This window comes from Streptomyces angustmyceticus (assembly GCF_040701845.1).
Classification (GTDB): domain Bacteria; phylum Actinomycetota; class Actinomycetes; order Streptomycetales; family Streptomycetaceae; genus Streptomyces; species Streptomyces angustmyceticus_A.
In genome coordinates, this window is the sequence record NZ_JBFBHQ010000009.1 from 56,194 (window position 1) to 255,863 (window position 199,670).

At 70.8% G+C, this 199,670-nt stretch carries 168 protein-coding genes and 6 pseudogenes (1 of these 174 running past the window's edge); 98 read left to right on the plus strand and 76 right to left on the minus strand.

From position 1 onward, the window contains the following. From AB0411_RS20980 to AB0411_RS21005, 6 genes are all read left to right on the plus strand, one after another. Nucleotides 1-655: the 3' portion of a PIG-L deacetylase family protein gene (locus AB0411_RS20980; protein WP_366418774.1), read on the plus strand. It extends 110 nt beyond the left edge of the window; only the last 655 of its 765 coding nucleotides appear in the window; its start codon lies off the left edge, out of view; it ends in the stop codon at nt 653-655. Beyond that, nucleotides 652-1,269, plus strand: a complete 618-nt coding sequence (locus tag AB0411_RS20985) for a class I SAM-dependent methyltransferase (RefSeq protein WP_366418775.1) — start codon at nt 652-654, stop codon at nt 1,267-1,269. Before AB0411_RS20980 ends, AB0411_RS20985 begins: the two co-directional genes overlap by 4 nt. After that, nucleotides 1,266-1,988: a glycosyltransferase gene (locus AB0411_RS20990; RefSeq protein WP_366418776.1), complete on the plus strand. Its 723-nt coding sequence runs from the start codon at nt 1,266-1,268 to the stop codon at nt 1,986-1,988. The genes AB0411_RS20985 and AB0411_RS20990 overlap by 4 nt, the downstream gene beginning before the upstream one ends. Before the next feature lie 836 nt (nt 1,989-2,824). After that, a complete protein-coding gene (locus tag AB0411_RS20995; protein ID WP_366418777.1) occupies nt 2,825-3,109 on the plus strand; it encodes a hypothetical protein in 285 nt (94 codons plus the stop codon). Nucleotides 3,110-3,148: 39 nt separating this feature from the next. Then, complete coding sequence (locus AB0411_RS21000; RefSeq protein WP_366418778.1) at nt 3,149-3,706, plus strand: hypothetical protein; 558 nt, start codon at nt 3,149-3,151, stop codon at nt 3,704-3,706. Between the two features lie 56 nt (nt 3,707-3,762). Next, on the plus strand, nt 3,763-4,254 hold the full coding sequence (locus AB0411_RS21005) for a hypothetical protein (protein ID WP_366418779.1): 492 nt from the start codon (nt 3,763-3,765) through the stop codon (nt 4,252-4,254). A 149-nt stretch (nt 4,255-4,403) separates the two neighbouring features. Here AB0411_RS21005 and AB0411_RS21010 read toward each other — a convergent pair. From AB0411_RS21010 to AB0411_RS21020, 3 genes and pseudogenes are all read right to left on the minus strand, one after another. Next, nucleotides 4,404-4,538, minus strand: a pseudogene (locus AB0411_RS21010) (catalase); the annotation flags it as partial. 44 nt (nt 4,539-4,582) lie between these two features. Next, nucleotides 4,583-4,912, minus strand: a pseudogene (locus AB0411_RS21015) (uracil-DNA glycosylase family protein); the annotation flags it as partial. 98 nt (nt 4,913-5,010) lie between these two features. Next, nucleotides 5,011-5,697 carry a type III effector protein gene (locus AB0411_RS21020; protein ID WP_366418781.1) on the minus strand — a complete coding sequence of 229 codons (687 nt, stop codon included), beginning with the start codon at nt 5,695-5,697 and terminating at the stop codon, nt 5,011-5,013. Between the two features lie 105 nt (nt 5,698-5,802). Here AB0411_RS21020 and AB0411_RS21025 point away from each other — a divergent pair, with 105 nt between their 5' ends. Next, on the plus strand, nt 5,803-6,237 hold the full coding sequence (locus AB0411_RS21025) for an Hsp20/alpha crystallin family protein (RefSeq protein ID WP_366418782.1): 435 nt from the start codon (nt 5,803-5,805) through the stop codon (nt 6,235-6,237). A gap of 537 nt (nt 6,238-6,774) precedes the next feature. Here the strand turns inward: AB0411_RS21025 and AB0411_RS21030 are convergent. Beyond that, nucleotides 6,775-7,530, minus strand: a complete 756-nt coding sequence (locus AB0411_RS21030; RefSeq protein WP_366418783.1) for a dienelactone hydrolase family protein — start codon at nt 7,528-7,530, stop codon at nt 6,775-6,777. A 454-nt stretch (nt 7,531-7,984) separates the two neighbouring features. Between AB0411_RS21030 and AB0411_RS21035 the strand changes: the two genes are divergently transcribed. From AB0411_RS21035 to nrfD, 8 genes and pseudogenes are all read left to right on the plus strand, one after another. Then, complete coding sequence (locus AB0411_RS21035) at nt 7,985-8,419, plus strand: DUF2267 domain-containing protein (RefSeq protein WP_366418784.1); 435 nt, start codon at nt 7,985-7,987, stop codon at nt 8,417-8,419. Between the two features lie 213 nt (nt 8,420-8,632). Beyond that, nucleotides 8,633-8,887, plus strand: a complete 255-nt coding sequence (locus AB0411_RS21040) for a DUF5133 domain-containing protein (protein ID WP_366418785.1) — start codon at nt 8,633-8,635, stop codon at nt 8,885-8,887. 201 nt (nt 8,888-9,088) lie between these two features. Then, nucleotides 9,089-9,436: a PRC-barrel domain-containing protein gene (locus AB0411_RS21045; RefSeq protein ID WP_366418786.1), complete on the plus strand. Its 348-nt coding sequence runs from the start codon at nt 9,089-9,091 to the stop codon at nt 9,434-9,436. 106 nt (nt 9,437-9,542) lie between these two features. Continuing rightward, nucleotides 9,543-10,118, plus strand: coding sequence for a Dps family protein (locus tag AB0411_RS21050; protein WP_366418787.1), 576 nt, complete (start codon nt 9,543-9,545; stop codon nt 10,116-10,118). 108 nt (nt 10,119-10,226) lie between these two features. Next, complete coding sequence (locus AB0411_RS21055; RefSeq protein WP_366418788.1) at nt 10,227-10,355, plus strand: LPFR motif small protein; 129 nt, start codon at nt 10,227-10,229, stop codon at nt 10,353-10,355. 271 nt (nt 10,356-10,626) lie between these two features. Beyond that, a pseudogene (fdh, locus tag AB0411_RS21060) lies at nt 10,627-13,894 on the plus strand (formate dehydrogenase). Continuing rightward, nucleotides 13,891-14,802, plus strand: a complete 912-nt coding sequence (locus tag AB0411_RS21065) for a 4Fe-4S dicluster domain-containing protein (RefSeq protein ID WP_366418789.1) — start codon at nt 13,891-13,893, stop codon at nt 14,800-14,802. The pseudogene fdh and the gene AB0411_RS21065 overlap by 4 nt, the downstream one beginning before the upstream one ends. A gap of 62 nt (nt 14,803-14,864) precedes the next feature. Further along, complete coding sequence (nrfD, locus tag AB0411_RS21070; protein ID WP_437042859.1) at nt 14,865-15,779, plus strand: NrfD/PsrC family molybdoenzyme membrane anchor subunit; 915 nt, start codon at nt 14,865-14,867, stop codon at nt 15,777-15,779. Between the two features lie 128 nt (nt 15,780-15,907). Here nrfD and AB0411_RS21075 read toward each other — a convergent pair whose 3' ends face one another. The 3 genes and pseudogenes from AB0411_RS21075 to AB0411_RS21085 form a co-directional block, all read right to left on the minus strand. After that, nucleotides 15,908-16,804, minus strand: a complete 897-nt coding sequence (locus AB0411_RS21075) for an aminoglycoside phosphotransferase family protein (protein WP_366418791.1) — start codon at nt 16,802-16,804, stop codon at nt 15,908-15,910. Nucleotides 16,805-16,996: 192 nt separating this feature from the next. After that, entirely contained in the window at nt 16,997-17,155 is a 159-nt protein-coding gene (locus tag AB0411_RS21080) for a hypothetical protein (protein ID WP_366418792.1), read from the minus strand. A gap of 187 nt (nt 17,156-17,342) precedes the next feature. Continuing rightward, a pseudogene (locus AB0411_RS21085) lies at nt 17,343-17,621 on the minus strand (serine hydrolase); the annotation flags it as partial. A 260-nt stretch (nt 17,622-17,881) separates the two neighbouring features. On the opposite strand from AB0411_RS21085, the gene AB0411_RS21090 reads away from it, so the two are divergent. Further along, nucleotides 17,882-18,322 (plus strand): VOC family protein, encoded by a 441-nt coding sequence (locus AB0411_RS21090; protein ID WP_345515553.1) that lies wholly within the window; start codon nt 17,882-17,884, stop codon nt 18,320-18,322. A 119-nt stretch (nt 18,323-18,441) separates the two neighbouring features. Here AB0411_RS21090 and AB0411_RS21095 read toward each other — a convergent pair. Together AB0411_RS21095 and AB0411_RS21100 are read right to left on the minus strand one after the other, a co-directional pair. Further along, nucleotides 18,442-18,570: pseudogene (locus AB0411_RS21095) on the minus strand (lamin tail domain-containing protein); the annotation flags it as partial. A gap of 624 nt (nt 18,571-19,194) precedes the next feature. Further along, nucleotides 19,195-19,605, minus strand: a complete 411-nt coding sequence (locus AB0411_RS21100; RefSeq protein WP_108154447.1) for a RidA family protein — start codon at nt 19,603-19,605, stop codon at nt 19,195-19,197. A gap of 450 nt (nt 19,606-20,055) precedes the next feature. Between AB0411_RS21100 and AB0411_RS21105 the strand changes: the two genes are divergently transcribed. Both AB0411_RS21105 and AB0411_RS21110 read left to right on the plus strand, forming a co-directional pair. Beyond that, on the plus strand, nt 20,056-20,751 hold the full coding sequence (locus AB0411_RS21105) for an alpha/beta fold hydrolase (RefSeq protein ID WP_366418793.1): 696 nt from the start codon (nt 20,056-20,058) through the stop codon (nt 20,749-20,751). Nucleotides 20,752-21,173: 422 nt separating this feature from the next. Next, nucleotides 21,174-22,067 (plus strand): methyltransferase domain-containing protein, encoded by an 894-nt coding sequence (locus AB0411_RS21110; RefSeq protein ID WP_366418794.1) that lies wholly within the window; start codon nt 21,174-21,176, stop codon nt 22,065-22,067. Here AB0411_RS21110 and AB0411_RS21115 read toward each other — a convergent pair. The 3 genes from AB0411_RS21115 to AB0411_RS21125 all read right to left on the minus strand — a co-directional run bounded on the left by AB0411_RS21115 (nt 22,064) and on the right by AB0411_RS21125 (nt 23,362). Next, on the minus strand, nt 22,064-22,258 hold the full coding sequence (locus tag AB0411_RS21115; RefSeq protein WP_366418795.1) for a hypothetical protein: 195 nt from the start codon (nt 22,256-22,258) through the stop codon (nt 22,064-22,066). The two genes, AB0411_RS21110 and AB0411_RS21115, sit on opposite strands and share 4 nt — an antisense overlap. A 68-nt stretch (nt 22,259-22,326) precedes the next feature. Continuing rightward, on the minus strand, nt 22,327-22,686 hold the full coding sequence (locus AB0411_RS21120; RefSeq protein WP_366418796.1) for a DoxX family protein: 360 nt from the start codon (nt 22,684-22,686) through the stop codon (nt 22,327-22,329). A gap of 181 nt (nt 22,687-22,867) precedes the next feature. Beyond that, the gene (locus tag AB0411_RS21125; protein ID WP_366418797.1) at nt 22,868-23,362 is read right to left on the minus strand and encodes a cupin domain-containing protein; all 495 of its coding nucleotides are present in this window, start codon (nt 23,360-23,362) and stop codon (nt 22,868-22,870) included. Between the two features lie 80 nt (nt 23,363-23,442). Between AB0411_RS21125 and AB0411_RS21130 the strand changes: the two genes are divergently transcribed. Both AB0411_RS21130 and AB0411_RS21135 read left to right on the plus strand, forming a co-directional pair. Continuing rightward, entirely contained in the window at nt 23,443-24,294 is an 852-nt protein-coding gene (locus tag AB0411_RS21130) for a LysR family transcriptional regulator (RefSeq protein ID WP_366418798.1), read from the plus strand. A gap of 282 nt (nt 24,295-24,576) precedes the next feature. Next, nucleotides 24,577-25,335 carry a maleate cis-trans isomerase family protein gene (locus AB0411_RS21135; RefSeq protein WP_366418799.1) on the plus strand — a complete coding sequence of 253 codons (759 nt, stop codon included), beginning with the start codon at nt 24,577-24,579 and terminating at the stop codon, nt 25,333-25,335. A 126-nt stretch (nt 25,336-25,461) separates the two neighbouring features. Here the strand turns inward: AB0411_RS21135 and AB0411_RS21140 are convergent, their stop codons facing one another. The 10 genes from AB0411_RS21140 to AB0411_RS21185 all read right to left on the minus strand — a co-directional run bounded on the left by AB0411_RS21140 (nt 25,462) and on the right by AB0411_RS21185 (nt 35,893). After that, nucleotides 25,462-26,037, minus strand: a complete 576-nt coding sequence (locus tag AB0411_RS21140; RefSeq protein WP_366418800.1) for a hypothetical protein — start codon at nt 26,035-26,037, stop codon at nt 25,462-25,464. A 297-nt stretch (nt 26,038-26,334) separates the two neighbouring features. Then, entirely contained in the window at nt 26,335-26,694 is a 360-nt protein-coding gene (locus tag AB0411_RS21145) for a 5-carboxymethyl-2-hydroxymuconate Delta-isomerase (RefSeq protein WP_366418801.1), read from the minus strand. 532 nt (nt 26,695-27,226) lie between these two features. Beyond that, entirely contained in the window at nt 27,227-28,312 is a 1,086-nt protein-coding gene (locus AB0411_RS21150; protein WP_366418802.1) for a prephenate dehydrogenase, read from the minus strand. Nucleotides 28,313-28,403: 91 nt separating this feature from the next. After that, complete coding sequence (locus AB0411_RS21155) at nt 28,404-29,357, minus strand: DMT family transporter (RefSeq protein ID WP_366418803.1); 954 nt, start codon at nt 29,355-29,357, stop codon at nt 28,404-28,406. After that, on the minus strand, nt 29,354-30,676 hold the full coding sequence (locus AB0411_RS21160; protein WP_366418804.1) for a PLP-dependent aminotransferase family protein: 1,323 nt from the start codon (nt 30,674-30,676) through the stop codon (nt 29,354-29,356). Before AB0411_RS21160 ends, AB0411_RS21155 begins: the two co-directional genes overlap by 4 nt. Next, nucleotides 30,673-31,590: a phytanoyl-CoA dioxygenase family protein gene (locus tag AB0411_RS21165; RefSeq protein ID WP_366418805.1), complete on the minus strand. Its 918-nt coding sequence runs from the start codon at nt 31,588-31,590 to the stop codon at nt 30,673-30,675. Before AB0411_RS21165 ends, AB0411_RS21160 begins: the two co-directional genes overlap by 4 nt. Beyond that, entirely contained in the window at nt 31,587-32,759 is a 1,173-nt protein-coding gene (locus AB0411_RS21170) for an alpha-hydroxy acid oxidase (protein ID WP_366418806.1), read from the minus strand. Before AB0411_RS21170 ends, AB0411_RS21165 begins: the two co-directional genes overlap by 4 nt. After that, entirely contained in the window at nt 32,756-33,865 is a 1,110-nt protein-coding gene (gene hppD, locus AB0411_RS21175) for a 4-hydroxyphenylpyruvate dioxygenase (RefSeq protein ID WP_366418807.1), read from the minus strand. Before hppD ends, AB0411_RS21170 begins: the two co-directional genes overlap by 4 nt. Nucleotides 33,866-34,057: 192 nt before the next feature. Further along, on the minus strand, nt 34,058-34,723 hold the full coding sequence (gene dhaL, locus AB0411_RS21180) for a dihydroxyacetone kinase subunit DhaL (protein WP_366418808.1): 666 nt from the start codon (nt 34,721-34,723) through the stop codon (nt 34,058-34,060). A gap of 393 nt (nt 34,724-35,116) precedes the next feature. Beyond that, on the minus strand, nt 35,117-35,893 hold the full coding sequence (locus AB0411_RS21185) for an IclR family transcriptional regulator (RefSeq protein WP_366418809.1): 777 nt from the start codon (nt 35,891-35,893) through the stop codon (nt 35,117-35,119). Between AB0411_RS21185 and AB0411_RS21190 the strand changes: the two genes are divergently transcribed. Next, nucleotides 35,892-36,344: a PTS-dependent dihydroxyacetone kinase phosphotransferase subunit DhaM gene (locus AB0411_RS21190; RefSeq protein ID WP_366418810.1), complete on the plus strand. Its 453-nt coding sequence runs from the start codon at nt 35,892-35,894 to the stop codon at nt 36,342-36,344. The two genes, AB0411_RS21185 and AB0411_RS21190, sit on opposite strands and share 2 nt — an antisense overlap. Nucleotides 36,345-36,949: 605 nt before the next feature. Then, nucleotides 36,950-37,549: a choice-of-anchor C family protein gene (locus tag AB0411_RS21195; RefSeq protein WP_366418943.1), complete on the plus strand. Its 600-nt coding sequence runs from the start codon at nt 36,950-36,952 to the stop codon at nt 37,547-37,549. 558 nt (nt 37,550-38,107) lie between these two features. On the opposite strand, the gene AB0411_RS21205 is transcribed toward AB0411_RS21195, so the two are convergent. Both AB0411_RS21205 and AB0411_RS21210 read right to left on the minus strand, forming a co-directional pair. After that, nucleotides 38,108-39,556 carry a sensor histidine kinase gene (locus AB0411_RS21205; protein ID WP_366418811.1) on the minus strand — a complete coding sequence of 483 codons (1,449 nt, stop codon included), beginning with the start codon at nt 39,554-39,556 and terminating at the stop codon, nt 38,108-38,110. Then, complete coding sequence (locus AB0411_RS21210) at nt 39,553-40,302, minus strand: response regulator transcription factor (protein ID WP_366418812.1); 750 nt, start codon at nt 40,300-40,302, stop codon at nt 39,553-39,555. Before AB0411_RS21210 ends, AB0411_RS21205 begins: the two co-directional genes overlap by 4 nt. Before the next feature lie 179 nt (nt 40,303-40,481). Between AB0411_RS21210 and AB0411_RS21215 the strand changes: the two genes are divergently transcribed. From AB0411_RS21215 to AB0411_RS21225, 3 genes are read left to right on the plus strand one after another with little or no spacing between them, the layout of a single operon-like run. Next, entirely contained in the window at nt 40,482-41,846 is a 1,365-nt protein-coding gene (locus AB0411_RS21215; protein ID WP_366418813.1) for a ferredoxin reductase family protein, read from the plus strand. A gap of 12 nt (nt 41,847-41,858) precedes the next feature. Beyond that, nucleotides 41,859-42,287 (plus strand): FMN-binding protein, encoded by a 429-nt coding sequence (locus AB0411_RS21220; protein WP_366418814.1) that lies wholly within the window; start codon nt 41,859-41,861, stop codon nt 42,285-42,287. Continuing rightward, complete coding sequence (locus AB0411_RS21225; protein ID WP_366418815.1) at nt 42,280-43,056, plus strand: FAD:protein FMN transferase; 777 nt, start codon at nt 42,280-42,282, stop codon at nt 43,054-43,056. The genes AB0411_RS21220 and AB0411_RS21225 overlap by 8 nt, the downstream gene beginning before the upstream one ends. Nucleotides 43,057-43,185: 129 nt before the next feature. On the opposite strand, the gene AB0411_RS21230 is transcribed toward AB0411_RS21225, so the two are convergent. Beyond that, nucleotides 43,186-44,631 carry an oxygenase MpaB family protein gene (locus AB0411_RS21230; RefSeq protein ID WP_366418816.1) on the minus strand — a complete coding sequence of 482 codons (1,446 nt, stop codon included), beginning with the start codon at nt 44,629-44,631 and terminating at the stop codon, nt 43,186-43,188. A gap of 279 nt (nt 44,632-44,910) precedes the next feature. Here AB0411_RS21230 and AB0411_RS21235 point away from each other — a divergent pair, with 279 nt between their 5' ends. Continuing rightward, nucleotides 44,911-45,057, plus strand: a complete 147-nt coding sequence (locus AB0411_RS21235; protein ID WP_366418817.1) for a hypothetical protein — start codon at nt 44,911-44,913, stop codon at nt 45,055-45,057. Nucleotides 45,058-45,075: 18 nt separating this feature from the next. Here the strand turns inward: AB0411_RS21235 and AB0411_RS21240 are convergent, their stop codons facing one another. Genes AB0411_RS21240 through AB0411_RS21255 form a run of 4 tightly spaced genes read right to left on the minus strand, consistent with a single transcriptional unit; the run spans nt 45,076 to nt 47,370 of the window. Next, complete coding sequence (locus AB0411_RS21240; protein ID WP_366418818.1) at nt 45,076-46,161, minus strand: serine hydrolase domain-containing protein; 1,086 nt, start codon at nt 46,159-46,161, stop codon at nt 45,076-45,078. Continuing rightward, nucleotides 46,161-46,589, minus strand: a complete 429-nt coding sequence (locus AB0411_RS21245) for a YybH family protein (protein WP_366418819.1) — start codon at nt 46,587-46,589, stop codon at nt 46,161-46,163. Before AB0411_RS21245 ends, AB0411_RS21240 begins: the two co-directional genes overlap by 1 nt. After that, entirely contained in the window at nt 46,586-47,029 is a 444-nt protein-coding gene (locus tag AB0411_RS21250) for an SRPBCC domain-containing protein (RefSeq protein ID WP_366418820.1), read from the minus strand. Before AB0411_RS21250 ends, AB0411_RS21245 begins: the two co-directional genes overlap by 4 nt. Further along, the gene (locus tag AB0411_RS21255; protein WP_366418821.1) at nt 47,026-47,370 is read right to left on the minus strand and encodes an ArsR/SmtB family transcription factor; all 345 of its coding nucleotides are present in this window, start codon (nt 47,368-47,370) and stop codon (nt 47,026-47,028) included. Before AB0411_RS21255 ends, AB0411_RS21250 begins: the two co-directional genes overlap by 4 nt. Before the next feature lie 265 nt (nt 47,371-47,635). Between AB0411_RS21255 and AB0411_RS21260 the strand changes: the two genes are divergently transcribed. The 8 genes from AB0411_RS21260 to AB0411_RS21295 all read left to right on the plus strand — a co-directional run bounded on the left by AB0411_RS21260 (nt 47,636) and on the right by AB0411_RS21295 (nt 60,107). After that, the gene (locus AB0411_RS21260; protein WP_366418822.1) at nt 47,636-48,721 is read left to right on the plus strand and encodes a PP2C family protein-serine/threonine phosphatase; all 1,086 of its coding nucleotides are present in this window, start codon (nt 47,636-47,638) and stop codon (nt 48,719-48,721) included. A gap of 425 nt (nt 48,722-49,146) precedes the next feature. Next, nucleotides 49,147-51,114, plus strand: a complete 1,968-nt coding sequence (locus tag AB0411_RS21265; protein WP_366418823.1) for a hypothetical protein — start codon at nt 49,147-49,149, stop codon at nt 51,112-51,114. After that, complete coding sequence (locus AB0411_RS21270; protein WP_366418824.1) at nt 51,107-52,729, plus strand: SagB family peptide dehydrogenase; 1,623 nt, start codon at nt 51,107-51,109, stop codon at nt 52,727-52,729. The genes AB0411_RS21265 and AB0411_RS21270 overlap by 8 nt, the downstream gene beginning before the upstream one ends. Nucleotides 52,730-52,918: 189 nt before the next feature. Then, nucleotides 52,919-53,101: a hypothetical protein gene (locus AB0411_RS21275; RefSeq protein WP_327227918.1), complete on the plus strand. Its 183-nt coding sequence runs from the start codon at nt 52,919-52,921 to the stop codon at nt 53,099-53,101. Nucleotides 53,102-53,181: 80 nt separating this feature from the next. Further along, the gene (locus AB0411_RS21280) at nt 53,182-55,206 is read left to right on the plus strand and encodes a TOMM precursor leader peptide-binding protein (protein ID WP_366418825.1); all 2,025 of its coding nucleotides are present in this window, start codon (nt 53,182-53,184) and stop codon (nt 55,204-55,206) included. 58 nt (nt 55,207-55,264) lie between these two features. Continuing rightward, entirely contained in the window at nt 55,265-57,883 is a 2,619-nt protein-coding gene (locus AB0411_RS21285; protein WP_366418826.1) for a lantibiotic dehydratase, read from the plus strand. Next, entirely contained in the window at nt 57,880-58,923 is a 1,044-nt protein-coding gene (locus AB0411_RS21290) for a thiopeptide-type bacteriocin biosynthesis protein (RefSeq protein ID WP_366418827.1), read from the plus strand. Before AB0411_RS21285 ends, AB0411_RS21290 begins: the two co-directional genes overlap by 4 nt. Further along, on the plus strand, nt 58,920-60,107 hold the full coding sequence (locus tag AB0411_RS21295) for a thiopeptide maturation pyridine synthase (RefSeq protein ID WP_366418828.1): 1,188 nt from the start codon (nt 58,920-58,922) through the stop codon (nt 60,105-60,107). The genes AB0411_RS21290 and AB0411_RS21295 overlap by 4 nt, the downstream gene beginning before the upstream one ends. A gap of 28 nt (nt 60,108-60,135) precedes the next feature. On the opposite strand, the gene AB0411_RS21300 is transcribed toward AB0411_RS21295, so the two are convergent. After that, entirely contained in the window at nt 60,136-63,009 is a 2,874-nt protein-coding gene (locus AB0411_RS21300) for a helix-turn-helix transcriptional regulator (protein ID WP_366418829.1), read from the minus strand. A gap of 1,077 nt (nt 63,010-64,086) precedes the next feature. Between AB0411_RS21300 and AB0411_RS21305 the strand changes: the two genes are divergently transcribed. From AB0411_RS21305 to AB0411_RS21340, 8 genes are all read left to right on the plus strand, one after another. After that, entirely contained in the window at nt 64,087-65,226 is a 1,140-nt protein-coding gene (locus AB0411_RS21305) for an inorganic phosphate transporter (RefSeq protein ID WP_366418830.1), read from the plus strand. 45 nt (nt 65,227-65,271) lie between these two features. After that, nucleotides 65,272-65,511 (plus strand): hypothetical protein, encoded by a 240-nt coding sequence (locus AB0411_RS21310; protein ID WP_366418831.1) that lies wholly within the window; start codon nt 65,272-65,274, stop codon nt 65,509-65,511. A 113-nt stretch (nt 65,512-65,624) separates the two neighbouring features. Continuing rightward, the gene (locus tag AB0411_RS21315) at nt 65,625-66,464 is read left to right on the plus strand and encodes an enoyl-CoA hydratase/isomerase family protein (protein WP_366418832.1); all 840 of its coding nucleotides are present in this window, start codon (nt 65,625-65,627) and stop codon (nt 66,462-66,464) included. 484 nt (nt 66,465-66,948) lie between these two features. Next, nucleotides 66,949-67,680, plus strand: a complete 732-nt coding sequence (locus AB0411_RS21320; RefSeq protein WP_366418833.1) for an SDR family oxidoreductase — start codon at nt 66,949-66,951, stop codon at nt 67,678-67,680. A gap of 29 nt (nt 67,681-67,709) precedes the next feature. Further along, the gene (locus AB0411_RS21325) at nt 67,710-68,156 is read left to right on the plus strand and encodes a cupin domain-containing protein (RefSeq protein ID WP_366418834.1); all 447 of its coding nucleotides are present in this window, start codon (nt 67,710-67,712) and stop codon (nt 68,154-68,156) included. A gap of 148 nt (nt 68,157-68,304) precedes the next feature. Further along, nucleotides 68,305-69,408, plus strand: a complete 1,104-nt coding sequence (locus AB0411_RS21330) for a zinc-dependent alcohol dehydrogenase family protein (protein ID WP_366418835.1) — start codon at nt 68,305-68,307, stop codon at nt 69,406-69,408. A gap of 12 nt (nt 69,409-69,420) precedes the next feature. Next, nucleotides 69,421-69,555, plus strand: a complete 135-nt coding sequence (locus tag AB0411_RS21335) for a hypothetical protein (protein WP_366418836.1) — start codon at nt 69,421-69,423, stop codon at nt 69,553-69,555. A gap of 69 nt (nt 69,556-69,624) precedes the next feature. Continuing rightward, nucleotides 69,625-69,939, plus strand: coding sequence for a VOC family protein (locus tag AB0411_RS21340; RefSeq protein ID WP_366418944.1), 315 nt, complete (start codon nt 69,625-69,627; stop codon nt 69,937-69,939). A gap of 300 nt (nt 69,940-70,239) precedes the next feature. Here AB0411_RS21340 and AB0411_RS21345 read toward each other — a convergent pair whose 3' ends face one another. Then, a complete protein-coding gene (locus AB0411_RS21345; RefSeq protein WP_366418837.1) occupies nt 70,240-71,184 on the minus strand; it encodes an alpha/beta fold hydrolase in 945 nt (314 codons plus the stop codon). Between the two features lie 89 nt (nt 71,185-71,273). On the opposite strand from AB0411_RS21345, the gene AB0411_RS21350 reads away from it, so the two are divergent. Beyond that, a complete protein-coding gene (locus AB0411_RS21350) occupies nt 71,274-71,864 on the plus strand; it encodes a TetR/AcrR family transcriptional regulator (protein WP_366418838.1) in 591 nt (196 codons plus the stop codon). Between the two features lie 54 nt (nt 71,865-71,918). Then, nucleotides 71,919-72,347 carry a nitronate monooxygenase gene (locus tag AB0411_RS21355; RefSeq protein ID WP_366418839.1) on the plus strand — a complete coding sequence of 143 codons (429 nt, stop codon included), beginning with the start codon at nt 71,919-71,921 and terminating at the stop codon, nt 72,345-72,347. A gap of 438 nt (nt 72,348-72,785) precedes the next feature. On the opposite strand, the gene AB0411_RS21360 is transcribed toward AB0411_RS21355, so the two are convergent. Further along, nucleotides 72,786-73,769, minus strand: coding sequence for an alpha/beta fold hydrolase (locus tag AB0411_RS21360; RefSeq protein WP_366418840.1), 984 nt, complete (start codon nt 73,767-73,769; stop codon nt 72,786-72,788). A gap of 1,025 nt (nt 73,770-74,794) precedes the next feature. Between AB0411_RS21360 and mdlC the strand changes: the two genes are divergently transcribed. Beyond that, on the plus strand, nt 74,795-76,414 hold the full coding sequence (gene mdlC, locus AB0411_RS21365) for a benzoylformate decarboxylase (RefSeq protein WP_366418841.1): 1,620 nt from the start codon (nt 74,795-74,797) through the stop codon (nt 76,412-76,414). 512 nt (nt 76,415-76,926) lie between these two features. Here mdlC and AB0411_RS21370 read toward each other — a convergent pair. Then, on the minus strand, nt 76,927-77,928 hold the full coding sequence (locus AB0411_RS21370) for a helix-turn-helix domain-containing protein (RefSeq protein WP_366418842.1): 1,002 nt from the start codon (nt 77,926-77,928) through the stop codon (nt 76,927-76,929). A 746-nt stretch (nt 77,929-78,674) separates the two neighbouring features. Between AB0411_RS21370 and AB0411_RS21375 the strand changes: the two genes are divergently transcribed. Further along, on the plus strand, nt 78,675-79,370 hold the full coding sequence (locus AB0411_RS21375) for a hemerythrin domain-containing protein (protein WP_366418843.1): 696 nt from the start codon (nt 78,675-78,677) through the stop codon (nt 79,368-79,370). Between the two features lie 50 nt (nt 79,371-79,420). Continuing rightward, on the plus strand, nt 79,421-80,263 hold the full coding sequence (locus tag AB0411_RS21380) for a MerR family transcriptional regulator (RefSeq protein WP_366418844.1): 843 nt from the start codon (nt 79,421-79,423) through the stop codon (nt 80,261-80,263). A gap of 140 nt (nt 80,264-80,403) precedes the next feature. On the opposite strand, the gene AB0411_RS21385 is transcribed toward AB0411_RS21380, so the two are convergent. Continuing rightward, on the minus strand, nt 80,404-80,811 hold the full coding sequence (locus tag AB0411_RS21385) for a RidA family protein (protein ID WP_366418845.1): 408 nt from the start codon (nt 80,809-80,811) through the stop codon (nt 80,404-80,406). Between the two features lie 110 nt (nt 80,812-80,921). Here AB0411_RS21385 and AB0411_RS21390 point away from each other — a divergent pair. Then, nucleotides 80,922-81,166, plus strand: a pseudogene (locus AB0411_RS21390) (winged helix-turn-helix transcriptional regulator); the annotation flags it as partial. 76 nt (nt 81,167-81,242) lie between these two features. Here the strand turns inward: AB0411_RS21390 and AB0411_RS21395 are convergent. The 3 genes from AB0411_RS21395 to AB0411_RS21405 all read right to left on the minus strand — a co-directional run bounded on the left by AB0411_RS21395 (nt 81,243) and on the right by AB0411_RS21405 (nt 84,431). Further along, a complete protein-coding gene (locus AB0411_RS21395) occupies nt 81,243-81,800 on the minus strand; it encodes a pyridoxamine 5'-phosphate oxidase family protein (RefSeq protein WP_366418846.1) in 558 nt (185 codons plus the stop codon). A 234-nt stretch (nt 81,801-82,034) separates the two neighbouring features. Continuing rightward, a complete protein-coding gene (locus AB0411_RS21400) occupies nt 82,035-83,711 on the minus strand; it encodes a hypothetical protein (protein ID WP_366418847.1) in 1,677 nt (558 codons plus the stop codon). A gap of 222 nt (nt 83,712-83,933) precedes the next feature. Further along, nucleotides 83,934-84,431: a GNAT family N-acetyltransferase gene (locus AB0411_RS21405; protein ID WP_366418848.1), complete on the minus strand. Its 498-nt coding sequence runs from the start codon at nt 84,429-84,431 to the stop codon at nt 83,934-83,936. Nucleotides 84,432-84,859: 428 nt separating this feature from the next. Here AB0411_RS21405 and AB0411_RS21410 point away from each other — a divergent pair, with 428 nt between their 5' ends. Then, on the plus strand, nt 84,860-85,681 hold the full coding sequence (locus tag AB0411_RS21410; RefSeq protein WP_366418849.1) for a maleylpyruvate isomerase family mycothiol-dependent enzyme: 822 nt from the start codon (nt 84,860-84,862) through the stop codon (nt 85,679-85,681). 193 nt (nt 85,682-85,874) lie between these two features. Here AB0411_RS21410 and AB0411_RS21415 read toward each other — a convergent pair whose 3' ends face one another. Continuing rightward, entirely contained in the window at nt 85,875-86,762 is an 888-nt protein-coding gene (locus tag AB0411_RS21415; protein ID WP_366418850.1) for a sigma-70 family RNA polymerase sigma factor, read from the minus strand. Nucleotides 86,763-86,876: 114 nt separating this feature from the next. On the opposite strand from AB0411_RS21415, the gene AB0411_RS21420 reads away from it, so the two are divergent. Then, on the plus strand, nt 86,877-88,022 hold the full coding sequence (locus AB0411_RS21420; RefSeq protein ID WP_366418851.1) for an alkene reductase: 1,146 nt from the start codon (nt 86,877-86,879) through the stop codon (nt 88,020-88,022). Between the two features lie 5 nt (nt 88,023-88,027). Here AB0411_RS21420 and AB0411_RS21425 read toward each other — a convergent pair whose 3' ends face one another. After that, complete coding sequence (locus tag AB0411_RS21425) at nt 88,028-88,471, minus strand: ATP-binding protein (protein ID WP_366418852.1); 444 nt, start codon at nt 88,469-88,471, stop codon at nt 88,028-88,030. Nucleotides 88,472-88,687: 216 nt separating this feature from the next. Here AB0411_RS21425 and AB0411_RS21430 point away from each other — a divergent pair, with 216 nt between their 5' ends. Beyond that, nucleotides 88,688-89,590 (plus strand): RNA polymerase sigma factor SigF, encoded by a 903-nt coding sequence (locus AB0411_RS21430; RefSeq protein WP_366418853.1) that lies wholly within the window; start codon nt 88,688-88,690, stop codon nt 89,588-89,590. Nucleotides 89,591-89,893: 303 nt separating this feature from the next. Here AB0411_RS21430 and AB0411_RS21435 read toward each other — a convergent pair whose 3' ends face one another. Further along, entirely contained in the window at nt 89,894-90,109 is a 216-nt protein-coding gene (locus tag AB0411_RS21435) for a three-helix bundle dimerization domain-containing protein (protein WP_366418854.1), read from the minus strand. A 1,054-nt stretch (nt 90,110-91,163) separates the two neighbouring features. Here AB0411_RS21435 and AB0411_RS21440 point away from each other — a divergent pair. Next, on the plus strand, nt 91,164-92,132 hold the full coding sequence (locus tag AB0411_RS21440; protein ID WP_366418855.1) for an alpha/beta hydrolase: 969 nt from the start codon (nt 91,164-91,166) through the stop codon (nt 92,130-92,132). A gap of 61 nt (nt 92,133-92,193) precedes the next feature. Here AB0411_RS21440 and AB0411_RS21445 read toward each other — a convergent pair whose 3' ends face one another. Next, the gene (locus AB0411_RS21445) at nt 92,194-92,769 is read right to left on the minus strand and encodes a CGNR zinc finger domain-containing protein (protein WP_366418856.1); all 576 of its coding nucleotides are present in this window, start codon (nt 92,767-92,769) and stop codon (nt 92,194-92,196) included. 82 nt (nt 92,770-92,851) lie between these two features. On the opposite strand from AB0411_RS21445, the gene AB0411_RS21450 reads away from it, so the two are divergent. After that, nucleotides 92,852-94,024: an epoxide hydrolase family protein gene (locus tag AB0411_RS21450; protein WP_366418857.1), complete on the plus strand. Its 1,173-nt coding sequence runs from the start codon at nt 92,852-92,854 to the stop codon at nt 94,022-94,024. 228 nt (nt 94,025-94,252) lie between these two features. Here AB0411_RS21450 and AB0411_RS21455 read toward each other — a convergent pair whose 3' ends face one another. Both AB0411_RS21455 and AB0411_RS21460 read right to left on the minus strand, forming a co-directional pair. Further along, the gene (locus tag AB0411_RS21455; protein ID WP_366418858.1) at nt 94,253-95,026 is read right to left on the minus strand and encodes a helix-turn-helix transcriptional regulator; all 774 of its coding nucleotides are present in this window, start codon (nt 95,024-95,026) and stop codon (nt 94,253-94,255) included. Nucleotides 95,027-95,057: 31 nt separating this feature from the next. Continuing rightward, entirely contained in the window at nt 95,058-96,779 is a 1,722-nt protein-coding gene (locus AB0411_RS21460) for an amidohydrolase (protein ID WP_366418859.1), read from the minus strand. A 531-nt stretch (nt 96,780-97,310) separates the two neighbouring features. Between AB0411_RS21460 and AB0411_RS21465 the strand changes: the two genes are divergently transcribed. From AB0411_RS21465 to AB0411_RS21480, 4 genes are all read left to right on the plus strand, one after another. Further along, nucleotides 97,311-98,843: an FMN-binding glutamate synthase family protein gene (locus tag AB0411_RS21465; protein ID WP_366418860.1), complete on the plus strand. Its 1,533-nt coding sequence runs from the start codon at nt 97,311-97,313 to the stop codon at nt 98,841-98,843. A 135-nt stretch (nt 98,844-98,978) separates the two neighbouring features. After that, a complete protein-coding gene (locus tag AB0411_RS21470) occupies nt 98,979-99,737 on the plus strand; it encodes an alpha/beta hydrolase family protein (protein ID WP_366418861.1) in 759 nt (252 codons plus the stop codon). Nucleotides 99,738-100,289: 552 nt separating this feature from the next. Next, nucleotides 100,290-101,705 (plus strand): DEAD/DEAH box helicase, encoded by a 1,416-nt coding sequence (locus tag AB0411_RS21475; protein ID WP_366418862.1) that lies wholly within the window; start codon nt 100,290-100,292, stop codon nt 101,703-101,705. 506 nt (nt 101,706-102,211) lie between these two features. After that, nucleotides 102,212-103,045: an SAM-dependent methyltransferase gene (locus AB0411_RS21480; RefSeq protein WP_366418863.1), complete on the plus strand. Its 834-nt coding sequence runs from the start codon at nt 102,212-102,214 to the stop codon at nt 103,043-103,045. 215 nt (nt 103,046-103,260) lie between these two features. On the opposite strand, the gene AB0411_RS21485 is transcribed toward AB0411_RS21480, so the two are convergent. Beyond that, nucleotides 103,261-103,695 carry a hypothetical protein gene (locus tag AB0411_RS21485; RefSeq protein WP_366418864.1) on the minus strand — a complete coding sequence of 145 codons (435 nt, stop codon included), beginning with the start codon at nt 103,693-103,695 and terminating at the stop codon, nt 103,261-103,263. Between the two features lie 748 nt (nt 103,696-104,443). Here AB0411_RS21485 and AB0411_RS21490 point away from each other — a divergent pair. From AB0411_RS21490 to AB0411_RS21500, 3 genes are all read left to right on the plus strand, one after another. Then, on the plus strand, nt 104,444-104,974 hold the full coding sequence (locus tag AB0411_RS21490; protein ID WP_366418865.1) for an EF-hand domain-containing protein: 531 nt from the start codon (nt 104,444-104,446) through the stop codon (nt 104,972-104,974). Between the two features lie 18 nt (nt 104,975-104,992). Then, nucleotides 104,993-106,855 (plus strand): acyl-CoA dehydrogenase family protein, encoded by a 1,863-nt coding sequence (locus AB0411_RS21495; protein WP_366418945.1) that lies wholly within the window; start codon nt 104,993-104,995, stop codon nt 106,853-106,855. A gap of 63 nt (nt 106,856-106,918) precedes the next feature. Next, nucleotides 106,919-108,271 carry a cytochrome P450 gene (locus AB0411_RS21500; RefSeq protein ID WP_366418866.1) on the plus strand — a complete coding sequence of 451 codons (1,353 nt, stop codon included), beginning with the start codon at nt 106,919-106,921 and terminating at the stop codon, nt 108,269-108,271. Between the two features lie 239 nt (nt 108,272-108,510). Here AB0411_RS21500 and AB0411_RS21505 read toward each other — a convergent pair whose 3' ends face one another. After that, a complete protein-coding gene (locus AB0411_RS21505; protein WP_366418867.1) occupies nt 108,511-109,290 on the minus strand; it encodes a lysozyme in 780 nt (259 codons plus the stop codon). Nucleotides 109,291-109,703: 413 nt separating this feature from the next. Here AB0411_RS21505 and AB0411_RS21510 point away from each other — a divergent pair, with 413 nt between their 5' ends. Further along, nucleotides 109,704-110,879 carry a DUF3103 family protein gene (locus AB0411_RS21510; protein WP_366418868.1) on the plus strand — a complete coding sequence of 392 codons (1,176 nt, stop codon included), beginning with the start codon at nt 109,704-109,706 and terminating at the stop codon, nt 110,877-110,879. A gap of 142 nt (nt 110,880-111,021) precedes the next feature. Here AB0411_RS21510 and AB0411_RS21515 read toward each other — a convergent pair whose 3' ends face one another. Beyond that, the gene (locus tag AB0411_RS21515; RefSeq protein WP_366418869.1) at nt 111,022-111,378 is read right to left on the minus strand and encodes a GMC family oxidoreductase N-terminal domain-containing protein; all 357 of its coding nucleotides are present in this window, start codon (nt 111,376-111,378) and stop codon (nt 111,022-111,024) included. 209 nt (nt 111,379-111,587) lie between these two features. On the opposite strand from AB0411_RS21515, the gene AB0411_RS21520 reads away from it, so the two are divergent. Further along, nucleotides 111,588-112,085 carry a MarR family winged helix-turn-helix transcriptional regulator gene (locus AB0411_RS21520; protein WP_366418870.1) on the plus strand — a complete coding sequence of 166 codons (498 nt, stop codon included), beginning with the start codon at nt 111,588-111,590 and terminating at the stop codon, nt 112,083-112,085. Nucleotides 112,086-112,148: 63 nt separating this feature from the next. Here the strand turns inward: AB0411_RS21520 and AB0411_RS21525 are convergent, their stop codons facing one another. The 3 genes from AB0411_RS21525 to AB0411_RS21535 all read right to left on the minus strand — a co-directional run bounded on the left by AB0411_RS21525 (nt 112,149) and on the right by AB0411_RS21535 (nt 116,626). After that, nucleotides 112,149-113,198: a CinY protein gene (locus tag AB0411_RS21525; protein ID WP_366418871.1), complete on the minus strand. Its 1,050-nt coding sequence runs from the start codon at nt 113,196-113,198 to the stop codon at nt 112,149-112,151. A gap of 188 nt (nt 113,199-113,386) precedes the next feature. Beyond that, nucleotides 113,387-115,453: a cellulase family glycosylhydrolase gene (locus tag AB0411_RS21530; protein WP_366418872.1), complete on the minus strand. Its 2,067-nt coding sequence runs from the start codon at nt 115,451-115,453 to the stop codon at nt 113,387-113,389. Between the two features lie 60 nt (nt 115,454-115,513). Continuing rightward, nucleotides 115,514-116,626 (minus strand): GDSL-type esterase/lipase family protein, encoded by a 1,113-nt coding sequence (locus tag AB0411_RS21535; RefSeq protein ID WP_366418873.1) that lies wholly within the window; start codon nt 116,624-116,626, stop codon nt 115,514-115,516. A gap of 876 nt (nt 116,627-117,502) precedes the next feature. Here AB0411_RS21535 and AB0411_RS21540 point away from each other — a divergent pair. Next, nucleotides 117,503-120,130 (plus strand): helix-turn-helix transcriptional regulator, encoded by a 2,628-nt coding sequence (locus AB0411_RS21540; protein ID WP_366418874.1) that lies wholly within the window; start codon nt 117,503-117,505, stop codon nt 120,128-120,130. Nucleotides 120,131-120,359: 229 nt separating this feature from the next. Then, on the plus strand, nt 120,360-122,972 hold the full coding sequence (locus tag AB0411_RS21545) for a LuxR C-terminal-related transcriptional regulator (protein ID WP_366418875.1): 2,613 nt from the start codon (nt 120,360-120,362) through the stop codon (nt 122,970-122,972). A 113-nt stretch (nt 122,973-123,085) separates the two neighbouring features. Here AB0411_RS21545 and AB0411_RS21550 read toward each other — a convergent pair whose 3' ends face one another. Then, entirely contained in the window at nt 123,086-125,833 is a 2,748-nt protein-coding gene (locus AB0411_RS21550) for a LuxR family transcriptional regulator (protein ID WP_366418876.1), read from the minus strand. Between the two features lie 464 nt (nt 125,834-126,297). On the opposite strand from AB0411_RS21550, the gene AB0411_RS21555 reads away from it, so the two are divergent. Further along, a complete protein-coding gene (locus AB0411_RS21555; protein ID WP_366418877.1) occupies nt 126,298-126,798 on the plus strand; it encodes a hypothetical protein in 501 nt (166 codons plus the stop codon). After that, the gene (locus AB0411_RS21560) at nt 126,795-127,142 is read left to right on the plus strand and encodes a winged helix-turn-helix domain-containing protein (protein ID WP_403149122.1); all 348 of its coding nucleotides are present in this window, start codon (nt 126,795-126,797) and stop codon (nt 127,140-127,142) included. Before AB0411_RS21555 ends, AB0411_RS21560 begins: the two co-directional genes overlap by 4 nt. A 148-nt stretch (nt 127,143-127,290) precedes the next feature. On the opposite strand, the gene atpD is transcribed toward AB0411_RS21560, so the two are convergent. Then, nucleotides 127,291-128,709, minus strand: a complete 1,419-nt coding sequence (atpD, locus tag AB0411_RS21565; protein ID WP_366418878.1) for a F0F1 ATP synthase subunit beta — start codon at nt 128,707-128,709, stop codon at nt 127,291-127,293. 339 nt (nt 128,710-129,048) lie between these two features. Between atpD and rpmF the strand changes: the two genes are divergently transcribed. The 3 genes from rpmF (at nt 129,049) to AB0411_RS21580 (ending at nt 131,285) form a co-directional block, all read left to right on the plus strand. Beyond that, entirely contained in the window at nt 129,049-129,219 is a 171-nt protein-coding gene (gene rpmF, locus AB0411_RS21570) for a 50S ribosomal protein L32 (RefSeq protein WP_366418879.1), read from the plus strand. 9 nt (nt 129,220-129,228) lie between these two features. After that, the gene (locus tag AB0411_RS21575) at nt 129,229-130,404 is read left to right on the plus strand and encodes a GTP-binding protein (RefSeq protein WP_366418880.1); all 1,176 of its coding nucleotides are present in this window, start codon (nt 129,229-129,231) and stop codon (nt 130,402-130,404) included. A gap of 629 nt (nt 130,405-131,033) precedes the next feature. Further along, a complete protein-coding gene (locus AB0411_RS21580) occupies nt 131,034-131,285 on the plus strand; it encodes a hypothetical protein (RefSeq protein ID WP_366418881.1) in 252 nt (83 codons plus the stop codon). Here AB0411_RS21580 and AB0411_RS21585 read toward each other — a convergent pair. Continuing rightward, a complete protein-coding gene (locus AB0411_RS21585; RefSeq protein WP_366418882.1) occupies nt 131,246-131,797 on the minus strand; it encodes a SigE family RNA polymerase sigma factor in 552 nt (183 codons plus the stop codon). The two genes, AB0411_RS21580 and AB0411_RS21585, sit on opposite strands and share 40 nt — an antisense overlap. A gap of 24 nt (nt 131,798-131,821) precedes the next feature. After that, nucleotides 131,822-134,428 carry a dolichyl-phosphate beta-glucosyltransferase gene (locus AB0411_RS21590; RefSeq protein WP_366418883.1) on the minus strand — a complete coding sequence of 869 codons (2,607 nt, stop codon included), beginning with the start codon at nt 134,426-134,428 and terminating at the stop codon, nt 131,822-131,824. Between the two features lie 224 nt (nt 134,429-134,652). Between AB0411_RS21590 and AB0411_RS21595 the strand changes: the two genes are divergently transcribed. After that, complete coding sequence (locus AB0411_RS21595; protein WP_366418884.1) at nt 134,653-135,681, plus strand: hypothetical protein; 1,029 nt, start codon at nt 134,653-134,655, stop codon at nt 135,679-135,681. Between the two features lie 356 nt (nt 135,682-136,037). Here the strand turns inward: AB0411_RS21595 and AB0411_RS21600 are convergent, their stop codons facing one another. Further along, nucleotides 136,038-136,202 carry a hypothetical protein gene (locus AB0411_RS21600; protein WP_366418885.1) on the minus strand — a complete coding sequence of 55 codons (165 nt, stop codon included), beginning with the start codon at nt 136,200-136,202 and terminating at the stop codon, nt 136,038-136,040. Nucleotides 136,203-136,431: 229 nt separating this feature from the next. Beyond that, complete coding sequence (locus tag AB0411_RS21605) at nt 136,432-136,803, minus strand: winged helix-turn-helix transcriptional regulator (RefSeq protein ID WP_366418886.1); 372 nt, start codon at nt 136,801-136,803, stop codon at nt 136,432-136,434. A gap of 92 nt (nt 136,804-136,895) precedes the next feature. Here AB0411_RS21605 and AB0411_RS21610 point away from each other — a divergent pair, with 92 nt between their 5' ends. Beyond that, complete coding sequence (locus AB0411_RS21610; RefSeq protein WP_366418887.1) at nt 136,896-137,735, plus strand: SDR family oxidoreductase; 840 nt, start codon at nt 136,896-136,898, stop codon at nt 137,733-137,735. Nucleotides 137,736-138,172: 437 nt separating this feature from the next. Here the strand turns inward: AB0411_RS21610 and AB0411_RS21615 are convergent, their stop codons facing one another. Together AB0411_RS21615 and AB0411_RS21620 are read right to left on the minus strand one after the other, a co-directional pair. Continuing rightward, complete coding sequence (locus tag AB0411_RS21615; RefSeq protein ID WP_366418888.1) at nt 138,173-138,607, minus strand: VOC family protein; 435 nt, start codon at nt 138,605-138,607, stop codon at nt 138,173-138,175. A gap of 272 nt (nt 138,608-138,879) precedes the next feature. Further along, complete coding sequence (locus AB0411_RS21620; protein WP_366418889.1) at nt 138,880-139,587, minus strand: nitroreductase; 708 nt, start codon at nt 139,585-139,587, stop codon at nt 138,880-138,882. Between the two features lie 101 nt (nt 139,588-139,688). On the opposite strand from AB0411_RS21620, the gene AB0411_RS21625 reads away from it, so the two are divergent. Next, complete coding sequence (locus AB0411_RS21625; RefSeq protein WP_366418890.1) at nt 139,689-140,282, plus strand: TetR/AcrR family transcriptional regulator; 594 nt, start codon at nt 139,689-139,691, stop codon at nt 140,280-140,282. 130 nt (nt 140,283-140,412) lie between these two features. On the opposite strand, the gene AB0411_RS21630 is transcribed toward AB0411_RS21625, so the two are convergent. Next, nucleotides 140,413-141,072 carry a TetR/AcrR family transcriptional regulator gene (locus AB0411_RS21630; RefSeq protein ID WP_366418891.1) on the minus strand — a complete coding sequence of 220 codons (660 nt, stop codon included), beginning with the start codon at nt 141,070-141,072 and terminating at the stop codon, nt 140,413-140,415. A gap of 210 nt (nt 141,073-141,282) precedes the next feature. Between AB0411_RS21630 and AB0411_RS21635 the strand changes: the two genes are divergently transcribed. Further along, nucleotides 141,283-142,362, plus strand: a complete 1,080-nt coding sequence (locus AB0411_RS21635) for a serine hydrolase domain-containing protein (RefSeq protein WP_437042863.1) — start codon at nt 141,283-141,285, stop codon at nt 142,360-142,362. A 144-nt stretch (nt 142,363-142,506) separates the two neighbouring features. Here the strand turns inward: AB0411_RS21635 and AB0411_RS21640 are convergent, their stop codons facing one another. Continuing rightward, a complete protein-coding gene (locus AB0411_RS21640) occupies nt 142,507-143,049 on the minus strand; it encodes a DUF4232 domain-containing protein (protein ID WP_366418893.1) in 543 nt (180 codons plus the stop codon). Nucleotides 143,050-143,269: 220 nt separating this feature from the next. Here AB0411_RS21640 and AB0411_RS21645 point away from each other — a divergent pair, with 220 nt between their 5' ends. The 6 genes from AB0411_RS21645 to AB0411_RS21670 all read left to right on the plus strand — a co-directional run bounded on the left by AB0411_RS21645 (nt 143,270) and on the right by AB0411_RS21670 (nt 153,763). Continuing rightward, nucleotides 143,270-144,697, plus strand: a complete 1,428-nt coding sequence (locus tag AB0411_RS21645; RefSeq protein ID WP_366418894.1) for a carboxylesterase/lipase family protein — start codon at nt 143,270-143,272, stop codon at nt 144,695-144,697. An 87-nt stretch (nt 144,698-144,784) separates the two neighbouring features. Further along, nucleotides 144,785-145,549, plus strand: a complete 765-nt coding sequence (locus AB0411_RS21650) for a YqjF family protein (protein ID WP_366418895.1) — start codon at nt 144,785-144,787, stop codon at nt 145,547-145,549. Between the two features lie 264 nt (nt 145,550-145,813). Further along, nucleotides 145,814-146,830, plus strand: coding sequence for a 2,3-diaminopropionate biosynthesis protein SbnA (gene sbnA, locus AB0411_RS21655; protein ID WP_366418896.1), 1,017 nt, complete (start codon nt 145,814-145,816; stop codon nt 146,828-146,830). 38 nt (nt 146,831-146,868) lie between these two features. Next, entirely contained in the window at nt 146,869-147,864 is a 996-nt protein-coding gene (sbnB, locus tag AB0411_RS21660) for a 2,3-diaminopropionate biosynthesis protein SbnB (RefSeq protein ID WP_437042866.1), read from the plus strand. A 3-nt stretch (nt 147,865-147,867) separates the two neighbouring features. Beyond that, nucleotides 147,868-148,812, plus strand: a complete 945-nt coding sequence (locus AB0411_RS21665; protein WP_366418898.1) for a thioesterase domain-containing protein — start codon at nt 147,868-147,870, stop codon at nt 148,810-148,812. A gap of 13 nt (nt 148,813-148,825) precedes the next feature. Then, complete coding sequence (locus AB0411_RS21670) at nt 148,826-153,763, plus strand: amino acid adenylation domain-containing protein (protein ID WP_366418899.1); 4,938 nt, start codon at nt 148,826-148,828, stop codon at nt 153,761-153,763. Between the two features lie 340 nt (nt 153,764-154,103). On the opposite strand, the gene AB0411_RS21675 is transcribed toward AB0411_RS21670, so the two are convergent. Together AB0411_RS21675 and AB0411_RS21680 are read right to left on the minus strand one after the other, a co-directional pair. Continuing rightward, complete coding sequence (locus AB0411_RS21675; RefSeq protein ID WP_366418900.1) at nt 154,104-155,465, minus strand: MFS transporter; 1,362 nt, start codon at nt 155,463-155,465, stop codon at nt 154,104-154,106. 9 nt (nt 155,466-155,474) lie between these two features. Then, nucleotides 155,475-156,878: a hypothetical protein gene (locus tag AB0411_RS21680; RefSeq protein ID WP_366418901.1), complete on the minus strand. Its 1,404-nt coding sequence runs from the start codon at nt 156,876-156,878 to the stop codon at nt 155,475-155,477. A gap of 384 nt (nt 156,879-157,262) precedes the next feature. Between AB0411_RS21680 and AB0411_RS21685 the strand changes: the two genes are divergently transcribed. Further along, nucleotides 157,263-158,411 carry a GNAT family N-acetyltransferase gene (locus AB0411_RS21685; RefSeq protein ID WP_366418902.1) on the plus strand — a complete coding sequence of 383 codons (1,149 nt, stop codon included), beginning with the start codon at nt 157,263-157,265 and terminating at the stop codon, nt 158,409-158,411. A 247-nt stretch (nt 158,412-158,658) separates the two neighbouring features. On the opposite strand, the gene AB0411_RS21690 is transcribed toward AB0411_RS21685, so the two are convergent. From AB0411_RS21690 to AB0411_RS21735, 10 genes are all read right to left on the minus strand, one after another. After that, nucleotides 158,659-159,495: a hypothetical protein gene (locus tag AB0411_RS21690; protein WP_366418903.1), complete on the minus strand. Its 837-nt coding sequence runs from the start codon at nt 159,493-159,495 to the stop codon at nt 158,659-158,661. A 484-nt stretch (nt 159,496-159,979) separates the two neighbouring features. Next, nucleotides 159,980-161,248 carry an ATP-grasp domain-containing protein gene (locus AB0411_RS21695; RefSeq protein ID WP_366418904.1) on the minus strand — a complete coding sequence of 423 codons (1,269 nt, stop codon included), beginning with the start codon at nt 161,246-161,248 and terminating at the stop codon, nt 159,980-159,982. A 332-nt stretch (nt 161,249-161,580) separates the two neighbouring features. Next, nucleotides 161,581-163,413, minus strand: a complete 1,833-nt coding sequence (locus tag AB0411_RS21700) for an AfsR/SARP family transcriptional regulator (RefSeq protein WP_366418905.1) — start codon at nt 163,411-163,413, stop codon at nt 161,581-161,583. Between the two features lie 110 nt (nt 163,414-163,523). Then, the gene (locus AB0411_RS21705) at nt 163,524-164,549 is read right to left on the minus strand and encodes an isopenicillin N synthase family dioxygenase (RefSeq protein WP_366418906.1); all 1,026 of its coding nucleotides are present in this window, start codon (nt 164,547-164,549) and stop codon (nt 163,524-163,526) included. Further along, nucleotides 164,546-165,214 carry a 7-cyano-7-deazaguanine synthase gene (locus AB0411_RS21710; protein ID WP_437042838.1) on the minus strand — a complete coding sequence of 223 codons (669 nt, stop codon included), beginning with the start codon at nt 165,212-165,214 and terminating at the stop codon, nt 164,546-164,548. Before AB0411_RS21710 ends, AB0411_RS21705 begins: the two co-directional genes overlap by 4 nt. Nucleotides 165,215-165,338: 124 nt before the next feature. Beyond that, complete coding sequence (locus tag AB0411_RS21715) at nt 165,339-166,319, minus strand: aspartyl/asparaginyl beta-hydroxylase domain-containing protein (protein ID WP_366418908.1); 981 nt, start codon at nt 166,317-166,319, stop codon at nt 165,339-165,341. Between the two features lie 106 nt (nt 166,320-166,425). Next, complete coding sequence (gene folE / locus AB0411_RS21720; protein WP_366418909.1) at nt 166,426-167,016, minus strand: GTP cyclohydrolase I; 591 nt, start codon at nt 167,014-167,016, stop codon at nt 166,426-166,428. Nucleotides 167,017-167,053: 37 nt separating this feature from the next. Continuing rightward, a complete protein-coding gene (locus AB0411_RS21725) occupies nt 167,054-167,416 on the minus strand; it encodes a 6-pyruvoyl trahydropterin synthase family protein (RefSeq protein ID WP_366418910.1) in 363 nt (120 codons plus the stop codon). Between the two features lie 37 nt (nt 167,417-167,453). After that, nucleotides 167,454-168,167, minus strand: a complete 714-nt coding sequence (locus tag AB0411_RS21730) for a 7-carboxy-7-deazaguanine synthase QueE (RefSeq protein ID WP_366418911.1) — start codon at nt 168,165-168,167, stop codon at nt 167,454-167,456. 13 nt (nt 168,168-168,180) lie between these two features. Beyond that, nucleotides 168,181-168,963, minus strand: coding sequence for a class I SAM-dependent methyltransferase (locus tag AB0411_RS21735; protein WP_366418912.1), 783 nt, complete (start codon nt 168,961-168,963; stop codon nt 168,181-168,183). Nucleotides 168,964-169,384: 421 nt separating this feature from the next. On the opposite strand from AB0411_RS21735, the gene AB0411_RS21740 reads away from it, so the two are divergent. Continuing rightward, the gene (locus AB0411_RS21740) at nt 169,385-169,531 is read left to right on the plus strand and encodes a hypothetical protein (protein ID WP_366418913.1); all 147 of its coding nucleotides are present in this window, start codon (nt 169,385-169,387) and stop codon (nt 169,529-169,531) included. Between the two features lie 22 nt (nt 169,532-169,553). On the opposite strand, the gene AB0411_RS21745 is transcribed toward AB0411_RS21740, so the two are convergent. Together AB0411_RS21745 and AB0411_RS21750 are read right to left on the minus strand one after the other, a co-directional pair. Beyond that, the gene (locus AB0411_RS21745; RefSeq protein ID WP_366418914.1) at nt 169,554-172,370 is read right to left on the minus strand and encodes an AfsR/SARP family transcriptional regulator; all 2,817 of its coding nucleotides are present in this window, start codon (nt 172,368-172,370) and stop codon (nt 169,554-169,556) included. Between the two features lie 690 nt (nt 172,371-173,060). Further along, nucleotides 173,061-174,029: a GlxA family transcriptional regulator gene (locus AB0411_RS21750; RefSeq protein WP_366418915.1), complete on the minus strand. Its 969-nt coding sequence runs from the start codon at nt 174,027-174,029 to the stop codon at nt 173,061-173,063. Nucleotides 174,030-174,806: 777 nt separating this feature from the next. Between AB0411_RS21750 and AB0411_RS21755 the strand changes: the two genes are divergently transcribed. Further along, entirely contained in the window at nt 174,807-177,590 is a 2,784-nt protein-coding gene (locus AB0411_RS21755) for an AAA family ATPase (protein WP_366418916.1), read from the plus strand. A gap of 80 nt (nt 177,591-177,670) precedes the next feature. On the opposite strand, the gene AB0411_RS21760 is transcribed toward AB0411_RS21755, so the two are convergent. Next, entirely contained in the window at nt 177,671-178,153 is a 483-nt protein-coding gene (locus AB0411_RS21760; protein ID WP_366418917.1) for a DedA family protein, read from the minus strand. Between the two features lie 552 nt (nt 178,154-178,705). On the opposite strand from AB0411_RS21760, the gene AB0411_RS21765 reads away from it, so the two are divergent. Together AB0411_RS21765 and AB0411_RS21770 are read left to right on the plus strand one after the other, a co-directional pair. After that, a complete protein-coding gene (locus AB0411_RS21765) occupies nt 178,706-179,335 on the plus strand; it encodes a GNAT family N-acetyltransferase (protein ID WP_366418918.1) in 630 nt (209 codons plus the stop codon). Between the two features lie 279 nt (nt 179,336-179,614). Then, entirely contained in the window at nt 179,615-180,796 is a 1,182-nt protein-coding gene (locus AB0411_RS21770; RefSeq protein ID WP_366418919.1) for an acyl-CoA dehydrogenase, read from the plus strand. Between the two features lie 181 nt (nt 180,797-180,977). On the opposite strand, the gene AB0411_RS21775 is transcribed toward AB0411_RS21770, so the two are convergent. Further along, nucleotides 180,978-181,958, minus strand: a complete 981-nt coding sequence (locus tag AB0411_RS21775; protein WP_366418920.1) for an AraC family transcriptional regulator — start codon at nt 181,956-181,958, stop codon at nt 180,978-180,980. Nucleotides 181,959-182,480: 522 nt separating this feature from the next. On the opposite strand from AB0411_RS21775, the gene AB0411_RS21780 reads away from it, so the two are divergent. The 5 genes from AB0411_RS21780 to AB0411_RS21800 all read left to right on the plus strand — a co-directional run bounded on the left by AB0411_RS21780 (nt 182,481) and on the right by AB0411_RS21800 (nt 189,277). Then, on the plus strand, nt 182,481-183,701 hold the full coding sequence (locus AB0411_RS21780) for a styrene monooxygenase/indole monooxygenase family protein (protein WP_366418921.1): 1,221 nt from the start codon (nt 182,481-182,483) through the stop codon (nt 183,699-183,701). A 73-nt stretch (nt 183,702-183,774) separates the two neighbouring features. Beyond that, nucleotides 183,775-185,499, plus strand: coding sequence for a styrene monooxygenase/indole monooxygenase family protein (locus AB0411_RS21785; protein WP_366418922.1), 1,725 nt, complete (start codon nt 183,775-183,777; stop codon nt 185,497-185,499). A gap of 473 nt (nt 185,500-185,972) precedes the next feature. Then, on the plus strand, nt 185,973-187,100 hold the full coding sequence (locus AB0411_RS21790; protein WP_366418923.1) for an FAD-dependent monooxygenase: 1,128 nt from the start codon (nt 185,973-185,975) through the stop codon (nt 187,098-187,100). A 91-nt stretch (nt 187,101-187,191) separates the two neighbouring features. Further along, complete coding sequence (locus AB0411_RS21795) at nt 187,192-188,085, plus strand: VOC family protein (RefSeq protein ID WP_366418947.1); 894 nt, start codon at nt 187,192-187,194, stop codon at nt 188,083-188,085. Nucleotides 188,086-188,302: 217 nt separating this feature from the next. Next, nucleotides 188,303-189,277: a helix-turn-helix transcriptional regulator gene (locus AB0411_RS21800; RefSeq protein ID WP_366418924.1), complete on the plus strand. Its 975-nt coding sequence runs from the start codon at nt 188,303-188,305 to the stop codon at nt 189,275-189,277. A gap of 97 nt (nt 189,278-189,374) precedes the next feature. Here the strand turns inward: AB0411_RS21800 and AB0411_RS21805 are convergent, their stop codons facing one another. Then, a complete protein-coding gene (locus AB0411_RS21805; RefSeq protein ID WP_366418925.1) occupies nt 189,375-189,983 on the minus strand; it encodes a helix-turn-helix domain-containing protein in 609 nt (202 codons plus the stop codon). A gap of 87 nt (nt 189,984-190,070) precedes the next feature. Here AB0411_RS21805 and AB0411_RS21810 point away from each other — a divergent pair, with 87 nt between their 5' ends. The 9 genes from AB0411_RS21810 to AB0411_RS21850 all read left to right on the plus strand — a co-directional run bounded on the left by AB0411_RS21810 (nt 190,071) and on the right by AB0411_RS21850 (nt 199,607). Then, a complete protein-coding gene (locus AB0411_RS21810) occupies nt 190,071-190,697 on the plus strand; it encodes a class I SAM-dependent methyltransferase (protein ID WP_366418926.1) in 627 nt (208 codons plus the stop codon). 44 nt (nt 190,698-190,741) lie between these two features. Beyond that, the gene (locus AB0411_RS21815) at nt 190,742-191,242 is read left to right on the plus strand and encodes a DinB family protein (protein ID WP_366418927.1); all 501 of its coding nucleotides are present in this window, start codon (nt 190,742-190,744) and stop codon (nt 191,240-191,242) included. 25 nt (nt 191,243-191,267) lie between these two features. Then, the gene (locus tag AB0411_RS21820) at nt 191,268-191,534 is read left to right on the plus strand and encodes a hypothetical protein (RefSeq protein ID WP_366418928.1); all 267 of its coding nucleotides are present in this window, start codon (nt 191,268-191,270) and stop codon (nt 191,532-191,534) included. Nucleotides 191,535-191,549: 15 nt separating this feature from the next. After that, the gene (locus tag AB0411_RS21825; RefSeq protein ID WP_366418929.1) at nt 191,550-191,999 is read left to right on the plus strand and encodes an SRPBCC family protein; all 450 of its coding nucleotides are present in this window, start codon (nt 191,550-191,552) and stop codon (nt 191,997-191,999) included. Nucleotides 192,000-192,053: 54 nt separating this feature from the next. Further along, a complete protein-coding gene (locus AB0411_RS21830; protein ID WP_366418930.1) occupies nt 192,054-193,178 on the plus strand; it encodes an NAD(P)/FAD-dependent oxidoreductase in 1,125 nt (374 codons plus the stop codon). A 702-nt stretch (nt 193,179-193,880) separates the two neighbouring features. Next, a complete protein-coding gene (locus AB0411_RS21835; protein WP_366418931.1) occupies nt 193,881-195,176 on the plus strand; it encodes a class I adenylate-forming enzyme family protein in 1,296 nt (431 codons plus the stop codon). Nucleotides 195,177-195,231: 55 nt separating this feature from the next. Then, entirely contained in the window at nt 195,232-196,821 is a 1,590-nt protein-coding gene (locus tag AB0411_RS21840) for an acyl-CoA carboxylase subunit beta (RefSeq protein WP_366418948.1), read from the plus strand. 364 nt (nt 196,822-197,185) lie between these two features. Continuing rightward, complete coding sequence (locus AB0411_RS21845) at nt 197,186-198,403, plus strand: cytochrome P450 (RefSeq protein ID WP_366418932.1); 1,218 nt, start codon at nt 197,186-197,188, stop codon at nt 198,401-198,403. Between the two features lie 121 nt (nt 198,404-198,524). After that, nucleotides 198,525-199,607, plus strand: coding sequence for a Gfo/Idh/MocA family protein (locus AB0411_RS21850; RefSeq protein WP_366418933.1), 1,083 nt, complete (start codon nt 198,525-198,527; stop codon nt 199,605-199,607). Nucleotides 199,608-199,670: the final 63 nt, after the last annotated feature.

The window sequence follows — 199,670 nt, forward strand, 5'->3', positions numbered from 1 at the left end:
GCCGACGGCGGGCCGCGCCGTCGTGATCGCCGCCCACCCGGATGACGAGGTACTGGGGTTCGGCGGCTCGCTCAGCCTGCTGGCGGCCTCGGGCCTGGACCTGACGGTCATCACCGTGACCGACGGGGAGCGCTCCCATCCCGACAGCCGCGTGGAGACCCCCGAGTCCCTCGCTCGGATCCGTGCCGGGGAGACCCGCGCGGCCCTGGCCGAGCTGGGCGCGACCGGTGCCGAGATCCGCCGGCTCCATGTCCCGGACACCGAAGTCGCCCACCACGAGAACCGTGTCGCCACCGCACTCGCCGGAGTGCTGACCGGGGCGACCCTCTGTGCCGCGCCCTGGACCGGGGACGTCCACGCCGACCACGAGGCCACGGGCCGTGCGGCAGTCGCCGCCTCGGACGCCGCCGGGGTGCCCTGTCTGCTGTATCCGGTCTGGATGTGGCACTGGGCGTACCCGGGTGACCCCCGGGTGCCGTGGGCGGACGCCGCCCGCATCCCCCTGCCGCCCCCTGTGCTGGCCCGTAAGACCTCGGCGATCAGTCGCTTCACCAGCCAGATCAGCCCGCTCGGGCCCGAGCCGGGCGACGCCGCGATTCTGCCGCCGGACGAGATCGCCCATCATCTGAGGCCCGTGGAGGTGGTCTTCCGTTGAGCACCCCGGCCTCGTACTTCGAGACGATGTACCGGCACTCCCCCGACCCATGGCATCTGGCCGACCGCTGGTACGAGCACCGCAAGTACGACCTCACCCTCGCCGCCCTCCCCCGGCCGCAATACCGCCGTGCCTTCGAGCCGGCCTGCTCGGTGGGGGAGCTGACACTACGGCTCGCTGAACGGTGCGACGCGCTGCTCGCGTGTGACCGCGTCGCCTCCGCTGTCGAGACGGCGGCCCGCCGGACCGCCGGACACTCGCACGTGACGGTTGAGCAGCGCACTCTTCCCGCGCAGTGGCCCGACGGGTCGTTCGACCTCATCGTCCTGTCCGAGTTGCTCTACTACTTCGATGCCGCGGCTCTGGACGATCTGCTGCGCCGCGCGGTCGCCGCTCTCGAGCCGGGTGGCACCCTCGTCACCGTCCACTGGAACCACGCGGTGGACGAACACCTGGCCACCGGAGCGGAACTCGCTCCGGTCCTCGCGGGAATTCCCGGTCTGATCCTGACGGCCGATCACCGCGAGGACGACTTCGTGCTCCAGACCTTCGGCCGGGTCGGCCCGGACCAACGCCGACCACCGTCGCCGGCGCAGAGAGAAGGGCTGGTATGACGCCGGAGGCGATCGCGGTAGTCATCCCCGCGCACAACGAGGAGGCGCTCCTGGCTCGTGCGCTCGCCGCCGTGAACACTGCCGCGCACCACCCCGCACTGGCCGGCCTGCAGGTGATGACCGTGGTGGCGGCCGATGCCTGCGTGGACGACACGGCGAAGGTGGCCGACCGGGCGGGTGCGAGCGTGCTGCATCTGGGAGCCCAGAACCCCGGCAGTGCCCGCGCCGCCGCGGCCCGGCACGCCCTGGCCACGCTGGGCTCCCCCACCTCCGTCATGTGGATCGCCTCCACCGACGCCGACAGCATCGTGCCGCCCGACTGGCTCGCGTTCCAGCTCGACCAGGCACGCGACGGATGGGAGGCGGTGGTCGGTACGGTCACCGTGACCCGGTGGCCGCCGGTCCGCCGGCTCGCCGACCGTCACCACGAGCACTACTACGCCTCGCGCCCCGCTCGGGGAGCGCTCTGGCGCCACCCTCATGTCCACGGTGCCAACCTCGGAGTGGCGGCCGAGGCCTACCAGCAGGTCGGAGGGTTCCGTGCGCTTCCCGTGGGCGAGGACCACGCTCTTGTCAGCGCGCTCGAACAAAACGGCCATCGGGTGCTGCGGACCGCAGACTGCCCCGTGGAGACCTCGAGCCGGTTGCGCCCCCGGGCCGTTGGCGGCTTCGGGGACCACCTGGCTCAATTGGCGGCTGAAGACGGAGCGATCCATTGACGCCGAGGAGCTCCTGGGGCCGGCCCGGGCCCTTCTTGGTCGCATGAGGCAGCTCCGTCGGCCATGGTCCGGTGCAGGGCCCAGGCCCGCCCGGCGACTTGAGCGCCCTGAGGCGCTGCCCTGCCACGAGGCTTCCTGGCGGTGCCCGGCCAGCAGGCGCCGCCTATGCCTCGCGGTTGCCCAGTCGCAGCTGGATCTCCTGCTCCTGATCACCGGAGTCGAGCCGACGGTCTGGACCGCGAAGGCGGCTCCCAGACCTTCCCGCAGCCGGCCGGTCGCCCAATAGCTGCCCTGGGCAAGGGCCGTCACGGGGCCGGCCAACCGGCACGGCGCCGCCTGCGCCGGAGCCTCGGAGACGTCCACGGTCGCAGTCCACATGACGCTGCGCTGCGGCCCGGCCCACTTCTCCAGTCAGGCGGCCGCGCACGGTGCGTGGTGAGCAGCAACAGCCGAGAGGTACTTTCTCCGGTGTGTGTGGAGCGCCTACCCGATCACCCCACGCGTACCACCCTGTTCCTGCCGCTTGCTGACGGTGTGCGGCGACTTTTTCTGCAGGCTTCCGGAGGTGGCCCTCCATTGAGGTGTTCCCTGCCACGGGTCGTGCCCGGAGTGTTGCTCCTCGCCGAATTGCTCCGGAGGCCCGGGCGTTAGTTCCTCTGCTGTTCGGGAACCCGGGTTACATCAGCTTCTTGCGGACTACCGAGGAGGACAAGGACTTGGACCTCGACTCCCGGCTTCGCTGTGCCCGACCGTCACCTTCAGCCAGTTCTGGAGTTGCGCCCTCTCCCGGCTGACTTGTGGTTGTCGGGTACCGGAAGCACAACAGAGAAGAACGCTTGTACGAGATCGAAGCCGTCATGGCCGTTCTCGGCATCATTTTCCTGGTCGTCGGATTCTCGACCGGCATTTCCATCCTGCGGACCATCGGCATCCTGCTCGCGATCACCAGCGCAATTCCGTGGCTCCTCGGCGCCATGGGGCACACCTCGCGGGACGCAAGCACTACTGGAAGCGGCAGCGGTATCCACCTGCCGGCGACCGGTGGATACCGCAGGCCCTGCGGAAGGCCGGCCGTGGGTGTGCGGTCCGCGCCTTGGATTCATGTGCCGGTCATGAACTGATCTCACTTTCCGTGTCAGCAACTGAAAGCGGAGGACGCGATGTCCAGTGGGACCCTCATAGCGATCATCGTGCCTGTCGCGGTCGTGATCCTGGCGTGTGTGCTGGCGGCGGGGATGGTCACGCGCCGCCGTCGGCTGCAAGCACGGTTCGGGCCGGAGTACGAACGGGCCGTGGAGACCAAAGGCAGCCGCCGGGCGGCCGAGCGCGATCTGCGTGAGCGCGAGGAACGCCACGATGCACTGCACATCAAGCAGCTTCCGGCACCGGTCCGGGACCGGTACGCCCACGAATGGGACCGGGTGCAAGAACGGTTCGTGGACCAGCCCGACGACGCCGTCCATGAGGCCGACCGGCTGGTGACCTCGCTCATGAGCGAGCGTGGCTACCCGACGGAGGGACTGGAACAGCAGCTGAGTGACCTGTCGGTGGAGCACGGACGCACCCTGGAGCACTACCGCGCCGCCCACGAGGTAAGGGGTCGCAGCACACGGCAGGAGGCAACGACGGAGGAGCTGCGGGGCGCGATGGTGCACTACCGCGCCCTGTTCACGGAACTGCTCCACAACGGTCACCGGCCGCCGGAGGCCAGGGCATGAGTCTGCGCGACACCCGGCGGACAAGGCGCGGCCCAGACGAAGAGGGAGGAAAGAAGATGGGGCGAGGAGAGCGACGCGGGCCCGGAGCGGACGGCCTGTCCACCGAGGACCTGGCAGGCACCCGACAGGACGTGGGCAGCACAGCTCAGGAGTCCCCGGTCGAGGCGCCACCGACCTTTCCAGGGGAGGCCACCGCGACAGACCCGGGAGCCCCGCCGCCCGAGGGCGAAGGCCGGGCTCCCGCACCGGAGAAGAACCGGGACGCGGAGCTTCAGGCGACGGGCGCGCCGCTGCTCGGGCCCGAGCAGGAGGAGTTCCGCAGCAGGTGGCAGCGGATCCAAAGCGAGTTCGTCGACGATCCGCGTGAGGCGGTCGGTGCGGCGGACACCCTGGTCGCCGAGGTCATGCAGGCGCTCGCCACGACCTTCTCCCAGCACAAACGGGAACTCGAAGGACAGTGGCACCGCGGCGAGGAAGTGGCGACAGAGGAACTCCGCGTCGCCCTCCAGCAATACCGCTCGTTCTTCAACCGCCTGCTCACCACCTGAAGCCCGGCCCCTCGGGGCGCTGTCGCCTGCCCGGTACGCAGGTATGGGTTCCGCGGGACTGAAGGGCCTCGTTCTCCGCCCACTGGCGCGGGTGGGGAACGGGGTCTTCACGGTCGCGGGGCTGCACGACCAACGTCATGAGCCCGCTTCACGCCGAGTCGGGGCTTCCAGCGGAACGTCACCAGGATGGTGGCGCCCTCCGCGTCGACCAGGCGGACGGTGTGGACGCCGAATCCTTCCGTCATCCGGCAGGAGCGGGGGGTGGCGCGGTCGGACAGGTTCCAGCCGGCCTCAGCGGACACTACGGCTAGGGCGGCTCGCCCCCGCATCAGTCCAACGCGCCGGCAGCTACCCGGAGATCCGAGAGGAAGCCCGCGTAGGCCGTTTCGCGCTCCTCGGAGCGGAGAATCGCCGAGGGATGAATGGTGGCGACCAGCAGCCCTGGGGCCGACTCGGTCCGGCCGTCGGTCGTGCCGTGCTCCTCTGAGGGCAGCGCAAGGAGCGCGCCCCGGTCCTTGGTGACCCGGAACGACGGTCCGAGCAATGCCTTGCCCGCGGTCGCTCCGAGGGCCACCACGACCTCAGGACGCACCAGCCTCAACTCGGCACTGAGCCGAGGACGGCAGGCTCGCATCCGAGCGCCGGCCACCTGACGGAGCAGGGCCCGCCCCGGGCGGCCCGCCCTCGTCATGGCCAGGACAGCGGCCGCTGGCGCCGAGGCTCCCAGACGCGCGCAGTGATGTCGCTGCGTTCCTTTCAGGGGTTGCTGCGTTTGTCGTGGCTCGCCTGCCGAAGCCGTCCCGCGTGCCGGCCGAGCGAGTCGACGCGTGCGGCGAGGTCGGGGTGGCTTTGCCGCAGGTGCGGTTCAGCAGTGAGGAGCGGCTCTATCAGGGTGGCGGGGTCATTGCCGGCCAGCGCACGGTTGAGGTGATCAAGGGGAGCGCGGGCCGCGTCCGGCAGTTCCGTGAGGGCGGTGATCTGTCCTGCGAGACCGCGCAGTTCGGCGGCGTGGCGGCGAGCCCACGCGGTGACGGCGCGGTCGGCGGCGCGATGGTCCCGGGTGGCCTGGACACGCTGTTCCCCGGTGGTGCCGGCGGCACCGGGGCGTTGCCGGAGGTAGCGGCGCTCGGCGGCCTGGCGGCTGGCGACACCGAGGGGCGCGGCAAGGTCGGCCCAGCTGGCGCCGGCCCCGCGGGCCGCCTCGACCAGCCCGGTCTCCCACGCCGCGAGCTCCTCGCGGACCTCGCGCAACAGCAAGAGGGAGGCAAGGACCTGCTCAGGTGCGGCTGCGGAGTCCTGGGAATCGGCTGCTTGCTGCGCCTGGGCGTCGCGCATGGCCTGGATGATGATCTCGAGGGCTGAGGCGGCGGCAGGCAAGGACGCCGGGCCGGCGGGCTTGAGGGGCTGGTCGTCTGCGGGCACCACGCTCCTCCATTCTGTCATCGATTGGACGACGTCTGCGTTGTCATCCTTTGGATGACATGCTACAACGGTGACAGGTGAAGCGCATTGGCAGTTGTTGCCTGATCCCGTTGGAGGTGTTTCGCGATGTTGATGCGCACTGACCCGTTCCGCGAGCTGGACCGTCTCACCCAGCAGTTGATGGGTACGTCCGGCACCTGGTCGAGGCCGTCTCCGATGCCGATGGACGCCTATCGCGAGGGCGAAGAGTACGTGATCGCCCTCGACCTGCCCGGCGTCTCCACGGAGGCAATCGACATCGACGTCGAACGGAACATGCTGACCGTCAAGGCAGAGCGTCGGCCGATCGCCAAGGCCGACACCGTCCAGATGGAGCTCTCCGAGCGCCCCCAGGGTGTCTTCTCCCGTCAGGTGATGCTGGCCGACACCCTCGACACCGAGCACATCAGGGCCGACTACGCGGCAGGCGTGCTGACCCTCCGCATTCCGATCGCCGAACGAGCCAAGCCACGCAAGATCGCCATCGGTGCGGAGACACCGCAGAGGCAGATCAGCGGCTGAGCGTCCCGCCGTGTCGACGGAGGGCGGGAAGCGGGCTGCCGCCCCGCCCTCCATGCTCAGCATCGCAAGCACGCCTTCATGGCGCCCATGAGGTGGAGGCATTCCTCTCGCCACCTTCAGGACGCGAAGCGGAGGCTGCTCCGAAACGCCGGCCCGGGGGCTCGTGGCGTGCTCCGAGAAGACCCGGGTGACCCCGGCCTCGCCGAGCGAGTCGAGCTGTGCGTCCAGGGACTGCCGGGTGGTCGAGGCGCGCCGGCCGGGTGTTTCATGACCGACCGCCTAGGAAACACCGATGTCCGGCCTGTCGGCGGAACCGAGGATGCCTTCCGTTGTTGAACTGATCATGACGGCGACTCATCTGCGGGCTTGCGACCCTCCCGAGCTCCGCCAAGTGGGTCGGCACCCCCTCGTGACCCCGAAGGTTGCGTGGAGGCACCGACCTTGAGCAGAGCACGCGTCGTCGGCGTCCTGCCCCTTTGAAGGAAGGGACGGGACCGGAACAGCCAGAAGTGCGCCGTAGCGACCGGTAGGCGCTGGTCAGCGGGTGGCCGAGCTTGGACCGACCGGATCCTCCGTCACGGGCAGGCACTCGGCGAGCAGGTCGACGACGTCGCGCCAGGCTCGCTGCGCGTGCCGTGGGTGGTAGCCGACGCCGGGACGCACGGTGTGGTCGACCGGTGGGTGGTGGAAGGCGTGCAAGGCGCCGCCGTAGACCACGAGGCGCCAGTCGACGCCCGCGGCCTGCATCTCCGCGGTGAACGCGTCCCGTTGCGCGGGCGGCATGATCGGATCTTCCGACCCGACCCCGGCCCATACCGGGCAGCGAATGCCCGCCGCCTCGCCCGGTCGGCCCGTGGTCAGTGCGTTGACTGTCGCGATCGCGCGCAGGTCGACGCCGTCGCGCCCGAGTTCCAGCGCGATGGCGCCCCCGGTTCCGTAGCCGATGGCGGCTATCCGGTCGGGGTCGGTCCGCGGTTCGGCGCGCAACACGTCGAGCGCCGCATGGCCGATGCCCCGCATCCGGTCGGGGTTGGCGAGCAGCGGCATGCAACGGGCCAGCATCTCCTCGGGGTCACCCAAATAGCGCCCGCCGTGGACGTCGAAGGCCAGCGCTACGTATCCCAGCTCGGCGAGAGCATCGGCCCGGCGGCGCTCGACGTCGCTGAGCCCCGTGCCCTCTGGTCCGAGCAGCACCGCGGGCCGGCGGTCGACGCCGGCCGGGAGCGCGAGGTGCCCGATCATCGTCAGACCGTCGGCCGGGTACTCGACCGTGCGCGTTGTAATCGTCGTCATGAGACGGGACTTTAGTGATCGTCGAGCCCGGTCGGGCCGGGGTTCACCGCTGGCGGAACAGCGCGGATGTCCCTCTGAAATGCGGCCCCTTTGACGCGTATCTCGGTCACACCCCTTGCTGGGCGTCCGCCACGGGGAGCTGGGCGTCCGCCACGGGGAGAGGCGTCGAGTTGGCCGCGCCCGCGCCTCCACCGGCATATACAACCTGAGGCCCCGGGAGCCGTCCGAGCCGCCGCCAGAAGCCACGCACGAGACCGGGCGCGGTATGAGATGCCGTGCAGGATCACCCTCGTCGCCGGCCGACGCCGTGGGGGATCCTGCACCGCGCTGACTCCAGCTCCCGTCCCACGCCCTGCTCTTCGCCCCGCACGGCCCGACTGAACGTCGACAAGGCGGGCATACGGCGATCACAGGCCCCCTTCCGCCAGGAACCGAGAAAGGCACCTGACCCGAGATGTTCCCCCAGCCCGAACCGACCCGGCCGGCACCGCAGATGACGTTCGAGCAGATGCTGGAACGCGTGCGCTATGACGGCGCGTACCCGACCCGTGAACGCGCCGAAGAAGTCGTACGCGCCGTTCTGACCGCCTTGGGCCGGCAGGTCACCGGCGAGGAGCGGGTGGACCTCGCAGCCCGCTTGCCCGTGGAGGCCGCCGGGTTCCTCACTTCTCAGGCTCCCGCCACAGAACAACGGACCGGCCGGGGTTTCGTGAAGAACCTCGCCCGGTGCACCGGTGGCACTCCCGCCACCACACGGTGGGACGCCGGCGCCGTACTCACCACGGTCGCCCAGCTCGCCGGGAAGGACCTGCTCGCCCGCCTCCTCGGTCAGCTCCCGCCGGGCTACGCCCTCCTGTTCGGCAGTGCCGAGCTGGTCCGGGCAGCCTGAGCCCTCTCGTACAAGGCACTGTGGGCGCGACTGACTGCGCTCGTACCCCCTTGTGGTTGCCGCGCTTCGTACCGCGTGCCTCGATGGAAACCGGGCCATTGGTACCGCCGGCAACCGATGCCACGCCGGAAGGGCCATGAGGGGCGGCATGGAATCGCCCATCGTTAGTGAGCGGCACACCCAGGGAGAGTTCTCCCTCAGAGAGGAAGCACCGTGCTGAAGCCCCACCCCGTGATGCTGCGGAACCTCGTGAAGCAGTACGAGGACCTCCTCGTCCGGGACTCGGAGAAAAGTTCCTACGAGACCCAGCAGAAATTGGAGGACCTTTCCTACACGCTCTGCGTCTCGACCGGAACACAGACCGTCGCAGCGGCCCTGGCCTTCGCCGCCCGGCACCTCGAAACGGACCAAATACACGGGTCCGGCGCCCAGCCCACTCCCTCGTCGTCTCTCCAGCTCGCGACCTGAGTGCCCCAGAAAGAGAACGGCCGGGCCGCCCAGGGGCACGGACCGCGTGGAAATCCTCGGGACCGCCGACCGAGGTCAGCTCTCAGGGCCGACGAGCATACGAGCCGAAGCCGTGGGCACGCGCCTTCGCAGCGGGCGGTGACCGGGCTTCGCGGCACCGCCCCTTCGGTAAGACATCGGCAGCGAAGAAGCGGATTTCTCATGAGTGACATCTGGGGATACCGTCCGGCCGTCGCGCACGCCACAAACAGCGCCCTGACGGGGTACGAAGTCGAGGCGAGCGACGGAAGCGTCGGCAGGGTCGACAAGCACTCCGGCGAGGTACGGGCGGAGTATCTCGTCGTGGACACCGGTGTCCGGAGTTTCGGCAGTCACGTACTCCTGCCGGCCGGGACCAGCACCGAAATCGATGAAGAGAAGCGGAAGATCTTCGTGGATCGCACGAAGGGTCAGATACGAAACGCTCCCCCTTTCGACCGGGACGAGCACCTCGGCGAGGCAGGTTTCCTTGAGGAGATCGGCCGGTACTACGCCGGCACCCGAATTTAGCCCCGCAGCGATTGCGTGGCTTCTTCATCGGCCTTCCCGGCTGGTTTTCGAGTCGATCTACCGGGCACGCGATTCCGAGGCCACCACAGAAAAGGAGAGTCTCACCATGGCTGCGAGCAATACCCCTCAGTACACCGTTCCCGGCCTGACCACGGCCGAGGGAGAAGAAGTCATCGGACTCCTGCGCCTTCGGCTGCACGCACTCAATGACTTGGCGCTCACCCTCAAGCATGTGCACTGGAATGTGGTCGGGCCGCACTTCATTGCGGTGCACGAGATGCTCGATCCGCAGGTCGAAGCCGTCCGGGGCATGGTGGACGCCTTGGCCGAGCGCATTGCGACGCTCGGCGGCTCGCCCACCGGCACGCCAGGCGCGCTGGTCAACGAGCGTACTTGGGACGACTACGCCATCGGACGGGCCCAGGCCATCGAGCACTTGGGCGCGCTGGACGTCGTCTACAGCGGAATCATCAAGGACCACCGGGAAGCGGTGGCCGCCACCGACGCCACCGACCCCGTGACTCAGGATCTGCTCATCGAGCACCTCAGGTCTCTTGAACTGTTCCAGTGGTTCGTCAGGGCACACCTGGAAAGCGCCGGCGGGAAGCTCAGCACGAGCCGTGAGGACCGAGAGACCGAAGCGGGCCGGGCAGCGGCCGAGCAGGCCCGCGACCAGCCCTGAGCCCTCCGGGTCCCCTCCCTGCCCCGTCAGCCCGCCCCCGTTTTGGCTCGTACATATCGGGCATGCGTCACAGTGGTCGGCGCATATCGCCCTGGAAGGAACATTCTGATGCTGAACGCCATCGCTGATGTCCTCAGGTCCATTGGCGGAGCCATCGCCACCGTCGTCACCCTGCCCTTCCGTGCAGTCGCGCGGCTCTTCGGCGGCGCCTCGGACACCGCTCACGGGCACCACTGACCCGGCCCTCTCCTTCCCCGGCCCGGCCCGTCGGCCGTGCGGCGCCTCGGCGAGCAACGTGAGGCCGCACGGACGACGGGCCGAAGGCCACGCACATGCGTACCGGGGCCCCGCCGGGTAGCGTCGAAGGGACGCAGCGCGCGGCGCCGCGGCACCGGCCATGCCGTCCTCGCGCGGGATTGCGTGGGCGCGACGGCACTGGCCTCCGGCCCCGGCCATCAGGAGCCGGGGCCGGAGGCGTCCCTTCCCCGAGCCGGGGCTGGAGGAGAGCATGAGTCTGGGGAAGCGGCTGCGCGGCTGGCCCGCCTGGCGGCAGCTCACCGAGGCGGACCCGCTGGGCCGTGGGCGCGCCGCGATGTCCGCCCGCACCGAAACGCTGAGGCCACGCACCGACACCGCGGACCGGGTGGTGGCGTCGGTGTGTCCCTACTGCGCGGTGGGCTGCGGGCAGCAGGTGTACGTCAAGGACGAACGCGTGGTGCAGATCGAGGGGGACCCCGACTCGCCGGTCAGCAGGGGACGGCTGTGTCCCAAAGGCGCGGCCACCCTGCAGCTGACGACCGGGGAGGCGCGACGCCACGAGGTCCTCTACCGGCGCCCCTACGGCACCGAGTGGGAGCGGCTGGACCTCGAAACGGCGATGGACATGATCGCGGACCGGGTGGTCGAGCTGCGCCGCGACACCTGGGAATGGGAGCGGGACGGCCGGCGGGTCGCCCGCACGCTGGGCATCGCGAGCCTGGGCGGCGCCACCCTCGACAACGAGGAGAACTACCTCATCAAGAAGCTGATGACGGGTCTGGGCGTGGTGCAGGTGGAGAACCAGGCGCGGGTCTGCCACAGCTCCACGGTCGCCGGCCTCGGCACCTCGTTCGGGCGCGGCGGGGCGACCACCTTCATGCAGGACCTCCAGCACGCGGACTGCATCGTCATCGAGGGGTCCAACTTCGCCGAGGCGCACCCGGTCGGCTTCCAGTGGGTCATGGAGGCCAAGGCGCGGGGCGCCCGGATCATCCACGTCGATCCGCGCTTCACCCGCACCAGCGCCCTGTGCGACCAGCACGTGCCGATCCGGGCGGGCAGCGACATCGCCTTCCTCGGCGGGCTCATCCACCATGTGCTGAGCGAGGAGAAGGACTTCCGGGAGTACGTCCTCGCCTATACGAACGCCGCCACGATCATCAGCGAGGACTTCCGCGACACCGAGGACCTCGGCGGTGTCTTTTCCGGCTTCGACGAGGACCAGCGCCGCTACGACCCCGAGAGCTGGCAGTACGAAGGCACCGAGATCCAAGCCCCCGCGGGGGACGTCGAGCAACAGCACGACCAGCGGCTCCAGCAGGCACAGGACGCCGCCCACCGCGTGCCGGGCCACGCCGAGACACACGGGGCGGGCGGCGCCCCGGCCGCCTCCCGGGCCCCGCGCGATGAGACCCTGCAGCACCCGCGCTGCGTCTATCAGATCCTCAAGCGGCACTACGCCCGCTACACGCCCGAAATGGTCGAACGGACCTGCGGGGTGCCGCGCGAGACCTTCCTGCAGGTCTGTGACGCGCTCACCGAGAACTCCGGCCGCGAGCGCACGAGCGCGTTCGTCTACGCGGTGGGCTGGACCCAGCACTCGGTCGGCTCCCAGTACATCCGGGCCGCCAGCGTCCTGCAGTTGCTGCTGGGCAACATCGGCCGCCCCGGCGGGGGAATCCAGGCACTGCGCGGGCACGCCTCCATCCAGGGCTCCAGCGACATCCCCACCCTCTTCAACCTGCTGCCCGGCTACCTGCCGATGCCGCACGCGCACACTCATGAAGACCTGGACACGTTCGTTGCGGCGAGCCGTACGGACAAGGGCTTCTGGGGCGAGATGCGGGCGTACTTCGTCAGTCTGCTCAAGGCCTACTACGGCGACGCGGCCACCCCCGACAACGACTTCTGCTTCGACCACCTGCCCCGGCTGACCGGTTCGCACAGCACCTACGACACCGTCATGGCACAGCTGGACGGGGAGTGCCGGGGGTACTTCCTGATGGGAGAGAACCCGGCGGTCGGCTCCGCCAACACCCGTCTGCAGCGCCTGGCGATGGCCCGCCTGGACTGGCTGGTCGTCCGCGACTTCTCGCTGATCGAGTCGGCTACCTGGTGGCGCAACGGGCCCGAGATCGAGACCGGCGAACTGCGCACCGAGGACATCGGCACCGAGGTGTTCTTCCTGCCCGCGGCCGCGCACACCGAGAAATCGGGCTCGTTCACCAACACCAACCGCTGGCTGCAATGGCACCACGCCGCGGTCGAGCCCCAGGGCGACGCACGCAGCGACCTGTGGTTCATGTACCACCTCGGTCGGCGCATCAAGGAGAAGCTGGCCGCCTCGCGGGACCCGATGGACCGGGCGATACAGGACCTGACCTGGGATTACCCGTTGGAGGGCGCTCTGCGGGAGCCGGTTGCCGCGGCCGTGCTGGCCGAGATCAACGGGCGCGGCGCGGACGGCGCCCCCTTGAGCGCGTACACCGAACTCAAGGACGACGGCTCCACCCGCTGCGGCTGCTGGATCTACTGCGGGGTCTTTGCGGACGGCGTCAACCAGGCCGCCCGGCGCAGACCCGGCACCGCACAGGACTGGGTGGCCGCCGAGTGGGCCTGGGCCTGGCCGGCGAACCGCCGGATCCTCTACAACCGCGCCTCGGCGGCCCCCGACGGCACCCCGTGGAGCGACCGGAAGGCGTATGTGTGGTGGGACGCCGAGGCCGGGCACTGGACCGGCCGCGACGTGCCCGACTTCATCCCCGACCTGGCACCGGGCCATGTGCCGCCCGAGGAGGCCTGCGGACCGGACGCGCTGCGCGGCGACGACCCGTTCATCATGCAGGCGGACGGCAAGGGCTGGCTCTACGCGCCCTCCGGACTGCTCGACGGGCCGCTGCCCACCCACTACGAACCACAGGACTCCCCCTTCGGCAACGCCCTCTACCCGGACCGGCCCCGCTCCCCCGCCAAGCAGCTCTACTTCCGCGAGGGCAACCGCTACCACCCCAGCGGCGACGAGCCCGGCGCCGACGTCTATCCGTACGTGCTGACCACGCACCGGCTCACCGAGCACTTCACCGCCGGCGGGATGAGCCGCTGGTCGCCCTATCTGGCCGAGCTGCAACCGGAGTTCTTCTGCGAGATCTCTCCGCAGCTGGCCGCCGAGCGCGGCCTGGAGCACCACGGCTGGGCCACCCTGGTCACCGCGCAACGCCGTCGAGGCGCGGGTGATCGTCACCGACCGGATCCGGCCTCTGACGGTGCACGGCCGCACCGTGCACCAGATCGGCGTGCCCTTCCACTGGGGCCCCAACGGCCTCGTCACCGGCGACGCGGCCAACGCCCTGACGGCCGTCTCGCTGGACCCCAACTCCCATATCCAGGAGGACAAGGCGCTCACCGCCGACATCCGGCCCGGCCGCCGCCCCCGCGGCCCTGACCTGCTGCGCCTCGTGGCGGACTACCGGCGGCGCGCCGGCATCACCGACCGCACCGGGAAGGATCCACGGCCATGACCGATGCCCGCCTCAGCGGCCCGGAACCCGACCCGGCCGGGGACGCCGGCCACCCCGACCCCCCGCCCCGGGTGGGGTTCTTCACCGACACCTCGGTCTGCATCGGCTGCAAGGCGTGCGAGGTGGCCTGCAAAGAGTGGAACGCCCTCCCGGAGGACGGGCTCGCCCTCACCGGCATGTCGTACGACAACACCGGCGCCCTCGGAGCGTCGACCTGGCGGCATGTGGCCTTCATCGAGCAGTCCGCTCCGCCGGCCCCCTCCCCCGACGGGCGCCGCGAACTCCCGCTCGTCGCGGACTCCGCGCCGTCGGCCGGCGGCGATGTCCGCTGGCTGATGTCCTCCGACGTGTGCAAGCACTGCACCCACGCGGCCTGCCTCGACGTCTGCCCCACCGGCTCGCTCTTCCGCACCGAGTTCGGGACGGTCGTGGTCCAGGAGGACATCTGCAACGGCTGCGGCTACTGCGTCCCGGCCTGCCCCTACGGCGTCATCGAGCAGCGCCCCTCCGACGGGCGGGCGTTCAAATGCACGCTGTGCTACGACCGGCTCGGCGCCGGGCAGGAGCCCGCCTGCGCCAAGGCGTGCCCCACCGAGTCGATCCAGTTCGGTCCGCTGGACGAACTGCGCGAGCGCGCCGCCCTGCGGGTGGACCAACTGCACGCCGCCGGGGTGGGCGAGGCCCGGCTGTACGGCCATGACCCGGAGGACGGGGTCGGCGGCGACGGCGCGTTCTTCCTTCTGCTGGACGAGCCCGAGGTGTACGGCCTGCCACCCGATCCGGTGGTCACGACCCGGGACCTGCCGGCCATGTGGAAGCACGCCGGGGCGGCCGCGCTGTCGCTGGTGGGCGGTCTCGCGCTGGCCTTCGCGCTGCCCGCGGCCCGACGAGGGAGGGCGGGACGATGACGAGCCGGCCGGACAAGGGGCAGGAACGGAGCGGGCGACGGCGCCGCAAGGGGGAGGAACTGATGGTCCCCCGTGCGGAGTTCACCTCGTACTACGGCCAACCGGTGATCAAGACCCCGTCCTGGGCGGCGCGGGATATCGCCGGGTACTTCTTCCTCGGCGGGCTGGCGGGCGCCGGCTCCGTCCTCGCCGCCGGGGCGCAACTCACCGGGCGGCCCACTCTGGCCACCGCGATGAAGGTCTCCTCGCTGGCCGCCGTCTCGCTCTCCGCCGCCGCGCTCGTCAACGATCTCGGGCGCCCGGGACGGTTCGTCCACATGCTGCGCGTGTTCAAGCCGACCTCTCCGATGAGCATGGGTTCGTGGCTGCTGGGCGGCTACGGGCCGGCGGCCGGTGCGGCGGCGCTGTGCGCGGTCACCGGACGGCTGCCTCGGGCCGGCGCCGCCGCCACCGCGACCGCCGCAGCGCTGGGACCGGCCGTGGCCACGTACACGGCCGTGCTCGCCGCGGACACCGCGGTCCCGGCATGGCACGGCGCCCACCGCGAACTGCCCTACCTCTTCGCCGCGTCCGCGACCGCCGCCGCCTCCGGCATGGCGCTGGTTCTCGCACCGCCCCACGAGACCGCGCCCGCCCGGGTCGCCGCCGTCCTGGCCGCGGCGGCCGACACGGCGGCGACCCGGGCGGCGAAGCGGCGCCTGGGCATGGTGGCGCAGACCTACCGGCAGGGGCGGGCGGGACGACTGCTGCGCTGCGCGGAAGTCCTGACCTGGGGTGCCGCGGCGACCACCGCGGTCGGGGGCGGCCGCTTCCGACCGCTGGCCGTCGTCGCCGGACTGGCCCTGCTCGCCGGCTCGGCCTGCACCCGCTTCGGTGTCTTCGCCGCCGGTATCGCCTCTGCCGAGGACCCCGCGTACACGGTGCTCCCGCAACGCGCGGCACGGGAAGCGGCAGCGACAGCGGCAGGGGGGACGTAGGCCACTCGCGACACCCGCGCCGAGCACGGCTCCGGCTCGCGCTCGGCCCCACTTCGTCGGGAAACCTCGAAGGTGGGCTGCCGCACGGCCATCAACCAAGACCGAGAACAAGTTCAAAGAATCGTGCGTCACACGCCCTTCAGAACACGATCAAGTGCCGCCCGGCCTGCGGGTCCCCAGTTCGGCTTGCCGCCGGGAAGGCCGCGCTCTCCGTTCTGCCCCATGAGCATCAGGAAGAGGCTCTTCACAGCGGCCAGCCCGCGGGCGCGCCGGATCGCCGCCTCGTCTGCATGCGCGTACATGTCGAAGAACCGTGAGGCCGTGCCCGCAGGTAGCAGCACCCATGCGGCGGCGAGGTCCCACGCCGGATCGCCGGCGAACAGGTCACCGAAGTCGACGATGCCCGAGAGCGTTCCGTCCGAGACGACGACGTTCGCGGGATGGAGGTCGCCGTGCACCCACACCGGCGGGCCCTCCCATGCGTGGGCCGCGACGGCGTCGTCCCAGACGGCCCGAACGTCGGCAGCGATGTCGTCAGGGGCAACGGCCTGGAAGAAGTTCTCGAAGGCTTCCGTGCAGTTCCTGGGGTGGGCACCGCGGTCCGTAGGGATCGGCGCCTCGGCGGGCGCCTCCACATGGAGCGCCCGGAGGAATCCCGCCAGCGAGTCGGCCGCGTGGGCGCCGCGGCTGATCGAGCCGTGATCCAGCGGCTCGCCAGGAACCCACGTCATCACGGTCCAGTGCTTGGGGAAGCGCTCGGACGGTTCGCCGAACCGCACCGGGGTCGGCACAGGGAGCGGCAGGCGCGGGGCCAGCACGGGTAGCCACCGCCGCTCCTTGAGCTGGAGCTCCGGGGTGGGGTCCATCCGCTGCATGCGCACGGCCAACTCGTCCCCGAGACGCCACATTTGGTTGCCCCAGCCGCCCGCCACCTCGCGGATGGCCAGCCCTGCAAGGTCTGGATGTTGCTCCTGCAGCAGGTCGCGAACCAGGTCTGCGGTGATCTCGATCTCGGTGTCGGTCATGCGAAGCCACAGTACTGAGGCGGCAGGCGGAGCGGGCGGAAGAGCTCCGAAGTTCAGAGAAGTGACCAGGCCGAGGGTCAGCGAACCGCTCCACACGCGACGCGCCAGGCCACACCTCCTCCGCACCCGGCGCCCGTCTCTCCATGGCACGACCGATCAACGGTGATCGCATCGCGGCGGCAGCGGTGGAGTTCAGCAGCGGATGGGCAGGGGACGCGGCCGGGCCGGTTCCACCAGGTCCCGGTGCAGTCCGCTGAGCACGGCGTCCAGGAGTCCGTCGTGGTGCGAGCGCCACAGCCCGACCTTGTCGTTGCCGTACCTGACCTCGGCATCGCGGCCGTCTCCGCTCAATCTGAGTGCCGACCGCCGTTGCCACCCTCTGCCCTTGGTCGTCACCGCAGGTCAGCGGGTATACCGCACGCCGTTCGTGCCCGTGCTGGAGAAGATCCGCGTTCCCCGACTCGGGCCGGGCCGGCCGCGCAAGCAACCGGACGCCGTCGCGGCGGACAAGGGCTGGGGAGACCTCCGCGTGGGGCGAGGGGATCGTCGGGTTGTCGGCGGCGGGCAGGCTGGGGTGCCTCAGATGCAGCGGCCGGATGATCCTGCGCTGCCGTTCGTTGATGAAGGAGTGGCCGGTGGCCTTCTCGACGATCAGGTCGAGGACGAAGGAGTTGAGCCCGTTGTACTGCTGCTCGGAGCCGGGTGCGGGCGGCGCGTCGGTGGCTGCGGCGAACGAGTCGCGCGGGAAGTCTTCCCGGGCCCCGCCGCGCGGCGCCGGCGCGAGCTGGGGGCCGAGCTGACCCCCGGCAATGCTCAAGCACGCACCCGGCGAATCGTCGTGGAAGCATGGAAAAGCGGGGACGGCACGCTGCGGCTGATCGTCTTCATGAGCGCGGCCACCTGCGCCACGCTCCCCGTCGGTGGTGGCTCCTGGCTCGGGTCTGCTGTAGCGATGCTGAGGCGCGATCCAGATTCTCGGAGCTCGGCGGTCCGAGGATGTCGAGAACGTGCCACCGGCTCCGTCCCAGGGACATCAGCGGCCACCACCGGCCGCACGAGGAAGAGGGAGAAACCAGCATGGCGATTCAGCGGATGGACAACGTCGGCATCGTCGTCGAGGACATGGATGCCGCCATCGCGTTCTTCGTGGAACTCGGTATGGAGCTGGAGGGCAGGGCGGAGGTCGAGGGCCTCTTCGCCGACCAGTGCACCGGACTCGACGGCGTCCGCTGCGACATCGCGATGGTCCGGACCCCGGACGGTCACAGCCGGCTCGAACTGGCGAAGTACCGCAGCCCCGCGGCGATCAGCGCCGGGCCGCGCAACCGGCCGCACAACATTCTGGGCACGCACCGCGTCATGTTCGCCGTCGACGACATCGAGGACACCGTTGCCCGCCTGCGCCCGCACGGCGCCGAACTCGTCGGCGAGATCGCCCGGTTCGAGGACAGCTATCTGCTCTGCTACCTCCGCGGCCCGGAGGGCATCATCGTCGGACTGGCCGAGCAACTGCGCTGAGAAGGAGGAACCGAACCATACAGCCGAAACGACGGGACGCAACGGTGCTCCGCAGGCACGAGCCTGCGCCGCACCTGGTGCTCGTGAGCGGCACAGCTCACCGGCCGGTTCAGGGCCGGTCAGCGACCGTGGCGTCCCCAGCTCTGAGCGTCGACGATACGGCGATGGTCGTTGCGCAGGGTGGCGGTGTCGCCGGTGTGGTCCCAGACGTAGCCGCGGCGGTCCTGATAGACGTCGCGGCGGTTGTCGTATGACTGTGACTACAAGGCCGTCATGAATCGCAGAGGGAGCGCGAAGTGAAGGTGAGGTTCACAGGCCTGGAAGGCCACGAACAGAGCGTTCGACAGGGGGCAGATGCACTTCGTCAGGGGCAGGAGTACGTGGTTCTCGAGGCGTACTGCCAATCGGAGGGCCCTAACCACTTCAGGCTTGAGTGCCGGAGAGGTGGCCTTCCCCCTCTTTATGACGCGCGACTATTCGAAGTAGTCGACTCGGAGATACATCCGTCTTGGACCGCCTCTGCTGAGTGGGATGGATCTCTCACCATGGGCCCGGTTGGCTGGCAGAAGGCTGGGTTTTGGGACGACTTCATGAACCACTGTCCCAGAGCTATTGAGATCTATGAACTCGGAAGAGCCCTATTGATGTCGGAGTCGTGATTGTCAGCCCCTTCACGGCATCGAGCAACGCGGGAGGCGCGGATTCGCAAGGACGACGAGCCGTAGTGGCAATGATGACGCCAGCGGCACCTCGCATGCGCTGGCCGGTCTCCAGCCGCCAAGGCCGGCTGACCGCAGCCTACGTTCCTCGGCGGCCAGCCGTCCTGGCGGCCGGCTGGCCGTCCCGCGTTCGCGGTGCCCTTGGGAAGAGTCTCAAGAATCGAGCACGGCGGCGACGCCCTCGATCTCGACGAGTTGGTCCTTGTAGCCGAGCACGGTGACGCCCATCAAGGTGCTGGGGACGTCATGGTCGGCGAACAAGTCCCGGACTACCTGCCAGGCAGCCACCAGGTCCTCCCGCCGGGCCGATGCGACGAGGACGCGGGTACTGATGACGTCCTGCAGTGACGCACCTGAGGCAGAGAGAGCGGCCTGCATGTTCTCCATGGCTTTCGCTGCCTGGCCTGCGTAATCCCCGATCGCCGCGGTGGAGCCGTCATCGTTCAGCGGACACGCCCCAGCGAGGAAGATCAGGCGTGACTCGGCGGGCGCCGTGGCCGCGTAGGCGTACTCGGCGACGTCGGACAGGGAGGCGGAGCGGATCAAAGTGATGGCACGAGCCACGGTCCTCGGGTCCTTTCCCATCGGATGGTGAGCGCGGACATCCTGCCAACGACCAGTTGGCTTCCGCCTGCCCTTTTTCTCGCCGCCCCACGGCAACGCCGTCATTTCTGCTCGACGTTCCCGCACCGGATGATCACCGACTGACTCCGGAATCCATCGAGAAACACTGTTCCTGGAGATCAACGTAGCCATCACACGATTGGGCGCACGGAACCCCCCACCGCAGTCGGTTCGAGGCCGGGATGTGCGCCAGGCACCAGCCCCTCGATCCCCCGCCCGACAGCGTCGAGGGCGTCATCGGGGCCCGCAGTGCTCGGCCGAGGCAACCGGCCACCTCTTGCTCGACTGGCCTGACCAGGTTTCCATCAGTGCGGAAGCTGACAACGCGAGACCCGGGCCTGACGATCGGAAAGCCCGCCTTGGGCAGGCGAGGCCGACTTGGAGGTGGCGATGAGAGTCGTGTTCGTGCACGGGGCGTGCGTACGGGACGGGTCGTGGTGGTGGCACCGCACCGCCGAGCTGCTGCAGGAGCGGGGGGTGGCGAGCGTGGCCCCGGCGCTGCCGAGCTGCGGCGAGGCGGGCCTGCCCAGCGGCGTCGGCGGTCCGGGGCTGCCCGAGGACGTGGCCGCGGTGCGGCAGGTGCTGCAGGCCGGCGACGAGCCGACCGTCGTGGTCGCGCACAGCTACGGCGGCATCGTCACTGCGGAGGCCGCTGCGGGACTCGGGTCGGTCCGCCACCTGCTGCTGATCTCCAGCTACCTGCCCGAGGTCGGGCAGCGCCTGTCGGATTTCGGGGACACCAGTCCCGCCCCGTTCCTCGACGTCGACCCCGAAGCCCACACGTTCGGGGTCCGCCCCGAGCTGCTCGTGGACACATTCCTGCAGGACTGCGACCCCGAGGTCCAGGCGCAGGCGGCGCACCACCTCGCCCGGCAGAGCGTGCACGTGACCGGGCAGCCGGTCGGAGCAGCCGCATGGCGGCAGCTGCCGTCGACGTACCTCGTCTGCGCTCAGGACCGGGGCACCCCGCCGCGGCTGCAGCGCGAGTTCGCCCACCGGGCCGGTAGCGTCATCGAGCTCGACGCCGGCCACCACCCGTTCCTCTCCCAGCCGGCAGCGGTCCGGGACCTGCTGCTGAGCCTGTGACAACAGCCACGAACGAGCCCCAGCCGACCGACTTCCGCCGGGTCTCCGCTCGCTCATGGGGGCACCCCGCGCGCTTGCGGACCAAGCCCCGGTGGTCCTTGACGTTCTCCTGCTTTGATACATCGACAGCGCGCCCTCCGACAGCTCGACCTGGCGCCGCACCAAGTCCACCACCTGCTCCTGCAGGGCTTCGGCGTAGTCGGATGGCGTCCGGTACGAGGCCGAACCCGCCATAGCCGGCAGTCCGGTCAGCGCGCTGACCCGCGCCTGGTGCGCCGGCTGTGGGGGCCGAATACCTGTACCCCTTTGGGCTCGTCACGGTGCAGAACCGTGCTGTGGGACGTAGAGGTTCGCTGGCCGTGTGAGAGATCCCTCGCCCGTCGTCGTGGCGCTGGTGGCCCGGGAAGGTCGACCATGGAGTCATGACCTCTTCGCCCCGCCCACCGCACGTCGGTGGCCGACCGGATCCGACAGGCGGGACCACCGCGCTCGGTGCAGAGTCCGCTCCCGCCCGCGGGTACCTGCTGGACAACGCGCGCGCCGAGGCGGGCGAGCGATTCGTCTGGCTGGCCGAGCTGTTCGACGGTGTGACGCGCGGGCACTTCGATCGACTGGGGGTCAGGGCCGGCTCGCGCTGCTGGGAAGTGGGGGCCGGTGGCCCCAGTATCCCGGAGGCGCTCGCGGCGGCCGTCGGTCCGACCGGGCACGTGCTGACCACGGACATCGACCCGTCGTGGCTGACGGCAGGCAACGGGTACGAGGTGCGCCGGCACGACGTCGCCGCTGATCCGCCCCCGGAGCCGGGAACGTTCGATCTGGTGCACGCCCGGCTCGTGCTGGTCCATGTACCCGACCGGGCCCGCGCGTTGGCCACGATGGCGGCAGCGCTACGGCCCGGCGGCTGGCTGCTGGTCGAGGACGCCGATACCGCACTGCAGCCACTGGCATGCCTGGACGACAGCGGCCCTGCGCAGCGGCGGGCCAACCGGCTGCGCGACGCGGTCCGGGAGCTGCTGACGCGCCGCGGCGCGGACCTGCGCTACGGCCGGACACTGCCGCGGGCATTGCGTGAGGCCGGCTTGGTAGATGTCGCCGCGGCGGGCTCTTTCCCGGTCGGCGGGCTGGCCTGCGACCGGCTGGAGGCGGCGACCATCCGGCACGTGCGCGGCGAGCTGCTCTCGGCCGGCCTGGCCGACGACGCCGAGATCGACGCGCACCTGGCCGCGATCCATACGGGCCAACTCGACCTGACACTCGCGCCGCTGATCTCGGCCTGGGGACGCCGTCCAGCCGAGCGCCCTCCGGCGCTCGGTTAGGCGCGGATCCAGGCGGTGTCCGACCTGCCCACAGCGCTGTTCGGCGAGGGAGGCCAGGCAGCTCGCGCAGGTGCGCGCTGCGCGTCACCGGAGCTGGGGCCGGCCCGCGCACGGGCTTCGAAGATCATGGAGTCCTCGACGCCGATGTGCGCCTCACCGAGCAGCGAGATGGCAGGGTGTTCGATGTTCATGAGAAGTGACAGCGGCCGTGGGGCGGCTGGCCTCGGATTCGCATCCTCGGGTCGAAGACCGTGCTCGATCACAGCCTGGTGGCCAGCCAGATGGTCACGGCCGCGGTGGCGGTGAGCCCGACGTTGAGTGCGATCCGGCGGTCTTCGCCGGTCAGGTGCATGGTGATCGCACCGGTCTGCAGGAGGACGAAGCCGATGGCCGCGGCCGGCGCCAGCGAGGGCGCGATGCCGGTCAGCGGTGGCAGGACCAGGCCGGTCGCGCCGAGTATTTCGACCGTCCCCAACGCCCTGAGGGCGGGTAGGGGTATGCGGTCGACCCAGGCCATCATCGGGCGGAGTTGATCGCGGCTGCGGATCACCTTCAGCGTTCCTGCGTAGCAGTAGAAGAGGGCGAGCGGTCCGGCGACGAGCCAGTAGGCGATGTTCATCGTTCCCGTTCATGGGCCGCCGGTTCACGGGGCCTGTCGATTGGTGGATTGGTCGATTGGTCGATTGCCAGGGAAGCCCCTGGAGAAGGCCCGGTCCGTCGTCCGAGGGGGCGGCGGAACGGCAGCGCCGCGTCCTCGCCGGTCGGAAGAAGGGTGACTGGGCCGTTGCGTCCCGTCGGCTTCAGGCGAGGTCGGTGGCGGGCTCGGTCGCGTAGCGCCTCATCGCATCGATGGTGGCCTGTCGCGTCAGCGGCCGGCCGTCGGCGAACACCTCCTGGAGGTCCCGGAAGTACTGCACGTACAGGTCGGGGGTGAAGGTGCTGAGCATGACAGCGGGCTGGTCGGACGGGTTGGCGAAGGCGTGCGGGGTGCCGGGCGGCACCACCACGAGCGTGCCCGCGGTGGCGTCGTGGTCCTCGTCCCCGACGGTGAACCGCACGGTGCCGGAGAGGATGTAGAAGCCCTCGTCGTGTTGGGCGTGGCGGTGCTGCGGCGGCCCCTGGGTGTGCGGGGCGAGGACGGACTCGGTGATCGCGAGGCGGTGCCCGGTCTGGCTGCCGTCCTCCAGAACGCGCATACGCATGGTGCCCAGAACGATCGTCTCGCCGTCGCCGGGACCGATCACCGAGACGGCGGGATCGGCCTGCGGCTCGCTGGTCTTCGCTTCTTCGGTCATGCCCCAAGTGCACCGCCAGGGGCCCACGGCTGTCCAAGACCCATCCCGCAGGGCCGATACCTCGTGGGTATCGTGGCAGCGTGGAGCTACGAACCCTGCGCTACTTCGTGGCCGTCGCCGAGGAACTCCACTTCGGCCGGGCCGCCACCCGACTGCACATGAGCCAGCCGCCGCTGAGCCGGGCGATCAAGCAGTTGGAGGCCGAAGTCGGGGCCCTCCTGTTCGCCCGCTCGCCGGCCGGCGTCACGCTCACTCCCGTGGGCACGGTGCTGCTCGACGAGGCGCGGGCTCTACTCGACCATGCCGACCGCGTCCGTGTACGCGTCGGCGCAGCAGCCGGCGCCGCGACCCTCACCGTCGGCATCCTGGGCGACGGCACCGACCCGGGAGTGTCCAGGCTGGCCGCCGCCCACCGCCGAAACCACCCCGGCATCGACATCCGCATCCGCGACACCGACCTGACCGACCCGACGTGCGGGCTGCGCGCCGGACTGGTCGACGTCGCCCTCACCCGGGCGCCGTTCGACGAGACGGCCCTGACGGTGCGTTGGCTGCGATCCGATCCGGTCGGCGTGGTCCTGCGCGCCGACGACCCGCTGGCCCGCCGCGGCCGGCTGCTGCTGGCCGAGCTGAGCGACCGCCGCTGGTTCCAGTTCCCGCAGGACACCGACCCCATCTGGCAGTCGTACTGGAACGGCGGCACGCCGCGCGAGGGCCCCGTCGTGCGCGCCGTCCAGGAATGCCTGCAGGCCGTGCTGTGGAACGGCACGGTCGGCCTGGCCCCGCTCGGACACGACCTGCCCGCGGAGTTGGCCGTGGTACCGCTGATCGACATGGCGCCGAGCCGAGTGGTGGCGGTGTGGAACGAAGGTGACACCAGCCCGTTGATCCGGTCCTTCGTCGAGATCGCGACAGCCGCGTACCGCCACTGAACGCCGGCAACGGGTGCTGCCGCGGATGGCTCTGCCTGCACATTTCGGCTCGTGGAAGGGGGCACGCACACAACCGGCTGCGGAAGTGAGCGGCCTACGGCACGTGGGAACGGATCTTCACCGCGCTCTGGCTCAGGTCGTGGTGCCGCTGGTGGCCGTGTTCGGAAAGCCGCCATGGCCTGTTTCGCTTTCGCACGGTTGGACAGGGTGGTGGGCCGGAGGGCTTCTCCGGCCCATCGCCCTACTGCGACGGGATCAGCGGCACAACGTGTGGGAGCGGCAATGGCTGATGTGACAGACCCGACCAATGCGCAGGGCGCGGGTGTCTCGCACCCCCGGTCCAGGGTGGGCGTGATCGCTTCGTTCGACTTCGACCGGGACCGGGAGATCTGGCGCTGGGCACCGGAGACGGCGTCACTGTTCATCGCGCGTACCGACCCCGTGGCCTTCTCCGACAACCTCGAACTGGTCTCGTCCCTCAACCGCCCTGGGTGCGTCGACCGGCCCACTCGTGAGGTCTGCGCGATCGGCTCCCAGGTCGTCACCTACCTTTGCACGGCATGCAGTTTTGTCGGGGGCGCCGTCGGCGAACGGACACTTCGCGAGGCCATGCGCGCCGCAGGTGCCCCACAGGCGCTGACCTCGGCCGGGTCGGTGGTGGCGGCGTTGCGCGCGTTAGAGGCTCGGCGCATCGCCGTGGTGCACCCCTACGAGCCGCCTGTGGGCAAGCGGCTGCACGAGTACCTGACCGGCGAGGGACTGGAGGTGCTGTCCCTCACCGACCTCGGTCTGGGCTCCGTCCATGAGATCTACGATGTGTCCTATGAGCAGGTGACTGCGGCGGTCCGGGCCGGCGTTCACCCGCGAGCCGAAGCCGTGTTCATCAGCTGCACGGCGTTGCCGACCTACGACCTCATCGCCCCGTTGGAGGAGGAGCTCGGCAAGCCTGTCGTCACGGTCAACCAGGCCACTGTCTGGGCGGCCCTGAGCGCGGTGGGCGAGCGCGCCGTCGGGCCTCGTCAACGATTGCTGACCCTGTGACCCGGACGGAGGGCCTCCCGGCTGCGACGCATGCCGGCGGCCCAGCGCCGCCGGCTCGGACCAGACCACGGTTCGGGGAGTCAGGAGTCAGGTGCACAGCCACGCGCCCGCTGCGGTGACTATGCGTCACGGCTGTTTTGCCAGGGCCCGGGTGAGCCAGGGGTACACCGGAATCAGGTTCGGTACCACCTTCCAGCCGTTGACGATCCACACCAGCTGCCAGTACCGGTCCACCCGGGGATCGTGTGCTTCTTCGAACTGCCGGGCCATCCAGTCCCGGAATTCCGTGTCGGGGGTGCGCCCGAATGCCTCGGCGAAGCGGTGTACGAGGTCGTCGATGAGGGGTGCGGCCCTGTCGCTGAGCGGGTCGACGTCCGACTCCATGGCCTCGGCTACCTTCTGACGGGTGAACTCCATCAGTTCCTCTCCGGCATCGTTCTCGATGTCGAGCCTGCGCCCGGCGGCCTGACACCTGGCCGCCCGGCGCATCCGGGCCCGGAAGTCCTCGTCGCCGACCAGCTCAGCGAGTTCCACCCACGCGGTGACCTGCTCGCCGGACGGGTCATCAGGGAGGTCTGGAGTGGCAGCGCGCACCATGGCCACCGCCGCGGGGTCGGCATCCACGGTGCCGAACGTGCCCTCCACGAAATCGTCGATCAACCGTCGGCGTTCCTCGCCGGACAACTGCGTGAGCCGGTGCATGAGCTTTCGTCACGTCCATGTCCCCCACTGTGCTGTCTCCAGTCACTGGAGACTCAAGGGGATTCCCCACCTGGGCCCCGACCGAGACCAGTCCGGGCCATGCCCGAGTGCCTCAGCGGGTCGGCCTGCCCCGTCACCGTCACCGTCGCCGGCCCCGGCCCCGGTCCCGGCCCCGACTGCGGAAGCCGAAACCGGAACGCGGTCAGACGCCCCTGTGTACGCGAGTGGTCGTCGCCGCCGTCGAGCGTCCCGTGGCCGTAAGGCCAGATCGCCGGATCCGGGTCCGTCACGGGCGGATCATTGGACATGCTTGCGGTAGGCGCCGCTGAGGTCGGACACGTCCACGGAGGCGTGGACGACCGTGTCAGGCACTGCCGCCGTGTGACTGCGCACCAGGTCGAGTACCGCTTGGCTCAGCGCGGCCTTGGTCTCCGTCGTGCGGCCCGGCAGGATCGCGAAATCGATGTGGATCAGGGCCTGTCCGGGCTCTCCGTCGGCGATGACGGCTTCGTCGACGCGCCGGAAGCGTGTCTTGCAGCTTTCGACGGTGATGCCGTCGACCGTCTTGGCGGCCAGGGTGTGAAGCTCGCGTGCGAAGCAGCGGCGGTCGAAGAAGCCGTCCAAGGGCGCGTCGTAGTCAACGGTGATGTGCGGCATGTGATTCTCCCAGGTCGAAGGTGGGGCTTTCCAGTGCTCCCTTGCTCACGAGATTGCTGGCCGTACGAGTGTTTGCCGGCCTTACGAGACAGCGTGAGCAAAACTCTGGACCGCGCGCAAAAGGCGAAGTTCTCTTCGAGCAGTCCAACCGTGACACGCACACCGTCCTTCCCGAAGAAGCGGACGGTGATGCCACTTTCGGCGCAGTGTTCGCCGAAGCGCGCGGAACGCTCCCGCAGTGGCAGTCACAGGGAGTCGGCTTGCCGGCTCGTCGGCGAACCACGTCGGCTAGCGGTGGCTTTCGGCCGGAGGCGCCGAACGGCTTCGCGTAGCCGGTCAGTGAGTCGCCGGCCACGACGAGGCCGGGGCGCGCCGCCGTTGCCGCCGGGGACCGGAGCCGCAGCGGATCGACGTCGGCCAGGTCGAGGGCGATGCGGGGACCGAGGGGCGGCCTGCATGGACACGTCGGCATGCGTGGACAAGAAGAACCAATCCACGTGAGGAATGGTGGATGGATGCGCACGGCGGGTTCCTAACGGACCGCCCAGCCCCGGTCGCGCAGGGCGTCGGTGAGGGGGCGCGCCACGTCCGGTGCGACCAGCAGTTCGACCGCACTGCGCGGCGGCGCCGTCGGCTCCGGAAGCAGCAGGTCCTCCAGGTCCACCCGTGCCTCGCTCACATCGTCGAGCAGCCGCTCCAGGCGCCGGTCCTGGGCGCCGAGGGAGACCGAGAGCACGGCGCGGGAGCCCGCACCTCCGCCGCCGTGGGTGGTCGCGATGCGGGCCCGGCCCTCGCTGCCGCGCCGCAGCATGTCGGTCAAGTCCGCCAGTGCGCCGTCCTGCTGCTCCGGGCCTCCTTCGGTCAGCCGGTCCAGCGCGTCGGCCGTTCTCAGCAGGTCCGCGGTGAGCTGCGTGAGCAGCGCGCTGACGGCGGGGGCGTTTGCGGCGAGGATGTCCGTCCACAGCCCGGAATCGCCGGCGGCGATTCTGGTGACGTCCCGCACACCGCGGCCGGCCAGCCGCACCGCGTGGTCCTCCCCCTCCAGCAGCCGGGCCGCGGTGAGGCTCGCCACCAGGTGCGGCAGATGGGAGACCAGGGCCACCGCCCGGTCGTGGTCCGACGGATCGAGCAGCACCGGGACTGCGCCGCACAGCGATACCAGCTCCAGGGCGCGGTTGAGGGCGGCTTCGCTGGTTTCCGGGGTCGGGGTGAGCACCCAGTGGCGGTCCTGGAAGAGGTCGGCGCGGGCCGAGAGCGGCCCGGAGCGTTCCCGCCCGGCCAGCGGATGCCCGCCCACCAGGGCGGCGGTGTCGCAGCCGAGGGCCAGGCACTCGGCGTGCGGCAGCGCCTTGACGCTCGCCACATCCGTGTACACCCTGGCCAGCTCGGCCTTCTGGTGGTCCGCGATGGTCCTGGCGACGTCCGAGGGCGGCACGCAGACGACCGCGATGTCCACTGGTGCCGACGGTGGTCCGGGCGTCCCCGCGCCGCGCGCTGCGGCGAGCCGCACGCTGTGGGGGTCGTGGTCGATGAGGTGGGTGGTGACTCCCCGGCCGGTCAGTGCCAGGGCGATCGATGTGCCGATGAGACCGGTTCCGACGACTGCGGCGGTATGCAAGGTGTCGCTCCTCGACCGTGACGGGATGGGGCGCGCAACCGTCCCGGCCCATCCGGGAAGTGGACAGGCCCGGACGGACCTTGGGACGGGACTAGCGGTCGGCGGCGCTCCGGGCCGCCGGCTCGGCCGGTGCCGCCGGCGGCGCGGGGAAGCGGTTCCCGGTCAGCCGCCGTAGCAGCGCGGGGTTGGTCAGCATCACGGCGTTGCCGACCAGGATCAGGAAGACGCCCGCCAGGTCCCGCGCCGTCCAGTGGAACTCCTCGAACACCGTGGACAGCAGGAGCGCCACGATCGGGAAGAGCACCATCGCGTACGCGGCGCGCTCACCGCCGATCCGGCCGAGCAGGGTGAGATAGGCACCGAAGCCGATCACCGAGCCGAAGACGGCGAGATAGACGAGCGAGCCGGCGTACTGCGGCGACGGGTCGAACAGGGCCCCGTTCCCGAAGAACACAGCGAACGGGGTCATCAGCAGCGCCCCGTACGCCATGGCGTACCCGGTGCCCTGGATCACCGGGATGCCCGCTGCCTGGGTCTTGCCGGAGACCACGTTGCCCAGGCAGAACACCAGGGTGCCGAGGGCCGAGAGCACGATGCCCTGCCCCGATCCGGAGGAGAGGCCGAAGTTCTGGAACTCCGGCCAGAACACCGTGCCGATCCCCAGCAGCCCGATTGCTCCGCCTATGAGCATCTTCGCGGTGATCGCGCGCTTGAAGAAGAGGCGGGCGAACGCCATGTTCACCACCAGCGACATCGCGAAGATGATCGAGACGAGGCCGGTCGTGAGGTGCTGCTCGGCGAAGTAGAAGCACACGAAGTTGGTGGAGAACATCAGCGCGCCCATGAGGGCGAACTGCCCGTGCACGCGCCGCGGATAGCGCAGCGGCAGGCCGCGCAGGCGCGCCCATGCCAGCAGGATGACGGCCGCCAGCGCGAACCGGTAGGCGATCGATGCCGTGGGGTGTACGTCCCCGAGCTGGCCCTTGATGGCCAGCCAGGTGGAGCCCCAGATCAGCACCGTCACCACGTAGAGGAAGGCGTTCATGCGCAGCTCCGTTCCAGCAGATCGACCAACCGGCGTGCTCCTTCGGCTACTTGAGCAGGCGTCAGATAGCTGAGGGAGAGCCTCATCTGGTACCGTCCGCCGCTGTCCGGATCCGGATAGAAGTAACTCATGGGCGTCCAGATCACCCCGTGCTCGCGAGCGGACTCCTCGAGCAGCGCGTTGTCCGCGGGGACGGGCAGGGTCAGGGTGAGGAAGAAGCCGCCCTCGGGCGAGTTCCAGTGGATCCCAGCCGCCTCGCGTCGCTCCGGAGGCAGCAGCCGGTCGAGCGAGTCGAGCAGGACCTTCAGGTTCTCCTGGTAGAAGTCGGCGGCCGGCTTGTTGGCCTCCCGCAGACGGAAGTCATGGGTGAGGAGCATGCCCCCGATAACCGCCTGGCTGAGCGCCGGGGTGTTGACCGTCACCATGCCCTTGATCTTCGAGAGTTCGTCCGCCAGGAGCGTACGACTGCCGTCCGACGCCTGGACGTGCTGGTCGGCGACCACATAGCCGACCCGGGCTCCGGGGAAGCAGGTCTTGGCGAAGGAACCGAGGTAGATCACTCGCCGCCGGCTGTCCAGCGCCTTGAGCGTGGGCAGGCCGGTACCGGTGCGCGTGAAGAATCCGTACGGATTGTCCTCCAGGAGGAGCAGGTCCTCCTCCTCGGCCAGGTCGAGCAGACGGTGGCGCGTGGGGAGGGCCAGGCAGGTGCCGGTGGGGTTGGAGAAATCCGGAACCAGGTAGAGCGCGCGCGGCCGCTTTCCGGCCGCCCGCAGGTCGGCGACGGTCCGCCGCAGCACCTCCGGGTCGATCCCGTTCTCGCCCTCGGGCACGTGCACGGTCTCGATGTCCAGCAGCCGGGCCGCTCCGGTGATCCCGACATAGCACGGCGAAGAGACCAGCAGGACGTCCGAGGAGTCACGGAACAGCGCGCGAAGGGCGAGGAACATGCCCTCCTGGCAGCCCACGGTGACGACGAGGGATGCGGGGTCCGCCTCGATGCCCTCGTCGTTGCGCAGGGCGCGGGCCACCAGCTCATGGATCTGGCCGTTGGTCCGCCCGTACTGGAAGAGCAGTGTCCGAACCTCGTCGGGGGTCCGGCCCAGGTCCTCGGAGAGATGCCGGGTGTACGCGTCGAGGTAGTCGCCGATCCGCTCGACCTCGAACAGCCCTTCGTAGGGGCGGCCCGGGCCGAAGGAGATCGCTTGCGGGTAGCGGGAGGTGACCTCGTTGAGGAAGTTCATCACTTCCATGAGCGGGTCGCCGAGCGAGCCGTGCAGCTCGTCGGCGGCCAGCACGGTGGTGGGAGAACCGTGACTCACCGGGGGTCCTCCCACAGGACGGGGCAGAAGTCCGCGTCGTTGTAGTCGGGGTTGCCGTTCTCGTCCTTGCCGACGAGCACATCGTTGTTGTAGACGACGAGGTCGCCGGAGGACAGCTCGAAGGGCCGCCACTGGTTGCTCCGGTCCTGCAGGTGCAGCGAAATGGCCCGGCGGGGACGGTCGCTGAGGTTGTAACCGCTGCCGTGGTAGGTACGGCAGTGGTGGAAGCTGATGTGTCCCTTGGGGATGTTCACCGGAACCTTGCGCACCTCCGCGTTGTTGAACGCGGCGTTCTCGGAGAGCATGTCCTCGAGCTCCGACCGGTCGCGGTCGGCGAAGTGGCGGCTGGTGGAATCGTCACCGCCGGTCTCCTTCCAGCGGTGGCTGCCATCGACCATCGTGATCGTCCCCATCTCCTCGTCACAGTCGTGGAAGGGGATGAAGGCGGTGAGCATCTCGTCGGAGGAGCAGGTCTGCCAGTAGTGGCGGTCGAAGTGCCACGGCACGATGTTGCGGGCATCGTCCGCACGCTGCGGCTTGTGGATGAGCGTGCTGTTCCACAGCCGTATCTGGCTGGTCTGCGCGATACGTGCCGCGACCGCCGCGATCAGCGGCTTGGCCAGGATGCTGCGGATGGTCTCGTCCTCGTAGAAGATGTAGTCGTTGTGCCGGTGCACATCGCCCTTCGACGGCTCCCAGTACGCCACGCGCGGCGGCCGGGCCGGCAGGGTGCGGTCCCGGTGGCCGGCGTAGAAGCGGTCGGCCGCGGAGTTCAGCAGGTCGGCCTCCTCGTCGGTCAGCAGCTTCTTCGACAGATACCAGCCGTGCTCCTGGTAGAACTGCACCTCTTCCTCGGACGGCAGCAGGTCCCGCTCGGCGTCGGTCAGCGCGAAGCGTGCGTCGTTCGTTGTCATGCCATTTCCTTGTCGTTCGAAGTGGGGTGGAACGGAAGGTCCGCGGAGGGGTGGAGCAGGTCCCGGGTGATGGTGTCGAGGCGGGGTCGCCCGGTCAATGCCATCGCCTCCTCCAGCTCCGCCCGGAGGGTGGCCAGGACCCTTTCGACACCGTCGGCGCCGTCGACGGCGAGGCCCCAGAGGACGGGACGGCCGACCAGCACCGCGCGGGCCCCGAGCGCCAGCGCCTTGAGCACGTCCGTACCGCGGCGGATGCCACCGTCGACGAGGACCTCGCACTCGGGCGGCACGGCGGCGACTACTTCGGGCAGCGCGTCCAACGCCGGTATCACGCCGTCGAGTTGACGGCCCCCGTGGGTGGAGACGATCAGCCCCGCCACCCCGAGATCGGCCGCCCGCCGGGCGTCCTGCGCGGTGAGTACGCCCTTGAGCACCAGCGGCAGACCGGTCAGCGACCGCAACCAGGCCAGGTCCTCCCAGGTGAACGCGGCGTCATGGTGCAGCGCCGCGTGTTCGGCCAGGGTGGAGTTGCCGGACCGGCCCTCGTGCAGTCCGGCCCGTTGACTGGGGTCCAGATTGGCCGGCCGGACGTACGGCGGCAGGCTGAACCCATTGCGCAGGTCGCGCTCGCGGCGCGCCATCCGCGGGGTGTCGACGGTGATCACCAGGGCCCGGTAGCCGGCGGCCTCGGCCCGCCGCACGAGGGACTCGGTGACCTCTCTGCGGCGCATCACATACAGCTGCAGCCACAGCGGGCCGGTCGCGGCCCGCGCGGTCTCCTCGAGCGTCTTGCTCGCGAAGGTGCTGGCGATGGTGAGCGCACCCACCGCCCCGGCCGCGCGGGCTGTGGCGACCTCGCCGTCCGCATGGACCAGCCGGTGGTAGGCCATTGGCGCGATACCGATGGGGATCGACACCGGCCGGCCGAGCAGCGTGGTGCCCAACTCGAGGTGGGACACGTCGACGAGAGCCCGCGGACGCAGCCGGTAGCGGTCGTAGGCCGCGCGGTCCTCGCGCAGCGTCACCTCGTCACCGCTGCCACCGGCGATGTAGTCCCATACGGACGGGTCGAGCCGGGCGCCCGCCGCCGCTGCGTAGTCCTCGGGGGACAGCGGCGAGTCCTTTGGGGCATGGTGCGGTTCGGCCCGCCCGGTCACCGGCGCGGTCACCCCTGGGTCCTCGCCGCGGCGCCGACCTTGACGCCGGCATCCGGGCCCTCGGCGCGCTCGCGCTCCACGGCCTCGTAGAGGGCCTTGATGTTGCCACTGCCGAAGGTCCGCGCCTCGAGCCGCTGGATCAGCTCGAAGAACACCGTACGGCGGGCGTAGGGAGAGCGGGTGAACACCTGGACCAGCTGGCCCCATTCGTCCCGGTCGGCCAGCAGGCCCAGTTCTTGCAGCACCTCGGTGTCGATGTCCACCTCGATGCCCCGGTCGGCCAGCGCGGAGTAGTAACCGGCCGGGGTCGACAACAACTCCACGCCGGATGCACGCAGTTCGCGGGCCGCCCGGACGATGTCGTTCGTACCGTAGGCCACGTGCTGGACACCGGGACCGTCGAAACCGTCGAGGAAGTCGTTGAGCTGACCGCGGTCGCCGACCGGGTCCGGCTCCACCATGGTGAAGGTGACGCCCCGGGTCTCGTCCTGCACGACCTTCGAGGCCATCGCCTGACCACCGACGACTATGTACTCGTCGTAGGTGTGCCGCAGCCCCAGCGCCCGCTGATAGAAGTCGACCATCGTCTCCAGCGAACCGGCGCGCAGGCACAGGGCCAGGTGGTCGACCGAGCGCAGCAGCTCGGGGCCCGGCGCGGCCACGGCGGCAACGGGCCGGTATCGCTTGGGCAGGAACGCGCCTGTCGGCTCGTCACGCTGTACGAAGCTGTGGACCAGGTCGTTGGTCGCGGCGATGGTGGCCCGGGTGACCCGGCCGGTGGGGTCCTCGAAGGTCTGCGGTTCCGAGACGACCTCAGCCCCTGCTGCCACCGCCCGTTCGAAGTCGCCGACCGCGTCGTCCGTCCGCAGGGCCACATCGCGGACCCCGTCGCCGTGCCTGCGGACGAACCGCGAGGCCGCGTGGTCGGCGTGCAGGGCGGAGGTCAGCACCAGGCGGACGCCGCCGTGCGCCAGCACCAGCGAGCGGGCTCCGGCCAGGCCGGTGAGCGGTCCCGCCTCGGCCACCACCCGGAATCCGTAGGTGCCGCAGTAGTAGTGGGATGCCTGGTTGACATCCCCGACGAAGAACTCAACATGGTCGACGGAATGGACAGTCACATTGATCCAATCTCGCGTTCAGAGAGGTGACGGATGCGCTACGGGAGCGCCCCGGAATCCGGCACGGGCGTGGCATGGCGGCGATCCGGGCAAACGGCCGCCGAGCTCCGGCCCGGGTGAAGAATCAAGAGGAGTCGAGTGGCCATCAGACGCCGCGTGGGCCGTCGGCCAGGGCGGCGGAAGTCCCGCGGGTTACAAACGGTTACAGGGGCCGGGCCTTGCCGCCTCGGCTTCCGTCGCCTCGGCGAGGGCACGGAAGACATAGGTGGTCGAGGTGGCGCCCGGGTCCTGGTGGCCGATGCTGCGCAGCCCCAGATACGACGCGCGGCCCTTCCTGGCCTGCATCGGCACGGTGGCCCGCATACCGGCTTCGGCCGCGTCGGCCGCGGCGTGGGCGGCCGTGCGGAAGTCGGCGCCGGACTGCGCCGCGTCACGGAAGGCTGCGACGGCGGGGGCGTACGCGTCGACCATGGTCTTGTCGCCGGGCACCGCCGCGCCCAGTTGCTGGAGCTTGTCGAGCGCCGCGGCGAGCCCCGCCGCGAACCGCGGGGTGTCGATCTCCGCGTCGGCATCGAGGGCCTCACCGAGAGCCCGGAAGGCACTGCCGAACAGGGGTCCGGAGGCGCCGCCGACCACGGCCACCAGGGTCTTTCCCGCCGCCACAAGGATCTCGTCGACCGAGGCGGCGGGCCGTGACGCGTCGTCGAGAACGGCGCGCACCGCGCCGAAACCACGGGCCATGTTGGCCCCGTGATCACCGTCCCCGATGGCCGAATCCAGTGTGGTGAGGTGGTCCTGGTTCCGGCTCATGGCCGAGGCGATGTTCTGCACCCAGTCACGGGTGAGCGAAACATCCACCGGTACTCCTTCGGTTGGGACTCCAACAAGGCCGTGCAACCAGGGGTGTTGGCGGGAGTGACGCACGACGGGGGTGCGCGTCGGGAACGTCCCCGACGCCGGGCACGAAGCCGAGTGCTCGGGTAACTTGACGGGTTTCCTCGCAGACTTCCGCATGACAGGCGCTCCTTCGCTCCCCCGTGTTCGCAGCCTTGAACGGTAGGTCGGGTCACTGACAATTTCCGAAAGCTGTTCGGCATTGCCGAATGACCACAGGAAGCAAAACCCACCGACCCCGGCCCCGTCAAGCACTTGAGGCACAGCGGCTCAGCAGACCGCAGATCTTGTCGAATCAACCAGCGACACAGCCGAGTTGGTGAGCGTTCACTCACATCGGGACACCCCCGAGGGGCGTCAGCTACAGGCGCGCAGACCCGCATTACGCGGTGCGCCAAGATCCCGCGACAGGCTGCGGGCGACTTCACGCACCGCGATGGCACACTCCTGACGTGCGCTGTCGGCGAGCAGTCGCTCGACCGGACCCACCAGACCGAGGCCGCCCACGACTTCGCCGGAGCGGTCGAAGACGGGGGCCGCGATGCCGGCGTCCCCCAAGGTCAACTCCTGGTCGTCCAGCGCGTACCCGGTCTCCCGCACCCGGTCCAACTGCGTCACGAGCCGTGCGGGGTCGTCGATGCTGGCACCGGTGACCCGGAGCAGCTCGCCCGCCAGTAGTTCCTCACGGCGTTCGGCGGGCAGGAAGGCCGCGATGGCCTTGCCCAGGGCGCAGGTGTTCCAGGGCAGACTGGCCCCCGTCTCCAGCACCTGCACCGAACCGCCGGGGCGGAACGCATGGTGGACGACGAGGATGTGGCGGTCCGTGAAGACCCCGACCCACACGGCGGCACCGGTCTGGGTGGCCAGCAGATCGGCCCAGGTCACCGCGCGGGTGCGCAGTTCGTGCGAGTCCAGGTAGGCGTTGCCGAGGACCACCAGCCCGGGGCCCAATTGGTACTTGCCGGTCTCGCGGTGCTGGACGACCATGCCCTCCGCCTCCAGGGTGCGCAGCAGGGCGTGCACGGTGGGCTTGGCGACACCGATGCGGTCGGCCAGTTCCGTCACGCCCAGTCGCGGGGTCGCCGTGGCGAGCTCCCGGAGAACGTGCATCGCCCTGTGCACCGCCTGGACCATGGAAGCAACTCCCTGTTCGGTATTGATGAACGGCGTTCCGACTCGTAGAGTTTTCGTTCATGACACCGTTGGTGGGCATCGTACTTGTGTCGCACCGTGTGGAGACCGCCCTCGGCGTGAAGTCGCTGGTCGAGCAGCGGAGTGCGGACAGCTCGTCGTCGCCACGGCCGGCGGCACTGACGACGGCCGTTCGGGAACGAGTTGCTCCGGCATCCTCGACGCGCTGCGCACCGCCGATGCCGGCGCCGGCGCGCCGGCCCTGCCGGATCTGGGCGGCTCGGTCCTCACCGCACGGCTCGTCCTGGAGGACCGCCCCGGTACCCATGCCTTCTTAGCCGATGCCCGGTTCGTCGAAGGGGTCGTCGCGGCCGCCATGACCGCCGCGAGCGACGCGGAGCCGGCCACCGTCGCCGAAGAGGCCGAAGGGGCCGGTCATATCAGCAAGTTCTGATGCAACGTAAGGGCGACCGGTGGCCTCTCGGCATGCCCCGGTCAGCGCATTCCGGTCAGACTCCGGCGAGGGGGGCTTCGGGCCGGGCCGCGCCTGCTAGTTCAGCATGGCGCAGGCCCTGTGGGGTGGGGCGCGACCGACCGGCCCGTGCCCACTGTCTGCGCCGGCGGCGGGCCCGGTGGCGGCGCCGGCAGTGCCGCCGTGTCGCGGTTCCACTGCCTATCGCGGTTCCACTGCCTACGCGCCCACACCACAGCCGAAGCACGTGTCGTCGTCGCCAGGGAAATCCTCGCCGCCGCGTAGCCGGCAAGGGCGGACAGCGTCGTGGCCGGCCACGACGCCCAGGGGTGGCGAGCGGAGGACGACGCGAACGAGCGGAACAGCCTCTGGTTCAGTCGGCGACCACTTGCATCTGGTGACGTGCCCACGGCCGGGCGCTGGCTGATTTGTGTCGGCGTGCTGATGCGCGAGCTCGGCGCGCGACGGCGCACTCACCAGGGCCGTTACCCCCGGGCGCCGTCTTCGCGATCTGTCCCTGGCGAGGCCCGCGCTACAGACTTCGTGTGCTCCACCAGTACGCCCACCCCTTTCATCTGGAGGAACTCATGGTGGCCTTACGCGTATGCGTCACAACCGTTGCCGCTGCCGGCCTGCTGGCCCTCATGCCCGGCACCGCGCTGGCGGCCCCGGTCGCGCTCGACGACGGCAGCTTCGAATACCCGACCGCGCCTGCGAACTCCTTCAGTGCGTTGACGGCGGGGCAGTCCATCGGCCCCTGGACGGTCGACAGCGGTTCGGTGGACCTGATCGGCAGCGGCTTTTGGCAGGCGGCCGACGGGGCGCAGTCCGTCGACCTCAACGGCCAGGGCCCGGGCAAGGTGTCGCAGACCTTCGCGACGACAGCGGGCAAGACGTACACGGTCACCTACGCGCTGGCCGGCAACCCGGCGGGCAATCAGGGCGTGAAGACGGGTCAGGTTCTCATCGACGGACAGGACTTCCAGAACTTCTCGTTCGACACCACTGGCAAGACCTTTGCCCGGATGGGTTACGTGGGACGTCAGGTGACGTTCGTGGCCACCGGTGCCTCCACGACCCTGTCGTTCGCCAGCACCACTGCCAGCGGCGCCTACGGTCCGGTGATCGACCACGTAAGGGTCGGGGCCTGCTGCTCCTGTTCTTCCTGCTCTTCGTGTTCCGACTGACCGGAGCCACGACAGCTCGTCCGCGGGCGAGCCGCCGCTCACGACCGGGCTGACAGGAGACCGAGCTCGATGACGCGACGCCGTACGCGAGGCTGAACTGCGGTGCGGCGTGCTGTTCCGTCGGCGCCCGAACAGCACCGAGCCCCGGCCTCCGAAGAGGGAGGCCGGGGCCCACACGCCATCGTCGGCTTCACACCGGGAACCCACACCCTCGCCTCGGGGCTGCCGGACGCGAGCCACTTTCCTGGCACGGCTGGACGCCCCGGGACGCCCGGGCTGGGGGCAGTGCCTGGTCGCCATGACCCGGCGCGATACCCCCGGTGTCGCCCACCCCATCGGTCGGCGCATCGGGGCGTTCACCGAGGATCCGGCCAGCACTCCCTACCAGTTCGTCGTCGGCAGCCGCCGCGCGCTCGCCGACCTGTCCGCCGTACGCACCCGGTGGCAGCACGCCACCTCACCCGCGCCGGAGAGCAGGCCCGCGCGCACCCGGGCCACGGCGGCGCCCCGGGCCGGTCCACCACGGACCACGGCTCCGCCCACGGATCGCCGTCGAGGCTACGGTTCCTCGACGCGGGGGAGCCACACCTGGAACGCGGTGCAGCCCGGGCGGCTGGTCAGGGCGACGCGCCCGCCGTGCGCAGTGGCCACCGCCTGGGTGATGGCCAAGCCCAGGCCCGTGCCGCCCGCGCCCCTCGAACGCCCGTTGTCGGTGCGGACGAACCGGTCGAAGACCTCGGACTGCAGCTTCTCCGGTACGCCGGGTCCGTCGTCCTGGACCAGGATTTCCACTTCGTGGTCCCCTTCGGTGAGGCCTACCGTCACCCGGGTGCCCGGCGGAGTGTGGGTGCGGGCGTTCGCGAGCAGGTTGGTGAGCACCTGCTGAAGTCCGCGCTGATCGCCCCGCAGCACCACGGGCTCCTCGGGAAGCCGCAGTTCCCAACGGTGTGCCGGCCCGGTGGCGTGGGCGTCGCTCACCGCGTCGAGGACGAGACGGGTCAGGTCCACCGGCTCGGTCGCCAGCGGGCGCCCCGCGTCCAGCCGGGCGAGCAGCAGCAGATCGTCCACGAGCTCACCCATGCGCACGGACTCGCTGCGGACCCGGCCGAGGGCGCGCCGCACCTCGTCCGGCACCGGCCCGCGGCTGCGCAGCGCCAGCTCCGCGTGCCCGCGGATCGAGGCCACCGGGGTTCGCAGCTCATGGCTGGCGTCGGCAGCGAACCGGCGCAACCGCTGCTCGCTGGCGAGCCTGCGGGCGAGCGACTCCTCGACGTGCTGAAGCATCCGGTTGAACGCGCCGCCGACCCGGCCCACCTCGGTTCGGGGGTCGGTGTCCGGGACGCGAGGCGGCATCGCCACCTCGCCTCCGGCCAGGGGCAGTTGGGCCACCCGCGAGGCGGTGGCCGCCACCCGCCGCAGCGGGCGCAGCGACAGCCGGACCCATACCGCGCCGGCGATCCCGGTGACCAGCAGCGCGGCACCAAAGACCACCGCCTCCACCAGCTCCAGCCGGCTCACGGTGTCCTCGACGGGTTGCAGCGGCAGTCCGGTGATCAGCACATCACCGGCCGGGCCGCGGACGCCCATCACCCGGTACTCGGCGAGCGTGGAGAGCCGGATACTGCGGCCCCGGGCATCCGCGGGCACCTGTGCCAGCACCCGGCGGTCGGCGGCGGTGAGCGGCACCGGGGTCTCGGTCCGCGCGCCGACCACGGCGGCCCGGGTCACCGATCCGCCCAGCACACAGGCGCCGAAGGTGCCGGCGGCCTGTCCCCGGGTGTCGGGACCGCCGTTGTTTCCGCCCGAGGCACCGGCCGGGTCCAGGCTCGCCGGGAAGTGGCCGCCGATGGCGGTCAGCTGCTGATCGAGCCGCCGTACCAGGAACCCCTCGAGGGCGGCGGTGGTGGCCACGCCGACCGCGAGGCAGCTCAGCGCCAGCAGGGCCACCAGCCCGACGGTGAGCCGTGCCCGGAGGCTGCGCAGGGCCGGGCGGGCGGGGAGTTTCATCGCGGGTCCGACTTGAGGACGTAGCCGACCCCGCGCACCGTGTGGATCAACGGGGAGCGCCCGGCGTCGATCTTCTTGCGCAGATAACTGATGTAGAGCTCGACCACATGCGCCTGGCCGCCGAAGTCGTAGCTCCACACCCGGTCGAGGATCTGGGCCTTGCTGAGCACCCGCCGAGGGTTGCGCAGGAGAAAGCGCAGCAGCTCGAACTCGGTCGGCGTCAGCTCCACCACCTGTCCGCCGCGAGACACCTCACGGGCGTCCTCGTCCATCACGAGGTCGCCGAAGGCCAGCAGCTTCGTGGTGTCCGTGGACCGGGTCATGCCGGCCCGGCGCAGCAGCCCGCGCAGCCGGGCCAGTACCTCTTCCAGGCTGAACGGCTTGGTGACGTAGTCGTCGCCGCCCGCGGTGATACCGGCGATGCGGTCCTCCACGGCATCGCGGGCCGTCAGGAACAGCACGCACACCCCCGGCGCCTGGGCGCGCAGCCCCCGCAGGACCTGGAGCCCGTCGATGTCGGGGAGCATCACATCCAGCACCACCGCGTCGGGCCGGAAGTCACGGCCGGCGCTGAGCGCGTCCTCACCGGTGCCTGCGACGCGGACCTCCCAGCCCTCGGAGCGCAGTACGTCGGAGAGGATTCCGGCCAGGTCGGGTTCGTCGTCGACGACGAGCACCCGCACCGGCGTGCCGTCGGGATGGCGCAGACCGGACGGGGCGGCGGAAGAGGCATCGGGCGTGTACATGGTCCCGGCAGTATCCCGCCCGAAGCTCTGCGTTTTCTCTGAGTCCGCTTCGCAGGGCTCGTGGCCCCCCTTTTCAGCGGAAACCCAGAAGTTGCGCTGCCACGGTGTGCCGACCGACGGAGCCCGCCGCCTGACGCAGGAACCGTCGGTGGCCTGATCCGTTCGCCGAGGGAGTTCTCATGACCACCGTCCCGCACACCCGCTCCGGCAGGTACGTTCCACGACACGCGCCACCGCCGGCCCGGCGCGTTCCCCCGGAAGCGGTTCTGGTGGTGGTCTACGGCGGTGCCGTCGCCGTGCTCGCCCTGTGGTGGCGCCACACACCGTCGGTCGTCGGCCTGGACGGCTGGCTGACCGGCGCGGGCCGGATCACCGGGCTGCTCGCGGGCTACGCCTGCGCGGTCCTGCTCGCCCTGATGGCGCGGGTGCCGGTGCTGGACCGGGTGGTGGGCACCGACCGGCTCGCGCGCTGGCACGCGACGGGCGGGCGGTACACCGTTTTCCTCGCCCTCGCCCACACCGCGCTGATCATCTGGGGCTCCTCGATCACCGCGCGAACGAACGTGTTCGACCAGACGACGACCCTGGTGTTCCAGTACCAGGACGTGCTGTGGGGCACGATCGGCCTGCTGCTGCTCGTCGGTGTGGGGGTGGTGTCCGCCCGCGCCGCCCGCCGCCGCATGAGCTATGAGACCTGGCACTATCTGCACTTCTGCACCTATCTCGCGGTGTTCCTGGCCTTCTTCCACCAGCTGTCGAACGGCGAGGACTTCGTGGCCGACCGGCCGGCCCGACTCGCCTGGTACACGCTGTACCTCGGGGTCGCGGCGCTGCTGCTGTGGAACCGCTTTCTCACCCCCGTGCGGCGGGCGCTACGGCACCGGCTACGGGTCGCCGAAGTGCACCCGGAGGCGCCCGGGGTCGTCTCGGTCCACCTCACGGGAGAGCGGCTGGAGGAACTGAGGGCGCAGCCCGGTCAGTTCTTCCGCTGGCGCTTTCTCGCACCCGGCCAGTGGTGGACCGCCAACCCGTTCTCGCTCTCCGCACCGGCCGACCCGCACCACCTGCGGATCACCGTGAAGGAGGCCGGCGGCCACAGCCGGGCGGTGGCCCGGCTCCGGCCCGGCACGCGGGTGTGGGCGGAAGGCCCCTACGGAGCCTTCACGGCCGCCCGCCGCAGCAGTTCGAAGGTGCTGCTGCTCGGGGGCGGTGTCGGCATCACCCCGCTGCGGCCGCTGTTCGAGACCCTGCCCGGCGAAGTGACCCTGGTGTACTTCGCCCGGCGCGTGGAGGACCTCGCGCTGCGCAGCGAGCTGGAGGACATAGCGGCCGTCCGGGGTGCGCGGGTGCACTACGCGATCGGCGAAGGGGCCGGGAACTCCCTGCCGCTGACGGCGGACGCGTTGTGCGACCTGATCCCGGACCTGGCCTCCCATGACGTCTACCTGTGCGGGCCGCCGGGGATGACCGAGGCCGCCAAGAGCGCCCTGCGCGGTGCCGGAGTACCGCGCCGCCGCATCCATCACGAGTCGTTCGCGTTCTGAGGAGACCGCACCGTGAACCGAGCAGTTGCCGCCACCACCGCCACCGTCGCAGGTCTGTTCCTGATGCTGGCCCTGAAGCCGCACCAGACTCCTGCGGCCGCAGCCGCCCCGCCGGCCGGATCCGCCCCCAGCGGGTCACCGAGCGGTACCCCGTCCGCCCCGGAGCACGACCGGACTTCGGGGACCTTCACCGGGGACACCATCAGCACCGCGCGCGGCCCGGTGCAGGTGCGGGTCACCCTGGTCAAGGGCAGGCTCACCACGATCGTCGTGCTCAAGGGCGAGCACGACGAGGGCGCCAGCGCCCATGCCGTCCCCCGGCTCACGCAGGAGGCGCTGGCCGCGCAGAGCGCGAAGATCGACGCCGTCTCCGGGGCGACGTTCACCAGTCAGGGCTATATCTCCTCGCTGCAGAGCGCCCTGGACCGTGCAAATGACTGAGCCCGGCGCGGTGCGCCACGCCGAGCACGCCATGGGCACCGTGTTCTCCTTCGACATCCGCGGCGCACCGACCCGCGCGGTCACCCGGGCGCTGGCCGACGCCGTGGCCTGGCTGCACCGAGTGGACGAGGTCTTCTCGACCTACCGCCCCGGCAGTCAGATCAGTCGCCTGGGCCGGGGCGAGCTGACGGAGCAGCAGTGCGACCCGGAGGTGGCAGAGGTCCTTGAGCTGTGCCGGGCCGCCGCACGCTCCAGCGACGGCTGGTTCTCCGCCACCCCCGGAGGCCGCCTCGATCCGTCGGCCGTGGTCAAGGGCTGGGCGGTCGAGCGCGCCTCACAGCTGCTCCACGACGCGGGCGCCCGCCATCACAGCATCAACGGCGGCGGCGACATCCAGACCAGGGGCGAGGCCGCGCCCGGCCGGCCCTGGCAGATAGGCGTCGCCCACCCGCTGTGTCCCGGAGACCTCACCACTGTGGTCACCGGCCGGGACCTGGCCGTCGCGACCTCCGGCACCGCCGAGCGCGGCCCGCACATCCTCAACCCGCGCACCGACCGGCCGGCGACGGATCTTGCGTCGATCACGCTGGTCGGCCGCCACCTCACCGAGGTGGACACGCTCGCCACGGCCGCCTTCGCCATGGGCGACGCCGCTCGTGAGTGGCTGCGGTCGCTGGACGGGATCGAGGCCTTCGCCGTCACCGCGGACGCACAGGCGTGGTGGACACCCGGCTTCGCCGCGTACGGGTGGTGTCCAGCAGGACAATGAACCCGTACGCCCCGGCCGGGCCGATCACCGCCTTGATCCAGTTGGCCGTCCCGTGCCCTCCGGGATCCGCGGGTGACCGCCGCCGCGCCCATCGGTGGTTGCCGCCGGCACTTCGCCCCGCACCGGTCGCTAGGGGCGTCCGAGGAGTTGGCTGCCGGCCGTGTTGTCGGTGCGGGCGGTGAAGTAGTCGGTGAAGGCCTGGACGAATTCGTCTTCGGTGATGCGGCCGTCTCCACCGCGGTCGAGCTGGCGGAAGCCGTGGTTGAGTTCGGCGGGGTGGACCCGGGAGCCGCCGAAGATCGTGCGGTACTCATCGGCGCACAGGTATCCGCTGCCGTCGGCGTCCGCAGCCTGGAAGATCGCCCGCACCGCGACATGCAACCCCTGCTCGAGATAGCCCGGCCGGGCGTCGACCCCGGTGAGCATGGCGGTGACGAACTCCTCGCAGGTCACCTGTCCGTCGGCGTCAGCGTCCATGCCGGTCCGCAGGTGCTGCCACCAGGTCTCGAAGGCGGCATAGACGCGGGCTTCGCACTCGGGGGTGAGTTCGAGCGGCCAGCACACGTTGTGCGCCATGGCCTGCAGATCGGCCGAGCTGATGCGGCCGTCACCGGTCTGGTCGAGGACCTGGTGGAAGAAGGTCCGCAGACGCGCCGGACGGGCATCGGCACCCTTGCGGCGGCGTGGTGCCGGAAGCCGGACCGGTTTTGCCTCCGGCGGGGCAGGTCGGTCGGCGGAGGCGGTGGGAGGCTGCGAAGTCGAGGACGTGCCGGCGAGTGGGGTGCGGTAGCGGCGGTGCTCGGGCAGCGCGTTCATCAGCACGCGCATGCCACGGTGCAGGATGAAGGACAGCAGGGCCGCGCGGCGGGTGCGGGCCAAGTGGAAGCGCTCGCGGAAGGCTTCCGGCAGGTCCGCGATGGTCAGCGCACGGATCACGTGCGCGGCGAGCGTGCGCACGAGCGGCCAGGCCGGCTTCAGGCGACCGAGGCGGCGGGGTGCGGGCGCTTCACGGAGAATGTCGAAGAGCAGGTAGCGCACGGGTTCGCTGTATTCGAGGCGCTCGCGGATCGTGCGGTCCATATACGCGGGCACGTCCGCGGCCGTGGCCGGGAACAGCTCGTCGGAGAGGCCGAACTCGGCACACACCGCACGGAATTCTCCGTACATCTGATCCCGTTCGTGCGGCGCCAACGGGCGTCCGGACAGTTCCCGCATCGCCGTCATGCACTCGTACAAGGTGACCAGCACCCACACCCGCACCGCCGGGTCCGATGCGGTATACGGCCTGCCCTGCTCATCGGTCCCCGTCAGACGGCGGTGCGTGCGCTCCAGACGGGCAACCTCACGGCGCAGCCCTTCACGGTCGGAGAAGAACAGCCGCTTCCCGCTGTCCATGGTGTGCTCGATACGCCGCCACGGGTGCGCACGGTAGGTGGAGAAGTTGGCCATGCCGGCGGCGACCGCCGGATCCGCGGTCTGCAGAACCAGCAGCCGCCACGCCACCAACCCGATCCGCCACTCCCCCAGCGTGCGGCGCAGCAGCGAATCAGGACCAGGAAGATCAGCGGTAGCCAAGGGGACGTCTCCTCGAGCACGTGTACAGGAAGGGGCAAGGGACGCCCGAAGAGCGATCATCCGGCTATCCGCCCAGCCCAACGGTCCCGGCCGGAATCCCGAAGCGGCCAGGCTCCCGGATTCACCCGTCCGAGGACGCCACAGGACCGCGGAAACGGGCGGTTCAGGCAAGGGGCGTCTACCGGGCCACCCCTACCCGAGCACGACATTCCGAACGGAGCGGAATCTCCGGGGCCAAGGGTGCGGTGCGGGGCCGAGCGGGGCGACTTGAGGCCCTGCATGCCTGCCTGCGCCGGCGCCCACGCCCGCCGCCACGACGTCCTGGCCGCCGAACGCAAGGAACGCGCCCTCATCCGCAGCGGGAAGGGCATCCACTGGGGTGGACGCCCTCTGAAGACGGCAGTTGATCCGACCCGGCACACCTAGGCGATCACAGCACCAGCCTCAGGCGAGCGGGCCGAACTCGACGGTCACGACGTCCGAGAGGCGCTGCGCGGTGGCGAAGTCGGGAGTGAGGCGGTTCTTGGTGACCGCGAACGACGTCCCCGTGGCGGGGTTGGCGTAGGCGTAGCTGCCCCCTCCGCCGGGCCAGCCGAACGTGGTCGGTGCCTCGTCCGCTGGGGCGCCCAGGCGGCCGAGCGGGTAGCCCAGGGACAGCCGCGCGGGGTTGCCGAAGACCTGGTCGGTTCCCTCGAAGGCGACCGCCGACAGCTCCGCCAGCTGGTCCGCTGCGATCAGCCGGCCGTCCAGGATCGCCGCGTACACGGTCGCGATCCCCCGCGCGGTGAAGGTGCCCACGGACGGGACGTCGGCCTGGAGGAAGCCGGAGCTGTTGCCCATCGACGCCCGGGGTTGCCGTTCCCACGGCGCCAGGATGCTGTCGTGCTCCGCCGGTGCGGCCGGATGCGGCTCGGCGTCCTCCAGCCGGGCGAGCCGGGCGAGTTCGGTGAGGGGCACGCCGAAGTACAGCTCACCGACGATCCCGAGGGGCGCGGCGACCCAGTCGTGCAACAGCCGCCACACCGGCTGCCCGGTGACCCGGCGTGCGATCTCGCCGACCAGGAAGCCGAAGGTGAAGGAGTGGTAGCCGGTCCGGGTGCCGGGTCGCCACCGCGGTTCCGCACTGGCGATCGCCGCGCAGACCCGTGGCCAGTCGGCCAGGTCGGCGGGGCCGAGTCCGCCGGGCATCGCCGGCACTCCCACCGTGTGCGTCAGCACCTGTCGCAGGGTCGCGGTCTCCTTGCCGTGCTGCCCGAACTCGGGCCACACCTCCGCCACCGGTGTGTCGTAGCCGACCAGGCCGTTCCTGACCAGCAGGTGGGCGATCAGCGCGGCCACGCCCTTGGCGGTGGAGAAGCTGAAGAACAAGGTCCCCGGGGTCACCGGCCGTCCGGTCGTGCCGTCGGCGACGCCGGCGACGGCGTCGACGACCCGATGGCCGCGGTGGTGGACGGAGACCTGCACGCCGGTCTCGGCCCCCCTGGCGACCAGTTCGTCCAAGACGTTCTGGACCCGGCGCTGGAGGGTCATCAGAGGTCACCGCGCAGCACGGCGTGGCCGGTGTCGGCGTCGAAGGGCACCGACGCGTGCTCGTGAACGATCGTCCAGGCCTCGCCCTGCCGGCCCAGGCAGCTCGTCGCGCGCACCCACATGCCCACCTCGGCGCCGTCCCGCATCGTGCCGCTGATCCGGACCAGGAAGTGGCAGAACGCGAGATCGGCTCCGGCGGTAATTTCCAGGTCCCGGATCTCATGCCCGATCCCGGTGCGGTACGACGCGATCCACTTCTCCAACCGGCCGGTCGTGTCCTCGGCGCGGCGGACGAACGGGCCGACCACGTCGTACAGCACGAGGTCGTCGTCGTAGTCGGCGGCCGCGGTGGCGGCGTCCCGGCGGCCGAACGCCCGGGTGCGGGTCTCCAGCAGCTCGCGGATCTGCCGGTCGCTGTCCGCCGTCATCGCTGGGCCACCTGCCGGCCGAGGGCGTCCAGCCAGTCGCCCGTGCCCTGCTCGCGCCACTCGGGCTGTTCCTGGCCGTCCAGGAAGGTGCCCTGCTCGGTGAGCACCAGGCGGGTCCCGTCGCCGTCGCGGGCGAACCGCACGGTGGTCAGCGACACGGTCGACAGGACCTCGTCGGTGAACAGGGCCGTGGTGTAGACGATGCGCTCGTCAGGGACGATGTCGTGGTACTGACTCCTCGCGACGAGGCCGACCCCGTCGCCGCCGTGCACGGCCTCGGTGCCGCCGACCCGGAAGTCCAGCGTGTAGCGACCGTCCCCGGCCGCGTACCACTTCGCCTTCGTGTCGCGGTCGGACCAGGCCGCGAAGACCGCGGCGGGCGAAGCGGCGTAGGTCCGCTCCAGCGTGAACGTGCTGTGTTTCACCGAGTGGTCGGTCATGATCCTGACTCCTTCGGCGGATCGTCGAGGACCGCGCCGAGGCGGTCCAGGCGGTGCTCCCACGTCGTGCGCTGGCGTTGCAACCACGCCTCGGCGCTGCGGAGGCCGGACGGATCGATCTGGCAGGTGCGGACCCGCCCCACCTTCTCCGACCGCACCAGCTCGCTGTCCTGCAGCACCCGTAGGTGCTGGACCGTCGCGGCGACGGTCACCCCGAGTTGGGCCGCCAGCTCGCTCACGGTGGCCGGACCGCGGGTCAGGCGCTCGATCACCGCCCGCCGGTTCGCGTCCGCGAGTGCGTGGAACACCCGGTCCGCCGCCTCCGCCTCATACTTAAGCATGCACTTAACTTTAACGCGGGGGCCCGCGCAGTCAAGTAGCGGCTCAAGTGTCTGGTCCGCCCGGTCAGGGGGCCGACTCGGCTCCGTCGCGTCGGGCCGGACACGTCTGCACGTGAGGGCCGGGCTACGCCCTGCGACCTGCCCGTAACCGGTGCAGAGTGGAGGTATGGGCTTCCGGCGCCGCGTTGCGGACCTGTGGCAACCATGGCAGACGGGTCACGCGCTCTTGGCGATACCGCTCGGGCTGATCATTGCGATCACAGTCGTGGACGTGCTGCTCCCGGGCGACATCCATCTGGGGCCGCTGCTGATCGTCGCCCCCGCCGTCACTCCCTGGCTCGCCGGCCCCTGGATGACCGGACTGGTCGGCGCGCTCGCCGTGGCGGCCCAGGCGATCATCGCCGTCGTGCGCGACCCGGACCAACTGTTCTCGACCAACCACCAGGTGCAGATAGCCGCCCTCGCGGTGCTCTCGCTCGTCATCGTGCTCTTCAGCCGCCAGCGCGAGCGCCGCATGCGCCAGCTGGAACAAGTGCGGTCCGTGTCCGAGGCCACGCAACGGGTGGTCCTGCCGCCGTTGCCCCATCGCATGGGCCCGCTGCGGATCGCCTCGGCCTACCGGGCCGCCGATGACGAGGCGCTGATCGGCGGGGATCTGTACGCGGCGACCCGGACCGGGAACGGCGCACGTCTGCTCATCGGCGACGTCCGCGGCAAAGGCATGACCGCCATCAGCGACGCCTCCGTGATCATGGGTTCCTTCCGCGATGCCGCCCACCGGGCCGAGACCCTCGCGGAACTGGCCGCCAGTCTTGAGGAGAGCATGTGCCGGCACCTGACCGAGCACGCCCCGCACTCCGAGGCGGACGAGTTGTACGAGCAGTTCGTCACGGTCCTGATGCTCGACATCCCCGACGAGGATCCTGTGGTCCAGATGCTCAATTGCGGGCACCCCCCGCCCCTGTTGCTGCACGAGCACCACGTGACCGCCCTGTACCCGCGCCATACCGAGCCCCCGCTGGGCATGTGCGATCTGCCGAGGACCGGCCTGGTCGTCGACCCGTTCACCTTCGAGGGCGAGGACACGCTCCTGCTCTACACCGACGGCATCATCGAGGCCCGCTCGTCCGACGGTTCGTTCTACCCGCTCGCCGAGCGCGTCGCCCGATGGACCGACAGCGGTCCCGAGGCACTGCTGCACCACATCCGCGCCGACCTCGTCACCCATGTCGGAGGGCCACTGACCGATGACGCGGCCGCGGTGGCGATCCAACGCTCGCCGCGACTGGTCCATGGTCACCAGCTCAGGAAAACGGCCCACCCCACAGGTCCGCCCGATCACGCCGGCTGAGCGGCGCCACACGGGCACGGAGTTCCTGGTCCGTTCCTCCACGCCGGTCGCTGGTCGTCCCCGGGCTACCGGCCGCCACGCCACCGGCCGTCCCCTTCGGTTCCCCTCGTGCCGGAGGAGGCACGGTGCACGGAGCGGGCCGGCAGTCCCGGAAGACCCGTGGCCCTGCACGAGGCGAGGAGTGCGCGGCGACGTGTGCGCGATGGCGCGGGAATCCCGGCCGGTGCCGGGCGTCGGGCGCCCCCGTGCGCGACCGGTCGGCGACGGAACCTGCGGTCGGTCCTGTGGCCCGACCGTGAAGACATGGTCCCGGACCGCCCCGATACTCGGCTGGGCCCCGACCGACTGCAGGTTCCGGTGCCGGGTCCGGTGGTCCGACGACCCATCGGGGCCGGACGGCGGATGACCGACCCCGAAGGCGGATGATGCGACCCCGACTCAAATCCGATGTGCTGTACGTGCCGACCGCCGACGGTGTCCACGTCTTCGGCGCCGGTGCCGACCTCGCCCTGCACGGCAGGTCCGCCTACCAGTGGCTGGACCGGCTCGCGCCGTACCTCGACGGTTCGGTCGAGCTCGACGACCTGGTGGGGCGGCTGCCCGACGACAAACGTCAGGTCGTGCACGCCCTCGTGGGCCAGTTGCGCGCCGCCGGCTGCCTGGTCGATGCGGGGGAGGATCTGCCGCACCGGCTCACCCGGCGGGAGTTGGAGACGTACGCGTCCGAGATCGCGTTCATCGAGTACCACGGCGACTCCGCGGCGCGGCGGTTCGAGACCTACCGCGACAGCGCGATGGTGGTGCTGGGCGCGGGCCCCGTGTTCGTCTCCCTGGTCTGCTCGGCGCTGCGCTCCGGGGTGCGGCACCTGCGGGCCGTCCGTACGGAGGGGACCGGCACCAACACCGAGCGTCTGGCGGAGCTCACGGCCGAAGCCGCCGTACGCGACCCCGAACAGACGCTTCATCATGTTCCCTATGGAGAGGAGGAGTTGGAGCGTCTCGTCGATCAGGCGGACGCGGTGCTCCACGTCGCGGACGGCACCGGAACCGACCGGGCGATGCGGCTCGACGCGGTGTGCCGGGAGTCGGGCACGCTGCTGGTGCAGGGGCTGGTGGTGGACGACGCCGCGTGGCTGGGGCCGGCCGGGACCGCCTGGCGATCGGCGTGGCGCCGGCTCGGCGCGCGCGGACCGTTCCGGCCGAACGCCTTCCTCACCGGGCCCGCCGCCGCGGTGGTCGCCTCGCACCTGGGGCTCGCGGCGTTCACGGCCCTCACCGGGATCGCCGATCCTGCGGAAGCCGCGGACGGTGCACGGAAGGTGACGCGGATCGATCTGGAGACCCTGCGCACCTCCACGCATACGTTCCTGCCCCACCCGACGGTGGCCCCCGCCCGTCCGGAGACGCGGGAGGAGTTCACGCGGCGCCTCGAACGACTCGGCGCCACGCCGCCGCTGGACGAGGACACCTTCTCCCGGCGCGCGGCCCGTTGCTTCGACCCGTACGTCGGTGTCCTGCGCGCCCTCGACGAGGGGGAGTTCACCCAGGTGCCGCTCCATGTGACCGAGGCGGTGCCGCGCGCGGGCGGCGCCGCGCCTGCCTACGGTGCGGGAACCGGCTTCGCCGAGGCCCGCCGGGACGCCGCGCTGCGCGGACTCGCCTCGTACGCCGCGCATCACGCCGATGACCGCCGCCACGGACCCGGCGGCACCGTGTGGGGGTGGTCCCCGTACGAGCGGCGCGCCGAGGCGGTGCCGGCGAGCCGGGTGTTCGCCACGGACCACGAGGTCGGGGTGGCCGCCCGGCTCTGCTGGGACGATGCGGTGGCGGACGGCCTTGCCCAGCACTGCGTACGGCTGGCGCTGCGCGACGTGGCGCAGGGGCGGGCGCGGCCGCGGCCCGTAGAGCTGGAGCCCGGCTCCCTGTCCCCCGGGGAACGGCGGCTCCTCGACCTGTTGCACGCCTCGCGCGGCTCGGTCGAGGTGGCCGACATCGGCGAGGCTCTGGGCGTACCCGTCCTCGCCTGGTGGCAGGGAGGCCGCCCGGCCGCCGCGACCTGCGGGAACGAGGCGGTCGCCGAGGGGCTCCGCGCCGCCCTGCTCGACCGGCAGTCGGCGATGACGGACGAACCGGCCTACGCACCCGCACGGTGGGACCGGCCCGGCACCCCTGTCCCGTGCGGCGAGCCTGCCCGGCTGCCGCTCCCGGCGGGGCCCGAGCGGATGGCGGAGGCGTTGCGGTCGCGAGGGGCGCGCCCGCTCGTGGTGCCGCTCGACCATGATCCGGCGGTGCACGCGGTGCTGCCCTTCCTCGTGCGCGTCGTCATCGCCGACGGGAGCGGGGAGGACACGGCCGGAGCGGAGCGGCGGGCGGAGGCCCGGGGCCATGCGTAGCGCCGCCGACGGGCTGGGGAGTTCCGTCGGCCTCCGGTTCTGGCGGCGGACCTTCGAGGAGGTCCAGGATCTCTTCGCCGAGGGGCACGGCGAAGAGGGCGGCCCGGACGATCCCCTGCCGGTCAAGACGTATCGCGGGCTGCCCCGCTTCGTGCTCCCCGAGCCGGCACGGCGGATCGGGGACGCCCGCTGGTCCTTCGAGGCCTTCCACGGCGCCCACCGGCAGGACGCCCCCGCCCTCGGCGTCCTGGACGGGCGCGCGCTCTCCGCGCTGCTGTACTGGACGTACGGGGTCGGCCGGATCGAACTCGGTCCGCACGCCGTGTGGCCCTACCACCGGATGGTCGCCTCCGCGCGCTGTTTCCACCCCGTCGAGCTGTACCTGTGGCTGGCGCATCCGGCGGATGACCTGCCCGCCGGGTGCTACCACTACCACCCGGCGCACCACTCCCTGACGCTGCTGCGCGAGGGCGGTGTACCGGACGCGGTGCGCACCGGTTCGGGGGTGCACGCCCAGGCCGGGCTCCTGGTGACCTCCGTCTGGTTCCGCAAGACCGCGTTCCGCTACCGGGACTATGCGTACCGGCTGGGTGCGCAGGAAGCCGGGATGACGGCCGGGAACGCGCTGCTGACCGGTGCCGCGCTCGGGCTCCGCGCGCGGGTGCACCACCGCTTCGACGACACGGTGGTCAACCGTGCACTGGGACTCGACGGGAGGGAGGAGACGGCGTTCGCCGTGATCGATCTGGCCCCGGGCGAGGCGGCGGCGCCGCCACCTGTCGGCTCTCCCCAACAGCCGCTTCCGCCCGGCGGGTTCGCGGACCTTCACCCTGTGCATCTCCAGACCAACCGCACCCCCGACAGCACATGGTCCGGGCTGACCGCGCTCGATCTCGCCGCCCGGCTCGCGGGCCCCGGTGCGCCCGTCGATCCCGACGACTTCCACCTGCCGGTCGGGGCATCGGCCCCGGATGGTGTCCGTGGACTCGCCGGGCCGGAGCCCGGGGCGGGTGGTGTGGACCTGGCAGGTGCGCTGCGTGCCCGGGACTCGGGCGGGCGGATGTTCCTCCCGGCCGCCCGGCCGGTGGCCTTCGAACGACTGGCGTCGGCCCTGCGGTACGCGCTGGAGCCCGTCTCGTCCGACCACACCGGGGCACCGTGCCGCCCGCTCGTCGATGCCTACGTCCTCGTGCTCGGCGCGGACGGGGTCTCCCCCGGGCTGCACCGGTTGAATGCCACGACGGGGCCGCCGACGCTGCTGCGGCTGCCGCCGCGGAACTGGCGCGCCGTGGTCGGCATGCTGTGCGACCGGACTCCGGCGGTGAACGCGGCGAAGGCCGATGCCGTCGTGTTCCTCACCGCCCACCGGCTGGCCGGGGAACGGTGGTTCGGGGCCCGGGGGTACCGGGTCCTGCACCAGGAGGCGGGGATCGTCGCCCAGCGGATCAGCGTGCTCGCGGCCGCGGCCGGGCTGTCCGCACGGATCACCAACGGCTACCACGACGGAATGGTCAGGGACCTGATCGGCCTGGACGCGGCCCATGTGCCGGTCTTCACGCTCATCATGGGCCGCCGCCGGCCCACCGCCCAGTACGAGCCGCAGCTGACCTGGTGAACCGCACCTGCGGTGCCCGGTGGCGCGGCCACAGCCGGCCTACGGCTGGTCCGCGGCCGCGCCCGCAGCCCCGGCTGCGGGCGTTCCTGCGGTCGGACCGTGAAGACACCGCGCACTCGCGGACCGCAGGATGCGGAGCAGCCAGTGACTGGCCAACTTCTCATCCATCCAAGGAGAAAGGGGATCGCGATGCAGAACGAACTCGTCCTCGACCTCGCCGACCTCAGTGCGGACGAGCTGGACATCCTTCCGACCTCGCCGGGCGCGAGCCTGGAGACCGTCAACGTGGGCCACGCCATGGTCGAGATCGGCGCGTCCAACTGCACGTCCACCGGTACCCCGGCGAGCTGCTGTTCCTGCTGCTGCTGCTGAAACCCGCAGCGGCACCGTCGCGTTCGGCGGGCCCCGTGCCCGCCGGACGCGGCATCCCGGCGAACGACGAGGAAGTGACGTTGACCGACGCAGCGACAGCCGCCCGCACCGGCCGGGCCACCAGAACCCTGCGCCCGGCAGGCCCCGCCGGCCGGGCGACGGGCCCCGCGGCCCCCATCGCCGTGGCCGGCACGGGGGTCCTCGCCTCGACGCTCCGCGCCGCCCTGTCCCGTACGCACCGGTTGGTGCCGGAGGCGGACCCCGGCTGTGCGGCGGTCGTCACCGCCGAGGACCGCTGGGTGACCGCGACCGAGCCCCCGCGCCCCGACCTCCCCTGGCTGCCGGTACGGGTCGAGCTCGGCCTGCTCGTGCTCGGCCCGACGACCGTCCCGGGCCGGGCCGGCTGCGCCCGGTGCGCCCGGACCCGCCGGCAGCGGGCGCTCGGCAAGGACAGCCCGCGCGCGGCACTCCTGGACCGGCACGGCGAACGGCTCGCCGACCGTGCGTCGCCGGTCCTCACCACCTGGGCGTGCGAAACGGCCGCCACGCTCGTCGAGAGCGATCTGCGCACCACCACAGGACGGCTGACCGACCACGCCCTGGCCTTCGTGTCGTTGACGACCATGGCCATCGATGTACACCCCTTCCTGCCCGACCCGGCGTGCTCCTGGTGCGGCGGGCTCCCCGAGGACCGGCCGCCCGCGCTCATGGAGCAGCCCCGGCCCAAGCCCGATCCGGACGTCCCGCGCGTGCGCGACCTGCGAGCCGGCTGGGAGGATCTGGTCGCCCGGTACGTCGACGGGCGCACGGGGCTGGTCCGGCAGCTCGATGTGCGGACCGACTACCCGTATCCCATGGTCTCCGCCCCGCTGCACCTGCCGGGCGGGGAGCAGGAGGCCGGGTTCGGCCGCGATCTGGACTATGCGGCGTGCGCCCGCACCGCGCTCGCCGAGGCCCTGGAGCGGCTGGGCGGGGCCCGGCCCGGCGGGCGCCGGACGACGGTACGCGCCGGCTACGCGCAGGTCGCCGACCGGGCACTGTGCCCGCTCGGCCTGGGCCTGTACCCGCCCGAGCGGTACGCCGAACCGGACTTCCCCTATCCGCCCTACGATCCGGACCTGGAGCTCAACTGGGTCTGGGGCCACTCCTTCGCCCGTGACGCTCCCGTCCTCGTGCCGGAGGACTACGCGTACTACCGCACCCGGCACGACAACCCCGCGGCCCGGCCCCTGGCGTACGAGGTGTCCAACGGGTGCGCGCTGGGCGGCTGCCTGGAGGAGGCGGCGCTGCACGGCCTGGTCGAACTCGCCGAGCGGGACGCGTTCCTGCTGACCTGGTACGCCCGCCTTCCGGTGCCGCGGGTCGACCTGCGGACGGTGTCCGACCCCCGCGTCGGTGCGCTCGCCGAGCGCATCCGGCAAGGCAGCGGCCACCGGGTGCTGGCCTTCGCCACCACCCCGGAACACGGCATCCCCACGGCATGGGTGATGGCCGTACGTCCGAGCGGACCGGGCCGGCCCGACGAGCCCGCCGCGGTCTGCGCCGCAGGGGCGCATGTCGACCCCGAATGCGCCCTCAGGAACGGCCTGTTGGAGCTCGCGGCGAACCTGGGGTGGAACCGGGCGGCCTTCCGCGAGGAGCGGGACCGCATCGCGGCGATGGTCGACGAACCGGATCTGGTGCGCGAGATGCGGGACCACGCACTGCTGTACTGCCACCCTGCCGCGTTCGACCGGTTCGCCTTCCTGCTCGGCGACGGAGGTGACGCCGAGAGGGGGGGTCTGCCCGTCGAGGAGGCGTTCGCGCACGCCACCTGCCGGCCGCGCGGTGCGGACATCCGCGACGACCTGGCCGAGGCAGTGGGGCGCTTCACCGACCGGGGCCTGGACGTCGTCGTGGTCGACCAGACCACCGACGAGCACCGGGCGGGCGGCCTGGCCTGCGCGAAGGTGATCGTGCCGGGGCTGCTGCCGATGACGTTCGGGCACCGGATGCGCCGCACCCACGGGCTGCCCCGGCTGCTGCGGCTGCCCTCCGCACTCGGCCATCGGGCAGAGCCGTTGACCGAGGAAGAGATCAATCCGCACCCGCACCCGTTCCCGTGACCTCCCCGCGCCACCCATGTCCCCCGCGTTTCCGCACCTCTCGTGACTGGAGCCGGCCATGACCGAGGACTTCACCACCCCGGACGCCTTCGGCGTACGCATCGGCGGGCTGCCCGCGCCCACGCTGGACGACATGCGCTCGCCGGAGGTGTGGCGCCAGGCCGAGGCCGTACGCGACATGGAACACCAACTGGACCGCCGGGCCTCCCTGTTGTCCGACATCCTCTACGAACAGATCGGACGCGGCGGTTGCGCCAAGCCGCTCCTGGTGGCCGTGCGGCGGGCCGTTCACAACCGCCGTTCCCTCACCGAGCGCCAGTGGAACGACGGCGTCCGGGCGCTGCTGCCCCAGACCGTCGTCGACGAGGTGGAAGCCTGGGCACGGCTGCGGTTCGGCCTTCAGGAGGCGGTGACCCGGCTGGACGAGCTGATCGGTCACCACCTGCGCACCCAGCACGTGCTGCTGCGCAAAGCGGCGTCCGAACCGGGTTTCCAGCACGGACTCGTCCTGAGCAGTCCGGTGCTCCTCGCCGAGGTGCGCAAGTGGCTCGCGCGCCCCGACGAGCGCGCGCCGGAACGCTCGTTGGCGCTGCGGCTCGCCAAGTACCTGGCGCGGGTGAGCATGAAGACCAGCCCGTTCAGCACGTTCACCGCCAGCGGGCTGGGGACGTGGAGCCGCGGTCCGGAAGCCGAGGCGTCCGCCGGTCCTGGGGTGCGCACGGTCGCCGAGCTGAACGTCTGGGTGCTCCAACAGGTCGTACGCGAACTCGGCAGCCGTCCCGAGCTTTCCGGACGCAGGCGGCTGCGCCTCAACCCCAGCGCCGTGCTCACCGATGGCCGCTGGGAGTTCCTGGGGGCGGGCGCCGAGGAGCCGCTGCGCAGCCTGCCCGCGACGGCCGCGGTGCGGGAGTGCGTGGAGGTGGTACGCACGGGCCGGCCGCCGTGCGAGGAAGCGGCCCGGATCGTCGCGGACCGCACCGGGAGCGATCCGGCCACGGCCGCGGCGTACCTGGCGCGCCTGGAGGAGCTGGGTCTGCTGGAGGCCGAGCGGCCCCTCGCCGACCAGTCCCTCGACCATGTCGCCGATGTGCGCTCCTGGCTGTCCGGGGCGACGAGCCCCGAACTCGTCGGGGTGGAAAGGGAACTCGCCGGGATCGCCGGTATCCTGACGGGCTATCCACGCCTGACCGATCCGATGCAGCGGGTACGCGCCACCGGTGCCGTCGAGGAAGCCCTGCAGCGGATCAAGGGCCTGCTCGGCCCGGACCGGATCAGTCTGCCCGCCAAGAACAGCGTCATCGAGAACGCTCTGGTGGCGGCGCCCTGCCCCGGACCGGACCGCCGTGCCTGGGGACCGGTCCTGCGGGACCTGGACGCCCTGCGGCAGTGCTACGCCGTGCTCGACCCCGGTCTGCCCGGTCGGGTCGCGCTCGCCGATCTGTTCGCCGAGCGCGTCGGCCCCGGCGAGGCGGTGCCCTTCCTCACCTTCCACCGGCTGGTCCAGACGTGGCTGCGCGAGGATCCCGCGTTGCCCGCGCTGCTCTCGGTCGCCGTGCACGGCTACCGGACGATGCACCAGCACCGGCTTCCCCGGCTGGGTGAACTGGCCGCGCTGCGGGACGCACTGTGCGAGGTGGTCCGCGCGGTCCCGGCCGATGCGCAGGGCGTCGTCCACATCGCCCCCGAGCGGCTGCTCTCGGTGGTGGAGCGCCGGCCCGCGTGGATGCGGCCGCCGGACTCCGTGGCGTACTACGGCCAGCCGCTCGGCACCGGCTCCGCGCCCGCGTTCGTGGTCAACGCCGTCAACTCCGGGCACGGCCGGGGGCGGGACCGCATCCGGCGGCTCCTCACCCAGGCGGGCTGCGACGCGGTGCGGGACACGGCCGTGGACACCGCTCCCCCGCCCCCGGGCCTCGTCCATGCCGATACCTGCCGCCACTTCGGCAGCAACGTGGGCCTGCGGGCGTCCGCCGTGGCCGAGGAGATCGAGTACCCCGGAGCCCTGAGCGTGCGGCTCCCCGAGCACCGCATCCGCCTGGGCGACCTGCTCGTTCGACACGACCCCGGCCCCGGGCTGCTCACCCTGCGCGCGCGGGGGCGCGAGGGTGAGGTACGGCCCGTCCACCCCAACCTGATCGCGGAGCTGTGGCTGCCGCCCGCGCTGCGCCTGCTGATGCAGACCTTCGGCGCCACGTCCAATCTGCTGATCCCCGGGCGGCGGATGTTCGGCGACCCGTCCCTCGCCGAGGTGCACGAGGTCCTGGCGGAGCCACGGGTGGTCGTGGGCCGTACGACGGTCAGCCGCCGGCAGTGGGTGCTGCCGCCGGACGCCGTGCCGAGGCGCGCGAAGGGCGAGAGCGACCGTTCGCTGCTGTTGCGGCTCGTCGGGTGGCTGGCGGAGCACGGGATGCCGCAGCGGTGTTTCGTGCGCGCCCTGGACCCGCAGTCGGTGGTCAGCGGGGAGGTGTGGCGGGTCAAGTCCCGCAAGCCGCTCTATGTGGACTTCGCCAACCTGCTGCTCGTCGGCGTCTTCGAGCGGCTGCTCGCCGCCGGGGCGGATCAGGTGGTGTTCCTCCAGGAGGCCCTGCCCGGCCCCTCGGAGATGCCGGACCACGACGGCAGCGGGCCCCGGGTGACGGAATTCCTCGTCGAGATCAACGAAGGACGGACACGATGAGCATGACGAACGGACACGGCGACGGCCACGGCGACGGCACCCGTCTGGACCCGGCCACCGCACGGGCTGCGCACTGGGTGTGTGCGCACATCTTCTACGACACCGACCAGGACGCGCTGCTGACGCACTGCGTCGAGCCGGTGGTGACGGAGCTGGAGCAACGCGGGCTGATCCAGCGGTACTTCTTCCTGCGCTACTGGGAGGGCGGCCCGCATGTGCGGCTGCGGCTGCTCCCTTCCCGTGCCCATGACCGCGCCGACGTGGCGGCGGTGGCGGAGCGCCGCCTCGGCGCGTACCTCGCGGAGTCGCCCGCCCCGGACGTCGTGGACCGCTCGCACTTCGCGCAGGTCGCGCAGGGGCTGGCCGGGCTGGAGGGGCGCGCGGGCCACGACGACGTGGTGCGGCCCAACAACACCGCCCAGTTCCTCCCCTACGAACGTGAGCACGCCGACTACGGGCGCGGCCACGCCATCGCCGCCGTGGAGCGGCACTTCTGCGAGTCGAGCCGGCTGGCGCTGTCGGTGGTGTCGGCGGGCACCTCGGTGGAGCAGCGGGCGCTGCTCGCGTTCGACCTGGTGGTGGGGGTGTTCGCGCTGTGCGACGAGGTCCGCGACCGGTGGGCGCGCCACGGTGGTCCGCCGCTGCCGTTCGGGAGCGGCCCCGAGGCGGCCGATGTCGAGCCGCGCTACCGCGCCCAGCGGGAGCAGTTGCACGCGCGGGCCCGGCGGACCTGGGAGCTGGCCGCCGAACCACCCGGAACCGATCAGCGCGGATATTGGCTGGCGTCGGTGCGCCGGCTGCGGGACGAGCTGCACCGCATGGAGGAGACCGGCGAGTTCGCCGCCGACTGGAAGGCCTCCCCGCTGGCGGAACCGCTGGACCTGGAGGCCACCGCCCACCCGGCCACCAGCCTGGTGCTCTTGCGCTGCGCCCACCTGGTGAACAACCGCCTCGGACTGACGCTGTGGCAGGAGAACCAGCTGCGGTTCCTGGTAGGACGGGTGCTGTCCGAGCTGCCCGAGGCCCAGGGCGTCGCATGACCGGGCCCACCGAGGTGTCCTGGCACAGCCTGCACGTCCACCACCACGACGAGGCAGCGGAGCCGGAACTGATCCTGGGGGCCGTCCGCCCGGCGTTCGCCTCGGTGCGGACCTGGGTGCGCAGCGCCTGGTTCGGCCGGCACTGGCGGCGCGGCCCGCATCTGCGCCTCAACTTCTCCACGGACGTGTCGACATGGCGTGATCATGTGCGCCCCATGGTGGTGGACACTGTCACGGCCTACCTGCGATCCCGCCCGTCCACCGTCCGCTTGGACGAGGCCGCGCTCGCACCCGTGCACGAGCGGCTCGCCGAGCTGGAGATGGAGACCGGGCCGCTCCGTCCGTGGGTGGCGGACAACACCGTCGTGGAGCGCCCCTACGACCACCGGCTGGAGGTACTCGGCTCGCTGCGTGCGGGCGAGCTGCTGACGGGGTTCCTCGCCGACACGACCGACCTCACGTTCCGGATGTACGAGCATCTGCGCACCGCCCCCTTGTCCGTGCTGGCCCTGGACCTGATGTGGGCCACGGCGGCCGCGGCGGCGATCCCGTTCGAGGACGGGAGGGCGCCGATCGAGCGGGGGGTCCTGTCACTGCGCTCGCACGCGGACGCCTTCCTGTCCCGGACGAACGATCCGGCAGCCTGCCGCGCCCGCTTCGACGAGCGGTTCCGCCGGCAGGAAGCCGCCCTGGGCACGCGGTTGCGGGCGGTGGAGGCGGCGCTCTCGGTGCCGGAGAGCACGGATGCCGCAGGCCCCGACGCGGCATTCGTGCGCGAGTGGGCCCAGACCGTGCGTCGCCACCAGCGGATCGCCCAGCCGCTGCTCGCCTCGGGCGAGGTGTCGATGGGCGGGGCGGCGCTCGCTCCGCGCATGCCGACGCGGCAGCTCAGCGAGTTCCACCGGCTCCTGATGTCCGACCACGGGCACCTGGATTTCCTCACCGACGACGCGTGGTTCGCATCGTTCCGGCTGGTGATGAACTACCTGTACCTGCACCTCAACCGGCTCGGACTGGCCCCCGTGGACCGCGGCCTCCTGTGCCACCTGGCGGCGCGGACCGTGGAGTCGGCGCACGGCACGTCGGCCGTCGCCAGCTTCGAGCGGTACGTCGCCGCGCCGGGCGGGGGCGACGAGCCCTCCTGGCGGCGGATCGGCGCCGAGTGGGCGGAGGGAACGCACTGAAGCCGCCCCGCCCTACCCCACCTCGGTCTCAGGCACCGCTGAACACCTCGGCGAGCTGGCGGCGCCCCGCGATCCCCAGCTTGCGATAGGCACCGGAGAGGTGGAACTCGACGGTACGAACGGCGACGAAGAGCTGGCCCGCGATGTCGCGGTTGGAGTGTCCGTCCTTGGCGAGGCGGAGGATCTTCCGTTCCTGGGGCGTCAGGCTGTCCAGGAGCGGATGAGCGGGGTCCGGGGCGGCGTGAACGGCGGACACCGGGTGCGCGGAGGGTGCCGCCGCGCTCGCGGAACCGGGTGCGTCCGTGAGCGTCCCGGAGGGTTCCCTGCCCTCCCGGCCCGTCGCCCGGAGCAGCTTCCGGGCTCCCTGGACGCGCAGCACCAACGGCTCCGCGCCGCACGCACGGGCCAGCCGGAGTGCCGAGAGCAACTCGGCGCGGGCCGCTTCCCGGTGCCCGAGCGCGGCCAGCCCGTCACCCAGGTCTGCCTGCGCCAGGGCATGTTGGAGGCGGTCCGGGGACCGGGCCAGCGTCCGGACCGCCTCCCCGAGGATGCCGACGCGCCGCTTCGCGGTCTCGGTGAGGGCCACGGCGTGCAGGGCGTTGCCGATGGCTTCCGGGGTGCCCCAGCGGCGGGCGTCGGCCAGCTCGGCGGCCGCGAGTTCGGCGGCCTCCGCGCGTTCGCCGCGCGCCACGAGGAGCCGAGCGGCACGGGAGCGCCAGGGCAGCACCGCGGGGTTCCGCACGCCCGCTTCCTCCAGGAGACGGCCCGCAGCGAGCAGGTCCTCCAGGGCGTGGGCGGGGTCGTCGCGCTCGTGGACCGCCGCCCGCACTGCCAGGGCGTGGGCGGTGTCCCGCCGCCACGGCAGCGGCTCCCGGTCCAGGCCGCTCTCGGCGAGCAGGGTGCGCGCCGAGTCGGTCGCACCCCTCAGGGCCCGTACCTCGGCCAGGGCCGCCACGGCCGTCACCGCCGAGGGGTGACCGGCGGCCGCGGAGGCCGACAGACGGTCGACCACGGGGGTCAGGGTGGCGTCGGCGGTGTGGAGGTCGCCTCGGGCCCGCAGGACCGTCGCGCGCAGCAACTCGACCTTGACGTGGTCCCAGCGGCCGGGTCCGGCGCCGGCGACCTGGCGTCCCCGTCCGCAGTGCGTCCACGCCTCGGCCACTTCACCGGCCGCCACCAGTACACCGCAGGCCTGCCACAGCAGGGTGGCAGAGCCGGCCGATCCGCACTCCGCACCGCGGGGCAGGCCCTGCCGGGCGTGCCTCACGGCCGCCGCCCGGTCGGCCCCGGCATCGACCGCGTGGACTGCGCGCAGCGCCGCGAGTTCCCGGCCCACGATCCCCCTGTGCGGGGTCTGGAGTGTCAGATTGCCCGGCGGATCGGCCGTCTGCGCCAGCCATAGAGGGCCACGCCTGCAGGTGAACGCCTTGTGCAGGCGCAACCGCAGCTGCCAGGAGCGGTCCCCCGGTGTTCGTCCGAGCCGCGCGGCACCGTCATCGAGCACGGTGACGGCATCTTCGGCCCGGCCGCACTCGGCGAGCACGGCGGCCAGGGCCAGCGCGTATTCGACGACGACGCCGGGGGCGTGGGACTCGCGGCGGGCGGCGTCCAGGAGCCGGATGGCGCGTTCCGGGTCGACGAAGGCGTCCAATTCGGCGAGCTCCCGGCGCAGGGCCGACTTCTCGTGGGGCCCCAGGGGTTCGCGGAGGGCTCTGCGCAGGCAGCTTGCCGCGTCCTGCGGCCTGCCCTCCTGCTCCAACTGGCGTGCGGCCCGCCACAGATGGCGCACCGCCCACTCCTGGCCCACCGGGCCGGCCGCGACCAGGTGGTGGGCGACGGACGTCGTGGCGGCCTGCCGGTCCCGCAGCAGGGCGGCTGCCCTCAGGTGGAGAGCCATGCGGGTACCGGCGGCGATCCGGCCGAGCACCATCGCCGCGAGCAGCGGGTGACGGAAGGTCAGCGGGGTGCGATTGGCGAGCAGGCAGGCGCCGACGAGTTGGTCGACGGCACCGAGCGCCTCATCGATCGTCAAGTGGGCCAGCTCCGCGCTGTCCGCGACCTCGGCACCGCCGCCGAGCACGGAGACCGCCCGCGCCAGGGCCAGGGCGGGCGCACTCAGCGGCGCCAGCCACCGGTCGGCACCGGCCAGGGTGCCCGACACGGCGGTGGCGCGGAGAGCCTCCGCGGTGGGCACGCTGTCGGCGTGCGGCGCCAGCAAGGTGTGCAGGAGGGCGGGATTGCCACCGGTGAGCTCGCCGCACACGGCCGCGGTTCGGGTGTCGAGGCCGACGCGACATCGTTCGGCGGCGACGTCGGGCAGGTCGTCCGTGCGCAGGCCCGGCAGGTCGATGGGCTCGGCGGCGGCGAGAAGTGCGGTGCCGGGCTCGTCCGCGTCCCCGTTCGTGGTGCCGGGAACGGCTCCGGATCCGGCACCGCAGATCCTGGCGGTGAGCACGATCGCCATCGGCGCGGGCGACAGGGTCCGGGACAGGTCCAGCAACCACCGCAGGGACCAGCGATCGACACGGGCCATGTCGTCGACGCACAGGGCCACCGGGGCGTCCCGGACCGTCCGTACCGCTGCCACCAGCCCCCGGAGATCGTCGCCGGGCGTCATGCGGTACCGGGCCTGCACGGGTCTCCCGTCGCCGGCCCATAACTGGGCGATGAGCCGGTTGGCCGCCGCATACGGACGGTCCGTCCCCGTCCCGCGCACCGCGGCGACGCGGAACCCGGCTGCGGACGCTTGCGCTCCGAACACGTCGAGCAGCGTCGTCTTCCCCGCTCCCGGCTCGCCGCGGACGACCGCTACGGCCGGGCCGTGGCCCCTGCGGACCTTGTCGAGCACGGCCCGGAGCCGCTCCGTCTCGCTCCCGCGTCCGATCTCCCCGAGCGTCGCCATGAGCACCTCCCCGATCGCCGGCCGTCGTGCACAGCTCTACGCACCAGGCCGACGATCAGTCCACAGGGCATGGGGCCCGCAAGAAGTACCCAATTGGGTAATCGTCTTGAAAAAGATGCTTTATGGCAGGATGCATCGATGTGCGCAGTTGCCCGAGAGCGACTCGGCGCACCCCGCCAGTGCCTCGTGCGACACCGGCCACCGCGGCCACCATGGCGCCGCTCCACCACACGAGTCGTACGACGCCTCACTCCGCTCCCCCGCAACGCACGCCCCCCCCGAGAGCGCTCTCATACGGCATGAGCATGCGCGGCACACCTTTGGGCCGACAAGGCGTCCACCGCACAGACGGCGTCAATTCGGCCGGTAGCAGCGGCGCGTGCTGGTCCCCGGTGCCGCCCCTCCCGAGCCGGGAGTCACCGGCGCCCGGCCGGCGACCGGCTCGACGGCTGCTCGCGAACGGCCAGGTGCCGGCGCACGGAAGGCTCCTGCGGAAGGCCCGTCCCCTGTCGTCGACAACGGCGTGAGCCCGCCCTGCCCGCCAGGGCAGTCCTGCTCAAGTTCGACGGAAAACGGCTCCAGCTCCGCGGAATCCTGCCGTCCATTCGATCCGCTGCCCGCATTTCGCCATCGCCGCCATCCGGCCGTGGAGGCAGCAAGGCCGTCTACGGTCCGGGCCCGATGAGACTGCCACAAGCGCGAACAGCATCACTCGTCGATCGACGTCCGCAGTCGAGGATCGTCAGGGCCGCGACTACGATGGGCATATCGCCCCATCGAGGGCTTGACCAGGGGCTCGGCCGGGAACCGGACGTGCCACTCGGCAGGTTCTTGTCCCCTGGGGACGGTGCGAACCCAGGTGGACCGCGGCAATGCGTCGCGGCTCCGAGGTCGTCGTAGTGCTCAACGCCCGTCGCGGAGTCCGGCACGGTACCGACTGCAGCCAACCGCCGGCGACCTGCCCGCGCCATCGCGTTGGCGGCGATTCGGAGGGGCACTTAGCGTGAGAGGGACGGCAGTTCTCACACAGGTTTCGGTGTGCGCGCGGCCGGATCGCCCTCGCCGTGGAGGACCGGGATGGAATCTGTCTCCTTCCTGCTCGTGGCCGTGATTCTCACGGCACTGGCCTTCGACTTCACCAACGGGTTCCACGACACCGCCAACTCGATGGCCACCTCCATCGCCACCGGGGCGCTGAGCCCCCGGGTCGCCGTCGCCGTCGCGGGTCTGCTCAATCTGGCCGGAGCATTCCTCTCCACAGAAGTGGCCAAGACGATCTCCGGCGGCATCGTCCAAGACAGCGAAGTGTCCCTGGTGATGATTTTCGCCGGGCTGATCGGGGCGATCCTGTGGAATCTGGTCACCTGGCTGCTCGGGCTGCCCTCCAGCTCGTCCCACGCGCTCTTCGGCGGGCTGATCGGCGCGGTGTGGGTGGGGGCCGGGGGTTCCGCGGTGCGCTTCGGCGCGATCATCGAGAAGATCGTGATCCCGGCGGTGGCCTCGCCGGTGGTGGCCTGCGTGATAGCGCTGCTGGCCACCTACCTCGCTTACATGATCACCCGGAGGACCTCGCGCCGCGCCGTCGGAAAGGGCTTCCGCGTGGGACAGATCGGGTCGGCGTCCTTGGTGGCGCTGGCGCACGGCACCAACGACGCCCAGAAGACGATGGGGGTCATCACCCTGGCGCTCATCTCCAGCGGGCTTCTCAGCCATGGGGCGGGGCCGCCCTGGTGGGTGGTGCTGAGCGCGGGCCTGGCGATCGCCCTGGGCACGTACGCGGGCGGCTGGCGGATCATCCGGACCATGGGCAAGGGACTCACCGATATCCAGGCCCCGCAGGGCTTCGCCGCCGAGACCAGCGCGACCGCGGTGATCCTCGCCTCGTCGCACATGGGCTTCGCGCTGTCGACCACCCAGGTGTGTACGGGCAGCATCCTCGGCGCGGGGCTGGGACGCAGGCTGGCACACGTGCGCTGGGGCATCGCAGGGCGGATCGCGGTGTCCTGGCTGCTGACGCTGCCGGCCGCGGCCGCCGTGGGAGGCGTGGCGGCGTGGGTGGCCGATCGGGGCGCGGCAGGGGTGGCGCTGGTGGCGGGCGTCGCGCTGGCTGCCGCGGCAGCTTTCTACGTGCTCTCGCGCCGCCGTCCGGTGAGTCCGGAGAACGTCAACGAGGTGCCCGAACCCGGCGCGGAGCCCACCGTCAGGTCGGCCGCCTGAGCCGGGCCGGCGGGACGGCCCGGCGCCGAAGTAAGGAGGTACGTGATGGGCATCGATTGGGGCACTCTGGCCGGGGTCTTCGGAGTGAGCCTCGGGATCACCGTGGTGGTCGTCGTGATGTTCTCGCTCGGCCTGGCCGCATGGGCCCGCGCGGGACGCGGAGAGCCCGCCCCCGACGTGCCCCGGGGCCGGCCGCAGAAGGTGGCGGCCGCCACGGCTGTGCTGTGCTTTGCCGCCTGCCTCGCCGTCGCGGCCTACGGGGTCGATCTGATCGTTCCCGCCTGAACCTGCTCCGGCTGAAGGGAGATCGCCGCGCGGTCGTGCCGTAGCTCGAGGAGCACCAGCTCCGACAGTCAGGATGGGCACCGGGCCGTGGTGAGCGCGGAGAGGAAGAGAACATGACCGCCCCCTACAAGACCATCAGCGTCAGTCTGGACGGCAACGTCCTGTCCGCCACCTTCCACGCCCCGCCCATCAACCTCATTGGCCCCGACGTCGTGCGCGACCTGGTCGGACTGCTCGGTGAGGTGTCCCAACCGGAGAGTGCACGCGTGGTGGTCTTCGACAGCGTCGATCCCGACTTCTTCTTCCCGCACGTCGACCTGACCAAAGTGTCCGAATACACCGCTGAAGCCGCGAGGGCCGGGGGTCCGGGCGACGCCTCCCTGGGGATGCTGTTCCGCAAGCTCAGCGAGGTCCCGGCCGTCACGATCGCCAAGCTGCGCGGCCGGGCACGGGGGGCCGGCAGCGAGTTCCTCCTCGCTTGCGATATGCGCTTCGCCTCCCGCGAGAACGCCGTCGTAGGCCAGCCGGAAGTCGGTATCGGCACCCCGCCCGGCGCGGGAGCGATCCAGCACCTCACCCGTCTGCTGGGCCGGGGCCGAGCGCTCGAAGCCGTGCTGACGTCGGCCGACTTCGACGCCGAACTAGCCGAACGCTACGGATGGATCAACCGCGCGGTGCCCGACGCCGAGCTGGACGCGTTCGTAGCCGGTCTTGCCGCGCGCATAGGGAACTTCCCCCGCCATGCACTGATCGCAGCCAAAGCAGCCATCAATGCGCTCACCTTGCCGACTTCGGCCGACGTACGCGCGGATGCCGCCCTGTTCCAACAGCTCGTACGGGGACCGGCCGCGCAGCAACGCCTGGCAGAGCTGTTCGAGCTGGGCCTCCAGACCCGTGGCAGTACCGAACTCGACCTCGGCGAGGCCCTGGGCGGCTTGAAGGCCGTCGACTGATACCGATGACCAGCGCATGGGGTGCCGATGTTCTGGTCCGCCCAACGAAGCGAGAACCCACGGCTGATGGCGACCCGCCGCCTTACCGCGGCACCCCCGTCCTCCGCGGCCCCCGCCACCGTCCCCTGGCGATCGACGGCATCGCCGCCTGAGCGCTCGGGCCACCCAGCATCGGCGTGTGCCCCCATCGGCGGCTGACCGTCACACCTGACGTGGTCGGTCGGCCGAGTAGCGAGCGAGGCCACAAGTCCCGGTCGCGGCGGACGCATTCGCCGATACCGTCCGGCCACAGCAGCACTGACACGATGCCGTAGGGCGGTGGAAACGCTTGGCCGCACCCCCGTGCAACGAGTGCCCTCAGCGACGCCATAAGCACACAGCGCCACCACCGGCATCCCCGGGAGCGCACAGCCCAGCGTGCGCCGTGCACCGCATCGCCGCAATCTGGACACATGACCTATCGGTGCGCGACGAGAGGTGACCCATGAAGTTCGCAGTCATCGGCGGTACCGGTCTGATCGGGTCGCAGGTCGTGAAGAAACTGAACGCCGCCGGGCACGAGGCCGTGCCGCACTCGCCGGCCACAGGTGTCGACGTGATCACCGGCGAGGGTGTGGAGGAAGCGGTGGCCGGAGCGGACTGCATCGTCAATCTGACGAATTCCCCGACCTTCGACGACGCCTCTCCCGCCTTCTTCCAGGCCTCGATGGACAATCTCCTGGCCGCCGGTCACAAGGGCGGGGTGGGGCACTTCGTCATCCTCTCGATCGTCGGCGCGGACCAGGTGCCCGACCTCGCCTATTACCGCGCCAAGGTCTTGCAGGAAGACATCCTCAAGGCCGGTCCGACCCCCTACTCGATCGTCCACGCCACCCAGTTCATGGAGTTCGTCGACGCCTTCATGTCCTGGACCACCGAGGGCGACACCGTCCGCCTGCCCACCACCCCAATCCAGCCCATCGCCGCCCAGGACGTCTCCGACACCGTCGCCGAAGTCGCCGCCGGCACCCCTCTGAACGGATCCCTCGACGTGGGCGGGCCCGACACCTATCCCCTCGACGAACTCGGCCGGATCACCCTGAACGCCCGACCTGACGGCCGCACGGTCGTCACCGACGACACCGCCGGCATGTTCGCCGCCGTCCCCGGCGATGTGCTCACCACCAAGGGCGACGCCCGGATCGCCCCCACCCACTACACCGACTGGCTCACCTGAACCGGCCGCCCACCACTGGAGACCTCGCCATGTCGAACCACGAACAGTCGGCGGGCAGCGCCGCGAGCCAGCCGCGCTCGGAAGCATGGAAGACGGCGTTCACCGTGCTGCAGTCCGCGAAACCGCCGTTCGTTCCGGAGGGGGCGGAGGCGATGACGGCTGTCGTCGAGTTCCCTCCCGGCGATCCCGGCACCCCTCCGCACCGGCACTCGGGACCTGCCTTCGGCTACGTGCTGGAGGGCGAGATGCTCTTCGAACTGGAAGGTGAGCCGGAGCGGGTGATCAAGGCCGGGGAGACATTCTGGGAACCGGGCGGCGATGTCATCCACTACCAGGACGGCAACAACCGCACGGACTCCCCCAGCCGCTTCCTCGTCACCATGATGTGCGCACCGGGTCAGCCCATGCTCACGCTGGTCGACGACGAAGAGCTGGCCCGGCGCCGGCACCTACGAGCTCCCCGCCCGGGCACGTGACCCGCCACTCACAGCCGGGACTGGAGCCTATGGACGATCCCACCCCGTGACTGTCTGAACCGGGACCCACCCAGTGCGAGCCGTTGCTGAATACACCCGCCGAGTTCGTCGGGCGCTGAGAGTCGAAAGGTCACTCATGCCTCAATCCATGCGCGCGCTCGTAGCCGGAAAGGTAGGCGAGCCTGCCGATGTCCTGCGGCTGGAATCCTGGCCTGTTCCCACGCCGGAAGCCGGTCAGGCGTTGATCCGTGTGAAGGCGACTCCGGTACACGCCAGTGATCTGCACGTGCTGCGCGGACGCTACGGTTTCTCCCCCGAGTTTCCCGCTGTCGGGGGTCACATGGAATGCGTGGGCCGTATCGAGGCCCTGGGCCCGGACACCGAGGGACTCAAGGTCGGCCGGCGTGTGGTGGTCGCCGCTGTACCGGCGGTACCCGGGCCCCAGGCGGCCGGAACGTGGCAGGAATACCTTGTTGCCGATACACGAAGGCTCCTGCCGGTCCCCGACCAACTGAGCGACTCCAGCGCCTGTCAGCTCGCCGTCAACCCGTTGACCGCGCTGCTCCTCGTGACGCGCGAACTCGACGTACCGCCGGGTGAATGGTTGTTGCAGACGGCTGCGGGCTCCACCGTCGGCCGGCTCGTCATCCAGCTGTCCAGACATTTGGGTATTCGCACGATCAACGTCGTGCGGCGACGTGGTGCCGTTGAGGAGATCAAAGCCCTTGGTGGTGACGAGGTCATCTGCACCGAGGACGAGGACCTGTTGCAGCGTGTGGCTGAGACAGCAGGACCGGCCGGCGTACGCAAGGCCACCGACTGTGTCGCGGGACCCGTAGGTGCCCAGGTTTCCCAGGCATTGGCTCCGGGAGGAGAACTCGTGGTCTACGGCGCGCTCTCCACCCATCGGCAGACTGATCCGGCAGCGCTGACGATCCCGCTGCAGGCACGCTCGGTCATCTACGAGACCAAAGTGGTCCGTGGCTTCTGGCTGAACCGCTGGTTCGGCACGGCCTCACCTGCCGATGCGCTGCACGCCCTGTCCCAGGTCCGCAGTCTCGTCGCTGAGGACGTACTCAGCATCCCCCAGGGCCGGCCTTTCCCACTGGAACGCTTCACCGAAGCCATCGCGCTCGCCGAAACACCCGCACATGACGCCAAGCCACTCTTCGTCTTCGAAGACGGCCGGGACGAAGCCGACAGGCAGGAAGCGGCCCGCCGCACTCCAGCGCCAGGCGCCCCCATTCCATGACGTCCTCGCCTCATGAGCCTGCAGCCTCATCTGCTGGAGGCGCTTCACGAATACCCGGAGCTTGACTATTCCGCACCGAACCGCACGGTGGGCCGAACCGTCTGGTTCATCGTGCCATCCCTTGATGATTCAGCAGAAGAGGAGTGATGGCGATGCCCATGCCGGCCCACCCGCCGAAAAACCCAGCAAGCCCCTTTTCGTCCTTCAGTGGTCACCATGTGGGTATCCGCGTTCCCGACTACGACGCGGCGAAGGCACACCTTCCATGTGGAACTGCCGGCCGGACCGGTGCCTTCCCCGAACGAGGTCCTCGACGACCTCGGAGTCAGCCTGCAGCACGGCGGCTACCAGCACATGTGCGTCCATGTCGACGATGCCGACGAAGCACGCGCGGAGCTCGCCAGCCGTGGCGTCGACCTTATCGGTGAACCTTTCGAGATCGAGGACATCAGCCGGCGGCTGGCGTTCTTCCGTGATCCGTGGGGCAACATGATCGAACTGTCGCAGAAGCTGCCCGGCGCTGGTTCCTGATCAGCGCCACAACGCCGGCATCCACGCCGACGGCCCGAGCCCCTCTCACCTCGCCGTTTCCGTTGATGTGCGGCCGGTTGGTGGCCAGGAGTGCGACAGTGCCCTCTGATCTGGGGCGATGAACCTCGTCGTGGGGTTCTGTCGGTCCAGGTGGAAGGCACTTTCTACGTGCGGGGAGGGTATCGGTTCGCGGCCCTGGCTTCCTGTCTCCGCCGACGGTCCGGGGGTGGTGGGTCGTCATGCCGGAGGACGGCTGCTGGCTGATCTCGCCGACGTCACCGGACTGACCAGCGTCGCGAACTACTCGACACACTCGTGATCGATGAACGCGGTCAACACGTCCACAGTTGCGTCGGGCTGCTCGTCGGGAATGAAGTGTCCGGCCTCGGGGATGACGACGCCGGTCGCGTTCTCTGCCCACGGGCTGATGGAGGCGGCCATGTCGGGGATCGAGCCATGGGAGCTGGAGATTCCCAGCACCGGGACGGTCAAGTGCCCTCGTTCGAGAGCGTCGTGATTCTTACGCGCTGATTCCGCGGCGTCGCGGTAGTAGGCGAGAGATGCTGAAAGACCTCCCTCGGCCGCGATGGCAGCGGCGTAATGGTCGATCTCGGCGCCGTCGAAGGTGTTCGGGGACAGAGCTTTGACCTTCAAGAACCAGCCGACGTAGTCACGCTCGCGGCCGGTGAGCAGAGTCTCGGGCAGTTCGGACACCAGGTGGAAGGCGAAGTGCCAGGTCTTCCAGGCCCGGTCGGGATCCGTGGGAATGGAGTCCGGGAGGGTGATTCCGGGAATGCCGGCGTCAAGCAGAGCGACACCATGCAGGCGCTCTTCGTACTTCAGGGCCAGCGAGAAGGCGACCCAGGCCCCGATGTCGTGGGCGACGAGCCAGTACTTCGGCACGTTGAGCGCGGTCAGCGCGGCCTGGACGCGCGAAGCGACGGTGTGCGTGTCGTAGCCCCCTTGAGGGCGGTCGGAGTGGCCCTGCCCCGGCAGGTCGATCGCGATCACGTGGAATCGCTCGGCAAGGCCTGGCATCACCTTTCGCCAAGCCCACCAGGTCTGCGGGAATCCGGCGAGCAGGACGACGGTGGGACCGGCCGGCCGGCCGCCTTCCACGGCGTGAAGTCGGATTCCTTGCGCGTCGACCCAGCGGTGCGTGAAACCCGCAAGGTCGTACAGCGGCAACCCGGGGACCGGGTTCTGGCCGCGGGAGCGGTTCGGGGCCATGGCGTCGTCGGTCATGTCGTGAGCCTACTGCATCTTGGACTGGTCAGTTCAAGATAGGATGGGCAGGGCCACAACGGCTGGTCCGAGAACGAGGTGCATGCGTGATGGCCGGGAAGAAGCAGTTCGACGTGGGCATCGCGCTCGACGCGGCGATGGTCCAGTTCTGGCGAGCCGGATACGCCGACACGTCTCTCGACGACCTCTCCAGGACGACCGGATTGAACCGCAGTTCCCTCTACTCCTCGTTCGGCGACAAGGACTCGCTCTACCTGCGCTGCCTGGACCGCTACGCCGCGCGGTACGGAAACAGGTACGACCAGGCGCTGTCACGTGCGTCCGAGGAACCGCTCCAGGCGGTACGGGCGTTCTTCGAGGTCACCCTGCAGCGCATCGCCGACCCTGACGTACCTGATGGATGCCTGATCGCCCAGACCGCGATGGCGGCACCGGTGCTCAGCCCCACCATCGCCGCACGCGCGATCGAAGCTCTGGGGTTTCAACAAGCGCGGCTGCGGACCGCCTTGAACGCCGCGCAGTTGGCCGACGGCGATGCCGACGACTTCGCGGTTCACCTATCGGCGGTCAACCAGTCGCTGGCCGTGATGAGCAGGACCAGGGCGAGCCAGCAGCAGCTCCGCACGGTCATCGACATCAGCATGAGTGCGCTCTCGCACGCCTTGCCTGCCCGGAGCTAGCCTCGCCGTTTCGCCTGGGTACGGCGGCTGTTGGGGCGGAAACCCGATGTTCCGGTGCTCGCCGCCGGGGGCATCGGCGACGGTCGCACACGCGCAGCGGCCCTCACCGCCGGTGCGGACGGCGCCTGGTTGGGCACGGCGTTTCTCGCCACGCCCGAAACGGTCGAGTTGCACGATGCCCACAAGCGCCTGATCGTCGAGAGTGACGGCAGCGACCGTATGGACACGAACCTACGACATCGTCTCAGGGCTCCCATGGCCGGAGACCATCGGCGAACGCGTCCGCCGCAATCGATTCACCGACGAGTGGTCAGAGCGTGGGGCAACGCTGCGGGACCGTACAGCGGAAGGCGCCCCCTCGGAGGCCTCCCATCCCGTCGACGCCCCACCCGACCCCGACACGAGCTCGGTCCTCTCCGGCCAGTCGGCGTTCTTCGTCGATGCCGTCCGCCCCGCTGCGGACGTGATCCGGACAATCAGTGACGACGCCGAGGCAATCCTCGCCTCACGGCCTCGATCGCTGCTGCGCCGACGTTTCCGGGCGCGCTGTCCCGGCTGCCGGCGTTGAGCATGTTCCGCGCTCGGCGTTCGACCAGAATCGGGATGGAGGTTCGGATCCTGGCCTTGGTACCTGGCCGCCGCCGACGACGAGATGGTCCCCCGCCCGCACAGCGCGCCATGTCCGCGCGAGCCTGCTCGACCACCATCGAGGCCGGGGGCAGCCACGCCCTCTACGTGACACAGCCGGCCGCCGTGGCGAACCTCATCAAACAGGCGCCTCCGCGGTGGTCCCGCCGTAGGCTGCCTGGTGGCTGCGACACGATCCCGTCATAGCTTCGGTGAAGCGCGGTCGAAAACCACCGGCCGTACGCCCTTTACGGTCGCCGGTGACACGGGAAGGAATACCGTCCTGAAGCGCCGTCAGGGCGCGGGGCGCCTCAGCCGGCGGCCCAGGAGGACGGCTCCTGCCCCCGCGATCAACGAGGCGGCGGCGATGCCGGTGAGTGCGGTCCCGGCCCGGGCGGCAGGGGTGGATCCGGTGGCGGGCAGCTCGGGTCGGGCGGACTCGGCTGCCGTGGCGGCTTGGAGGACGAGGTCGGTGACCGCTTCAGGGTGGGCGATCATGGCCACATGAGAGGAGTCGATCTCCACCGTGCGGGAACCCGCGCGCTTCGCCTCGAAGCGTTCCTGGTCAGGGTTGATGGTCCTGTCCTGCTTCGCGACGAGGAACCACGACGGGATGTGTTTCCAGGCCGCCACCTTGGCCTTCTCCGAGAACGCGGTCGTTGCCACGGGCCGTTGGGTCACCGCCATGACCCTCGTCGTGCTCTCCGGCAGGTCGGCGGCGAAGACCGGCCGGAGCCGGTCGGGCTTGAGGTAGAGGTCGGTCCCGCCGACGCCGCCGCCGGCCCGGTAGGGAACGGACTTCGTGGCGGTCCCGAGTTCGCTGGGGAACCTGGCGGACAGGGACATCCCGCTCTCGCCCACGTCGGGCATCAGCGCCGATACGTACACCAGGGACTTCACCCGGCTGTTGCCCGCGGCGGCCGAGCTGATCAGGGCGCCGCCGTAAGAGTGCCCCACCAGTACGAGGGGTCCCTTGATGCTGTCCAGCACGGAAGCGATGTAGGTGGAGTCGCTGTACAGCCCGCGCAGCGGGTTGGCGGGGGCGATGACGGAGTAGCCGCGGCGTTCGAGCCGCTCGACCACCCCGTTCCAGCTGGAGGCGTCCGCGAACGCCCCGTGCACCAGCACGACGGTGGGTTTGGCGGTGGTCGTGGCCGTGCCTCCGTCCGCGGCGGCAGGAGCTGCCACGGTCGCGCACAGGGCCATGGCACACCCGGCCACGATGACGGGCGTACGGCGTATTCGGCGCCGTGAGCCGGGGACCGGAAATGCCGCCATGTCCATCTCCCCTTCTTTGTGAGAGCTATGGCACCTGAGTGTTCACCCATCCGCACCAGCAGGCGCGGCCACGCACCCCAACCGGGTCACACGGCGAGCCATGAGAGTGAATGCCGGGAGTCAACGGTTTCCAACGTCCATCCGCGGCGTGGGCTGCCGCTCCCGGTATCCGCCGTCGACGACACGGATTCGTCGACGGACCGGGCCGGAGAGGGATCTACGAACTGCTGCGTGCGGACGGCTGCACCGTGAGGGTGGTCCCGACAGCAACTAACTGGGGGCAGCATCTCGGCACCCGGCCCACGCCGCACGTGAAACCGCTCCTCGAGATGGTGGACGCCGAGGAGCCGCTCGGCACATTGATCTCGGCAGCTGACCTCGTGCTTCCGCACAGCCGGCCGTCCTGAGTGGGTGTGGTGCGGGCCCACGGCCGCCGCGTGTCGCAACAATGACAAGCTGTTGCGACCGTAAGTTGAGGCGCATCCCTGCACCTCGGGGATGTCCCGACCAGGCGTGTCCGAGTGCTCCTTCGCCCGCCTGGCGATGCCAGGCGACGTCCCTGTACCGGACTCCGGACAGGGGCGTCGCCGTGCAGTAGGGCAAAAGCGCCCACCCGGTCAGCGGTGTTGTCCAACGGGACCAGGTCACGATCGGCGCGGCCCGTCACCGGCCAGGGCCGCACATGCCGCGAAACACAACACCGCAGTGACTTTTGCGCGTCCCCTTCGCCTGGTTCCTCCGCGCCAGGACGCCGACGGTCGGTGTTCCCCGGAAATCAGTGGGAGGGCTCGGGCCCGGGCGATCCACCATGCGGCGCTTCCCGCCCCCGCGGTATCGGACAGCACGCGAGCGGCACCGCCGTATTTCTCTCGTGCGCTGTTAAATTCGCGAAGAATGCCTGGCGGCGGGCGTCCATACCGAAGACCGGCTCTGTATTCGGCCGACGGCCGAATCCGGGAACTCCGGGTTATCGCCGACGGGGGCCATCGGAACGACGACGCGAGTGCGCGACGAAGGGACATGCTGTGCCGACTGTCCGTCAAGCCACTATCGATCTGCTCAGGCAGCACGGGCTCAACACATGGTTCGGTAATCCCGGCTCCACCGAATTGACCCTGCTGGACGAATTCCCCAGCGACTTCCGCTATCTCCTGGGGCTGCAGGAAATGGTGCCGGTTGGCATGGCCGACGGCTTCGCGCAGGTCACCGGACGTCCCGCCCTGGTCAACGTGCACACGGCGCCCGGCCTCGGCAACGCCGTCGGCTCCCTGTACAACGCCTACCTGAACAAGACACCGCTCATCGTCACCGCGGGCAACCAACGTCGTGCCATGCAGAATCAAAAGACCCTCCTGACCAACGAGGACGCCGTCCTGGTCCCGCGTCCGTTCGTCAAATGGTCCGCCGAGCCGGCCATCGCGAGCGAGGTACCCGCGGTCCTCGCCCGCGCCATCCATATCGCGATGTCCCCGCCCACCGGACCGGTCTTCGTCTCCCTGCCGATGGACGACATGGCCCACGAACTCAACGACGCCCAGATTGCGGAGATCGAGGCGATCCGGGACCGTGAGGTCACCCACGCCGGAGGTTTCCGCAAGGACCTGGCGAAGAAGATCGCCGGTCGGCTCTCCACCGCCAAGTCACCCGCCTTCGTCGTCCACGGCGACCTGGAGCACGCCGGAGCCGGGGACCTCGTCGTGAAGCTGGCCGAGCGCAGCAAGGCCGCCGTGTGGACGTCGCCGCTCCCGGGGCTGTCCGGGTTCCCGGAGAACCACCCTCTGTACCAGGGCCTGCTCCCGCCCGGCGCCGGCTGGATCTCCGAAGAGCTGAAGGGCCACGACCTCGTCGTGGTCCTCGGCGGCCCGGCCTTCCGCTACTACCCCTACATCCCCGGCCCGTATCTGCCCGAGGGCACCTCCCTCATCCACATCACGAGCGACCCGGACGAAGCCGCCCGCGCACCCATCGGTGACGCCTACGTGGCGGACGTCCGGGCCGCGGTGGAGGCGCTGCTGGGCGAGACTTCCGAATCGTCGCGCACGGCCCCCCAGGCCCGGCCCGACGTGGCGCGCCCAAAACGGGCCGAGGCCCCGATGCAGGCCGCGGACCTGTGGACGGCCGTCGGCCACGCCGCCCCGGCGGACGCCCTGTTCGTGAGCGAGGCTGGTTCCAACGAGGTCCCGATCACGGAATACGTACGGCCCGGGGCCGCCCTCTCCCACATGTCCGCTGTCGGCGCGGGCCTCGGATTCGGGCTGCCCGCCGCTGTCGGTGCCCAACTCGGCGCCCCGGACCGTCCGGTGATCGCCCTCATGGGCGACGGGTCGATGCACTACGCGATCACGTCCCTGTGGACCGCGGCCCGCTACAAGATCCCACTGACGATCGTCGTCTCCTCCAACGACGAATACGGCGTCCTCAAGCAGTTCGCCGACATCGAGAGCGCCATGGGCATCCCCGGACTCGACCTGCCCGAGCTGAACATCGCGGCCACCGCCGCGAGTTACGGCATCGACGCGCACGAAGCCAACGACACCGACCAGGTCGCCGAGATGCTCCGCGCCGGAGTCGCCGACCGGGAACGCCCGACCCTCATCAACGTCCGGACGAACAAGGTCAAGAAGGTCGCCCCCCGCCTGACCTGAGCCCGCCCCGACGCGGCAGAGACGGAGGGCAACGGGCCGACCTGAGGTGCCTGGCAGCGCCGGGCGGGAGCGGAGCTGTTGACCAGCCCATCGTGTGACGCCCGGATCCGAGTCTTCTTGCTGAGGACGCGCTGCGGCGGAGGACGACCTGCCGGACCAGGCACTCCCGGCAGTGCCCCAGGACGGCCGGCTGGTCGTACTGGCCCTCAACGCCCGCCTCGGCCACCGAGTCCTCGCCTCCGGCCCCTGCGGCAGACCAGTCCGACACCGTCCGCCGTGGGGCCGTCGCTTCCGCCCGGGTGTCGGGGCGGGGCGGCAGGGGCAAGGTCGCCGGCAGGCGATCGGCGCTCGTGGTGACCGGCGTACCCGAGTCGACGCCTCCCCCGCCAGCCAGGGAAGCGGAGCGGGACTGTGCCCTGCGGGCGCAGCACGCACCAAGCCAGGACCACTCCCCCACGCGGCCACCTGACGGGCGGGGCATTCGGGGCCCCGGGCGAAGGGCATGGCGCCGCCTACTCACACCGCCGTATCACCGCGAGCGCCGCGCCCGGGGCCCGCTCCTGGCTCCGGTAGTCCTTCGGTGAGACTCCATATGTGTGGCGGAAGGCACGACTGAAGTCAGCGGCACGAGGAAAGCCCCACCGAACGGCGATGGCCTGGATGGGAGTGGAGCACAGCGCCGGATCGGTGAGGTCGCGGCGGGCGGCATCCAGGCGCCGATTACGGATCCAGGCGGCGACTGTCTCCTCTTCATCTTGGAAGAGGCGATGCAGGTAGCTCGTAGAGATGTGGTGCTCGGAAGCGACGGTGGCCGGGGTGAGCTGTGGGTCATGCAGATGCTCCTGCATGAAATTTTTGATGCGCAAGATGAGGGCCCGCCGACGTGTGTCGGCAGGCAGGGAGTTGCCGGTTTCCAGCGTGTGGGCGAAGAGCGCGGCCACCAAGTCGGACAGCACCGTTCCCAGACGCGGACCGTCGGAAGGCTGGTACGGGGTTGTATCCGTGATCAGTTGGGTGAGGAACTGGGCCAACAGCGCTCCCACCCCGTCCCGGGTCGATACTTGTCGTGGGACCGTGCTGCTCGTCATGACGCGTGGCAGCGGCAGCATCGTCTTGGGGACCTCAAGCCCGACGATCGTGACCGGATCCTTGCCGGTATGGATCTCCCACGGCATCGAAGAGTCGTTTATGTGCAGGTCGGACGGATGGTAGACGGTCTCGTGGTCGTCCCAGCTGCACCCCCCGGTTCCGTCCACGACGAAGGAGAGGTGGTACTGCTCCGGGTCGGACTGCCGGATCAGCTTCGGCGTGCGTTGGATCACCAGTTGCTCGAAGGTAGCCGGCCACATGGTCACGGCCCCGAGGTCCAACACGCGCTGGGAAGCCCGGAAGTCGAGTGCGTGGTCGCTGCTCAGGCGCACCGGAGCATGCGTCTGTCTCAGACGCTCAGCCCAGTGGGCCAACCGGTCCCTCGCCGGCACGTCCTCATCGCGAAAAACCGACTCGTTCAGCACCTGCACGCTCCCTGGTCTCACGCGTTCATGAGGAGATTCGACGGGGCGTCAATAGACGTCAAGGGACGCCAAGGTGCCCCGGCCACCGGGAAGGCAGCACTGCCGGAGGATATGACGATCACATCGCCAGAGGGCAAGTGAGAGCCCCTCCAGCAGGTGGAATCCGGCCGCAGGGAGTTATACGGGGCCGAAATTTGTCGACCTAGGGGATGCCCGCAAACTCCCGCCGTCCGCCCGGGGGGGGCGGGGCTCGCGGCGTCTGGCGCACTGCACTCTCCCCCACGCCTCAAGGGCGCGGGAGGGGCCCTCGCCGCTCGCTCCGGCTCGGCTCCTCATGCAGCCGATGGATGCCGCGCGCGCTCGCCGCAGGACAGGCCCTGTAGCCGCACTCGCCCACCACTCGGCCCCTTCGCCCGACCCGGCCCGCGCGCCTCACCCTCACCCGCCGTCACCTGGTGACCCCCATGCGCCGACGGCGCCTCGCCATCGAGTGCCCTGATGCCCGGATGACCCGCCCCTGCCGACGACGACCCCGCCCAGCTCGGATCGTTCCGGCTCATCGCCCGGCTCGGCGGCGGCATGGCTGCCGCCTATCCGGGCCCCTCGACGGGCCGGCGCACGGCCGAGCTCAAGGCCCCGCACGAGCCGATCAGCGGGACAGGCGACCCACACTTGACAACATGTTGCTTACATAGCAGCATATTGTCATATCGGATATCGCTGGAACGACACCCGGAGGACAGGCCATGCCCGAGATCGATCTCTATCGGAACGTCCACATGGGGCAGCGTGCACGCCTCTTCGCCCTTGCCGTCGGGCTTGGCGGCGCGGACATCGCCCAGCGCGGCACCGCCGCCGATCAGGCGGAGCGCTGCCTGGCGATGACGCAGGAGCTGCGCGAGCACGCCGATCATGAAGACACCTTCATTCACCGGCTTCTGCGGGAGCGGGCACCGGAGGCGGCCGATGCGTTGGAGGCGGAGCATGTGCGCCTCGACGCGGCCTTCGTCGCACTGGACGAGCGGGCGCGCGCACTGCCCACGCGCGCGGCCGAAGCCCTCGCGGAGGCCCAGCATGCGCTGTACCTCGCGCTGAACGAGGTGATCAGTGCCTACCTGGCGCACCTGTACGTGGAAGAGACCGTCGCGATGCCGGCGCTGTGGGAGCACGCGAGCGACGAGGAACTGGGAGCTGTGTACGCCGCCTTTCGCGCGTCCCGTACCCAGGAGGAGGCCCTCACCGACCTCCGCAGGATGCTGCCGGCCCTGCCGCCTCCGACGCGCACGGCGATCGTGCACGATGTCGTCCGGGCCGCGGGCGAACAGGCGGGCAGCACGCTTGCCGCCGTCACCACCACTCTCGCCCCCGACCAGCGCAGCCGCCTCTACGAGGACCTCGCCGTGCCGGAAGCGTGGGTCCTGCAGGAGTCCGAGCACGCCTGAAGGGCCTCGGCGCTTGACCTTGCAGTTGCTGCAAGGACGACCATGGCGGCATGTTGTCCATCAGCGAATTCAGCGAAATGTGCCATCTGCCGCCGCAGACGCTGCGGTTCTACCACTCCGAGGGTCTGCTCGTCCCGGCCCATGTCGACGAGCAGACCGGCTACCGCGGCTACCGGTTCGAGCAGGTCGAACAGGCCATGCTGATCACCGTCCTGCGCGGCACGGGGATGAGCGTCAAGCTCGTCCGGCGTGCTCTGGCCGAACCGGACGCGACTCCAGCCCTGTTGCAGCAGCACGGCGCAGAGGTGGAGCGCCAGCGGCGGGCTCAGGACGAGGCGATCAGGGACGCGCGTGCCTTCGTCCACTCGTGGCCGGACGTGCGCCGGCGCCGCGTCCCCGAGATGACGGTGGTGTCGAAGCCGGTGCCCGCCACGCCGGACGGACGCACCTCGTACGAATGGGACGAGGGCCATGCAGCCATCACCGCCACCGTTCAGGACGTGGTCAAGACCGTGGAGTCCTGCGGAGCCGCGGTGTCGGGGCTCCCTTGGCAGACGATGGCCAACGAGACCCCGGAGCAGCGAAGGCGGAACCTCACCGGCGAGGAGCCGTCCTTGCTGGTGAAGGTTCCCGTTACGGCGGACGAGGACACTCTCGCGGCTCTGCCCGGCGACGTCGAGGTGCAGCTCTTCGAGGCCCGGGACGAGCTGTCGATATTCATTCCGGGCAAAACCTCGATCGCCAAGCACTGCACCGCACTTTCGCGCCTGGCCCGGCATCCCCTCGACGCCGCTTACGTCGACATCGCCCGCGTGCGCCACGTGCTGCACGACGACGGCGTCGAAAGCGCCGCGCCGATCTGCAATCTCGACGCGGGCGAGGCGGCTGGGTAATGCGAGCTCCCGGTGTGCGTCGTGGGCTCGAACTGCGGGGCGGGGCCGGCGGGTGAGAGCGGAAGCGGGCGCATCAGGACTGCTGCTGTGCTGAGCACCGCCGTGCTCTACGCGGCGCTCAGTGGGCGAGGAGCAACGGTTCAGTCGAGGACCGCGGTGGCTTCGATCTCGACGAGATGGTCCGGGACGTCCAATGCCGCTACGCCGAGCAGCGTGGCCGGCGGGACCGGGGCGACTCCCAGCTTCGCGGCTGCACGGGAGATCCCCTCCAGGAGCAGGGGCATCTTGTCGGGGGTCCAGTCGACGACGTAAAGGGTCAGTTTCGCCACGTCACCGAACGAACCACCGGCCTCGGCCAGGGCGGTGGCGATATTGAGGTAACACTGCTCGACCTGCGCGGCGAGGTCACCTTCGCCGACCGTGACCCCGTCGGCGTCCCAGGCCACCTGTCCGGCGATGAACGCCAGCTTCGACCCGGTGGCGATCGACACCTGACGGTAGGCGTCGATCGTGGGCAGTCCGTTGGGGTTCATCAGGGTGACGGCCATGTGCCTGCCTCCATGTCGTGAGAGACGTACGCGGTCTCCTGTGGTTACTCAAGCACCGTAGGAGAGTGGCCGCTGACATGGAAGAACGCACTTTTCGGTAACCGGGGAACCTGAGGGTGACCGACCAGCGCAACGAGATCGACGGCATCAGCCACAAGATGCTCACCCAGAACCTGCGCATGCTGGGACGCAATGGCCTGGTCGACCGGTGGGTGCACCCCACGGTGCCGCCGCGGGTCGAATACACCCTCACGGATCCGGGCCGCGCGCTGCGGGCGACGGTGGACGGAATGTGCGACGGGAGCCACCGGTACCTCGGTCACATCGAACCGCCCGCCGCCGCTTCGGCGCCTGACGACCGGCGAGTTCGGAAGCCCGTCTGCCGGGCCCGAGTCGGATGTGGTCGTGGAACTGGCCTCGGGCGGGGTGGGTCAGAACGCCCACCGCGTATGGGAGTAGACCCCGTCGTTCCGGCCGAAGCCGTACGCCGTGGCCGGGGCCACCGCGAACACCACCGCGTCCCCCCTGCGAAAGGCGTCCCCGATCCCGTGGAAGGTGCCCTCGGGTGAGGTGATGTGCGGCCCGTACTTCGCCTCGTACGCCGCGATCACCTCCTCCAGCAGCGCCGGATCGGTCACCGGCACCGCCTCGCCCTCCACGACGAGGTCGAGCCCTTCACTGAGCGAGTTCCTCCCGGTGGTCAGCGCGCAGCGCCCGCGATGGGCAAGGTTTCTCGCCTTCTGCTCCCCCGCGCCCGTGGAGAAGTACAGCACCCCGTTGTGCCAGGCGGCGATCACGGGAGTGACGTGCAGCCGGCCGTCGGGCCGCACCGTGGACACCCAGAAGATCTCGGCGGCTTCCAGGTGGCGCTGGGCCTCGGACCACTCGGTGGCCGTGACGTCCTCCGAACCCGGGCGGGGATTGAGCGCGGAGCTGTAGCGAGGGTCGAGTTCGGTCGTGGGCTGCCGGGCGGGGCCTTGTGTCGGCATGGCGGTTTTCCTTCCGTTCCGATCGCTTCCTCCCCGTAACGAGCGGCCGGTCGCGCAGAAGCCGTCGTCGGGGCCATTCGGGTACCTGCTCCATCGGACGGGGAGCGGGCCGTAGTCGCCTACGGCGTCGGTGAACGGGGAGCCCGGCGCGTCGTCGTGCGGCGCGGCGTCGTGCGGCGCGGCGTCGAGCACCAGCGCGACGGAGGGGGCCACGGCCCACCGCGTGCGAACTCGCTAACCGTAGGCCTTCAAGGCGTGACGCAGCCTCTCGTCCGGGTCGCGTACGAACAGCGCGCGCAGTTCGCTCATGGGGTCGCAGATGTGGACGTGAGCGTCGTCGTCTTCATCAGGGCCGTAGGCATCATCTTCATCAGGGCCGTAGGCCGCATCGGAGTCGTCGCCGTACGCGTCCTCGTCGTCCGCGTCCTCGTCCTTCGAGTCGGGTGTGGGGCCCGCCACCGTCGGGAAGTCGCCCGCGCGAGGTTCGGCGGGAGGCTGCGGGTACCACCTCCAGGCGGCGCCGCACCGCCTGACCTGGACCTCCCCGAAGTACCAGGCCGCGCCCACCAGGAACGGGGCGTCCTGCTCGGCCGAGATCTCCTCGTAGGTGCGGAACGAGCTGCGCACCAGGGCTTCGAGCCGGTCGAGGCTCTGGGGGGAGAAGTCCCACGCGGCCGTTCCTCCGCCTGCTTGATCGGCCCACGCGGGGAAGTTCTCACGACGTTCGGCCAGCCAGGTGTGCAGGCGGTGGTTGTCCTCCCAGTCCGGGCCCCGCAGGTCGTCCGTCTCCTCCAGTTCGTTCCGTTCCGCTGCCGTGAGGGGTGGGAGCGACGGTGTCTCCAGGTGTTCCGGGCTGGCCAGCTGCCACAGGGCGGTGGGCCAGGTCGGTGCTCCCCAGACGTAGTCGCCCTCCGGGGCGCGGTCCGGGAAGCGGTCCACCACGTCGCGCAGGCTCTCGCCGGCCACGACATCGCGCAGCATGACGGGGAGGAGTTCGGCGTGACCGTCGTAGCGGAGTCGCTGGTTGACGAAGACGGCGCCGGCCCAGTAGCAGTCCTCCGCGTGCCAGGTGCCGGGCGGGGCATCGGGGTTGATGGCGCGGTACTGCCACTGGGCGCCTTTGCCTTCGACGATGCACTTGCCCACGTACCAGGCGGCCATGACCCAGAAAGGTTCGTCGCTGGCCGCTTGGTAGTCCTCGACCGTCGGGAAGTTCTTGCGCAGCAACGCCTCCAGCCGGTCCAGGGACGTGCGGGTGAAGTTCCAGCACTGGCGGCCGCCCGCTTCCTCGGCCCACCAGTCGAGATAGTCGAGCATGCGGGCGTTCTGCCAGCGGTCCGCGGTATGGCCGGCCGTGAGCAGGCACCCGTAGTGCACCCACGGCGTGGGGACCCGCTTCGGCCACCACTCCGGGAGTTCCCGCTGCCGGTCCCTGACCGCCTTGCGCAGCAGGCGTGCGGCGGTGGCGAAGACCTTCCCCGTCTGCTCCTTGACGGCCTGGGCGACGACGAGGAGCGGGACGACCGGTTCGAGGCCGAGGGCAGGGTCCGGGCACACCACGGGCAACCCGTTCGCGCCCGCGCTCTCGTCCCAGTCCCAGCGCCCTCCTGCTTCCTCCAGCAGCGTCTCGCCCAGATAAGCCGCGGCGGACTCGATGAATATCGCGTTGGAGTCGCTGCCGTCGTCGCCCTTGCAGAAGTCGAGCAGATGCTGCTCCAGTTCCGGCAGTTCGCGGGCGCTGTAGTCGTGCTGCCATTCCTCGGAGGTGTACTGGTCGAGGAATCGGTCGAAGATGTCGTGCAGGGACTCGATCCAGAGGTACAGGTTGTGGGCGGCGGAACCCTCCGGGGCATGTCTGCCCGCCATGTAGATGTCGTCCGACTGGTAGGCGTCCGACCTGCATTCATCCATGTGCTTCCCCGTGTGGATATGAGTGAGGACGTCTGGCAGGACATCCGTGAGCAACGACCCTGGTCGCGGCCCGCGGGAGTCGGATGGGGCGTGGCGTCGACCCCAATACGAGGGTGTCGGGCCGGACTTGGGCCCCGGGCGCGGCGAGTGTGCCAGTAGGGCCACCACTCCCCCGGCTTCGCGGGTCTGCCGTCCGGGCGGCGGCGACGGCGACGGCGACAGTCAGCAGGCGCGCTGGTATTCGACCTGGTCGAGGGCGTTGCCGTCGCCGAAGTCGAAGGTGCGCTCGGCACCGGACTCGGTGAAGCCGCATTTGGTGTAGAAGCGGCGGGACCGTGGGGTGTCGCGCAGGGTCCACAGGTGCGCCCGGGCGAATCCGTCGTCGTGCAGGCGGCGCAGCGTCTCGGTCATCAAGGTGCCGGCGATGCCGCTGCCCCAGCCGTCGGGATGGCCGTAGAAGGTGGGGATCTCCGCGAGGCCCGGCCGGGTCGGCGAGGGGAGGAAGACGGACAGTGCCAGGGGGCGGCCGTCGAGTGCGGCCAGCAGGATCGTGCCCGGCCCTTCCGTGATCCGCGCATGCCATCGCGTACGCCTGCTCCGCACGCCGCGCGCCGCGAAGTCCGGGGCGAAGAAGGGGGCATAGGCCGCCTCCCAGGCCGCGGCGTGGATCTCACCGAGAACGTCCCCGTCGTCCGGGCCTGCGCATCGCACCTCGATCATCCGGTCACCCTAGGGCAGCGGCTTCCGGGCCGCCGCGAATTCCGCACAGCCGTGGAGCGCGACGGCCGTGAGGGAGAGGGCATGCGGAAGGCGCTGTCCGGAGGTGCGATGGCGGCGTGCGGGTGCGGCGAGGGCCGGGGCGGCCCAAGGTCATCACGGCGCTCTCCCACGGCGTCCGGACAGCTCGGCGCTCCCACGGCGTCCGGACGGCGTCCGGACGGCGTTCCGACGGCGTTCCGACGGCATCTCCCTGACGCTTCTCCGGGCCGGTGGTCCGCTGTGCTGCCACCGCCCTCGTCCGACGTCGCTGTTCAGGGTCTTGTCGCAGGCTTTGATGCCTGGTCTCCTGTTCCCCGGCGATCCGTGAGGGGTTCGCCGCCCGGTGGCGCACGTATCCCGCACGGGCACGAGACCGAGGGTGGAGCGGCGTGGAATCAGTGGCGGGGCAGGACGTACGGGGCGCTCTGCCCGAGGGGCTCGGTGCGGCCATCCGCGAGACCGCCGAGGAGATCGCCGCGCTGCTGCGCGGGGGCGCCGACATGGGGCTGGCGGTGCCAGGGTCGGAGTGGACCGTCGGGGAGGCGGCGGCGCATCTGGCGCAGGCCAACGAACTGATGGCCGACCTCGCGGCGGGCCGTACACGCAGCTACGGGGACGGCACACCGCAGAGTCTGGCGGCGGCCAACGCGCAGGCGCTCTCCGAGTTCGACGAGCGGCGGGCCGAGCCGCTGGCCGCGATGATCGTGGCGCAGGCCGATGCCTATCTCCGGGCACGGGGCGAGGGCGCGGCGGAAGGAACCGTCGTCACCCCGCTGGGCCCGATGGGGCCGGACGTACTGGGGTCGTACCTGCTCACCCACATGCTGGGCCACGGTTACGATCTCGCCCGCGCCCTGGGCCGGCCGCACATGATCGACCGGGCCCGGGTCGAGCTGACGCTGCCGTTCCTGATCACGGCCATGCCGCGGGTGACCGACTCCACCCGCACCGCCGCGTTGACCGCCCGCTACACGATCCGCTTGTGGGGTGGTGCCCGCTTCGGTGTGACGGTGCGAGGCGGCACGGTGTCCGTGGACCCGCAGCCACCGAACCGCCCGGATTGCACCATCCTCGTCGAGCCCGTCACCTTCCTCCTGATGGCACTCGGCCGCCGCGGCCAGTGGAGCGCCCTGGCCCAGGGCCGGATCCTCGTCCGGGGCCGCAAGCCGTGGCTCGCTCCCCGCTTTCCGGCGCTCTTCAAGGCGCCCTGACGGAAGTGGGGAGCGCGCGGCTGCCGGGCATCGTCCGGTGCCTCTGCCACAGGTCCTCGTCCCCTACCGCCACCGCATGCCCTCGTCCCGTAGCGCCGCTGGAGATCCCTGTCCGGTACCGCTGACGGCGTGCGTCCAGCGGCGGCCCCTGCGCCTCGACGCGGCGCGGTGGAGCCCGCCCGGGGCACCTGCGTCACATGGCGAGGACGGCCAGGTCCAACAGCTCCAGGCGAGGAGCGGCGATCACCTCGTACTCGGTGATCTTCCCGTCCTCGACCGTGAAGGTGAGGGCCAGCAGCAGCCGTCCGTACGGGGCCACCACCGCGCCGACGGCTCCGTTGACGAGTGCCGGTGCGGCGAACTGCGCCCGGCGTCCGAGGACCACGGTCTGCTCGGCCACGGTGTGTGCACCCCGGGCTGTCGTCGCGACGCCCGGCGGCAGGGCCGCAGGGTCGGCCCGGCGTACGACGTCCGGGGCCAGCACGGCGAGGAGGCCGGCCAGGTCGCCGTCGCGTGCGGCGGCGAGGAAGGCCTCGACGACCCGGCGTTGCTCGGCGAGGTCGGCGGGGGGAACCACGGGGGTGCCGCGCACCTTGCGGCGAGCGCGGCTGGCGAGCTTCTTCGTCGTCGCCGGTGAGCGGTCCACGACGGGGGCGATCTGCTCGAACGGCACGGCGAAGCCGTCGTGCAGGACGAAGGCGATCCGCTCGGCGGGCGTGAGGGTGTCCAGGACCACGAGCAGTGCGCGGCCGACCGAGTCGGCCATGACCGCTGCTTCCTCCGGGTCGCTCCGGTCGTCCGCCAGGGCATCGGCCGGGGCGCGGTGGGTCAGCTGCTCCCACGGTTCCTCTCGTCGCGAGGTGCGCGAGCGCAGCATGTCGAGGCACAGGCGGGACACGACCGTGTGCAGCCAGCCGGGCAGGTTCTCGATGGCACCGGCGTCGGTGCGACTCAGCCTCAGCCAGGCTTCCTGAACAGCGTCGTCCGCCTCGCTGAGCGAGCCGAGCAGACGGTAGGCGACCGCCCGCAGGTGGCTTCGGTACGTCTCGAATCGCTGCGCCAGCAGCTCCTGCTCGTCCACGGGTCACCTTTCGCCTTCGGGCTTCGTCACCGTGATGACGCATACAACAGGGCCGACGTGACCGCAGCCTCGCCCAGGCGCGCGGTCGGCCCCGGCATGGTGAGGAGCACCCCCATGAACACTGCCGTACTGCCGGATCTCGGGCAGCCGCTGCTGCAGCGAGCGGATCTCGGTGGCCTTGCCCTGCCCAACCGGGTGGTGATGGCCCCGACCACCCGGGCCCGGGCAACGGGCGAAGGGCTGGTCCCGACCGCCCTGCATGCCGCCCACTACGCCGAGCGGGCCGGGGCCGGGCTGATCATCACCGAGGCGACCTGGGTCAGCAGGGAGGCGATCGGCTTTGTCCACGTGCCCGGCATCTACAGCGAAGAGCAGGTGGCCGCCTGGAGGCGCGTCACCGATGTCGTGCACGCCCTCGGCGGCCGCATCGTGCTGCAGCTCTGGCACACCGGTGCCGCCTCGCATCCCGACCATCTCGGCGGGCGGCGCCCCGCCGGCCCGTCGGCGATCAATCCCCACGTCAGGTCGTTCACCCCCAGCGGGTTCCAGGAGACCGTCACTCCCCGGGCGATGACCACGGCCGACATCGCGGCCACCGTCGCCGACTTCCGTGCCGCCGCGGTGCATGCCCGGCTCGCGGGGTTCGACGGGGTGGAGGTCGGCGCCCTCGGCTCGTTCCTGATCGCGCAGTTCCTCAATCCCCGGCTGAACCGTCGCACCGACGCATACGGCGGCGACCGCATCGGCCGGCGGCGCCTGCTCCTGGAGATCGTCGATGCGGTGGCGGAGCCGTGGGACGAAGGGTGCGTAGGGGTTCGCCTGGGGCCGTACTGGACGGAAGGGCCTCGCTTCCGGGCGGACGAGGAGACACTCGCCGACTACGACTCGCTCGTGACGGAACTCAACGAGCATCCGGTGGCCTACCTGCACCTTCGCGGACGGGACCGCGGCCCGTCGGACCTGGCTCCCGACGTCGGGGCGATCGCCCGCTACCGGCGGCAGTTCCACGGCCCGATGATCGCGAACAACGGTTTCGACCGCGAGTCGGCCAACGCCCTCATCGAGTCGGGCGATGCCGACGCCGTCTCCTTCGCCACGCACTTCATCGCCAACCCCGACCTCGTCACCCGCTTCGCCCTGGGCCGGTCACTGGCGGTCGGAGACCGCGACACCTATTACGCCGGTGGAGCGGACGGCTATGTCGACTACCCGGCCAGCAGTTGGCGGGACGGCGCGAACACGGACACGCCAGGGAGGTAGCGCGGTCAAGCCAGGGGGACGTGGGCCTTGATCCGCTTGCCCACCGGCTCGCGTCGTACGTCGAAGTCCTGGCAGACGGCGAGGACGATCTCCAGGCCGTGCCGGCCGATCCGTTCCGGGTCGGCCGGGCGGGCGTCCGGGAGGGTGGGGTCGCTGTCCCACACCGTGATCACCAAAGCGGCGCCGATGATCTCCAGCTCCACGAGGCACGGTCCGGGCGCGTACTTGCAGGCGTTGGTGACCAGTTCGCTGACGACCAGCTGCCCCGTCCCCAGTACCTGGGAGGACACCGGCAAGCCGTGCTGGGACTGCACCTGTGTGAGGAAATCCCGTGCGAACGCGCGGGCAGCGGCGATGGACGAGGTACTGGCGTCGAAGGCGGCATAGGACGTGAGCGTCGGCTCGGCCCATGGCCGATGTTCTTCCGTGTTCGGCGCTGCCTGGTACATGTATCTCCACCGCTTGCTCCGCGCACGAGCCTGCCACGTGCGCTGACGCCCGTATACCCCGGGATCGCCGTCTCAGTCGTGCCCCGAGAGGCGTGGCCCGAGCCGGAGCCCGGATGATCGAGCCGGAACCCGGATGCTCCGGCTGATGCATAGGCGGCCGGGGCGGGGGTACCCGGTCGCATGATTCGAGCAACGACAGCAGGAGGGAACACCACCATGGGTGCCAGCCTTGCGACCTCCGCGGTCCAGGCCCAGGATCCGGAAGCCGCGGCCCAGGGCTCCGCGGTCGACGTTCGCACGGCGCCGGTCGCGCTGCCGGGAGAGCTGCCGCACATCGAGGACCCGCAGAACATCGCTCCCCGGGACGCCCGTGACCTGACGCAGATGTTCTTCCGCCGGCTGGAGACGCTCGACGAAGGCACGCACGAGTACCAGTACGCGCGCAACACCCTGATCGAGATGAACCTCTCCCTGGTCCGCTACGCGGCCCGGCGCTTCCGCAACCGCGGCGACGACATGGACGACATCATGCAGGTCGGCACCATCGGTCTGATCAAGGCGATCGACCGCTACGACCTGTCCCGCGACGTCGAGTTCACCACCCTCGCCATCCCCTACATCACCGGGGAGATGAAGCGGTTCTTCCGCGACACCACCTGGGACGTGCGGGTGCCGCGCCGCCTTCAGGAACTCCGTGTGGACCTCGCGCGGGCCAACGAGAAGCTGTCCGGCAGGCTCGGCCGGGACCCGAAGGTCGGTGAGCTCGCGGAGGAACTGGGCATCAGCGAGGAGGAGGTCATCGAAGGGCAGGTGGCCGCCAACGGCTACAACGCCTCCTCCATCGACGTCACGATCAGCGACGACGGCAATGAGACCCCGCTCGCCGACCTGATCGGCGAACGCGATCCCGAGATGGACCTCGTCGAGGACCTGCACACCCTCAAGCCCCTCCTGGAACAGCTCGAAGAGCGCGACCGGCACCTCCTCGAACTCCGCTTCGGCCAGGAGATGACCCAGGCCCAGATCGGCAACGAACTGGGCATCTCGCAGATGCACACCTCCCGGCTCCTCAGCCGCGCCCTGGCCCGCCTGCGCGAGGGCATGCTCGACCAGGCGTAAGGCTTCGCGGCTCCGCGGGTCGGCGGATGTGTGAGCGGGCGGATGTGTGGGTGGGTTCCGGCGGGTGTCGGTGCCCACCCACACGTCCGTCGGCCGCCACGTCTGCCGGCCCACGCCTCCGTCGAGCCACTCCCCCGTCCGGCCCTAGGTCTGTCAGTGGTGGCGCTTCCGGTGGGAGCGAGAGTCGCGTCTCTCCGCCACCGCGCGGCAATGCCCAACCCCTCCGAACCAGGCCGGTCGGGGCCTCCGAAACGTCGCGCCGAAACTCCCTCGTCACCGCGCGGTGGTCTCCGCAAGCGGGAGTTACTGCCTGGTCGAGGCTTCGTTGTCGAGGACAGCGCGGGCCTTGCGTTCGACGAGTACGGGAACGAAGTCACGGACCGGCCGGTCTTTGAAGGACGCATGGGCCTCGGTGACGGCTGCCCCGATCTCCTCGGGGGTGCGTGTCGTGGCGTAGGCATCCGTGAGGCGTTCGACAACGGCCTGGATGGCTTCTTCCTCGCGTGTATCCATCGCCATGGTGTGCTCCCCTGACCTGGGACGGGACGTTGTCCGACGCGGTCGTCACCGGAACTCCCGTGCACGACCGCCGTGTTGATCGTTGCACCGGGCGGGTGGCACGTTGCCGGAATCCGGCCACCCTTGGTGTGCCTGGAGAGCGACGCTCATCAAGGTCGGGAGCAGGTCGATGTCCGCGTCGCATTCCAGGCAGATGATCGCCCCGTGCGAGTTCGGCACGAGCCGGAGGGCGGATGAGCCTCTCGGGCCGTTCTCGAAACGGCGGCTCTTCCCTTGCCGTGAGGTGCAGGTCGGCGCTTCGGTCGGAGTGGAAGTGCGCACTCTCCCCCTGACCGAGCGCAAGGCTCGGCCTGTGCCGCAGCCGGGCCGGGCCTCCGCAAGGTCCGGCCGGCGCACAAGTGGTGTCATGGCACGCGAGGCCGCCGTCATGGCTCCCTCATGGGCCGCTCACCATAAGGACACCGGTACGTAAGCAGTTCGCGACCCGGCCCCGGCCATGAAATGTCCGAACCCGGACAGTCCGCCTCTCCGGCCCCGCACTCGGCGCGGGAGAACAGACCCGGCCGTCGGGAACCGGCACGCCAACACAGGCCGGCGAGTCGACTGCCACCAGCGATGCCGTAAGCACTCACCGCCACCGGCATCCCCAGGAGCGCACATGCCGGCGTGTTCCCTCCCGGCGATCCGGGACTACGGGGCGCAGCAGATCGGGACCACCACCGGTGAGAGGCGGACCATGGCGTTGGCGCATGCGCCCGTGAACCACGCACGGCGCGATCGCGTCCGGTGGCGGTCGGCCGCGTATCCACTCGTCGGTGAGCCCGTCACCGACGAGGCCGGGTCGTCAGCGGGCGAGCACCCGGCGGACGGATCGGGCGGTTCCTTGGAATGCAGCTGCGGAGCATGGGCAATTACAATGGACGAACATCCTCACCAGGGGCTTGAACAAGGGCGGAGGCTCTGCCGACCGCCCCGCAGCCCGAGCGCAGCGCGGCCTTCTTCAGCGCCCCGCGCCATTGTCGTGCGCTTCTCGGATTTCCCAGGGAGCAGTCCCATGGCTGGTCGAACCGCCTCAATCATCCTCGAGCCCGAGGCACAGGAGCTCGCCGACGCAACCTCGCAACATCCGTTCCTGTACGAGCTGGACCCGACCGCAGCGCGCAAGGTGCTCGACGACCTCCAGGCCGCGCCGGTCGACAAACTGCCGGTCGACGAAGAGTGGGTTTCGGTTCCGGCGGCGGTGGGCGAGGTGCGGGTACGCATCGTCAAGCCACAGGGCGCCACCGGAACGCTGCCCGTCGTGTTGTACATGCACGGCGGTGGCTGGGTGCTGGGCAATGCGCATACCCACGACCGCCTGGTGCGCGAGTTGGCGGTCGGCACCCGTGCGGCCGTGGCGTTCGTGGAGTACACGCCGTCGCCCGAGGCGCACTACCCTGTGGCCATCGAGCAGGGCTACGCCACCGCTCAGTGGATCGTCCGCGAAGGGGCGTTCAAGGGGCTGGATGCACAGCGCATGGCAGTGGCCGGGGAATCGGTCGGCGGGAACATGACCGCCGCACTCGCCCTCATGGCCAAGGAGCGCGGTGACGTCGAATTCATACAGCAGTCGATGTACTACCCGGTCACGGATGCGGCCATGGACACCGGGTCCTACGACCAGTTCGCCACCGGCTACTACCTGAGCCGCAAGCTGATGGAATGGTTCTGGGACGCCTACACGACCGACCCGGACCAACGCGCGGAGATCACCGCGTCTCCCAACCACGCCACCGTCGAGCAGCTCTCCGGCCTGCCGCCCGCCCTGCTGATCGTCGACGAGGCCGACGTGCTGCGCGACGAGGGCGAGGCGTACGCCGCCAAGCTCCGAGCAGCCGACGTTCCGGTGACCACGGTGCGCTACGACGGCACGGTCCACGACTTCATGATGCTCAATTCACTGAGCCACTCCAAAGCCGCCCGCGGAGCCATCGACCAGGCCACGGCGTTCCTGCGCAACGCCCTTGGCACGGCCCGGTCCTGACTCAGCGTTGGGGCGGGGCCCGAACGGCTCATGCGCCGGCCGCCGCGTGACGGTGTCACGATCACTCTGCTGATCTGGGGTTTTTGCGCTGGTTGGCATGGAAGCGCGCTTTCTTCTGACGATTCCCGCACGTGTTCATGTCGCACCATTTGCGGGTGCGACTCTGGCTGGTGTCGAAGAAGGCGGCTCGGCAGGTTGGTGATGCACACAGGGCCAATTTTCCGTCTCGTTCGCCCGCGATGATGCTGATCGCGTCGGCGGCGATCACGCTGAGGGCATCTTCCACGCAGGAAGCAGAGCTGAGCCGCCATTGCCGCTTTCCCTCGGGCGTCAGGATGGCCGCGGCCCGCCCTTGAGCGCTGCAGTCATTGATGACGTGGACAGCAGATGCGGGGAGAGCGTCCTGGGTCGCGGCCGCTGTCGCGGCGGCGTGGATCGACTCCCTCAGTTCCCGAGCGAGGTCGAGCTGGGCAGGGGTGCAGGAGTCCACGGCGAGGCCGCTCACTGCCAGCCAGTCGATGAGTCGCTGCGGCGTGGGAATGCGCTCCACAGCGTTGCCACGCCGCTCCGACAGAGTCCCCGTGAAGCTGGTCGCCAGCACGCTACCGAGGCGGAAGTCAGGAAATCCAGCACGCATGGAACCACCTTAGAGGGTTGCCGCGTGGCTCGGAGAACTGTTAGAACCGTCTTAGCCGGTTCCACGATGGCCAGGAGGTCTCATGCCCCGTCCGACCAGCGACGTGCAAGCGTTTGAAGCCCATGCAACTGACGCCGACCTCGACGATCTGCGCGCGCGACTGGCCGCGGCGCGGCTACCGGAGGCCGAGACGGTCCGTCGCGCCGCGCCCGACCCCCGCCGATGGGAACAGGGCGTTCCTCTCGCCGACCTCGTCGATGTCGTGAACTACTGGCGCACCGGGTACAAGTGGCGGTCGTTCGAAGAGCGCCTCAACGGCATCGGCCAGTTCCGCACGACCATTGATGATCTGGGAATCCACTTCCTGCACCGCCGATCCACCCGCGCGGATGCCACTCCGCTGATCTTGACCCACGGCTGGCCGGGCAGCATTGCCGAGTTCATCGATGTAGTGGACGAACTGGCAGATCCCAACGATGCGGACGCGCCGGCGTTCCACGTCGTGATCCCGTCGCTACCCGGCTTTGGTTACAGCGACAAGCCGGCCACCACCGGGTGGGGAACCGAAAAGATCGCGGCCGCATGGGTGGAACTGATGGGAAGGCTCGGCTACAGCAAGTTCGCGGCCCACGGCGGCGACTGGGGAGGCAATATCACCACGGTTCTCGGCGGCAGGTTCCCGGCGCACGTTCTCGGCATCCACACCACGTTCGCGGAGGGACCGCCCGGGTTGACAACGGACGGGCTGACAGCGGTCGAGCGCCAGTGGACCGAGGAAACCCACGATTTCTGGCACCACCGCGCGGCGTACGCGAAGCAGCAGGCGACCCGACCGCAGACCATCGGCTACTCGCTCGTCGACTCACCGGTCGGGCTTCTTGCCTGGATCCTTGACAAGTTCGCCGAGTGGACGGATACGGAAGACAGCCCCTTCGAGACGATTTCCAGAGACAGGATTCTCGACGACGTCACCCTGTATTGGCTGACGCGAACCGGCGCATCGTCGGCTCGCATCTACTACGAAAGCCACAACTCACTGGACCCCGAACTTCGGGTCGACGTCCCGACAGCAATCACCATGTATCCCCGCGACATCGAGAAGTATCCGCGCGCCTGGGCGCAGGAACGGTACCGACAGATCGTCCGATGGAGGTCGCCCGAAACCGGGGGACATTTTCCGTCACTGGAGGTTCCCGAGTATTTCGTCAAGGACCTGCAGGAAGGCCTCGCGGCAGTGCTGGCCGCTCATGGGTGAACGCGGCCGGGTGCCGGCACTTGATCACCGCCTACCCTGGGCCCGTCGAACGCGGGCGCATGGGGCGAGTTGGTCATGGAGCGCGTAGCGCGGCGCAAGGTCGTCCAGCCCACGGGGGTGGGCCCGCACCGGGCTGTCTCGCCCCTCTGTGGTCGCCCCAGCAGGTGCAGGAGCGGAGTGTCCCGCAGCGCGCGCCCGCGGTCCGAGCGCTGAGTTGTCGGGCCGGCGTCAGCGGGAGAGTTCGACCCCCCAGGCGACGGCCCGCGCGGCGGCGGCCGCGCGGTTGGGGAGGTCGAGCTTGGCGAGGATGTGCTCGATATGGGTTCCCACGGTGCGCGGCGTGATGTACAGCCGCTCGGCGATCTCCCGGTTGGTGCGGCCGGTGGTCAGTTCGGCCAGCACCTGCAGCTCCCGTGGCGAGAGTCCGCCGCGCGGTCGTACGGCCACGGTGGGGTCGACTGCGGCGATCTCCTTGGGCGGCGGGCCCGAGCGGGGGTCGACGGCCGCGGCGAGGGCCTCGGTGAGCAGGGTGACCACGGCGTGCGCCGGGTCGGGCGTGCGCCGTGGCCGGCGGGTGCTGACGTTCAGCATGCCGACGTACCGGCCGTCGGTGGCGAACAGGCACTGGGCCACGCCGTCCCGGATGCCGAGGGGGGACAGCACCTCCTGGAAGCCGGGGGATGCGGCCAGGAGCTGCCGGGGGACGTCCCTGAGCCAGAGACCGCCGCGGGCCGGGCTGCGGAGCACGGCGAACACCGGGTCGTGGTGGAGGCGGGTCTCGATGTAGGCCGTGGCGTCGTCCGGGTAGCTCCCGGCCAGGGTGGTGTGGCACCGGCGCTGCGGATCCCACCGGGCCAGGGAGGCATGGTCGTACTCCATCACCTCCGACAGCGCCGCCAGGACCGTGCCGATGCCGGTGGCGCCGCTCGTGGCGCTCCTGGCGGCCTCACGGACGTGGACGGCCGCGTCCAGGAGGTCCGTCGTGCTTCGCTGTGCTGCCACTCCCCAAGGATGATCATGCGTCCGGACTACGTCAATCGCGCAGGGTGTCGTGCACGACCTGCCCGTCCACGACGGTGAGGACGACGGGCATCTCCGGGATGTCGTGGGGGTCGGCGGCGAGCAGATCCCCGTCGAGCACACAGAGGTCGGCGACCTTGCCGGGCTCCAGGGAGCCCTTCCAGCCGTCGGCGAAGTCCTGCCAGGCCGCGTCGATCGTGTACGTACGGATCGCCTCGGCCAGGCCGATGCGCTGCTCGGGGCCGCTGACCCGGCCGGCGGCCTTCGACTCGCGCAGCACCATGGTGGCGACGCCCTGGCGCCAGTCCGGGTATGTGACGGGGGCGTCGGACCCGCTCGCGACCCGCACGCCGGCATCGATGGCGTCGCGATAGGGCCACGCGTACGCGGCCCTGCCGGCGCCGACGAACTCCTCCTCCATGTCGGCGACGGTCCACTTGATGGTGGGGTTCATGTTGACGCCGAAGCCGTGCGCGGCCAGCACCTTCATGCTGTGCGCGGTGAGGAAGTCGCCGTGGATGACGTAGTGGCGGGCGTCGGGGCGCGGGTGCTCGGCCATGGCCGCGGCGAAGGCGTCCGTGACGGTGTCGATGGCCCGGTCGCCGGTGACGTGGACGCCCAACTGGTGCCCGGCGGCGTGAGCATGCCGGATCATGACGTCGATCTCGGCGATCCGCTCGGCGTCGGTGGTGCCGCCGACACATAGGGAGCCGCAGCCGCCGCCGACGTACGGCTCGTGCATCCAGGCCGTCTTGTTGGGGACGATGCCGTCGGCGAAGATCTTGACGCCGTGGACCGTGAGGCGGCGCGGAGCGGCGTCGCCGGACCCGCCGGGGGCCGTGCGGGGTGCGAGGGTGGTGAGGGCGCGGGTGAACTCGTCGGCGGTGCTCGCCATTCCGGTGGGCAGAAGCAGGACGCCGACGCGGGCGGTGAGTTCGCCGTCGGCCAGCAGTCGGCGGTAGACGTCGAGCGTTTCCGTGCCGAGCGCGCCGCGCATGATGCTGTCGCCGCCGGGGCCGAGCCCGGGTTCGGTGTAGCTGGTCACGCCGAGCCGGGCCAGCGTGGCGAGGGTGGACCTGATCGCGTCGGTCCTCTCCTGCCGGCTGAGTGGCGGCAGCGCGTTCTGGACGAGGGCCTGGGCGCCCTCGTGGAGCAGCCCGGTCGGCTCCCCGGCTTCGTCCACGACGATGGCCCCGCCGGGCGGCGCGATGGTGTGCCGGTCGATCCCGATGAGCTTCAGTACCGTGGAGTTGACCCAGGTGGCGTGCCCGGAGAAGGAATACAGCACGACGGGGTGGTCCGGACTGACGGCGTCGAGGTCGCACCGCGAGGGCAGCCGCGACGGATCGAAGACGCACTCGTCGAGGTAACCGGTGTCCCAGCCGTGCCCCACGATCCACTGCCCGACCGGAACCCGCCCGACGGCCTCGCTCACCGCCTCGGCCACCTCCGCGAGGGAGGACACCGCCGGATGACCGAGGTCGAGGGCGAGCGGCGGCGTCGTCATGCCGAAGGCGCATCCGTGCAGATGGGAATCGTTGATACCGGGAAGCAGCGTCGCCCCCCGGAGGTCGACGACGCGGGTACCGGGTCCGACGAGCGGCGCGACGTCGTCCCACCCACCGACGGCACTGATGATCCGGCCGGTCACCGCCAGGGCCGAGGCGACGGAGAACTCCGCATCGACCGTGACCACCCGCCCGCCGAAAAGCACCAGATCCGCATACGTGTCCATAGGAGTTCCTCTCAAAAACCGGGTGCACCACGGCCACCCGCGAACGATCTCCCGAGGACTATGACCGCGCCCCCGCCTCCCGCACATCGGTCATCCCACCGATACGCGCTCGTGCCGTGGCGGCCGACGACCCATCGCAGCGCGGGCCGAGCCCCGCCCTGTCTTCGACGGCCGCGCGCGCCTCGTCCACCGGCTCGAGCAGACCGCACAGAGCTCCCACCAGCAGACGAAGCCACTGCCCTGCGCCCGCACCCGCGCCGACCGACTTCTCCACGCCGTCGACGCCGAACGCTCCTGTCGCCACTTTTCGCCGAGCAGCCGGACGCGAACCCCTTGGGTGAGTGCAACCGGGCCGACCGCCCCACCCGACGACCCTGCCCCCACGCCTCTCCGAGCGTGCCCCTAATATCATTTCGCGTTCTCCGACGGACGCTGACGCCCGCGGGGTCGTGCCCCGCCGCCCGACGCCCGACACGACACGACGACTCCACCGCATGGCGAGGGAGTCGAGCATCGAGAAGAGGAACGTTCATGCGCGCCCGGAGCATCGCCACGGCCACCGCAACAGCATTGGCTCTGGTGGCCGCTCGTGACCTTGTCCAGAAGAAGCACGCATTGCTCCGGAACTTCCCGGTGATCGGGCACGCCCGGTACCTGCTGGAGACGATCGGGCCGGAGCTGCGCCAGTACATAGTGACTTCCAACGACGAGGAGCGCCCCTTCAGCCGTGACCAGCGCACCTGGATCTACGCGTCGGCGAAGGGCGAGAACAACTACTTCGGGTTCGGAACCGACAACGACGTCGAGCACATGCAGGGGCACGCGTACCTGAAGCAGCGCACGTTCGCCGGCCCGCTGCCCGACGCGCACGACCCGCAGGCCCCGCTGCCCTCGGCCAAGATCCTGGGCGGGCCGCGCGGGCGGGCCAAGGCATTCCGGCCGGCGAGCGTGGTGAACATCTCGGCGATGAGCTTCGGGTCGCTCTCCGGCGCGGCGATCACGGCGCTCAACGAAGGCGCGGCGCTGGCGGGCACGATGCAGAACACGGGAGAGGGCGGTCTCTCCCCGTACCACCGCAACGGCGGCGACCTCGTCCTGCAAATCGGTACGTCCTACTTCGGCTGCCGCAACGAGGACGGCAGCTTCAACATCGACAAACTCAAGGACGTGGTCGCCGGCGCCCCGGTCAAGGCGATAGAGATCAAGCTCTCCCAGGGCGCCAAGCCAGGGCTGGGCGGGATGCTGCCGGGCGCGAAGGTGACCCAGGAAATCGCCGAGATCCGCGACATCCCGCTCGGCGAGGACTGCGCCTCGCCGTCGCGGCACACCGCGTTCAGCGACGTCGACTCGATGCTCGACTTCGTCGAACTGCTCGCCACCGAGACCGGTCTGCCGGTCGGGATCAAGAGCGCGGTGGGCGAGTTGGAATTCTGGCAGGAGCTGGCCACGCTGATGGCGCGTGGTGACCGTGGTGTCGACTTCGTGACCATCGATGGCGGCGAAGGCGGCACCGGGGCGGCGCCGCTGACCTTCTCCGACTCGGTGTCGCTGCCCTTCCGGATGGGCTTCTCCCGGGTCTACGGCTGCTTCGCCGAGCGGGGGCTGACCGATGACCTGACCTTCATCGGCTCCGGCAAGCTCGGCCTGCCCGAGAACGCCGCGGTCGCCTTCGCACTGGGTGCCGACATGATCAACGTGGCTCGTGAGGCGATGCTGTCGATCGGCTGCATCCAGGCGCAGAAGTGCCACACCGATAAGTGCCCCACCGGCATCGCCACCCAGAACCCGTGGCTGGCCCGCGGCCTCGACCCCACCTCGAAGGCCACCCGGGCCGCTGTCTACCTGCGCACCCTCCGCAAGGAGCTGAGGAAGATCTCGGCGGCCGTCGGCGTCGCCCACCCGGCACTCATCACGGCCACCGACATCGAGATCATGAACGGCGACTACGAGGCCCGTACCCTGGCCGGCGTCTACGGCTACAAGGACGGCTGGGGCGAGCTCGGCACGCACCTCGCCGAGGAGATCACCGCACTGCTCACCACCGAGCAGTCCTCCGACCAGTAGCCGACCGCCTGACGCGCCGATCACGGCAGGCACCGCGCTCGCTGCTCCCCTGCCCGGAGCGCGCGCGTGGCGCCGGCCGGTGGCACCCTGGTCTTCCCTGCTCCACGTACAGCCCCTTGTCTAGGTGATCACAACATGAGCGAAAAAGTGAGATTCCCGAGCGTCGTCGGCCCCGAACTGGCCGGAGCGATCGACCTGCCGGACGGCGAGATCCGCGGCTGGGGGATATTCGTGCACGGATTCACCCTCGGCAAGGGCTCGCCGGCCGCGTCGCGGGTCAGCAAGCAGCTGGCACGCGAGGGGATCGGCATGCTGCGCTTCGACAACCTCGGGATCGGGGACTCCGACGGCGACTGGGGGGACGGTTCCTTCACCGTCAAGGTCCAGGACACGATCCGTGCCGCAGCCATGATGGCGGAGCGAGGAACTCCGGCAGACCTGCTGGTGGGGCACTCATGGGGAGGCGCCGCCGTCCTGGCCGCGGCGGCCGAGGCAACCGGCGTCCGCGCGGTCGCCACGATCGGGGCGCCGGTCGATCCCAGCCACGTAGAGCGACAGTACGACGCTGTCGTGGATCGCGTGCTCAGTGAGGGGTCGCACGAGTGGTTCGTCGGCGGGAGGACCCTGGTCCTCAAGCGCGCCTTCGTCGAAGACGTCCGCCGAGCTCACCTGCGCGACCGAATAGGCGAGTTGGACCTGCCGCTGCTCGTCCTGCATTCGCCTACCGACAACACCGTCGACATCGCCAACGCCGGGGAGATCTTCAACGAGGCGCGGCACCCGCGAAGCTTCGTCTCGCTCGAAGGAGCAGACCATCTCCTGACGGCACGAGGACAAGCGCAGCGAGCCGCCCACATCATCAGCGCCTGGGCCGACCAGTACATCCACGGGTAACGGCCCGCAGGTGAGACGTCACAGATGACGAAGGGCTCGCTCGGGTAGGTGCGGGCAGGGGCGTCGGGTGCGGCGGTGGGCCCAGCGGTGAGCGGTCCGGCGCGTCGGAACAGGCTAGGCACGGTGATTCCCGAGGCCTATGCACCACCCCCCTCCCCGCACCTCGGTCATTCCACCCATCCCACCCATCCCACCCCTACGCGCTCTCGCGGTGGCGGGCTGACTCCTCGCGCCCGGGATCGGCAGTGGGGCAAGGAGCAGCGCCGGCCGTCTTCGAGGTGCTGGCTGCTCGTCCGTGATGACGGCGCCTTGAGGGAGAGCTCGGTCAGGCGCGTCGGAACGACTCTCGGCGTGTGTCGCGTCACCGTACGCAGTCGGAGCGATCAGCCCACAGCGCCGGAGCGCACTGTCACGTTGTGTTAGCCTCAGACGTTTGGACCGCTGTGATGGCTGTGACGGCTGGCGCTTCTGCCCGTCCGTTTCCCCTTGTTCGTCGGCTGCTCATTTCCTGCCGGGCCTTCCTCGGTACGTTCCGCATACGGAAGGCTCTTCATGGACCACCCGGACCACCTCGGCACCGCGCACGGCGACCTCGCCCCGCCAGTGACCCTCACCCCGACGGTGCCCCCGGTCGCCTCCTTCGCCGACCTGGAACTGCCGTCCGAGGTGCTGCGGACGCTCACCGAGCTCGGCGTGCGCGAGCCCTTCCCGATCCAGGCGGCCACGTTGCCCAACGCCCTCGCGGGACGCGACGTCCTGGGGCACGGGCGCACCGGATCGGGCAAAACCCTCGCCTTCGGCCTGCCGCTGCTCGCACGGACGGCAGGGCGGCGCGCGGAGCCCAAGCACCCCCTCGCCCTGATCCTCGTGCCTACCCGGGAGCTGGCCCAACAGGTCACCGAAGCACTCACCCCGTATGCCGACGCGCTCCGGCTGCGGATGGCCGCGATCGTCGGCGGCATGTCGATCGGCCGGCAGGCCGCTGCGCTGCGCGACGGGGCCGAGGTGATCGTCGCCACCCCTGGCCGCCTGCATGACCTCATCGAGCGCAAGGCCTGTGGCCTGGGACGGGTGCGGATCACCGTCCTCGACGAGGCTGACCAGATGTGCGACATGGGCTTCTTGCCGCAGGTCACCGAGGTGCTCGACCAGGTGCACCGCGACGGCCAGCGGATGCTGTTCTCCGCCACCCTGGACCGCGACGTCGATCACCTGGTCCGGCGCTACCTCCATGACCCCGTCGTCCACTCGGTCGACCCGTCCGCGGGCGCGGTCACCACCCTGGACCACCATGTGCTGGTCGTTCATGGCCCCGACCGGTATGCCGTCGTCACGGAGATCGCCGCCCGCGACGGCCGCGTACTGCTGTTCCTGGATACCAAGCACGCGGTCGACCAGCTCACCCGGCACCTGCGGGCCAGCGGGGTGGATGCCGCGGCCCTGCACAGCGGTAAGTCCCAGCCGCAGCGCACCCGGACCCTCGCGCAGTTCAAGAGCGGCCAGCTCACCGTCCTGGTGGCGACCAATGTCGCGGCCCGTGGCCTGCACGTCGACGACCTCGATCTCGTGGTCAACGTCGACCCGCCCACCGACCCCAAGGACTATGTGCATCGCGCGGGCCGCACCGCCCGGGCCGGTGTGTCCGGCCGCGTCGTCACGCTGGTCCTCTCGGGCCAGAGGAAGGAGATGAGCCGCCTGATGGCAGAGGCCGGCATCGCGCCGACGACCACCAAGGTGCGCTCGGGTGAGGCGGAGCTGAGCCGGATCACCGGGGCCAAGCCCCCCTCCGGCACCGCGCTCGACGGTAGGCCCGCCGCCCACCGGGCCAAGAACACCAATACCCCCTTCCGCGGCCTGGGCACCAGCAAGGACACCTCCCGCACCACCGGCGGCAAGTCCCGCAAGGCCACCGAGGCCCGCAAGCTCGCCGAGGCCCGCAAGGCAGCCCGGGTGCGCCGCGGCGGCTGAGCGCCCGCCCCGATAGCCGGATGTTCCTGATCACATGATCGAGAGCCACTCCGGCGCGGCACCGTAGACCTCCGGTGTCGCCGCAACTTCGGCGGGAGCCTCCAGGGGCAGCAGGTGCCCGCCGGCCGGGCGTAAGGACTGTTGTCGCCCCCCGGGATGTCCAGGGCCGACATCGCATGCGGGCGATGGACAGCACATCAGCCTGCCCTGAACCCGAAACGGCAGCTCACTTCACCGGCGTCCGGCAGCTGGTGCCGTCTTCCAGCGCCCGACGAGGCAGCGGCCCCTCCGTGACCTGCTTCCGGGCTCAAACCTGGGCGGCGGCCGTGATGTTGTTCCACGCCACGCGAAGGAGTGGGTACGGCCTTTGGCCGCAACCCACCAGGGAAATGTTCGGTACCTTCGCCGGATGAGGGCCAGTTGATCGACCGGCCCCTTCGTGACGCAGTGACACACCGCGCTGTGCAACGCCCATCCCGTCTACGAGACTTCCCGTGAGGTGCCCGATGGCCGGCGCTACGTCCGACGACTCCGTGCCTGCATATATCGATACGACGCGACCCAGTATCGCGCGGGTGTACGACGCGTTCCTGGGCGGCAAAGACAACTATGAGGTGGACCGCGAGGTAGTTCGGAGTGTGCAGCAGGCCGTGCCGGAGGTCCCGGACCTGGCAGTCGAGAACCGCGCCTTCCTGATCCGCGCCTGCCGGTTCCTGGCGGGCCGGGCAGGCATCACCCAGTACCTGGACTGCGGCTCGGGCCTACCGACCGCAGAGAACACCCATCAGGTGGTGCAGCGGGTCAACCCGGACTCGCGGGTCGTCTATGTGGACAACGACCCAGCGGTACTGGCCCACAGCCGGGCACTGCTGGAGGAGAACGGGAACACCGTCCTCGTCTGCGAGGACATCTTCGAACCGGAGGAGCTGCTGCAGAATGACCTCGTACGGTCCACGCTGGACTGGAACGAGCCGATCGCACTGCTGCACATGGGCACGCTGCACCACTACAAGGGCGAGGACACGCGCTCTCGCAAGGACATCATGCGCGCCTACATCGACGCGCTGCCGTCGGGCTCGTACGTGGCGATCAGTCACTTCCTGGACCCGGAGGACGAGCACAGCCAGGTCGCCCGGAAGATGGAGGACAGGTTCCTGCACAGCAGAATGGGAAGTGGCACCTTCTCCACCAGGGCCGAACTGCAGGGGCTCTTCAATGGCCTGGAGATGGTTCCCCCAGGCCTGGTTCCCTGTGGCGACTGGTGGCCGGACGGCCCGCAGCTCAAGGAGGAGAACGCGGCCCAGCGGTGCATCGCCGGCGGCATCGCCCGTAAGTCATAGGCCCTGCACAGGTCCGACGCGGTCCAGTGCTGCCCAGCCGCCCCGTCGTCCTACTCAGAGCCTGTTTCTCAACCCTCCGAACACTGACCGGGCCCCCGGACAGGGCCTCCCCCGTCAAGAGCGTGGTGCGCACCACGGAGGAGTACCCCTGCCTGGAGCGGCAGCCTCCCCCGGAACCACGTTCCGGGGGAGGCTGCCGCTTCCGCGGCGTCAGGTCAGAACGTCCAGGTGGTGTACCACGTGGCCTGGCTGGTGGGGTGGGCCAGGTCGGTGGTGACTCCGCTGAGGCGGCCGTCGGAGCCGCGGGAGCCGATGTAACGGCCCCTTGACCCGTCGCTCCAGGCGATGACGAAGTAGATCGAGCTGCCGTCCACGAACCCCTGCTCGATGGTGCCCGTCGTCGAACTTCCCGTCCTGGCTGTGCCCGTGAGGTTCCCCTCGGCGTCCTGCGCCACGGAGAGCGTCGCGTTGGCCGAGTTGCTCTGGTAGATGGTCCAGAAACCCCCCACCTGGAACCCGGCCCCTGCCGTCCTGGCAAGCGATGCCACGGGGGGCCTGTGGGCGGTCGCTGCCTGGGCGGCAGGGGCGAGGGTGACGCCACCCAGGGCGACAGCGAGCGCCACGGCAGCCGTGGCAAGTCTGGCACGCATGAGGGTTCCTTCCCATAAAGGGGTATTTAAGCGGCATGGGTGCTAGTGCGAGCCATGAGCCTCGCAGTAGCGGCCGTTCCCGGACAGGCGAGAACCGGTCATTGCGGCGCGGGACAGCACCGCCCTCCGCCGCCCGCCGCCCGCCGCCCGCCGCCCGCCGCCCAAGGCGGCCATCACGACGAGGGCGCAGGTCCCCCGAAAACCTCACCGCGGCTTTGGCCCAACGCAGCGCGTCCGGCCTGCTCACGTGCTCCTACGACGGCGGCCCGGCGCCGCACAAGCCACGGTCGCCCTGCTGCCCATCGGCTCATCGCCCTGATCGCGGGACAACGGCATAGGCGGGGCCGCAGGTTCCGATGCCGACGAGTGCGGCGCGACCGAAGCGCAGCATCTGTCGGCGCAGTGCTGATCCGCCCCCAGGCCGGCGAAGGGCCTCCAGCTTGCGTCGGCGTGAAGACACCGTCACCGGGCTGCCGTTACCCGGCCAGACCATGGCCTTCAGCACCGGAAGCCACAGCCTGAGCACCGCCACCGCGACCGCTACCGCCGGCGCCACGGCACCGCTTGCCGCCCAGAGATCTTCAGCCTCACCCTGATCGCCCTCAACGACAGCTACGCATCGATAAGGACGTCAATTGTGGCATGCATATTTCACTCGATAGGGGCTCTCACAATGGATGGATTCACCCGAATGCCGTCCAGTATTCTCGAACCCGCTTCGGGTGAACTTCCCGCATTGGAGGACCATATGGGCGCACTGCTGGACCAGAAGTACGAAAAGCTCTTTTCCCTGCTGGACACCAACGGCGACGGGGTGATCGCCGAAGACGACTTCGAGCTGATGGCCGGCCGAGTTCTGGCCGCCTCCCGCGAGGAAGACACCCAGAAGGGCAAGAAGTACGCCGGTGAGATGATGAACTACTGGCGGGCCCTGCGCAGTTCCGCCGACGCGGACGGCGACGGCCGGATCGACAGGGAAGAGTTCCGCCGGGCCCTGCGCCAGGTGAGCGACACGTTCGACACGCTGGTCGGCCCCCTCTATCACGCCGGCTTCCACCTCGCCGACAGGAACGACGACGGCCTGGTCGGCAGGGAGGACTTCGTCGTGGTCCTCGCCGCCATCGGTGTCCCGGCGACCGAGGCCGGCGCGACCTTCGACCGGCTCACCGAGGGGAACGGGCAACTGGCCAAGGACCAGCTGATGACCGCCGCTACGCAGTACTACTGCGATGAGGACCCCGCCAATACCGCAAGTCATCTGCTTTTCGGCACATTGTGAGGTAGACCCACTTTGGACGTGATCACGGTGGCGGGAACGGGCGCCGGCGGCGCCACGGCGGAGGACAGCGCCGTTCTCGTGGACCGGGTGCAGGTGCTGAACGACGTGCTCTTCGACGGGCGATTCGACGATCTGCACAGGCGTTGGGCAAATCTGTTCCGTCGGGACGTTTTCCGCTACCGCGATGGATTGTCACCTTCAGAGCGTTCCGAACTCGCCTATGAGCGTTTGCGGGTCGTGAATGAAGAGATCGAGAACGTCGAGGACTTGGTCGCGGCGACGGATCAACTAATCGCCTTACACGAATGGTTGGGGGTGGTCGACGGCACCCTGACGACACTGGCGACCATCCACTACAACCTGTTCCTGGGCAGCCTGCTCCGCCTCGACCCCCGACGCACCGTGGACCGCCTGCCGTTCACCCGACTGCGGCAGTACGGCACCGTACTGATCACCGAGCTCGACTACGGAAACAACGCCGCCGAGCTGCGGACCACGGCGACCCTCCAGCCGGAATCCGGCACCTTCGTCCTGCACACTCCTTCGCGCGGCGCCCAGAAGTTCATGCCCAACACCGGTTCCGCCGGCGGGCCCAAGAGCGGCCTGGTCGCGGCGAGGTTGATCGTCCGGGACGAGGACTGCGGCGTGTTCCTCTTCCTCGTCCCGCTGCGCGACGGACAAGGGCCGCTGCCCGGTGTCCGGGTGCGCCCGCTCTCCCGGATGCCCGGGTCCGCCGTCGATCACGCCATCACCTCGTTCGACCGGGTGGTGCTCCCGCGTACGGCGCTGCTGGCCGGTGAGCACGCGGTCCTGACCACCGAGGGGGCCTTCCGCAGCACGCTCGGCAGCCGGCGCCGCCGGTTCCTGCGGTCCATCGAGCGCGTCACCACCGGCAAACTCTGCCTGAGCGCGGCGGCGCTGGCCGGCGCCCGGGCGTGCCTCACCATCGCCGTTCGGTATGCCCACCGTCGGCACACGTTCGCCCCGGCGAGCAGGTCCGGCGTCCCGGTCTTCGCCTACCGCTGCCACCAGACCCGACTGCTCGGGGCCGTGGCCCGCGCCTACGCGGCGACGTCCCTGCTGCGCGAGGCCACCCGCAGCTGTGCGGGCCCGGACGCCACCGAGTCGGCCGATGCGGAGGTCCTCGTCGCGGCGGCGAAGGGCTGGATCACGTGGCAGACCAGAGGCATCGTGATCGAGTGCCGGGAGCGCTGCGGCGCTCAGGGGCTGCTGTCGGCCAACCGCATCGTCGACCTGCTCACTCCGATCGAGGGCGCCATCACGGCCGAAGGGGACAACCTGGTCGTCTGGATGAAGGCCGGCGCCGACATGCTGGTCGGGCGCGGCTACAGCCCGCCTCCCGCCCCCGCCGTGCGTACCGGCGCACTGACCGACTGCGCTCTCCTGCTCGACTTGCTCGTCCGGTACGAACTGCGCTGCCTCGAGTACGCCCGCAGCCGGCTCGGCGAGCCGAGCACCGACTCGATGGACCGCTGGAACCACGCGGTGAACCCGGCCCTGGAGCTCGTCGACGCGTATGCCACCCGGCGGGCCGCCCAGGCGCTCCGGGCCGCCGCCGACCGCGTCGGCGACGACGCCACGCGGAGCCTGCTCACGCAGGTCTTCCAACTGTTCGTCCTGCAACACCTCGCGCCTCGGGCGGGGTTGCTGCTGGCGGACGGGCACCTCACCACCGAAGCGGTCCGGGATCTGGCCCCCGCCGTCGACCGTGTCAGTGCCGGGCTGGCCCCCCACGCACTCACCCTCGTGGAGGCCTTCGCCGTTCCGGACACCATCCTCCAGGCCCCCATAGCCACCGACAGTTACGACGCCGCCTACGACGACCCCGCCGGGCCCTGGCAGTCGGCACCGATCGACTGAGCGCGACCCGCTCCTGCCCGGCCTCACTGTCCCCACCCGCCGTTCCGAGGAGCGCCACAGGCCATGAGCGATGCGTTCACCCGCGAGCCGTCGTGGGCCCCCCGGCTCTTCCCGCCGGCCGCCCGCGCGCCGCGGGCCGTGCAGACAGCGCGCATGTTCCTGGACCCCCAGGGCTACGCGGGTTCCCTCCGCCGGCGGTTCGGACCGGTCTTCTCGCTCCGCACCTCCCCCTACCGCGGCGCCCTCGTGTGTGCGGCCGGCGCCGCGGTCAACCGGGCGGTGCTGACCGACCACGCGCGGTTCGAAGGAGGTGACGCGGCCGCCCTGCTGGCGCCCGCGGTCGGCGCGGGATCGCTGATCTGCACGCCACCGCCCCGGCACCTGGGCCATCGCAAGCTCCTGCTGCCTTCGTTCCACGGGACGCGGATCATCGGCTGGACGGAGCGGGTGCGGGAACTCGTACAGGCCTCACTGCCCGGCTTGCTGTCCGGCGACGGCGTGGCCGTGCGCCCCTGGGCGCAGCGGCTGACACTCGACGTCATCTTGAGGGTCGTCCTCGGTCTCGAGGACCCCGCCCGGGTCGCGGCGTTCCGCCATGCGCTGAACTCCTTCGTCGGCACGGGCAACCTCGCCGTACTGTTCCTGCCCAAGCCGTTGCAGCGCGACCTCGGACCGCTCTCCCCGGGCGGCCGCTTCCACCGGCTCCGCGCGGCCGTGCGGGACCTGACCCGCGAGGAGATCGGCACGCGCCGAGCCGCGCCCGACCGCGCCCACCGCGACGACGTGCTGTCGCTGCTGCTCGACGCACGCGACGAGCACGGAGCCGGGCTGGACGACGCACAGCTCCTGGACGAGCTGACCGGTCTCGTACTGGCCGGTTACGAGACCACGGCGACCACGATCGCCTGGACGCTGCATCTGCTCGCTCACCATCCCGCCGCCCGCGACGACTTGATCGCCGACCTCGACTCGGGCTCCGACCGACTGCTCAAGGCGACCGTCAACGAGTCCGGCCGACTGCGCCCCGCCGTTCACCACGCCATGCGCACCGCGGTGCACGACACGGAGCTCGGGGGCCACCCCGTGCCGCGGCACGCGTTCGTCGCGGCACTGTTCTCGCTCACCCACCTCGACCCCGAGCTGTGGCCGGAGCCGGGTGCCTTCCGGCCCGAGCGCCACCTGGGCACGGCCCCGGTGCCCTACTCGCTGACGCCGTTCGGCGGGGGCGTGCGCCGCTGCATCGGGGTGTCGCTGGCCCAGCTCGAAACCGAGACCGTCCTGAGGGAGATCCTCGCGGCGGCCGTCCCCGAGCCGGCGGGCCCGCTGGAGCCGGCGCGACTCGTGTCGGTGACGATCGTCCCCGCGCGGGGCGGCCGGATCCGGCTCCGCGGGCGCCGGTCGCATCGACCCGACTAGGCCGTCTCCGGTGCCGTCACCGCTCGGAGATCGATGCGTGGGGCCACGCACGGAGCAGGCCGGAGGAGGCGGCCACTGGGCCGCGACGGCGCAGACGGCCCGACCGATCAGGACTTCCGGGAGCCCGTGCTCGCGGATGGAGGCGCCGACGAATCCGCTGCCGCGCGCGTCACGGAGGAAGCGTGCGACGGCGCCCCGAGGCCCGGCGGCGACGCGGCCCGCCCTCGTCGTGGGTGCCGTCAGCCCTTGGCGAATGCCTTCAGCTCGTCATAGGAGCCGTGGAAGAGGTCTTGGTCGCCGGGGAACGTACCGGAGTTGGCGTACTGCCAGAAGGTGTGAGCCGACCAGCCGGCCGGGAGGGCGCCGGGGGACGCGGCATATCGGGCGACCCACAGCGGGTTGGTCCCGCCGAAGCCGGTGTCGCCTCCGGTGCAGCGGGTCCACCAATCGCTGGTGGTGTAGAGGACGGGGGCGCGCCCGGTGCGGGCCTTCACCGTGTCGCTGAACTCCCTTATCCAGGAGACCATGTCGGCCTGCCCCCGGCCGTAGCAGGCGTCCGGGCCGTACGGGTTGTGCTCCAGGTCGAGAGCCGGCGGCAGCGTGCTGCCGTCCCCCGTCCAGTTCCCGCCGTGGTCGACGAAGTGTGTGGCCTGCTCCGTCGCGCCGGAGGTGTCCGGACGGGCGAAGTGGTACGCGCCGCGGATCATGCCGGCGTCGTGGGCCCCCTGGAACTGCTCCGGGAAGGTGGGGCTCTGGAAGGTGGCCCCCTCGGTCGCCTTGACGTAGGCCCAGCGGGCTCCGTCGTTCCATGCGCCCTGCCAGTCGACCGTGCCCTGGTGACGGCTCACGTCCATCCCGGGGACCTCTTCGGCACCGGCCGCGGCGGAGGAGCCGTGCCCGGACGCCGCGGCCTGCGCGGGCGGCGGGAGGGTCAGGAGCGTCGCGGTGGCGGTGGCGAGAGCGGCGAGCAGCGCCGTGCGCGGGGCTCTGCGGGGGCGTCGGCGTGGAGACAGGGGCATGTGGGGATGCCTTCCGGTGGCGTGGTCCCGGGGGACCGGGCATGTGGGGGAAGCCCGTGGGAGACGGAGAAGTGCCTGCGCGGCACGGGCCGTTGCGTGCTTGACGCGTTGATCTGGAGCGAACATAGGGGGTGTGACGCGCGGTGGCCAGGCCCCTGGAGCGATCATGCGCCTCGGCAGCCGAGGAGGTGTGGTTTTCGCGGCAAAACCCCCCAGCTGACGCGTAGTTGAGTAGTCATTACCCATGACCTGCATCCCGCTCGCGGCCTTAATGAGTCCTCGGCGCGGAACGCGGTGATGCGTCCGGGACGGTCACGGCCCACAAAGCGGTGACGTCCCGCTGCCGCGCCGAATCGTGGACCGAGGCGGGCGCGGCATCCGTACGCGCCGCCGCGAGCAATGGAGAGAAAACCATGTACCGGTCTGGACTGATCAGGACGGCGGTGGCCGTGGCCGCCTCGTCCGTGTGCCTGGTGAGCGGAGCCGCGGGGGCGTGGGCGCAGCCCGGCGCGCGTACCGCCCCGTCCGGGGCACAGCCCACGCGGGCGGACGCCGTGCAGGACGCGAAGCAGGCGGCGGCGCGGAGCCTGCGGGAGGCGTACGCCGCCGGCCAGGTCAAAGAGGAGAGGGCCGGCCTGTCGGCCTCGGCGGACGCGGTGGCGCTGGACCGTCTGCCGGTCCGGTCGACCAGTGACTTCCGCGCGTCGGTGGAGTCCTCCAACAACGCGATCCTCGCCGCCAAGGGTCTGCCCGCCTCGACGGGCAACGTCCTGCAGGTACGGCTGGCCAACCCCCAGGCACGGGCCGCGCTGGCCAAGGGCGTGCAGCCGCTGATCGCCGCGGAGCCCTCCGACCGGCGGGCCGATTCACTGACCGCATACCGGCCCGACGGCACCGCGGTGAAGCTCGGAGCCACCGCGCCCGCGGACGTCCCGGTGCTGATCGTGGGCACCGACGGCGACCGGATCGTGGCGGCCGGCACGAAGGTGATGAGCGAAGGCTTCAAGGCCGCCTGGACGCAGGCGGGTGCCGGCTCCGCCAAGGCAACCGACCCGTCGCAGGGCAAGGACGTCACCCGCATCAACGACGTCTCGTTGCTGCAGAGCAACGAGGAGCCGTTCTGGAAGGGCGGCGCCGAGGCGTTCGCCGTCGTCAGCGGCTGGGACAAGAACAACAAGGCGTTCGCCGAGCCGACCCTGCAGATGCCCTACCTCGATTCCACGGGCGTCGCCTACCACCCCAACCAGAACCTGATCGACTGGAGCCACTTCGGCTACGACTCCGCCGACCTGGTGTTCCTGGAGGAGGACGACGGGACCAACTACCGGGACCTCACCAAGGCGATCGTCGACGCGCTGCTGACGGTCACCGGCTACGGCACGACCGGCATCCCGCTCGCCAACACCATCATGGACGCCATTCCGGACAAGTGGTGGACCGATGACACCGATGAGCTGGACCAGGTGTATTCGGTCAGCCACGCGGCCATCGCCAAGGCGCAGAACTCCGGCGCCGCCGGCCTGACGTACTCCGGCGCCGGCGGCAACATCTCCCTCGGGCTGAGCAACGCCTTCATCCCGAAGACCTGACGGGGTTCCGGCGCGCCCGGAACCACCGGACGAGGCCCGCCGCAGACGCGGCGGGCCTTCGCCGAGGGACAGGCGGGCTGAGCCACTGGTCCCGCCGACCGGACTTCTGGAGACCTCCCCTGCGTGACGAGACCATCGCCCGTCAGTCGGTGGTCGACCTGCTGGGGCGCGACGGCGCGACGACATCCTGGACGGTGCGGACCAGCCGGGGACGCTCCTGTCTCCGGAACGCGATCTCGCCTCCGCTGTCGTCCGGCCGCCGGACGACCACACCGCAGGCCCGCGGCCCACCCGGACGATCCGGCTCCGGCAGGATGCGCAGCGCCCTCGCCCCGGTGACGATCCGGCCGCCGGCCCGGCACGCATCGGGGAGCACACAGAGCGGGACGCTCTGCTTGGTGCCGGTCGAGCAGCCGACCACGCATCGGCACGCCCCTTGCAGCCGGTCGCGTTGCGCCGCGGCGGCACAGCCTGCCGACCGAGGTGCTCGGCACCGCACAGGGCGGTACGGCCGGTGCGGCCCGGGAGGTCGACGGGTGGGTGGTCGTCACCCTCAGGGTGTGTGCCGCCTCGTCGAGGAGGCGCCGAACGCGGCGCTGTCGGTGCGCTCAAGGGCCGGGGTCCGGCCAACCGGCTGGGCCGCCCGGGCCCGGAACATCAGCACAACCGCATTTGCGCAACCATAGTTGGCGAATGCACAATGGCGCCGTGCCCGAACGCTCCCCGCATCCCGTTGCCACCGATGAGCTGGACACCGGCAGCCTCGCGCTCTTCGTCGGCTTCGCCGCCTCCCAGCTGGTGCAGGAGCAGCTCGCCGAACAGGGCTTCGGCGATCTCCGCTTCTCGCACGGCTACGTCTTCCAGCATCTCGTCGACGACGCCCGGCCCACCGTCGGGGAACTGGCCGCCAAACTGGACATGACGCAGCAGGGCGCCTCCAAGGCCGTCGTCGAACTGGAACGCCTCGGGTACGTCGAGCGTGTCGCCGATCCGCAGGATGCCCGCGCCCGCCGTGTGGCACTGACCGCTCACGGCCGCGCGGCGGTTGCCGCGGCGCGACACGCCCGGAAGGCCGTCGAGGAGCGCCTGGCCGCCCGGTTCGGCCCGGACCGGCTGGCCGAACACCGTGCTCTGCTGGCGCAGTTGCTGGACGAACTCGGCGGCACGACCGACGTACGGCTCCGCAGCGTCCGCCCGCCCGCCTAGGGTCGGTTTCGTGTGGCCCGGGCTGCCCGAGCCCGGCCCGATCCTGCCCGAAGGCCCTGGCACTCAGCAGTCGCGGACCGGGTTGTCATGGCTGAGTGCGCAGGCCAGGCGGGCCCCCTGGGCCGGCCCGTAGGTGGCTGCGAGCGCATCGCGCAAGCCCCGCCACTGCACGCGGGTGTTCTCCACGGCCACCGCGACGGCGGCGGCGAAGTTTCCGGCCACCTTGCCGCGCGACGTGGTGGGGCCCGTTGCGGCGCCCGAGACCGCGTCGATGATCCCGGTGTCCTTGTTCAGCGTGTCGTGGGTGACCCGGCCGGCGCAGCCGCCGGGCAACAACGTGAAGCACCCCGTGGTGAGGGCGGTCGGGACGGTGGAGATCGCGGCCGGGTCGGCGAGCCGGAGGAAGGGGGCGGGGGTGGTTCGCCCCAGGCCCGGCGGATTGGCCGTGCCGGTGGCCCGTCGCGGGTCGGCGTGGTCGGTCCAGTTGCTGTGCGAGTAGAAGTCCTGGGTCCCGTGCAGGGCACGGCCCAGGCCTTCCAGCGCCTCGCACTTGGCGCGCCCGGGTATCCCGAGCGCGAAGGTGCAACCCGGTTCGAGGTTCACGTCGCGCACGTCCACCTCACCGCCGGGGGCCATGCCCGCCGCTCGGGCGACGCCACGGGAGAAGTCCGCCTTCAGGTGTGTCACGCAGTTCCGCAGAGCGGCGCTCGCCGCTGCCCGGCTCTGCGGATAGCCGGGGGCCGCGAGGAAGTCCGCGTCGTCGCAGTGCGCCCCGGCATCGGGGATCTCGTCGATGTCCGGGCTGCCAACGGCCCCGAACGTCCCTCTGGTTCCTGCGAGTTGGTCGAGTGAGGCGGGCTGAAAGCACTGGTTCCCGGCCCGGCCGGGCGTGCAGGCGAGCGCCGCGCGAGTGATCCGCTCGTGCTCGGCGTGCTGCCCGGGTCCGTTCACGGTGCCGAAGCCGTACGAGGACGTGGCCGGCGTGGCGTGCGACGAGGGGGACTCGGCGGCCCAGGCCGGCCCTCCGCTGCCGGGAGCGGTCGCCGTCAGTGCGGCGGCAAGCAGGCAGAACAAGGGCCGGAGGGCCGGGTGCGGATGCGGCACAGCCGTCATGGACATCTCCTGAGCAGGCGGGGTGGGCGAGGAGCACTGCGGGTCTCCCGGTACCGCGCTCCCCGCGGGATCCACACCGTGGTGGTGGGTCGCGGTACGGGACTCGCGGGCCGGCGCGCAGAAGGGCCGGCACGGACGGGCGCCCGGTCGGAGGTCCCGGCCGGGCGCCCGCTGCGGCGGGCCGTTCGTCAGTGATCGAGCTTGCCGAGGAGCTCGACGGGATTCTTGTGGTCCCGGACGATGCTCTGGTTGAGCTGTGACTGGATGCGGGTCAAGTCGGCCTGGTCGCCCGCACTCGGGTCGGCGACGACGACGGCGTAGTGCCAGGTGTCGTCGGTCTCGCCGACTTCCGGGTCGTCCCAGACCATGAGCCGGTGCCCTCGCGCGGTCGAGGCATCCGTCCCGGAGTCCTGCGTCATCATCACCTCGTCCGGGACGTTCTTGGGCGTCTCGTCCTGCGCACCGAACCCGAAGCGGGTGGTCTTCTCGGTGATCACCGCGGTCGACGCCGGGTGGAACCCCGGCGGCAGGGCGATTTCGGTCGGGGCGCCGGAATGCCGGCTGCGCCAGGTGACGAGGGCGAACCTCTTGCCCTTGAAGTAGTGGGAGTCGGTGCCCTGAGGAGCGAGCCCGTACCAGTCGAGCGGGGCCTTCCAACCGTCCTTGGCCATGTCGTTGTAGGTGAAATTCATCAGGTCGCCCTGCACGGCCCGGGGGGAGACCCGCTCGGCGTTGGCCGGGTCGATGGTGAACGACACCGGTCCGCTGCCCTTGTCCACGACGGAGAAGTTCTCGTCGTTCCAGCCGTCGCCCTTGGTGATGACCTTGTCCGGGTTGCCGTTCATGGGCTCGTGGTGCTTGTCGTGGTAGATGTCCCAGTGCCACTGGGTACCGGAGATCAGCGGGGTGTACGGGTCGATGCGGTGGGGGCCGTCAGCGGCCTTCCACTGGTCGCTCTGTTCCATGCCCTGGTACGTGGCCTTGATGATCCGGTCGGTGTCCTTGGCGCCGATCCCGTTGAGCCACATCCCGTACTCGGAGAGGAACATCGGGATGCCCAGATACCGGGCCTCGTTGCGGACGTCCTGGAGCTGGGGCAGGTAGGTGTTGTTGTCGACCCCGTCGGGATTCGGTCCCATCCGGCCGGAGTCGTAGAAGTGGCTGTTGAAGACGAAGCCGGGGCCGGGCTTCTGCTTGAGGTAGTGGCCGCCGGTCGCCGGGGCGAAGACGCCCGCCTGGGAGTTCCAGAAGACCAGAGGTTCGGCGAAGACCTGCTGGGTGCTGAACCCGGTGTCGTCCATGACCTTGCGGACCCGCTTGTAGAACGGCCACAGGAAGTCGTTGTCGAACTTCGACCAGTCGCTGCCGACGACACCGCCGTCGGCGGGCTCGTTGAAGGGGTCCACGCCGAGAAAGTGGTCGCGGTCCTCGGCGTGCAGTTGGGGGCCGAGGTACTCCAGCGCCTGGGTCATCTGCCACACGAAGGCGTCCTGGACCCGCGTCTGCTCCGCCGGGGTGCCCGCGGGGAGCGGCCCGGCCGGACTGCCGAGGTCCTTGATGGGGGAGTTCTTCCAGAAGCTGCGGTAGGCGCTCCGGATCAGATCGTTGGTCTGCAGGTTCATCGCCCAGTGCGGACACACGACCCCGCAGTACTCCTTCCCCCCGGGCACCGCCCACCGCGGCGCGCCGTTTCCCGTGAACCAGGAGTCCTTGCGCCACAGGTGCCGGGAGTACAGATCCTGGTGCCAGTCCAGCAGGACGTGCAGTCCGCGGCTGGTGGCCTCCTTGATCTGTGCGGCGACCTTGTCCAGGTAGTCGTGGTCGATGACACCCGGCCGCGGGTTGACGCCCTCCCAGGAGATCAGGAAGCGGACGACATTGGCTCCCGTGAGGTTGCGCATCTGCTGGAAGGCGGCCGCGGCGTCCGCGGTCGTCTTGAACGGCTTGAAGCCCGCCTCGGCGATCTTCGTCTCGCCGGACGTGTTCCAGCCGTGCAGGGACACCTCCCTGCCGGTGCCGTCCCGGAAGACCTTGTCCGTGACGGTGGCCTTGCCGAAGGGGCCGAGATCCTGGACGACGGTCTTGTCGCCGATGCTGATCCGAGAGGCTCCCGGCTGCCACTCGTAGTCCAGGCTGTGGTGTACCTCGCCCGCCCGGGCGGGCGAGGCGCTCATCGTGGTGACCACGCCCAGCAGAGCGGTGAGGAGGATGGGAGCGCGCCGTATCCGGGAGGCGGAGCGGACCTTGTGATGCATGCAGTTGCCTTGTCTGGTGAGAGCGGATCGAGGCCGCAGGAGGAGAGTGCGGGCACGGCTTCAGCCGGCGGTGAGGTACATCCCGTCATAGCCCTGGCCAGGGGTGTTGCGGCACTTCCAGGTACCGCCGCCGGCGTTCCAGATGCGGCCCAGGCACCGGCCCAGCGCGATCTGTCCATAGGCGTTGGGATGCAGGGATTCCTTGAGCTCCCCCTGCAGCGCTCCGGTGTTGAAGTAGCGGGCCCAGTCGCTTCCATTGGCGGAGGGCGGGTGTCCGGCGTCGGCCATGTGAGAGTTCCTGGAGCACGCCTCGCGCCCCTGTAGTGCGTCGCTCAGGTCGAGGAAGTCCGTGCCGTTGGCCTGTGCCACGGACCGGAGTCCCTCGGTGAGGCGTGGCATCAGGGTGTCCCGGGCCCAGTCGAGGTCGGTGTTGAACATCGGGCAGCCCTCGTAGGTCCGCGCCCCGGACTCCGGATAGCGCATCTCCGCTCCGCGCGGCAGCGGGGACGGGTAGGACTGCACGACCAGGTGGTAGTCCGCGGGGACGTATCCCGCCCCGGCCATCGCCGCCCGGATTTCCTTGACCGATCTGTCGACCGCCGCCATGGCGGTGGCGAAACGTGCCTGGACCCGGGCCTGCTGGGCGGTGTGACAACTTCCGGACCCGGTCAGGTAGCCGGTCATGCAGGCCTGGAGGATGTCGCCGAATCCGACGTCGTTGCCGCCCACCGACAGCACCACCATCTGCACACGGTGCGAACGTGCGACCTCGGCCAGGGCATCCGCCTGGGGCCGCTCGCCGTCAAGCGGCTGCCCGCCGTGCGAGAGCCGCCAGATGTTCGGGGACTCGGCGCCGGAGCAGGCGAGGTTGACTGCCTGGTCCACCGGGATCCGAGTGCGCTGGATCTCGGCGACGTCCGACCGGAAGCAACCGCCGTCGGTGCTCCCGTAGACCTTGCCCGGGTCGTATCCGTTCGGCACCGCGGCGCGATCGGTACCGCTGCGGTCGCCGAACGGGTCGTCGCTGTTGCCGCGCCACCGGCCGGCGTTGCCCGCGATGTAGCTGTCGCCCAGTGAGACGACGGCGGTCGGCCCGGCCGGCGCCGCCTCGGCCCGGGCGGGTGCCACACAGGTCGCGGCCGCGATGCACAGGAGGGCGAGTACATGGGGCATGGCGAGGGGGCGTGGTCTGGCTCGGCGCATAGGAGTCGGTGCCTTCGGATCGAGAGATGTGGAGCGCACGTCGCCCGGGGACACCGAGGCCGGACGCACCCGTGCGGGGCCTGGCGTTTCGGACCCGGGGCTCTGCGTCCGCCGGGACGCTGCCGCGGTCCTGCCGTGGTCCTGCCGGCAGGTCCCCGGCCGGTGCGGTGGCCCCAGAGTCGGCCCGAAAAGTGGTCGCAGGTGGAGCAACGGCTACTCAAAGACGTGCGTCCGGCATGCATGTCGTCGCCGGAGCCCCGCCCGGAACGGCGCGGCATGGCGTTCCGCAGGGTTCCGGGGCACGGGGTACTGGCCGAGGGAGCTGCCGGGCGCCACAATGCCGCGGGGACGGGCCGTGCCGCTGTCCGTGCACGGAGTATGCGTACGGAGTTGAGTAATCGCTCCCCTGGTCGGTGCCGGGACGGATACCGAGACTGGCCGGGACCATTGATCACTTGGCGTCGCCCCACGCGGCGGCGCGCACTGCCCACGCGGCCGTCCCGGACGCGAGGAGGGGGTGGGGGACATGTCCGCGGCAACACGCCACCGATTCCGTCGCACCCCACCGGCGCCGGGAGGGCCGGCCGGCGAGCCACCGGGGGGCCGGCGCCACCGCCTCCGCATCCGCCCGTCGCCGCACTGAGCCTTCCGTTCGCCTCCCGTCACACACCCCGGCGGGCCCGGCCGCTGCGGCACGGACGTACGCCCCGGCGCGGCCGCTGCACACCCCTGCTCCGTACCCGGCCCCGAAGCGTCCCGTCACCGCCGGTGGCCTGCGCCCTTCTTCCGCGCGCGGCGTGCTGCCCGCCGTCGATGGGCCGGTCCTGATCCTCAACACAGGAACTCATGAATGCTTTTCCGCTCCCCCCTCACTCCCCGGTCGCCCGCCTACAGCCGGTGCTCGTCACCGATGCGCCCTTCGTGGGCAGGGGCGGCGAACTGGAGCTGATCCGTCGGGTGTTGTCGTCCCGGCGGGGTCCGCGCGGCGTTCTGGTCGCCGGCCCGGCCGGCATCGGCAAGTCCCGGTTGCTGCACGAGGCCCGGGCCCTGGCCCCACGCCGGCAGCTCATCAGCCTGCACCCGCGCGCCGACTCCACGGTGTCCGGCCACGACACGGGTCGGCGCCTCTCCCCCGCTGCCCGGGCCCTGGCCGACCTGGTCCGGGCCGCGGATCGCGACCCGGCGGGCACCTGGCTGCTGAGCATCGACGACGCGGACCTGCTGGGGTCCGCCCTGTGGCCCCTGGTCTACGAAGCGGTGTGCCATCCGGCGGGCAAAGTGCTGCTCTCGGTGACCGGCGACGGGCAGCCCCTGCCACCGGAGATCCAGGCACTGTGGAGCGACCACGCGCTGGTGCGCATGGACCTGCAACCGCTCGATGCGACGGATGTCAAGGAACTGACGGACTCGCTGCTCGAGGGCGGGCTGGGGCAGACCAGCGCGGCCCGGCTGGCCCAGTTGTGCGCCGGCAGCCCGCGGCTCCTGCGGGAGGTGACCCGCACGGCCGTCGAGCGGCGCTTGCTGGTGCGTTCGGACGGCTGCTGGCACTTCATCCATGAACGGCTGCCCGTACCGCCGTCCGTACTGGAGCTGGTCGATCCGCACGTGCAGCGGCTCGGCCCGGTGGGCCGGGAAGTCCTGGAGTTGGTGGCCCTGGCCGGGGAACCGCGCCTGGCGGCGGTCGAGCGCTTCTGCGACGCCGAACAGCTGGAGGAACTGGAACAGCGCAACCTGCTGCGCACCGTCGACGACACCCCCGCCGGCTGCGGTGAACCGCGCGTGCGCATCAACCACCCGCTGGTCCGCTACGCGCTGTCCTACGGCCTTGCGCCGCTGCGCCGACGGCGCCGGCTGCGCGACTGGCTCGCGGCGCACGGCGGACCGGCGGAGCTGATGCAGCACGACGACTGCCTCCGCCTGGCCGAATGGCACCTGGACGCCCTCGAACGGCCGCCCCGGGCGCTGCTGGACCAGGCGGTCGAGCAGAGTCTGCGCGAGCAGGTCCTGCCGAGCGCGATCCGGCTCACAAGGGCGGCCTGGCAGCACTACCCGGGTGAGGACACCGCGGAACTCCACGCCCAGGCGCTGGCCGCCGGCGCCGAGTTCGCGCGGCTGACGGCGTTCGTCGCAACCGTTCGCAACAGTGCGCCCCGATATGCCCGTGCCCTGGAGCGGGCCGAGGCGCGCGCGTTGCTGCTCCAGGCCCGGTACACGGAGCTGGACGCCGTGCTGCCTCTCCTCCCGGAGGGCGAACAGGACTACTACCGCATGGCCGCCCGGTACTTCCAGGGCCGCTTCGCCGAGGCGCATGCGCGGGCGGAGGCACTGCGCCGCAACGGGCCGGACGTCCACGCCCTGGAGGCCGGGCTCATCATGATGGGATCGCTGTGTCACATGGGGCTGCCGGACCAGGCGCTGTGCCTGTACCGCACGCTCCGCTCGGAGCTGGACCACACGCCCGGCGGTCCCGCCGGATTCCATGCCGACTCCCTGGAGGAGCTGCACGCCTCCGCTCTTCACTACTGCGGCCGGTTCGACGAGGCGGAACGCATCTACTGGCGCGAGTACGCGCAGGCCGTGGAGAACCACCACGTGCGCATCGACGCACAGCGTGGCCTGGCGCTGGGGCATCTGCTGCACGACCGCGGCAAGATCGAGGAGGCCCTGAAGTGCCTGACGTTCACCGCCAGTTACCGAGTGGGATGGCGGCAGTGGCACGTCAAAGCCGGGATCCACGCCGCCCTCGCGATCAGCTCACTGCCGCTGGACAGGCGGGTGGCGGACCCGCTGCCCGACGACCTGACCGCGGACGAGGCCGGTCACTGCGCGATGTTCCTGGCGGTGGTGCGGGCCCGGCGGCACCACGAGCGGGGGGAGACGGCCATGGCCGAGCGGGCCCTGCACGACGCGGTGGCGCGGGCGCTGGAGGACGCGGCACATGCCGACGCGGCCATCGGACTGCACGAGTGCGCGCGGCTGTCCCTGCCCACCCCCGTGCCACCGGCCACCGAACTGCACCTGGAGGGCGCCTTCCTCCGGACTCGGGCGGCATACGCCGAGGCGTACGCCGCCCGGGAACCCAAGCTCATGGGACGGGTGGCGCGGGCCTTCGCGGAGATGGGTGCCGGCCTGTTCGCGGCCGAGGCGTACGCCGAACTGGCCCGGTTCCACCAGCGTTGCGGGGGCGTCAAGGCAGCCACCGCGGCCACCGCACGGGCCCGGGAGCTGCTGCGCGGCTGCGGACCGGTGGACACCCCACCGCTGCGCTTCCTCGGCCGTTCGGCGCTCCTGTCGGACCGCGAGCGGCTGATCGCCGGGCTGGCGGCCCGCGGGTTGCCGGACAAGGAGATCGCCGAGCAGCTGTGCCTGTCCGTGCGCACGGTCAGCAACACCCTCTACCGGGTCTACCAGAAGGTCGGGGCGGCGAACCGCCGGGACCTTCGCGCGCTGATGACGCAGCGGGACGGCGGGTGACCCCTGTCCGCTGAGCCGCCGTCCGGGACCCGTGGCCCGCGCCCGGCTCCGGCGCATGGCGTGCGGCCCGGCCGCGGTGCACGGCATTGACGGCCGACAGGTGTGCGGGGTACTCATGCCCATGGCAGGCCTTCGGGCCCGGCCGTTGCCCCCACGACGATCGGCGGCCCGCGGTGCCACCGGCCGACCGCCGCGGCATCCTGGCACCGCCGATGCTCAGGAAACAACGATGAAGACGACACCTCCCGAGCGCCCCCGGCGCGAGCAGTGCTGGCCGTTGCTCGGCCGCGACGCGGAGCTGGCCGAGGCGGGCCGCGTGATCGACGACCCCCATCACGGTGGGGTGCTGGTGACCGGGCACTCCGGAACCGGCCGCAGCAGGCTGGCGCAGGAGTGCTGGCAGCGGGCCGGGCGCCAAGGGCACCCGGGGCTCCGCGTCACGGCGACCGCCGCCGCGCGCTCGGTGCCGCTCGGCGCCTTGGCCCCACTGCTGCGGCGCGACCCCGACGGCGCGCCCGCCCTCGACACCGACCGGGCCTCCGGACGGCGACGGCCCGTGCTGCTTCTGGACGACGCCCACCACCTGGACGGCGCGTCGGCCCACCTGCTCGCTTCCTGGCTGCGTGCTGGGCGGATCGCACTGGTCGCCACGACCGACGCACCGGGTGCCGCCGCACCGTGGCCGGAGCCCGCCCTGCACGCCGTCCGCCTGGCGGCTCTGCCGCAGGCCGTAGTAGGAGAACTCCTGGAACGGGTGCTGGACGGTGCGGTCGAGCGCAGGACGGTGCGCCTGCTCCACGAAACCAGCGGGGGGCGACCGCGCGACCTGCGGGAACTGGTGGACGACGCGGTGCGGCGGCGGGCACTGGTGTCGGAAGGGCCGCTGTGGCGGCTGGTCGGCCCGCTCACCGCCACGCCGAGGCTGCACGCCCTGGTCGAGAACCGGCTGCGTCGCCTCGACCCGCCGCACAGCGCGTTCCTCCAGCGGTTGGCGGTGTGCGGGCGCCTCGCACTGGACTCCGCGGAACGGGCGTCCGCGCAGGCCCTGGCGGACGAGGGCTGGCTCCGCGTCGTGGCGGAGGGGCCGCAACAGTGCGCCGAGCCGACCGGTCCGCTGTACCCGGAGGTGCTGCGCGCGGGGCTTCCGGCGCAGCGGATCCGTCGCATCCTGCGGGACCAGGCCGCACGCTCGCGGACGCTGGACCCCGGCCCCGCCGGGCTGCTGCGCTCGGTGTGCTGGCGCCTCGAAGCGGCCGACGCCGTGGACCCTGGCGAGCTGGAGCGGGCAGTCGTGCTGGCCCGCCGGGCCCAGGACCATGCGGTCACGCTGCGGCTGGCCCGGGAGCTGGCCCACGTGCGCCCGCACCCCCGCACACTGCTGCTGCTGGCCGAGGAACTGTACGAGGGCGGCCACCCACGGGAGGCCGAGCGCACGGTGCGACGGGCGCTCGACGAGGCCACCCAGGACGACGACCGGTTGTTCGCCGTGGTGGTACACGTCCAGAGTCTGGCGTTCGGCCTGCTCCGGGTGGACGAGGCGCTCGCGGTCAACTCCGCGGCCCGGCGGGCGTTCGCCGGTCACCCGGACGTGGCTGTCCTGGAGGCGAACGAGGCCGCGCTGTGGAGCCTGCTGGGAGACGTACGGCGCGCCGAGCGGTCCCTGCGGAAGGTCCCTGCGACGCCCGGAGCCCCCGCTTCCGCCCTCGTGGCGGTGCCGCGCGTGTACAGCCTGACGGAGTCGGGCCGCACGGGCGACGCGGTGCGGGCCGCCCGGCAGGCACGGGCCCACGGCCGGGCGGAGGCCGGCGCCGAGGGCGTGGCACACCCGGCGCAGTTGATCGGCGCCGAGGCCCGTGCGCTGGCGGAGTCCGGGGCGCTGTCCGCGGCGGAGGAACTGGCCCGGCAGGGCTACGACCGGGCGGTGGATGCCGGCGCGGGGCGCGCCCAGACCTGGTTGTCGGAACACCTGGGCTGGATCTGCTACCTCGGAGGCAGGATGGGCGAGTCCCGGGTCTGGTACAGCAGTGTGCTCGCGCACGCTCGCGAGGTGGGGCTGCGCTCCGGTGAGTGGGTGGGTCTGTGCGGACAGGCGCTGACCGCGGCGGTGTGCGGCGACGTCGACCGCGCGGAACTGTGGTGGGAGCAGGCGCGGTCGCTGCGTCCGGGCCGCTGGTGGCGTCCGGAGGCGGCGCTGGTCAGCGCTTGGCTCGCGGCGGCGACCGGCCGTCCTTCCCGGGGCCGGGACGAGCTCGTCGAGGCCGCCGGGGACGCCTCTCGGCGGGGGCTGCGCACCGCAGAGTCCCATCTGTGGTGTGATGCGGCCCGGCTGGGGGCGGCACGGGAGGCGGTGGCGCCCCTGGCGGAACTGGCGGCCGGCTCGGACAGTGCGCTGGCCTCCGCCCGCGCCGATCTGGCGCGGGCGCTGGCCACCGGGCGGGCCGGTCAACTGGAGCGGTGTGCCGGCCGGCTGTCCTCGCTGGGGGCCGGGCTGCTCGCCGCGGAAGCCTGGAACGCGGCCGCCACCGTGCACACCGGGGCCGGCGCCGCGGTGTCGGCGCGCGCCGCCCGGGAGCGCGCCCTGGCGCTCGCAGGCCCCGGTGGCGCCCGTACTCCCGGCCTGGTACCGCCGGCGGTGCGCTGCGGGCTGACCGGACGTGAGCTGGACGTGGCGCTGGCCGCGGCGAGCGGCCTGAGCAGCGAGGAGATCGCCCGGCGGCTGTCCCTGGCGGTCCGCACCGTCGTCAATCACCTCCAACGCATCTGCGCCAAGCTGGAGATCAACGACCGGACGATGCTGCGGACCGCGATCCACCGCACACCCGGGGAGCCTGCCCCAGGTTGACGCGGCGCCGTCGGGTGCCGCGGCCGCGGGCCGGAGCGGGCCGCCCGGCGCCGTGGCGGTGACAGCCCCCACCCGCGCAGCCGCAACCGGGTCGCTTCCACGGCGCCCTGCGGTCATTCCCCCCATCGCAGCGCGCGGTCGAGTTCACGGCGCGAGCTGACTCCGAGCTTCGCATAGGCCCGTTGCAGATGGTTGTCGACGGTGCGCACCGACAGCACGAGCCGAGCTGCGATCTCCTGGCTGGTCAGCCCGTCCGCCGCCAGGTGCGCGACGTCCCGCTCGCGGTCGGTGAGCGGACGTGCCTCGGCCCGGTGCGGCAGTGGCGCGCTGACGCGGTCCGTACCGCAGCGCTCCAACAGCCGCCGGGACAACAGCGCGGCGGCCGCGGCGGTACGCGACTCCCCCGCCCGGGCCGCGAGCGCCGACGCCGCGCCGGCGGCCTCGGCTCCCGTCATGTCGGCACCCAGCCGAGCACACCGGTCGGCGGCCGCGCGCAGCACCCGGTGGTCCTCGTCGGCGAGCCCCGCGGCCAGCTCCGCCCTGGCCCCGGCGAGCGGGCTGTCGCCGGCCGCGGCCAGCTCCGCGAGCCGGGTGCGCACCTCGGGGGCGGCCCCGAGCCGTGCGGCATCCGCCAGGAGCCACCCCTCGTACGAGGCCATGCCCGTGGCCCGGGCACCGGCGGCGGCCTCCAGCAACAACCGCTGTGCCGCCGGTCGGGCTCCGCGGACCGCGTTCTGCCAGGCGATCGCGAGCTGCCGGATGAGCCGGGACGCCTGCTGGCGTTCGCCCTCCGGGCCGCTGGTGGCGGCGAGTTCGCACGCGGCCCGGTCGGCACGCCCGGCCTGGGCGTGCACCGCGGCCAACCCCGCGCCCGCGAACACCACGGCCCGCCGGAAGCCGTGGCCCCGCGCCAGGCCCAGCGCCTCGGTGAACCAGTCGTGCGCGGCCTCGAGGTGACCGGCGATCAGTTCGCAGCGCCCCAGGTGCGCGGCGATCCAGATCTGCGGTGCCAGGGCCCGGGCCCCCACCGCTTGGGCGAAGGCCGCTCGCCCCACCGCACGCGCTTCCCCGCCCCGTCCGGCATCGGTCAGCGCCGCGACGCGATAGATGGCCGGCCCGCTGGCGTGCGACGAGGGACTGCCCGGCCGCTGTTCGCGTTCGGCGGCGACGAGTTCCTCGTGCACGTCGCGGGCCAGTGCCGCGGCCTCACCGGTGCGGCCGGCGTAGCCGAGGGCGAGCGAGCGCTGCAACTGCGCCCACAGCCGCAGCCGCGGGACGGCGATGTCCTCCGCGTCGGCCAACAGCCGCAGTGCGTCGGGCACCGCGCCCGCGTTGAGCCGGTAGGCGGCCTCGTTGACGCGCAGCACCCGCCGCCCTCCGGCGTCCAGCCGTGTGGCGGCGCGGGCGTTGACCTCCAGGGTGCGAGCGGTGTCACCCAGCCCCCAATAGAGGTTCTGGGTGCGTTCCATGGCGACGGTGAGGATGTCCTCGGATCCCTCCGCCAGGTGTTCCGCGGCGCTCAGGGACTCCTCGGCAGCCGCCCATCGGCCGGTGTGGTGGTATGCCTCCCCGCGCAGCAGCCAGACCTCCAGGACCGCGTCGCACCGCGGGACATCCGCGAGCAGTTCGACGACCTTGGGGTAGTCGCGTACGTGGCGTGCCATGCGGGCCGCGGGGAGCAGCGTCTCCAGGCCGACGGGCAGTCCGGCGGCCAGCCGCCAGGAGGCGAGGCGCAGCGCGTCCTCACGCCGGCGGGCGCCCGTTTCGGCGAGGTGGGCGGCCTGGTCGCGGTAGATCGCCCGACGGCGCGCGGCGGATGTGCCGCGACGCATCACCTGGCCGTAGAGAGGGTGATCCAGCACGCAGACGACGCGCCTGCGGTCCATCCGGACGCGGATCAGTCCGTCCTCCTCCAGCGCCTCGACGTCCTCGGCCCGGTGCCCGCCGTGCACCAGGGCGTCCGGCGAGAGGGGTTCGCACAGGGCGAGGAGCTCCAGCACCCGGCGCCGGCGCCCGTCGAGGCCGGCAAGCCGACTGTGGACGATTTCGGTCAGCCGGCGAGTGCCGGTCAGCGGACCGGTGAGGTGCCACAGCCCGTTCTCGCGCACCAGCCCGGCCGAGTCGAGAGCGCCGGCGACCAGCTCGCGCAGCACCAGCGCGTTGCCGCGCGAGGCATGACTCAGGGTGCGGAGCGTGGCGTGCTCCACCGGCCCGCCGAGCACTCCGCGGACGACTTCGGCCGTTTCGGCCGCGTCGAACGCGGCCAGGTCCAGGCGGTGGCTTCCCTCTTCGTGCTCGAAGGACTCCACCACGTCCGACGGTGGCACCGGAGTGCGCACCGTGCCCACCAGGAGTACGGTTCCGGTCCGCACCAGGTGCCCCAGCAGCACGGCGGAGGCGTTGTCCAGCAGGGGGAGGTCGTCGACCAGGACCACGGCGCGCCGGGGGCGTCCGTCTGCGGGGTGCGGGGCGAAGGCTTGTGCCGCGGCGTGGAAGGTCCGCACCGGGTCGTGGACGGGAGCGTCCGGCGGCAGGAGATGCCCGAGTGCCCCCAGAGGCAGCGCGGCGTCCGCGGTGGTGGCCACCACCCGTTCGGTGCGACGGCCGGACCGTTCCGCGTCGCGCAGGAACTCCTCCGCGAGCCGGCTCTTGCCCACCCCGGCCGGGCCGTACAGCAACAGGACACGGACCTCGGCGCTGTCGAGGTGGGATCGGAAGGCGGCCAGCTCCTCGGCGCGGCACGCGAACGGCCAGCGACGGCGCCGAGCGTCCGCGGCGGGGAACGCCCCGTCACGGACATCGGCCGCCGGGCCGTCCCCTGCGTTGTCGTGCGGTCCCGAGGATGACCGGGGGGTCGCCACCTCATGCTCCCTGTTCGTCGTGCCCTGCGCTGATGACCGACCGGCCCCGTCGCGGGAACGGGTCCTGGCCCGCCCACCCCCAGCTTGTCCGCTGCCGGCCATCAGCACATGAGTATGGAGTGCTCCCCTGCTGCCGGATCCACGCCGACGGCAGCGCGATACGCCTCCCTCCCCTGCTCCGCACCCCTCTCCCGCGGCCACCGCGGGAGCTGCGGCGTCCGTCCTCTCGCCGCGTACCGGTCGCCGTCTCCGGCGGCCGACAGCGGCAGTTGAGCAGTGACCACTCATGACAACGGCCCCGGTGTCCGCACTGATGGACCCCGGCACGGCCAGGAGAGCGGACGGCGGGGGCCGCCCCGACCCCGCAGCCAATTCCTTCAGGAAAGTACTTGCCCAAAGGGAAACAACTAGCTAACTTCTCGCTCAGGAGGAGATTCCTCCCGACCGAGCACAGGAGGTGCCGCATGACCGGACGCCCTACGCCGGAGCAGGCCGCCCAGGCCCTGCGAGGGGCCCACGACCTGCAAGGGAGAGCGCTGGACTCGCGGCGGGAGCCGCCGCTGGTGAAGCTCGGACTGGGGCTGATCGCGCTGGCCTGCGCCGCCTGTTACGACGTACTCGACCACCCGGGCCAAATGCCCCTGTGGATCGCCGTCGCCATGATGTGGGGCTACATCCTGGCCGCGCGCTCCCGTCGTGGCGCCGCCGCCCTGGGCTTCCGGGCGACAGGGCTGCGGAACCTGCCGGCGACCTATGTCGCGGTCGTACTGGCGGCATGCGCAGCGGTCCTGGCCGTGTCGGGCTTCGCGCTCCGGCGCACCGAGGGCTTCCTCAGCGATCACGTACCCTACTGGCATACCCTCGGCATCCTCGCCCTGATCGTCGTGGCCACCGCGCTCAGCCCGGTGGACCGGCGACTGCGGGCCCGGCTGCTGGCACGCACACAGAAACTGGGAGCCAGGTGACCGACACTCCCGCGGATCCGATGCCGGTGGATCCCGCGCTGGTGGATCCCACCCGCCTTTCGATCGTTTCCGTGCTGTCCTCGGCGCAGTGGGCCGAGTTCGCCTTCGTGCGCGACACCGTCGGGCTCTCCGACTCCGCCCTGTCCAAGCAGGTCAGCAAGTTGGAGGACCGCGGGTACGTCGAGGTGAAGCGCGGCCACGTCGGCAAACGGCCCCGGACCTGGCTCAACCTCTCGGACGCGGGACGTCACGCCCTGGAGGGCCATGTAAGGGCCCTCCAGAACATCGTGGCCGCCTCCCGCCGGGCCGGGGAACAGCACACCGGCGAGGCCCCGCCCCCCTGAGCGGTGCCGCGACCCCACTCCGGCCCGCTGCGCCACGGCAGTTCACCGGTGCGCAGCGGACGCCGGGACCGCATCCGGCGGAGGCCACCGGGACCAGCGACCCACCGGGACCGGGGCCGCACCCGAGCGCCCCCGGGGCGGGGCGCCTTCAGAGCAGCGCCTTGGCGTTCCGCTCGAGGTCCTCGATGCCGCCGCACAGGAAGAACGCCTGCTCCGGGAAGTGGTCGTAGGCACCGTCGGCAATGGCGTTGAAGGCGTGGATCGACTCGTCCAACGGTACGGTCGAGCCGTCCATGCCGGTGAACTGCTTGGCGACGTAGGTGTTCTGCGACAGGAACCGCTCGATGCGACGGGCGCGGTGGACGGTGAGCTTGTCCTCCTCGCCGAGCTCGTCGATACCCAGAATCGCGATGATGTCCTGGAGGTCCTTGTACTTCTGCAGGATCGTCTTGACGCGCGAGGCGCAGTCGTAGTGGTCCTGCGAGATGTAGCGGGGGTCCAGGATCCGGGACGTCGAGTCCAGCGGGTCGACCGCCGGGTAGATGCCCTTCTCCGAGATCGGGCGGGAGAGGACCGTCGTGGCGTCGAGGTGGGCGAAGGCCGTGGCCGGCGCCGGATCGGTCAGGTCGTCGGCGGGAACGAAGATCGCCTGCATGGAAGTGATCGAGTGACCACGGGTCGAGGTGATGCGCTCCTGGAGCAGGCCCATCTCGTCCGCCAGATTCGGCTGATAACCCACCGCCGACGGCATACGGCCGAGCAGAGTCGACACCTCGGAGCCGGCCTGGGTGAAACGGAAGATGTTGTCGATGAAGAAGAGCACGTCCTGCTTCTGCACATCGCGGAAGTACTCCGCCATGGTCAGACCGGCCAGGGCGACGCGCAGACGAGTGCCCGGCGGCTCGTCCATCTGCCCGAAGACCAGCGCCGTCTTGTCGATGACGCCGGAGTCCGTCATCTCCTCGATGAGGTCGTTGCCCTCACGGGTGCGCTCACCCACCCCGGCGAACACCGACACACCGTCGTGGTCGTTGGCCACCCGGTAGATCATTTCCTGGATCAGCACGGTCTTGCCGACACCGGCACCACCGAACAGACCGATCTTGCCGCCCTTGACGTACGGGGTCAGCAGATCGATGACCTTGACGCCGGTCTCGAACATCTCCGTTTTCGACTCGAGTTCGTCGAAGCGGGGCGGATGACGGTGAATCGGCCGGCTCTCGACGGCGTCGGCGGGCTCCCCGGTCCCGTTCAGGACATCGCCGAGAAGGTTGAACACCTTCCCCTTGGTGAAATCCCCGACCGGGACCGTGATCGGGGCACCGGTATCGGTCACCGGGGCCTGACGGACCAGACCGTCGGTGATCTGCATGGCGATGCATCGCACCAGGCCATCCGGCAAATGGTGTGCCACCTCTAGCGTCACGGTGCGCCGCTCGCCCGCGAAATCCACGTCCACATGCAGCGCATGGTGGATTTCCGGCAGTCCGTCCGGAGGGAATTGCACGTCCACGACGGGCCCGAGCACGCGGGCAACCCTGCCGGTGACATGGGTGGCGGTAGCCATGAGGGGGCACTCCTTGCCTTCGCGGATGGGGCTCGCCCCACCCTCGGTATACATACAACCATAGTTGCACAACTCTAGATTCTCAACTTTGGTTGTACATATTGCCGGGTGCTTCCGTTAGCGGCCCCGCAACGACCCCCAACGCGCCGCCCCCGGTCGGCCACCGTGACGCGGACCGCCCCCACACCCGGCACCCCCGGCACCCCCTGCGGGGCCAAGGCCACAGTCGGCGGGTCGCGCAGCCGTGGGGCGCCAGGAGGCCGACCGAGCCAAGCCATCTTGATAATGGCATCCATTTTCATATAGCGTCGCCCCACCCCATCACCTCGGAGGTCCCCCATGGCTGTGCCCAAACGGAAGATGTCCCGCAGCAACACCCGCCACCGCCGCGCCCAGTGGAAGGCCGCGACTGTCCAGCTCGTGCCCGTCACCGTCGACGGCTCGTCCCACCTCGTACCGCAGCGGCTGGCCAAGGCGTACGAACGCGGGCTCCTGCGTCCGGAGAGCTGAGTCGACGGGATGACGCACAACCGACTGCCCGTCACCGTCCTGTCCGGCTTCCTCGGGGCCGGCAAGACCACGCTGCTCAACCAGGTCCTGGGCAACCGGGAGGGCCTGCGCGTCGCGGTCATCGTCAATGACATGAGCGAGATCAACATCGATGCGGCGCTGGTGCGCGGCGGGGAGGCCGCCCTCTCCCGTACCGAGGAGCGCCTGGTCGAGATGACCAATGGCTGCATCTGCTGCACGCTCCGCGACGACCTGCTCGAAGAGGTGGACCGGCTGGCCCGCGAGGGGCGCTTCGACTACCTCCTCATCGAGTCCAGCGGCATCTCGGAACCGATGCCCGTCGCCGCCACCTTCGCCTTTCCGCGCGATGACGGGGCGACCCTCGGCGACCTCGCCCGACTCGACACCATGGTCACCGTCGTCGACGCCGCCAACTTCCTGCCCGAGCTGAACGGAGGTGACGGGCTGGCCGAGCGGGGCCTGGACCAGTACGAGGACGACGAACGCACCGTCAGTGACCTGCTGATGGACCAGATCGAGTTCGCCGACGTCATCGTCCTCAACAAGACCGACCTCGTCGATGGGCCCAGCGCCGAACGTCTTGAGGCGGCACTCGCCCGCCTCAACCCGGCCGCCCGCATCGTGGCCGCCCGGCACGGCCGGGTGAACACCGCCGACATCCTCGGCACCGGGTTGTTCGACCTGGAGCGGGCCCAGCTGGCCCCGGGCTGGGTGCGGGAACTCAACGGCGACCACGTACCGGAGACCGAGGAGTACGGCATCTCCAGCACGGTCTTCCGCGCCGACGCGCCGTTCCACCCCGGCCGGCTGTGGACCTTCGTCGCCGAGGGACTCGACAGCGGCGCCTACGGCCACATCCTGCGCTCCAAGGGCTTCTTCTGGCTGGCCAGCCGCCCGAACGTGACCGGACTGTGGTCGCAGGCAGGCGCGGTCGCCCGCTTTGAACCGTCCGGCGCCCGCGCCCCCGACGACAGCCAGGGCCAGGAACTGGTCTTCATCGGAACGGAGTTGCGCGCCGAAGCGCTGCGGGCGGCCCTGGCCGACTGCCTTCTGGCCGACGGGGAACCGCCCTTCGAGGACCCGTTCCCCGCCTGGGACACATACGGAATCGACGACGCCTGCGCACACGAGCACCACGCCCTCGACGTGGTGGCGCAGGCCTGAAAGCTCCGGGTCGGGCGGTGGTCGCAGCCACGGCACCGCCCAACCCGGTACGCACGACGGTGCCGTGCACCGGTGTCCCCGTGCCCGTGCGGAGCGCGGGGGCACCGCTGTGCCTTGCCGCGGCGGAACCACAACCTGTTCCCTCTCGGCGGATTCGTTCGCATCAGCAGGTCAGTGTCTTCCCCTGGCCAGGGCCCGGCCGCCGCCCTCTCTGGCCCTCGGCCGTCGGCCCTCGGCAGGTAGCTTTGCCCGCCGGACCCAGCATCGTCTCCCCACGCTCCAAGCCCCCCCAGAACAGCACTCCGTCCGGCAGGCTGGGGGCCGGAGGACGCAGCGCCTCAGTTCGTGGGAGTGGCGCCGATGGAGGGGAGCCCAGTGGCCGGCGCGCCCGAGCTCGGTGTCGCCATGCCCGAAGGAGCTCCCGTACCCGAAGGAGTTCCCGTGCCCGAGGGAGTCTCCGTGGGGGCTGTCGACGTATCCGTCGGTGTTCCCGTGGGGTCCGGCGACGGGCTTGGTGGCTGCGAAGGTGATTCCGTGGCGCTCGGGCTCGGTGTCCGGACGGCGGACGGGGCCGGCTTGGGGGTGAGCGGACGGTCGGCGGGCGGCACGCTGCGACTGCCGGGCAGGGCGTGGATCACCAGAAAGAAGGCCACGGCCACCACCGCGACCACGGCTGCCGCGATCACTGGCGCTGCCGCCCGGCGGACCCGTGCCCGCTGTCGCCCCTGCCGTATGGCGCGGGCCACGTCCACCCCTGGCGCCCCGGGCCCCGGTTCGAGATCGCGCAGCGGGGAGAGCAGCTGGGCCGCTTCTCGTTCCAGTTCATCGTCGTGCACGGCCGCTACGCCTCCCTCATGGACGCCGCGGATACGGGCAGTTGACCGCCGAGTTGGGCACGCAGCCGGGTGAGGCCGCGGGCGGACTGGCTCTTCACGTTTCCCTCCGAACAGCCCAGGATCCCAGCCACCTCTGCCACCGGCAGATCGCACAAGTAGCGCAGCACGAGCACAGCGCGCTGCCGCGCCGGGACGCGGGAAAGCGCGGTGTGGACGACGGTGCGCGTCTCGATGTCCGGCACGCCTTCGGCGGGCGGCAGCCCCGGGGTTTCGTGCGGGGCTCCCGAGAGGCGCACGCGCGCCCATGCCAGCCGCTGCTCGTTGAGGAAGCACCGGACGAGCATGGTGTGCACATAGCGGTCCAGGTCGTCGGCTGCGCTGGCGCGCCGCCAGTGGACGTACAGCTTGGTGAGGGTGGTCTGCACGACGTCGTCGGCGCGGTGGGGGTCCTTGCAGAGCAGGTGTGCAATGTGGCGGAGCCTGGGCAGCCTGGCGGAGACGTACTCCGTGTACGCCTGCTCGGCCTCGATACGGTCCTTGGGTCCGATCCCGGTCATGTCGTGCCGCTCATACTCTCGCTTTCAGGCCGCTTCCGATCGCGCGCGGGTGCGCCCGTGCACCTGCCACATCCAGACGCCGCCGATCCACCGTCCTGGCGCCCCCATCAGCCGCTGCACAGTGAGACGTAGCGCCTGGTCTCCCGGTTGCGGAGCGAGCACGATCGCTCCCGCCCGCCAGAAGCGCAGGTCCTCGCGGGCCGCTCGGCGCTGTGCCGGGCCGATGTCCGGGATCCGGCCGGTGCGGCTGACCTCCTTCAGGAGGGCGGAGGTGGCGCGGGGCACCGGGCCGTAGATGCCGGTCCGGTCGGGCCCGTACGGTCCGTTGAAGTAGCCTCCGGGCAGCGGAAAGCCGAAGCCGGCGGCGGTCTGCCAGTGCAGAGCTTCCGTGCGGCCGGGGTCGGGCAGCGGCACGGGGACGAGAGTGCGTCCCTCCGCTACGGACGCGCGCCAGGTGCCGTCGGCGACGAACGAGGGGACGGCGGGGCGGTCGACGGTGGACAGCGGCGTGGGCACGATCGGGAGGAGTGCGGCGACGACTGCTGCCCACCCCACGGCCCTCAGCGCCCGGTCGTCGGCGGCCACGTGCCCGGTGAAGCCGGCAGGCCGGGCCAGAGCCTCCCAGCGGTCGCAGGCCAGGGCCACGAGGATGCCGAGTGCGGGTACCGCCGCCATCGCCATCCGCGATTCGATGACCGACTCGAACAACGGGAGGTCGTGGAACAGCCGCCAAGGCCCCGGCAGTGTGACGTCCGTGCCCGGCACCGGAAGGGTGCGGCCCAGCGACAACAGCACGGCCCCGAAGGCGACCGTCGCCAGCCCCCGGACCCGAGGATCCCGCCACATCCACACCACCAGCACGACGGTCAACACGGCGAGCGGCCAGCCGAAGAAGGCGTTCTGCTCGGTGCGGTTGAGGGCGAGGGCGTCGGCCGTGGCCGGGTCCCCCGCCAGCGAGCGGCCCGCGAACTCCACCAGCGCACGCGGTGAGTTGCCCGTCGGGCCGTGCAGCACACCGGTATAGCTCTGGGCGCCGAAGAACTGCCGGCCGAGCGGGTAGGCGAGCAGCAGCGAGGAGACACCCGCGGCGACGGCCAGGCCGCGGGCGAGGGAGTGCCGGACCCTCCGGACGATGCCGGGGCGGCCGGCCACGTAGCCCACCGCGAAGAGCAGCAGGCCGACGGCTGCCAGCAGCAGCGCCTCCTCCCCGAGGAAGATCTGGTACGTCAGGAGGAGGCCGAGGGCCACACCGTCCCGGACGGTACGCCGGCGAGTGGTTCCCCCACCGTCGTCATGGCCGCCACCGTCCTGGCCGCGGGCCTCGCACAGCCTCAGCAGCCGGTCGGTGATCAGCGGCATCATGAACAGCACGGCGAAGTTCGGGTGGGCGTTGGCGTGCGAGATCATCGGCGGTGCGAACGCGCACAGGGCCCCGCCGAGCGCGGCTGCCCGGCGCGACCGTACGAATCGCTTGAGGAGCAGCCAGTACCAGGCAGCCGCGGTCGCGGCCAGGCCGCCGGTCAGCACCAGCGCCCAGGTCATGGCCGGTCCGAAAACCGCGGTCACGGGCGCCAGCGGGACGGACAGCCCGAGCATGGCGGTGTTCGCCATCAGGTTCACGCCCAGCGGATGGTTCTGCAGCGTGGTGAAGAACGGGTCGTGCAGCCCGAAGACATGGTGCGCGGTGACCGCGAAGAACCATTCCCACTGGTTCTGGTCCTGCCCGCTGTCTGCCAGGTAGCTCCGGTCGAGACCGGCCCACAGCCCCTTGAAGAGCCACACGGACACCAGCAGGTAGCCGAGCACCACGACCCGGTCGGCGGGCCGCATCCTCCGCAGGGCGCCGCGCACCCGCAGCCGCACCAGTTCCAGGAGGACTCCGGCGTAGTCCAGCGCGCGCACCTTGGACCCCGCCTGGTGGGCCCAGCGCACCGGCACCTCGGCCACCGGCCACTTCGCCTCGTGGTACATCCGCAGGATCTCCACGTCGATGCCCCAGCCGTCGACCCGCGAGCGTCCGAAGACCGCGCGTGCCTGGTCGCCGTCGAAGAGCTTGAAGCCGCACTGCGTGTCCCGGACACCGGGCACGGCGACCGCCCGGATCAGCCGGTTGCCCACCCGGCCGAGCAGCTTGCGCAGCGGATGCTGACGCACCTCGACGCGTGCGCCCCCCTGCGCGCGGGATCCGATCGCGGCGGCGAATCCCGCGTCGAGCTGGTCATGCAACAGGGCCACCTCCTCGATGGGGGTGGCCAGATCGGCGTCGGTCACCAGCACCCGGCCGCCCCTCGAGGCGAGCACGCCCATGCGCACCGCATGCCCCTTGCCGTGGTTGCGCGCGTGCGAGGCAGGCAGTCCGGGGTCCGACGGCGACCCCACCAGACGGATCCTCGGCTCGGCCGCCGCCGCCTCGCGGACAGCGGCCGCGGTGGCGTCCGTGGAACCGTCGTCGACGACGATCAATTCCCAGCCGGCGTGCCGACCGGGCGAGGAACGCAGATAGCGGCAGATCGCATCGAGGGTCCGAGGCAACCGGTGCTCCTCGTTGTACGCGGGCACCACCACCGTCAGGTCGACGGTGCCGGTCGTCGGCACACCGGTGGCGGCAGGGAGGGAAGGAGAGTGCAGCATGCCTCAGGGACCACTCCGGACCGTCGGCGGGTTGCATGTCCTGCGTCACACACCCTTGGCCCGGGCTCACCGGGAGGCTCGGTCGCGTGCAGGTCGGCAGCAGGTGGACGCAGTGGGACCGTGTCCTTCTCACTGCCAACGAACCCATTCGGAGGGCCTCTTGGCCAGGAGCACTGCCCGGCCCTCTTATATCTCTCTCACAACTGTGCCGCACCGTGGGGTCCATGGTGACCAGACGAATTGCTGTCGGTGTCGGAATTCTCGTGGCGATGGGCCTGACGGGCGCGGCCGCGGTGGCCTCCGGGGCTCCCGCTCCGGATTCCGGCAAGGCTTCCCCCGCAGCACCCGGAACGAAGGCGGCGAAGAATTACCTGTACGCCTCCATCGGGGATTTCGATGCCGAGGTCAAGCCGCTGATCGATCGCCCCGACGTCGCCGGCGTGCAGCTGGTGGTGCCGTGGAAGGCGCTCGAACGGAGGAAGAATCAGTACGACTTCTCGGAGATCGACCGGGCGCTGAACGCGCTGCAGTCCCGCCACAAGAAGCTGTTCATCCAGGTCCAGGACCGGTTCTTCGCGCCGCCGACGAGGCTCCCGGACTATCTGTTGGAGGATCCGGAGTACAAGGGAGGCGCGGCTCCGACAAAGAACGAGAACGGCCTCGGCCCCGGTGAGCCCGGAGCGGTCGCGGCGCAATGGAACCCGCAGGTGCGGGGCCGTTTCCAGCAGCTGCTGAAGGCGATGTCACAGCGGTTCGACGGTCGCCTCGCGGGGGTGAACCTGCCGGAAACCGCCACCGAGGTGGACACCAAGAAAGACCACACCGGCTACAGCGACGACGCCTACTTCAAGGCGGAACTCGACAACATGGCCTACGGCAAGAAGGTTTTCACCAAGACGCCGTTCATCCAGTACGTCAACTTCTGGCCCGGCGAATGGAACAACAGCCGCACCTACATGAGCCGTACCTTCGAGTTCGCCAAGGAGCACGGAATCGGCCTGGGGGGACCGGACATCCTGCCGGACCGCCCGGCGCAGATGGAGAACTCGTATCCCTTCTTCAAGAAGTACCGGGGACAGCTCCCCATGGTGGCCATGGCCGTACAGGAGCCCGACTTCCAGTACAAGAACCCCAAGACGAAGAAGCCGTACACGCGGCAGGAGTTCACCGACTTCGGCACGAACACCCTCGGCGCCGACGCCATCTTCTGGGCCACCAGCGCGCCCTGGCTCCACCAGCCGGCGACGCGATAGAGCCGCCCATCCCCCGCCGAGGGGAAGGCACCTTGCCGCTTGAGATCATGCGGCGACCTGGCGCCCCACCAAACACAAGCCGCTCACTCTGACGTGGCATCACCCTGGCTGCCCAGGCCGACTGCGACCGCTCGGTGCGTTGCGTTCAGTGGCGCCGGAGCACATGCTCCCGGCGGCCGGCCGCCGGGAGCAACTGCCGCTACGCCGCGCCGTAGCTGAGGCGGAACAGATCCTGGCCATGCCAGATCAGTCCCTCCGGCTTCACTGCCCAGGCGACCCGAAGGGGCCGGACGACCGGTCCGGCCCCTTCGGGTCGCCACGGCAAAGGCCGGCCGTGCCGAGCCGAACGGCGCCGGTCAGCCGCCGCCGATACCACCACCCTGCCGGAAATGGGTCTCCGGCATCCGGTTGTCGTGAGGCAACGGTTCCTTCGTCCCCAGGCGGGCCCAGACCAGGAACACCCCCAGCCCCACCGCCAGCAGACCGACCGGAACGAGTATCGCGAGGACCCACTCGGGCATGCCGCCTCCCCCTTAGCATTTCCTGACCTGCCAAACGCCGTACCACCACGGTAGAGCCCACCACTGACAACGACGCCCAGGAAGGGCGAACGAGGCCCAGTGGAGGTCGCTGGCCTGGCCCGGACGGGCAGCGCGTTCAGAGCGGCCAGGGGCGGCTATGGGTCGAGGCGAAGGTCCGGCTCAGCAGAACGTCCATCGTGTCGCGGATGTGCACCGGCCCGCGACCACGCTATCCCGCGCTGCGCGACGACAGCCGCCGGGTGATCCGGTCGAACAGCTCCGTCAGCGGCTCGCCGACATCCCGGCCGAACTCGGTCAGCCCGTAGGTGACCTGAGGCGGCGTCGTCGGCTCGACCTCCCGCCGGACCAGGCCGTCCTGAACCAGCGCGCGCAGAGTCTGGGCGAGCATCTTCTCGCTGATGCCCTGGATGCTTTCGCGCAGCTCGTAGAACCGGAGGTCGTTGCTCCGCAAGGAGATCAGCACCCAGATGCCCCACCTGCTGGTCACGTGGTCGACCACGTCGCGCGCGGGGCAGGCGGTGTGAAACACGTCATACCGCTCCCCCGTCTCAACCCGTCCGCGCTGCGCACCTTCCACCATGTAATGAACTTACCTCAAGGTACGTCCTTACTAAAAGTTAGCCAAGCTCCTAGCGTGAAGGCCACAGAGGACATCCGACGAAGGAGCTGATCATGATCGTGGTGACCGGGGCCACCGGAAACATCGGCCGGCCGTTGACGCAGGCGCTGGCCGGGGCGGGCCGGCCAGTGACGGCAGTGTCACGGCACTCGGCGGCGGTGCCGAACGGCGTCCGCCACGTAGCGGCGGACCTGGCCAAGCCGGGCAGCCTCACGCCCGCGCTGACCGGGGCGAAGGCGCTGTTCCTGCTGCTGTCCGGCGACCTGCACGCCACTGGAGCCAGCCCTGCCGACATCATCAGCGACGCTGCGGTCAGCGGGGTCCGCCGGGTCGTCCTGCTCTCCACGCTGGGCGTGGTGACCAGGCCCTCCGGCCCCACGCGGATCGCGATGCGCGCACTGGAGGACACGCTTCGGGAATCCGGCCTGGAGTGGGCGATCCTGCGGCCGGGCGGCTTCGCCTCCAACGCCCTGTGGTGGGCCGAGTCCGTCCGCGCGCAACAGGTCGTCGCCGCGCCCTTCGGCGACGTCGGGGTGCCGATCATCGACCCGGCGGACATCGCCGCGGTCGCGGCAGCCTGCCTGCTGGATGACCGGCACATCGGCGGCGTCTACGAGTTGACCGGCCCGGAGGTGATCACTCCGCGCCAGCAGACAGAGGCCATCGCCACCGCGCTGGGCTCGCCAGTGAGATTTCACGAGCTCACCCGGGACGAGGCCAAGGCCGCCATGACCCAGAGCATGCCGGCGGAGCTCGCCGACGACACTCTGGACATCCTCGGCTCCCCGAGCCCGGCCGAGTTGCGTGTCAGCCCGGACGTCCAGCGGGTCCTCGGCCGCGCACCGCGTCCCTTCGCCGACTGGGCCACCCGCAATGTCGCCGCGTTCCGCTGAGACTGGTCGGCGCCGCTGGAACTGCCCTTCGTGCTCGGTGATCCACTACTGAACGTCGAGGAACTGAGCCGAAGTTGACGCTGACCGGGACCCAGTCGGGCCGGAACCGACGCTGCAGCCACAGCGCAGCGCCGTGCGGCCAAACCGTTGGCCCGACGAGCCCAGGAACATTCCGATCGGCCCCGTCCTGTCGGCAATCGATCGATGGCCGCCGCACCGAAGTGGGCCAGCTTGCCCGACTGCCGCGGGCTCAGCCCGGTGAACGGGGCTACCCAGGATGGCACGTGGGAACTTTCCGGCGCGAAGGCCGCCATCGGCCGGGTCACGGTCATGGCAGACGGCGGCTACCGGGGCACCGGTGGGACAACTCCCGCCCCATACGGGCCCAGAGAGGTCCGAAAGAGACGGCTCCCCACCCCCTCCGGCTCGGAGAATGCTCAGTCGATACAGAACTCGTTGCCCTCGATGTCCCGCATCGGGATGCACGACTCGTTGTCCTCATCGGCGAGCAGCGTTTGCACGTGTACCGCGCCGAGCGAGACCAGTCGCGCGCATTCGGCCTCAAGTGCGGCGAGGCGCTCTTCACCCACGAGTCCGGTGCCGACCCGCACGTCGAGATGCACCCGGTTCTTGGCGGCCTTCCCTTCGGGAACGCGCTGGAAGTACAGTCGCGGGCCCACACCTGAGGGATCACTGCAGGCGAACCAGGAATCCCGCTGCTCGGGTGGCTGCGAGCGCGTGAAATCGTCCCACGTGGCAAACCCCTCCGGCGGCGGCGGTACGACGTACCCCAACACCTCGCACCAGAAACGAGCGAGACGCTCAGGTTCCGCGCAGTCAAAGGTGACTTGGAACTTCTTGATCGCTGACATCGGCGCAACATACCAGGGGAACTCTGCCCCCCACCGATGATCCCCAGGATCCAGTCCTGACCCATCACCCTCGTGCCCAAGGTCAGTTACGGGACAACCCTTGGGACGTTTCGTTTGGCCGGTCGGTCGTTGGTCCGGCTGTTCCGCGAAGTGGTGTGCAATATACGTGAAGTGAGCCGTTGCTCCCGGACCGGACCCGAAGCGGGGCGGTCGCCGGCGGGATCACCGGGAGGTGATCGACGCGATCGCCTTCGAGTTCCACACGAAGGTCCCTAGGCGTGGAAAGTCGTGGTCGTCTCGAGCGGGGCGCGCCCGGTCGTCACCCGGTTCACTGGCGCGGTCTCATCGGCATAGCCGAAGGAGATGCCCACGAGCAGCTTTCCTCCCGTGACGCCGAGCTCGCCGCGGACCGTGTCGGCGTAGAAACTGAGCAGCCCCTGCGGGCAACTGTCCACGCCGTACGCGGTCATCGCCAGGAGAAGGGTCTGCATGTAGGCGCCGACATCTGCGGCCAGCCGTGGCCCGCCGTCACCGTTGACGAACAGGAACGCCGCGTGTGGCGCACCGTAGAAACGCAAACTCTCCGCGTCGTAGGCCGCACGTGCCGCATGGTCGTCAGGGTCGATGCCCAGCGCTCCGTACAGCTCGGCGCCGAAGGCGGCCCGGCGGACCTGCTGCACCTGCGCGTACATGTCCTCGGAATACGGGAGGTCCGCCGAGGCGCGCTGCTCGGCGTGGGCCGCCCGCAGAGCGTGCGCCAGGCGCTCACGCGTCGCGCCGCTCACCACCTCCACCTGCCAGGGCTGCGCATTGGAGTTGGACGGCGCGGCGCCGGCCAGCGAGAAGATCGCGCGCATCGTATCCGCCGGCACGGCCTCCGGACGGAACGCGCGTGTCGCGTGACGGTCGCGTATCAGCTTCTCCGCGCAGCCACTCAGCTCGGTGGGGTCGGCGGGACCGGTGGGGACTGGCCTGTTCATGGAACACTCCTCAGGGACAGCGCTTGTAAACGGAAGCGTTTACATGGAGACACCCTAGCGAGCCGAGCCTGTCGAGGTAAACGCCTACGTATACTTGCGTCATGGGTACGACGACTACTGCACCTCGACGAGGGGGGCGTGGGGGCCGGGAGCGCATCCTGGCTGCCGCCGCCCGGCTGTTCGCGACCCAGGGGATCCATGCGACCGGCATGGAGCAGGTCGCGGAGGAGGCGCCGGTGTCCAAGCGCACGCTCTACGCGCACTTTCGGACCAAGAGCGACCTGGTCATCGCCCACCTGCAGGACCTCGCGTCGTCGGGCGCCACGCTGGAGAGCGTGCTGACCCGCGAGGACATTGCCCCAAGGGAGCGGATCCTCGGGCTGTTCGACCACCCCGCGGCGGACGCGGCTCCGGTGCGCGGATGCCCGTTCATCGACGCCGCCGCGGAGTTCCCCGACCCGAAGAGCGCGGTCCATTCCCACGCCCGCGAACAGAAACTGCGGATGACCGAGCTGGTCACTTCCTTGGTGAGGGAGCTGGGCTGCCGGGAGCCCGTCGCGCTCGCCGAACAACTGGTCACCCTCGCGGACGGCGCGGCCAGTCGCGCCATGGTGCTGAACGAAGCGGACTACGGCCGGCACGCGCGAGCAGCAGCCGAGGCCCTCATGGAACGCGCGCTGCCGGGCACGAACTGACGAGGAGGAGGGCCGCGCTGGACGAAGGCCCACCGCGGCCTCGCTCGGCGGTCTCGCGTTGCCCCTCACCTGCGTGACGGCATCCGCTCGACGACGACCGAGAACGAGCTGCTGATCCGAACGAAACGACCTAGCTCGGGTGGATCGCGGCTTCGATGTGGGCGAGTTGGGCGGCGAGGATCTCTTCGAATGCGGCGCGGCGGTCCGCTCCGAGGGGGCGGATGTCGCGGGCGAAGTGGGCCAGGGCCGGAAAACGTTCGGGGTCGGCGCCCAGTACCGCCACGCGGAACAGCTCCATGCCCTCTTCGTGCTCTTCCGGGGTGACCGTGCCGGCCCCGGCCTCGGAGGCGACCAGCGCGGCGAGGAGGACCGCGATCCGGTGGTAGCGCGCCGGGATCTCCGCGTCGGGCAGTCCCGACGCGCGCAGCGCCTGCAGCACCTCTTCCATGACCAGCCGGGAACCGGTGCCGCTCGATGCGTAGCGTCCCCAGACCGCGGCGAGCTGGGGCTGCTGTCCGAAGACCTCCCTCACGCGCAGGGCCAGGGCCGTGATGCGCTGCTTCCAGTCGCCCTCGGGGCGGTGGCCCTTCATGGCAGCCAAGAGGATCCGGTCGGCGACCGCGCGCAGCAGTTCGGTCTTGCTGCGGAAGTGCCGGTAGAGGCTGGAGGAATCGGTCCCGAGGACCGTGGCCAGCTTGCGCACGCTGAACGAATCCGCGTCGCTCGTGCGCAGCAGCTCCGCCGCCGCATCCAGGATCTCTTCGGTTGACCAACGCCGTCGGCCTGCCATCTTGCTCCTCTCGCCGGGCCTCAGCCTACCTGTGCACTTGGCGTTGCACGCACCGCGTGCATAATGAGGACATGAGTATGCCGGACGGGCCGGCGTGCCACTCGTGCCCTGTTGTCCGGGTCGGGCGACCGATGCGGAGCTCGCCCCGGGGAAGACGAAAGGACGCATGTCGTGAGGAACTCGCTGGATTCCGCGGAGCTGAACGCCGCTATGGAAAGCGTCCACCGCGCCGGGATGCCGGGCCTGTTCGCCGAGGTGCGAGACGGCGACCAGGTCTGGCGCGGAGCCGCCGGGGTCGCCGATGTCGCCACCGGCCGCCCCGTCACCGCCGACATGCGGCACCGTGTCGGCAGCATCACCAAGACCTTCACCGCCGCCGCAGTCCTGCAGCAGGTCGAGAGCGGCCGGATCGGTCTCGACACACCGATCGCCCGGTACCTTCCGAAGCTGGTTCCCGGAGAGCGCGGTGACGCGATCACGGTCCGGATGCTGCTCAACCACACCAGTGGCCTCGCCGAGTACCTGCCGTACGCCTACCCTTCCCTGAAGGCGTTCCCGGCCCTCGCGGACACCGGACCCCAGAGCCTGGACGACCACCGGCTCACGCGGTTCGACCCCGCTGAACTGATCGAGATGGGGGTCGCCGCACCTGCCGTCGGCGTCCCGGGCGGCGCTCCGGGGGTGTACTCCAACACCAACTACCTGCTCCTCGTCCAGCTCCTGGAACAGGTGACCGGCACCACGGCCGAGCGGTACATCACCCGCAACGTCATCGAGCGCTCCGGGCTCCGGGACACCGAACTCCCCGCCGGACCGTACGTCAACGGGCCGCACTCGCAGCTCTACGAGGCGTGGTTCGGCATGATCGACCCGCCGCGCGACTACAGCGTCTACGACATGTCATGGGTGGGGCCGTCGGCCTCGCTGATTTCCACCGTCGCGGACCTCAACTGCTTCTTCGGCATGCTGCTGGCCGGGGAGATCGTCAGCCCGTCGTCGCTGGCACAGATGCAACGCACCGTCCCGGTCGTCTCCCAGGAGGGAAGGACGATCGACTACGGCCTCGGCCTGCACCCGATGGAGGGTCCCGGTCGGGGCACCTTCTGGGGCCATGGCGGCACGGTCTGGGGTGGTGGAGCGCTGGCCATGACCCGTGCCGACGGGAAGCGGCAGATGGCGGTCGCGGTGAACATGCAGAGGTGGAACAAGCTCGACTCCGCCGGCAAGCCGCAGCCCCACCCCATCGACGACGCGCTTGCGACGCTGTACCGCGTGGCGATGTACGGCTGACCGGGCCGGGGAGCATGCCCTCACCGCATGGCGTCGGTGCGTTCCGCCGTGGCCACCGCACTGCCCGGAGGCTTCCACTCGTTCCGGGAGTCCTGCGGTGGCCACCAGTGACGCTGAAGGGAGGCTCAGAGGCTGTTCAGTCGGTTACTGCCCGACCGGGTTGAGGTAGGTGGCCGGGTGCGTGGCGCCGTCCTGCTTGAGGATCTGGCCGCCGAACGGCCACTTCAGGGTGAAGTGCTCCGTCTCGTTCGGCGGGGTGACCAGGAACTTCGCCGGAACGAACTTCTCCTTCTGCGGCGTGGACTTGGCCACCGGGAGCAGGGTGATGCTGAAGTCCACCGTTTCCCCTTGCTCCAGGGTCATCCTTTCGGGCTTCTTGGAGGAGCGCGCCAGCGACCAGGTGCCGTCGGTCCCCTGAGCGCCGATCATGTCGACACCGGCGAAGCCGGACAGGGTGCAGGTGCGCTTGCTCTGGTTGGTGAACCAGATGTACGCCTGGGTCTGCTTCTCGGTCTGCTCCATCTCCGGTCTCGCGTCCTCCCCCGTGGCGAAGCCGGCCTTCAGGTCGGCGGTGTGGCAGCGGGTCGGCTCGGCCTTGGCCGGGGCGGCCGAGGCCGGGACGGCGGTGGCGGCCGTGCCGGCGACGACGAGGGCCGCAAGGGCCACGGCGGTCAGCTTGCTCTTCATGTCGGGTTCCCCTCGAAGGCGAATCGGCGCACGAGGTCAACGCGCGCCTACGCACCTGAAGAGGGGCAATGCCCGGAGGAGGTTCGGCGTGCCGTAGAACCTTTTTCCCGACACGTCAGGGTGCGGCCCATTGCGGCGTGGGAGTCCCGGCCGACACCCAGCCGTAAAATTGCGTCGGCCTGTCGCGGCCGGGAGAACCGTCTTGGCTGAGGAGGGCTGGATGAATCCAGTGGTGGTGACGTCCGCGGGGAAGGTGCGGGGGACCAGCAGGGACGGGATCTCGTGCTTCCGGGGAATCCCCTTCGCCGCGCCGCCCGAGGGCCCGCTGCGGTTCCGACCGCCCACGGCGCCTCCGGCGTGGGACGGGATCCGCGACGCTCTCGCCTTGGGGGCCGCGCCCCCGCAGCCGGCCCCGGCACCCGGCGCCCCGGCCATGTGGCGGCCCGGCAACGGGCTGGACTGCCTGACGGTGAACGTATGGACCCCTGACCCCGGTGCGGCCACGTTGCCGGTCATGGTGTGGATCTACGGGGGCCTGTGGAAGCACGGCTCGGCGAGCATGCCCCACTACGACGCCACCGCGCTCGCCGGCTCCGGGGTCGTCGTGGTGACCTTCAACTACCGGGTCGGCTTTGAAGGCTTCGGACACCTGCCCGGAGTGCCGGACAACCGCGGGCTGCACGACCAGATCGCCGCCCTGCAATGGGTCCGGGACAACATCGCCGCCTTCGGCGGCGACAGCGGCAACGTGACGGTCTTCGGACAGTCCGCCGGCGCCGCCTCCGCCGTTCTGCTGATGGCCGCGCCCGCAGCGCGGTGCCTGTTCCGGCGTGCGATCGCCCAGAGCATCCCGGCGGGAGTCCGCACCCGAACCGAGGCAGAGACGATCACTGCCACGATCGCGCAGGCGGCAGGCGTCCCGGCGACGTGGGACGGGCTGGCCGGCCTGCCGCCCGAGGCGCTCTTGGCGGTCCAGGACGCGCCGCTTCACACCCACGAGGACGGCTTCAGCGCCTTCGGTCCCGTCATCGACGGCGACCTGGTGACCGGGCAGCCCTGGGCCGCCCTCGAAACCGGCGCGGGCCGCGACGTCGACCTGGTCTGCGGCTTCACCCACGAGGAGTACCGGGGCCAGGGCCCGGCCCCCGCGGCGGGGGTCGACCCGGAGCTGGTCGCCGAGGCAGTCGGCCTGGGCAAGGGAGCGGCAACCGCCTACCGCCGGGCCCACCCCGGGCTCACCGACACCGACCTGTGCACGGTCATGCTGTCCGACGCCCTCGTACGGATTCCGACCACCCGGGTCGCCCGGGCCCACGCCCGCGCGGGCGGCCTCACCTGGCTGTACGACTTCACCTGGCGAGGCCCCACCCTGGGCGCCGCCCACGGCATCGACGTCCCGTTCACCTTCGGCAACGCCACCAGCCGTTACGCCACCCGCTTTCTGGGGTCACCGCCGCCCTCCGACTTCGCCGACCTGTCCGGCCAGTTGCAAACCGCCTGGACCTCGTTCGCCGCAACCGGCGACCCGGGCTGGCCGCGCTTCACCCTGGACCAGCCGGCCACCAGAATCTGGGACCTCCCGCCCGCCGACACGTTCTACCCGCTGGAGGCATCCCGCCAGATCTGGGAGAGTGCCGCCTCCGCATAGCGGCTTCGACCAGTGAGTCGGGGCTGCCTCGCAGCCGACGAGGGGTACCCGGGGACGACGATCGAAGCGGTGTGCGAGGCTGACGTGATGTCGCTCTCTCCTGCCCCCGCGGAGCCGATAACGCCCGATCCGGTGCGCGAGGTTCCGGACACGCTGCTCACCCAGTCCTGGCTCGACCTGTCGTTCCTGCACTGGGCCGCCGACCCCGCGGACGTGGCGCCGCTGCTGCCGGCCGGGACCGTGCCGGACACCTACGACGGGCTCACCTACATCGGCCTGGTGGCGTTCCGGATGCACCGGGTGGGCTGGTTCAAGATGCCGGGCATCCCCTACCTCGGCACCTTTCCGGAGACCAACGTGCGGCTCTACTCGGTGGACCGGCACGGCCGACGCGGCGTGGTGTTCCTCTCGTTGGAGGCCTCGCGGCTGCTGCCGGTGGCCGTCGCCCGCAGCGCCTTCCGGATGCCCTACCTATGGGCCAGGATGGCGATCCACCGTGACGCGGACACCATCAGCTACACCAGCAGCCGCCGCTGGCCGGGGCCGCGCGGGGCGCACTGCCGGATCGCGGTGCGCATCGGCGAGCGGATCGAGGAGCCGACCGCCCTCGAACACTTCCTGACCGCCCGCTGGGGCATGCACAACGCCTTCTTCGGCCGACCGGTGTACCTGCCCAACACCCACCCGCGCTGGCCGCTGCACCGGGCCGACCTCCTGCACTGTGAGGACGAGTTGGTGACCGCCGCCGGGCTGCCGTCGCCGGCCGGCCCGCCGGTGAGCGTGCTCTACTCCCCCGGCGTGCCGGTTCGCTTCGGCCGCCCGGCCCGCCCGGGCGGTCTGCCCACCCCCTGAGCCCGCACGGCGCGGCGGTCGAGCGCCGGCCGGAGCGCGGTGGCACGGTCCTCGAAGTCCCTCGGTTGGCATGTCCGTTCCCGAGCGAGTCAACGGCTGAGGGTTACGGTGGCCCTCGCCGCTTCACGCTGCCGCACAGCGCGCGAGAAATGCTCCCGGGCACTCCACGCCCAAAGCCCCTGCCATACCCCGAAAGGGCCTTTGCCGCACCGCACTTGAGTCGCGATTGAGCCGCCTCGATCGCCCCCGTGCCACACTCGGCCCATGCTCCACAGGCGTGCTGATCAATCGCTGATCGAACGGACAAAGCAAATCCGCCGGGGCCTCACGGGAACCCCGCTGATTCCCCTGGCGGACGAGCAGTGCGACATCGTCGCCAAGCTGGAATTCTGCAATCCCGCCGGAAGTACCAAAGACCGTTCGGCACTGTGGATTCTGGAACAGGCAATCGGTCGCGGGGAGATAGCGCACGACACCACGGTGGTCGAGTCGTCGTCCGGCAATTTCGCGCTGGCCCTGGCTTTCTACTGCCGCATGCTCGGCATCTCGTTCGTCCCGGTCATCGATCCGAACTGCAACGAGGCCACCGAGGCGCAACTCCGGCTGCTGTGCGAGCGGGTGGAGAAGGTATCCCTCCGTGATACGGCGGGCAGCTACCTGAAGACCCGGCTGTCCCGGGTGCAGGAACTGCTGGTCGAACTCGACTCGGCCTATTGGCCCAATCAGTACGCCAATCCGGATGCCCGCGACGCCCATTACCGCTTCACGGCGGGCGAGTTGATCGCGCAGGCCGGTCCGCTCGACTACCTCTTCGTCGGTGTGGGCACGGGCGGCACGATCGCCGGGCTCTCCCACCGGGTCAAAGAGACGTACCCGGGCTGTGTGGTCGTCGCCGTCGACACCGAGGGCTCGGTGATCTTCGGAGGCCCGCCGAAGAAACGGCGGATCCCCGGCATCGGCTCCAGCATCGTGCCGCCGCTGTGCGGTCAGGCGCTGATCGACCAGGTCGAGATCGTCTCCGAGGTGCGCGCCGTCGAGGCCTGCCGAGCCCTGGTCGCCACGTACGGCTTGTACGCGGGCGGTTCGACCGGCAGCGCCTATGCCGCCGTCCAGGACCACTTCGCGCGTCACCGCCCCGGCGCACACCGTCCCCGGGTCGCCATCCTCGCCGCCGACCGCGGCCATGCCTACGCCCAGACCGTCTACGACCCCACGTGGGCCCAGCAACTGCACGCGGAGGCGGTACCGCCCGCCGGCGTCGAAGCCCTGGCCGTCAACTGAAGGAGCACCACCCCGTGTCCACCCTGGCCCCACCGCCCATGACCGTGATCGGCGCGGGCGACATCGCCGCCGAGACGGACCGTCACCGTCCGGAGCTCATCGAGGTCGTCCGTGCCGCCTACCTCGCGCACGACGCCGGAGAGAGCTCGAACCCGCACAGCTCGTTCCTGCGCTTCCCGCACCAGAACCGGTCGCGCATCATCTCCCTGCCCGCCTATCTGGGAGGCGAGTTCGAGGTCGCCGGCAACAAGTGGATCGCCAGTTTCCCGGACAACACGCAGCACGGAATCCCCCGCGCCTCGGCCACGCTGATCCTCAACGACTGCGTCACCGGCTACCCGTTCGCCTGCATGGAGTCCTCGATCGTCTCGGCGACGCGGACCGCGGCCTCCGCGGTGCTCGGCGCGCAGACGCTGCTCGGCGCGCGCCGCGCCCGCCGGGTCGGCATCGTGGGCACGGGACTGATCGCCCAGCACGTATGGCGGTTCCTGCGTGACCTCGACTGGGAGATCGAGGGCTTCCGGCTCTTCGACCTCGACCCGGCGGCGGCGGGCCGCTTCGGCGCCGTCATGGCCGAGCACACCGGGGCCGAGATCGTGGTCGCCGGCACGGTGGAGGAAGCGTTCACCGACTGCGACCTGGTGCTGCTGACCACCGTGGCCGGCGAGCCGCACCTGCACGACCCCCGGCTGCTGGCCCACAACCCGGTGGTCCTGCACCTGTCCCTGCGCGACCTCGCCCCCGAGATGATCCTTGCCGCCCAGAACTTCACCGACGACGTCGACCACGCCGTACGCGAGCGCACCTCGCTGCACCTGACCGAACAGCGCACCGGCAACCGGGACTTCGTCGACGGCACCCTCGGCGACCTGCTGCGCGGGCGGCTGCACCGGGACCACGGACGCCCGGCGGTCTTCTCGCCGTTCGGACTCGGCGTACTCGACCTCGCCGTCGGCAAGTGGGTGCACGACCGGGTCGTCGCCGCGGGCCGGGGCCGCCGCGAGAACGACTTCTTCACCGGGGTGGGGGTCTGACGCATGAACGCCTCCCCCGCCCTGCGCCCCGCCGGGGACCGGTACGTCGTCGTGGTGAACCACGAGGAGCAGTACTCGGTCTGGTTCGCCGACCGTGCCCTGCCCGCCGGCTGGACCGCCACCGGCGCGCAGGGCACCCGCCAGGAGTGCCTGGACCACATCGAGCAGGTGTGGACCGACCTGACCCCGCGCTCCGTGCGAGCGTCAGCGAGGACGCCCGGCGACCTCGCAGCGGCCTGGCTGCGCGGGCTCGGCAGCCGTGACCTCACCGCGCAGCGGCGCCTGTTCGTCTTCCCGCACGCCGGAGCCGGTGCCTCCGCCTACCGGCTGGCGGCGTTCCTGCCGGACAGCGTCGAAGTCTGCACGGTCCAGTTGCCCGGCCGGGAGACCCGGTCCGCCGAACCGGCCCTGACGTCCCTGGACGAGGCCGTGGCCGCACTCGCGCCGCTCATCGCGGACCACACGGACCTGCCGTACGCCTTCTTCGGGCACAGCATGGGCTCCCTGATCGCCTTCGAGACGGCCCGGCGGCTCCGGGCACTCGGCACGCGCCTGCCCGACCGCCTGTTCCTGTCGGGCATGCGCGCCCCCGGCCTGCCGGACCGCGACCCGCGGCACACGCTGCCGGACGACAAGCTGCTCGCCACAGCCGCATTCGACGGCGTGGACGCCCAGTTGCAGGAGCTGCTGCTGCCGCTGCTGCGCGCGGACCTGACGCTGTGCGAGACGTACACGCACCGGGTCGAGGCCCCCCTGCCCTGCCCCCTGACCGTTCTGGCCGGCTCGGACGACGACACCGTCGACGAGGCGGAGCTCGCCGACTGGCGCACGCACACCTCGGCCGACTGCGAACTGCACCGGTTCCCGGGCGCCCCCCACCTGTATGTGCGCGGCGCGGAACGACAGCTGGCAGAGATGATCACGCGCACCTTCCCCGTACGGGGCTGAGAAAGGATCGTTCATGGCGCCGACCACCCTCGTCGCACTGTGGGAGCAGCAGGCAGCCGCGACACCCGACGCGGTCGCCGTCGTCGCGGGAGCACACCGCGCCACCTACGCGGACGTGGACCGCCGGGCCACGGCACTCGCCGCCGAGCTGCGGGCACGCGGCATCGGGCCGGAGGACCTGGTCGGCGTCTGTCTCGGCCGCTCGGTCGAGATGGTCGTGGCCCTGCTCGGCATCCTGAAGTCGGGCGCCGCGTACCTGCCCCTCGACCCGAGCTACCCGGCCGACCGGCTGCGGCACATGACCACCGACTCGGGGGCCGGGCTGTGGCTGTGCGACGCGGACCACCGCGCGCAGGCCCTGGCGTCCGGCGTGGCCGACGTCCTGCTGATCGAGGACCTCCCGGCGGAACCTGCCGCACCGGTGGCCCCGGTGGTACACCCGCACCACCTGGCGTACGTCCTCTACACCTCCGGTTCGACCGGCCTGCCCAAGGGCGTGGCCGTCGACCACGCGGCGATCGCCTCGTTCCTGCGGAGCGTGGCCGAACGCCCCGGCCTCGGGGCGGACGACCGGGTCCTCGCCCTGACCCCGCTGTCGTTCGACATCTCGATACTGGAGCTGTTCCTGCCGCTGACCCGGGGAGCGACGGTGGTGATGGCCCCGCGCGCCGCCAACACCGACCCCGAGCTGCTGGCCGCCACCATCGCCGAGGCGGGTGTGAGCGTCGTCCAGGCGACCCCCACCACCTGGCGGATGCTGCTGGCGTCCGGCTGGACGGACGGGCACGGCCGGGTGCTGCTGTCGGGCGGTGAGCCGCTCGATCCGCGACTGGCCCGCGACCTGCTCGCCACCGGCGGCACCCTGTGGAACCTGTACGGGCCGACCGAGGCGACGGTGTGGGCCACCGCCGCCCGCATCGACGCCGTGGCCGACCGGGTCACGGTCGGCACGGCCCTGTCCCGCACCCGGCTGCACGTCGTCGACGAGAGTGGGCAGGAAGCCGGCCCAGGAGTCACCGGCGAGCTGTGGATCGGCGGCGCGGGCGTGGCCCGCGGCTACCTCAACCGGCCCGCGCTGACCGCCGACCGGTTCGTGCCCGACCCGTTCGGGGACGCCTCCGGGCGCCTGTACCGGACCGGCGACCTCGCCCGGTGGACCGCCGACGGCATGCTGGAGGTGCTGGGACGCAACGACCACCAGGTCAAGGTGCGCGGCTTCCGCATCGAGCTCGGCGAGATCGAGGCCGGTGTGCGCAGCCACCCCCTCGTCACGGACGCGGTGGTGGTCGTCGACCGCGAGGCGGCCGGCGGCGACCAGTTGGTGGCGTACCTCGTGCCCGCGCCCGACGCGCGGAACGTATCCGGGGACCTGCCCCGCCTGGTCCGTGACCACCTCGCGCAGCGGCTGCCCGCCCATATGGTGGCCCAGGGCTACGCCGTGCTCGACGCCCTGCCCCGCACCCCCGCGGGCAAGGCCGACCGCGGTGCCGTGCTGCAGATCCCGCACGGCCCGGTCCGGGCGAGCGGGACGATGCCCGACGACGCCCCGCTGCCGCCGCACACCGCGGCGGTGCGCCGCGTATGGGCCGAGGTGCTCGGGCTCGACGACGTGTCCCCGTACGACGACTTCTTCGGTCTGGGCGGCCAGTCGCTCACCGCGGTACGGGCCGTGGCCCGGCTGCGTGCGGAGCTCGGCGTGCCGGTCGACGCCCGGTCGGTCTTCGCCCATCCGACGCCCGCCGCGCTCGCCGCCGCCCTGGACGGCGTGGCGCCCTCGGCCGACGAGCCGATCCCCGCGGCCGCGACCGCCGAGCTCTCCTTCGGCCAGGAGCGGATCTGGTTCTTCGAGCAGCTGAACGACTCCGTGCCCGCCTACCACCTGCCGGTCGCCCTGGGCATGCCCGGCGGGCGCGTCGACCTGACGCTGCTGCAGGACTGCCTGTCCGCGCTGGTCCAACGGCACCCGGCGCTGCGCACGGCGCTCGTCGCCGTCGCCGGCCGGGGCCGCCCCGAACTGCTCCGCGAGCCGGGACCGGTGCCGCTGCGCCGCACCGAGGTCGCAGAGGCGGACCTGGACGCGCTGATGACCGAGCGGATCCGCGCCCCCTTCGCCCTCGACCGCCCACCGCTGCTGCGCGCGGACGTGCTGCGCACCCCGCGCCGCGACATCACGCTGCTGACGATTCATCACCTCGCGTGCGACGGCGCATCGGTCGATCTGCTGGTGCGGGAACTGGGCGAGCTGTACACGGAGCTCGCCGCCGGCCGCCGCCCCGCCCCGGCACCACTGCCCGTGACGTACGCCGACTACGCGGCCTGGCAGCGCGAGCGGCTCACCGGCGCCGAGCTGGAGCGGCTGCTCGACCACTGGCGCACCCGGCTGTCCGGCGTGCCCGTGCTGGAGCTGCCGACCAGCCGGCCCCGGCCGGCCGTCGCGAGCCACCGCGGCCGCCGCGAACTGCTGCGCGTCCCCGCCGGCGTGGCACACCGGCTGCGCACGCTGTGCCGGGCCGAGGGCGTCACCCTGTTCATGGGCCTGCTGGCCCCGTTGCAGGTGCTGCTCGGCCGGTACGCCGACGAGAGCGATGTGGCCGTCGGCACCCTGGCAGGCGGCCGGCCGCGCCCCGAACTGGACGAGGTGGTCGGCTACTTCGTCAACACCCTCGTCCTGCGCACCGACCTGTCCGGCGACCCCACCTGGCGCGAGCTGCTGGGCCGGGTCCGCGAGGTGGCGCGGCAGGCGTACGCGCACCAGGAGCTGCCCTTCGAGAAGCTGGTGGCGGAGCTGAGCCCGGAGCGCGACCTGAGCCGCAACCCCCTCTTCCAGGTGCTGTTCGCCCTGCACGAGGAGCCGAGGGCCGGTCACCTCACCGAGCTGTACGACCGCAAGGAACTGGAGGGACGGCTCGGCACCGCCCGCTTCGACCTCGCCCTCGACGTGACGGACCACGCCGCCGGGGCCGGTGACCTCAGCATCTCCGTCGAGTACGCCACCGACCTGTTCGACGCGGACTTCGTCCGGGGCCTCGGCCAGCACTTCCTGCGGGTGATCGAGCAGATGGTGTCCGACGCCACGGCCCGACTGTCCGAGCTGGAGATCGTCTCGGCCGACGAGGTGCGCGCCCTCTCCCTCGGCAACCGGGCCGAGCCGCTGCCCGAGCCGACCACCCTGGTCCGCCTGTGGGACCGCCAGGTGCGGACCACCCCGGACGCGACCTGCGTCGTGGGCGACGGCCGGTCGCTGACGTTCGCCGAGACCGACGCGCGGGCCTCGGCCCTGGCCCGGGAGCTGCGGGCCGGGGGCGTGTGCCCCGAAAGCCTGGTCGGCGTCTGCCTGGAACGGTCGGTGGAGCTGATGGTCGCCCTGCTGGGCGTGCTCAAGGCGGGCGGCGCCTACGTCCCGCTCGACCCCGGCTACCCGACGGACCGGCTGCAGTACCTGCTGGCCGACTCGGGCGTACGGCTGGTCGTCGCGGACCCGGGGCACCCCGCCTCGGCCCTGTTCGGCGACGGTGTGCGGCTCGTGCCGGTGGACCAGGAACCCGGGGCGGACCCCGGGCCGGCCGAGGAGGCACAACCGCACCACCTCGCCTACGTGATCTACACGTCGGGCTCGACCGGCAACCCCAAGGGCGTCGCGATCACCCACGCCAACATCACCGGCTTCCTGGAGTGGAACCAGCGGCTGTGCCGGCTCACCGGGCGGGACCGGGCCCTGCTCAACCACTCGGTGGCGTTCGACAACTCGGTCTGGGAGATCTTCCAGTGCCTGGTGTCCGGCGCCGAACTGCACCTGGCGAGCCCCACCGCCGCCTACGACCCCGAGGAGTTCCTGCGAGAGGTCGCCGAGCGCGGCATCACCACGCTCAACGCGACGCCCTCGCAGATGCGGATCCTGCTGGAGTCCGGTACGGATCCCGCTCCGCGACTCGCCTCCGTACGCCTGGTGTTCACCGGCGCCGAGGCCGTGCCGCACGAGGTGGCCCGCCGCATCCTGTCCGCCACCGCGCCGGGATGCCAGGTCTTCAACGAGTACGGGCCCACCGAAGCGACCGTCACCTCGGCGTTCTGCCCGATCACCGAGGAGCTGCTCGACCGGCACAGCCATCGCCCGAGCGTCCCGTTCGGCCGGGCGACCGACAACGCGCACCTCTACGTGCTGGACCCGCAGCTGCGCCCGGTCGCCCCGGGCTGCCGCGGCGAGCTGTATGTCGGCGGCGGCGCGGTCGGCCGCGGCTATCTCGGCAGGCCGGCCCGCACGGCCGGGGCGTACCTGCCCGACCCGTACGCCGCGGAGCCCGGCGCCCGTATGTACGCCACGGGCGACGTGGTCCGGCTGCTGCCCGACGGAAATCTGGTCTTCCTCGGCCGCAACGACCACCAGGTCAAGGTGCGCGGCTTCCGCATCGAGCTCGGCGAGATCGAGTCCGCACTCCAGAGCCACCCCGCCGTGGCCGAGTGCGTGGTGGCCGTGCGCCGCACCCGCACCGGCGTGGACCAGCTGGCGGCCTACCTGATCCCCGAGCACCCCGGCCGACCGGCTCCGGACCCGGCGGCACTGCGCGCCCACCTGGCGGAGCAACTGCCGCCGTACATGCTGCCGCAGAGCTACACCGTGATCGACGAGATCCCCCTCACCCCGAACGGCAAGGTCAACCGGGACGCTCTGCCCGACCCACGCCCGGTGCCCGCCCCGGCTCCCGCCACCCGCCGGGCCGTCACCAAGCAGCAGCTCCTGGTCGCCGAAGTGTGGCGGGAGTGCCTGGGCGTCGAGGAGGACTTCGGTCCTCAGGACGACTTCTTCGGCGTCGGCGGCACCTCGTTGACCATCACCACGGTCGCGGGCCGGCTCGGCGAGCGACTCGGGCGCCGGGTCCCGCCGGCCCTGGTCTTCAAAAACCCCACCGTCGCGGGCCTCGCCGAGGCCCTGGAGGCGGACACACCGCGATGAGCAGCCCCGAGAGCACCAGCGTCGTCCGGGGCGACGCCTGACCGTCGCGTCACCCGCCGGCGCAGCCGTTCCTGCACCACGGCTGCGTCGGCGTCCGCGTTCGGCACACGGCGGAAGCAGGGCGGCGGGACGGCGCGGCGCGGCAACTGCTCGTCCGGGACGCCGGGGGACCACGGGGCCGCGGGCCGCGGGGCCGCGGGGCCGCGGGGCCGCGGGCCGGAGCACGATGCACGATGCACGGCGCACGGTGCGCACGGAAACGCCGACCGCCGCCCGGTGTGCTGCCGGACGGCGGTCGGCGTCGAGTGCGGTGCGCGCTCGACGGGCGCGGGGGAAGGCTTCAGGCGACCGGGTCGCCGTCGAACTGCGCGGGGGCGATGTCCCCGGCCGGTGGGGCCTCGTCCGTGGCCGCGGGTCGCCGGTCGAGCCCGAGCACGAGCGGTACGGCCAGCACGCTGATCGCGGTGAGGAACACCCAGGGCAGCGCCGCACCGCCCTCCAGCAGGGCCGTGAGCAGCGCCGGGGCGGCGGCCCCGCCGACCGACCAGGACAGTTGGTAGACGCCCAGATAGCGGCCCCGCAGATGCTCGGGCGCCATCACCACGCTCAGTTCGCTGGTCGGCGGCGAGCTGAGCATCTCGCCCACGGTGTAGAGCACCATCGCGATCAGCATCCCGGCGATCACCGCCCAGCCGGGCAGCACGAGCAGCGTGCCGAAGACGGCGAACGCTGCCGCGTTGCACAGCAGGGCCAGCACCAGCACCGTCACCGGCCGGCGGGCCTCGATCCAGCGGCTGGCGAGCGTCTGGAGCAGGGCGACCATGACCGCGTTCAGCACGACGATCACGCCGACGATCCAGGCGCCGACGTCGAGGGTGTCCACCGCGTAGACGGCGAGCAGCACCGAGAGCACCGTGGAGGCGAAGACGAAGGAGAGGTTCGTCGCGACCAGCCGCAGATACCGCGCGTCCTTCAGCACGGTGCCATAGCCGGCCGACGGTTGTCCGGTGGTGTCGCCCGCCGCCTGCTTCGGCTCCGGGGACTTCGGCTCCGCGGGCGCGGCGTCGGCCGTCTCGTCCGTGTCCACGCCCCGCAGGGTGAGCACGAGCCAGCCCGCGACGGCGAAGGTGACCACGTTGACGACCATGACCGCCCGCAGCCCGGCGACGGTTCCGATGCTCAGGGCCACCGCGGACGCCGCGCCGCCGAAACCGACGCCGACATTGCGCAGGGCACGGACGAAGCCGAACCAGCGGGACCGCTCGACGCCCCGGGCGACCAGCACGGTGAGCGGACTGTTGCCCATCCAGAAGGCGGTGGCCCCCAGTTGCACCACGAACTGCCACAGCACGATCTGCCAGGCCGCGTGCGAGAAGAGGAATCCGATGAATCCGGCCACCGAGATCCAGTTTCCCGCGGCGACCACGAGGCGCGGACCGCAGGTGTCCAACAGGCGTCCGATGAAGAGCGGAACGGGGAGGACGAGCAGCTGGCCGACGGTCAGCGCGGCGCCGACGGCGACCAGTGACAGCGACGTCGTCTTCACGAAGAAGACGACGGTGAACGCCATCACCAGCCCGTTTCCCAGACTGTCGATCAGATTGGCCGTGACGAAGCGGCCTTTCCCCGCGAGGTCCGGCAGGCCCCAGGCCGCCTGAATCCGCCGCCACGCCGAAGGGTCGGGAGAATGCTGCGGCATCATGACTTCGCTTTACTTCGTCGCATGGGCGGGCGGTGCGCCCACAACAGGCACTTCGCCCCAGACGGGCCGCTCGCTCTGATGGAAGACGGCCGCACTGCGCGCCTCGGCATGCGCCGCGACGGAGATGATGCTGCCCGAACCGGCCGGCACCGCCTTGGCATACGCTCCCGCACACCCCTCCGGCGTGTAGAACATGCCGTAGGCCGCATGCCATTCCTCGGTTTCCCCGGATACCGGGTCCACCACCGGCTCCGACCGTGGCAGCACTCTCTGCTGTACGACGCACGCTTCGGCGGCGGAGTTCTCCAGGGCCCGCCGCCACGTGGCGTCGTCCGTTTCCCAGCCCACCACGGCGCCGACCCCGCCGCCGCGCGCGTTGACCTTCAGGATCAACTGCTCGCGCCGCTCCAGGCATTCGTCGATGAGGTCGGTGTCGGTCTTGAGCGCGTCCGCGTTGATCAGTCGGGTCCACGGCAGCACCCGGTCGATGATCCGGCACTCGTCCGCGCTGAAGTCCCGCCGCCGCGTCGGGTCCGACACCAGCGCCATACACGCCTTGTTGGCGAACACGTTGCTGGAGAAGGGGGTCCACAACCGCGTCCCACCCGCCCGGTGCGCCCGCAGCAGGGGCGCCACCAGGTCCCAGCCGCCGGGCTCCTCGGCGATCTGGTCCGGGACGAAGGCGCGGTTGACCACGTCGATCTTCGTGTCCCCGAGGTAGAGCGCCCCGCCGCGTTCGTGCACGTCACCGGCCTCGGCCAGCAGGACGTTCAGGCCCGCCGAGCGCAGCGCGGACTGGAAGTTGCGCCAGAGCTCGCCGTAGTCCTTCAGACCGCCACGCCATTCCAGTATGGCCACCACCGGCTCACGGCCGGATGCCACCGGGGCGCCGAAGCGGCGCAGGGCCTCCACCGCGGCGCGGACGGGATGCACGTAACCGAGCCGGTTCCGGCGTGCGAAGTCGGCGAAGGCGTCGACCTCCATCATCGCCTGGGATATCTCACTCGCGAGGCCCCAGCCGCCGGACTCGCTCCCCAGATTGGTTTCGAGGAGCTTGAACGAGGTGCCGTCGTGATACATGTCGGCACGGCCGAAGTGGGGTGGCGTCAGGTCACCGAACTTCCGTATGACGTCCCACTGGCCGTCGTCGATGCCGAGTACCGACCGGAATGCCTCCAGATCCCCGCCGAACATCCGGTCCGGCAGGGAAATGAGCATGTCGATGAGGTGCCGAAGGTCATCGGCGAACTCGCGTATCTCACGCTCGGCGACGAGGAGGGGTCTGGCCAGATACTCGCCGTGCCACGGTGCGAGCGTCGGGTAGTCCTTGACGTGCCGGGCGACCGCGGGCAAGCCGCTGCCCGGCATGCGGAACTCCTCGTTGTACTGGGCTGTTACCCGCTCCGCCGACATGCGGTCTCCGCTCCTGCTCGGTGCTGACCGGGCTCCTCGGCCCGCGGGTGTCACCGTTTCACCCCGGTCTCCGGCGCGACTGAATTCTCACTCAATTCGCGCCTCAATTAATCGGCCAACGCTCTTTTCGGGCACGGGACTTCCGCGCGGGGACTAGAGTGTCTGCACATCCGAAATGAGAAGTGACCCGCAGCCGTGCGGCAACGTCCCTTTTCGTCCGGCGCCGGCCGGCGGTCTCGGGAATTCGACCGGCCGATCGCCGCACCCGTCCCTCACCGGCCACGCACGGTCAGTTGTCACTCAACGCACGATGTTCGGCACATTCAGCGTCCGATCGCGCAGCGCATTCGCGGGCACGGTCCGGCAGAGAACAGGGGAGGCGCCATGACCGCCACGACGGATACGTTCGCCGATCCCATCGGCGGCCTCCGGGACGCCGAGTGGGACCGGCTCGCCGACGGCAGGTTCTACTCGTCGGCGCTGTGGCTGCGGGTGTGCGCCCTCGAACCCGGGGCGGTCTCCGGCGGACTGCACGTGGCGACCCCGGGCGGCGGCCGGGCCGCGATACCCGTGGCGGCGGTGACCGACGAGCCCACCCCGGACCTGCGGTGGCACGAGCTGCTGGCCGCGCGCGGCCTGCCGGCGCCCGAGCCGGGCGGCCTGCTCATCGGCCAGCGCCGCGGCTACCTGGCGCACCTGCTGACCGGCGAGGGAACCGATCGGACCGAGGCCGCCGCCGGGGTGCTCGACGCAGTCCGCGCGCTGCGCTCGCCCCTGCACGAGGAGTCGAAGATCGCCCGGGTGGCGATGTACCTGACCACCGAGGACGTGGGAGCGCTGCGCGCCGCGGGGGTGCGGACGGCGCCGGTGGCGCTGACGACCGACGCCTGGATCGAGATCCCGCCCGGCGGCTACCCCGCCTGGCTGGACTCGCTGTCGGGGCGCCGCGCCCGCAGTGTCCGCAGCGAGGTGCGGAAGTTCGAGCGGGCCGGATACGAGCTGGAGCACCGCACGCTCTCCGAGTCCTGGCAGGACGTCGCCCGGCTGCTGGCCCGTTCGCTCCTGCGCTACGGCCGCACCGTCGACGTGGCCCCGATGGCCGAGTCCTTCCGCGAGCAGGGGGAACTCGCCGGTTCGCAAGCCGAGGTGGTGCTGTGCTCGCGTCCCGGCGAACCGCCGGTCGGCTTCTGCCTGTACTACCGCTGCGGTGACACCGTGTACCTGCGGGCGCACGGCCTTGACCACGAACAACTCGTCTCGGCCGCCGAGTACTTCAACCTCACGTACTACATGGCGGCGCGGCTCCCGGGAGTGCGCCGGCTGCACGCGGGCGCCGGGACCGCGGAAGGAAAGGCATTGCGCGGCGCGACGCTGCGGCCGCTGTGGCTGCTGGACCTGTCCGAGGACAGCCCGCTGGCCGGGTACGACGAGGAGATCCGCGCGCACAACCGCGCGCTGCTCGCCGGCCTGCGCGACTGCTCGCCCGTGGTGTCCGCCGCCCTGGACGGCGAGCTCTGGGGACCTTACTGCTGAGACCGGCCACCCGGCGACCGCGGCGTGGCCGTCTGCGGCGGCAGAAGGCCCGCGGTCGCTCGTGCCGCTGCGCCCGGGGCGGATCGTGCCCGTCCCCGCGGTCCTCGGCACCGCACCGTGGACATCGCCAGGGCCCGCCTCTCGCGCCGGGGCGTTCACGGCTTCGCACGAAGCCGGCGAGCGCTCGGGGAGAGGCGGGCCCTGGACGTGTCTGCGGCGGTCGGTCACGCCGCCGGCCCGGTCGGGCTCAGGTCCAGCTCACGACCGTCCGGGGATCGGTGAACCCCATGATGAAGGACACCGTCGTGCGGTTGCCGGCGTTGGCGTCCACCGCGTGCACAAAGGCACCGTTGAAGGCGTACACGTCACCCTCGCGGATGTCCAGGCGCAGCTCCTCGAAGTCCGCCAGGGCCTCGGCCTGATAGGGCAGTCCCGTCTGCTCGATGCCGAGCGAGCGCCGGGTCGCGTCGTCGGGGCGGATGTTCCAGATCACCAGCCGACCTCCGGCGGTGTGCTCGGTGCACATGTTGACCGCGCAGATCTGGTGGTCCAGGACCCGCTGGACCTCGAAGCCGTGTTGACGCGGGTCCTTGCACTGCGCTTCGTCCTCGTGCGGGTCGAGGGAGAAGTCACCCTCCTTGTCCCACGCGCGGATCAGCGCGGCGCACGCCGAGCGGCCGTTCATCTGCGCCACCCGCAGGGACGCGCCTTCCTGCCGCAGGGCCTCGTTCACGCCCTGGCGGAACACGTGCCAGGGCGAGTCGGGGGCGTCGATCACCTGCTGGACGTGCTCGGCGACCGCGGCGGACTCGTCGAGGTAGGTGTCGACGTCCTTGTTCCAGTGGTAGGCGCCGACGTAGTGCGAGGGCTCGCCCTCGCGATGATGCCGGGCGGGGCTGGCCCAGAATCGTTCGGTCAGGTCCTTGCGCGCCGCCGGCGGTATGACGTCCCGGAAGATCACTCCCAGCCTGCGGCCGTGCAGGACGTCCAGAACGAGTGCGTAGTCCAGTTCGCCGCGCTCCTCGAAGCGGAAGAACTCCGGGTCGGCCTGCTGTCCGCTCAGCCGCGTCGTGCTCTGCTGCATTTCTTCTCTCTCTTTCACTTGTACACCACTGCTTTCCGGATAACCGTTCAGGTCATTCAGCTCGCCGTAGCGGATGAAGCGGCTCATGGGAATGGATGACGTCGCGGCCCGGATATGTCAGCGAAAGGTGGCACAGTGCTTGCGGGCCGGGCAGACGAATCTCGCGCGACCGATGTCCTGTTGCCGAGTCCACAGTGCCGAGCGGGCATTTCCCCTCCGGCGGGACGCCGGAATTCCCGTTCGGTATCGGCGTGCCTGTGGAGCATGCGCCGAGTGTGGCACGGGATCGACCGGGGCGGCTCAACCGCGACTGAAGTGCGATGCGAACAGGCTTGTCGGGGAAAGGAAAAAGGCTGTTTCACCGTCCACGCGTGGACGGTGAAACAGCCCTTTCAGGCCCGCGAGAAACGCCTAGTTGCCGGGTCCGGGTCCGGTGTGGTCACGAGGCGCCGTCGGCCACGGTGGGGTGCGCCGTGGCGCGTGCTCAGCCCTGCTCCTCGTATTCGACGTACAGCGTCCGGGCGAGGTGCGCGCGGTACGCCTCGGCCTCGGCATCCGATTCGTGGCGGGAGAGCACGATCACCGGGTATCCGGAGAAGTCCGGGTAGGGGCGCATCAGTGAGCCGGGGCCCATGGTCTGCACCAGGTAGTCCACCCGCGGGTCGGTACGCACCGCGTCCAGGCCGTGTATCTGCTTGATCCGTCCGCCGCTGCCGACCGGCACCTGATAGGCCGCCGCGTGACCGGCCGGCACCTGCTCCTCGCGCCAGCACAGCGGTTCCAGGCCGAGGTGGATGCGCAACGCGTCAACGGCCATGTCGATCCCGCTGCTGACGTGGGCCAGGTGGGCCATGTAGCCCCCGCCGCCGATGCGCGCGCCCATCTCCAGCAGCACCGGACGCACCCCGCCGACCAGCCGCAGTTCGGTGTGCGTGGTGCCCTCCGTGACGCCGAAGGCGTGGTGGGCACCGACCACCTCCGCCTCGACCGCGGCGATGATCTCGGCGGGCAGTTGGGCGGGGGCCCGCAACGTGGTCTCCTGGAAGTAGGGCCCCGTCAGCTCTCCCTTCCAACTGATGGCACAGACCCGTACCTTCCCCCGGTGGACGAGGGATTCGGCGGAGATCTCCGGACCGTCCAGGTACTCCTCGACCAACACGCCGGCTTCCGGGGCCAGTCCGTCGTCGGCGCCGAGGTGTGCTTCGACGAGCTTGCAGGTGCGGGCCACGGCCTGCTCGATGCCGTCCTTGTCGTCCACACGGATCACACCGAAGCTGGAGTGGCCGTTCGCCGGCTTGACCACGACGGGGAACCGCAAGGTCAGCGTGTCCGCCCAGTCGTCGGGGTGGTCGATGAGCACGAACCCGGGCGCCCCCAGCCCCGCGTCCCGCAGGTGCTGGCGCATGCTGCGCTTGTCGCGCACCACGGTCGCCGCCTCCTCGGTCAGGCCGGTGAGGCCCAGCTCCTTGGCGGCGCGCGCCACGAACGGCACGGCCTGCTCGTTGCCCGCCATGATCCCGTCGAAGGGCTCTTGCCGGTATCGGTCGGCGAGCGCGGCCAGCGCGGCTTCGGGGTTTCCTTCGATGTCCAGGGGCAGCAGTTCGACCACCGCGGCGGCCCGCCCGGCGGACTCCGTGGTGTCGTCGCCCCTGGGGACGAGGATCACGTCGATGCCGGCACGCTCGGCGGCATCGAACACCCAGGGGAACGTGGACAGCTGACCGACGAGGACGAGCTTCGGGCGTGGTGACATGTGCGGTTCTCCAAGGTTCGGCCGCGTGGGCGGGTCCGGGCGACGGAGCCGTGGAACGCGCCGGTGGCGTACGTCTCCACGTGGCGTGCGCGTTCCCCGAACTGGACCGCCGGGGTGTGGCCCGGCGGGTTCGTCAGTCCGGGGAAGGAGTCACGCGCCTCTTTCCCGCCTTCGCGGACGCTGCTGACAAAGATTTTCACGCTGGGGTGTCTGCACTGCTGAAAGCTTCGTTGCTGTGCTCGGCGTCCGGCCTCGATGCGCTGGAGCGGCCGGCGCATCTCGCGCCGGACACGCGCGGCACGGCAGACACGGTGGTCCGGGTGCCGCGAGCGTCAGGCGGAGCACATGGCCGGCGCGCTGTGCGGCCGCGCCGCGAACGGGCGCGTCCCGAGCTCCCATTCGTAGGAGAACCGGCCGTTCTCGCACGGGTGCCGGGCGCGCAGCAGGTAGCTCTCCACCAGCTCCTCCAGGAGTTCCTCGGCCCGCCGGCCGCTGATCCCCAGGGTCGCCGCGGCAAGCGCCGGCGTGAGCCGGTCGGGGACGCCGGGAGACAACAGCGCGTACGCCAGGGGCGGTAAGTCGGCGGGCAGCGCCGCCAGGGTCCGGTCGAATCCGGCCCGCACGCCCAGCGGATCGCTGTCGGCGCCCCCGGACGCGAGGACCCAGGCGGTGGCCTGCCGGGCCGTCCAGTGCGGGCGGCGGCGCAACTGCGCGGCGACCGCGAAGACCACGCCCGGCAGTCCCCGGCACAGCCGGGCCAGCCGTCGCAGCCCCTCCGGGTCCATGGTGGTCCAGTGGCTCGGCACGGAGGATGCCAGCAGGTGCAGACAGTCGGCGAAGGGCAGTCCGGCCAGCTCGACGTGGACCGCCGAGGAGGACACGAACAGCCGCCGACGGCTGCCGATGACCACTCCGCAGCCGGCGCCGGACGGCAGCAGCGGCGTCAGGTCCCCCACGTCGCACACGTCGTCGAGCACCACCAGGACGCGGAGGCCGGCGGTCCAGGTGCGGAACAGCAGGCTCAGGTCGGTCGCACCCAGTCGCAACTGCTCCTCCGCCGCGCCGAGTCCCCGCAGGAACGAGCGGAGGATCTCGGCGGACGGCACCCGCCGGCCGGCGCCGTCACGAAGGCGCGCGTAGAGCCGTCCGTCCGGGTAGTCACCGCTCACCTGATGCGCGGCGTGCAGGCAGAGTTCGCTCTTCCCCGTGCCGGGGGCGCCCCCCACGATCACGAGCGGCCGGTCCTCCCGCTCCCGGCCGGCCAGTGCCGCGGTGATGCGCGCCAGCTGGCCGGCGCGTCCGGTCAGACGCTCGCGCGGGGCGGGCAGATGGCAGGGCGCCCGGGTGGCGGCGGTCACGGCCGTGAGCCGCCCGGCGGGACGCAGCAGCGCCTCGTCCGACGCGAGCACGGCCGTGTGCAGGGCCTCCAGTCGGGGCGAGGGGTCGAGACCCAGCTCGGTGGCGATCCGCTCGCGTGCCCGGCGGTAGACCTGGAGCGCTTCCGCCCGCCGGTCCATGCGGTAGAGAGCCGTCATCAGATTGCCCTGGGTCCGCTCGTCCGTCGGTTCCCGCCCGGCCATCGCGGTGAGTTCGCCGAGCACCTCGTGGTGCCGGCCGAGGTGCAGGTCGGATTCGATCCGCAGGTGGTGTGCGCTGGTACGCAACTCCTTCAGGCGGACCGCCTCGGCCTTCAGCATGGGCCCCTTGCGTACGTCCACCAGGGCATCGTCCCGCCACAGCTGCAGCGCCGCGGCGGCCGTGTCACGGGCCCGGGCGAAGTCCTCGTCACGGAACTCCGCCCGGGCGCGGGCGAGCAACGGCTCGCACCGGAAGACGTCCACGTGGTCGGCGGGCAGCGACAGCTGGTAGCCGCCGTCGACCGTGCCCAGCAGCGGCCCGGCCGCCCGTACCGCGCCACCGCTCCTCGGGTTGCCGAGGGAGAACCGCTTCCTGAGCTGGTACACATACGTCTGCAGTGCGGTGTGCGCGCTGGCCGGCGGGTTGTCGTTCCACAGCTCGTCCATGAGTTGCTCGAAGGGCACCACCCGGCCCGCGTTCAGCACGAGCATTGCCAGTGTCTGACGTACTTTCTGGGCGGCCGGCGCCATGTCGACGCGGTCATCGTCCCCGTAGGCCTGGAGCGGCCCGAGAAGGTTGATTCTCATGAAATTCGCCCTGTCTCATGTTCGTTCGGTCCCCGTCACACCAGCCGGCGACGCCACCGCCGGACCGGCCGCTCGGGCCGGGCGGTGAGGAGCTGCCCGGCCGCCCGGTGTCAGGAACTCCTGGCCCCGGCGCCCGCGGCCAGGGTCGGGTGGTGCCGGGCAACGATGTCGGGGAAGGAGCGGATCAGCCCCTTCATGACGTTGTCGCCGTAGAGGGCGAACAACGGGTTGCCGGCGACGTCGATGACTCCGCCGGCGCCCTCGACATAGGGGCTGGGCAGGGGCTGCATCGTGGCGTCCAGCCGGGGGTTGTAGAAGAAGGGGATGGAGTAGCGGTTGACGCCCGGGGCGGGCCTGATCACCCGGTGCTTGGTGGCACGCACGTAGCCCCGCGTCGCCACCTCCAGCAGCTCCCCCAGGTTGACCACGAACGCCCCCGGGATCACCGGCACGTCGACGAAGTGGTCGTCCTCCACCGCGACCTGGAGGCCGCCGTTGTCGTCCTGGACGAGCAGGGTGAGCAGCCCGAGGTCGTTGTGGATGCCGGTCCCCTGGCCGGAGCCGTCGTCCTCGCTCGTCTGCGCGGGACCGGGGTAGTGCAGGAGCTTGAGGTGGATCTGCGGATCCGGATCGACCACGTCGTCCAGGAACCCGGCGGGGGCGTCCAGCGACTCCAGCATCAGCCGTAGCAGTTGATGTGACAGATCGGTCAGCCGGGCGATCCATGACTCGATGGCCGGACGCAGCTCGGGCATCGCCTCGGGCCACTCGTTCGGGCCGATCAGGCACCGGTAGGCGGGATCGCCGGTCTCGGGCGCCCGCGCCGGCTGCTCCGGCCCGATGTCCAGCTGCCGGCGCTGGTCGGGAATGCCCTTGGTGTGTTCGCGGCCGAGTTCGGAGTAGCCGCGGAACAGCGGCGAGTCGAGGATGTTCAGCGCGAGCCGGTCGGCCTCGGGCAGGGCGAAGAACCGGCGGGTGAGTTCGAGCATGTCGTCGGCGTCCTCGATGCCGTGGCCGACGAGCTGGAAGAAGCCGATCTCGTGCACGGCCTTGCGCAGCCGGAGCAGGAACTCCGCCCGGTCTTCTTCCGAACCGGCGGCGTCACGGAGGTCGAGCACGGGGAAGGTGTCGGTCATGGCAGCTCCTTCGGATCGCTGATCTGGTAGGGCGTCGGGTCGGTCACGCCGGCGTCCCGGAACGCCTCCTGCCGCTCTCTGCAGGCGGCGCACCGGCCGCACTGCAGCGCGTCGCCGCGGAAGCAGCTCCAGGTCTCGGTCCAGGGGACGCCGAGTTCCTCACCGAGCGACACCACGCCGCTCTTGCGCAGCCTGACCAGCGGCGCGGTCAGGGTCAGGTCGGGGTGCGCGTATCCGCGGGTCGCGATCCGCTCCATGGCGAGGAAGGAATCGATGAACGCGGCATTGCTGTCGGGCGCGGCCTGCAGGTCGTCGACCACCCCGACGGCCACCGCCTCCGCCTTCTGGGCGACGGCGACCGCGAAGGCGACGGACAGCAGAAGGGCATTGCGGTTGGGCACGATGTTCGGACTCCCGCCGGACGTACCGCTCTGGTGATCCGGCACGTCGACGGTCGGGTCGGTGAGCGAGGAGCCGCTCAGGAGCTTGCCGACGGGGCTGAGATCGACGACGTCGTGCGGCACGCCGAGCGATCGAGCCGCCTTCGCGGCGAACTCGTGCTCGACGAGATGACGCTGGCCGTAGTTCACGGACAGCAGGTGGAGGGTGTGTCCTTGCGCCCGGAGGTGGTAGGCCATGGTGACCGAGTCCAGGCCACCGGACACGATTGCGACAGTTTTCGGCATGCGTCGACTTCCGGCTGACGTAATGGGATGGCGGTTCAGTTCTTCGGGATCGGTGCCGCGGTGTGCCGTGCGCCGAAGCGGCGGCGGACGAGCCCGGCGTCCGTCACGTCACCGGCGTGGCCGGGACGCTCAGCCGCTCGGTTCGCTGGCCCTTGCGGTAGGTCAGTTCGACCTCCGGCCGCGGACCGTCCAGCCTGGTGGTGAGGGTCCGCTCCTCGCTCCACCCGACCAGGCGGTACTCGTCTCCGCCGAGGGCCGCCAGCGGGAAGAGGTGGTCCTGGGGAGAGCGAACGGCAAGGCCCGTGCCGGTGTCGACGATGCTGAAGGCGGCCTGGGGCTGCGGGCCGGTGAGCGACCCGAACTCCTCGATCTCCAGCAGGTGCGCCGGCGCGTCGAACGCACACCGCGCGGCTTCCCGCTCCCGCTCGGTCAGGTCCACGGTCGGGCGGTTGTAGAGCACCTCCGGGCCGTTGAAGTAGTCGGCCCAGTCGGCCGGGAACAGCCGGGCGAGTTCGGGTGTGACCAGCACGTCCACGACGAGATGCACCCGGTGCTCCGGGCCGAGGTTCTGGATCTGGTGCTTGCGGCTGAAGTCGCCGAACCAGAACTCGCCGGGCTGCCAGCGATGCGTCACTCCGTCGAGGTCCAGCGAGGCGTCCTCGTGGGTGGTGACCGGGATGTGCAGCCGGGCCACTCCCCAGTCCGGGGCGAACTTGGCATCGTTGTGGCGGTATCCGACGACGCCGGGGCCGAGATCCATGAACCGGACCGCGTAGAGGGGGCCGGGAATCGAGCGCAGGACCTCCCGCACGTACGGCATGTGGTCCAGCCACTCGGTGTCGGCGAACTCCGCGGAGCCAGGACCCCCCGGGTCGGTGCGTGTCTTGTCACCACCGGGGCTGCGCACCGAGAGGCAGCGCCAGTCCTGCTCGGCCCACCTGGACACCCGCCCGTTCGTGTACGAGCTCTGCTCGTCCCACAGGTGGTCGCGCGCCGTCATGAGGTCGGCCACCAGCCGGTCGGCGTCCAGCGCGGGGAGCAACCGCACCGCTTCCGCGGGCGTCGAGGAATCATTGACGTTCATCGTTGTCCTTTCAGGTCGACCGGCCCGGATGCGCAGGGGCGCCGACGAGAACGGTTCTTGCGCGCTCTCCACTGCTGAGCCCCTGCCCGCGTCGGTCGACGGCTCGTCACGCCCGGAGCAGGTCGAACAGCTCGCCCCGGAGCCCGGCGTCCGTGCTGAACTCCCCGCGGTATGCGGTCGATGTCATCTGCGCGGCAGCCTTGATGCCGCGCATCGACATGCAAAGGTGCTCGCCCTTGGCTATGACCGCGACGTCCGGGGTGCCGCTCAGGGTGCTGATCTCGAGCGCGATCTGGTCCACGAGGCGCTCTTGGACCTGCAGCTTGTGCGCGTACTGGTGGGCGACCCGGGCGAACTTCGACAGGCCGAGCAGTTGCCCCGTCGGGCGGTACGCGATCGTCACGGAGCAGTTGAACGGCAGGAGGTGGTGCTCGCACAGCGACCAGACCTGGATGTCCGAGACGACCACGAGCTGGCTCGTGCCGATGGACTCGAAGAGCGTGCCCAGCGAACCCGGGTCGTAGTTGATGAACTCTCGCCACCAGCGGGCGAACCGCGCAGGGGTGTCGCGCAGTCCGTCGCGACTCGGGTCCTCGCCGATCTCCACCAACAGTTGGCGGGCGATCTCGACCAGCGGGTCCTCGGTCGTCTTCGACGCCGACGGGTCACCATCGAGGTCCAATTTCGTCACCGACATTCGGGCACCTTTCGTCCGGGCTTCGGAGTTACTGGCCTCACGGCCGGTACTCGGCCCACGTCTTGGGAGTTTCTGAGACACGCACGCAGGCCAACTCGGGAAACTTCGTCGACCATGTCTTGTAGACCCAGGCCGCCATGTTCTCGGCCGTCGGGTTTTCGTCCATCACATCGTTCAGATGCCGATGATCAAGATGGCTGTCCAGCCAGACCTTGAATGCGGACAGTTCTCCGTAGTCTCGAACGAAGCCCACGGGCAACAGATCCGCATCATCGGCCCGGAGCTCCAACTCGATCACATAGTTGTGCCCGTGCATCCGGGCACACTGGTGTTCAGGAGCAAGGCCGGTGAGCCGATGACTGGCCGAGAATTCAAACTTCTTCGTGATTCGAAATGCCATCGATCCGAGTTCCGTTCTCCTTTGCGGGTGCCGTGGTTCACACGCCGCGTTTGTCGTCCCACACCAAGGTGTGCAGTCTGGTCGTCAGGTTCCAGCCGCGCTCCACCACCGCGTCGGCCAGCTCGCTCATGTGTTTGGTGACGTCGTCGGCGGAACGCCCGATCGGCATGATCCATACCGAGCTCAGGTCGAAGGCGGCGACCAGGTCGGCCACTTCGTCGAGATCGCGGGTGTTCTGGCAGACGAACTTGAACGTGCTTTCCGGCAGTGCCGAAAGGCTGGTGAGTGCGGCAGGGACGATCCTGCGCTGCAGGGTGTCGCCCGAGTGCGACAGCTTCGGCGAGACGTTGAACCTGACGCCGGCGGCGACGAGTTCGGGGTGCGCGGCGTGCGTCCCGTTGGTCTCGATCTCGATCTCTTTGCCGTGTCCGGTCAGTGCTGCCACCACAGGGATCAATCGCTCTTGCTGTCCCAGGGGCTCACCGCCGGATATCACGATCAGCTCGGTCTCGAATCCGAGCAATTCCGCCACGACATCTTCGACCGGGCGGCGGTGCAGCTCCTTGCGCGGATCGTGGGCGACCCCGCTGTCACCGGCTCCGGTCCAGTCCCAGGTGTAGGGCGTATCGCACCACGTGCACGACAGGTTGCACCCGCCGAGTCGCAGGAACGCGCACCGGCGTCCCAGGGACCTGCCCTCGCCCTGGACGGTCGGACCGAAGATTTCGTTCACTACGAGATCCTGTTCCATGGCGCACCGTTTCCTATGAGTGGGACGGCTCGACGGCCGCCGGTTTCTGCGCCTGAACCATGAACCAATGCCGGCTCAGCCGGACGCCCTCATCGACGGACACCGCGGTGACATACCGGTCGAATGCCTTCTTGTCCGCCGCCGGGTCGTAGTTGTCGATGATCGGCACTTGGTGCAGGAAGGTGTCCAGATCGTCCGCCGAGTGGTAGAACTCCTCGAACCGGAATGCCTGGTTTCTTGTCACGACGAAGCCCGCATCGGACAGTTCCTCGGCAATCCCCTCCGACAAGGGCCGGCCGTTCCAGCTGCCGAAGTCCTGGCCGCGACCGAATTCTTCCTTCAGTTCGCGGGCGTCCTGCTCCCCGATCCCCATGTACATCACGAATCCACCGGGGCGCAGCACCCGCTCGAACTCACGGGTGATCAGCGGGCCGCGACGGGACGTGACCACATCGGCGTACCCATCGGGCAGCCCCGTGTCGGCGGCGTCGCGCAGCTCGAACGTGACGTGCGACAGGCCTGCCTCCGCTCGGTACCGCTCGGCGCATTCCAGCATCGACGGCGACAGGTCCATCCCGGTCACGGCGCCGTACGCAGGAGAGATGCGCAGCAAACTGCGTCCGTCGGCGCAGCCGACATCCAGCAGTCGGGCGTGTGGCGCTCCCAGTGCGGTCGCCAGTTCGTCGAAGACGGTGTCCGGGCGGCCGTCGGCGAATACGTCGGTGCTCCGGGCATCGCTGAAGTAACCGCCGAACCGCTCGGCCACCCGGGAGTAGAACTCCGCGTCCATCGTCATCGGCCGTGCACCTTCCCCTGAGCCACGGTCAAGGAGAGGCCCCGGTGCGCACGCACCGGTTCCTTCCTCTTCCGTGGGAACTCCCTGACACGGTCCACCGCTGCTGTCGCGGGGGACCTTGCTCTGAGCTGCGATTCGGTTTCCGGGACGCCGAACGCGGCGAGAATCACCGTGTCCCGGGTCACTACGGTCATTGGACTACTCCTTGAGGGCCGTCCCCTGAAGGGGCGCCGAGGTCGGCAGGACCCAATCTCCGGTGCGGCCCTATCGGCCCGGCATCACGGCGCATCCACGGCGGGGACGGGGCCGGGATAAGGCGGTGATAGCGCCGGCATGCGGCCGCGATGGGCACCTGGTGCACGCTGGTTTCAGCAACGCCCGGACGGATTGCGAGTCGGGCTGCGAAGCAAGGAGAACAGAGATGGCCATCAGGAAATTGCCGGCTGCCGCGGAGGCCGTCGTCGTGCTCGTCCCGGGCGCTGCAGGACATCAGCACAGCGTGGAGCAGGGCCCGGTCGCCGTGTTGTCGGCCGGCGAAACGCCCGGCAGCAACACGCCGTGGACGTGACGGACCAGCCGGCCTCCTGGTGTCAGCCGACCGACGTCATGGGCCTGCCCAAAATGGCAACGATGTCGGCGCGTACGGCAGCGGCCCCGCTGTGGTCCAGGATCCGCTCGCGGATCCTGGCCGATCGCGAGTAGTACTGGACGGCCTGTTCCACGCGACGCAGGTGGGCATTGACCCGGCCGAGGTCGTGCAGCACATACCCCTCTCCGACCAGGTCGCCGCTCGCCCCGACCATGGCGAGGACCTCGAGCAGGGTCCGTTCCGCCGCCTCGTACCGCTCCTGGTGCATCAGCATTTGGCCCAGCCGCCGCAGCGTGAGGGCCTGGCCCCGGTCGAAGCCCGCCGACCGGCAGATGCCGAGGGCTTCGTCGAGATAGGAACGGGTTCGCGCGAAGTCCGCTCGCCGCATCGTGATGTGTGCCATCTCGCCGAGCACGTACGCCCGGCCGATCGCGTCCTGCGCCCGCACGAAGTGGCGCTCGGCGCGCTCGTAGAGGGCCAGTGCCCGATCGTCGTCACCACGGTGCCGTTCGATGCGCGCCAGGTCACGCAGGCACAGCGCCTGACCGCGCACCTCACCGACCCGCTCGAAGATCTCCAAAGCGGCGCTGAGGTACGGGCCTGCTGCCTCGTGTTCGCCCCGGTAGAGGTACAGGGTCCCCAACGAGCCGAGTACCGCCGCCTGGCCCCGCTCGTTGCCGGCCTCCTGTACCGCGGCCAGCGCGACCCGGTGGGTGCGCTCCCAGAGCTCGGGATAGCCACGGGCCTCGAAGAGCGTCACCAGAGTGGTGGCCAGCTCCCAGCACAACTCGTCCAACCCGGACCGGGCCGCCAACTCGACCGCGTTCAACAGGTTGGTCTGCTCGCTCTCCAGCCATCCGAGCGGGTCGCGGAGACACCGCTGGACATGGCCCTCCGGCGGATGCCACCGCTCGCCCCGGCCCGCCACGAGGGTGTACGTACCGCCGTAGATCTCTTTGTGCGCCCTCTCCGCGAGCGCCATCCAGCCACCGACCATACGCCGCACCGCTCCGGCGCGTTCCGCCTCGGGAATCTCCGCGGGCAGCCGTTCATGCGCGAACATTCGCACGACCTGCGACAGTCCGCATCGGAACGCCCCGCCCTGGTCCATGGCGGTGATGTCGAGGAGCCGCCTGTCGATGAGCGGTTCCAGCAGGTCGGTGGGGTGCGGAGTGCGGTCGTCGACAAGGGCGGCGCCCAGCCAGCTCGGGATCTCCGTCCCCTCCGCCAGGCTGAGCAGGCACAACAGGCGACGGTCGGCCGGCGCCAGGCCGTCGTAGCTGACCGAGAGACTTGCCCGGATCGACAGCTCGCCGTGTGCCAGCTCGTCCAACCTGCGGTGCTCGTTCTCCAGCCGGTGCCCCATGGAGGCCAGTGACCAGTGCGGGCGCGCGGCCAGGCGTGCGCCGAGGATGCGCAGCGCGAGGGGCAGCCCGCCCACCAGGCGTATGAGGACCCGCGCCGCCTCGCACTCGCTCTCCACACGGTGCTCTCCGATGATCCGCCCCAGGAGCTGGATCGCCTGTTCCGGACCCAGCGGCTCCACGGCGAACCGGCGCGTGCCCGGCAGCGCCGTGAGCTGGCCGCGGCTGGTGACCAGCACGCCGCTGCTGCCGGTTCCGGGCAGCAGGGACATCACCTGCGACTCGCTGGCCGCGTCGTCCAGCAACACCAGGATCCGGCGACCGGCCAGCAGACTGCGGTACATCTCCGCGCGCTCGTCGAGCGCATCGGGTATGGCCTGGCCCGGTACGCCCAGCGCTCGGAGGAACCGCCCCAACACCTGTGCGGGGCGGACCGGTTGTCCGCCCGGACCACGGAGGTCGCAGTAGAGCTGTCCGTCCGGGAAGTACTCGGATGCGAGTCGGTGCGCCACGTGCCTGGCCAACGTGCTTTTGCCGACACCAGGTCCGCCGAGCACCAGGACCACGTTCAGCTGCCCCTTCTCCTGTCCCTCGGTGACGGCCTCGCAGACCTCCGACACGGTCGTTTCGTCGGCTACGAAGTCACCGATGTCGGCGGGGAGTTGCCTCGGGCTGACAATCGGGTCGGGATCGGCGCTCCGCTCCTGCACCGCCTCGGGGAGCGGCGTCGCCACGAGACAGCGTGGTTCGGCCGGTTCGGCCAGTGCCAGGTCGGCGTCGTCGGTCAGGATGGCCTGCGCCAGGTCGCGCAGTTCCCTTCCTGGTTCCAGGCCCAGTTCTTCGGCGAGCATGGCCCGGCCCTGGTGGTAGGCATCCAGCGCCTCCGCCTGCCGGCCCGAACGGTACAGCGCCACCATGAGCTGCCCCCGCAGCCGCTCACGCAGCGGATGGCCGGCGACCAGCTGCATCAGCTCGCCGACCAGGTGCTCGTGACGCCCCAGCTCCAGCAACAGCCGCATGCAGGTCTCCACCGCTTCCAGGCGGCTCTCGTCCCACTGCGCTGCCGTACCGGCCAGGACTTCGCTGGGTACACCGGCCAGGCACCGCCCCCGCCACAGTCCTATCGCCGAGCGAAGCACTTCCACCGCGGGCATCTTCAGACCGTCACGGGCCAGGGCATGCGCCTCTGCCACCAGGCGACGGAAGTTGCCGACGTCGGTCGCGTCCTCCGGCGCCCTCAGGAGGTACCCGCGGGCGCGGGTCTCGATGGTGGCGTCGACTCCCGCGTCCGAAAGTGCCTTGCGGAGCCGGGAGATGCAGATCTGCACCTGGGCGCGTGCGGTCTTCGGTGGATCGTGAGCCCAGATGACATCCACCAGACGGGACGTCTCCACCACCCGGTTCAGATCGAGGACCAGCGCCCCGAGGACGACCTCCTGTCGCCCCGGTGCCACGGATACGGCCCCCCGCTCGCCGCACACCTCAAGCGGCCCGAGCACCCGGAAGGGAGCTGCTGCTACGCCACTGCCGTCGAAACCCGATGAGACTGCCATGCATGACCTGCTTCTGTGGTATCAGCCAGGCGATGTGGTCCGGCTTGCAAAAGTGGGACGGGACTCATACCGACCTGGCTAAGTCGTCACCGTCGGCCGCGTCGCCGAGCACCTCCGAGAGCGCGGCTGTCGCCGGCCGTCGCCCCCTCACGTCCGTGCGACCGCAGGGCAGTTGGAGCCATGCCGACTCGGCCGGGTCCGGGCCCGGCGCGTGGTCGGCCGCCTTCGCCGTCCGGTCCCAGGGATGCCCACCCGCCGTTGCGTTGCGGGGCGGGGAGGACTCCGTCGATGTGGTGTCGTTCATCGAGACTGCTCCGATCAGCGAGGTACCAGAACGGGGGAAGGGAGGAAGCCTGCGGTGGGCGCGGCCGGACGAGACCGATGTCGTGGCGTATCGCGTCGCCGACCCGGAACGGGCGCTCCCTGTGCTGTTCGTGCCCGGTCCGGTCCTGGAAGTGCCACGACCAGGTCGGCCTCCGGGCCGGCGGCGGGCTGACGATGCTCCACCATCCGCAGTGTTCGAAGGCGCCCGAGGAGACGTGCCGGTGGCACGCGGGCTTCTCCCCGCGACGGCCGGGACCGGGCGCTCCTTCACCCTGCCCGGGAAAAGTGGTGGCGGTACTGCCCCGGTGTGACGCCCAGGGTGCGCTTGAAGCGGCGATGCAGGGTCTCGGCGAAGCCGAAGCCACAGGCTCGGGCGATCGCGTCGATGGTGGTGTCCGTCGTCTCCAGTAGAGCCCGCGCCGCCTCGATGCGGACGGTCTCCACGTAGGCGGCCGGGGTGAGCCCGGTCTCGGCGCGGAAGACCCGGGTGAAGTTGCGCTCGCTCATACCGGCCCGATCGGCGAGCACCCGGACGGTCAGGTCGTCGGCGAGGTGGTCGGTGACCCATGCCTGCACGTCCCGCAGCGGCTTGCGCGTGGGCCGCTGCGCCGCGAGCTGGGTGCTGAACTGTGCTTGTCCACCTGGGCGTTGGACGAACATTACCAGCATCCGCGCGACGGCCCGGGAGACCTCGGGCCCGTGGTCCTCCTCGACCATGGCGAGCGCCAGGTCCATCCCCGCCGTGATGCCGGCGGAGGTCCACACCGCCCCGTCGTGCACGAAGATCTGGTCCGGGGTGACCGTGACGTCCGGGTGCTCGTGGGCCAGGCGCTCGCAGGCCGCCCAGTGCGTGACCGCGCGCCGTCCGTCGAGCAGCCCGGCCCGCGCGAGCAGGAACGCGCCCGTACACACGGAAGCGACCCGCCGGGCCCGGCCGGCCGCCGCCCTGAGCCAGCCGACAAGCTCTTCATCGTCCACCGCCTCCCGATCGCCAGGTCCACCGACGACCACCAGCGTGTCCAGCGGTCCCTCGCACTGCTCGACGCCACTGCCGGCCGCAATATCGATCCCGTGACAGGCCCGCACCGCTCCGGCCCGGACCGCGACGATCTCAACGGCGTAGCCCTCGTCCTCGGGCACCCACCGTTGCGTCTGCGCGAACACCTCATGCGGTCCCGCCAGGTCCAGCACCTGAAACCGCGGATAGACGAGGAAGACGACGCGCCGTTGTGTCACCTGATCATCATGGCCCGCCGCGCCATTTGGCAGCAAGGACACAAACATGACGATCTCCGCCATGGGCCTGGTGCCGGGTTTCGCCTTCGGTGAGTGCGGCTGCAGGCGGCGGGGCGGGTGCGGCACGTGGGGGCAGGCGCTGGGACGTGACGTGAATGAGCAGGCGGTGGTCCGCCGTCCGGCACCGGCCGGGAAGGCGCCGAAGGACGCTGCCACGGTGACCGGCGAGTGGGACGGTCGTCGGGTGGGCCGTGGCGGGAGGGGTCTGCCGCGCAGAGCGCGTCGCCGTCGTACCCACACCGCGGAGGTGAGCCGGTGTTCGCCCTCGGGGTGCTTCGTCCACGCCGTCACGAGGTGCGACAGGCGTAAGCACGTCGGCTGACGCTGTTTCACCACGCGGGCCTGTGCCGCCACGGAAACCCGAGCCGGCGGCACGGCGGTGCCGTCTGCCGTACCGGCGTGTGTCATCCGGATTGAGTTGAGCACTCTGTCTCCTGTCTGCGGCCCCGCCACTTCTGTGGGGAAGAGGGGGCGGAGGCTGTTCACCCTCATGTGACGCTCGTGACCAGCGCAATCGTGGAGCACCACGACACGGACCACGAGATCGGCCGGCCGGAACCACGACAGTGGGAGCGTGATGGCGGAAGCGACACCCCGGTTCCGTCGAACAGGTGCGCGATCATGGTGGTTCTTCTCACGGTGTTGATCACGCCACCGATGTCCGGCGCACTCCATCCTCATGAGAGAGGACCCTCACGTCCGTACAAGGAGGCAGGGATGTCCCGACCGGTATGCGCACTTCGGGAAGCGGAACGACTGCTGGCCACCGCGACCGAGCGCGCTCGTGCGGGCACCGGTCGTCTGGTCCTGCTGCGCGGTGCCACCGGCACGGGCCGCACCACGGTCCTGGAGGCCGCCGCCGAGGAAGCCGCCGCCCACGGAATGCGGGTGCTGCGCGCTCGCTGCTCCGCCGGCGACTCCGCGATCCCCTTCGCCGCGGTCCTGCAACTCCAGGGCCCCGTGCCCGTGTTCGCCGATCTGGCCTTGGACGGCAAGGAACGGGCGACCGCCGCCGGGCTGTGGCGGGTGCTGCGCTCGTACGCCGAGCAGCCGCCGCTGCTGATCACCGTGGACGATGTGCACCTGGCCGACCCGGAGTCCCGCCGCTGGCTGGCGGAGTCCGCCCGGCTCATGGACCGGCTGCCGATCGTCCTGGCGGTCACCGAGCGCAGCCAGTACGACGTCGACCCGCCCGCACAGGGCCTCGCCCACAGCCTCTCCCCCGCCCTGGTCACCACCCACACCCTGACCCCGCTGTCCGACAAATCGGCGGTGGCGGCGGTCCGTTCGGCCTTCCCGGACGCCGACGACTCCTGGGCCGAGGACTGCGTACGGGCCGGCGCGGGCAACCCCCTGCTGCTACGCGCCCTGCTGGACGACCTCTCCGACGGCAGCCACCCGGTCGTGCCGCACACCTCCGCGGCGCTGTACCCGGGAGCGTTTCCGGCCGCCGTGCAGTGGTGGCTGGACTCCGCCGGGCCGGCTACCGCGGAGGTGGCACGGACGCTGGCGATCCTGGACGAGGGCTGGGACCACGGACCCGCCCCCAGCGCGGGGTGGTCCCCCGCCCTCCACATCCCCTCGCTCCTCGCCGAACTCTCCGGCGCCGACCCGGCCCGGGTCGCGGGCTGGATCACAGCGATGACCGCCCTCGGACTGCTGCGCCCCGACGACGTGGGCCGCGCCCGCTACGCCCATCCGCTGCTGCGGGACGCGGTGCTCACCGGCGTGCCCGCGGCCCGGCGGCGCGCCGCGCACCGGACGACCGCCGAGACGATGCTGCACCACGGTGTCTCCAGCGAGCTTGTCGCCCGTCAACTGCTGCTCACCGACGTGGTGGACGCGCCCTGGGCACTGCCGGTGCTTCAGGACGCCGCTTCACTGGCCTTGCGTGAGGGGCACATCGAGGACGCGGTGGCTTTCCTGCGCCGCGCTCTGGACGAACCCCTCTCCGATGAGGGCAGACAACGCCTGCTCACCGAGCTGGGCTCACTGGAGTACGCGGTGCCCGGCTCCTCGGCCGCGATCCTGAGGCTCACCGAGGCGCTGCGGCTGCCGGGGCCGCCGCAGGAACGGGTGCGCGCCGCGGTCGCCCTGGGGACGGCGCTGACCGGCCGTGGCAGGACCCGCGCGGGGGTCGAGGTGCTGCGCTCGCTGTTCGATGCGCTCGCCGACCGTCCCGACCTGGTGAGCGTCCTGCGGCAGGCGTTATTGCAACTGTCCGACAAGGACCAGCTGGTGCGGCAGGAGGCGTACAAGCGGCTGGCCGAGGCGGCCGAGAGCTCGCCGGAGTCGATCAGCACGGCAGGTCACGCGTTCCTGGTGAAGTACGCGGTCACGGCAGGTCGGAAGTCGGCGAAGGACGCGATGCTGCGCCTGCGCGGTCTGCTGGCGGAACCGGCCGACCTGCTGTCCGAGCCGTACCTGCTGGGGACGGCCGCCGTGGTCGCTCAGTGGGCCGACGAGCTCGACGAGGCCGAACGGCTGGTGGAGCGCGGTCTGGCCGGGCAGCGCCCCGACGTCCTGCACCCCATGCAGGAAGCGCTGCTCAACACCCGTATGGACATCGTCGCGGCACGGGCCGACTACGCGCGCCTCCTGGCCGACCCGCCGCCCGCCGCCGCCACCCCGACCAACGCCCACGCCCATGCGCTCACGGCACTCGTGGAGACGGGCCGCACCGCCGAGGCCGAACGCCTCGCCGGCGCTTTCGACTTGCGCACGGCGCCGGAGTCCTGGGAGCTGAACCGGTTCCTGTACGCGCGCGGGCAGCTGCGCGCCGCCAAGGGTGACCTGGCGGGAGCCCTGCACGACTTCCTGGAGTGCGGCCGCCGCCAGTCGGCCCGGGAGGTGTTCAGCCCCGTCGTCACCCCGTGGCGCACGGCCGCCGCCGAGTGCCATCTGGCCCTGGGCGTCCCACGGGAGGCCCTCGCCCTGATCGAGGAGGAGCTGCGCCTGGCCCGGGTGTGGAACACCCCCCGCACGGTGGGCCGGGCCCTGCGTGTCCTCGGCACCGCGATCGGCGGGCGCCAGGGACTGGACCTGGCCCAGGAGGCGGTGCGGCTGCTGCGTGGCGGCCCGGCAGGACCGGAGCTGGTGGCGGCGCTGCTGGCCCTGGGCCGTCAGCTGACCGCGTCGGGCGAGTCGTCCCACGCCCGCGACATCCTGCGGGAGGCGGCCGGGCTCGCCGAGCGCCTGGGCGCGATACGGCTGCGGGACCTGGCGGAGGAGGCGCTGCGTGCGAGCGGCGCACGCCGTCCGGCGACGCGGACCGGTGCCGCCTCGCTCACCGACAGCGAGCGCCGGATCGCCGAACTGGCCGCGGGGGGACGTACCAACGCGGAGATCGCGGATCTGCTGCATCTGGCCCGCCGTACCGTGGAGACCCATCTGACGCACAGCTACCGCAAGTTGGGCATCCGCCGGCGCAGCGCCCTGAGCAGGGCCCTGGCCGGGGGTGACGCGGCGTGCGGATCTCTGGTCAGCGGCCGGGACACGTAGGGCGGGTAGGACACCGACGGACGAAGAACCTCCTGCGGGCCGCTCGCGGAGGAACGCGGCTCCCCTGTGCGGGCGGCGTTTCAGGCTTCGTCGGCCGCGGTGCCGCGGTGGGTCGTGGCAGCTTTTCTGCGCCGGTACACCATCGCGCCGCTCACCGCGAGGAGGAGCGCGGTCACCGCGCCCGCGCCGATCAGCGTCTGCTCGGCGGAAAGCCTCGTCAGCAGTTCCAGCGCGCCGACGCCGGCCGTCGCGTAGACCAGTGCCCAGCCCGCTCCGCCCACGAACAGGGCCGGGAGGTAGCGCGACAGAGGCATGTGCATACTCCCGGCGAGGAAGTTGGCCGCGGTCTGGAATCCGACGGTCAGGAAGGAGACGGCCACCACCGGTGCGCCCCAGCGCTGGATCGCCCGTTCGGCGCGCCGGAACTTGGCCGTGGAGATCCGCGCCGCGAGCCTGCCGCGCCTGGCACCGGCCCCGGCGAGCCAGCCGACGGCGAAGGTCCCTCCGGCGCGCAGCAGGACGATGACGTAGAGGCCGGCGGCCGTGAGCGCGACCCTATCCACGACGTCTCGCCCGCCGAGCCGGGCCCTCACCGCGGGCTGCTTCTCCCGTCACCCGATCTCGCGATGCTCGCCCCAGCGGGCTTGCCAAGGGCGCGAGGGCGGTCTCATACCTCACCTGCATCTGCTGGTCCGTCCCTGCGTGCGTGTCGAAGCGGCACTGGTTCCCCAGCACGACGCAGAGCATTCCTGCGTCCAGGGGCGTTCCGGGTACGGCCGCTTGTCAGGGCCACCCCGTACACCCAGATTAAGCGAACCTGCGGGCCCCGGGTACACGGCCTTCCTGCGGCCGAGGCGACCGGGCTCCCGCTCACCGAGAGCAGTCGTCGCCCAGGGGATGGGGCAGGGCCGCCGCCGGGGCGATCCGGCGGGCGAACACCCGGGCGGCGCCGGTCCAGGCGGGCAGGTCCAGGCTCCGCGGCACGCGGACTGTCAGCCCCGGGGCTCCGCACCCCGGCAAAACAGATGCCGCGACCCCCCTCGCAACGTAAGGTGTGAACCTGGCTACTGTCTCTTACCTGGCCGTTGGTACGGCCACAGCTTCGGGAGGACTTGATGGTTGCGGACATCGTCAGGACGTGGGTGGCGGGCTGGGCCGTGTCCCGGCGGACGCCCCCGCCGGTCAAGAAGCCCTGGGGGTTCTATGTCGACGTGGCCGGCAACCCCGACGAAGTGGGACGCCATGTCCTGCCCGAGGCCGAGGAGTCGTTGGTGCGCAGCGCCGCGGCCTCGGTGTCCGTGCCGCGGACTTGGATGAAGATGCCCGCGGAGCCGGAGGAGATCGAGCCCTGGCTGCCTCAGGGGTGGGTGAGGGAGGAGTCCGGCCATCTGATGGCCATCGACCTGATGGCCACGGACCCGGTCGCGCCTGCGGGGTACACCGCCACCGTGGAGACCATGGGAGCCGTCATCCGCGCTCGGGTGCTGGATGCGGCGGGCGAGCAGGCGGCCCAGGGGCAGATGGCATCCCTGGGGGAAGCCGTGGTCGTGGACCGGATGGTGACCGAGGAGGCCCACCGGCGGCGCGGGCTGGGCAACTTCGTGATGCGCACGCTCGCCGACCACGCCCTGGAGGCGGGGGCGGTCCTCGGCATCCTGGGTGCGACCGACGCCGGGCGCGCGCTGTACGAGACGCTGGGCTGGAAGAAGCACACGACGCTGGCGGAGTACGTCTACCGGCCCTGAAGCGTAAGCATCGGCCGTACGCGGGGACGGCCGCATCCACAGACACCACCAGCCCCCGGACAGTCACCGCCCCGGCTTCAGACAAATGCGGTCGGGGCTCTTTCCCCACCCGGTGCTCACGGCAGGGGACGTCGCGCCCAGTCACGACGTCCGGGCTCCACCCCGCGGCGGGCGGGGCAGGCTGTGGCCTGTCAGTGATCCTCGGGCAGGCCGAGGAACAATGCGGTCCTTCCCTTATGGTGACGCTGACTCACTACTGATGGCGAGGAGCAACCCTCCATGGCGGTCTCGACCGGATTGCATGTCAGCCCGGAGTGTCCCGCGATGCTCGAGCGGATCGACGCACTCGGCGGGATGCTCGACGCGGAAGCGGACGCGGCCGAGGAACTCGGCAGACTCACCGACGACGTCGCGCGGGCGTTGCTGGATGCCGGGGTCGTGCGGGCCGCACTGCCGCAGAGCCTCGGCGGCTTCGAGTTCTCCCCATGCCAGTTGATAGAGACGGTCGAGCGGGTCAGTCACCACGATTCCGCGGCCGGCTGGACGATGATGGCGCTGCAGTTGATGACCGGCACCACTGCGGCCTATCTCGATGCCGTTGCGGCGGCCGACTTGTTTCCGGATGTCGCGGGCGGGGGCCACGCGTTGCTGGCCGGGCACGGCACCCGGCCCGGGCGGGCCGTCCCGGTGGAGGGGGGCTATCTGGTGAGCGGCAGTTGGCAGTTCGCCTCCGGTATGGCGCACGCCACCCATATCCACAGCGCGATCCAGGTCGAGGGCAGCGGGGAGCTGCGGGTGCTGGCCATGCCGAAGTCGCAGGTGGAACTCGTCGACAACTGGGACGTGCTCGGGCTGCGTGCGACGCACAGCATTGATTACCACTGCGCCGATGAATTCGTCCCGGCGCCGTACACGTATCTCGCCACGACGACGAACCCGGCCAACGGCGGCGCGATCTACCGCCTCGGATTGGTCAACATGTCCGCCATCGGACACACCGGTTGGGCGTTCGGTGTGGGGCGGCGCCTGCTCGAGGAACTGAAGTCGGTGGCCGCGGCCAAATCCGGCACACGCCACGCCGCCGTCGACACCGCGCAGTTCCACGCGGAGTACGCGACCGCCGAAGCCAGGCTTCGTTCGGCACGCGCCTGGGCAATGGAGGTATGGCGAGGTGTCGAAGACACGCTGGATGCCGGCGCGTTGCCGAGCACCGAGCAGGACACTCTGCTCAGGCTGGCGCTCAACCACGCGACGTGGACCGTGCGGGACGTGGGCCAGACGGTGCACCGATGGGCGGGGACGGCGGCGATCCGGCGCGGGCCGATCGACCGGTTTCTGCGTGATCTCGGCACGGGTACCCAGCACATCACCTCGAGCCCCACGGTCCTGCAGAACTGCGGGAAATGGCTCAGCGGCTCGCACCCCCACGCGCACTGGGAATTTCTCGACTTGACGCCGTGACCACCAGGTTGACGCCGTGACCACCAGGTCGGCGAGTGCGACGGATCTCCCGGTGGCCGTGCTTCCTGCGCCGGTGATCGGCAGGGGCGGTCGGCAGGGCGGTCGGCAGGGCGGTCGGCAGGGCGGTCGGCAGGGCGGTCGGCAGGGCGGTCGGCAGGGCGGTCGGCAGACCGAACGTCCCCTATGACCGCAGCGTCTCCGAAGGCGACTCCCCGAACTGTTGGCGGTAGGCGAGGGAGAAACGGCCCGGGTGCAGGAAGCCCCAGCGGGCGGCGACGGCGGTGACGGTCGCGGTACCCGGGTCGGAGGCCAGGAGTTCCTTGCGTACGCGGTCCAGGCGGACCTCGCGCAGGTACGCGAGCGGTGTCGTGTCGAGGTGCCGGCGGAAGCCTTCCTGAAGGGCCCGTACGCCGACGCCGACGCATTCCGCGATCTCCGCGACCGTGAGCGGCTCGGCGGCGTGTCCCTCGATGACCTCCATGGCGCGGCGGACCGCGGGCGGTGCGACGCGCGGCTGCTCGCCGAGCAGCGCCGATGTGTAGTTGTTGGGCTGGGCCATCAGCAGCTGGGTCATGAGGAGTGACTCGAGCTGCTTGGTCACCAAGGGCTGGCTCGTCATGCCACCAGGCCCCTCGGCCTCCCGGCGCATGAGGTCGACGATGTTGAGCCAGGACCGGGAGCCCGGGGTGGTGAGGTTCATGCCGAGCGAGAAGAAGATCGGGCGGCGCACGGCGCGGCCGAGCAGACTGCCCAGGTGCGATTCCAGCGAGGATCGGTCGAACCACACGATCAGCTGCGGATTGCCGTCACCCCAGCGCATGTCCAGCTTTCCGGTCGGAGAGGGGACAGAAGCGAGTTCCGGGGAGGAAATGATCTCTTCGCGGCCGCAGGTGATTTCGGCGTAACCGGCGAGCGGAATCTGGACAAGGAAGAAGCTCTCCAGATCGCCTGGTGTAATCCGGACTTCCGTTCCGTAATCGAGGTAATAGAGACCTGTCCGATCGAAGGGTGCACCGTGCAGCCGGGCGTCGAGCGTCGCCGAGCGACGCATGATGCGCAGGTCATGCGGACAGAAGGCGCGGCCGACCTCGGCCCGCGCCTCCCAAATGTCCGTTGTATGGAACCGCTGGTGATTTGCGAGAGGGGACTCTTCAGCGGGCATAGGAAACCTCCACCGCCGAGATGCGCGATCGGGACAGCAACCCGCGTGATCCGGATAGCGCAGGTGATCTTGCCATACCAAGATTGATCCCTGACCGCCGCGGCCCCGAGAGAATCCTGGGAATCAACAATGCAGGGAGTGCCGGGCCGGACTGCGCTCGTCGGAGGCGGAGTCACGCCCAGCGGGCAGCCCGTCGCCCGCGCGCTGCGCTTATTACGCGCGAGCGGCGCGGCGAGGGCCGCCTAGGCCGTACCCCCGCACCTCGCGGCATCCTTGCCGCGGCTGCCCCGGCTCGCCGATTCGGCCGAGCCCGCTAGCCGGCCGGGTCACCCGGGTCCCATCCCCCGGTCCTACGGGTGCCCCGGCCTCCCGCGGCTGCCCGCCGGCCCCCCTCCGGCGGGCAGCCGCATTCCACACAAACGCCGCCCCCCCTTCACGCCGCCACGTGCCGGAACGCCGCACGGCACTGCACGGCACCGCTCAGAAACCGCACACCCCAACCCCCGGAGGTCGATCCCCCTCATGCGCAAGATCACCATCGTCGGAGCCGGCCAGGCCGGTCTTCAGCTCGGCATCGGCCTGATCGACCACGGTTTCGACGTCACCCTCGTGTCCAACCGCACCGGAGACCAGATCCGCGAGGGCCGGGTCATGTCCAGCCAGGCCATGTTCGGCACCGCGCTGGCCCACGAGCGCAACCTCGGCCTCGACTTCTGGGGGAACGCCTGCCCGTCGATCGACGGTCTCGGCGTGAGCATCGCCGACGGCCAGGGCGGCCGGGCGCTCTCCTTCGACGCCCGCCTCGAAGCCACCGCCCGCTCCATCGACCAGCGCGTCAAAATGCCACTCTGGATGGGCGAGTTCGCGCGCCGCGGCGGTCGTCTGGAACTCTGCGAGGCCGGCATCGAGGACCTGGAGCGCTACGCCGCCGAGTCGGACCTGGTGATCGTCGCCGCCGGCAAGGGCGAGATCGCCGGGCTGTTCGAGCGGGACGCCATGCGTTCCCCGTACGAGGCTCCGCAGCGTGCGCTGGCCCTGGCGTACGTCACCGGCATGGCGGCGCTGCCCGACCGCCCCGGCGTCAGCTTCAACGTCATCCCCGGTGTGGGCGAGTACTTCACCATGCCCAGCCTCACCACCAGCGGCCCCTGCGACATCATGTTCTTCGAGGGCATCCCGGGCGGCCCGCTCGACTGCTTCGACGGACTCACCCCCCACCAGCAGCTGGCGAAGTTCCAGGAGCTGCTGCGGACCTACGTTCCGTGGGAGGCCGAGCGCTGCACCGATGTCACGCTCACCGACGCGAACGGCACCCTCGCGGGCCGCTTCGCGCCGACCGTCCGCAAGCCCGTCGCCACGCTGCCCTCCGGCGCGCAGGTGCTCGGCCTCGCCGACGTCGTCGTCCTCAACGACCCGATCACCGGCCAGGGGTCCAACAACGCCTCGAAGTGCGCGGCCTCCTACCTCGCCGCCATCCTGGACCACGGCGGGCGCCCGTACGACGCGGCGTTCATGGAGCTGGCCTTCGGCCGCTTCTGGGACAACGCGCAGTCCGCCACCGTATGGACCAACGCGATGCTCGGCGCCCCGCCGCAGCACGTCCTGGAGATCTTCGGCGCGGCGAGCGCCAACCCCCGTATCGCGGCCCGGTTCGTCAACGGCTTCGACGACCCGCGCGATGTGCACCACTGGTTCCTGGACCCGGTCGCCGCCAAGAACTACCTGACGGAGGCCGGCGCCTGAGTGGTCCCGGGCCCCGGACACAGCAAACTGACACTACGTCAGTGATCCAACGGTACGAACAGGACAGTAGGGCATGAGAAGGATCGCGGTGGTTGGAGCCGGGCAGGCGGGTGCCCAACTCGCCCTGGGACTTCAGGCGCACGGCTATGACGTCACCTTGGTCACCGACCGCGACCCCGACGAGATACGTCGCGGCCCGGTCATGTCCAGTCAGTGCATGTTCGACACCGCGCTGCAGAGCGAGCGCGAACTCGGCCTGCACCACTGGGAGGGCCAGGCCCCGGACATCTCCGGCATCGCGTTCTCTCTCATCGGGCCGCACGGTACCCCGGACGTCTCCTGGCGCGCGCCGTTGGAGGGCCCTGCCCACTCCGTCGACCAGCGGGTCAAGTGTGCCGCCTGGATCGAGCAGTTCGCGGACGACGGCCGCGGCGAGATCGTGCTGCACGAGGCGGGCGTCAACGACCTCGAATGGTACGCCCGTACGCACGATCTCGTCGTGGTCTCCACGGGCAAGGGCGAGCTGAGCCAGCTCTTCCCGCGCAACTCCGAACTCTCCCCGTACGACCGGCCGCGCCGTGCGCTGGCCCTGACGTACGTCACGGGAACGGCACCGCGGGAGGGGGAGGAGGCCGTCCACTACCGCCTGGTCCCCGGCGTCGGCGAATTCTTCTCCTTCCCTGCCCTCACCACCACCGGACCCTGCGACATCATGGTCTTCGAAGGAGTCCCCGGCGGCCCGATGGACTGCTGGGACGACATCCGCACCCCCGAAGGCCACCTCACCCGCTCACTGGAGATCCTCCACCGGTTCTTCCCCGACGCATACGAGCGCTACCGGCACGCCCGGCTCACCGACAACGGCGGGGTGTTGCGCGGAAGGATCACGCCGACCGTTCGGCACCCCGTCGCCCGTCTGGCCTCCGGCCGGCACGTCCTCGGCATGGCCGACGCCGTCGTCCTCAACGATCCGATCACCGGCCAGGGCTCGAACAACGCGGCCCAGGCCGCGGCCCACTACCTCGACAGCATCCTCCGCCACGGCACCGCCGAATTCACCCCGCAGTGGATGCAGCGGACCTTCGACAACTTCTGGCGCGGCTGGGCCCAATGGGCCGTCGGCTGGACCAACTCCCTCTTGACCGACCTGAGCCCCCACCACCACGACCTCCTGACCGCGGCGGCCGAAATCCCCGCTGTCGCCGGCGCCCTCGCCGCCGGATTCGACGACCCGCGCACCCTCTACCGCTGGTGGTTCGAGGAGGGCGAGGCCCACCGCTTCCTCGCCGAGAAGCGCGCCCAGCACGCCGCCCGCTTCGACGGCCGCGCGCTGCGCCGCGCGCTGGGCCAGTACGCCACGGGCGTGACCGTGGTGACGGCCCGCACCCCCGACGGCCGCAACGTCGGCATGACCGCGAACTCCTTCACCTCCGTCTCGATGGACCCGCCCCTCGTCCTGTGGTGCCCTGGCAAAAACAGCCCGAGTCTTCCGGACTTCACCGACGCCTCGCACTTCGCCGTCCATGTGCTGGCCGCCGACCAGCACCACCTCTCCCGCCAGTTCGCCACCCCTGCCGACGACAAGTTCCGCGGTGCCCCCACCACCCCCGGCATCGCCGGCACCCCCCTCCTGGACGGCGCGGTCGCCCGCTTCCAATGCCGCACCGTCCAACGTCTCGACGCCGGCGACCACATCATCTTCCTCGGCGAGGTCGAAGAGTACGAGGCCGGCGGCGGTGCCCCTCTGGTGTTCCACTCGGGGTACTACCACGTGGCGACGAAGCATCCGGATCTGTGAACGGGCATGCGGATCCCGCAGCCCGCAGCCTTCTCCTTGAGTATCCAGGCCCCGCCGTGCACCCAGATCACCGGAGTGGAAGCTTGATCTGCCGGTCGCCGGAGGTAGCGGCGGTTGCGGCGGGATGAATACGCCTTGTCGCCACCGAGGTGGTCAGGCCGGATGCGTGGGTTGTGCCCTCGGGCACCTGCGGAGTGCTGATGGGCACGGCAGGACGCCGGGTCCACGCCGGCCATGCTCCAGTCGACCCGGCCTTCCTCCTCGGATACATCGCCCCGCCCCATGCTGACGGGAACGATCAGCTGACGGGTCAGTCACACCGACCCATCGGACAGGACCTGGGACTCCGGACTTCCCCTGCAGGCGCCCCGGTAGGCGATTGCGGAGAGCGGATGGTCGCCGCCTGATCCGGACAGGGCGGAGCGCCGACGGAGCTTACGGTTTCGAAGAAGTCAGGTGCTCTGGAGGCGTACATGAACAGCTGTCGCGGTGCGCGTACGGCCGTGATCGTGGGCGCGGGCGTCGCTGGTCTCACAGCGGCCACCGCCCTGGCCGGCGCGGGATGGCAGGTGGAGATCGCTGAGGTCAACCCGTCGCGGGTGACGTCCGGCTGGGGATTGTGCCTGACCGGTCCTGCGCTGCGCGCGCTGGCCGAGCTGGGGCTCGCGGAGGGCTGTCTGGCCGAGGGCTACGGCATGAGCGTGATCACGCACGTGGACGTGGACGGCGAACCCGCGGGCCGGGCCCGGCTGCCGGGCCTGCTCGGTGCGCGGCGACCGGCGATGGCCGGCATAGCGCGCCCCGTGCTGCACCGCATCCTGTACGCGGAGGCCGAGCAGCGCGGCGTCGCCGTGCGACAGGGACTGACCGTCACGGCGGTGGACGAGGCGGGGGACCTGGTCCGCGTGCAGTTGTCGGACGGGACGGTCCGGCAGGTCGCGCTGTTGGTGGGAGCGGACGGGATCCGCTCATCGGTGCGGGGCCTGCTGGGCCTTGAGACCTCGCTCGACTACCACGGGCAGATGGTCTGGCGGGCTCTGGTGCCCCGCCCGCAGTGGGCCACCGGGATCCACCACTTCGCCGGGAAGGCCGACTCGGCGGGCCTCGTGCCCCTCTCGGCCGGCCAGGCGTACGTGTTCGTGACGGAGAACGGAGTCGAGCGGAGCGTCCTGCCCGAGACCGAACTCGTCCCGCGCCTGCAGCAGATACTGGAGGGCTTCCCGGGCCGGGTGGAGGAGATCCGCTCCCTCGTGTCCGGGTCCACGTCGGTGGTGCGCCGCCCGGTGCTCACCGCGTTCCTGGAGGGCGCCTGGCACCGGGGCAACGGCGTCGTCATCGGTGACGCCGCGCACGCGCCCGCGCCGCAGATGGCCAGCGGCGCGGCTCTGGCCATCGAGGACGGGCTTGTGCTGGCCGAAGAGCTCGGGCGGCACACGGCGGTCGCGTCGGGAGTCGAGGCGTTCGTGAAACGGCGCAGGCAGCGATGCCGGACGGTCGTGGAGACCTCGGTGGCGATCGCCGGCCTGGAACGTGCGCAGCGCCATCACGCAGCGTATCCGCTGACGGATGCCGGTCACCGGCTCATGGCCGAGCCCGCGTGACCACCGGCGCGAACTGACCAACGAGACGAGGGAGTTCACCGTGCGCAACAGCGGCAGTCTGATCACTCACCTGCGGCACATCGGTGTCGCCATGCCGAACTTCGCCGAGCAGCGGCAGTTCTACACCGAGCTGTGGGGGCTGACGGAGACCGCCGGAGACACCGGTGTCTCGTTCCTGGCAGCCGAAGGATCCCCGGAGCGGTACGTGGTGCGACTGCGCGAGGACGCCCACAAGCGCACCGATCTGATCGCCTTCGGCGCTGCGGGCGCGGGCGATGTCGACACGTTGGCCGCACGGCTGATCGCGCAGGGCGTGCGGCTGGTCCACGAACCGAAGCCGTTGGACACGCCCGGGGGCGGCTACGGGGTCCGTTTCTTCGACAACGAGGGTCGCGTGGTGGAGGTCTCCGCCGACGTCGCCGCGCGCCGGCACCGCAGGATCGAGGCCCGCGAGCCGATCCCCGTGCGCCTCTCCCACGTCCTGATGAACTCCCCCACTCCCGAGGCCACGGTTGCCTGGTACACCAGGCATCTGGGGTTCCGGCTCTCGGACACCATGTGCCTCGGCGGCCGCGGCGAGATCATGTGGTTCCTGCGGTGCAACTTCTTCCACCACAGCTTCGGCATCGTGCGCGGGCCGCACGCGGCCTTCCACCACGCCTCCTTCGAGATGCGCGGAATCGACGAGTTCATGCGCGGCACCGGCCGGATGCGGCGCATGGGCATCGAGCGGCTGTGGGGGCCGGGGCGGCACCGTGCCGGTGACAACTGCTTCAGCTACTTCCTCGACCGGGCCGGCAACACCGTCGAGTACACCACCGAGCTGGAAATCCTGGACGAGGACACCTGGCACCCCCACATCCACGACCTGCGCGACCCCGCCAACGCGGATGAGTGGGGCACGGCCAACGAGATGAACGAGTGCATCGCCGCCGCGTCTCACAACGACGTGGACCCGGGGCTGTTCACCGCCCCACCGATGTGAGCGCGCCCGCGGAAGAACTCACGGAAGACCCCGCTGAAGAAGGTCCACCGCTCGGTCCGAGGCCCCTGCGCCGTCCTCTTCATGCTGCTGGACACCGGATCGCCGGCCGGGCACCGGTCAGAGCCCCCCCACGGCTGAGACACTGACACCGGCGATCGGGCTGCCCGCCGCATACACTCCACGGCACCGCGGCGGGCGCACCAAGGGAGGTGAAGCCGTGCCGGAGCCGTTGCGCGGCTACCTCATCAGCAGATCCCGGAACCCCGTCGACCTGCTGAACGCCGCCACCCTGCTCTTCGGCGGCTCCATCGCCACATCGCCGCTGGACGGCCTGTGCGGCGGCGATCACGAACTGCGCGGCGTAGCCGCCGACGGCTTCGCGGTGGGCTACTTCGCCTCGCCGCTCGATGTGCGCGTCGCCTCGGGCGAGGGCCGCAGGTCCTACTTCGTCAACATCGGTGTCTCCGGCGCGATCTCGGCAGCGCGCGGCAGCCTGCGGGCGACCTTGGACACGTCGACGGCGGGAGTCGTCAACCCCGGGGACTCCCAGGAGCTGCGGCCCGTGCGTGCCGTCGGGACGCGGTTCCTGGGGCTGCGCCTCGACGCGGCCCTGGTCGACCAGGAGTTCAGTGCGTTGACCGGGCACCCGCCGCTGTCCCCCATACGCTTCGACTTCGCCCTGGACCTGGCCACTTCCAAGGGCCGGGCGGTGCGGCTGCTGGTCCGTTCCCTCCTCGAACAGCTGGACTCGGGAGAACCCCTCTTCCAGCGCCCGGACGTGCAGCGCAGCCAGCTGCGGTCCCTCGTCACCGCCCTGCTCCTGGCCCAGCCGCACTCGCACACGGCCGAGCTGCGCGACGGTCCTCCACCCGGCCACCCGCGTGCGGTGCGCGCAGCCCTCGCGTTCATCGAGGCGAACCTCAGCGAGCACATCAGCCTCAGTGACCTCGCTCAGGCCGCCCAGTGCAGCCCCCGCACCCTCAGCTCGGCGTTCCGCGACCGGCTCGGCGTCTCGCCCCTGTCCTACGTCCGCAACCTGCGGCTCGACCGGATCCGTGCGGACATCCTCGCCTCCGCCGACCCCATCGGCGCGATCGCCTACCGGTGGGGGGTCTCCCACCTCGGCCGCTTCGCGAGCGCGTACCGCGACCGCTTCGCCGAACTTCCCTCCGACACCGCAGCCCGAAGGTGACCCCGGGCTCCTGCGGGCCACGGGAGACTTCTGGGGCGCGGTCGCCTTCCTCGAACCGTCCGGCGCACCGACGCGCAGGCAGAGCCCCTCGCCGAGTTCACCGCCGTCCCCCGGCCCGATCGGATCGATGAGGGTCGGTGTGCACGTGCGCACGCACCCCTTGCAGGCCGAACAGGAGGAGAAGCTCGACCGCGCCGCCGTCGGCGCTGCCCAGCCAGTGGGGCAAGGACGTGTCGAACTCGGCTGCCTCACCGGGCGGCAGTGTCAGGTCGCGCTCGCCGGTCACGAGCCGCAGGCGTCCGTTGAGCACGTAGAGCCATTCGAAGCCCTCGTGGGTCCGCGGAGTCGGTTCGAGTGGTTCCCGCTGGGCGGGGATGAGCGTCTTGAACGCGTGCACCCCGCCCGGTCGCCGGGCCAGGGGCACGAAGGTCATCCCGAACCGACTGACCGGCTTGAGGTGGATCCGGGGGTCGCCCGTGCGCGGGGCGCCGACGAGGTCGTCCAACGGAACGTCATACGTACGGGCCAGCGGCAGCAGCAACTCCAGGCTCGGCCGGCGCTGCCCGCTCTCCAGCCGGGACAGGGTGCTCTGCGATACGCCGGTCGTCGCCGCGAGGCCGGCGAGGGTGATGCCGCGGTCACGACGCAGCGCACGAAGGCGCGGCCCCACCGCGTCCAGCACGTCGTCGTCCGTCTTGCGGTCCATCGGACCATCTTGCCGGAACCGCAAGATTCCGTGCCAGATCGTGGGGTGCCGGGCAAGACTGCGGGCATCCCGACCCAAGGAGCCTTGATGAACACCACCGATGCGCACGCGTTCTGGGACGGCGTCTACGCGGCGCGACCGGCAGCCGGCGGCCCGCAGCCGAATGCCCGCCTCACCGAGACGGGGGCGGGCCTGCCGCCCGGTGACGCGTTGGACCTCGGATGCGGCAACGGCGGCGACGCGCTGTGGCTCGCCCGCCAGGGGTGGCAGGTCACCGCGGTCGACATCTCGGCCGTGGCGGTCGAGCGGCTCGCCGCCCTCGCCCGCTCACACGACCTGGGCGACCGCGTCACCACCGTGTGGGCCGACGTGCGCACCTCCTTCCCGCCCGGCGGATTCGACCTGGTCTGCGCCCACTACCTCCACACCCCCTTCGACCTGGACCGGTCAACCGTGCTGCGCTCGGCCGCGCACGCACTGCGCCCGGGCGGGCGGCTGCTGGTCGTCGACCACGGTTCGGCCGCCCCGTGGTCGTGGAACCAGGAGCCCGGCATCCGCTACCCGAGCCCGCGGGAAGTGGCCGCGGGTATCGACCTGGCGCCGCAGTCATGGACCGTCGAGCGGGCCGACGCACCCCGCCGGATCGCGACCGGACCGGACGGGCGCACCGCCGAGGTCACCGACCACGTCCTCCTCATCCGCCGCACCGCCTGACACGACGGCCGGCACCCTCCCCCGACGAAGGAAGGGAGACCACGATGCCCAGCACCACGCACCGCCACGGCCGCCGCGACACCCCGCCGCCCCGGACCGGAAGCGACGAGACCGAGGTCCTGCGCGGATTCCTCGACTACCTCCGGACCTCGATCGCCGCGAAGGCCGACGGCGCCCCCGAACCCCAGGTGCGCACCGCCACAGTGCCGTCGGGCACCAACCTGCTCGGCCTGCTCAACCACCTGACGTGCGTCGAGCGTGCGACGTTCCTCGGGGACGACGTCCCCGACTGGCAGGCGACGTTCCACGCCGCACCGGCGGACAGCGTGTCCGATGTCGTCGCCCGCTACCGGGACGCGGTCCAGCGCGCGAACGACGTGCTCGACGGGTGCACCGATCTCGGCGCACCCGTCCCCCGCCCGCGGCCGGACCACCCCGCGCCCAGCGTCCGCTGGGCACTCACCCACATGATCGAGGAGACCGGCCGGCACGCGGGCCACGCGGACATCCTCCGCGAACTCATCGACGGCACGACCGGCCGCTGATCCGCCTTCTCCAGGGCGGCGACACATGACCGCAGCACCACGGCCGATACCGCACCGCTCCCTCCGATCCGCGCACACCGTCGCAACCGTCATGCCCACCCTGCTGCTCACGGTCGGCACCGCGGCCTGTTCCACGCCGGCAGCAGGGGACGACGTTCCCGCCCCCGCCGCCGCCACCCAGGACGATCCCCGGTTCGAGAACACCGTCCGGCACGAGTGCGCCGACGTCGGCGGCGTCGGTATGCACGACGTGACCGGCGGCGGCACACCGCACAGGGCCCACCTCCACTGACAGGAGTCCTCTGCCATGCACACCTACGACGTCACGGTGACCACCGGCGCCTCGCCGGAAGTCGTCTGGAAGCTGCTGGTCGACGCCGCGAGCTGGCCGCTGTGGTCCAAGGTGGACAGTCTGGACACGACACGGTCGGCCGGCCTCGACCCGGGCGGCGACGACGGCGTCGGTGCCGTCCGGGCCTTCCGGACGGGACGCACCGTGACCGGGGAACGGCTGACCGAGAAGGTCGAGCCACGTCTCCTGGCCTACGAAGGTGCGTTCCATACGACGATGCGCAACTATCACGCGCGCATCGAGCTGAAGCCGACAGCGAGCTCGGGCACGGTCATCCACTGGTACGGCACGTACGAGACGAGCCGGCTGATGGGCCGGGTCATGCCACGCTACCTCCAGAGGTTCATGCAGGGCATGGCGGACGGGCTGGCCCGCTACGCCGAGAGGTGCATGCCTGCTCCGTGATGGCATGCTGGAAACGGGAGTTGACTTCGCTCGTCATCCGGGAAGGGGGCGTTCGTGAGGACCGGGTCCGGGAAGCGGCCGGAACGTGTTGCTGTCATCGGAGTGGGCATCCTCGGGGCCAGCGTGGGCTGGAACCTGTCACGGCACGGCGCCGAGGTGGTCTTCATCGACGCCGGCCGGCCTGGCGAAGGCGTCACCAACTGGTCGTTCTCGTGGGTCAACGCCAGCAACAAGACCGCGCGCAAGTCCTACTTCGACCTGAACGTCGCGGGCATGGCGGCGCACCGTGAGCTGGCCAGGACCATCGGGCCGGACTCATGGTGGTACCCCAGCGGCCACCTGCGCTGGGCAGACGATCCCGCAGCGCAGACGAAGCTCCTGGAGACGGCCGAACTGCTGGCCGGCTGGGACTACCGGGCTGAGGTGCACACGGGGGCCGAGGTGCGCCGCCGCCTCGAACCTGCTCTCACGATGCCCGGCGAGGTGCCGGTCGTGTTCTACCCCGACGAAGCCTGGGTGCACGGACGTCACCTCGTCGGCCGCCTGCTCGGCCAGGCCGTCGCATCCGGCGCCGAGCTCCGGTCCGGCACCGCGGTCCGTGACATCGGCACCGGTGCCGACGGGAGCATCCGGACGGTTGCTCTCTCGGACGGGAGCCGTCTCGACGTCAACGTCGTCGTGAACGCAGCAGGCCCCGGCGCCTCCGACGTCGCCGGGCTCCTCGCACGGCACCTGCCGATGCGCCGGGAACCCGGCGCCGTCACCCGGATCGACTGCACTCGGGTCCCGGTGCACCGGGCCATGCACGCGCCGCACATCGAGATCCGCCCGGACGGAGACGCTTCGGTCGTCCTCCACAGCCGCGAGATCGACGCGCTCATCGACACCGGCGAAGATCCAGCCCAACTCGCACGGCTGCTCCACGAATCGGCGCGGCAGGTCGTTCCCGAGCTCGGCAACTCCCGCATCGCACGGACACGGGTAGCCCACCGGCCCATCCCGGCCGACGGGTTCCCCTCGGTGGGAGCGGTGCCGTCGGTGCCGGGGTACTACGAGGCCGTTTCCCACAGCGGCATCACCCTCGGGCCGGTGATCGGCCGGCTGCTTGCTTCAGAGATCCTCAACGGCAAGAGACACGCGATGCTTGCGGATTTCCGCCCGGAGCGGTTCCCTCTGTGACAGCCCGGACAAGCGCCACCGGTACCGCGGCCGGGCAGCTGCGTGTCCGTGCGCCCGGAACAGGACCACGAAGCCGCGTCACCGCGTCACGCGAGCCGGAAAGACCGGACGGCCCTCCACCTCCATCGCTGCCGCTCCACCCCGCGTACGAATCGTCCCCGCCTGGTGGTCGAGCGCCACACCAAGGGACGTGTTGCCGGCAGCGCCAGCCGCGCGACAATCCCCACCACGACCCACGGGCCCGCCGGCGCCGCCACCTGAGATGACTGCTCAGGGCAGGCCTGCCCAAGGCTGCACTGCCGGCGTGCAGCGGTCACCCTGACCGGGCCGCCCGTCGTACGGGATGCCACCGGGACGGCGCGGGGGCATCGCCCGGCGCGACGGGACACCAGCAATTCTCCTAGTTCCCCGCAAACGGCCTTGTCGGCATCCAAAACGCGCGGCGAAGCTGTCGGTCGGCCGAGGGTTCGTCCCGGCGGGAAAGGCTGCTGCTGACACGGACACCGGTGCCGTGGCGTCCGGAATGCAGATCGCCCGAGGTCGCATCGGCCGGTCCGGTTCCGCCGCGGCCGGAGAAGGTTCCCTTTCCCGGCCGCTGTGGTGAAGGCAGGTCGCCGGGGCCGGCCACGACTGCGCACCAGGATTTCCGCGCGGGCGTCATTCGGATGTTCTTTTGTGGGGCCGGCACGAAAGGGGGACGAAGTGGTCGCTCAGCAGACACTGTCCGACGGCAGCGGGCTCGGGCAGGTGCAGCCGAGGCCGTACCGGCGGCGGATTCCGCAGACCCTGCCGCTGACCCTTGACGGCATGTTCACCAGCGTGGCCCACAGGGTCCCGATGGCCAGAGCCGTCCAGGAAGGGCAGCACCACCTGTCCTACGGCGAAGCCGAAGCGCGCGCCGGACAGTTGGCGTCGGCTCTGGTGCGCGGCGGAGTGCAGCTGGGCGACCCGGTGATCGTCCACTGCGGTGACCACCGGCAGGCGGTCGTGGGCCAGCTCGCGGTGCTGAAGGCCGGAGGGGTGTGCGTACCCGTCCCCGCGGTGTCGCGCGGTGCGCGGCTCGACCGGATCATCGAGGTCAGCGGGGCCCGGGTGGTGCTGTGCAGCACCCTGACCCGCCCGCTCTGGAGCTACCGCTGTATGTCCTGGGTGCTGGACGACCCGGCCACCTGGAGCAAGATCGCCGCCCAGCGGCCGGACCCCGCGCTGCCGCGCTCCGGGCACACGGAGGCCGCCTATCTGCTGGTCTCCGATGCGGACCGCCAGGGGGTCGGCGGCTATCTGACCGATCATCGGGCATGGCAGCTGGCGCTGTCCGCCAGGATCCGGCGGGCCGGCAGTGCGCACGACGGGGTGATCGTGCACCATCCTCCCGTCCGCACGGCGACACTGCCCGCCATGTGGTGGGCGTTCGCCTGCGGGGGCACGCTGCACGTGCCGTCCCCCGACGGCGGTTTCGCCTGTTCACCGGCCCCGAAGCGCAATGCCGCCGCGGTCTTCGGCCCGGACGAGTACGCGCGGCTCCTGCAGTCCCTCTCCGTGGACTCCCACCCGGTGTCCCCGCGGCTGACCGTGCTGATCGGCGGTCCCTGTCCGCGCACGGTGATCGACCGGCATGCCGAGGTGCTGCCCCGGGCACCGCTGTGGGTGGAGTTCGCCGCCGCGGACGGCACCCTGCCCTGGACGGTCCAGAAATTCAGCCCCGGCAACGCCTCGCCCGAGCGTCCTGGGGCGAGCCGTCCGGTGCCCGGCGTCCAGGTGCAGGTGGTGGCCCCCGACGGCAGCGCCGTTCCGACCGGAGAGACCGGTGAAGTCCGCGCCACGGGACCGGCCTTGCCCTACGGCAGCATCCGCAGTGCCGACGGGGCCTGCCTGGCCGAGGACACCGCGCCGGTGCTGGCCTCGGGCCGGCTCGGACGCTGGAGACGCGACGGCACGCTGGAATTCTGCGGCCCGGCCTCGGTGCCGCCACCCGCCGCACGGCCGCGGCACCCGTAGGCACACACGGGGACATGCGGGAAAGCGCTGATGTGGAGAGGTGGATCTGCTGCCGATGACCTACCGCGAGAAGGGTTCCGCCGAGCGAGTGCCGGACGACGCCCGTGGACGGGTGGCCGAACTCGACTCCCTGCACGAGCAGGCCCGGAACGGGCCCGGCGACCGTGCGACCGAGGCTCAGCACGCCAAGGGCAAACTGACCGCTCGCGAGCGGATCGACCTGCTGCTGGACGAGGGGTCCTTCACCGAGGTCGAGCCGTTGCGCCGGCATCGCGCCAGCGGGTTCGGCCTGGAGGCCCGGAGGCCGTACACCGACGGCGTGATCACCGGGTGGGGGCTGGTGCACGGCCGGACGGTGTTCGTCTACGCGCACGACTTCCGGATCTTCGGCGGCGCACTGGGCGAGTCCCATGCCGCCAAGATCCACAAGATCATGGACATGGCGCTGTCGGCCGGCGCCCCGCTCGTCTCCCTCAACGACGGCGCCGGGGCCCGTATCCAGGAGGGCGTGGTGGCGCTCGCCGGCTACGGCGGCATCTTCCACCGCAACACCCTCGCCTCGGGCGTCATCCCGCAGATCTCCGTGATGCTCGGCCCGTGCGCGGGCGGTGCCGCCTACTCCCCCGCACTCACCGACTTCGTCTTCATGGTCCGTGACACCTCACAGATGTTCATCACCGGCCCCGATGTCGTCCGGGCCGTGACCGGCGAGAAGATCACCCAGAACGGTCTGGGCGGCGCCGATGTCCACGCCGAGATCTCCGGTGTCTCCCACTTCGCCCACGACGACGAGCGGACCTGTCTCGACGACGTGCGCTATCTGCTGTCGCTGCTGCCCTCCAACAACCGGGAGCGGCCGCCCACCGTCCTCACCACCGACCCGGCCGACCGCCGCTGCGACCGCCTGCTGGACCTGGTCCCGGTGGACGGCAAGAAGCCGTACGACGTCTGCGAGGTCATCGAGGAGATCGCCGACCACGGCGAGTTCCTGGAGGTCCACGAGAGCTGGGCGACGAACGTGGTGTGCGCGCTGGCCCGGCTCGGCGGGGAGGTCGTCGGCGTCGTCGCCAACCAGCCCCGGTCGCTCGCCGGCGTGCTGGACGTCCAGGCCTCCCAGAAGGCGGCCCGCTTCGTGCAGCACTGCGACGCCTTCAACATCCCGCTGCTGACCCTGCTGGACGTGCCCGGATTCCTGCCCGGCGTCGGTCAGGAGCACGGTGGCATCATCCGCCATGGGGCCAAGCTGCTGTACGCGTACTGCAATGCCACCGTTCCCCGTATCCAGCTGATCCTGCGCAAGGCCTACGGTGGCGCCTACATCGTCATGGACTCCCGCTCCGTGGGCGCGGATCTGTCCTTCGCGTGGCCGACGAACGAGATCGCGGTGATGGGTGCCGAGGGTGCCGCCAACGTCATCTTCCGCAAGGAGATCGCGGAGGCCGACGATCCGGAGGCGATGCGGGCCCGGATGGTCAAGGAGTACAAGGCCGAGCTGATGCACCCCTACTACGCCGCCGAACGCGGTCTGGTGGACGATGTCATCGACCCGGCCGAGACCAGGGCGGTGCTCGTCCGCTCCTTTGCGATGCTGCACACCAAGCAGGCCGAACTGCCGCCGCGCAAGCATGGGAACCCTCCGCAATAGGCCGCGGGGCCCGCGGCCCCCACTGGCAATTCCCTAGAGTTCCCTCGTCGGGCTGGCTCCCCCTCACCGGTCCGTGCTGGGCTGTGGCTGTCATCGGGCTCGGGCCACACCGAAAGGGGAGTCGCCATGGGATCCACTACGTTCCCGGGGCGCCGCTCGCGCGCCACCTAGTGCGGACCTGCCCTCGACCGCACGCTCGACCGGCCGCCGCCCGCTGTGGCGCACGGCGTCGAGCGTCCCGCTTCCCGAACCGGACCAATGTCTTCGGTCTGCGACGGCCGCCCGTCGTACCCGCTGCCGCCTCGCACCGCGCACGGGCTCCGAGCGCGGCGCCCCAGTGGCCACCAACAGCAACGGAGGAGTCATGGTTTACGAGCCGAAAGCGCCGGTGATCCCGTACAAGCGCACCTGCCCTTTCGATCCGGCGGCCGAATATGCGCAGCTGCGCGAGGAGGCCCCGATCAGCCCGGTGTCGTTCGAGCTGTCGCCGCGCGAGAAGGACGGCTGGCTGATCACCCGGCATGATCACATCCGCCAGATCATGACGGACCCGCGGTTCAGCCACCGCAGCGAGCTGCTGGCGCTGGTGCACTCGCCGCCGTTCGAAGTGGAGGAGTACTCCCCCGAGCCGTCCGCCCCGGGCAACTTCGTGCGGATGGACGCGCCGGAGCACACCCGGTACCGGCGGCTGCTGACCGGCTTCTTCACGGTACGCAAGATCCAGCAGTACGAGCCCACGCTGGAACGGATCATCGACGGTGTGCTCGACGAAATGGCCGCGATGGAGCCTCCGGTGGACCTGGTGAAGGTCTTCGCGGAGAAGATCCCCGCCAGGTCGACCTGCTCCATCATGGGGGTGTCGGAGAGCGACCTGACGGCCCTGGCGGAGCACTTCTCGGTCATCATGCGGATCGACTACACGCTTGAGGAGTTCATCCACCACAACACCGAGCTGAATGCGACGCTCGAACGGATGATGGCCGAGCGCTTCGCCGGCGAGCCGGCCGACGACCTGCTCGGTCAGCTGATCGCGACCGGCGAGCTGACCGAACAGGAGATGTTCAACATCGCCTGGATCGCCATCGGCGGTGCGCTGGACACCACTCCCAACATGTTCGCGCTGGGCACCTTCGCGCTGCTGGAACACCCCGAGCAGCTGGCGAAGGTGCGGGAGCGGCCGGAGCGGATGGAGAACACCGTCGAGGAGCTGCTGCGCTACCTGACGATCTCTCATTTCGGGGCGAGCCGGGTGGCGTTGGAGGATGTCGAGATCGACGGCAGGACCATCAAGGCCGGTCAGACGGTGGTGCTCTCGCTGCCGTCGGCCAACCGCGATCCGCGGTACTTCGAGAACGCCGACGAGTTCGACATCGACCGCCCGTCGCGCCGGCATCTGGCGTTCGGCTTCGGGATCCACCAGTGCCTCGGCCAGCACCTCGCGAGGGCGTCGCTGCGCATCGGCTTCCAGAAGCTGTTCGACCGCTTCCCGGATCTGCGGCTCGCGGTGCCCGCCGAGCAGGTGCCGCTCCGGGAGACCGCGATGCACTACGGCGTGTACGAACTGCCGGTGACCTGGGGCTGATTCCCCCGACCCGGATGCCCCGGCAGGCCCGCGTGCCATGGCCGCCGGGCCGCCCATCGATCACCGGGGTGGTGGCAGACCTCCCCGCCTTCAGTCCCGAGGACCTCCATTGGATGACTCCGTGCCGGCTCAGCGAGGCACTCCCGCACAGCGACTGTCCGTACCCACCGGCCCGGCTCCTGATCGCGAGGCCGTGGACGGTGCCGAAAAGAAGCCGGTGCGCTTCGGCGCGCTGGGTACCTCGTCGTTCGGATGGCGGCGGGTGCTGCCGGCGATGGCGCTCTGCCCGCAGACCGAACTCGTTGCGGTGGCCGGCCGCAGCCCGGAGCGCGCACAGCGGTTCGCCGACCGGTTCGACTGCGCCTCCTCCGCCACGGAAGCGCTCCTGGAACGCGACGACATCGACGCCGTCTACATCTCCCTGCCGCCTTCCCTGCACGGCGAATGGGCGGCCCGGGCGCTGCACGCGGGCAAAAACGTCCTGGTCGAGAAGCCGATCGCCGCGACGGCGGCCGAGGCCCGTGCCGTGGTGACGCTGGCTGAGGACCGCGACCTGGTGCTGCGGGAGAACTTCATGTTCCTGCACCATCCGCAGCATGACGCGGTCGCGGCCCTGATCGCCGAAGGGCGGCTCGGGGGGCTGCGCTCGTTCCGCGGCACCTTCTGCTTCCCGCCGCTTCCCGCGCAGGACATCCGGTATGTGCCCGGCCTCGGTGGCGGTGCGCTCCTGGATGCGGGGGTGTATCCGCTGCGGGCAGCCGTGATGTTGCTGGGGCCCGGGCTGCGGGTGGCGGGCGCCACGACGCGGGTGCGACGGTCCGACGGGCTCGATCTGTCGGGCCAGGCGCTGCTGGTGTCGCCGTCGGGGGTGCTGGCGAGCGTCGAGTTCGGCTTCGAGCACGCCTACGGTTCGTCCTACTCCCTGTGGGGTGAGCGGGCGAGGCTCACGGTGGACCGGGCGTTCACCCCGCCGGCCGGGCATCAGCCGGTGCTGGAGCTGGAGGAACAGGACCATGCCGAGAAGTTCACGCTCCCGGCGGCGGATCAGCTGAACCGGTCCCTCGCCGGGTTCGCCGCGGCCGTGGCCGCCGGTGGCGCCGCGGCCTCTTCCCGCGAGGCCCGGTGGCGGCAGGAGGCGGTGGCCACCATGGACCTGGTCGACCAGGTCCGCGCCCAGGCCGTGCCGGTGGCCGTCGAAGGGTAGCGGCGGGGTGCGGGTCGTCGAAGAACGGCTTGGGCGGTACGTAGAGGGTGTTGGCGTAGTTCA

What these genes read in the sequence shown, in the direction of transcription:
- AB0411_RS21825 (WP_366418929.1), top strand. Translation starts at nt 191,550, where the DNA reads ATGCACACCTACGACGTCACGGTGACCACCGGCGCCTCGCCGGAAGTC.
- AB0411_RS21065 (WP_366418789.1), top strand. Translation starts at nt 13,891, where the DNA reads ATGACCGATGCCCGCCTCAGCGGCCCGGAACCCGACCCGGCCGGGGAC.
- AB0411_RS21360 (WP_366418840.1), bottom strand. Translation starts at nt 73,769, where the DNA reads ATGGCGGCATTTCCGGTCCCCGGCTCACGGCGCCGAATACGCCGTACG.
- nrfD (WP_437042859.1), top strand. Translation starts at nt 14,865, where the DNA reads ATGGTCCCCCGTGCGGAGTTCACCTCGTACTACGGCCAACCGGTGATC.
- AB0411_RS21440 (WP_366418855.1), top strand. Translation starts at nt 91,164, where the DNA reads ATGGCTGGTCGAACCGCCTCAATCATCCTCGAGCCCGAGGCACAGGAG.
- AB0411_RS21255 (WP_366418821.1), bottom strand. Translation starts at nt 47,370, where the DNA reads ATGCTTAAGTATGAGGCGGAGGCGGCGGACCGGGTGTTCCACGCACTC.
- AB0411_RS21105 (WP_366418793.1), top strand. Translation starts at nt 20,056, where the DNA reads ATGAGAGTCGTGTTCGTGCACGGGGCGTGCGTACGGGACGGGTCGTGG.
- AB0411_RS21665 (WP_366418898.1), top strand. Translation starts at nt 147,868, where the DNA reads ATGAACGCCTCCCCCGCCCTGCGCCCCGCCGGGGACCGGTACGTCGTC.
- AB0411_RS21500 (WP_366418866.1), top strand. Translation starts at nt 106,919, where the DNA reads ATGAGCGATGCGTTCACCCGCGAGCCGTCGTGGGCCCCCCGGCTCTTC.
- AB0411_RS21485 (WP_366418864.1), bottom strand. Translation starts at nt 103,695, where the DNA reads ATGCGTGCCAGACTTGCCACGGCTGCCGTGGCGCTCGCTGTCGCCCTG.
- AB0411_RS21290 (WP_366418827.1), top strand. Translation starts at nt 57,880, where the DNA reads ATGAGCATGACGAACGGACACGGCGACGGCCACGGCGACGGCACCCGT.
- AB0411_RS21725 (WP_366418910.1), bottom strand. Translation starts at nt 167,416, where the DNA reads ATGGCATTTCGAATCACGAAGAAGTTTGAATTCTCGGCCAGTCATCGG.
- AB0411_RS21125 (WP_366418797.1), bottom strand. Translation starts at nt 23,362, where the DNA reads ATGACCGAAGAAGCGAAGACCAGCGAGCCGCAGGCCGATCCCGCCGTC.
- AB0411_RS21275 (WP_327227918.1), top strand. Translation starts at nt 52,919, where the DNA reads ATGCAGAACGAACTCGTCCTCGACCTCGCCGACCTCAGTGCGGACGAG.
- AB0411_RS21285 (WP_366418826.1), top strand. Translation starts at nt 55,265, where the DNA reads ATGACCGAGGACTTCACCACCCCGGACGCCTTCGGCGTACGCATCGGC.
- AB0411_RS21545 (WP_366418875.1), top strand. Translation starts at nt 120,360, where the DNA reads ATGAAGACGACACCTCCCGAGCGCCCCCGGCGCGAGCAGTGCTGGCCG.
- AB0411_RS21425 (WP_366418852.1), bottom strand. Translation starts at nt 88,471, where the DNA reads ATGTACCAGGCAGCGCCGAACACGGAAGAACATCGGCCATGGGCCGAG.
- AB0411_RS21540 (WP_366418874.1), top strand. Translation starts at nt 117,503, where the DNA reads ATGAATGCTTTTCCGCTCCCCCCTCACTCCCCGGTCGCCCGCCTACAG.
- AB0411_RS21335 (WP_366418836.1), top strand. Translation starts at nt 69,421, where the DNA reads ATGAGCCTGCAGCCTCATCTGCTGGAGGCGCTTCACGAATACCCGGAG.
- AB0411_RS21000 (WP_366418778.1), top strand. Translation starts at nt 3,149, where the DNA reads ATGTCCAGTGGGACCCTCATAGCGATCATCGTGCCTGTCGCGGTCGTG.
- AB0411_RS21450 (WP_366418857.1), top strand. Translation starts at nt 92,852, where the DNA reads ATGCCCCGTCCGACCAGCGACGTGCAAGCGTTTGAAGCCCATGCAACT.
- AB0411_RS21120 (WP_366418796.1), bottom strand. Translation starts at nt 22,686, where the DNA reads ATGAACATCGCCTACTGGCTCGTCGCCGGACCGCTCGCCCTCTTCTAC.
- AB0411_RS21245 (WP_366418819.1), bottom strand. Translation starts at nt 46,589, where the DNA reads ATGACGGCGGACAGCGACCGGCAGATCCGCGAGCTGCTGGAGACCCGC.
- AB0411_RS21005 (WP_366418779.1), top strand. Translation starts at nt 3,763, where the DNA reads ATGGGGCGAGGAGAGCGACGCGGGCCCGGAGCGGACGGCCTGTCCACC.
- AB0411_RS21640 (WP_366418893.1), bottom strand. Translation starts at nt 143,049, where the DNA reads ATGAAGAGCAAGCTGACCGCCGTGGCCCTTGCGGCCCTCGTCGTCGCC.
- AB0411_RS21310 (WP_366418831.1), top strand. Translation starts at nt 65,272, where the DNA reads ATGGGCATCGATTGGGGCACTCTGGCCGGGGTCTTCGGAGTGAGCCTC.
- AB0411_RS21525 (WP_366418871.1), bottom strand. Translation starts at nt 113,198, where the DNA reads ATGACGGCTGTGCCGCATCCGCACCCGGCCCTCCGGCCCTTGTTCTGC.
- AB0411_RS21820 (WP_366418928.1), top strand. Translation starts at nt 191,268, where the DNA reads ATGACCGCAGCACCACGGCCGATACCGCACCGCTCCCTCCGATCCGCG.
- AB0411_RS21235 (WP_366418817.1), top strand. Translation starts at nt 44,911, where the DNA reads ATGCCTGCCTGCGCCGGCGCCCACGCCCGCCGCCACGACGTCCTGGCC.
- AB0411_RS21090 (WP_345515553.1), top strand. Translation starts at nt 17,882, where the DNA reads ATGGCGATTCAGCGGATGGACAACGTCGGCATCGTCGTCGAGGACATG.
- AB0411_RS21740 (WP_366418913.1), top strand. Translation starts at nt 169,385, where the DNA reads ATGGCCATCAGGAAATTGCCGGCTGCCGCGGAGGCCGTCGTCGTGCTC.
- AB0411_RS21610 (WP_366418887.1), top strand. Translation starts at nt 136,896, where the DNA reads ATGATCGTGGTGACCGGGGCCACCGGAAACATCGGCCGGCCGTTGACG.
- AB0411_RS21695 (WP_366418904.1), bottom strand. Translation starts at nt 161,248, where the DNA reads ATGTCACCACGCCCGAAGCTCGTCCTCGTCGGTCAGCTGTCCACGTTC.
- AB0411_RS21045 (WP_366418786.1), top strand. Translation starts at nt 9,089, where the DNA reads ATGAGTGACATCTGGGGATACCGTCCGGCCGTCGCGCACGCCACAAAC.
- AB0411_RS21055 (WP_366418788.1), top strand. Translation starts at nt 10,227, where the DNA reads ATGCTGAACGCCATCGCTGATGTCCTCAGGTCCATTGGCGGAGCCATC.
- AB0411_RS21430 (WP_366418853.1), top strand. Translation starts at nt 88,688, where the DNA reads ATGGGTGCCAGCCTTGCGACCTCCGCGGTCCAGGCCCAGGATCCGGAA.
- AB0411_RS21555 (WP_366418877.1), top strand. Translation starts at nt 126,298, where the DNA reads ATGACCGGACGCCCTACGCCGGAGCAGGCCGCCCAGGCCCTGCGAGGG.
- AB0411_RS21480 (WP_366418863.1), top strand. Translation starts at nt 102,212, where the DNA reads ATGGCCGGCGCTACGTCCGACGACTCCGTGCCTGCATATATCGATACG.
- AB0411_RS21735 (WP_366418912.1), bottom strand. Translation starts at nt 168,963, where the DNA reads ATGACGATGGACGCGGAGTTCTACTCCCGGGTGGCCGAGCGGTTCGGC.
- AB0411_RS21375 (WP_366418843.1), top strand. Translation starts at nt 78,675, where the DNA reads ATGCCCGAGATCGATCTCTATCGGAACGTCCACATGGGGCAGCGTGCA.
- AB0411_RS21140 (WP_366418800.1), bottom strand. Translation starts at nt 26,037, where the DNA reads ATGCACCGGCTCACGCAGTTGTCCGGCGAGGAACGCCGACGGTTGATC.
- AB0411_RS21505 (WP_366418867.1), bottom strand. Translation starts at nt 109,290, where the DNA reads ATGCCCCTGTCTCCACGCCGACGCCCCCGCAGAGCCCCGCGCACGGCG.
- AB0411_RS21470 (WP_366418861.1), top strand. Translation starts at nt 98,979, where the DNA reads ATGAGCGAAAAAGTGAGATTCCCGAGCGTCGTCGGCCCCGAACTGGCC.
- AB0411_RS21510 (WP_366418868.1), top strand. Translation starts at nt 109,704, where the DNA reads ATGTACCGGTCTGGACTGATCAGGACGGCGGTGGCCGTGGCCGCCTCG.
- AB0411_RS21435 (WP_366418854.1), bottom strand. Translation starts at nt 90,109, where the DNA reads ATGGCGATGGATACACGCGAGGAAGAAGCCATCCAGGCCGTTGTCGAA.
- AB0411_RS21805 (WP_366418925.1), bottom strand. Translation starts at nt 189,983, where the DNA reads ATGGACCGCAAGACGGACGACGACGTGCTGGACGCGGTGGGGCCGCGC.
- atpD (WP_366418878.1), bottom strand. Translation starts at nt 128,709, where the DNA reads ATGGCTACCGCCACCCATGTCACCGGCAGGGTTGCCCGCGTGCTCGGG.
- AB0411_RS21590 (WP_366418883.1), bottom strand. Translation starts at nt 134,428, where the DNA reads ATGCTGCACTCTCCTTCCCTCCCTGCCGCCACCGGTGTGCCGACGACC.
- AB0411_RS21790 (WP_366418923.1), top strand. Translation starts at nt 185,973, where the DNA reads ATGAACAGCTGTCGCGGTGCGCGTACGGCCGTGATCGTGGGCGCGGGC.
- AB0411_RS21765 (WP_366418918.1), top strand. Translation starts at nt 178,706, where the DNA reads ATGGTTGCGGACATCGTCAGGACGTGGGTGGCGGGCTGGGCCGTGTCC.
- AB0411_RS21530 (WP_366418872.1), bottom strand. Translation starts at nt 115,453, where the DNA reads ATGCATCACAAGGTCCGCTCCGCCTCCCGGATACGGCGCGCTCCCATC.
- AB0411_RS21780 (WP_366418921.1), top strand. Translation starts at nt 182,481, where the DNA reads ATGCGCAAGATCACCATCGTCGGAGCCGGCCAGGCCGGTCTTCAGCTC.
- AB0411_RS21535 (WP_366418873.1), bottom strand. Translation starts at nt 116,626, where the DNA reads ATGCCCCATGTACTCGCCCTCCTGTGCATCGCGGCCGCGACCTGTGTG.
- AB0411_RS21165 (WP_366418805.1), bottom strand. Translation starts at nt 31,590, where the DNA reads ATGACAACGAACGACGCACGCTTCGCGCTGACCGACGCCGAGCGGGAC.
- AB0411_RS21420 (WP_366418851.1), top strand. Translation starts at nt 86,877, where the DNA reads ATGAACACTGCCGTACTGCCGGATCTCGGGCAGCCGCTGCTGCAGCGA.
- AB0411_RS21270 (WP_366418824.1), top strand. Translation starts at nt 51,107, where the DNA reads ATGCGTAGCGCCGCCGACGGGCTGGGGAGTTCCGTCGGCCTCCGGTTC.
- AB0411_RS21115 (WP_366418795.1), bottom strand. Translation starts at nt 22,258, where the DNA reads ATGAACATCGAACACCCTGCCATCTCGCTGCTCGGTGAGGCGCACATC.
- AB0411_RS21730 (WP_366418911.1), bottom strand. Translation starts at nt 168,167, where the DNA reads ATGGAACAGGATCTCGTAGTGAACGAAATCTTCGGTCCGACCGTCCAG.
- AB0411_RS21620 (WP_366418889.1), bottom strand. Translation starts at nt 139,587, where the DNA reads ATGAACAGGCCAGTCCCCACCGGTCCCGCCGACCCCACCGAGCTGAGT.
- AB0411_RS21145 (WP_366418801.1), bottom strand. Translation starts at nt 26,694, where the DNA reads ATGCCGCACATCACCGTTGACTACGACGCGCCCTTGGACGGCTTCTTC.
- AB0411_RS21315 (WP_366418832.1), top strand. Translation starts at nt 65,625, where the DNA reads ATGACCGCCCCCTACAAGACCATCAGCGTCAGTCTGGACGGCAACGTC.
- AB0411_RS21075 (WP_366418791.1), bottom strand. Translation starts at nt 16,804, where the DNA reads ATGACCGACACCGAGATCGAGATCACCGCAGACCTGGTTCGCGACCTG.
- AB0411_RS21195 (WP_366418943.1), top strand. Translation starts at nt 36,950, where the DNA reads ATGGTGGCCTTACGCGTATGCGTCACAACCGTTGCCGCTGCCGGCCTG.
- AB0411_RS21615 (WP_366418888.1), bottom strand. Translation starts at nt 138,607, where the DNA reads ATGTCAGCGATCAAGAAGTTCCAAGTCACCTTTGACTGCGCGGAACCT.
- AB0411_RS21445 (WP_366418856.1), bottom strand. Translation starts at nt 92,769, where the DNA reads ATGCGTGCTGGATTTCCTGACTTCCGCCTCGGTAGCGTGCTGGCGACC.
- AB0411_RS21635 (WP_437042863.1), top strand. Translation starts at nt 141,283, where the DNA reads ATGGAAAGCGTCCACCGCGCCGGGATGCCGGGCCTGTTCGCCGAGGTG.
- AB0411_RS21155 (WP_366418803.1), bottom strand. Translation starts at nt 29,357, where the DNA reads ATGAACGCCTTCCTCTACGTGGTGACGGTGCTGATCTGGGGCTCCACC.
- AB0411_RS21190 (WP_366418810.1), top strand. Translation starts at nt 35,892, where the DNA reads ATGGAAGCAACTCCCTGTTCGGTATTGATGAACGGCGTTCCGACTCGT.
- AB0411_RS21035 (WP_366418784.1), top strand. Translation starts at nt 7,985, where the DNA reads ATGTTCCCCCAGCCCGAACCGACCCGGCCGGCACCGCAGATGACGTTC.
- AB0411_RS21685 (WP_366418902.1), top strand. Translation starts at nt 157,263, where the DNA reads ATGACCGCCACGACGGATACGTTCGCCGATCCCATCGGCGGCCTCCGG.
- AB0411_RS21605 (WP_366418886.1), bottom strand. Translation starts at nt 136,803, where the DNA reads ATGGTGGAAGGTGCGCAGCGCGGACGGGTTGAGACGGGGGAGCGGTAT.
- sbnA (WP_366418896.1), top strand. Translation starts at nt 145,814, where the DNA reads ATGCTCCACAGGCGTGCTGATCAATCGCTGATCGAACGGACAAAGCAA.
- AB0411_RS21250 (WP_366418820.1), bottom strand. Translation starts at nt 47,029, where the DNA reads ATGACCGACCACTCGGTGAAACACAGCACGTTCACGCTGGAGCGGACC.
- AB0411_RS21690 (WP_366418903.1), bottom strand. Translation starts at nt 159,495, where the DNA reads ATGCAGCAGAGCACGACGCGGCTGAGCGGACAGCAGGCCGACCCGGAG.
- AB0411_RS21305 (WP_366418830.1), top strand. Translation starts at nt 64,087, where the DNA reads ATGGAATCTGTCTCCTTCCTGCTCGTGGCCGTGATTCTCACGGCACTG.
- AB0411_RS21185 (WP_366418809.1), bottom strand. Translation starts at nt 35,893, where the DNA reads ATGGTCCAGGCGGTGCACAGGGCGATGCACGTTCTCCGGGAGCTCGCC.
- folE (WP_366418909.1), bottom strand. Translation starts at nt 167,016, where the DNA reads ATGTCGGTGACGAAATTGGACCTCGATGGTGACCCGTCGGCGTCGAAG.
- AB0411_RS21785 (WP_366418922.1), top strand. Translation starts at nt 183,775, where the DNA reads ATGAGAAGGATCGCGGTGGTTGGAGCCGGGCAGGCGGGTGCCCAACTC.
- AB0411_RS21650 (WP_366418895.1), top strand. Translation starts at nt 144,785, where the DNA reads ATGTCGCTCTCTCCTGCCCCCGCGGAGCCGATAACGCCCGATCCGGTG.
- AB0411_RS21320 (WP_366418833.1), top strand. Translation starts at nt 66,949, where the DNA reads ATGAAGTTCGCAGTCATCGGCGGTACCGGTCTGATCGGGTCGCAGGTC.
- AB0411_RS21795 (WP_366418947.1), top strand. Translation starts at nt 187,192, where the DNA reads ATGCCGAACTTCGCCGAGCAGCGGCAGTTCTACACCGAGCTGTGGGGG.
- AB0411_RS21465 (WP_366418860.1), top strand. Translation starts at nt 97,311, where the DNA reads ATGCGCGCCCGGAGCATCGCCACGGCCACCGCAACAGCATTGGCTCTG.
- AB0411_RS21670 (WP_366418899.1), top strand. Translation starts at nt 148,826, where the DNA reads ATGGCGCCGACCACCCTCGTCGCACTGTGGGAGCAGCAGGCAGCCGCG.
- AB0411_RS21755 (WP_366418916.1), top strand. Translation starts at nt 174,807, where the DNA reads ATGTCCCGACCGGTATGCGCACTTCGGGAAGCGGAACGACTGCTGGCC.
- AB0411_RS21700 (WP_366418905.1), bottom strand. Translation starts at nt 163,413, where the DNA reads ATGAGAATCAACCTTCTCGGGCCGCTCCAGGCCTACGGGGACGATGAC.
- AB0411_RS21020 (WP_366418781.1), bottom strand. Translation starts at nt 5,697, where the DNA reads ATGACAGAATGGAGGAGCGTGGTGCCCGCAGACGACCAGCCCCTCAAG.
- AB0411_RS21845 (WP_366418932.1), top strand. Translation starts at nt 197,186, where the DNA reads ATGGTTTACGAGCCGAAAGCGCCGGTGATCCCGTACAAGCGCACCTGC.
- AB0411_RS21395 (WP_366418846.1), bottom strand. Translation starts at nt 81,800, where the DNA reads ATGCCGACACAAGGCCCCGCCCGGCAGCCCACGACCGAACTCGACCCT.
- AB0411_RS21705 (WP_366418906.1), bottom strand. Translation starts at nt 164,549, where the DNA reads ATGACCGACACCTTCCCCGTGCTCGACCTCCGTGACGCCGCCGGTTCG.
- AB0411_RS21240 (WP_366418818.1), bottom strand. Translation starts at nt 46,161, where the DNA reads ATGACCCTCCAGCGCCGGGTCCAGAACGTCTTGGACGAACTGGTCGCC.
- AB0411_RS21380 (WP_366418844.1), top strand. Translation starts at nt 79,421, where the DNA reads ATGTTGTCCATCAGCGAATTCAGCGAAATGTGCCATCTGCCGCCGCAG.
- AB0411_RS21490 (WP_366418865.1), top strand. Translation starts at nt 104,444, where the DNA reads ATGGGCGCACTGCTGGACCAGAAGTACGAAAAGCTCTTTTCCCTGCTG.
- AB0411_RS21330 (WP_366418835.1), top strand. Translation starts at nt 68,305, where the DNA reads ATGCGCGCGCTCGTAGCCGGAAAGGTAGGCGAGCCTGCCGATGTCCTG.
- AB0411_RS21135 (WP_366418799.1), top strand. Translation starts at nt 24,577, where the DNA reads ATGGCTGATGTGACAGACCCGACCAATGCGCAGGGCGCGGGTGTCTCG.
- AB0411_RS21345 (WP_366418837.1), bottom strand. Translation starts at nt 71,184, where the DNA reads ATGACCGACGACGCCATGGCCCCGAACCGCTCCCGCGGCCAGAACCCG.
- AB0411_RS21595 (WP_366418884.1), top strand. Translation starts at nt 134,653, where the DNA reads ATGGTGACCAGACGAATTGCTGTCGGTGTCGGAATTCTCGTGGCGATG.
- rpmF (WP_366418879.1), top strand. Translation starts at nt 129,049, where the DNA reads ATGGCTGTGCCCAAACGGAAGATGTCCCGCAGCAACACCCGCCACCGC.
- AB0411_RS21625 (WP_366418890.1), top strand. Translation starts at nt 139,689, where the DNA reads ATGGGTACGACGACTACTGCACCTCGACGAGGGGGGCGTGGGGGCCGG.
- AB0411_RS21385 (WP_366418845.1), bottom strand. Translation starts at nt 80,811, where the DNA reads ATGGCCGTCACCCTGATGAACCCCAACGGACTGCCCACGATCGACGCC.
- AB0411_RS21350 (WP_366418838.1), top strand. Translation starts at nt 71,274, where the DNA reads ATGGCCGGGAAGAAGCAGTTCGACGTGGGCATCGCGCTCGACGCGGCG.
- sbnB (WP_437042866.1), top strand. Translation starts at nt 146,869, where the DNA reads ATGACCGTGATCGGCGCGGGCGACATCGCCGCCGAGACGGACCGTCAC.
- AB0411_RS21645 (WP_366418894.1), top strand. Translation starts at nt 143,270, where the DNA reads ATGAATCCAGTGGTGGTGACGTCCGCGGGGAAGGTGCGGGGGACCAGC.
- AB0411_RS21815 (WP_366418927.1), top strand. Translation starts at nt 190,742, where the DNA reads ATGCCCAGCACCACGCACCGCCACGGCCGCCGCGACACCCCGCCGCCC.
- AB0411_RS21675 (WP_366418900.1), bottom strand. Translation starts at nt 155,465, where the DNA reads ATGATGCCGCAGCATTCTCCCGACCCTTCGGCGTGGCGGCGGATTCAG.
- AB0411_RS21775 (WP_366418920.1), bottom strand. Translation starts at nt 181,958, where the DNA reads ATGCCCGCTGAAGAGTCCCCTCTCGCAAATCACCAGCGGTTCCATACA.
- AB0411_RS21405 (WP_366418848.1), bottom strand. Translation starts at nt 84,431, where the DNA reads ATGATCGAGGTGCGATGCGCAGGCCCGGACGACGGGGACGTTCTCGGT.
- AB0411_RS21265 (WP_366418823.1), top strand. Translation starts at nt 49,147, where the DNA reads ATGCGACCCCGACTCAAATCCGATGTGCTGTACGTGCCGACCGCCGAC.
- AB0411_RS21050 (WP_366418787.1), top strand. Translation starts at nt 9,543, where the DNA reads ATGGCTGCGAGCAATACCCCTCAGTACACCGTTCCCGGCCTGACCACG.
- AB0411_RS21210 (WP_366418812.1), bottom strand. Translation starts at nt 40,302, where the DNA reads ATGTACACGCCCGATGCCTCTTCCGCCGCCCCGTCCGGTCTGCGCCAT.
- AB0411_RS21400 (WP_366418847.1), bottom strand. Translation starts at nt 83,711, where the DNA reads ATGGATGAATGCAGGTCGGACGCCTACCAGTCGGACGACATCTACATG.
- AB0411_RS21840 (WP_366418948.1), top strand. Translation starts at nt 195,232, where the DNA reads ATGACCTACCGCGAGAAGGGTTCCGCCGAGCGAGTGCCGGACGACGCC.
- AB0411_RS21460 (WP_366418859.1), bottom strand. Translation starts at nt 96,779, where the DNA reads ATGGACACGTATGCGGATCTGGTGCTTTTCGGCGGGCGGGTGGTCACG.
- AB0411_RS21770 (WP_366418919.1), top strand. Translation starts at nt 179,615, where the DNA reads ATGGCGGTCTCGACCGGATTGCATGTCAGCCCGGAGTGTCCCGCGATG.
- AB0411_RS21300 (WP_366418829.1), bottom strand. Translation starts at nt 63,009, where the DNA reads ATGGCGACGCTCGGGGAGATCGGACGCGGGAGCGAGACGGAGCGGCTC.
- AB0411_RS21110 (WP_366418794.1), top strand. Translation starts at nt 21,174, where the DNA reads ATGACCTCTTCGCCCCGCCCACCGCACGTCGGTGGCCGACCGGATCCG.
- AB0411_RS21225 (WP_366418815.1), top strand. Translation starts at nt 42,280, where the DNA reads ATGACTGAGCCCGGCGCGGTGCGCCACGCCGAGCACGCCATGGGCACC.
- AB0411_RS21295 (WP_366418828.1), top strand. Translation starts at nt 58,920, where the DNA reads ATGACCGGGCCCACCGAGGTGTCCTGGCACAGCCTGCACGTCCACCAC.
- AB0411_RS21325 (WP_366418834.1), top strand. Translation starts at nt 67,710, where the DNA reads ATGTCGAACCACGAACAGTCGGCGGGCAGCGCCGCGAGCCAGCCGCGC.
- AB0411_RS21025 (WP_366418782.1), top strand. Translation starts at nt 5,803, where the DNA reads ATGTTGATGCGCACTGACCCGTTCCGCGAGCTGGACCGTCTCACCCAG.
- AB0411_RS21030 (WP_366418783.1), bottom strand. Translation starts at nt 7,530, where the DNA reads ATGACGACGATTACAACGCGCACGGTCGAGTACCCGGCCGACGGTCTG.
- AB0411_RS21340 (WP_366418944.1), top strand. Translation starts at nt 69,625, where the DNA reads ATGTGGGTATCCGCGTTCCCGACTACGACGCGGCGAAGGCACACCTTC.
- AB0411_RS21600 (WP_366418885.1), bottom strand. Translation starts at nt 136,202, where the DNA reads ATGCCCGAGTGGGTCCTCGCGATACTCGTTCCGGTCGGTCTGCTGGCG.
- AB0411_RS21475 (WP_366418862.1), top strand. Translation starts at nt 100,290, where the DNA reads ATGGACCACCCGGACCACCTCGGCACCGCGCACGGCGACCTCGCCCCG.
- AB0411_RS21585 (WP_366418882.1), bottom strand. Translation starts at nt 131,797, where the DNA reads ATGACCGGGATCGGACCCAAGGACCGTATCGAGGCCGAGCAGGCGTAC.
- AB0411_RS21205 (WP_366418811.1), bottom strand. Translation starts at nt 39,556, where the DNA reads ATGAAACTCCCCGCCCGCCCGGCCCTGCGCAGCCTCCGGGCACGGCTC.
- AB0411_RS21715 (WP_366418908.1), bottom strand. Translation starts at nt 166,319, where the DNA reads ATGAACGTCAATGATTCCTCGACGCCCGCGGAAGCGGTGCGGTTGCTC.
- AB0411_RS21680 (WP_366418901.1), bottom strand. Translation starts at nt 156,878, where the DNA reads ATGTCGGCGGAGCGGGTAACAGCCCAGTACAACGAGGAGTTCCGCATG.
- AB0411_RS20990 (WP_366418776.1), top strand. Translation starts at nt 1,266, where the DNA reads ATGACGCCGGAGGCGATCGCGGTAGTCATCCCCGCGCACAACGAGGAG.
- AB0411_RS21215 (WP_366418813.1), top strand. Translation starts at nt 40,482, where the DNA reads ATGACCACCGTCCCGCACACCCGCTCCGGCAGGTACGTTCCACGACAC.
- AB0411_RS21630 (WP_366418891.1), bottom strand. Translation starts at nt 141,072, where the DNA reads ATGGCAGGCCGACGGCGTTGGTCAACCGAAGAGATCCTGGATGCGGCG.
- AB0411_RS21575 (WP_366418880.1), top strand. Translation starts at nt 129,229, where the DNA reads ATGACGCACAACCGACTGCCCGTCACCGTCCTGTCCGGCTTCCTCGGG.
- AB0411_RS21810 (WP_366418926.1), top strand. Translation starts at nt 190,071, where the DNA reads ATGAACACCACCGATGCGCACGCGTTCTGGGACGGCGTCTACGCGGCG.